Annotated in this window: 228 protein-coding genes, 1 other RNA gene, 2 pseudogenes, 1 riboswitch and 4 other annotated features (2 of these 236 cut by a window edge); of the genes and pseudogenes, 67 read left to right on the top strand and 164 right to left on the bottom strand. The window is 37.0% G+C overall.

The window, feature by feature from the left end:
* Positions 1-276: the final stretch of a methyl-accepting chemotaxis protein gene (locus PYW32_RS10925; protein WP_016174256.1), read on the top strand. It extends 1,767 nt beyond the left edge of the window; the window shows 276 of its 2,043 coding nt (coding positions 1,768-2,043); the start codon falls outside the window, past its left edge; it ends in the stop codon at positions 274-276.
* A gap of 29 nt (positions 277-305) precedes the next feature.
* On the opposite strand, the gene PYW32_RS10930 is transcribed toward PYW32_RS10925, so the two are convergent.
* Both PYW32_RS10930 and PYW32_RS10935 read right to left on the bottom strand, forming a co-directional pair.
* Positions 306-1,622, bottom strand: coding sequence for an APC family permease (locus tag PYW32_RS10930; protein WP_016174255.1), 1,317 nt, complete (start codon positions 1,620-1,622; stop codon positions 306-308).
* A gap of 106 nt (positions 1,623-1,728) precedes the next feature.
* On the bottom strand, positions 1,729-2,562 hold the full coding sequence (locus tag PYW32_RS10935) for an aldo/keto reductase (protein ID WP_016174254.1): 834 nt from the start codon (positions 2,560-2,562) through the stop codon (positions 1,729-1,731).
* Between the two features lie 104 nt (positions 2,563-2,666).
* Between PYW32_RS10935 and PYW32_RS10940 the strand changes: the two genes are divergently transcribed.
* On the top strand, positions 2,667-3,449 hold the full coding sequence (locus PYW32_RS10940; protein WP_016174253.1) for a PHP domain-containing protein: 783 nt from the start codon (positions 2,667-2,669) through the stop codon (positions 3,447-3,449).
* 40 nt (positions 3,450-3,489) lie between these two features.
* Here PYW32_RS10940 and PYW32_RS10945 read toward each other — a convergent pair whose 3' ends face one another.
* Together PYW32_RS10945 and PYW32_RS10950 are read right to left on the bottom strand one after the other, a co-directional pair.
* The gene (locus PYW32_RS10945) at positions 3,490-3,630 is read right to left on the bottom strand and encodes a hypothetical protein (protein WP_016174252.1); all 141 of its coding nucleotides are present in this window, start codon (positions 3,628-3,630) and stop codon (positions 3,490-3,492) included.
* Between the two features lie 99 nt (positions 3,631-3,729).
* Entirely contained in the window at positions 3,730-5,685 is a 1,956-nt protein-coding gene (locus PYW32_RS10950; RefSeq protein WP_016174251.1) for a glycosyltransferase family 2 protein, read from the bottom strand.
* A 336-nt stretch (positions 5,686-6,021) separates the two neighbouring features.
* Here PYW32_RS10950 and PYW32_RS10955 point away from each other — a divergent pair, with 336 nt between their 5' ends.
* Together PYW32_RS10955 and PYW32_RS10960 are read left to right on the top strand one after the other, a co-directional pair.
* Complete coding sequence (locus tag PYW32_RS10955; RefSeq protein WP_016174250.1) at positions 6,022-7,200, top strand: ATP-grasp domain-containing protein; 1,179 nt, start codon at positions 6,022-6,024, stop codon at positions 7,198-7,200.
* Between the two features lie 10 nt (positions 7,201-7,210).
* The gene (locus tag PYW32_RS10960) at positions 7,211-7,963 is read left to right on the top strand and encodes an esterase family protein (RefSeq protein ID WP_016174249.1); all 753 of its coding nucleotides are present in this window, start codon (positions 7,211-7,213) and stop codon (positions 7,961-7,963) included.
* 96 nt (positions 7,964-8,059) lie between these two features.
* Here PYW32_RS10960 and PYW32_RS10965 read toward each other — a convergent pair whose 3' ends face one another.
* Positions 8,060-8,317, bottom strand: coding sequence for a TetR-like C-terminal domain-containing protein (locus PYW32_RS10965; RefSeq protein ID WP_016174248.1), 258 nt, complete (start codon positions 8,315-8,317; stop codon positions 8,060-8,062).
* Between the two features lie 15 nt (positions 8,318-8,332).
* Positions 8,333-8,623 (bottom strand): TetR/AcrR family transcriptional regulator, encoded by a 291-nt coding sequence (locus tag PYW32_RS10970; RefSeq protein WP_016174247.1) that lies wholly within the window; start codon positions 8,621-8,623, stop codon positions 8,333-8,335.
* A 151-nt stretch (positions 8,624-8,774) separates the two neighbouring features.
* Between PYW32_RS10970 and PYW32_RS10975 the strand changes: the two genes are divergently transcribed.
* Together PYW32_RS10975 and PYW32_RS10980 are read left to right on the top strand one after the other, a co-directional pair.
* Positions 8,775-9,494, top strand: coding sequence for an ABC transporter ATP-binding protein (locus tag PYW32_RS10975; RefSeq protein WP_016174246.1), 720 nt, complete (start codon positions 8,775-8,777; stop codon positions 9,492-9,494).
* Positions 9,484-10,533: an ABC transporter permease gene (locus PYW32_RS10980; protein WP_016174245.1), complete on the top strand. Its 1,050-nt coding sequence runs from the start codon at positions 9,484-9,486 to the stop codon at positions 10,531-10,533. The genes PYW32_RS10975 and PYW32_RS10980 overlap by 11 nt, the downstream gene beginning before the upstream one ends.
* 53 nt (positions 10,534-10,586) lie before the next feature.
* On the opposite strand, the gene PYW32_RS10985 is transcribed toward PYW32_RS10980, so the two are convergent.
* The 3 genes from PYW32_RS10985 to PYW32_RS10995 form a co-directional block, all read right to left on the bottom strand.
* Positions 10,587-11,420 carry an alpha/beta hydrolase gene (locus PYW32_RS10985; protein WP_016174244.1) on the bottom strand — a complete coding sequence of 278 codons (834 nt, stop codon included), beginning with the start codon at positions 11,418-11,420 and terminating at the stop codon, positions 10,587-10,589.
* A 91-nt stretch (positions 11,421-11,511) separates the two neighbouring features.
* Positions 11,512-11,694, bottom strand: a complete 183-nt coding sequence (locus PYW32_RS10990; protein WP_016174243.1) for a hypothetical protein — start codon at positions 11,692-11,694, stop codon at positions 11,512-11,514.
* A 1-nt stretch (position 11,695) separates the two neighbouring features.
* Positions 11,696-12,928 carry an MFS transporter gene (locus PYW32_RS10995; RefSeq protein ID WP_016174242.1) on the bottom strand — a complete coding sequence of 411 codons (1,233 nt, stop codon included), beginning with the start codon at positions 12,926-12,928 and terminating at the stop codon, positions 11,696-11,698.
* 269 nt (positions 12,929-13,197) lie between these two features.
* On the opposite strand from PYW32_RS10995, the gene PYW32_RS11000 reads away from it, so the two are divergent.
* Positions 13,198-13,854: a Crp/Fnr family transcriptional regulator gene (locus PYW32_RS11000; RefSeq protein WP_016174241.1), complete on the top strand. Its 657-nt coding sequence runs from the start codon at positions 13,198-13,200 to the stop codon at positions 13,852-13,854.
* 97 nt (positions 13,855-13,951) lie between these two features.
* Here the strand turns inward: PYW32_RS11000 and PYW32_RS11005 are convergent, their stop codons facing one another.
* The 8 genes from PYW32_RS11005 to PYW32_RS11040 form a co-directional block, all read right to left on the bottom strand.
* Positions 13,952-15,253 carry a coiled-coil domain-containing protein gene (locus PYW32_RS11005; RefSeq protein WP_016174240.1) on the bottom strand — a complete coding sequence of 434 codons (1,302 nt, stop codon included), beginning with the start codon at positions 15,251-15,253 and terminating at the stop codon, positions 13,952-13,954.
* A gap of 55 nt (positions 15,254-15,308) precedes the next feature.
* Complete coding sequence (locus PYW32_RS11010; protein ID WP_016174239.1) at positions 15,309-15,863, bottom strand: ECF transporter S component; 555 nt, start codon at positions 15,861-15,863, stop codon at positions 15,309-15,311.
* A 16-nt stretch (positions 15,864-15,879) separates the two neighbouring features.
* Positions 15,880-16,854: a nucleoside hydrolase gene (locus PYW32_RS11015; RefSeq protein ID WP_016174238.1), complete on the bottom strand. Its 975-nt coding sequence runs from the start codon at positions 16,852-16,854 to the stop codon at positions 15,880-15,882.
* Between the two features lie 149 nt (positions 16,855-17,003).
* Positions 17,004-17,528: a hypothetical protein gene (locus PYW32_RS11020; RefSeq protein ID WP_016174237.1), complete on the bottom strand. Its 525-nt coding sequence runs from the start codon at positions 17,526-17,528 to the stop codon at positions 17,004-17,006.
* A gap of 137 nt (positions 17,529-17,665) precedes the next feature.
* Positions 17,666-18,316, bottom strand: coding sequence for a carbohydrate-binding protein (locus tag PYW32_RS11025; RefSeq protein WP_016174236.1), 651 nt, complete (start codon positions 18,314-18,316; stop codon positions 17,666-17,668).
* Positions 18,317-18,620: 304 nt separating this feature from the next.
* Entirely contained in the window at positions 18,621-18,773 is a 153-nt protein-coding gene (locus PYW32_RS11030) for a hypothetical protein (RefSeq protein ID WP_154650059.1), read from the bottom strand.
* 144 nt (positions 18,774-18,917) lie between these two features.
* Positions 18,918-19,211, bottom strand: coding sequence for a hypothetical protein (locus PYW32_RS11035; protein WP_016174235.1), 294 nt, complete (start codon positions 19,209-19,211; stop codon positions 18,918-18,920).
* Between the two features lie 170 nt (positions 19,212-19,381).
* Positions 19,382-21,466, bottom strand: a complete 2,085-nt coding sequence (locus PYW32_RS11040; RefSeq protein WP_016174234.1) for a M15 family metallopeptidase — start codon at positions 21,464-21,466, stop codon at positions 19,382-19,384.
* A 188-nt stretch (positions 21,467-21,654) separates the two neighbouring features.
* Here PYW32_RS11040 and PYW32_RS11045 point away from each other — a divergent pair, with 188 nt between their 5' ends.
* Positions 21,655-23,898 carry an amidase family protein gene (locus tag PYW32_RS11045; RefSeq protein ID WP_016174233.1) on the top strand — a complete coding sequence of 748 codons (2,244 nt, stop codon included), beginning with the start codon at positions 21,655-21,657 and terminating at the stop codon, positions 23,896-23,898.
* Between the two features lie 32 nt (positions 23,899-23,930).
* Here PYW32_RS11045 and PYW32_RS11050 read toward each other — a convergent pair whose 3' ends face one another.
* Positions 23,931-24,335, bottom strand: coding sequence for a hypothetical protein (locus tag PYW32_RS11050; protein WP_016174232.1), 405 nt, complete (start codon positions 24,333-24,335; stop codon positions 23,931-23,933).
* Positions 24,336-24,548: 213 nt separating this feature from the next.
* On the opposite strand from PYW32_RS11050, the gene PYW32_RS11055 reads away from it, so the two are divergent.
* The 4 genes from PYW32_RS11055 to PYW32_RS11070 are packed head-to-tail and all read left to right on the top strand — an operon-like array spanning position 24,549 to position 26,679.
* Positions 24,549-24,761 carry a sigma factor gene (locus PYW32_RS11055; RefSeq protein ID WP_016174231.1) on the top strand — a complete coding sequence of 71 codons (213 nt, stop codon included), beginning with the start codon at positions 24,549-24,551 and terminating at the stop codon, positions 24,759-24,761.
* A 26-nt stretch (positions 24,762-24,787) separates the two neighbouring features.
* Positions 24,788-24,961: an RNA polymerase sigma factor gene (locus PYW32_RS11060; RefSeq protein ID WP_245558565.1), complete on the top strand. Its 174-nt coding sequence runs from the start codon at positions 24,788-24,790 to the stop codon at positions 24,959-24,961.
* Complete coding sequence (locus PYW32_RS11065; protein WP_016174230.1) at positions 24,945-26,159, top strand: hypothetical protein; 1,215 nt, start codon at positions 24,945-24,947, stop codon at positions 26,157-26,159. Before PYW32_RS11060 ends, PYW32_RS11065 begins: the two co-directional genes overlap by 17 nt.
* Positions 26,160-26,202: 43 nt before the next feature.
* Positions 26,203-26,679 carry a YehS family protein gene (locus PYW32_RS11070; protein ID WP_016174229.1) on the top strand — a complete coding sequence of 159 codons (477 nt, stop codon included), beginning with the start codon at positions 26,203-26,205 and terminating at the stop codon, positions 26,677-26,679.
* 48 nt (positions 26,680-26,727) lie between these two features.
* Here PYW32_RS11070 and PYW32_RS11075 read toward each other — a convergent pair whose 3' ends face one another.
* The gene (locus tag PYW32_RS11075; protein ID WP_016174228.1) at positions 26,728-28,683 is read right to left on the bottom strand and encodes a bifunctional metallophosphatase/5'-nucleotidase; all 1,956 of its coding nucleotides are present in this window, start codon (positions 28,681-28,683) and stop codon (positions 26,728-26,730) included.
* Positions 28,684-28,986: 303 nt separating this feature from the next.
* Here PYW32_RS11075 and PYW32_RS11080 point away from each other — a divergent pair.
* Positions 28,987-29,187: pseudogene (locus PYW32_RS11080) on the top strand (IS3 family transposase); the annotation flags it as partial.
* Between the two features lie 137 nt (positions 29,188-29,324).
* Here PYW32_RS11080 and sufB read toward each other — a convergent pair.
* The 5 genes from sufB to sufC are packed head-to-tail and all read right to left on the bottom strand — an operon-like array spanning position 29,325 to position 34,504.
* Positions 29,325-30,716 carry a Fe-S cluster assembly protein SufB gene (gene sufB / locus PYW32_RS11085; RefSeq protein ID WP_016174226.1) on the bottom strand — a complete coding sequence of 464 codons (1,392 nt, stop codon included), beginning with the start codon at positions 30,714-30,716 and terminating at the stop codon, positions 29,325-29,327.
* Positions 30,717-30,728: 12 nt separating this feature from the next.
* Positions 30,729-31,205: a Fe-S cluster assembly sulfur transfer protein SufU gene (sufU, locus tag PYW32_RS11090; protein ID WP_016174225.1), complete on the bottom strand. Its 477-nt coding sequence runs from the start codon at positions 31,203-31,205 to the stop codon at positions 30,729-30,731.
* The gene (locus tag PYW32_RS11095) at positions 31,192-32,427 is read right to left on the bottom strand and encodes a cysteine desulfurase (protein WP_016174224.1); all 1,236 of its coding nucleotides are present in this window, start codon (positions 32,425-32,427) and stop codon (positions 31,192-31,194) included. The genes sufU and PYW32_RS11095 overlap by 14 nt, the downstream gene beginning before the upstream one ends.
* Positions 32,424-33,716 (bottom strand): Fe-S cluster assembly protein SufD, encoded by a 1,293-nt coding sequence (gene sufD, locus PYW32_RS11100; RefSeq protein WP_016174223.1) that lies wholly within the window; start codon positions 33,714-33,716, stop codon positions 32,424-32,426. The genes PYW32_RS11095 and sufD overlap by 4 nt, the downstream gene beginning before the upstream one ends.
* Positions 33,717-33,730: 14 nt before the next feature.
* Entirely contained in the window at positions 33,731-34,504 is a 774-nt protein-coding gene (gene sufC / locus PYW32_RS11105; protein WP_016174222.1) for a Fe-S cluster assembly ATPase SufC, read from the bottom strand.
* A 163-nt stretch (positions 34,505-34,667) separates the two neighbouring features.
* On the opposite strand from sufC, the gene PYW32_RS11110 reads away from it, so the two are divergent.
* On the top strand, positions 34,668-35,132 hold the full coding sequence (locus tag PYW32_RS11110) for a GNAT family N-acetyltransferase (protein WP_016174221.1): 465 nt from the start codon (positions 34,668-34,670) through the stop codon (positions 35,130-35,132).
* 694 nt (positions 35,133-35,826) lie between these two features.
* Here the strand turns inward: PYW32_RS11110 and PYW32_RS11115 are convergent.
* The 3 genes from PYW32_RS11115 to rpsO all read right to left on the bottom strand — a co-directional run bounded on the left by PYW32_RS11115 (position 35,827) and on the right by rpsO (position 39,096).
* Positions 35,827-36,222 (bottom strand): hypothetical protein, encoded by a 396-nt coding sequence (locus tag PYW32_RS11115; RefSeq protein ID WP_016174220.1) that lies wholly within the window; start codon positions 36,220-36,222, stop codon positions 35,827-35,829.
* 57 nt (positions 36,223-36,279) lie between these two features.
* Positions 36,280-38,400: a polyribonucleotide nucleotidyltransferase gene (gene pnp, locus PYW32_RS11120; protein WP_016174219.1), complete on the bottom strand. Its 2,121-nt coding sequence runs from the start codon at positions 38,398-38,400 to the stop codon at positions 36,280-36,282.
* A 426-nt stretch (positions 38,401-38,826) separates the two neighbouring features.
* Positions 38,827-39,096, bottom strand: coding sequence for a 30S ribosomal protein S15 (gene rpsO, locus PYW32_RS11125; RefSeq protein ID WP_016174218.1), 270 nt, complete (start codon positions 39,094-39,096; stop codon positions 38,827-38,829).
* 302 nt (positions 39,097-39,398) lie between these two features.
* Here rpsO and PYW32_RS11130 point away from each other — a divergent pair, with 302 nt between their 5' ends.
* Both PYW32_RS11130 and PYW32_RS11135 read left to right on the top strand, forming a co-directional pair.
* Positions 39,399-39,689: a rhodanese-like domain-containing protein gene (locus PYW32_RS11130; protein ID WP_016174217.1), complete on the top strand. Its 291-nt coding sequence runs from the start codon at positions 39,399-39,401 to the stop codon at positions 39,687-39,689.
* A gap of 105 nt (positions 39,690-39,794) precedes the next feature.
* Positions 39,795-40,415, top strand: a complete 621-nt coding sequence (locus PYW32_RS11135; RefSeq protein WP_016174216.1) for an NAD(P)H-dependent oxidoreductase — start codon at positions 39,795-39,797, stop codon at positions 40,413-40,415.
* A gap of 44 nt (positions 40,416-40,459) precedes the next feature.
* On the opposite strand, the gene PYW32_RS11140 is transcribed toward PYW32_RS11135, so the two are convergent.
* Positions 40,460-41,620, bottom strand: coding sequence for an AI-2E family transporter (locus PYW32_RS11140; protein ID WP_016174215.1), 1,161 nt, complete (start codon positions 41,618-41,620; stop codon positions 40,460-40,462).
* Between the two features lie 11 nt (positions 41,621-41,631).
* Positions 41,632-41,982 (bottom strand): PTS glucitol/sorbitol transporter subunit IIA, encoded by a 351-nt coding sequence (locus tag PYW32_RS11145; RefSeq protein WP_016174214.1) that lies wholly within the window; start codon positions 41,980-41,982, stop codon positions 41,632-41,634.
* Positions 41,983-42,191: 209 nt separating this feature from the next.
* On the opposite strand from PYW32_RS11145, the gene PYW32_RS11150 reads away from it, so the two are divergent.
* The 3 genes from PYW32_RS11150 to PYW32_RS11160 are packed head-to-tail and all read left to right on the top strand — an operon-like array spanning position 42,192 to position 43,756.
* On the top strand, positions 42,192-43,214 hold the full coding sequence (locus tag PYW32_RS11150) for a lactonase family protein (RefSeq protein WP_016174213.1): 1,023 nt from the start codon (positions 42,192-42,194) through the stop codon (positions 43,212-43,214).
* An 18-nt stretch (positions 43,215-43,232) separates the two neighbouring features.
* Positions 43,233-43,583, top strand: coding sequence for a hypothetical protein (locus PYW32_RS11155; protein ID WP_016174212.1), 351 nt, complete (start codon positions 43,233-43,235; stop codon positions 43,581-43,583).
* Positions 43,584-43,594: 11 nt separating this feature from the next.
* Entirely contained in the window at positions 43,595-43,756 is a 162-nt protein-coding gene (locus PYW32_RS11160; protein WP_016174211.1) for a hypothetical protein, read from the top strand.
* Between the two features lie 59 nt (positions 43,757-43,815).
* Here the strand turns inward: PYW32_RS11160 and PYW32_RS11165 are convergent, their stop codons facing one another.
* The 8 genes from PYW32_RS11165 to metG all read right to left on the bottom strand — a co-directional run bounded on the left by PYW32_RS11165 (position 43,816) and on the right by metG (position 54,880).
* Positions 43,816-45,306: an Lsa family ABC-F type ribosomal protection protein gene (locus PYW32_RS11165; RefSeq protein WP_016174210.1), complete on the bottom strand. Its 1,491-nt coding sequence runs from the start codon at positions 45,304-45,306 to the stop codon at positions 43,816-43,818.
* A gap of 267 nt (positions 45,307-45,573) precedes the next feature.
* The gene (locus PYW32_RS11170; RefSeq protein WP_016174209.1) at positions 45,574-46,155 is read right to left on the bottom strand and encodes a DEAD/DEAH box helicase family protein; all 582 of its coding nucleotides are present in this window, start codon (positions 46,153-46,155) and stop codon (positions 45,574-45,576) included.
* Between the two features lie 217 nt (positions 46,156-46,372).
* Positions 46,373-46,801 (bottom strand): hypothetical protein, encoded by a 429-nt coding sequence (locus PYW32_RS11175; protein WP_016174208.1) that lies wholly within the window; start codon positions 46,799-46,801, stop codon positions 46,373-46,375.
* A gap of 182 nt (positions 46,802-46,983) precedes the next feature.
* Positions 46,984-47,610, bottom strand: coding sequence for a PepSY domain-containing protein (locus PYW32_RS11180; RefSeq protein WP_211210771.1), 627 nt, complete (start codon positions 47,608-47,610; stop codon positions 46,984-46,986).
* Positions 47,611-47,685: 75 nt separating this feature from the next.
* The gene (locus PYW32_RS11185; RefSeq protein ID WP_016174206.1) at positions 47,686-49,038 is read right to left on the bottom strand and encodes a HAMP domain-containing sensor histidine kinase; all 1,353 of its coding nucleotides are present in this window, start codon (positions 49,036-49,038) and stop codon (positions 47,686-47,688) included.
* Positions 49,028-49,708, bottom strand: a complete 681-nt coding sequence (locus tag PYW32_RS11190) for a response regulator transcription factor (RefSeq protein ID WP_016174205.1) — start codon at positions 49,706-49,708, stop codon at positions 49,028-49,030. The genes PYW32_RS11185 and PYW32_RS11190 overlap by 11 nt, the downstream gene beginning before the upstream one ends.
* Positions 49,709-49,835: 127 nt before the next feature.
* Positions 49,836-52,565 (bottom strand): cation-translocating P-type ATPase, encoded by a 2,730-nt coding sequence (locus PYW32_RS11195; protein ID WP_016174204.1) that lies wholly within the window; start codon positions 52,563-52,565, stop codon positions 49,836-49,838.
* A gap of 308 nt (positions 52,566-52,873) precedes the next feature.
* Positions 52,874-54,880 carry a methionine--tRNA ligase gene (gene metG / locus PYW32_RS11200; RefSeq protein WP_016174203.1) on the bottom strand — a complete coding sequence of 669 codons (2,007 nt, stop codon included), beginning with the start codon at positions 54,878-54,880 and terminating at the stop codon, positions 52,874-52,876.
* A gap of 171 nt (positions 54,881-55,051) precedes the next feature.
* Here metG and PYW32_RS11205 point away from each other — a divergent pair, with 171 nt between their 5' ends.
* Positions 55,052-55,327, top strand: a complete 276-nt coding sequence (locus PYW32_RS11205; protein ID WP_016174202.1) for a hypothetical protein — start codon at positions 55,052-55,054, stop codon at positions 55,325-55,327.
* A gap of 66 nt (positions 55,328-55,393) precedes the next feature.
* Entirely contained in the window at positions 55,394-56,221 is an 828-nt protein-coding gene (locus PYW32_RS11210) for an NUDIX hydrolase (protein ID WP_016174201.1), read from the top strand.
* Positions 56,222-56,366: 145 nt separating this feature from the next.
* Here the strand turns inward: PYW32_RS11210 and PYW32_RS11215 are convergent, their stop codons facing one another.
* From PYW32_RS11215 to opp3b, 5 genes are all read right to left on the bottom strand, one after another.
* Positions 56,367-57,356, bottom strand: coding sequence for an RNA-guided endonuclease TnpB family protein (locus tag PYW32_RS11215; RefSeq protein ID WP_035010034.1), 990 nt, complete (start codon positions 57,354-57,356; stop codon positions 56,367-56,369).
* Between the two features lie 153 nt (positions 57,357-57,509).
* Positions 57,510-58,448, bottom strand: a complete 939-nt coding sequence (locus PYW32_RS11220) for an ABC transporter ATP-binding protein (RefSeq protein WP_016174199.1) — start codon at positions 58,446-58,448, stop codon at positions 57,510-57,512.
* Positions 58,449-58,460: 12 nt separating this feature from the next.
* Complete coding sequence (locus PYW32_RS11225) at positions 58,461-59,504, bottom strand: ABC transporter ATP-binding protein (protein ID WP_035010032.1); 1,044 nt, start codon at positions 59,502-59,504, stop codon at positions 58,461-58,463.
* A gap of 5 nt (positions 59,505-59,509) precedes the next feature.
* Positions 59,510-60,553, bottom strand: coding sequence for an oligopeptide ABC transporter permease (gene opp3C, locus PYW32_RS11230; protein ID WP_016174197.1), 1,044 nt, complete (start codon positions 60,551-60,553; stop codon positions 59,510-59,512).
* A complete protein-coding gene (gene opp3b, locus PYW32_RS11235) occupies positions 60,553-61,494 on the bottom strand; it encodes an oligopeptide ABC transporter permease (protein WP_016174196.1) in 942 nt (313 codons plus the stop codon). Before opp3b ends, opp3C begins: the two co-directional genes overlap by 1 nt.
* 100 nt (positions 61,495-61,594) lie before the next feature.
* On the opposite strand from opp3b, the gene PYW32_RS11240 reads away from it, so the two are divergent.
* On the top strand, positions 61,595-61,933 hold the full coding sequence (locus PYW32_RS11240) for a DUF3899 domain-containing protein (protein WP_016174195.1): 339 nt from the start codon (positions 61,595-61,597) through the stop codon (positions 61,931-61,933).
* A gap of 76 nt (positions 61,934-62,009) precedes the next feature.
* Here PYW32_RS11240 and PYW32_RS11245 read toward each other — a convergent pair whose 3' ends face one another.
* From PYW32_RS11245 to PYW32_RS11295, 11 genes are all read right to left on the bottom strand, one after another.
* Positions 62,010-63,671, bottom strand: a complete 1,662-nt coding sequence (locus tag PYW32_RS11245; RefSeq protein WP_016174194.1) for a peptide ABC transporter substrate-binding protein — start codon at positions 63,669-63,671, stop codon at positions 62,010-62,012.
* A gap of 182 nt (positions 63,672-63,853) precedes the next feature.
* Positions 63,854-65,509, bottom strand: a complete 1,656-nt coding sequence (locus tag PYW32_RS11250; RefSeq protein ID WP_016174193.1) for a peptide ABC transporter substrate-binding protein — start codon at positions 65,507-65,509, stop codon at positions 63,854-63,856.
* A 34-nt stretch (positions 65,510-65,543) separates the two neighbouring features.
* Complete coding sequence (locus PYW32_RS11255) at positions 65,544-66,251, bottom strand: gamma-glutamyl-gamma-aminobutyrate hydrolase family protein (protein WP_016174192.1); 708 nt, start codon at positions 66,249-66,251, stop codon at positions 65,544-65,546.
* Positions 66,252-66,416: 165 nt separating this feature from the next.
* Entirely contained in the window at positions 66,417-68,222 is a 1,806-nt protein-coding gene (locus PYW32_RS11260; protein ID WP_016174191.1) for an FtsX-like permease family protein, read from the bottom strand.
* Complete coding sequence (locus tag PYW32_RS11265; protein WP_016174190.1) at positions 68,212-68,961, bottom strand: ABC transporter ATP-binding protein; 750 nt, start codon at positions 68,959-68,961, stop codon at positions 68,212-68,214. Before PYW32_RS11265 ends, PYW32_RS11260 begins: the two co-directional genes overlap by 11 nt.
* Before the next feature lie 127 nt (positions 68,962-69,088).
* Entirely contained in the window at positions 69,089-71,476 is a 2,388-nt protein-coding gene (locus tag PYW32_RS11270) for a DNA translocase FtsK (RefSeq protein WP_016174189.1), read from the bottom strand.
* Positions 71,477-71,554: 78 nt separating this feature from the next.
* Positions 71,555-72,361: an amino acid ABC transporter substrate-binding protein gene (locus PYW32_RS11275; protein WP_016174188.1), complete on the bottom strand. Its 807-nt coding sequence runs from the start codon at positions 72,359-72,361 to the stop codon at positions 71,555-71,557.
* A gap of 12 nt (positions 72,362-72,373) precedes the next feature.
* Positions 72,374-73,009 (bottom strand): amino acid ABC transporter ATP-binding protein, encoded by a 636-nt coding sequence (locus PYW32_RS11280; protein ID WP_016174187.1) that lies wholly within the window; start codon positions 73,007-73,009, stop codon positions 72,374-72,376.
* Between the two features lie 11 nt (positions 73,010-73,020).
* Positions 73,021-73,662 (bottom strand): amino acid ABC transporter permease, encoded by a 642-nt coding sequence (locus PYW32_RS11285; protein ID WP_016174186.1) that lies wholly within the window; start codon positions 73,660-73,662, stop codon positions 73,021-73,023.
* A 172-nt stretch (positions 73,663-73,834) separates the two neighbouring features.
* Positions 73,835-74,067, bottom strand: a binding site (T-box leader).
* Positions 74,068-74,200: 133 nt separating this feature from the next.
* Positions 74,201-75,421, bottom strand: coding sequence for a peptidase T (pepT, locus tag PYW32_RS11290; protein WP_016174185.1), 1,221 nt, complete (start codon positions 75,419-75,421; stop codon positions 74,201-74,203).
* A gap of 17 nt (positions 75,422-75,438) precedes the next feature.
* Entirely contained in the window at positions 75,439-77,097 is a 1,659-nt protein-coding gene (locus PYW32_RS11295; protein ID WP_016174184.1) for a peptide ABC transporter substrate-binding protein, read from the bottom strand.
* Positions 77,098-77,153: 56 nt separating this feature from the next.
* Positions 77,154-77,389: a binding site (T-box leader), on the bottom strand.
* Positions 77,390-77,546: 157 nt separating this feature from the next.
* On the opposite strand from PYW32_RS11295, the gene PYW32_RS11300 reads away from it, so the two are divergent.
* The 4 genes from PYW32_RS11300 (at position 77,547) to PYW32_RS11315 (ending at position 80,494) form a co-directional block, all read left to right on the top strand.
* Entirely contained in the window at positions 77,547-78,413 is an 867-nt protein-coding gene (locus PYW32_RS11300) for a helix-turn-helix domain-containing protein (protein WP_016174183.1), read from the top strand.
* A 117-nt stretch (positions 78,414-78,530) separates the two neighbouring features.
* Positions 78,531-79,634: an ABC transporter ATP-binding protein gene (locus tag PYW32_RS11305; protein WP_016174182.1), complete on the top strand. Its 1,104-nt coding sequence runs from the start codon at positions 78,531-78,533 to the stop codon at positions 79,632-79,634.
* 186 nt (positions 79,635-79,820) lie between these two features.
* Complete coding sequence (locus tag PYW32_RS11310; protein ID WP_016174181.1) at positions 79,821-80,201, top strand: YccF domain-containing protein; 381 nt, start codon at positions 79,821-79,823, stop codon at positions 80,199-80,201.
* The gene (locus PYW32_RS11315) at positions 80,201-80,494 is read left to right on the top strand and encodes a bacteriocin immunity protein (protein ID WP_016174180.1); all 294 of its coding nucleotides are present in this window, start codon (positions 80,201-80,203) and stop codon (positions 80,492-80,494) included. The genes PYW32_RS11310 and PYW32_RS11315 overlap by 1 nt, the downstream gene beginning before the upstream one ends.
* 40 nt (positions 80,495-80,534) lie before the next feature.
* Here the strand turns inward: PYW32_RS11315 and PYW32_RS11320 are convergent, their stop codons facing one another.
* From PYW32_RS11320 to PYW32_RS11405, 18 genes and pseudogenes are all read right to left on the bottom strand, one after another.
* A complete protein-coding gene (locus PYW32_RS11320) occupies positions 80,535-81,974 on the bottom strand; it encodes a glycoside hydrolase family 1 protein (protein WP_016174179.1) in 1,440 nt (479 codons plus the stop codon).
* Between the two features lie 165 nt (positions 81,975-82,139).
* Positions 82,140-84,212, bottom strand: coding sequence for a DNA topoisomerase III (locus PYW32_RS11325; RefSeq protein ID WP_016174178.1), 2,073 nt, complete (start codon positions 84,210-84,212; stop codon positions 82,140-82,142).
* Positions 84,160-84,522 carry a DUF1033 family protein gene (locus tag PYW32_RS11330; protein ID WP_016174177.1) on the bottom strand — a complete coding sequence of 121 codons (363 nt, stop codon included), beginning with the start codon at positions 84,520-84,522 and terminating at the stop codon, positions 84,160-84,162. Before PYW32_RS11330 ends, PYW32_RS11325 begins: the two co-directional genes overlap by 53 nt.
* Positions 84,523-84,969: 447 nt before the next feature.
* The gene (locus PYW32_RS11335) at positions 84,970-85,782 is read right to left on the bottom strand and encodes a hypothetical protein (RefSeq protein WP_016174176.1); all 813 of its coding nucleotides are present in this window, start codon (positions 85,780-85,782) and stop codon (positions 84,970-84,972) included.
* Positions 85,779-86,090 (bottom strand): PadR family transcriptional regulator, encoded by a 312-nt coding sequence (locus tag PYW32_RS11340; RefSeq protein WP_016174175.1) that lies wholly within the window; start codon positions 86,088-86,090, stop codon positions 85,779-85,781. The genes PYW32_RS11335 and PYW32_RS11340 overlap by 4 nt, the downstream gene beginning before the upstream one ends.
* 290 nt (positions 86,091-86,380) lie before the next feature.
* Positions 86,381-88,037: pseudogene (locus tag PYW32_RS11345) on the bottom strand (ABC transporter ATP-binding protein).
* A gap of 16 nt (positions 88,038-88,053) precedes the next feature.
* Positions 88,054-88,779 carry a MarR family winged helix-turn-helix transcriptional regulator gene (locus PYW32_RS11350; RefSeq protein WP_016174172.1) on the bottom strand — a complete coding sequence of 242 codons (726 nt, stop codon included), beginning with the start codon at positions 88,777-88,779 and terminating at the stop codon, positions 88,054-88,056.
* A 139-nt stretch (positions 88,780-88,918) separates the two neighbouring features.
* Positions 88,919-90,040 carry a tRNA 2-thiouridine(34) synthase MnmA gene (mnmA, locus tag PYW32_RS11355; RefSeq protein WP_016174171.1) on the bottom strand — a complete coding sequence of 374 codons (1,122 nt, stop codon included), beginning with the start codon at positions 90,038-90,040 and terminating at the stop codon, positions 88,919-88,921.
* Between the two features lie 647 nt (positions 90,041-90,687).
* Positions 90,688-91,587, bottom strand: a complete 900-nt coding sequence (locus PYW32_RS11360) for a ketose-bisphosphate aldolase (protein ID WP_016174170.1) — start codon at positions 91,585-91,587, stop codon at positions 90,688-90,690.
* Between the two features lie 20 nt (positions 91,588-91,607).
* Positions 91,608-92,462, bottom strand: coding sequence for a class II fructose-bisphosphate aldolase (locus PYW32_RS11365; RefSeq protein ID WP_016174169.1), 855 nt, complete (start codon positions 92,460-92,462; stop codon positions 91,608-91,610).
* Positions 92,463-92,472: 10 nt separating this feature from the next.
* Positions 92,473-93,552: a PTS fructose transporter subunit IIC gene (locus PYW32_RS11370; RefSeq protein ID WP_016174168.1), complete on the bottom strand. Its 1,080-nt coding sequence runs from the start codon at positions 93,550-93,552 to the stop codon at positions 92,473-92,475.
* A 13-nt stretch (positions 93,553-93,565) separates the two neighbouring features.
* Positions 93,566-93,871, bottom strand: coding sequence for a PTS fructose transporter subunit IIB (locus PYW32_RS11375; RefSeq protein ID WP_016174167.1), 306 nt, complete (start codon positions 93,869-93,871; stop codon positions 93,566-93,568).
* 45 nt (positions 93,872-93,916) lie between these two features.
* Positions 93,917-94,399: a PTS sugar transporter subunit IIA gene (locus PYW32_RS11380; protein WP_016174166.1), complete on the bottom strand. Its 483-nt coding sequence runs from the start codon at positions 94,397-94,399 to the stop codon at positions 93,917-93,919.
* Positions 94,362-95,861 carry a BglG family transcription antiterminator gene (locus PYW32_RS11385; protein ID WP_016174165.1) on the bottom strand — a complete coding sequence of 500 codons (1,500 nt, stop codon included), beginning with the start codon at positions 95,859-95,861 and terminating at the stop codon, positions 94,362-94,364. The genes PYW32_RS11380 and PYW32_RS11385 overlap by 38 nt, the downstream gene beginning before the upstream one ends.
* A 295-nt stretch (positions 95,862-96,156) precedes the next feature.
* Positions 96,157-96,498 (bottom strand): DUF1831 domain-containing protein, encoded by a 342-nt coding sequence (locus PYW32_RS11390; RefSeq protein ID WP_016174164.1) that lies wholly within the window; start codon positions 96,496-96,498, stop codon positions 96,157-96,159.
* A 56-nt stretch (positions 96,499-96,554) separates the two neighbouring features.
* Positions 96,555-97,697, bottom strand: a complete 1,143-nt coding sequence (locus PYW32_RS11395) for a cysteine desulfurase family protein (RefSeq protein WP_016174163.1) — start codon at positions 97,695-97,697, stop codon at positions 96,555-96,557.
* A gap of 99 nt (positions 97,698-97,796) precedes the next feature.
* Positions 97,797-98,768: a ribose-phosphate diphosphokinase gene (locus PYW32_RS11400; protein ID WP_016174162.1), complete on the bottom strand. Its 972-nt coding sequence runs from the start codon at positions 98,766-98,768 to the stop codon at positions 97,797-97,799.
* 76 nt (positions 98,769-98,844) lie between these two features.
* On the bottom strand, positions 98,845-99,384 hold the full coding sequence (locus tag PYW32_RS11405; RefSeq protein WP_016174161.1) for a C39 family peptidase: 540 nt from the start codon (positions 99,382-99,384) through the stop codon (positions 98,845-98,847).
* Positions 99,385-99,457: 73 nt separating this feature from the next.
* Between PYW32_RS11405 and PYW32_RS11410 the strand changes: the two genes are divergently transcribed.
* Positions 99,458-101,362: a M13 family metallopeptidase gene (locus PYW32_RS11410; protein ID WP_016174160.1), complete on the top strand. Its 1,905-nt coding sequence runs from the start codon at positions 99,458-99,460 to the stop codon at positions 101,360-101,362.
* Positions 101,363-101,442: 80 nt separating this feature from the next.
* On the opposite strand, the gene PYW32_RS11415 is transcribed toward PYW32_RS11410, so the two are convergent.
* From PYW32_RS11415 to PYW32_RS11430, 4 genes are read right to left on the bottom strand one after another with little or no spacing between them, the layout of a single operon-like run.
* Positions 101,443-101,988, bottom strand: a complete 546-nt coding sequence (locus PYW32_RS11415) for a cysteine hydrolase family protein (RefSeq protein WP_016174159.1) — start codon at positions 101,986-101,988, stop codon at positions 101,443-101,445.
* Between the two features lie 11 nt (positions 101,989-101,999).
* Entirely contained in the window at positions 102,000-102,695 is a 696-nt protein-coding gene (locus PYW32_RS11420; RefSeq protein ID WP_016174158.1) for a 5'-methylthioadenosine/adenosylhomocysteine nucleosidase, read from the bottom strand.
* A gap of 12 nt (positions 102,696-102,707) precedes the next feature.
* Positions 102,708-103,040 (bottom strand): cell wall synthase accessory phosphoprotein MacP, encoded by a 333-nt coding sequence (gene macP / locus PYW32_RS11425; protein WP_016174157.1) that lies wholly within the window; start codon positions 103,038-103,040, stop codon positions 102,708-102,710.
* 1 nt (position 103,041) lies between these two features.
* The gene (locus PYW32_RS11430; RefSeq protein WP_035010026.1) at positions 103,042-103,611 is read right to left on the bottom strand and encodes an NUDIX hydrolase; all 570 of its coding nucleotides are present in this window, start codon (positions 103,609-103,611) and stop codon (positions 103,042-103,044) included.
* Positions 103,612-103,850: 239 nt separating this feature from the next.
* Between PYW32_RS11430 and PYW32_RS11435 the strand changes: the two genes are divergently transcribed.
* From PYW32_RS11435 to PYW32_RS11445, 3 genes are all read left to right on the top strand, one after another.
* Positions 103,851-104,513: a helix-turn-helix transcriptional regulator gene (locus PYW32_RS11435; RefSeq protein WP_016174155.1), complete on the top strand. Its 663-nt coding sequence runs from the start codon at positions 103,851-103,853 to the stop codon at positions 104,511-104,513.
* Between the two features lie 167 nt (positions 104,514-104,680).
* Positions 104,681-105,340, top strand: a complete 660-nt coding sequence (locus tag PYW32_RS11440; protein WP_016174154.1) for a 5-bromo-4-chloroindolyl phosphate hydrolysis family protein — start codon at positions 104,681-104,683, stop codon at positions 105,338-105,340.
* A 65-nt stretch (positions 105,341-105,405) separates the two neighbouring features.
* Complete coding sequence (locus PYW32_RS11445; RefSeq protein WP_016174153.1) at positions 105,406-106,599, top strand: toxic anion resistance protein; 1,194 nt, start codon at positions 105,406-105,408, stop codon at positions 106,597-106,599.
* On the opposite strand, the gene PYW32_RS11450 is transcribed toward PYW32_RS11445, so the two are convergent.
* The 8 genes from PYW32_RS11450 to PYW32_RS11485 all read right to left on the bottom strand — a co-directional run bounded on the left by PYW32_RS11450 (position 106,577) and on the right by PYW32_RS11485 (position 116,233).
* The gene (locus PYW32_RS11450; protein WP_016174152.1) at positions 106,577-106,834 is read right to left on the bottom strand and encodes a hypothetical protein; all 258 of its coding nucleotides are present in this window, start codon (positions 106,832-106,834) and stop codon (positions 106,577-106,579) included. The genes PYW32_RS11445 and PYW32_RS11450 overlap by 23 nt on opposite strands.
* A 99-nt stretch (positions 106,835-106,933) precedes the next feature.
* On the bottom strand, positions 106,934-108,310 hold the full coding sequence (locus tag PYW32_RS11455) for an amino acid permease (protein ID WP_016174151.1): 1,377 nt from the start codon (positions 108,308-108,310) through the stop codon (positions 106,934-106,936).
* Positions 108,311-108,335: 25 nt separating this feature from the next.
* Entirely contained in the window at positions 108,336-109,202 is an 867-nt protein-coding gene (locus tag PYW32_RS11460) for a GRP family sugar transporter (RefSeq protein ID WP_016174150.1), read from the bottom strand.
* 99 nt (positions 109,203-109,301) lie between these two features.
* Positions 109,302-110,327 (bottom strand): two-component system sensor histidine kinase SapS, encoded by a 1,026-nt coding sequence (sapS, locus tag PYW32_RS11465; protein ID WP_016174149.1) that lies wholly within the window; start codon positions 110,325-110,327, stop codon positions 109,302-109,304.
* Between the two features lie 8 nt (positions 110,328-110,335).
* Positions 110,336-111,010, bottom strand: coding sequence for a two-component system response regulator SapR (gene sapR, locus PYW32_RS11470; RefSeq protein ID WP_016174148.1), 675 nt, complete (start codon positions 111,008-111,010; stop codon positions 110,336-110,338).
* Positions 111,011-111,114: 104 nt separating this feature from the next.
* Entirely contained in the window at positions 111,115-112,605 is a 1,491-nt protein-coding gene (locus PYW32_RS11475; RefSeq protein ID WP_016174147.1) for a phosphohexomutase domain-containing protein, read from the bottom strand.
* A 106-nt stretch (positions 112,606-112,711) separates the two neighbouring features.
* Complete coding sequence (locus PYW32_RS11480; RefSeq protein WP_016174146.1) at positions 112,712-114,493, bottom strand: ABC transporter ATP-binding protein; 1,782 nt, start codon at positions 114,491-114,493, stop codon at positions 112,712-112,714.
* Positions 114,494-116,233 (bottom strand): ABC transporter ATP-binding protein, encoded by a 1,740-nt coding sequence (locus tag PYW32_RS11485; protein WP_016174145.1) that lies wholly within the window; start codon positions 116,231-116,233, stop codon positions 114,494-114,496.
* A gap of 174 nt (positions 116,234-116,407) precedes the next feature.
* Here PYW32_RS11485 and PYW32_RS11490 point away from each other — a divergent pair, with 174 nt between their 5' ends.
* Entirely contained in the window at positions 116,408-117,235 is an 828-nt protein-coding gene (locus tag PYW32_RS11490; protein WP_016174144.1) for an AraC family transcriptional regulator, read from the top strand.
* Between the two features lie 18 nt (positions 117,236-117,253).
* On the opposite strand, the gene PYW32_RS11495 is transcribed toward PYW32_RS11490, so the two are convergent.
* The 11 genes from PYW32_RS11495 to PYW32_RS11545 all read right to left on the bottom strand — a co-directional run bounded on the left by PYW32_RS11495 (position 117,254) and on the right by PYW32_RS11545 (position 129,610).
* On the bottom strand, positions 117,254-118,900 hold the full coding sequence (locus PYW32_RS11495; protein WP_016174143.1) for a phosphoenolpyruvate carboxykinase (ATP): 1,647 nt from the start codon (positions 118,898-118,900) through the stop codon (positions 117,254-117,256).
* A 138-nt stretch (positions 118,901-119,038) separates the two neighbouring features.
* Positions 119,039-119,533 (bottom strand): methylated-DNA--[protein]-cysteine S-methyltransferase, encoded by a 495-nt coding sequence (locus PYW32_RS11500; RefSeq protein WP_016174142.1) that lies wholly within the window; start codon positions 119,531-119,533, stop codon positions 119,039-119,041.
* Positions 119,534-119,652: 119 nt separating this feature from the next.
* The gene (locus tag PYW32_RS11505) at positions 119,653-121,167 is read right to left on the bottom strand and encodes a PASTA domain-containing protein (RefSeq protein ID WP_016174141.1); all 1,515 of its coding nucleotides are present in this window, start codon (positions 121,165-121,167) and stop codon (positions 119,653-119,655) included.
* Positions 121,160-121,834 (bottom strand): ABC transporter ATP-binding protein, encoded by a 675-nt coding sequence (locus tag PYW32_RS11510; protein WP_016174140.1) that lies wholly within the window; start codon positions 121,832-121,834, stop codon positions 121,160-121,162. Before PYW32_RS11510 ends, PYW32_RS11505 begins: the two co-directional genes overlap by 8 nt.
* A 13-nt stretch (positions 121,835-121,847) precedes the next feature.
* Entirely contained in the window at positions 121,848-123,353 is a 1,506-nt protein-coding gene (locus PYW32_RS11515; RefSeq protein WP_016174139.1) for an ABC transporter permease, read from the bottom strand.
* Between the two features lie 579 nt (positions 123,354-123,932).
* Positions 123,933-124,376 (bottom strand): D-aminoacyl-tRNA deacylase, encoded by a 444-nt coding sequence (gene dtd, locus PYW32_RS11520; protein WP_016174138.1) that lies wholly within the window; start codon positions 124,374-124,376, stop codon positions 123,933-123,935.
* 4 nt (positions 124,377-124,380) lie between these two features.
* Positions 124,381-126,594, bottom strand: coding sequence for a RelA/SpoT family protein (locus tag PYW32_RS11525; protein WP_016174137.1), 2,214 nt, complete (start codon positions 126,592-126,594; stop codon positions 124,381-124,383).
* A 169-nt stretch (positions 126,595-126,763) separates the two neighbouring features.
* On the bottom strand, positions 126,764-127,513 hold the full coding sequence (locus PYW32_RS11530) for a 16S rRNA (uracil(1498)-N(3))-methyltransferase (RefSeq protein WP_016174136.1): 750 nt from the start codon (positions 127,511-127,513) through the stop codon (positions 126,764-126,766).
* A gap of 1 nt (position 127,514) precedes the next feature.
* The gene (gene prmA, locus PYW32_RS11535) at positions 127,515-128,462 is read right to left on the bottom strand and encodes a 50S ribosomal protein L11 methyltransferase (protein ID WP_016174135.1); all 948 of its coding nucleotides are present in this window, start codon (positions 128,460-128,462) and stop codon (positions 127,515-127,517) included.
* A gap of 12 nt (positions 128,463-128,474) precedes the next feature.
* Positions 128,475-128,954: a DUF3013 family protein gene (locus PYW32_RS11540; protein WP_016174134.1), complete on the bottom strand. Its 480-nt coding sequence runs from the start codon at positions 128,952-128,954 to the stop codon at positions 128,475-128,477.
* Positions 128,936-129,610 carry a DNA-3-methyladenine glycosylase gene (locus PYW32_RS11545; RefSeq protein WP_016174133.1) on the bottom strand — a complete coding sequence of 225 codons (675 nt, stop codon included), beginning with the start codon at positions 129,608-129,610 and terminating at the stop codon, positions 128,936-128,938. Before PYW32_RS11545 ends, PYW32_RS11540 begins: the two co-directional genes overlap by 19 nt.
* A 102-nt stretch (positions 129,611-129,712) precedes the next feature.
* On the opposite strand from PYW32_RS11545, the gene PYW32_RS11550 reads away from it, so the two are divergent.
* Positions 129,713-130,990, top strand: coding sequence for a replication-associated recombination protein A (locus tag PYW32_RS11550; RefSeq protein WP_016174132.1), 1,278 nt, complete (start codon positions 129,713-129,715; stop codon positions 130,988-130,990).
* A gap of 66 nt (positions 130,991-131,056) precedes the next feature.
* Positions 131,057-131,252: non-coding RNA, 6S RNA (gene ssrS / locus PYW32_RS11555), on the top strand.
* Positions 131,253-131,440: 188 nt separating this feature from the next.
* On the opposite strand, the gene tnpA is transcribed toward ssrS, so the two are convergent.
* Together tnpA and PYW32_RS11565 are read right to left on the bottom strand one after the other, a co-directional pair.
* On the bottom strand, positions 131,441-131,914 hold the full coding sequence (gene tnpA / locus PYW32_RS11560; protein ID WP_016174131.1) for an IS200/IS605 family transposase: 474 nt from the start codon (positions 131,912-131,914) through the stop codon (positions 131,441-131,443).
* A 177-nt stretch (positions 131,915-132,091) separates the two neighbouring features.
* Positions 132,092-132,517, bottom strand: a complete 426-nt coding sequence (locus PYW32_RS11565; RefSeq protein WP_016174130.1) for a phosphate-starvation-inducible PsiE family protein — start codon at positions 132,515-132,517, stop codon at positions 132,092-132,094.
* A gap of 149 nt (positions 132,518-132,666) precedes the next feature.
* Between PYW32_RS11565 and PYW32_RS11570 the strand changes: the two genes are divergently transcribed.
* The 3 genes from PYW32_RS11570 to PYW32_RS11580 all read left to right on the top strand — a co-directional run bounded on the left by PYW32_RS11570 (position 132,667) and on the right by PYW32_RS11580 (position 134,644).
* A complete protein-coding gene (locus tag PYW32_RS11570) occupies positions 132,667-132,936 on the top strand; it encodes a hypothetical protein (protein ID WP_016174129.1) in 270 nt (89 codons plus the stop codon).
* 76 nt (positions 132,937-133,012) lie between these two features.
* Positions 133,013-133,483 (top strand): universal stress protein, encoded by a 471-nt coding sequence (locus PYW32_RS11575; RefSeq protein ID WP_016174128.1) that lies wholly within the window; start codon positions 133,013-133,015, stop codon positions 133,481-133,483.
* 300 nt (positions 133,484-133,783) lie between these two features.
* Complete coding sequence (locus PYW32_RS11580) at positions 133,784-134,644, top strand: AraC family transcriptional regulator (protein ID WP_016174127.1); 861 nt, start codon at positions 133,784-133,786, stop codon at positions 134,642-134,644.
* Positions 134,645-134,689: 45 nt separating this feature from the next.
* Here the strand turns inward: PYW32_RS11580 and PYW32_RS11585 are convergent, their stop codons facing one another.
* From PYW32_RS11585 to PYW32_RS11655, 15 genes are all read right to left on the bottom strand, one after another.
* Positions 134,690-135,076, bottom strand: a complete 387-nt coding sequence (locus PYW32_RS11585; protein WP_016174126.1) for a DoxX family protein — start codon at positions 135,074-135,076, stop codon at positions 134,690-134,692.
* A gap of 223 nt (positions 135,077-135,299) precedes the next feature.
* A complete protein-coding gene (gene mnhG / locus PYW32_RS11590) occupies positions 135,300-135,650 on the bottom strand; it encodes a monovalent cation/H(+) antiporter subunit G (protein ID WP_016174125.1) in 351 nt (116 codons plus the stop codon).
* A complete protein-coding gene (locus tag PYW32_RS11595; protein WP_016174124.1) occupies positions 135,637-135,912 on the bottom strand; it encodes a Na(+)/H(+) antiporter subunit F1 in 276 nt (91 codons plus the stop codon). The genes mnhG and PYW32_RS11595 overlap by 14 nt, the downstream gene beginning before the upstream one ends.
* Positions 135,912-136,388: a Na+/H+ antiporter subunit E gene (locus PYW32_RS11600; protein WP_016174123.1), complete on the bottom strand. Its 477-nt coding sequence runs from the start codon at positions 136,386-136,388 to the stop codon at positions 135,912-135,914. The genes PYW32_RS11595 and PYW32_RS11600 overlap by 1 nt, the downstream gene beginning before the upstream one ends.
* Before the next feature lie 4 nt (positions 136,389-136,392).
* Entirely contained in the window at positions 136,393-137,877 is a 1,485-nt protein-coding gene (locus PYW32_RS11605; protein WP_016174122.1) for a Na+/H+ antiporter subunit D, read from the bottom strand.
* A complete protein-coding gene (locus PYW32_RS11610) occupies positions 137,870-138,208 on the bottom strand; it encodes a Na(+)/H(+) antiporter subunit C (RefSeq protein ID WP_016174121.1) in 339 nt (112 codons plus the stop codon). The genes PYW32_RS11605 and PYW32_RS11610 overlap by 8 nt, the downstream gene beginning before the upstream one ends.
* Positions 138,208-138,642 carry a Na(+)/H(+) antiporter subunit B gene (locus PYW32_RS11615; RefSeq protein WP_016174120.1) on the bottom strand — a complete coding sequence of 145 codons (435 nt, stop codon included), beginning with the start codon at positions 138,640-138,642 and terminating at the stop codon, positions 138,208-138,210. The genes PYW32_RS11610 and PYW32_RS11615 overlap by 1 nt, the downstream gene beginning before the upstream one ends.
* Complete coding sequence (locus PYW32_RS11620) at positions 138,639-141,047, bottom strand: Na+/H+ antiporter subunit A (protein WP_245558564.1); 2,409 nt, start codon at positions 141,045-141,047, stop codon at positions 138,639-138,641. The genes PYW32_RS11615 and PYW32_RS11620 overlap by 4 nt, the downstream gene beginning before the upstream one ends.
* A 370-nt stretch (positions 141,048-141,417) precedes the next feature.
* Positions 141,418-143,001, bottom strand: a complete 1,584-nt coding sequence (locus tag PYW32_RS11625) for a hypothetical protein (RefSeq protein ID WP_016174118.1) — start codon at positions 142,999-143,001, stop codon at positions 141,418-141,420.
* Positions 142,994-143,740 (bottom strand): ABC transporter ATP-binding protein, encoded by a 747-nt coding sequence (locus PYW32_RS11630; RefSeq protein ID WP_016174117.1) that lies wholly within the window; start codon positions 143,738-143,740, stop codon positions 142,994-142,996. Before PYW32_RS11630 ends, PYW32_RS11625 begins: the two co-directional genes overlap by 8 nt.
* A 63-nt stretch (positions 143,741-143,803) precedes the next feature.
* Positions 143,804-144,688, bottom strand: a complete 885-nt coding sequence (locus PYW32_RS11635; RefSeq protein WP_016174116.1) for a YitT family protein — start codon at positions 144,686-144,688, stop codon at positions 143,804-143,806.
* Between the two features lie 178 nt (positions 144,689-144,866).
* Positions 144,867-146,048, bottom strand: a complete 1,182-nt coding sequence (locus PYW32_RS11640) for a MalY/PatB family protein (RefSeq protein ID WP_016174115.1) — start codon at positions 146,046-146,048, stop codon at positions 144,867-144,869.
* A 12-nt stretch (positions 146,049-146,060) separates the two neighbouring features.
* Positions 146,061-146,894, bottom strand: a complete 834-nt coding sequence (locus PYW32_RS11645; protein WP_016174114.1) for a Cof-type HAD-IIB family hydrolase — start codon at positions 146,892-146,894, stop codon at positions 146,061-146,063.
* A gap of 172 nt (positions 146,895-147,066) precedes the next feature.
* The gene (locus PYW32_RS11650; protein WP_016174113.1) at positions 147,067-147,876 is read right to left on the bottom strand and encodes an aldo/keto reductase family protein; all 810 of its coding nucleotides are present in this window, start codon (positions 147,874-147,876) and stop codon (positions 147,067-147,069) included.
* A 27-nt stretch (positions 147,877-147,903) separates the two neighbouring features.
* Positions 147,904-148,356 (bottom strand): alpha/beta hydrolase family protein, encoded by a 453-nt coding sequence (locus PYW32_RS11655; protein WP_016174112.1) that lies wholly within the window; start codon positions 148,354-148,356, stop codon positions 147,904-147,906.
* 141 nt (positions 148,357-148,497) lie between these two features.
* Here PYW32_RS11655 and PYW32_RS11660 point away from each other — a divergent pair, with 141 nt between their 5' ends.
* Positions 148,498-149,307: a hypothetical protein gene (locus PYW32_RS11660; protein WP_016174111.1), complete on the top strand. Its 810-nt coding sequence runs from the start codon at positions 148,498-148,500 to the stop codon at positions 149,305-149,307.
* A 95-nt stretch (positions 149,308-149,402) separates the two neighbouring features.
* Here the strand turns inward: PYW32_RS11660 and PYW32_RS11665 are convergent, their stop codons facing one another.
* Positions 149,403-149,783: a DUF1801 domain-containing protein gene (locus PYW32_RS11665; RefSeq protein WP_016174110.1), complete on the bottom strand. Its 381-nt coding sequence runs from the start codon at positions 149,781-149,783 to the stop codon at positions 149,403-149,405.
* 92 nt (positions 149,784-149,875) lie between these two features.
* Between PYW32_RS11665 and PYW32_RS11670 the strand changes: the two genes are divergently transcribed.
* Entirely contained in the window at positions 149,876-150,667 is a 792-nt protein-coding gene (locus PYW32_RS11670; protein ID WP_016174109.1) for a hypothetical protein, read from the top strand.
* Positions 150,668-150,776: 109 nt separating this feature from the next.
* Here PYW32_RS11670 and PYW32_RS11675 read toward each other — a convergent pair whose 3' ends face one another.
* From PYW32_RS11675 to PYW32_RS11690, 4 genes are all read right to left on the bottom strand, one after another.
* Positions 150,777-151,067: a DUF2500 family protein gene (locus PYW32_RS11675; protein WP_016174108.1), complete on the bottom strand. Its 291-nt coding sequence runs from the start codon at positions 151,065-151,067 to the stop codon at positions 150,777-150,779.
* A 148-nt stretch (positions 151,068-151,215) separates the two neighbouring features.
* On the bottom strand, positions 151,216-151,467 hold the full coding sequence (locus PYW32_RS11680; protein WP_016174107.1) for a hypothetical protein: 252 nt from the start codon (positions 151,465-151,467) through the stop codon (positions 151,216-151,218).
* Positions 151,468-151,542: 75 nt separating this feature from the next.
* Positions 151,543-152,322: a TraX family protein gene (locus tag PYW32_RS11685; RefSeq protein WP_016174106.1), complete on the bottom strand. Its 780-nt coding sequence runs from the start codon at positions 152,320-152,322 to the stop codon at positions 151,543-151,545.
* A gap of 133 nt (positions 152,323-152,455) precedes the next feature.
* Positions 152,456-153,304: an aldo/keto reductase gene (locus PYW32_RS11690; RefSeq protein WP_016174105.1), complete on the bottom strand. Its 849-nt coding sequence runs from the start codon at positions 153,302-153,304 to the stop codon at positions 152,456-152,458.
* A 250-nt stretch (positions 153,305-153,554) separates the two neighbouring features.
* Between PYW32_RS11690 and PYW32_RS11695 the strand changes: the two genes are divergently transcribed.
* The 5 genes from PYW32_RS11695 (at position 153,555) to PYW32_RS11715 (ending at position 159,415) form a co-directional block, all read left to right on the top strand.
* The gene (locus PYW32_RS11695; protein ID WP_016174104.1) at positions 153,555-154,265 is read left to right on the top strand and encodes an amino acid ABC transporter permease; all 711 of its coding nucleotides are present in this window, start codon (positions 153,555-153,557) and stop codon (positions 154,263-154,265) included.
* The gene (locus PYW32_RS11700; RefSeq protein WP_016174103.1) at positions 154,258-154,992 is read left to right on the top strand and encodes an amino acid ABC transporter ATP-binding protein; all 735 of its coding nucleotides are present in this window, start codon (positions 154,258-154,260) and stop codon (positions 154,990-154,992) included. The genes PYW32_RS11695 and PYW32_RS11700 overlap by 8 nt, the downstream gene beginning before the upstream one ends.
* Before the next feature lie 18 nt (positions 154,993-155,010).
* Positions 155,011-155,883: a transporter substrate-binding domain-containing protein gene (locus PYW32_RS11705; RefSeq protein WP_016174102.1), complete on the top strand. Its 873-nt coding sequence runs from the start codon at positions 155,011-155,013 to the stop codon at positions 155,881-155,883.
* A gap of 12 nt (positions 155,884-155,895) precedes the next feature.
* The gene (locus tag PYW32_RS11710) at positions 155,896-157,071 is read left to right on the top strand and encodes a M20 family metallopeptidase (protein WP_016174101.1); all 1,176 of its coding nucleotides are present in this window, start codon (positions 155,896-155,898) and stop codon (positions 157,069-157,071) included.
* Positions 157,072-157,270: 199 nt separating this feature from the next.
* Positions 157,271-159,415: a glycosyltransferase gene (locus PYW32_RS11715; protein WP_016174100.1), complete on the top strand. Its 2,145-nt coding sequence runs from the start codon at positions 157,271-157,273 to the stop codon at positions 159,413-159,415.
* A gap of 30 nt (positions 159,416-159,445) precedes the next feature.
* Here the strand turns inward: PYW32_RS11715 and PYW32_RS11720 are convergent, their stop codons facing one another.
* The 16 genes from PYW32_RS11720 to PYW32_RS11795 all read right to left on the bottom strand — a co-directional run bounded on the left by PYW32_RS11720 (position 159,446) and on the right by PYW32_RS11795 (position 176,215).
* The gene (locus tag PYW32_RS11720) at positions 159,446-160,564 is read right to left on the bottom strand and encodes a GGDEF domain-containing protein (RefSeq protein ID WP_016174099.1); all 1,119 of its coding nucleotides are present in this window, start codon (positions 160,562-160,564) and stop codon (positions 159,446-159,448) included.
* A gap of 141 nt (positions 160,565-160,705) precedes the next feature.
* Entirely contained in the window at positions 160,706-162,076 is a 1,371-nt protein-coding gene (locus PYW32_RS11725) for a gluconokinase (RefSeq protein WP_016174098.1), read from the bottom strand.
* Positions 162,077-162,156: 80 nt separating this feature from the next.
* A complete protein-coding gene (gene trmB, locus PYW32_RS11730; RefSeq protein ID WP_016174097.1) occupies positions 162,157-162,810 on the bottom strand; it encodes a tRNA (guanosine(46)-N7)-methyltransferase TrmB in 654 nt (217 codons plus the stop codon).
* A 27-nt stretch (positions 162,811-162,837) separates the two neighbouring features.
* Positions 162,838-163,617, bottom strand: a complete 780-nt coding sequence (locus PYW32_RS11735) for a phosphotransferase family protein (RefSeq protein WP_016174096.1) — start codon at positions 163,615-163,617, stop codon at positions 162,838-162,840.
* A gap of 128 nt (positions 163,618-163,745) precedes the next feature.
* Positions 163,746-164,960: an ABC transporter permease gene (locus tag PYW32_RS11740; protein ID WP_016174095.1), complete on the bottom strand. Its 1,215-nt coding sequence runs from the start codon at positions 164,958-164,960 to the stop codon at positions 163,746-163,748.
* Positions 164,961-164,963: 3 nt separating this feature from the next.
* A complete protein-coding gene (locus PYW32_RS11745) occupies positions 164,964-165,692 on the bottom strand; it encodes an ABC transporter ATP-binding protein (protein WP_016174094.1) in 729 nt (242 codons plus the stop codon).
* Positions 165,693-165,824: 132 nt separating this feature from the next.
* The gene (locus tag PYW32_RS11750) at positions 165,825-167,702 is read right to left on the bottom strand and encodes an ABC transporter ATP-binding protein (protein WP_016174093.1); all 1,878 of its coding nucleotides are present in this window, start codon (positions 167,700-167,702) and stop codon (positions 165,825-165,827) included.
* Complete coding sequence (locus tag PYW32_RS11755) at positions 167,699-169,426, bottom strand: ABC transporter ATP-binding protein (RefSeq protein WP_016174092.1); 1,728 nt, start codon at positions 169,424-169,426, stop codon at positions 167,699-167,701. Before PYW32_RS11755 ends, PYW32_RS11750 begins: the two co-directional genes overlap by 4 nt.
* Complete coding sequence (locus PYW32_RS11760) at positions 169,423-170,088, bottom strand: TetR/AcrR family transcriptional regulator (RefSeq protein WP_016174091.1); 666 nt, start codon at positions 170,086-170,088, stop codon at positions 169,423-169,425. The genes PYW32_RS11755 and PYW32_RS11760 overlap by 4 nt, the downstream gene beginning before the upstream one ends.
* Positions 170,089-170,465: 377 nt before the next feature.
* Positions 170,466-171,695 (bottom strand): zinc-binding dehydrogenase, encoded by a 1,230-nt coding sequence (locus PYW32_RS11765; protein ID WP_016174090.1) that lies wholly within the window; start codon positions 171,693-171,695, stop codon positions 170,466-170,468.
* A gap of 27 nt (positions 171,696-171,722) precedes the next feature.
* Positions 171,723-172,568 (bottom strand): mannose/fructose/sorbose PTS transporter subunit IID, encoded by an 846-nt coding sequence (locus PYW32_RS11770; protein WP_016174089.1) that lies wholly within the window; start codon positions 172,566-172,568, stop codon positions 171,723-171,725.
* A gap of 13 nt (positions 172,569-172,581) precedes the next feature.
* On the bottom strand, positions 172,582-173,391 hold the full coding sequence (locus tag PYW32_RS11775) for a PTS mannose/fructose/sorbose transporter subunit IIC (RefSeq protein ID WP_016174088.1): 810 nt from the start codon (positions 173,389-173,391) through the stop codon (positions 172,582-172,584).
* Between the two features lie 14 nt (positions 173,392-173,405).
* A complete protein-coding gene (locus PYW32_RS11780; protein ID WP_016174087.1) occupies positions 173,406-173,894 on the bottom strand; it encodes a mannose/fructose/sorbose PTS transporter subunit IIB in 489 nt (162 codons plus the stop codon).
* Positions 173,894-174,307, bottom strand: coding sequence for a PTS sugar transporter subunit IIA (locus PYW32_RS11785; protein ID WP_016174086.1), 414 nt, complete (start codon positions 174,305-174,307; stop codon positions 173,894-173,896). The genes PYW32_RS11780 and PYW32_RS11785 overlap by 1 nt, the downstream gene beginning before the upstream one ends.
* Before the next feature lie 9 nt (positions 174,308-174,316).
* Positions 174,317-175,117 carry an SDR family oxidoreductase gene (locus tag PYW32_RS11790; protein WP_016174085.1) on the bottom strand — a complete coding sequence of 267 codons (801 nt, stop codon included), beginning with the start codon at positions 175,115-175,117 and terminating at the stop codon, positions 174,317-174,319.
* A gap of 150 nt (positions 175,118-175,267) precedes the next feature.
* Entirely contained in the window at positions 175,268-176,215 is a 948-nt protein-coding gene (locus PYW32_RS11795; RefSeq protein ID WP_016174084.1) for a sugar-binding transcriptional regulator, read from the bottom strand.
* Positions 176,216-176,409: 194 nt separating this feature from the next.
* On the opposite strand from PYW32_RS11795, the gene def reads away from it, so the two are divergent.
* Positions 176,410-176,973 carry a peptide deformylase gene (gene def, locus PYW32_RS11800; protein WP_016174083.1) on the top strand — a complete coding sequence of 188 codons (564 nt, stop codon included), beginning with the start codon at positions 176,410-176,412 and terminating at the stop codon, positions 176,971-176,973.
* Between the two features lie 33 nt (positions 176,974-177,006).
* Here the strand turns inward: def and PYW32_RS11805 are convergent, their stop codons facing one another.
* From PYW32_RS11805 to PYW32_RS11875, 15 genes are all read right to left on the bottom strand, one after another.
* Positions 177,007-177,657 carry an HAD family hydrolase gene (locus tag PYW32_RS11805; protein ID WP_016174082.1) on the bottom strand — a complete coding sequence of 217 codons (651 nt, stop codon included), beginning with the start codon at positions 177,655-177,657 and terminating at the stop codon, positions 177,007-177,009.
* On the bottom strand, positions 177,654-178,334 hold the full coding sequence (locus tag PYW32_RS11810; RefSeq protein ID WP_016174081.1) for a fructose-6-phosphate aldolase: 681 nt from the start codon (positions 178,332-178,334) through the stop codon (positions 177,654-177,656). Before PYW32_RS11810 ends, PYW32_RS11805 begins: the two co-directional genes overlap by 4 nt.
* 54 nt (positions 178,335-178,388) lie before the next feature.
* Entirely contained in the window at positions 178,389-178,745 is a 357-nt protein-coding gene (locus PYW32_RS11815) for a PTS glucitol/sorbitol transporter subunit IIA (protein WP_016174080.1), read from the bottom strand.
* A gap of 24 nt (positions 178,746-178,769) precedes the next feature.
* Positions 178,770-179,768, bottom strand: coding sequence for a PTS glucitol/sorbitol transporter subunit IIB (srlE, locus tag PYW32_RS11820; protein WP_016174079.1), 999 nt, complete (start codon positions 179,766-179,768; stop codon positions 178,770-178,772).
* A gap of 15 nt (positions 179,769-179,783) precedes the next feature.
* The gene (gene srlA, locus PYW32_RS11825; protein ID WP_016174078.1) at positions 179,784-180,338 is read right to left on the bottom strand and encodes a PTS glucitol/sorbitol transporter subunit IIC; all 555 of its coding nucleotides are present in this window, start codon (positions 180,336-180,338) and stop codon (positions 179,784-179,786) included.
* Complete coding sequence (locus tag PYW32_RS11830) at positions 180,338-180,823, bottom strand: transcriptional regulator GutM (RefSeq protein WP_016174077.1); 486 nt, start codon at positions 180,821-180,823, stop codon at positions 180,338-180,340. The genes srlA and PYW32_RS11830 overlap by 1 nt, the downstream gene beginning before the upstream one ends.
* Positions 180,820-182,682 carry a BglG family transcription antiterminator gene (locus PYW32_RS11835; RefSeq protein ID WP_016174076.1) on the bottom strand — a complete coding sequence of 621 codons (1,863 nt, stop codon included), beginning with the start codon at positions 182,680-182,682 and terminating at the stop codon, positions 180,820-180,822. Before PYW32_RS11835 ends, PYW32_RS11830 begins: the two co-directional genes overlap by 4 nt.
* Positions 182,683-182,698: 16 nt before the next feature.
* On the bottom strand, positions 182,699-183,499 hold the full coding sequence (locus PYW32_RS11840) for an SDR family oxidoreductase (protein ID WP_016174075.1): 801 nt from the start codon (positions 183,497-183,499) through the stop codon (positions 182,699-182,701).
* A gap of 154 nt (positions 183,500-183,653) precedes the next feature.
* Complete coding sequence (locus tag PYW32_RS11845; RefSeq protein ID WP_016174074.1) at positions 183,654-184,862, bottom strand: M20 family metallopeptidase; 1,209 nt, start codon at positions 184,860-184,862, stop codon at positions 183,654-183,656.
* A gap of 33 nt (positions 184,863-184,895) precedes the next feature.
* Positions 184,896-185,756, bottom strand: a complete 861-nt coding sequence (locus tag PYW32_RS11850; RefSeq protein ID WP_016174073.1) for a MetQ/NlpA family ABC transporter substrate-binding protein — start codon at positions 185,754-185,756, stop codon at positions 184,896-184,898.
* 30 nt (positions 185,757-185,786) lie between these two features.
* Entirely contained in the window at positions 185,787-186,467 is a 681-nt protein-coding gene (locus PYW32_RS11855) for a methionine ABC transporter permease (RefSeq protein ID WP_016174072.1), read from the bottom strand.
* 1 nt (position 186,468) lies between these two features.
* Positions 186,469-187,536: a methionine ABC transporter ATP-binding protein gene (locus PYW32_RS11860; RefSeq protein WP_016174071.1), complete on the bottom strand. Its 1,068-nt coding sequence runs from the start codon at positions 187,534-187,536 to the stop codon at positions 186,469-186,471.
* Between the two features lie 90 nt (positions 187,537-187,626).
* Positions 187,627-187,872 (bottom strand) — a binding site (T-box leader).
* A 34-nt stretch (positions 187,873-187,906) separates the two neighbouring features.
* Positions 187,907-188,141 (bottom strand) — a binding site (T-box leader).
* Positions 188,142-188,211: 70 nt separating this feature from the next.
* Positions 188,212-188,724: a transcription repressor NadR gene (locus PYW32_RS11865; RefSeq protein WP_016174070.1), complete on the bottom strand. Its 513-nt coding sequence runs from the start codon at positions 188,722-188,724 to the stop codon at positions 188,212-188,214.
* A gap of 2 nt (positions 188,725-188,726) precedes the next feature.
* Positions 188,727-189,569, bottom strand: a complete 843-nt coding sequence (locus tag PYW32_RS11870) for a chorismate mutase (RefSeq protein WP_016174069.1) — start codon at positions 189,567-189,569, stop codon at positions 188,727-188,729.
* Positions 189,570-189,587: 18 nt separating this feature from the next.
* Positions 189,588-190,289, bottom strand: coding sequence for an NAD-dependent protein deacylase (locus PYW32_RS11875; RefSeq protein WP_016174068.1), 702 nt, complete (start codon positions 190,287-190,289; stop codon positions 189,588-189,590).
* Positions 190,290-190,511: 222 nt separating this feature from the next.
* Between PYW32_RS11875 and PYW32_RS11880 the strand changes: the two genes are divergently transcribed.
* From PYW32_RS11880 to PYW32_RS11900, 5 genes are all read left to right on the top strand, one after another.
* The gene (locus PYW32_RS11880; protein ID WP_016174067.1) at positions 190,512-190,808 is read left to right on the top strand and encodes a hypothetical protein; all 297 of its coding nucleotides are present in this window, start codon (positions 190,512-190,514) and stop codon (positions 190,806-190,808) included.
* A gap of 71 nt (positions 190,809-190,879) precedes the next feature.
* Positions 190,880-191,050, top strand: a riboswitch (Lysine riboswitch).
* 107 nt (positions 191,051-191,157) lie between these two features.
* Positions 191,158-192,738: an ABC transporter permease subunit gene (locus PYW32_RS11885; protein WP_016174066.1), complete on the top strand. Its 1,581-nt coding sequence runs from the start codon at positions 191,158-191,160 to the stop codon at positions 192,736-192,738.
* Positions 192,739-192,750: 12 nt separating this feature from the next.
* On the top strand, positions 192,751-193,488 hold the full coding sequence (locus tag PYW32_RS11890) for an amino acid ABC transporter ATP-binding protein (protein ID WP_016174065.1): 738 nt from the start codon (positions 192,751-192,753) through the stop codon (positions 193,486-193,488).
* Between the two features lie 211 nt (positions 193,489-193,699).
* Positions 193,700-195,040, top strand: coding sequence for a branched-chain amino acid transport system II carrier protein (brnQ, locus tag PYW32_RS11895; RefSeq protein ID WP_016174064.1), 1,341 nt, complete (start codon positions 193,700-193,702; stop codon positions 195,038-195,040).
* 363 nt (positions 195,041-195,403) lie between these two features.
* On the top strand, positions 195,404-195,616 hold the full coding sequence (locus tag PYW32_RS11900; protein ID WP_016174063.1) for a helix-hairpin-helix domain-containing protein: 213 nt from the start codon (positions 195,404-195,406) through the stop codon (positions 195,614-195,616).
* On the opposite strand, the gene PYW32_RS11905 is transcribed toward PYW32_RS11900, so the two are convergent.
* The 3 genes from PYW32_RS11905 to PYW32_RS11915 all read right to left on the bottom strand — a co-directional run bounded on the left by PYW32_RS11905 (position 195,613) and on the right by PYW32_RS11915 (position 196,922).
* Positions 195,613-196,029 carry a methyl-accepting chemotaxis protein gene (locus PYW32_RS11905; protein WP_016174062.1) on the bottom strand — a complete coding sequence of 139 codons (417 nt, stop codon included), beginning with the start codon at positions 196,027-196,029 and terminating at the stop codon, positions 195,613-195,615. The genes PYW32_RS11900 and PYW32_RS11905 overlap by 4 nt on opposite strands.
* A 127-nt stretch (positions 196,030-196,156) precedes the next feature.
* Positions 196,157-196,498 (bottom strand): PAS domain-containing protein, encoded by a 342-nt coding sequence (locus tag PYW32_RS11910; protein ID WP_016174061.1) that lies wholly within the window; start codon positions 196,496-196,498, stop codon positions 196,157-196,159.
* A gap of 175 nt (positions 196,499-196,673) precedes the next feature.
* Positions 196,674-196,922 (bottom strand): helix-turn-helix domain-containing protein, encoded by a 249-nt coding sequence (locus tag PYW32_RS11915; protein ID WP_016174060.1) that lies wholly within the window; start codon positions 196,920-196,922, stop codon positions 196,674-196,676.
* Between the two features lie 148 nt (positions 196,923-197,070).
* Between PYW32_RS11915 and PYW32_RS11920 the strand changes: the two genes are divergently transcribed.
* Positions 197,071-197,352 carry a helix-turn-helix domain-containing protein gene (locus PYW32_RS11920; protein ID WP_016174059.1) on the top strand — a complete coding sequence of 94 codons (282 nt, stop codon included), beginning with the start codon at positions 197,071-197,073 and terminating at the stop codon, positions 197,350-197,352.
* Between the two features lie 223 nt (positions 197,353-197,575).
* On the top strand, positions 197,576-199,642 hold the full coding sequence (locus PYW32_RS11925; RefSeq protein ID WP_420828458.1) for a heavy metal translocating P-type ATPase: 2,067 nt from the start codon (positions 197,576-197,578) through the stop codon (positions 199,640-199,642).
* Positions 199,643-199,765: 123 nt separating this feature from the next.
* Here the strand turns inward: PYW32_RS11925 and PYW32_RS11930 are convergent, their stop codons facing one another.
* Entirely contained in the window at positions 199,766-200,419 is a 654-nt protein-coding gene (locus tag PYW32_RS11930) for a deoxynucleoside kinase (protein WP_211210769.1), read from the bottom strand.
* A 235-nt stretch (positions 200,420-200,654) separates the two neighbouring features.
* On the opposite strand from PYW32_RS11930, the gene mvk reads away from it, so the two are divergent.
* The 4 genes from mvk to fni are packed head-to-tail and all read left to right on the top strand — an operon-like array spanning position 200,655 to position 204,700.
* The gene (gene mvk / locus PYW32_RS11935) at positions 200,655-201,590 is read left to right on the top strand and encodes a mevalonate kinase (protein WP_016174056.1); all 936 of its coding nucleotides are present in this window, start codon (positions 200,655-200,657) and stop codon (positions 201,588-201,590) included.
* A complete protein-coding gene (mvaD, locus tag PYW32_RS11940; RefSeq protein ID WP_016174055.1) occupies positions 201,583-202,575 on the top strand; it encodes a diphosphomevalonate decarboxylase in 993 nt (330 codons plus the stop codon). Before mvk ends, mvaD begins: the two co-directional genes overlap by 8 nt.
* Positions 202,572-203,663: a phosphomevalonate kinase gene (locus tag PYW32_RS11945; protein ID WP_016174054.1), complete on the top strand. Its 1,092-nt coding sequence runs from the start codon at positions 202,572-202,574 to the stop codon at positions 203,661-203,663. The genes mvaD and PYW32_RS11945 overlap by 4 nt, the downstream gene beginning before the upstream one ends.
* Positions 203,660-204,700: a type 2 isopentenyl-diphosphate Delta-isomerase gene (gene fni / locus PYW32_RS11950; protein WP_016174053.1), complete on the top strand. Its 1,041-nt coding sequence runs from the start codon at positions 203,660-203,662 to the stop codon at positions 204,698-204,700. Before PYW32_RS11945 ends, fni begins: the two co-directional genes overlap by 4 nt.
* A 60-nt stretch (positions 204,701-204,760) precedes the next feature.
* On the opposite strand, the gene PYW32_RS11955 is transcribed toward fni, so the two are convergent.
* The 4 genes from PYW32_RS11955 to PYW32_RS11965 all read right to left on the bottom strand — a co-directional run bounded on the left by PYW32_RS11955 (position 204,761) and on the right by PYW32_RS11965 (position 206,104).
* Positions 204,761-205,243: a hypothetical protein gene (locus tag PYW32_RS11955; protein ID WP_016174052.1), complete on the bottom strand. Its 483-nt coding sequence runs from the start codon at positions 205,241-205,243 to the stop codon at positions 204,761-204,763.
* 115 nt (positions 205,244-205,358) lie between these two features.
* Entirely contained in the window at positions 205,359-205,553 is a 195-nt protein-coding gene (locus PYW32_RS11960; RefSeq protein ID WP_249023802.1) for a hypothetical protein, read from the bottom strand.
* Positions 205,554-205,555: 2 nt separating this feature from the next.
* On the bottom strand, positions 205,556-205,828 hold the full coding sequence (locus PYW32_RS13405; protein ID WP_071859191.1) for a helix-turn-helix domain-containing protein: 273 nt from the start codon (positions 205,826-205,828) through the stop codon (positions 205,556-205,558).
* A 93-nt stretch (positions 205,829-205,921) separates the two neighbouring features.
* The gene (locus tag PYW32_RS11965; protein ID WP_016174050.1) at positions 205,922-206,104 is read right to left on the bottom strand and encodes a hypothetical protein; all 183 of its coding nucleotides are present in this window, start codon (positions 206,102-206,104) and stop codon (positions 205,922-205,924) included.
* A 474-nt stretch (positions 206,105-206,578) separates the two neighbouring features.
* Between PYW32_RS11965 and PYW32_RS11970 the strand changes: the two genes are divergently transcribed.
* Both PYW32_RS11970 and PYW32_RS11975 read left to right on the top strand, forming a co-directional pair.
* Complete coding sequence (locus PYW32_RS11970) at positions 206,579-206,956, top strand: helix-turn-helix domain-containing protein (protein WP_016174049.1); 378 nt, start codon at positions 206,579-206,581, stop codon at positions 206,954-206,956.
* A 235-nt stretch (positions 206,957-207,191) separates the two neighbouring features.
* Positions 207,192-208,238 carry an MFS transporter gene (locus PYW32_RS11975; RefSeq protein ID WP_016174048.1) on the top strand — a complete coding sequence of 349 codons (1,047 nt, stop codon included), beginning with the start codon at positions 207,192-207,194 and terminating at the stop codon, positions 208,236-208,238.
* A gap of 71 nt (positions 208,239-208,309) precedes the next feature.
* On the opposite strand, the gene PYW32_RS11980 is transcribed toward PYW32_RS11975, so the two are convergent.
* Both PYW32_RS11980 and PYW32_RS11985 read right to left on the bottom strand, forming a co-directional pair.
* Positions 208,310-210,418: a heavy metal translocating P-type ATPase gene (locus PYW32_RS11980; protein ID WP_016174047.1), complete on the bottom strand. Its 2,109-nt coding sequence runs from the start codon at positions 210,416-210,418 to the stop codon at positions 208,310-208,312.
* Positions 210,411-210,776, bottom strand: coding sequence for an ArsR/SmtB family transcription factor (locus PYW32_RS11985; RefSeq protein ID WP_016174046.1), 366 nt, complete (start codon positions 210,774-210,776; stop codon positions 210,411-210,413). The genes PYW32_RS11980 and PYW32_RS11985 overlap by 8 nt, the downstream gene beginning before the upstream one ends.
* Before the next feature lie 253 nt (positions 210,777-211,029).
* On the opposite strand from PYW32_RS11985, the gene PYW32_RS11990 reads away from it, so the two are divergent.
* The 4 genes from PYW32_RS11990 (at position 211,030) to PYW32_RS12005 (ending at position 214,059) form a co-directional block, all read left to right on the top strand.
* Positions 211,030-211,623 carry a recombinase family protein gene (locus PYW32_RS11990; protein WP_016174045.1) on the top strand — a complete coding sequence of 198 codons (594 nt, stop codon included), beginning with the start codon at positions 211,030-211,032 and terminating at the stop codon, positions 211,621-211,623.
* On the top strand, positions 211,595-212,893 hold the full coding sequence (locus PYW32_RS11995; RefSeq protein ID WP_016174044.1) for a TnsB C-terminal domain-containing protein: 1,299 nt from the start codon (positions 211,595-211,597) through the stop codon (positions 212,891-212,893). The genes PYW32_RS11990 and PYW32_RS11995 overlap by 29 nt, the downstream gene beginning before the upstream one ends.
* A 121-nt stretch (positions 212,894-213,014) precedes the next feature.
* Positions 213,015-213,833, top strand: a complete 819-nt coding sequence (locus PYW32_RS12000; protein WP_016174043.1) for an AAA family ATPase — start codon at positions 213,015-213,017, stop codon at positions 213,831-213,833.
* Between the two features lie 7 nt (positions 213,834-213,840).
* The gene (locus PYW32_RS12005) at positions 213,841-214,059 is read left to right on the top strand and encodes a hypothetical protein (protein WP_016174042.1); all 219 of its coding nucleotides are present in this window, start codon (positions 213,841-213,843) and stop codon (positions 214,057-214,059) included.
* A gap of 30 nt (positions 214,060-214,089) precedes the next feature.
* Here PYW32_RS12005 and adhE read toward each other — a convergent pair whose 3' ends face one another.
* Positions 214,090-216,684, bottom strand: a complete 2,595-nt coding sequence (gene adhE, locus PYW32_RS12010) for a bifunctional acetaldehyde-CoA/alcohol dehydrogenase (protein WP_016174041.1) — start codon at positions 216,682-216,684, stop codon at positions 214,090-214,092.
* 232 nt (positions 216,685-216,916) lie between these two features.
* Here adhE and PYW32_RS12015 point away from each other — a divergent pair, with 232 nt between their 5' ends.
* A complete protein-coding gene (locus PYW32_RS12015) occupies positions 216,917-217,108 on the top strand; it encodes a hypothetical protein (RefSeq protein WP_016174040.1) in 192 nt (63 codons plus the stop codon).
* A 44-nt stretch (positions 217,109-217,152) separates the two neighbouring features.
* Here the strand turns inward: PYW32_RS12015 and yajC are convergent, their stop codons facing one another.
* Positions 217,153-217,449, bottom strand: coding sequence for a preprotein translocase subunit YajC (yajC, locus tag PYW32_RS12020; RefSeq protein WP_016174039.1), 297 nt, complete (start codon positions 217,447-217,449; stop codon positions 217,153-217,155).
* Between the two features lie 69 nt (positions 217,450-217,518).
* Positions 217,519-218,664 carry a tRNA guanosine(34) transglycosylase Tgt gene (gene tgt, locus PYW32_RS12025; RefSeq protein ID WP_016174038.1) on the bottom strand — a complete coding sequence of 382 codons (1,146 nt, stop codon included), beginning with the start codon at positions 218,662-218,664 and terminating at the stop codon, positions 217,519-217,521.
* 171 nt (positions 218,665-218,835) lie between these two features.
* Here tgt and PYW32_RS12030 point away from each other — a divergent pair, with 171 nt between their 5' ends.
* A complete protein-coding gene (locus tag PYW32_RS12030) occupies positions 218,836-219,531 on the top strand; it encodes a DUF975 family protein (RefSeq protein WP_016174037.1) in 696 nt (231 codons plus the stop codon).
* Positions 219,532-219,597: 66 nt separating this feature from the next.
* Here the strand turns inward: PYW32_RS12030 and PYW32_RS12035 are convergent, their stop codons facing one another.
* Positions 219,598-222,228, bottom strand: a complete 2,631-nt coding sequence (locus PYW32_RS12035; RefSeq protein ID WP_016174036.1) for a cation-translocating P-type ATPase — start codon at positions 222,226-222,228, stop codon at positions 219,598-219,600.
* A 539-nt stretch (positions 222,229-222,767) separates the two neighbouring features.
* A complete protein-coding gene (gene queA / locus PYW32_RS12040) occupies positions 222,768-223,799 on the bottom strand; it encodes a tRNA preQ1(34) S-adenosylmethionine ribosyltransferase-isomerase QueA (protein ID WP_016174035.1) in 1,032 nt (343 codons plus the stop codon).
* A 285-nt stretch (positions 223,800-224,084) separates the two neighbouring features.
* Between queA and PYW32_RS12045 the strand changes: the two genes are divergently transcribed.
* The 4 genes from PYW32_RS12045 to PYW32_RS12060 are packed head-to-tail and all read left to right on the top strand — an operon-like array spanning position 224,085 to position 227,491.
* On the top strand, positions 224,085-225,260 hold the full coding sequence (locus tag PYW32_RS12045) for a betaine/proline/choline family ABC transporter ATP-binding protein (RefSeq protein WP_016174034.1): 1,176 nt from the start codon (positions 224,085-224,087) through the stop codon (positions 225,258-225,260).
* 4 nt (positions 225,261-225,264) lie between these two features.
* On the top strand, positions 225,265-225,903 hold the full coding sequence (locus tag PYW32_RS12050; RefSeq protein WP_016174033.1) for an ABC transporter permease: 639 nt from the start codon (positions 225,265-225,267) through the stop codon (positions 225,901-225,903).
* Positions 225,903-226,826, top strand: coding sequence for an osmoprotectant ABC transporter substrate-binding protein (locus tag PYW32_RS12055; protein WP_016174032.1), 924 nt, complete (start codon positions 225,903-225,905; stop codon positions 226,824-226,826). Before PYW32_RS12050 ends, PYW32_RS12055 begins: the two co-directional genes overlap by 1 nt.
* A complete protein-coding gene (locus PYW32_RS12060; protein ID WP_016174031.1) occupies positions 226,823-227,491 on the top strand; it encodes an ABC transporter permease in 669 nt (222 codons plus the stop codon). Before PYW32_RS12055 ends, PYW32_RS12060 begins: the two co-directional genes overlap by 4 nt.
* A gap of 843 nt (positions 227,492-228,334) precedes the next feature.
* Here the strand turns inward: PYW32_RS12060 and PYW32_RS12065 are convergent.
* Positions 228,335-230,158 (bottom strand): amino acid permease, encoded by a 1,824-nt coding sequence (locus tag PYW32_RS12065; protein ID WP_016174030.1) that lies wholly within the window; start codon positions 230,156-230,158, stop codon positions 228,335-228,337.
* A gap of 244 nt (positions 230,159-230,402) precedes the next feature.
* Positions 230,403-230,686, bottom strand: the 3' portion of a protein-coding gene (locus PYW32_RS12070) for a YhgE/Pip domain-containing protein (RefSeq protein WP_245558505.1). It continues 2,446 nt past the right edge of the window; 284 of the gene's 2,730 nt are visible here — the last part of the coding sequence; its start codon lies beyond the right edge, outside the window — the gene reads right to left on this strand; it ends in the stop codon at positions 230,403-230,405.

Raw genomic sequence — 230,686 nt, forward strand, 5'->3', positions numbered from 1 at the left:
CAAGAAGTCTTCAACCGTAATTCCTTAATGGCGCAAGGAATTCAAGAAATTGAACAATCGACGAATCGCATTGTGACGGTTCAAAATGCTGTTTTAGAAAACTTAGAAAGCATTTCAGCTTCAACCGAAGAAAATGCTGCTGGTACCCAAGAAGTTTCCGCTAATGCCGAAGAAGTATTGGCAACTATGGAAGAATTTGTTGGTCATGTTAGTGAATTACAAGGCATTTCAATGACTTTAAAAGCGATTGTAAATGAATTAAAAATTATCGAATAAAAAAATGAGCGGCGCCTTTAAGGCATCGCTCATTTTTTTCGTTGTAAATAATAAAAGACTGGAATTCCAATAGCCGTAATGCCAATACCTGTAATCACCAACATCGGCGTGGTAATGGTCGTCATAATCAAAATAAAACCGCCACCTACAATCGCAATCAATGGCGTGATTGGATACAATGGAACTTTATAAGGTCTCGGCATTTCTGGAAAACGACGACGCAATAAGAAGACTGCCATAAAGATTAAAATACTGAAGAACCACATAACAAAAACCAACATATCCGTTAATAAGTCAAACGTGCCCACACTCATCATGACACAAGCAATTGCTAGTTGAAATAATGCCGCAACATAAGGGATTGCTGTATTTTTTGACAATTTCTTCATTTGTTTGCTAAATAAAAATTCATCTTTCAACGCTAGTGCATATGGTACACGAATGCCCGTCATTGTATAACCGTTCAATGCCCCATATACCGAAATTAAAATACCTACCGTCACAATTTTACCGCCCATGTTACCGAATAAGACAGTGGCAACTTCTGAAGAAGAATTCAAATTCCCAGCAATTTGATCGATTGGTAATGTTTTTAAGAAAACAAGATTAATCACCCAATAAATCAATGTAACAAAGCTCAAACCAAAGATAATTGCTTTGGGCAAGTCTTTTTCTGGACGTTTCATCTCACCTGCTACCGTACCAACGTTCAACCAGCCATCATAAGCAAATAACGTTGCTAACAATGCCGCACTGAAACCAGCTGCCCACGATTGATCTGTCCCCCCAATCGAAATATCCACAATGGATACATCCACTTTCCCTGGTGTCAATAACCCAGCAACAATAATCACCGCAATCGGAATTAATTTAACCAGCAACGTCACTGATTGTACGTTGGCAGCAATTTTTGTTCCTAATAAGTTAATTCCTGTTACACTACATGCTGTTAAAATGGATAATGGCAATAAAAATTGAGCATCCAAATGAAATAAATTCAAACATTGTGTCGCAAAAATGATACTTAATGCTGCAATATTTGCTGGAAAATAAATGATACTTTGTGCCCATCCTAATAAAAAGGACGGCAGTGTTCCATAAGCGATTTCGATGTATTTAACAGGTCCTCCTGTTTCTGGAATCGCTGTGGCTAATTCTGCAACCGTCAATCCACCACAAATAGTCAGAAATCCTGCTAATAACCAAGCGAATAACGTTAACCCAGATGATTGCGTTTGTGAGACCACCGCTGCTGCTTTGAAGAAAACCCCTGCACCGATGACCGTTCCCATTACTGTAGACAAGGCACCAATGAGCGAAATCTCTTTTTTTAATTGTTTGGCCAAACAATCACTTCACTTTCTATAATTTTAAGATAGACCGATTATACTGATATTTTCATGAAATTACCATCTAAAAACGAAAAAAAGAGAGACAAGCTCTCTTTTCCCCTTAAAATTCTTCATAAACAGCTGGATCTTGTTGCTGTAAGCGACCAGTTTCTTTATCCAAGGAAGCAATTAACATCATATCCTCACTACGTAATTCAAAATCAACTACTGCCAAATTATTTTTTTGACGAGCAATATGCGATGCTTTAGGAATCGGCAAGACACCTAGTTGTAATTGCCAGCGTAAAATAATTTGCGGAATCGATTTTCCATAACGGACAGCAATTTCCTTTAACACAGGATGCTTCAGAATTTCGGTTGCTCGCCCTAAAGGACTCCACGCTTCTGTAATAATATTTTTAGAAGCATTGTAATTCCGTTGCGTTGCTTGATTGAAGTGTGGGTGCAGTTCTATTTGATTGATGACAGGTAATACGCCCGTTTCTTTTTCCAAGCGTTCAATGTGTTCAGGTAAAAAATTACTAACGCCAATCGAACGAATTAACCCTGCTTTTTGGGCATCAATTAATGCTTGCCATGCTTCAACATACTGATTTTGAATAGGATTCGGCCAATGAATCAGATACAAATCGACATAGTCCAAGTTTAAACGTGCGACAGATTCTTCAATAGTGACCATTGCTTCTTGGTAACGATGGTGTCTTCCCGGCAGTTTTGATGCGACCGTAATTTGGTCACGCGGCACGCTACTATTTTTAATCGCGCGTCCAACTGCTCCTTCATTTTCATAATTGAAAGCTGTATCAAGCAAGCGATACCCGACATTTAACGCCTGTTCGATGACACGGGTTCCATAAGAACCATTTAAACTGTACGTACCAAAACCAATTTTGGGAATTTGAAAACCATCGGATAATTCATAGAATTCTTGCATACTTCCCCCTCCTCTATCTAAAAGGATAACATAATATATTAAAAAATCGCCACTAGCGCAACTGGCAAAATTGTGGTACTGTTTGAAAAAAAGGGGGCTCTTGCATGAACTATTACGATCAACATTTACACACGTTTTTATCTTTTGACTCAGAGGAACAATTCGAAAATTATCTTGTGAATCAACCTGAATTTTTTGTCGCAACCGATCACTTTGATTTAGAAAATGCTGGCACGGGCTTTAAAGACGATATTCCTGATTACACACGTTTAACAAAAAAATTAGCTAAATTAAATGAACAATACGATACCACTTTCTTACGTGGAATTGAATTAGGCGTGGTTCCTGGTCAAGAAGCCAAGATCCAAGAGTATCTGGCAACACATACGTATGATTTGAAATTATTAAGTATTCACCAAAATGGCAAATTCGATTATATGGACGATATCGTTTTAACGAAAGACAAATTTGCTGTCGCAAAAATGTACTTTGACCAAATGTCAGAAGTCCTCGATTCATTTCCAGACGGACACATTTTAACCCACTTTGAATACGGGTTACGTCGTTTTGACTTTACACCAGAAGAATTAGAAAGTCATTTTGAAAAAGAATTGATTACCATCTTCAAGAAAGTGATTCAACGTGAATTAGCCATGGAAATTAATGCTAAAAGCTTTGGTCGTTATCAAAATGAAAAACTTTATCGTTATGCGATTCCCTTATATCAAAGTTTAGGTGGAAAATTATTCACGCTAGGATCAGATGCTCATGTGGCTGAAGACTACCGGTTGTTATTTCCTGAAATGGCGCATTTATTGCGTGAATTTGACGTCAAACAATTGGTTGTTTTTCAAGGGAATGACCGCTTTTTCACTGAATTACCGTAAAGAAATCCCCAGCAAAGAAAAGTCTTTGCTGGGGATTTTATTATTTTTCTTCTTTTTCTTTGGGTTCGATTACTTTGTTTTTGACTGCTTCTTTCTGCGCCTCTTTAAAAATCTTCTCTTTTTCTGACTTGTACGAGTGCTGACGTTCGGCGTAAACTTTTTCTTTTGTTTTGTCGGTCATACGAATCCTCTCCCTTATCAGATTTATACAAAACGATTTGTATAATTTAATTATAAAAAAGAACTGCACATTTGTAAAACGTAAGGCTGTTACGTCAATTTAACGTTGAAACAGGCGACGAGTATGTTGAGTCATCGTTTTTCCTAACACTCGGAAGACACGATTGGTTTTCACGGGTGCTTGATAGCTGGTTGAAGCTAATGCGTACGTTTGCGTAAGAATATAGCTATACGCTGCTTCAGATACTTCTTCAAAAATCAAGCCAATAACTTTTCCTTGGCGCTTGGTCGCACGACAACGAATACGGTAACCATCCACTACTAAATCAAATGTCTCCGGTAGAATTGTCTCTTGGTTTTCGAGAACAATTCCGGCACCGACTTCATTCCAATCTGTGAGTTGACCAGCAATTACCTGATTTGTGGTAACCAATTGTACCTGTTTATCGGTAGTAAACCGCTCTGCTTTACGGAAACGTGGCCGTTCAAATGGCATAAAAGCGGCTAGAATTAAGGCAATTAAATTATATCCCAACCAAAACACATTAATATAAATCGCGTTGTGGTTTTCAGCAAACGGAATCACCCCACTCATCACCAAGACCGCTTTGATAAATGCAAGGAATGTTAGTCCTAATAAGACCAATACCGGCATCGCTAAGTGCCAATTGTAATACGTTTTATCAAAACTAACACCTTTACGCGTTACCACAAATTTATTCTTCGCTTTAAATAATCCTTCACCAATTACCGCATACGACATGTACGGCGCCATCACTGTTTCATAAACATTCGTGAGCAACACCGTTTGTTTGCCTTCACTAACGACATTAAAAGCTAATTGAGACGCAAAGAAAGATGGGAACCAAAACAATAAAATTCCTGCGAGAGAAGCTTTTAAACTGTAGATTCCAAACAATAGAAACAATACAGGTGCTAAGAGGAAAATCATTTTGTACACACCCGATACCCAGTAATGAATTCCATCCATATAAATGACTTTTTGCATCCAAGACAAGCCTTTTAAGTGCATTGGATTCCATTTACGAATGACTTGAATATTCCCACGCGCCCAACGATCACGCTGTTTGATTAAATCACCAAAGGTTTCTGGTGCCAATCCACTCGCTAAGTTTTCATTTACAAAACGAGTCTCCCAACCTTTTGCTTGAATCAACATGCCAGTTGCCATATCTTCAGTAATGACACCTGTAGCAAAACCATCAATATCTACTAACGCTTGACGGCGGAAAATCGCATTGGACCCCACATACATCGTCGCATTAAATAAATCTTTTTGTGCTTCAATACTTTGCATGAAGAAATCTTGGTCATTGCCAATATTTTCTGCCGCAAATAAATTAAACTGATACGGATCATGGTTAAAAAATGTTTGTGGCGTTTGAATAAAACCTAAATTTTCATTTGCAAAATAACCAATTGTTCGCTCTAAAAAATCTTCTCGCGGAACCATGTCTGCATCCATCGTGACAACTAATTCGCCTTGACTATGTAACAAGCCATTGTTTAAATTGCCTGCTTTAGCGTGTGCATGGTCTTCACGATCCAAATAGTGCACATTTAAACCTTGCGCAAGTTGTTTGATTTCTTCGCGATGCCCATCATCTAGCACATACACATTTACTTTTTCTTTTTGTGGATAACGAAGATTGCGCGCCGCTAAAATTGCACGTTTTAAAATCATTTCATCTTCATTATAGGTAGCGATAAAAATATCTACCGTTGGATACTGTCCCTTTAATTTAGCCAAACTTTCTGTTGGGCGCTTGTTTTTATTGATAAACATACGATAAAAAACGAGTGATAAAATACAACCACCAACTTCAGCAACCAGCAATAAAATCCCTGCAATTAAACTCAAAATTCCTTCATTTAGCGGTAACGTATACCCGACACGCCATACTAAATACACCAACGTTGATAGCAGATACACAGCGATTAAAATGTTTTTAAACAACTGGTATTTCTTTGCTAAAAAATAAATTCCTAACAAGCACAACACAAAAATTAAATCAAAGTAAATGATTTGCTCCATTCAGGTTCCTCCGATAATGCTTATTTTAAGATTAGTTAAACCAAACACTTGTATTTTTCTGAAAATTCTATTTTCTTTTCATATTTTTTCAAAAAAATAAACAATTGCTCAACAACTGTTTCGTCTACATCTATTTCATTTAACATACTAAAAAGCCATTTTTTTGTCAAAAGATACCCGAACCAACTAGTCATTTTGCAACATTTGTCTAAATCCCCTTTCAAAATCCTCGCTCTTTTTTGATTGGAAAACGATGACAGAAGATTAAAAAAACAGTTAGATTTCAAAAAGATAATATGCTATGATTAACAATAAAAACTATAAAAGGTGATACGTATGGAAAACAATTTAAATTTCGTTATGATTTCACCGCACTTCCCAGATAACTTTGCTACTTTCGCCCCACGTCTACAAGAAACTGGTTTTAATACTCTTGGAATTGCGGATGTCCCTTATGAACAACTGTCTCAAACCTTAAAAAACTCGTTAACTGATTATTATCGAGTAGACAATATGGAAGACTATAACCAAGTCTATCGTGCTGTCGCTTACTTTGCGCATAAATACGGGCGCATTCATCGCATTGAATCTCACAACGAGCATTGGTTAGAACTAGATGCTCGCTTACGTACCGACTTTAATGTTTTCGGGTACAAAGAAAATGATTTAGATGCAATTAAACATAAATCAGCAATGAAAGAAGTCTTCCGCAGCATTGGTTTACCAGTGGCGAATGGACGGGTCTTTTACGAACGCAATGATGGGTTCGATTTAGCACATGAATTAAATTTCCCAGTCATCATTAAACCAGACAGCGGTGTTGGTGCTGGCGATACGTACAAAATTAATAACGACGAAGAATTAGCACATTTCTTTGACATTCGTCATCCAGAAGTCACGTATATTATGGAAGAATTCATTCCCGGCGATATCGTAACCTTCGATGGATTGGCTGACCGCGATGGTAATATTGTCTACCATTCTAGCTTACTTTATAATGTCGCTGTCTTAGAAACCGTTGAAAAAAATGATGATATGTATTTCTATTTATCACGTGAAGTACCTGAAGATTTATATGAAATGGGTGTCAAAATGGTGGAAGCTTTCAATGCCAAAGAACGTTTCTTCCACTTTGAATTTTTCCGCATTGCTGACGGTACATTATTACCATTAGAAGTGAATATGCGTCCGCCTGGTGGTTCAACTATTGATATGTTTAACTACGGAAACGACATCGACATCTTTAAAGAATATGCAAATGTTGTCAAAGATAATACATTTTACGGTTCTGTCGATCGTCCTTATTACTGTGGTTATGTTTCAAGACAATATAAAACATATAACTATGTTCATTCAAATGATGAAATTCGCGACTATTTAGGCGAAAATCTAATTAACATTCAAACGATTCCTGGTATTTTTGCAGCCATTATGGGTGATGAAGGTTATCTCGTACGAACACCATCCGAAGAACAGTTATTTGATTATTTCGCATTTATTCGTGAAAAATATTAGGAGGTTTTTTATGCAGTTTGAAAGAAGAAGTCATTATAGCGGTCATTTGAATCGCGAAATGCATTTTAATGTTTATGGACATGCAGGGAAACCTGTCATTGTTTTCCCCTCTTCTGGTGGAAGCCAAAATGAATTTGCTGATTTTGGTATGATTGAAGCGTGTCAGTCATTTATTGACCGTGGACTAGTTAAATTTTATACCCCTGATTCGTTGGACAACGAATCTTGGTTAGCAACAAACCGTAGTCCTCATGATATTGGTGAAACACACAACCAATACGATCGATATATCGTGGAAGAATTAGTTCCTTTGATTCGTTATGAATCCAATTGGGGTGGTGCGATGATTGCTACGGGTTGTAGCATGGGCGGTTTCCATACTGTCAACTTTGCCTTACGTCATCCAGATATTTTTGATACAAGTGTCGCATTAAGTGGGGTTTATGATGCACGTTTCTTCACTGGCGATTTCTACGGCGATCAAGCGGTGTATTTCAATTCACCTGTTGATTACCTAAAAAATATGGACGACAATTGGTTCTTAGACCATTACCGTCAAAATACGTTTATCGTCTGTGTCGGTCAAGGTGATTGGGAAGGACCACATATTGTTGCAACACGTGAATTGCAACATATTTTTGAAGCAAAAGGAATTCCTGGTTGGTTTGATTATTGGGGACATGATGTTCCTCATGATTGGGACGCATGGCGTAACCAATTGCCTTATTTCTTTGGCACCTTGGAGCAACAAGGTAAAATTTAATCGTTGTCTATTAACATAACCGAGTACTATAAAATGAGCGTCTGTCATTTTATAGTACTCGGTTACTTTTTACTCGGTTACTTTTTTTACTTAATTTTATTGAAAAAACTCGCGTGGTACAATCGCATCTAAAATCTTCATCATTTCTTCTGGTGTCTCTTTTTGTCCTCGATTAATCCATTCTTGCATGACACTAAACGCAGCATTGCTATAATAAATGACAAAATAATGTTCTTCTAAAGGTGTTAGTGACTCACCTTTTAATTGTTTCACTAAATATTTTCTACCATATTGTTGCAATACTTTCCGAATATCATTTTGAACCTCTAGTGACCCATTTGTTGATAATAACAAGGCAATTAATTCGCCTTAATCTTTCAAAAAATTCAATGCTTCTAAGAAAAAGTCCACCCGCTGTCCATCGAACGCGGCATGGATTTTTGGAAAAAAATGATGCAAATAATTGTCTTTTAATTTTTGGATTAAGTCATTTTTATCTTTGTAATGTAAATAAAACGTCCCTCGACTAATACGCGCCTTGATGATAATTTCTTTGACACTAATTTCTGCTAAACTTTTTTCCTTTAATAATTCAACTAATGCGTGCGTAATCTTTCGCATGGTTCGTTGGACACGCACATCTAAAAAGGCATCTTCCATCTTTTTCCTCCTTCATACAATTTTACTAGACGAATTCGCTCTAAATGTTTACTATCTCTTTTTTTCAATTGTATTTCACCAAAACTGGCTTACAATGTGAGTATACTTTTTATTAGACATCGTGTCTAATTGAGGAGGAAAAAATAGGCCAATGATTGAATTAACTCATGCAACAAAAACATTTAAACACTTTACTGCCTTAAATGATGTTTCTTTAACTGTCGATACAGGAACCATCCTTTGTTTAATTGGTCCCAGTGGCGCTGGAAAATCCACACTCGTCAAATGTTTGATGGGTATGGAAAAACTCACCCAAGGAACAAGTCGGGTATTGGAAACCGAGATGCCCAATCGAGCAATTTTAAAACGAATTGGCTATATGGCTCAAGAAGATGCACTTTATGAGGAATTAACAGAGAAAGAAAATTTAGTCTTCTTCGGTCAAATGATGGGATTGAAGAAAAAAGCATTGAAACAAGCGTGTGACGAACAATTAGCATTAATGAAACTCACTGATTGTCAACACACGGCGGTCAAAAATTATTCGGGAGGAATGAAACGGCGACTCTCGTTAGCAATTACGTTATTATCTGATCCAGATCTATTAATCTTAGATGAACCAACTGTGGGGATTGACCCACGACTACGCGTAGAAATTTGGCAAAAATTACGTGCCTTAGCGACTCGTGGAAAAAGCATCCTCGTGACGACTCACGTCATGGATGAAGCTGAAAAATGTGATCAACTTGGATTGATTATTGACAGTCAATTGTTCGCACTAGGTACGCCACAAGCGTTGAAAAAACAATTTCAAGCAACAACAATTGAAGAAGTCTTCTTGAAAGCTGAGGTAGAAAAACATGCGCTATAAAGCATTAGTTCAACGAATTTTAAAAGAAATGATTCGCGACAAACGAACACTCGTCTTGATGATGATTGCGCCTCTGTTTATTTTAACATTGATGCATGTGGTCTTTGACCGTGAGACGGATGAACAATTAACTGTCGGGGATCGTGATGTGCCAGCAGCACTCGTGGCACAATTCCCAGACACTATTACTTTAAAGGAAATAACCACCAATGAGACTGCCAAACACTTCATTGAACAACACGATGTCGATGCAGTGATTGCTGCTTCTGGTACAACATTAACGGTCACTTATGAAAATGCTGATCCAACAAAAAGTAAACAATTAGCTGCTTTGTTACCAACTATTTTGATGCGTAGTGCACAAGCGACGATGCCAAATGCTAGCCAACAACCTGCTTACACGATCACCAATCAATATGTTTACGGCGAGGAAGAGTCCGATTTTTTTGATACGTTATTTCCTGTTTTAATCGGCTTTTTTGTTTTTTTCTTTGTCTTCTTAATTTCAGGAATTTCGCTTTTACGTGAGCGAACCAAGAAAACCTTAGAGCGCTTATTGGCAACACCCGTCAAACGTAGCGAGATTATTTTTGGCTACATGACTGGTTACGGTTTGTTTGCCATTATCCAGACTATTTTAATCGTGGTATACGCGACTTATATTCTGAATTTAACGATTGCGGGTAATTTATTGTGGGTTTTTGTGATTAATCTATTGATTGCTTTTGTCGCCTTAGCGATGGGATTATTCGTGTCAACATTTGCTTCTTCGGAATTTCAAATGATGCAATTTATTCCGTTAGTGGTGGTTCCACAAATCTTTTTTGCTGGCATTATTCCACTCGATACCATGGCACATTGGGTCCAAACCATTGGCAAATTTTTACCACTAAGCTATGCCGGTGATGCGTTGACAAATGTGATGTATAAGGGGCAAGATTTCGATACGATTGCTGTTGATTTAGCTATTTTAGTGTTATTTGCGCTCGTCTTTACCATCGCCAATATTTTAGGATTACGCAAATATCGTAAAGTTTAATAAACAAAACAATCAGAACAAAAAAGACATCTTTTCTGTTCTGATTGTTTTGTTTATTTATCGTGGAAAGTAAATTGTAAATATTCCCCAAAATGATCGGCCCAATATTTTTCAAAATGGTGTTCATCAGCTAAAATACGTAACCAAATGTTTTCCATTGCATGGCCATTGCGTAACATTGTTTGGTAATACCACAACGAACTATCAATGTATGCTTGATTAATGTTTTTGTTGACAAACGTTTCATCGACTTCATTGCCTTCTTCTGTTCCTACTTGAATATATACTTTCGTTTCAGGATGTAATGGATGTTTATCAATAAAATCCAAAAAGGCATTTTCGCTCAACCAAGAAGCTAATGAAAAGACTCCTAATGAACCAAAAATATCTGGGTACGCCGCGCCCATATAAGCAGTAATCAACCCACCTAATGAACTTCCGGCCAAAGCGGTATGTTCACGTTCTGGTTTCGTACGGTAATGTTTGTCAATAAATGGTTTGACAGTGTCCACAATCCATTCCCCATGAGGAATCCCCATTCCTCCTGGATGTCCATGACTTTCGACCTCTTCTTGTAACTCAAATGGCCACGGTGTGTATTCATCTAAACGATTTTCGCCGGCATTATCAATTCCAACGATAATCATTTTAGGTAAATCTACGCTATTTTTAATTAAAGGAATCAATTTCCATGAATGCCCAGAATAGGCTTCTTTACTATAAAAGACATTTTGACCATCATGCATATACACCACTGGATAAGATTCTTCAACATACATATCATAATCTCTTGGTAACAATACCCGTACACGACGCGGTTTGTCATCATAAGGAACATCTAAATAATGGGAAATAATTGGCAAGTAATAGTTCATCGGTTTCTTCATCGGCACACCTCATCATTGTCTATTTGTTCTATTTTAGCATGATATCCTTGAGTTTCCTATCTTCCTAGACTTTTTACGAGGTGATGACTACTTAACCGATGAAATTATCATTTTCCATTACTTGTTGCAAACAATAGACCGATTGGCGCAAGGTTTGTTGCTGATGGTCAATTGCTTGTGTATTGGCTTCAATATCTTCTAATTTATGATTAATTTCTGTCAGTGTCGCTAAACTTTGTTTCATTAATTCCATGAATTGTTCCTCTACTTGCATGTTAGTTCTCTCCTTTAGGTTGTAATTGTGGCAAAGGTTCGTTGGATTGATAAAAAAGAGCGTACAAAAGAATACACGCAATAGGCAATAAACTAGCAATCCGATAAACACCTTGAAAAGACAGGATTGTTCGCAATTCACCTAACAAATACGGGCCGACACCTAATCCTAAATCCAAACCAATAAAATACGTCGATAAGGCAACACCAATTTGATGTCCGTCACATTTTTTCAAACAAATCGCTTGTCCATTCGACATGAAAGTACCATAACCTAATCCGATAAAAGCGCCAGAGACAAGCAACACCCAGCTACTTGAGGTCACACTTAATAACAACAATCCTATAGTGAGGCAAATATAACTAGGATACATCACATAATTTTCGCCATACGCATCAAAAATACGACCAGATAACGGGCGAGTCAATGTAATGACGAGTGCATAAACCACAAAGAAAAAAGAACTGGCACTCACTAAATGAATCACTTGCGCATAAGAAGAAAGAAATGCTAAGACACTAGAATACGCCAACCCCATTAAAAAAGCGATAAACGTAATAAACAATACTTTCTTTTCAATAAAACTTTCCCACGCCCATGAATCAGCGATTTTTTTGTGTGCGGAAGATAGCACAATATTTTTAACAGGAAATATGAAACTTGCAATCGTCGTCGCCGTAATTAAAACAATAGAAAAACAAATAATAAAATAAAAATTCGTCGTATTTAATAAAATCATCCCAATAAACGGACCAATCGCTGCTGCTAAACTAGTACTTAAACCATAATAATTAATTCCTTCACCATTACGTGATTTAGGAATATAGGCGGTAACAATCGCATTGGTTGCAGTCGAAACTGTGCCGTAACCGAATCCATTCAATAAGCGTACCAAATATAAACTACCCATTGACGGTACGTATAAGTAAGCAATCGTTGTTACTAAATAAAACATGGACCCATAACGTAACACCGCTTTTCGACCATACGATTCTAATTTTTTGCCCATTAACAGACGCGCGAATAATGTCCCAATAATATAAATGCCTGAAGCTAATCCCGCCTGTCCTAAAGTTGCATGTAATTGCTCTTGTGCAATCACAGCAATAATCACCATCAATAAATAATAGACCAAATAAACAACAAAATTAATGCAGGTAATTCCAATAAATCCTTTGTTAAATAGTTTATCGGGTGTTACCTCTACTTCCATTTCTTTTTCCGACTTTCCCATTCGTTTGTGCACCTCTTCTACCTAATAAATTTGTGAAAAAACAACCTATTCTTTTTACAAAAATGATGCTTCTCGACAATTGCACCATTTTCATGAAAATTTCTTTCACAAATTGCATTATACAAATTTTTTTTGCACAAAAAATGTCACTTTGTACAGATAATTTGCTAATAACATTTCTTCTTTGCAAATGTTATTAACATTTGTTATTGTTTTTCGTAAGTTTCTGCGCTTAAATGCTAGAGAATAAGTAAAAAGGAGTCTACATAATGGAGAAACAAGTCTTACAAGATTATTTAGATAGTCACTCATTTCCTGTGGTTGTAAAATCAAAGAAAAAATATTTAATGTATGAAGGATTACAAGATAGTTCGGCGTATATTTTAAAAAAAGGAATCATTAAAACAAGCGTGATTTCCCATGATGGTCGTGAATTTAATTTGCGGTATATTACGGGATTGGAAATTGTGTCTTTGCTACGAGATGAATATTCTAAATTCATCGATGCGCCTTTTAATATCCGTGTCGAGTCACAAACTGCCGAACTTTATCAAATTGATCGCGTGCAATTTTGGAAAGATATTAATCAAAGTCCCCAACTGCAAAATTATGTGAAAGAATATTATCGAGTCAATTTACTACAATCTATGAAAAAAATGCAACAAATGTTGATGAACGGCAAATTTGGTGCTGTCTGTACGCAACTGTATGAGTTATACGAACTCTTTGGTGTCAAAACAAACGAAGGCTATTTGATTGATTTTGTCATCACCAATGAAGAAATTGCCCATTTTTGTGGTATCACTTCTGCAAGTAGTGTCAATCGTATGATGCAACAACTACGAGAATCCGGGGCAATCACCATCCAGCATCGCAAAATTTTAATCAAAAACTTGGATGCGATTAAAGAAAATATGGTCGTGTAAATATAAAAATATGCCTCCTCACATGAGGAAGCATATGCACTAGATTTAAAAATCACTTTCGAATGCGTTTATATATTAAAAGAAATGTCTCTTTGCTTTATTCATAACGCTGGATTGTTTCTGTAATTTCTTGATGAATGTCTTCTAATTGTGATGTTTGTGGATACGTTTTTAGTTGTGTTGCTAAATCGAACAATGCGACACGTAACGCATCAAAATCTAGTAATTCTGTCACAAAACGTTCGTACATGGTATCTTTTTGCTTTTCAGTTTCTGCTAGTGTCGTGGCCAACTGTTCACCTTCTGTATTAGGTATCATTGTATCTAACCAGTTGTTATACGCTTTTTGTGCAGCTTGATAGGTTTGTTGAGCTTGCTCCAGTTGCTCGGTCAAGTCTGTTTGTTGTTCTTTCTTCTGGCGAAGTTGTTCACTTACTGCGTCTAGTACTTGATTGTCAGCAATCACCGTTGCTGTTTTAGTTAAAATAGCTGACACATCCGCTTGTGTTTGTTTGACTTCGATAACGGTTTGTTGTTTTAATTCTTCTTGAAGTGTTTGTAGAATCTGGTCTTGCTCCAAAATAGTTTGTTGGTATGTTTGGTGTTTTATCTCGCTCGTTTGATTGGTCGCAACATCTAAGTCACTTGCAGCAGCATATTCAGATTCCAAAATAGTGATTTCTGTTTCCAGGCGTTGGCGTTTCACTTCAGCTTCGGCTACTGTTTGTTGCGCTTTAGCTTGTGCATCAAACTCTTCACTCGTTTCTAAAATCTCTTGTGCCGTTTGAATTTCTTCATTTAAGTTTGCTAGTTCTGCTTTTTTTTCACTTAAAGAAGTTGCTAATTCTTGTTTTTTAGTAGGATTTGCTGAAACTTTTTCTGTGGTAGTTTCTGCTGTTTGTTGTGTAGTACTTGCAGCCAATTTTTCTCGTGCTTCACTGACTTTTGCTTGTTGGGCAGCAATTTTAGCTTTTATTTCTTCTGTTTGCGGTTCATCCGATATTTGATTCGCGATCGTCTGCTCCGGATTCATTTTTTCATTATTCGTCACGACTTGCTCACCAATCACTTCATTTTGCCCATCAGTAACCATGACATAATTGCCATCCCAAGAAATCACAGTACCCACAGGTAACGTATATTGCTCTCCGTTTTGGTAGCCATTATCAGCTAATAATTGCATCGGATGTTTGATATTTAATGCGACACCGATATTCCAAATCGTATCTCCTTCAATCATGGTTAAGGAACGAGACGTTTCATCTATTCGACTTGCGATGTCTGCCACTGAGTTTACCTGCCAAGCATCCGCGTTGACTTCCTTTGGTTGCAAAAAAGTCGCGCCAAGGATACTCCCAAATGTGAGTCCATAAATCCCCCATTGCTTGTTTCGTTTCATCCTTTTGCCCCCTCCTTTTACAACTAGGGTAAACAAAAAAAGCACTAGGACTCTCCTAGTACTTTTTAATCAAACGTCGATTCATCCGAGCAGTCACCGTCAACACTAACACAATTGACACGAAACGATCGATATAATCGGTCATTGCTTGAACCAACAAGACACTGCCGACTTGTGGCAGACCAAAACCACGCAATAGTTGAACAATGATACTGGAACCCGAAGATGTAATGCCTCCGAATAACACAACTGTGATAATCGTTGCAATAATCGTGCCGGGTAGCGAAATCCATAAAGTCGTAAAAAATAGTTGTTTGCCTTCTAAACGAGTTTTCAAGAAATAGCCTGCACAAAAGCCCGTAATAATTTGAACCGGACCATAATACAGTGCAAATAAATCAGTCGTCACACCACTCAAAATGGCATTTAACAAGCCTGCGATTGCGCCGTAAATCGGTCCTAACAATACGGCTGCAAAAATCGTTCCAATCGTATCCAAATAAATAGGTAAGCGTAAAAATAACGCAATAGTTCCGCCAACATAGTTTAAAGCTAACGCTAGTGCGACAATAGTAATTGTTCGCGTAGAAACTGTTTTTATTTGATTCATAAGTGTTTATTCATCCTCATCGTAAGTTTTTTAAATCCGTTTGAATCAGTTCTTCTTGTGCATGAAGAATAACGGCTAAAAACTTCCCGAAGAAAGAATAAGTATCCACTTTAGTTAAAATTTTACTATTGGCAGGTTTCTGCCAAAAATCATAGCGATCTACGAGTGTTTGTCCCATACTGATGCTCGTTGTTTCCACAGCAGTAAAGCTCTTGAAACCCGTACAAATCGTTGGATCAATAAAATAGGCTACTGCTAAGGGGTCATTAATCACACAGCCTAAAATGTGTTCTTGCTGCCAATGAAAATCCACATAAAAACGTGTAATTGCTTGCAGATATTGACCGATTTCTGGATTTATTCGCTTGCAGTATTCAATGAGTGTTGGTGTAAAAACAATCTCACGTGTCACGTCTAAACCAATCATTTCAATCATACAAGACAACTGTTCATAGACACACGCTGCTGCATCCGGATCACACCAATAATTATATTCGGCTACCGGTGAACAATTCCCATGGCTTTTATATGTGCCACCCATTGAGACAAATCGTTGCAGGTGTTCTCCTAATTGCGGGTTTTTCTGCAAAGCTTGCGCAATGTTGGTCAATGGACCTAAAGCGATAATTGAGATGTCAGTTGGTTTGGCAAATGTTTCAGCTAAAAAAGTAGCTGCATCCTGAGTTTCGACAGTTTTTTCAGATGTTCTCGAAAAATAAGTCTCCCCTAATCCATCCATCCCATGCGTATCTTGCGCACTAACAAATGTTCGCTTCAAAGGACTCGCTGCTCCTTGATAAACAGGAATGTCTAACCGCTCACAGCGTTCTAAACAGCGCAAAGTATTTTCAACACCTAATTCAACCGGCACATTTCCACAAACTACGGTAATCCCAACGATATCAAGTTCAGGTGCCTGTACAGCAAGCATTAAAGCTAAGGTATCATCAATTCCTGGGTCACAATCAATAATGACTTTTCGTTGTTGCATTTCCAACCTCCTTTCAAGAGGTATCTAGTATTTTTATCCTGGGAAGTTTCGAACCAGTCCGAGAAATTCTCGATTTCATGCACGTTTCTCATCATACCGTAAATTAATTTAAATGAAAAGTAGCGAATGAAAAAAAGCACTAGAAATTTCTAGCGCTTCACAGCTTTAAATAAAGACGTTAAAATTAATCCGATTACTCCAACCATCAATGAATATGCTGGCATGCCAAACATATTATTTTGATTATCTAACAGCAAACGAACAAAATTGGTCGTGTAGTCGTTGGAAACTGTCGATACCACTTGTCCTGTATAACTATTTAAGTAGGTAAAAATCCCTAACTGTACAATAGAAAAAACAAAAGCGATAATCTGACTTTTTTTCGATGAAAGAAAATGTAAAACCAAAATAACCAACGGCACACCGACTAATGCATATTTGGCAATATCAAACAATTGAAAATTGTCCCGATATTTCATCAATAATTCTGGACTAAATGCTGCCCAGCGTTTAATGACACTTTCCATTTGATTAAATAACGTAATCAAATTATAATTCGAAAATTTTACAAAGCCTTCTCCCAACACACCGTATAAACTTGCCCCCACCGAAGACAAAGAAATAGCTGTTGATGGTGGCATTTTTTTCAAATTACGCGTGATTTTACGCATCATTTTTTTAAAACGACTCTTGAGCGTTTTCCTTCTTTTTCTAGCGATACGAACCCCTCTTTTACATTAAATTCCGTTTATAGTATACCATAAGAAGGGGAGCGTATGTTTGTGTTTTTTCTGGAAATTATCTGAAAAGTTTATTTTTCTTCTAGAATAGTTTTAATTTCTTCTTGAGACAAAGCTTTCCATGCAGAAGTTTCAAAATTGGTTAACGCGACTTCTGGATTTTCATTTTTATTCCACCATTTGGCTTCATAAGCAATCCCTTCAAACATCACACGCTGACCTGCTTTGTAGATGGTTTCTTCTGCCCATTTAGGATAGGTCTCTTCTGGAAGAGTCAATTGCGGCAATGGTTTTTCTCCAGGAAGTACAGGACCAAGTAACTGCCATGGCGGTTCTTCAGCACGTAAAATTGGACTATCTGGTGCATCGCCTTTCGTCCACCATTTAGCTTCATAGACATTATGACGCCAAACAATCTTTGTTTGCGCTAAATAGACGCCTTCTTTTGACCAAATAGGATATGGACTAGTAGCTGGATCATCTGGTTTTTGGAGCTCATCTTTCGTTATATCAGAAGCTGTGACAAGCTTAGCACTTTCTGCAATTTTACCGGTTAGATTCTTTTGTAATTGTTGTGCAAAGGCTTGATTCTCTTGTTCAACTCCACTATAAATATCCGAAACGAGGGCTGTTGGAAGATAATCTGGATTTGATTTTCGATCTCGATTTGCTGACCACATAGACATACGTCCTAGCTGTACTTTTTGCGCAAATTGATTCAATTCTTCGGCATCCTTGAAAATAATCCATCTCTACGCTAAATATCCACACTAATCGACAATACAGTTGATGGACGTGATGGTGTTCAATTGCCGAATCTTGATTAGCTGCTGTAATTAATGCTTTAGCCACCAAATACAATTCATTGGCTAAATCGTGTAAAACTTGCTCAATAAAAAATTTATCTACGTGGTCTTCATCAACTTCTTTTTTTGCCATTTGCCTTAACCAATCGCCAGCACGGGTATACTCTCTAGCAATTGCTCGTAAGCGATCATCTGAAACGGTCTTAGTCTTTTTCCCATTCTAAAATACCCGTAGCACATGTTCAAAATGAGCACGTGGTTCTTGTAGCAGATTTGTAATTTCTTGAATTAACTTTTTTGTAGCTTCTAATTTTTCCCTTGCTTCTGGATTTTTTTGTATAGGATTATCATCAATTAAAAGGACAACGCGCATCTTGGGATATTCCTGTAGCGCAGCAGAAAGCAAGGTTTTGCGAATAACAGAGACTTCTTCATCGTAAGAAGGCACTAACACAGTAATCGATGGTTGCTGTTTTTCAAAATGAGCATCAATTCTTTCTCGAGGTACTCGTGTATGCTAGTTGAACCTTCTAAATGCACCTTCTCTAGAAAACAAATAGACCAGTGCTGAAAAATTTAGCAATGTCACAATTAAAATATATAACGCTGCTTCGACTACCATTTTAAAATCAGAATGTTTATTCATCATTTGATTGAAAATAGTAGACGACACATATGTAACCCAAAAACCAATGGATACAATGATATATAAGCGATTTAACGTTAATTTAGAAACAGAAACTTTGTCATGTAATGTTGGCAACGGTGCGGTATTTTTTTCAGTTCCAAACTCTTTTTTTCTTATTTTCATTTTTTCACAACCTTTTTATTCCGCAACCAAATGTTTCGATTATAGAAATTATATAGTTCTAAAATTTAAAAATCAATACATTTTTTTCGATTACAGAAACGTTCGTATTTTTTTAAGTAACAGCAGACAAAAAATGACCGTGTGAGTAAACACACAGTCATTTGTTGAAGTTAATAACCACCACCAGGAATACCTAGGTACTCTTCTAATGTTTTATTCGAACGATAAATCGCACTCGCTTGATTTCCTACATAACGAACATGCCACGGTTCATATTGGTAACCAGTAATTGACTCTTTCCCTGCTTTATAGCGGATAATAAACCCGTGTTGATGCGCATTTTCTGCTAACCAATTTGCTTCACGGCTTCGTTCCAACAATGCACCATTCGTATGAATTAAGTCAAATGCTAAACCCGTTTGATGCTCAGAATATCCTGGGCGAGCAGAGAAGCGATCAGCAGCAGCTTGTCCATAAAGTCGTACGTAATTTTGATACAGTACATTTTGATAACTATATGAACGAAAACCACTATAACTATTGCTCACATCTAAATTCAACAATTGCATTGCTCGTAATAATTGACGGAATTTCCCTCCTGCAGTGGCATTTTCACCTGGATTGTAGCTGACTGGTAACGCATGTTTCTTATTCGCAATTAAAATACCATCAACATAGGTCACTCCCTGCTTGACTTCGACAGTTTTTGTGCCTGTCGCATTAATATAGCCCTGCCATTTATTATTACTGTCATATAGAGAATAGTAGATTGAACCATTCGCATGTTTGTAATAAACCTTCACTTGATAAACTTTACCACTAAGTTTCTTAGCGGTTGTTTTTCGTTCCCAACTAAAATTTTGCCAGACATCATAGTTTGACACGGGGATTGTTACCCGCTTTGTTATTGGAATAGCATTCCCTTGCAAACTAACACTTTTTTTAGTACTAGTTTCATTAATATAGCCCATCCAATTGCCTTGATTATCATATAGTGTTAAATAACGACTACCATTCATATGTCGATAATATCCTCTTGCTTGATACGTATGATTCTTTTTCGCTGCATTAGTCGTACGTTTTTGCCATGAGAAATTTTGCCAGACATATTGATCGTTCGTCACCGTAACAGATTTGCTATCCGCTTGATAAATGCCTTGGCGGCCACTAGCAATCCGCACATTGTTTTCATTCGTGTAACCCATCCATTGGCCTTGATTATCATATAATGTCAGATAACGATTACCATTTATATGTCGATAATAACCTCTCGCTTGGTACGTATAATTCTTTTTTGCTGCATTAGTTATACGTTTTTGCCATGAAAAATTTTGCCACATGTATTGATCATTTATAACAGTCACATACTGATGGTTAGCCTGATAAATACCTTGGCGACCTTCCGCAAGTACCACATTATTTTCGTTCGTGTAACCCATCCACTTGCCTTGATCATCATATAACGTCAGATAACGACTGCCATTAAAATGTTGATAGTACCCTCTCGCTTGGTACGTATGGTTCTTTTTTGCTGCATTAGTTGTACGTTTTTGCCATGAAAAATTTTGCCACATATATTGGTCGTTTTGGACAGTTACAAATCTACCATAACCATTGTATTTTCCATTGGCTTCCTTGGTTAGTTCTAATGATTTTTCTTCAACATACCCTATTGAACGATCTTTTGTGGAAATTTTGTAATAGGTTACATTATTTTTTGTTACTTTATTCTCTACTTTTACTGTTTGATTGATAAAATTAGCAGTAGTATCGATTTCATTTTTAAGTCCATCATCCCAAACCTTAGTCGTTGAAATAATTGTTCCATATGGAAGAACAATTGATTGACTAAATAACTGGACAGATGGTTCGTCACTCGTTTCCATTGTGTCTGATAGCGCTTCTTCTGAACTACTAGTTGTTGTCTCCAGTATTTCAGCTTCTGATGTTGATGTCTCAACCGATTCACTCGAAACAGTACTAGACGCTTCAATCAATGATTCACTTGTTGTTATGCTTTCACTATCCGTCGTCTCTTCCAATAAGCTTTCTGTTGTTTCAACTAATGAACTTTCATACGTGGCAGATATCTGTACCTCTGACGATTCACTTAACGATTTACTGATGGATTCAGTAGGAGTAACCGAAGATTCTGAATCAGATAGTGTGGTAGACATTTCGTCAGCAACTATTTTCAGCGGAAAACTTCCCATAACCCATACAATAACCAACCATTTTCTTAGCTGTTTTTTCATATTTTCCCTCCTAAAAATCGATTACACTTCTAGTATAACAAATTCATCCAAGAGAAGAGCACCGTTTCGTCAGCTATAAGGATTTTCATGAATAAAAATCCTCCTATTAATCAATTAAATTGACAGATACGTCCCTTTCCTTTAGCCTAATAACTGTAATTATTTTTGTTATTTTAAAGGGGATGCTTATGAAGAAATTAGGACTTAAATGGCAACGCTGGGGAGTATTGTTAGCAACAAGTACGTTACTTATTCCATTATCTACAGGTGTGTTAGACACCATCGATTCAACCAATGAAGTGGCTCAATCGACAACAGAAAATGTGTTATCTTCGGTTGATTTATCTGAAAGTACTCATTTATCAGAAGAAAACGCACCAACATCGGCAACAAATGAGAGCACTTCAATCACAACAACGGAATCCTCGATTGAAAGTTCTTCTGCCATCGTGGAAAGTTCCGATGAAGAACTGCCAACAACGTTCACCTTAGCTGATTATGAAAATAGTTCAGCTTTAGAACTAGCAGAAGCTGTCCGCCAACAACGAGTCACCAGTGTACAGTTAGTAAAATATGCGTTTCAAAAAATACATGAACAAGAGGATACCTTTCATGCAATGATTTCGTTACGCGAAGCAGAAGCCTTAAAAGAAGCGGCAGATTTGGAAGACAACGGGCAACCTTTCTTAGGTGTGCCATTAATTCTGAAAGGATTAGGTCATACCATTGCTGGCGGAAGCAACTCCAATGGATTAACGTTTGCCAAAGATGTCGTTTCTCGATCCACAGGAACATTTACAAAAGCATTTCAAAATGCTGGATTTATCGTAATTGGACAAACCAATTATCCTGAAATGGGCTTAAAAAATATTACGAATTCTAAACTTTATGGGCCCACAGGTAGCGCGTGGAATCCTTTGTATCAAGCAGGTGGTTCGTCGGGTGGTTCTGCTACAGGAGTTGCCTTAGGTTATGCGCCAGTAGGTTCTGGTAGTGATGCGGGTGGTTCAATTCGTATTCCTGCCGCTTGGAATGGCATTATTGGAATGAAACCGTCACGAGGAGTGTTAGTTGGCAATTCAGCTAGTGAACGTGGACAAACAAGCCATTTTGCGGAAACAAAAACCATGGCCGATACGATTGCTTTATTTAATGCGTTTCAGACACAAGAACTACCTAATATCCCATTGTCTCAAGAAATAAAAATTGCTTATTCAACCAAATCACCTGTCGGAACACCAGTGGACCCAGCGGCAATTCAAGCCGTAGAAACAGCGGTTGCTTTTTTACGTGAACAAGGTTTTCAAGTAGAAGAAGTTGAGCAACCTTACGATGGTGTCAAATTGATGGAAAATTATTATACCATTGGCGCTAGTTCGATGGGGATAATTGATTTCTTAGCCAAACAACAAGCCAAGCGACCGGTGGAAATTGATGATGTGGATTGGACAACATGGGCATTGTTCCAGACAAGTAAAGATTTAACCAAAGAAGATGTCGATCAAGCTTGGGAAAATGTACGACAAATCGGTGCCGAACTTGCAGCTTTCCAAGAACAATATCCGTTATTTTTAACACCAACAACCGCAACAACTGCACCTTTGTTAAATGATACAGCGATGCTTCCTGAACATATTGAAGCCATTAAACAGATGGAAAATTTAACCAAAGAAGAAAAATTACAACTCGTCTACGATCAATGGTTGCCAGGATTAACCCACACGCCATTTACACAAGTTGCTAATTTAACAGGAACACCAGCTATCAGTTTGCCAACCTATGTATCAGCAGACGGATTACCATTAGGGATTCAATTTATGGCAGCACAAAACAACGATCGCTTGTTATTGGCAGTAGGACAATTATTTGAAGATAACCAACAGTTTAATCAAGCCGCTCAACTACCAGAAGAACCAGATGAAACAGGGAATTCCAGTTCAGAAGATACAACTGAATCCAGTGAAGAAACAACGCAATCGAGTAGTACAGCATCAAGCGATGAAAATGTTATGCAATCGATTAGTACCGAAACAAGCAGTACATCGAGCAATAGTTTAGAATCGAGCACAACGATAACATCAACAACTGAAACAGAGTCATCATCACGTACAACTGAATCAATACCTACGAGTGAGAGCGATACGCATCATACAACAGAATCCAGTCATGAAACGACATCTTCATCTAGTCATACGAAAGATTCTTCAAGTAAAGCTACCTCACAATCCAGTAACACGAAAAATAACACAAAACCGAAAGCAACAACCCGTCCTTCTCAAGAAACAGGACAAAAGAAATCCGCTGCTAGAAAAGACCAACGTACTGAACAGTTGCCTAAAACTGGCGAAATAGAAAATACGTGGCCAATTCTTGGCGTTAGTATCATAGTCTTAACTAGCGGCATCATCGGTTGGCGAAAAATAAAGAATTAAATGCAAAAAAGCAACATCAATTATAGTAAAAACTATAATTGATGTTGCTTTTTTGTAACAAATATATAGAACCACAGACCTAAGTATAAACCGGCAAGTATGGGCAAATAATATATACTATTTATCATAACAACTGAATGAGCAAGTAACGTGAATTTTAGAATCAGTGCCACTGAGCCTATCAAATACACCACAAAATCAAGACACAACAACCACTGATAACTCGCTTCGTCTCTATAACGCAACGTACGTAACACAATAACAATCACTAACGCTGTCGTAATCAACAAAACAATAATTGGTAAAAAACGCATCATCACTGGAAATACATAAAATCTAGTGTAAAAATTACGAACAAATTGTTGGACCCAAACATTTAGCAGTAAGACCAGTAACGGGACAATAGATAGTAACAAGTAATCGATTGTTTTTTTCATGATGGTCACCTCTATTTATTGTACCACGAAATGTTAAATAGCTTGCACATACATAAGAATCAATCCCCTATAAATAATAGTAGTTACTACAAATAGAAATTCTTTGATTAGAAACCACAATAGGATTGGTTATGCTATGTTTTATCAATCAACGAAGAAATTTGTAACCTTTCTGACAATCAAACGTTATATTAAGAAGACGTGTATCCTTCCATGCTCCTCTATGGACTCTCTCTTACAAGGTCACACTACGAAGCTGAAGACCTTGTACAAGAAGCCTTATATCGCTTTTTATTAATTTATGACCAATTAGAAGATACCAATTATAAAGCACGGTTATTTCGTGTCATGCGCAATTATTATTTTGACAAACAACGAAAAGAAAAGAAAAAACCGACGATTTACTCCATAAATTTATCCAATTAAACGAGCATGAACAACTCTATCAAGCAATTGCGCATCTAAAAGAGCCCTACCAAGAAATTCTAGTATCCTATTACTTTTTGGATATGTCGATAAAAAATATTGCTGATATTACTGGTTTAAAGCTAAGCAATGTCAAAGTGTTGTTATATCGCGGCAGAAAACAATTGAAGGAGGTATTAAGTAATGAAAAATTATCGTGAACGATTAGAAAAATATCAAAACAATGAAATGACCGATGCTGAAGCTACAATATTTGAAAAAGAATTACAGGATGCCACTGCTTTATTTGATTATTTACTGGAACATGAGGAATTAGAAGATTTCCCCCCAACCAGTGACTCTGCTTTTAAAGAAGATAAACAAGTAAAACAAAAAATTCGTCAGCGCCTTTACCGAGTAACTGCCATCATCACTATAGTCGTGCTATTGATTATCGGTGGTAGCAGCTATCTGATACCAAAATTATTGGATGCCTATTATTACAACCCTTTAGAAAATCAAAAACTTGATGAAAACGGTGATTTCCGCAAGTTACAACCAAGTAAGATGGAATTATACCAGCGCGTTTATCAGCAAGTTGCTCTCGAACAAGATCGTTTTGTAAATACTTCTATTACTAAAATTGGCCCTGCAACGTACGAAGTTCATCAAATGAACTTCAACGATTTTAAAGGGAATCCAAGCATAAACACCTACGTGATAAATAAAGGAAAAGTAGCTAGTATCCAAGCAGAGACAAATGTGAATCCGTCATTAATTTATCATCAACATTTAGTACTACCTGACTATCTTGTTGATCATGAAAAGGATACATCGCCAGGAACGTTAAAATCTAAAATTGAGAAGCTACCTGAATCTTCTTGGTTAAAATTGAAATTGCCGTTTCCAAAACCACTTACTTGGGACAACCTACAACAATTTATTTCGGAGCATCCAGAAGTTACTTTCTATACAGCAACGTTAAAAGGCTTTGATAATTTAGGTGTGAGATTAGACTATGAAAATAATTATACTGATACGCTAAGTGGGTTTAATATACCAAAATATGATTCAGTATTTATTGAACAGTTAGAAAAAGACTACCCACAATTAATTAGCCCAACCGGTACAATAAGACCGTCTATGACCGAAGATGATGTTAAAAGTTTTTTGATTTCTAACTTCACTTATCTTCTGAACCATCCAGAAGATAATTTTGTTCAGTATACTGCAGGAATATTTCATCAGAAACAAGACTATCAAAACGCACTCACTTCTTTAAAAAACGATGAACTGGAATTTAGTCATATTGAAGTCGCACTACCTAAATCAATCTATTCTACCTTTGTCACGTTGGATAACTTCCATTACGTTACACTAGAAGATTTGGCGATTTTTTCAATGTATCAAACAGACTAAGCATAAATCTGTTATAATCAAAGGGAAATGGAAGGTGTTAAGTATGAATCATAATGATCGTTTAACGCGCTTACGCTATGCGCTAGACATTAAAGATAACGATATGATAAAAATTTTTGAATTAGGTGGCGTAACTGTTACTAAAGAAGAAGTCCGAGAAATGCTAAAGAAAAAAGACGAAGAAAACTATGAATTAGCATTAACCAATGAAAATTTCGAACGATTTTTAAACGGTATGATTACTTCGCAACGTGGTGTACGTGAAGGAGCCCCAGAACCTGTATTGGAACTACACAATGGCAATGCCAATAACTTATTGCTAAAGAAATTAAAAATTGCCCTTTCTCTAACTAGTGAAGATATGTTAGACATTTTAGCACTTGCAGGCGTGAACGTTTCTAAAGGAGAACTCGGCGCGATTCTACGTAAAGAAGGTCATCGCAATTATAAACCTTGTTTGGATAAATATGCGCGTAACTTCTTAAAAGGTTTAATGTTAGAATACCGCAAGGATAAATAGACAACTAACCCGCATCAGATAAAAAATCTGATGCGGGTTAGTTCGTTCTTATTTACTACGCTTGTCATTAATTGCTTTGTATAAATCACCAGTTGTTTGAATGTTTTGCAACTCATCCACATTGACATTGGCTTTTTTAGCTAGTGCATCAATATTTTCTTGCGTCACTTCATCATTGATATTGATCGACGCAATATTCGTCACTTTACCATCTTCCATACTTGGTAACTCCAAAATATCTGCATTCACTAAGTCGACAACATCTTGTCGAACCTCTGCATCATTATCTACACCAATAATTTTCCAATTATTTAGTAATACGCCTTCATAGACGCCATTTTTCTCTTCTTTAATATAACGAGCAGATAATTCTCTAATACGTCCTTCTACTTCACCAAAAGCATCTTGAGCAAAAGTAGAATACCCTTCTTTAAATTCTCTCCCCGCTAATGGACCATCTTCTGATACTAAAAAGTTCATTCTATATTGATTCATCCCAATTTTAAGCGTTTCATCATCTTTGATTGGTGTATCATCTAAACGTCTTAAATTGATAATTCGGTTGCCCGCTTCTTGCGATAAATCAATCTCATATTTCACATTGTAAAAACGATCATTCGTATTGTATTTACTTGTTCGGCGTTCAGGATTAAAGCTGACTGTCACATCGCCGGGTCTCGTTTGATTATAATAATCAGCGCCCCATTCCATATAATCTTTTAAATCTTTACCGGTGATTTCATAGACGGTTACTTCCCCATCTGTAAATTGGTAATTTCGAGCAATGTCTTTTTTCTTAATCTCTCCCATATCTAACAAAGGTGTGTCAGTGTCAATTTGAAACGCGACTACATCGGCTCCTTGGCTATAGTGAAGCATTACTTCACCAAAGAAATTGACTAAAGGCGTTTCTTGAATTTGTGCAGCTGAAATCCCTTGAATCTCATTTTCAGGAACTAAATCCATACCTACAAGTTCACCTAACACCGTATTCGCATCTTTTCTGGCACGTTCATGCGAAGGTTTTAGTAATTCGTTAATTTCAGGATCTTCTTCATAACCAGCCACTTCTATAGCAGAACCAGATTTATCTTTGACTTCATAACCATCTTCATTTTTAGACAAGGTCAAGTCAACACGCGAAACAAAACGACCATATTTATCAGGTTCTACAATCAATACATCATTGATGAACTCTTCTTCTACTAGTGTGTGCATATGACCAGCAAATACCACATCCAATTCTGGAACTGCTTCTGCCATATCTGCTACTCCGGTGTTATGTACATCATTTTCATTCGATATCCCCATGTGGACAACACCCACTAACACATCCACATCTTTTTTCAAGTTTTTCACAACTTCAATCGTTTCTTTGACAGGATCTGTTAATTTTTTTCCATCAAAAATATCTGTATCTTTTTTAAATTCAGCAACCAATGGTGTCGTCATCCCAATAAAACCAATTTTCACACCATCGCGTTCCACAATTTTATACGAATCAAAATACGGTGTCCCATCGTCAAGCTGCACGTTTCCTGCTAAAACACCACCGTCAAACTGCTCCGTGATATTATCCAAAACATCAAAGCCATAATCGAACTCATGATTTCCCATCGTCCAAACATCATAATCCAAAGCTTTTAACACTTCTGTGGCTGGATGATGGTCATCATTTTTGAACAGTTCCGCAGAATTATCCTGAATCAAATCGCCCGCATCAACTAAAACAGTGTGTTCATTTTCATCTCGAATTTCTTTGACAATTGTACTAATTTGCGCAAAACTTCCTGCTTTATTTTCGACATCTGTCGCATAATCCCACGCCATGTAACGACCATGAATATCTGAAGTTCCTAAAATAGTTATTTGTTTCTCTTCCGAAGTTGAGCTTTCCGTTTCTTTGTCTTCACTGGTAGTATTTGTCGCACAGCCAGCAAGGACCCCCATGCTTAATAAAACAAGCCACTTCTTATTGATATATCTCTTCATAATCACCAACATATCTCTAGCCCTATCTAAAGATATTCCCCTTCCATCTATTTTGAAAACAATTCCAAAAATTAGCATAACATATTGAAGTAGGATGGGCAATTGGTTGGTTTTTGCTTGATAACAACCTACTCACTAGTGGGTGGATAGGCTACAATAAACTAGACAGAAAAGATAAGGTGTGTAAACTATCAGAAAACACATTGGAGGAATCATTTCATGTCGCAAAGAAGAGAACGCAGAACCTACACGCAAGAATTTAAACAACAAATGGTCGACTTATTAAATTCGGGGAAACCAAGAGCCGACATCATCAGAGAAAAGGAATTTGATAATAAACTAATTGATACGACCTTAAAGACATTTGCCATCAAACGATCACTGAGCAAGAAAGGTTGTCCTTATGATAATGCAGTGGCAGAATCAACCTATAAATCATTCAAAGCAGAATTTGTTTATCCGAACACATTTGACACATTGAATCAACTCAAACTGCAATTATTTGATTACGTCAATCGGATTAGATAACAAGCACCTGATTTTTACACTTTATAATTTTTGTCAAAAAAAGGGTTGCCATTCCACTTTCCCCACGCCCAAACAAAAAAGCCAGAAACACCTTCCAGTAGGCATTTCTAGCTTAATCAATTCAATTATCCTACAGACCCTTCCATCTCATACGAAATCAAGCGATTCAACTCAACTGCGTACTCCATTGGAAGTTCTTTGGTAAATGGTTCGACAAATCCCATAACAATCATTTCCGTTGCTTCGCCTTCTGAAAGGCCGCGACTCATTAGGTAATATAATTGTTCTTCTGAAATTTTTGATACTTTGGCTTCGTGCTCTAGGGCAACTTGGCTGTTGTGGATTTCATTAAATGGAATGGTATCAGATTTTGATAGGTCATCCATAATGATGGTGTCACATTCGATATGTGAGATAGAACCTTTACTCTTCTTACCGAATGTTACTTGTCCACGATAGTTCACTTCACCACCGTCTTTGGCGATTGATTTAGATACAATCGAACTAGAGGTATTTGGTGCGTTGTGAATCATTTTAGCACCCGTATCTTGAATTTGTTTGGCACCTGCAAAGGCAATGGACAACATCGTACCGCGTGCGCCTTCTCCTTCAAGGTAAACGCTTGGGTATTTCATGGTTGTTTTGGCACCTAGGTTTCCATCAATCCATTCAACGGTTGCGCCTTCCATTGCTTTGGCGCGTTTTGTTACTAAGTTATAGACGTTATCTGACCAGTTTTGGATCGTTGTATAACGGCAATATGCGTCTTTTAAGGTAAAGATTTCAACAATCGCAGCATGCAAGCTGTTACTTGAATACGTTGGTGCGGTACAACCTTCAACGTAATGGACACTAGCACCTTCGTCAACGACAATTAACGTACGTTCAAACTGACCAGTATTTTCAGCATTAATACGGAAATACGTTTGTAGTGGCACATCCACACGAACACCTTTTGGTACATAGATAAAGGTTCCACCTGACCATACGGCTGAGTTTAATGCGGCTAATTTATTGTCAGTTGGTGGCACTAATTTTGAGAAGTATTGTTTGAAAATTTCTGGGTATTCTTTTAATGCTGAATCGGTATCTGTAAAGATAATCCCTAGTTTTTCAAATTCTTCTTTCATATTGTGATAAACTACTTCTGATTCGTATTGTGCAGAAGCACCAGCTAAATAGGCACGTTCTGCTTCGGGAATTCCGATACGTTCAAAGGTTTCTTTGATTTTTTCAGGAACATCTTCCCAATCACGGGCTGGTTTATCACTTGGTTTTTGGTAGTATTTAATGGCGTTGAAATCAATATCTGATAAGTCTGGACCCCATTTTTGCATTGGCATTTTATTGAAGGCTTCCAATGATTTCAAACGGAATTCTAACATCCATTCTGGTTCGCCTTTGACACGTGAGATTTCACGGACGATATCTTCGGTTAGTCCTTCTCCGGTACTAAAGACTGGTTCCACGTCATCGTGGAAACCATATTTATATTCTTCTAATTCAGGTACTCCCATGTTTCTCACTCCTTAATCTTCTTCATGCTTCATAAAGCCACTTTCGCCAATTCCCATTTCAGGATTATCTAAGGCTTTTTCAAGGGCTTTCCAAGCTAAAGTTGCACATTTAATGCGGGCTGGAAATTTTGCGACACCGCCAAGCATCGCTGCATCGCCTAATTTATCCAACTCTGGGACATCGTTTCCTTGGACTAATTGAGAGAAATTTTCGGATAACGCCATCGCTTCTGCCAATGTTTTACCAAGTACCGCTTCGGTCATCATTGACGCACTAGCGGTACTGATGGAACAACCGTGTCCAGAAAAGGCAATGTCTTGAATGATGTCATCTTCCATATTTAATTCCAAATGGATCACATCGCCACAGGTTGGATTGTTTAATTCGATTCGTTGATTTGATTTTTCTAAGCTACCGTGATGATGTGGATGACTGGAGTGATCCAAAATCACTTGACGGTATAAATTATCTAATCTAGATAGTGCCATGTTTGAAAAACTCCTTTGTTGCTTGAATTGCTTCCACTAAACGATCAGCATCTTCTTTGGTATTGTAAATGTAAAAACTTGCGCGAGCAGTTGCCGGAACATCTAAGTAATTCAATAATGGTTGGGCACAATGATGTCCTGCACGTACAGCGACCCCTTCCATATCCAATGCGGTTGCCACATCATGTGGATGAATACCATCTAAATTAAAGGCAATCACACCTGTATGGTCATCTGGGTTTTGTGGTCCATAGACCGTCAATCCTTCAATCGCCTGTAATTTTGGTAAAACATATGCCACTAAACTTGCTTCATAATCATGAATTTCTTGCATTCCTAACGCTTCTAAATAATCCACAGCCGCTCCTAAGCCAATTGCATCCGCAATATTGGGCGTGCCGGCTTCAAATTTCCAAGGTAGTTCTTTCCATGTGCTTTCATATAAATGGACAAAATCAATCATTTCGCCACCAAATTCCACAGGTTCCATTTGCTCTAACCATTTACGTTTGCCGTATAAAATCCCCATTCCTGTGGGACCACACATCTTATGAGCACTAAACGCATAGAAATCAGCGTCTAACGCTTGCACATCAACTGGCATATGTGGGACTGCTTGTGCGCCGTCGACCACCATCACTGCATCGTGTGCATGGGCAAGCTCCGCCAATTCTTTGATTGGATTAATCACACCTAGCACATTTGACGCATGGGCGACAGAGACAAGTGCCGTTTTATCTGTAATCTGACGTTTGGCATCTTCCATATCCAAAAAGCCTTCTGGTGTTAGCGCAATGTATTTCAATTTCGCTTTTTTACGAGTTGCTAATTGTTGCCAAGGAATAATGTTGGAATGATGTTCCATATATGAAATGACGATTTCATCGCCTTCTTGAACAAATGCATCCCCAAAACTTCGTGATACCCAATTTAATCCAGTTGTCGTTCCACGAGTGAACAAAACTTCTGCAGTTTCTTTCGCATGAATAAAACGACGAACTTTTTCTCTTGAGGCTTCGTAATCATGGGTCGCACGTTCTGCTAATGTATGCACTCCTCGATGAACATTCGCGTTATTTTGATGATAATAGTCCGTCAAGGCTTGTAAAACAGCATCCGGTTTTTGTGTCGTTGCAGCATTATCAAGATAAACAAGCGGTTCATCGTTGACAATTTGATTCAAAATGGGAAATTCTTGTCGAAGATTTTGGGCATTAATCATGCGTTCAACTTCCCTTCAATAACATCAATTAATTCTTTTTGAACTTCTTTGACTGGAATCGCTGTTAAGACAGAACCTAAGAATCCGCGGATAACCAAGCGTTCTGCATCTTCTTTACGAAGACCACGACTCATTAAATAGTACATTTCTTCTGGATCGACACGACCAACACTGGCTGCATGTCCCGCGGTTACTTCATTTTCATCAATTAATAAAATTGGGTTAGCATCGCCACGCGCTTTATCGGATAGCATTAGGACACGACTTTCTTGTTGCGCATCAGCACCTTTTGCGCCTTTTAGAATGTGACCAATGCCGTTAAATGTTAAGGTTCCACGTTCACGAATAACGCCGTGCTGTAAAATGTGACCAATTGAATGTGGTGCTTTATTGGTTACGCGCGTATCAATTGCTTGAATTTGACGTCCCGCACTGATTGCAACTGCTTTTACTTCCGAATGAGAACCTTCACCGACTAAATCAGAATCAAAATCGGCTACGATATTGCCTTCATTCATTACGCCTAAAGCCCAATCAACAGAAGCGTCTCGCATGATATAACCACGACGATTCATATAAGTGGATAAGTTCACACCTAGTTGGTCAATCGCTGAATATTTCACTTTTGAACCTGGTTTAGCAATGACTTCAACAACCACATTCCCAGAAACTTTTTCAGCTTCTGCGCCTTTTGTAATAAAACGTTCTAAATAGCTAAATTCACTGTGTTCGTCCGCAACGATTAAGACATGTTTGAAGAAATGCGTTGCTGCATTGCCATTATGATGGAAAACCGCTTCGATTGGTTCTTCAATGACAACATTTTTTGGTACATATAAGAACATACCACCATTCATAAAGGCTGCATGTGCGGCTGTCATTTTATCTTCATCCACTGGTACAGCTTTCGTCATGTAGTATTCTTTTACTAAATCGGAATGCTCTTGCATTGCTGTAAACAAATCGGTAAAAATGACGCCTTGATCGATTAAATGTTGTGGAAGTTGTTCAAAAACGGTTGCGCCATCTTGTTGTACTAAAATTGGATGGTCGCTCATTTCGTCAAATGACGGAATAGTTCCTTCTACCACATTTTCACCATTTAATTCAGTTTCATCAATGTTCAATAATGGCCAGCGCTCATATTTCACACGTTCAATGACTGGAAATGGTAGTGCATCTACTTTGTCTAACGCAGCTTGACGCAATTCAAGCATCCAAGCAGGTTCTTCCTTTAGAGCTGAAAAAACGTTGACTGCGTCAAGATAGTCTTTCAAGTTGTTTTTCATGTATCTTGACCTCCTTACGCTTCTTCTTCTTTGTAATCGATACCTAATTCCTTACTGATACCTGCATAACCTTCTGCTTCTAAACGACGAGCTAAGTCAGCATCACCAGTCATCACAACGCGACCTTCCATCATAATATGCACCACATCTGGTGTGATGTAGTTCAATAGACGTTGGTAATGTGTAATGATTAACGCGCCAAATCCTTCGCCGCGCATTTCATTTACCCCTTTGGCAACTACTTTTAAGGCATCAATATCTAAACCAGAGTCAATTTCATCTAAAATAGCAAAGGTTGGTTCTAACATCAATAATTGTAAAATTTCATTACGTTTTTTCTCTCCACCAGAGAAACCTTCATTTAAATAACGTTCTGCCATTTCTTCCGGCATGTTTAATAAATCCATTTTTTCATCTAATTTTTTGATGAAGTCCATCACAGAAATTTTATCGTCTTCTTCACGTTTGGCATTAATCGCCGCACGCATGAATTCTGCATTGGTGATTCCTGGGATTTCACTTGGGTATTGCATCGCTAAAAACAGACCTAAACGTGCGCGTTCATCAACTTCCATTTCTAACACATCTTCGCCATCAAATAAGATTTCGCCTTCTGTCACGTCAAAGTTAGGATTTCCCATAATTGCTGCAGATAAAGTTGATTTACCTGTTCCATTTGGTCCCATGATTGCGTGAATTTCACCTGTATTTAAAGTTAAGTTAACACCTTTTAAGATTTTTTTATCTTCAATTGAAACATGCAAGTTTTTGATTTCTAAAACAGACATTCCGTTCCCTCCAAATTCATTATTTATTCTTATTCATTGTAGACTAATTGAGAATGAAGTTCAAATACTGGAACTGAAAAAAACGCTTCCTAAAAAAATGAATACGTTTTACTTTAGAATTATTTCAAGTTTGATATACTATGGGAAAGGAGTGATTTTTATTATGAGATACCAACTAAAACCAATTACACAAGACAATTGGCGTGAAGCAGCAAACTTATCTGTTGCGGAGAATCAAAAAAGTTTAATTGAAGAAAATCGTGATTCATTACTCGAAGCAACGTATGACCGTGCGTTACAGTGGACCCCTATTGGCTTATATGTGGATCATAAAATGGTTGGTTTTGCGATGATTGGCGCAGAAAATCAAACGGAGCGTTCGATTTGGTTTGATCGTTTTATGATTGACCATCGTCATCAAAAACAAGGCTATGGTCACGCATTGTTTCGTGCGGTGCTGACGTATTTAAAAGATCACTACAGAAATGTCGATACGATTTATTTAAGTGTGCACAAAGAAAATGTCAAAGCATTTCCTTTTTATGAGTCATTTGGGTTTGTTCAACTCAATGAAGAAGATCCTCAAAATGGCGAACTAATTATGCAACATACCCTGACACGTGACTAAAAAAAGAGCGAGAACGCTACTAACAACGTTCTCGCTCTTTTCCTTGCCCTCTCAAAACAAATGAATCATTGGAGTATTTCTCTCTACGCCATATTGGTGTGATATTATTCAGTCACGCACCCAAGAAGACTGAGCCTCAGGAGCGACCTGAAACTTTCTCTTGCTTTATACAGTTGAAAACAACCTTAAGTGCTGTCGATCACAACGGACCACAAATTTCACTCAAACATTCAGTCAATTTGTCTACCATAACTAGGTTTAATTTCTGCCTTTGAGCTACTTTTACTCGCTTCTTACGTTATAGGTTATTTCTAACCTTCACAGCATAGGAGTTGGTTGGATGTTCCTTCGACTTTCTTAAAAATCCCTTTTTAAGCGCCAGCAAGGAGAGGCGAGCGTTTTTCGCTACGCTTTTTATTGTCCTCCCCGTAAGCTACGATACCTTATATCTAGCAATACTTTGCATGATTCTTCGCCTTAAGGAGCTTTTACTCCTCGTTCGTCATATGTCACCATACTTCTCAACTCATCAATCGACAGTATCCCATCAAACGACAGCAAGGTCTGATCCCAAATCATCTACTGCACGTTGTTTAGACGCTCTTCACAGAGTTCAACGATTCACCTGTTTTCAAAGGGCAAGGAAGAAAATTATAACATCTTTGGGTTCGTTATACAAGAATTTCCCTTTTCGCTACACTTTTTTGATAAATTGATGGTGACATTGACTACAAGTCACTTTAATTTTGCCTTTCCCTTTTGGTGCACGTAATTGTTGCTTGCATTCAGGACAACGAAAATAAACATGCGTTTTACGCTGTTGAAATTTCTCCTTTTGTTGCTTAAAGAAATGCGTCACTTTATTTTGAACAACTAAATATTTTTTATTTTCATTGGCGCGGACATAAATTCGTTTAGAGAAGAAACGATAATATGCAACGACAATTAAGACATACGCCAACCAGCGAAAGGGACCAGAAATCAATAATGACAGTAACGCTACGATGATTAACAATTTCCCTAATGCATCGAAATGTCCATAACGACCGTGCATAAATTTCATGATTTTTAGTTTCCAATTTTGTTTCATCAAAAAGCTCCTTTGGGTAAGCAAAAAGCTAGGATGTCACCATCCTAACTTTTTGGTTTATTTCTCTTCTTTTGTTTCGTCTGCTAATAATGCTTTTCTTGAAAGGTTCACACGACCTTGTTTGTCGATTTCTGTGACTTTCACTAAGATTTCGTCGCCTAATTTCACAACGTCTTCTACTTTATTGACACGTTCATTTGCTAATTGAGAAATGTGGACTAAACCATCTTTTCCTTTAATTAGATTCACGAAACAACCAAATTTTTCAATGCGGACAACTTTACCTAAGTAAACTTCGCCAACTTTGATTTCTTTTGTTAAATCTTCAATAATCTTAATTGCTTTTTTAATCATATCGGCATCCGCAGAAGCGATTGACACATTACCGTCTTGATCAATATCAATTTTAACACCAGTTTCATCAATAATACCGTTAATTGTGTCGCCACCTTTACCGATAACATCTTTGATTTTCGCTGGATCAATTTTAATCATTTCAATCTTCGGTGCATATTGACTTAATTCTGCGCGTGGTTCAGCAATCGTTGACGTTAATTCTTCAAGAATTTCCATACGAGCTTTTTTCGCTTGGTCTAATGCTTCACGTAAGATTTGTTCTGTGATACCTTGGATTTTAATATCCATTTGTAAGGCAGTAATTCCGTCTTTTGTTCCAGCAACTTTAAAGTCCATATCGCCCAAGTGGTCTTCTAACCCTTGGATATCAGTTAAGATTGTATAGTTTTCGCCATCAGAAACAAGACCCATCGCAATCCCAGCAACTGGTGCTTTGATGGGTACACCGGCATCCATCAATGCTAATGTGCCCGCACAAATACTTGCTTGTGAAGAAGAACCATTTGATTCTAACACTTCCGCCACTAAACGAATTGTGTAAGGGAAAGTTTCTTCATTTGGAATGACTTGCGCTAATGCACGTTCACCTAATGCACCGTGTCCAATTTCACGACGACCTGGAGAACCAGCACGGCCAGTTGAACCTACAGAAAATTGAGGGAAGTTATAGTGATGGATGAAACGTTTTGATTCTTCCACACCTAATCCATCAATAATTTGATGTTCGCCTAATGGAGCTAATGTACAAGCAGATAACGCTTGAGTTTGTCCACGTGTAAATAATCCAGAACCATGCACGCGAGGTAATAAACTTACTTCTGAAGCCAATGGACGAATTTCGTCTAATTTACGGCCATCAGGACGGATTTTATCAATTGTAATCAATTCACGAACCACATCTTTTTCAAGATCTTCCGCGATTTGTTTCACTTCTTTGGTTAATTGCGCGGCTTCGTCAGCTGCTAATTCAGCGGATTTTTCAGCATAGACTTCTTTGACTGTATCTTTTACTTTGTCAATTTCATCTTCACGCGCTAATTTTTCTTCTGTTAAGACTGCCGTTTTCATTGTTTGGTAATATGCAGAAAAAATTTCTGCCTTTAAATCTTCCGCAACTTGTAATAAAGTCACTTCCATTTTTTCTTTACCTACAGCTGCGACAATTTCTTCTTGGAAAGCAACGATTTCTTTAATCGCTTCATGACCAAATAATAACGCACCTAACATATCTGCTTCTGATACTTCTTTCGCACCAGATTCAACCATGTTAATCGCATCTTTTGTTCCAGCAACGGTTAGTTCGATGTCAGTTGCTTGCGCTTGCTCAACAGTCGGATTTAACACGTATTCACCATTGACACGGCCAACATCGACCCCTGCGATTGGACCATCAAATGGAATATCTGAAATAGATAATGCTAATGAAGAACCTAACATTGCCGCCATTGCTGGTGAACAATCTTGTTCCACACTCATCACGATATTTGTTACTTGAACTTCATTACGGAAGCCTTCCGCAAACATTGGACGAATTGGACGGTCGATTAAACGAGCTGTTAATGTTGCATCCGTACTTGGACGACCTTCACGTTTAATGAAACCTCCAGGAATTTTACCTACTGCATACATTTTTTCTTCATAGTTAATTGTTAATGGGAAGAAATCAGTATCTTTTGCTTCTTTTGAGGCAACAGCTGCACTCAAGACAACAGTGTCTCCATAACGGACTAAAACAGCACCATTTGCTTGTTTGGCAAGTTGTCCGACTTCTACTTCTAATGGGCGTCCGCCCCAAGTTGTTTTAAATACTTGCTTTGTCATAAGAACTCCTTTTCCACTGTGAGTCAAGGCTGCTACTAAACAAATGAAAACATTGAAAATTCAGTGCTTTCATTTGGTTAGTAGTAAGCCAGGCCAACAGTCACAGCGATTTTATTTTTGTTTTTTTGAATCCATGTGTTGCTTTACCAAAGTCATGTTGTGTAACGTAAACTTTATCTTCCGAACGTGCTTCAGCACAAAAGGTTACTACCCTCGCTTTTGCTCAGCTAGTATTGTTCAACATCAGCTCTCGCTCGCCTTTCAGTTGGCGAATCGCTGTGTTTCAGTGGTACGGTTACTACCCTCGCTTTCGCTCAGCTAGTATTGTTCAACATCAGCTCTCGCTCGCCTTTCAGTTGGCGAATCGCTGTGTTTCACAACAAAAAAGTGAGATTCGGTCGAACCTCACTTTTCTCATTGTAATGATTAACGACGTAATCCTAAAGCTTTGATCAATTCGCGGTAACGAGCCACGTCTTTGTTACGTAGGTAAGCTAACAAGTTACGACGGTGACCAACTTTTTTCATCAAACCACGGTATGAATGGTGATCTTTTTTGTGTTCACGGATGTGAGCATTCAAAGTATTGATATCTTCAGTTAATACAGCGATTTGTACTTCTGGAGAACCAGTATCTCCTTCATGACGAGCAAATTGGTTGATGATTTCGTTTTTACGTTCTTTAGAAATTGCCATGTTTTCCACCTCTTTCGATTATTTCCCTGTAACTGAGTAAAACGTTGGTGATTCGTCAAACCAAGTGACAGGTGGTGCTTAACGCACAGATATACTTTACTTGATTCTCTTTAAAAAAGCAAGTTTCTACCTTTAATTTAAGAAAAACAATATTTATACAAACAAAACGTATGTTTTTTTCTATTCTTTGTTGAAAACATTAAGATATGTTTCATTATTTTTTCATCTATATGCAAAAAACGTTGCATATTTTCAGAAAACCACATAAAATCTACTCATCCAAGAAAGAAAGGAATTTTTTTATGAATTCAATTAACGTACAAGACTTTCAACTGTTACTAAATCAATCTATTGCTATTTTGGATATCCGTGATAAAGGCGCGTTCAGCGAAGGTCATCTACCTAACGCTATTTCTATGCCTACAACTAGCCTACCTAACCGTTTAAGTGAACTAGATAAAAATACAACTTATTATGTTCTAAGCCATTCTGGTCGTCGTTCAGACATTATTGCACAATTTTTAAATAATCATGGATACAAAGCATTACACGTAATTGGCGGCATGAAAGCTCTTAAAAAAGAAGCTGCCTAAACACACTTACTAAAAAAAAGGATTTCAGACAAATATGTTTGAAATCCTTTTTTTATCTTGTATACTACTTTTAAGAACTACTTACAAATACAAAGGAGAGATTCTATGGCAACATTATTAGCAATTAAGGCTCACCCCATGACAGATGAAGCATCAAAATCAATGAAAGTATTTTATGCTTTTTTAGATAGTTACAAAAAAAGTCATCCAGAAGATGAAATCATTACGCTAGATTTATATCATGAAGATTTTCCTGAAATTGATTATGACATTATGTCTGGTTGGAACGATTTACGTGAAGGAAAAGATTTTGCTGAGTTAACAGCTGAACAACAACGTAAAATTGCTCGTTTCAACGAATCCACAGAACAATTTTTAGCAGCTGATAAAGTCGTTGTGGCAAATGGTTTATGGAACTTAAATATTCCAACACGTTTGAAAGCATGGTTTGATACTATCAATGTTGCTGGAAAAACCTTCCGTTATACCGAAGCAGGCCCACAACCTTTAACAGAAGGGAAAAAAGCTTTGCATATTCAAGCAAGTGGTGGCGCTTATGAAGGACAAGATTTTGCTTCTCAATATGTGAAAGGCATTCTAAATTTCATCGGCGTAACTGATTTCCAACAAATTTTTGTTGAAGGTGCGGATCACTTTCCAGAAAAAACAGAATCAATTATCAATGCTGCAATTGAAAAAGCAGAAGCAATCAGCTTAAACTTTTAATCAACAAAAAAGCTAGGAACCTTGAAAAAAGTTCCTAGCTTTTTTTATTCTTTCGTAATGACTTCTGTTTCTTCTTCATATAAATTAGAAATACGTTTGTACCATTCAAAGACATTTGAAATGACTACTTTGATAGCTGCATAAGCTGGAATTCCTAAGATAACACCAACTAAACCAAACAGTTTTCCAGAAGTTAATAAAACTAATAAGATTGTCACTGGATGAATCGATAGCTGACTACCTAAAACAAGTGGCGAAATCACACGTCCTTCAATCGTCTGTTCAATAACAAATACAACTAAGACTTTCACTAATAGAACTGGTCCACCAACGATTCCTAAAAAGACCGCTGGAACTAGCGCTAAAAATGAACCCAAATACGGAATTAAATTTAAGAAACCTGCCGCAATACCTAATGTAATCGCGTAATCTAATCCAATAATTGAAAAACCAATCATAAACATAATCGCTACCGCAAAAGCAACAGTTAATTGTCCACGAATATAAGAAGACACTTGATCGTTCATTTCGCCTAATACTTTTAAGGTTGGTTTACGTAATTTTATTGGTAAAAAGTTGACAACATACGGGCCTAATTTTCGTCCATCTTTTAATAGATAGAATAAAATAAATGGCATCGTAATCACTGCAACGACAATGGATGCCACTGCACCAAAGAAGTTCCCTAAATTTTGGAACGTCGTTTTTGAAACGTTTTGAATGACTTCTGTCAATGAATTCATAAATTTCTCGCCTGATGCCGTTAATTGTTCTTGTACTTGACTAAAAATTGGATCAGAGAATAAATCATTGACTGTGCGTTCAACGACTTTGACGTATTGTGGAAAGTTATCGACAAAACTTAATGTTTGTTCTTGAATTTTCGGTACAATCACGATAATTCCCCATGCCAATAATCCAATGACTAACACGAATAATGCGATAATACTGTAAATCCGTCGAATGCCTTTTTTCTCTGCAAAATCCACGACTGGATTCATCAAGTAATACAAAATCCCTGCCAAAATAATCGGCAACCCGACAATCGCTAAAAATTGTAAAACAGGTGTGAATAAATAAGACACACGGGTAAATAAATTAATAATGAGTAAGACCAACAAAACAATTAATAATGCGGTCACGACTTGATTGTTTAAAAACCATTTCCAAAACCATGAAAACGACTGTTTATTTTTCTTCTCCATCGTTTCTCCTCCTAGCTATAAGTAATGGTCATCCCTTCTGTTATTTCGGGAAGTGTTGCAGGTGTTAAATACACACTACTAGACAATTTATCTGTTGGTACTTCTGAAAAGACAAATGAAATATGTTGAATTGTTTGCAAGTTTTGATTTGCTAAATGTCCAACATACATAATGTGATACTCTTGTTCACCAAATAAAATAGTGCCGCCAACGGCTAATTCGATGTCTTCTGCCTGCTCAATTTCTTGGATAACAGAATAAGGACGTAACCCATCTGTTACTCCTTTACCGAAAAAAATCAAGATTTTTTCATTTTCATCAATGGCTTCTTGACCAATTGCAATTACTTTTCCTTGATGCATTCTAAACATCGCCCTCCTGTTATTATGGATATTTAAATTATAACACATTATGTATTAAGTCTGTCAGCAAGCACCTTAAAATTCGGTCGTCTATTCTGAAGGGAGGTGTCTTTTATTTTACAACTCAGTTTGTCGATTGCATCAGACAGTGTTCTTCTTTCAGAAGTTGTGTGTTAAAATAAATGTAATCTATTTTAGGAGGTCACACTATGTTAGAAAAAATGTTTTTAGGAACTTACACGCGTCGCGAAAGTAAGGGAGTTTATTCTTTCGTTTTAGACACAGACAAAGAAGAGTTGGTAGATTTAGAATTACTTACTGAAGAAAACAGCCCTACTTATCTTGCGCGTAGCAAAAAAGGCTTTACGTATACAGTCACAGAAGTGGACGGTAAAGGTGGCGCTGCTGCATACGATTCAGAATTTAATTTCTTAAACGCGGTCACTGAAGAAGGCGCACCGTTATGTTATGTTGCAGTAGACGAAGCACGTCAACTAGTTTATGGCGCAAACTATCACAAAGGCGAAGTAAACGTATACAAAATTTTAGAAGACGGTTCTTTAGAAGCAACTGACGCAGTGTTCCACGATGAACCTGTTGGCCCTCATGAAAACCAAAATGTTCCACATGTTCACTATACAGATTTGACACCAGATGGTCGCTTAGCTGTTTGTGATTTAGGAACAGACCGTGTGTACACTTACGATGTATCTAATGAAGGAAAACTAACTGAAGTGGCGACTTATGTTGCACCAGCGGGTACAGGCCCTCGTCATTTAGTCTTCCATCCAAATAATAACTACGCTTACTTATTCGGCGAATTAGACAGTACTGTAACTGTTTTAGCTTATGATGCACCAACTGGAACATTTAAAGAATTACAAAAAGTCTCTACTTTGCCAGAAGACTTTGAAGGATTTAACAGTGGCGCTGCCGTTCGTATTTCTAGTGATGGTCGTTTTGTTTACTTGTCAAACCGTGGACACAATTCACTTGCAGTCTTTGCTGTCAATGAAGAAGGCGCAAGCGTATCATTCGTACAACACATTTCAACAGAAGGTGATCATCCACGCGACTTTGATTTAGACCCAACTGAAAACTTTGTTGTATGTGCCAACCAAAACACAGATAACATCACATTATACAGTCGTGATGCTGAAAATGGTACATTGACAGTAATCAAGAAAGATATTTATGCACCTGAGTGTGTTTGTGTCTTATTTGAAAAATAATCTCTAGGAGGGGTCGTTATGTTTTCTAAAACACCGATTGAACTACTGGTCAAAGACTTTTCAAATATTTACAACAAGTGTCAGTCTGCTTATGATTTAGTGTCTAGTCGTCGCTTTAATGAATCATTAGCCATTTTAACAACAGCGGAAGCCTACGCCATTGCTGAAAAAGCATATGTTCGTTGTGATACTTTTCCAGAATTACAAACCAAAGAAGTAGAAGAATTTGTCAATGCGTTTGATGTCTTTTACTTTGAATTAAAACAAGTCCTATTCCACACAAACGATGATTTAGACTCACTGAAAAACCGTTTAAAATACATGAGTCAAACGTATGAAACTGTCAATGCGTCATTTAATTTATTGTAAAGGTGAAAAAAATGGATCGATTAGATGTGTTGGATCGTCTCAAAGAAGAATTAGCGCTGCCTTTTTTAGAAATTAAATTAGCAGATAAAGATTATTCTGAAGAGGATTACCAACAATTAAAAAATGAATTATTGCAATATTTTGATGATTACGTCCGTAATGTCGAAAATTAACAAAGAAGCTGCAGAAAATTTCTGTAGCTTCTTTGTTGTTCATTTAACCTATCACAACATCAAAGCTGAATGATTGAGGTCGCTACATTTTTTAGAAACGTGGTATCATGTTCAACAATCAACATCGTCGGCTGAACTGTTTGAATGACTTCTTCTAACTGTTTGTGATTAAACACATCTAAATAATTCAGTGGTTCATCCCAAATAAACAATTCTGCTGGGGTTGCGAGAGATTTCGCCAATTCCACACGTTTGCGTTGCCCCATACTCATGTCTTCAATGCAATTGTTAAAAACGGTGCGTTCGATACCTAATTTGCGTAAATTATTTAATAAGTCTTGGTAACTTAAGCGATGTGTTTCCGCAAATTCTTGTAACGTACCGCGATTATCTTCGTAATTTTGACGTACATAACTAATCGTTACCCCTTGTGGTTGCTGAATCACTCCGCTCATTTCCCCTTGAAATTGTCCCAGTAAGCATTGAATAATCGAGGACTTTCCAGAACCATTTGCTCCTTGAATAGCGATTCGATCGCCTTGATTGATTTCAAATGAGAGTGGTTGGAATAATTGTCGATCTCCATAACGAAGTTGTAAATCTGCTACTTTCAGTAATTGTTTGCGATGTGTGGGTTGCACATTCATAGTCAAAGGATCAATGTATTCAATATCTTTTAATAATTTTTCCTTTTCTGCTGCTTGATCTTCCATTCGCTTGACAATCGCTTTGGAACGTTTCATCGTGCGGGCAGCACGAGCGCCAATTGCTCCTGTGTCGTAAATTGCACCGCTACCTTTTTTCGTGGGCGAACCATATTTGTCTTTTTCACGCCCACGTGACCATTCCGCCTTTTCCGCAGCAGTTTGTTTCAAACGACTCACTTCTTTTTTCAACTTCACATTTTGTTCTTGTTCATAGGCATCGCGTAATCCTTTTTGTTCTTCGTAAACGGAAAAATTGCCTTGATACAACACTAATTGACTTTTTTCAATCGATAAGACATGATCCACAACATCATCCACAAAACTACGGTCATGACTTACGACAATAAATCCTTGTTTCTTTGCCTGTAAATAATCGGCAACTTGTTGGCGCGCGGTCACATCTAAATGATTGGTTGGTTCGTCAATCAATGGAAAATTCACATCATCCACAAATAGCAATGCTAAAAGAACTTTGGTTTGTTCCCCACCAGATAAACTACCAAACTCGCGCCATAATACATCGGCATCTAATTGCAAAAGGTTTAATTCTCTTTCCAATTTCCACTGCTCAAACTCTGAAAGTTCCTGCAACACATAATATGTGAGTTGCGACTTATCTGTGACTGTTTGAGGAAAATAGGTAAAGTTTAACTGATGGTCAATTTTCCCGCTGTACGGATATTCATCCATTAACAAACGCAACAAGGTCGTTTTCCCACGCCCGTTACGTCCAATTAATCCTAATTTCCAATTCGCATCCAACGTTAAATTCGTATGGTCAAATAATAGTGTTGTTTGCGCATCAAAACCAAACGTCACATTTTTTATTTCAATTGTTGTCATTTTATTCACCTCGACTCACCTATCGCTAGGCAAGAAAAAAAATCCTTGGCTATTTTCAGGACAAGGATTTTTTAGACAAAGGTACACAAAAAGACCCTGTATCGAAAAACTTCCCCAATCCTGAAAATCTGCACACTGCTCCCTTGTAAACAAGACAGTCTTCATGCAGCTTCAACAAATTGGCTTAGTTTTTCAATAGAGGATCCCTCACTTCGTTTTTTATTAAAATAAGCATACCATGATTAAAATTTCTTCGCAACGAAAAAATCACAAGTGGAAGGTCTCTTTTATTTTTCGGGCAGTTGCCTCAGGCGTTCGATGCGTATTGTCAATCGTCATTGTTTTCGCTCGTGGCTCCAAAGCTTCCAGTTCACCTGGCAATGAAACTAATCGCCATTTTTTATGCGAGGTAATTAATTCATTGTGGGAAAAATCAAGATTGCGCTTAGATGGTTTCGCTGCTAAACGATCTTCTCCCACATTACGCTCAATACGCGTTTCTAAATCCGTCACTAGTTCAACAAAATAAACTTCTTCGTCAGCATCTAAAAAAATCGCCGCAATCTCTTGTAAAAATTGACGATCATACGCTTCACTAAAACCTATCATTATAGTAAAAATAATTGATTTGGTGAGGTTGTCTTTTTTATTGACGACAAATGATTGGAACAACTCTCGACGCGTCATGTCTGAAAGACGAAAAGTTTCTTTGGTAAATCCTAAAAAATCAGCATACAAATCAATCGTTTGATGATTGTATAATAACTTGCCATCAATAATTTTTTCTAATTCTTTTCCAACAGTCATCTTGCCTACTGCTTGCGCACCGATCAACACAATTAAACTCATCTTGGCCACCTCTTTCGTTTAAGTATACAAAAAAAACCGCCAGTTTGGTTAGGACTGACGGAAAAAGGAGTAATTACTCTACTAAGGAGTAAAATGAAAAATAAAAAGGTTATTGTTGGTTATGAACTTAGTATATATCCTTTTAAGACTTCTGTCATAAAAATAACCTAATAGTTCCATTAAATATTTCTCGTTTTTTGCTTTATTTTTATCATTTTTATTTTTTCAATAATAAACTGGTCATTCGTTGAATTGAAAATGAAATAGCATCGGTTGCTTCATCTTGTTTTTGCTCTGCCGCATCAAAAGCTGCTACATCAATGCCATTTTCAAGACTGGCAATCATTTCTTCGCACCCTTGTACGTAATCGTTGTATGAGCGTTCAAATTTTTTGTGAATTCCCATTACGCGTGCAGTTGGACGCAACGTGCAAACAGTTTGTTGCATCGCTACATATTGATTCGTTCCTTCTTTAAAAATCGACACAATTGCGTCACGACGTTCATCTGAAATAGAAGCTACGTCTTCTTTATCAATCGCTTGACGAATTTCTTCGTAACAAGGATTCATCTCTTCTCCAATTGCTTCTGTATTTTTAACGATATCGTTAATTTTTTGTACATAATAGCCTAAATTAGGTTTCACCCATTATTCCCTACTTTCTTTTTGTTTGCATTCATTGTACCTTTTTTCGATGATTTAGCAAAGTTAAAAAGAAATGGCGTCTCATTTTGTCCAAAGCAAACCATCCGAACTAGCAAGAATAGGCGCTCTCACTAGTTCGGATGGTCTCATTCTTTTTTATTTCAAACAGCAGGTTGTTCTTATTAATCGTCTAGTTCTACTTCTAACACTTCTCCTGTTTTAGCATCTAATTTTACATTGGTTTCTTTGTTACCGTCTTTGACTTGTACATCCCAATAAGTGACATTCATTTCTTTATCTAAGTCCCAATCTGTGGCTTGTCCGCTTTTGGCTTCATCTGTCGCAATTTTTGCGGCTTCTTCGACTGATAATAAATCAGATAAATCTAATTTATCTTCTTGGCGTTTCACACCTTTTTGTTCATCAGCATCCAACGCTTCTTCTTTTTGTTTGGTTACTTCTTTTGTTTGGGCATCAATGGTCACTTCATATTCTTTCTCATCATCCACACCTTCAACTTTATAGAAGTAGTTACCTAATGAAGAGTCTAACTCAATCGTTGTAATATCTGTATCTGGATGCACTTCTTGGTAGGCTTGAATGGCATCTTCCACCGATACTTTAAATTCTGGTACTTTTTCTGTAGTAGTAGATGTAGCAGCAGATGAACTCGTTGTGGTGCTAGAAGACGAGTTGCTTGTGTTCCCATTCCCATTGCCATTACCTGAAGAAACGGGATTCTCTGCGGCACAACCAGCAAAAATAAGCGCTAGGGCAAGTGTACTTGTATATAAGATTGTTTTTTTCATCATCTTCTCCTCCTTGATTTCTACCTTTAGTTTACTTATTTTAACGACCCTTTACTATCGAGTTATCTAAAATTGTCATGAAGAATTCTTCATCTTTTTAGGAAATGCTACTATAAAAATACTGCCTTTTGGCTGATTATTCGTAACGGTTAACTGCCCATGATATTTTTCTACGATAGACGCCACAATCGCTAAACCAATACCCGATCCTTCAACTTTACTTGAACGAGAACTATCTACGCGGAAAAAGCGTTCAAACACACGTTCTTTCATTTCATCTGGTATGCCTTCACCAGTATCTTGAACTTCTAATCGAATCATGTCTGTTTCTATTAAACGGATATGAATCATTTCGTCAGCAGTAGAATATTTTCGCGCATTTCCAAATAAATTTTGGCAAATTTGTTGAAGTTCCATTTCATCTGCATATAGATGAATGTTTTCTGCAATGTCAAACGTCACTTCTTGCGGACACAACGCTTGTAATTTTTGGACTTCTTGATAGACCAATGCTGAAAAATCAATTTCTTGACATAATTGTGTTGCACGATGCTTGCCTAGTAACAGTAATTGATTGGTCATTGTTTCTAAACGCTTCGATTCCTTATCAATGAAATCAATCGACGGTGCAATGACTTCTGGATGTGCTGCACCACGCCTTTTAATTAGTTGCACATGTCCGCGAATCGCGGTTAATGGTGTGCGTAATTCATGAGAAGCATCTGTTACAAATTGCCCTTCGCGTCGCATTGCTTCACGCTGCATTCCCAATAACTGGTTAAACGAAGAGGCTGCTTGTCTAATTTCACTCGGCGTTTCTGGGACACTCAACAACTTTTCTTGGTCATTCGTCAGTTCAATTTCTTTCATTTCTTGGGTCATTTGTTGCAGTGTTCTACTCCACTTACCAACAAAGAAATAAATAATACAACTACCAATTAATACGGCCAATAAATTTAACAATACACTAGTCACTAACATACGCATCATCATTTCAATGACTGTATTCCCATGAACAGCAATATCTACGATTCGTTCATTTTGCTCATGGCGTCGAAAATAGTAAACTTCATCGTCCATCAAGATGATTCCTTTGAAAACCGGTAAGGCGGTTCCTTGAGCTAGTTCCGTAAAAATTTCTTTGCCGTCTTTTGAATAATACGTTGGCCCATCTGTTAAAATAATTCGGACAGCATCTTCTTCATTTTTAGCAATCGTCACATCAACTAAGCCTTCCCAATCGTTGGTTGCTTGCGGGACATCTTCCAATGTCGCCGCAATTTCCTTGGCTTGGTCGGCTAAATAGTAATAGACAGAATAAAGTGAAATCGTAACAAATGCCAAATTGACAATAATCAACAAGCCAATCAAAATAGCCACAAAGCGACTTGTTAATTGAAACTGGGCGCCTTTTTTTCTATCTGTCATCTAGTTCCCTCAATACATAACCGACACCGCGTACCGTTTGAATCATTAAACCGCATTTCCCTAATTTGTTGCGAAGCGTGCGGATATACACATCCACAACATTCGTTTGTCCCATAAAATCATAGCCCCATACGGTATTTAACAATTCGTCACGTGTTTTTATTTCTTCTGGTGTTTTCATTAATTCATACAACATGCCAAATTCTTTGGGCGTTAAATAAATTTCTTCCTCGTCGATGGTTACTTGGTGTTTGGCAATATCTAACTGCAATTGGTGATAGGTAATTGTTGTTGCTTCTTGTTTATTTAAGCGTCGTTCAATGACACGAATGCGCGCAAATAACTCTTCAATATCAAATGGTTTGGTAATATAATCATCCAATCCTGTATCTAAGCCAATCACAATATCCGTTGTTTGGTTGCGAGCGGTCATCATGATAATCGGAATATCGCTCTCTTTGCGAATCCGTCTAGCCACCGTAATCCCATCATATTTAGGCAACATCCAATCTAATAAAATCAAATCGAACGCATGTGTAGCAAAAGCATCTAGTGCTTCTTGTCCGTCTTTCACCCAGATGACCTCATAGCCTTCAAATGTTAATTCAGATTGAATAAAACTAGCTAAACTTTCTTCATCTTCCACTAATAAAATGCTGACATTTTCCATCTACAGCCCTCCTTTTCTTCATTATAAAGAAAGACTTCCTTTTTCGAAAATGTTTAGGGTAAATAATAGATGAAGATTTTTTCATAAAAAAAGTGACTAGCTAAACAGCTAATCACTTTTCCTTATTTTATTCTTTACCCATTGCGCGTTGAATTGCTTTGACAATCTCAACAACTGGAATAATCGCAAAGGAAGCACCTACTACGATTCCCCATTGGTACCAGTCTAAATGCGTTACTTTGAAGATATCATTTAGGCCTGGAATAACGATAATCCCCATCATCAATACAAATGATAAGAGAATCGCCCAGTTGAAGGCTTTGTTTCGGAATGCGCCAACTTTGAACAATGACTGATGAACAGATTTCACGTTGAACGCGTGGAATAGCTGCATCAAACCTAATGTTGCGAACGCCATTGTTAACGCATCTGCATGTTGTAAGTCATACAATCCTGTGGCATCTAAACCTGGCATGTTTGCCGCTGTATGCGCTGGCCATTGTAGCGCAGACCAGTATACAAATAATACGGCTGCAGCTTCTAAAATACCTTGGTAAATAATACTACTCATAACACCACCGGAGAAGAAGTTTGAGTTCTTACCACGAGGTTTGTGCGCCATCAAATCTTTTTCAGCAGGTTCCATACCCAAAGCAATCGCTGGGAATGTATCTGTCACTAAGTTAATCCATAATAGATGGATTGGTAGTAATGTGTCCCAACCTAATAATGTTGCAATAAATAGTGTCAATACTTCCCCTAAGTTTGCAGCCATTAAATATTGGATAGCCTTTTGAATATTTGAGAAGACTTTACGTCCTTCTTCGACAGCAACAACGATTGTCGCAAAGTTATCATCTGCTAATACCATGTCAGAAGCACCCTTAGACACTTCTGTACCAGTAATCCCCATACCAACACCGATATCGGCTTGTTTTAATGAAGGTGCATCGTTTACACCGTCACCAGTCATGGCTACAACTTTACCTTCTTGTTGCCAAGCTTTTACGATACGTACCTTATGTTCTGGAGATACACGAGCATAAACAGAGTATTTTGAAATATTTTGTGCTAAATCAGCATCAGACATTTGATTTAATTCAGCACCAGTTAAAACAGCAGCGTCATCGCCTGGTTTGATGATTCCTAAACGTCCTGCAATTGCTTCTGCTGTATCACGATGGTCACCAGTAATCATAATTGGACGAATACCTGCTTCTTTAGCAACTTTAACTGCACCTGCAGCTTCCGCACGCTCAGGGTCAATCATGCCGACTAATCCAGCAAAGATTAAATCATTTTCAAGTTCTTCTGAAACTAATTTTTCAGGAACACTGTCAATGTATTTATACGCCATACCTAAGACACGTAATGCTTGTTTTGCCATGTCTTTGTTGTTTGCTAATACTTTTTCTTGTTCAGCAGCTGTCATTGGTAAAACTTTACCGTTTAATAGTACTTCTTTGGTACGACCTAATAATACATCTGGCGCACCTTTTACTGCTACTAAGAAACGACCATCTGCCAATTTATGAATTGTACTCATCAATTTACGATCTGAATCAAATGGTAAATCTGCAACGCGGGGTTCTTTCGGTTCTTCTTGACGAACATCAAAGCCTTTATCACGACCAAATTGAACTAAAGCTGTTTCTGTTGGGTCACCCATTAGGTTACCTTCTTGACCGATACGTGTATCGTTCGCGAAGTTCATAATTTTTAACGCCATATTATCCATTGAAATATCATCTGATGCTGCATATTGATGGTCATCAAAGTATAATTTTTCAACAGTCATTTGGTTTAACGTTAATGTTCCCGTTTTGTCAGAAGCAATAATATCAGTAGCTCCTAATGTTTCAACAGCTGGTAATTTACGAATCATCGCATTACGCTTCGCCATTACTTGCGTACCTAAAGCTAAGATAATAGTTACAATCGCTGGCAACCCTTCTGGAATCGCAGCAACAGCTAATGAGATAGAAGTTAATAACATCTCAACCCAATCACGACCATTTAAGACTGTACCAACAAAGAACATGATAACCGCAATAATTAAAATTGCAGCAGTTAAGAACTTACCTAATTGATTCAAGTTACGTTTTAATGGTGTTTCTGTTTCGTCAGCATTTGCTAACATACCCGCAATCTTACCAACTTCTGTGTTCATCCCAGTATTAACAACGATCCCTTTACCACGACCATATGTTACGTTACTGTTTGAATACGCCATATTGATTCGATCACCAATTCCGATATCTTGTCCTTCAAGAACTGTTAATTCTTTTTCAACTGGAACAGATTCACCAGTTAAAGCTGCTTCTTCAATTTTTAATGAGCTTGCTTCGATCAAACGCATATCTGCTGGTACAACATCTCCAGCTTCTAGTAAAACGATATCTCCTGGAACTAATTCTGTACTGCTGACTGTCACGCTATGTCCATCACGTAATACATTCGCATTTGGTGTTGACATTTCACGTAATGCTTCGATTGCTTGTTCGGCTTTCGCTTCTTGGATAACACCCATGACCGCATTGATGATAACTACGGCTAAAATGATGATCGCATCTACCCATTCACGATGACCTTCTGCGTTGGGTACCATCGCAGAAATCGCAGCTGCAGCGATTAAGACCAAAATCATTAAATCCTTAAATTGCTCTAAGAATTTTTGCAACATGGTTTTCTTTTTGCCTTCTTCTAATTCATTGGCACCATATTGAGACAAGCGACTTTTCGCTTCGCTATCAGAAAGGCCTTCAGGTTTTGAACCTAGTTCTTCAAAAACAGCATCCACTGTTTGAGAGTAAAAAGCTTTTGATAGTTGTTGTTTCTTTGCATTTTCCTCTGACATGTTCTTCCTCCTTTGATCTTTGCCTACATACCGCCTATTTCATCAAAAAAAATAGACTTGTGTATGTGCGACACATACATAAGTCTCACTAATTAAGGCAACACCAGAAAAAAAATCTTTTCGGTTGGTGACGTTGCCACAGCGTATGTGCTGCAAGTTACTCCCTCATATACAAAAATTATTACAAGATTTATTATACAAGATGTTTTTTCTTCTGACAATTTATTTGACAGTTTTCTGAAAAGAAATTTGAAAGCCATCTTGTGAAATAAAAAAGAGTGCTACGCTATGCGTACCACTCTTTAGAGTTAAGCAATAATTGAACCGTTTGGCATACCTTTTGGCGCTTCCACGACTTGTAACTTACCAGAAGCATCTTCAGCAGATAGAATCATCCCTTGGCTAATTTGTCCACGCATTTTACGTGGTTTCAAGTTTGCCACAATGACAACTTTCATACCGATTAACGCACTTGGATCTGGATAAAATTCTGCAATCCCAGAGAGAATTTGACGATCTTGGTTATCGCCAGCAGCTAGACGGAATTGTAATAATTTATCGGCGCCTTTGACTTTTTGACAATCAATGACTTCCGCCACTTTTAATTCCACTTTATCAAAATCTTCGTATTTGATTTCTTTGTCTTTTACTGAAACCAATTCTGTTTCTTCTGGATTCCATTTGACTGAATCATCATTATTTTTTGTTCCTTCAGACATTTTCTTTTGAATATATTCTACTTCAACTTCCATGTCCAAACGAGGGAAAATTGGTGTTCCTTTGACGGTTACTTTTGTTTCGCTTGGGAATTCACCAAAATGTAAATCTTTTAAATCCATTGCTGAATCTAGTCCTAATTGGCTAAAGATTCTCGCTGGGGTTTCTGTCATAATCGGTTGCAATAAAATTGCCGCAATGCGCAAGCTTTCTGCTAAATGCACCATCACGCTATCTAATTCGGCTTTGCGTTCTTCATCTTTGGCTAAAACCCAAGGCTCTGTTTCATCAATGTATTTATTGGCACGAGAAATCAATGTCCACACTTCAGACAACGCTGTGCTAAATTCCATTTTATCCATCGCTTCATGGTAACGACCAACTACATTCGCTGCCGTTGTTGATAATTCACTATCAAATGGGGTAACTTTTGACGCATAGTTTGGAACAATCCCCTCACAGTATTTGTTAATCATCGCAATCGTACGGTTTAACAAGTTTCCTAAGTCATTAGCTAAATCGTAATTCACGCGTGCCACAAAGTCTTCAGGTGTGAAGACACCATCACTACCAAATGGAACTGAACGCAATAAATAATAACGTAAGGCATCTAAACCATAACGCTCGACTAACATTTCTGGATAGACAACATTACCTTTAGATTTCGACATTTTGCCGTCTTTCATCATTAACCAACCATGACCAAAAATTTTCTTCGGCAATGGTAAATCTAATGCCATCAACATAATTGGCCAATAAATTGTATGGAAACGGACGATTTCTTTTCCGACCATGTGTACATCCGCTGGCCAGTATCTATTAAATAAGCTCTCATCATCTGATCCGTAACCTAATGCTGTGATATAGTTTGATAACGCATCAATCCACACATAAACCACGTGCTTAGGATTCGCATTTACAGGTACGCCCCATTTGAAAGTTGTACGAGAAACAGCTAAATCTTCTAAACCAGGTTCAATGAAATTTTTTACCATTTCATTTTTACGTGCTTCTGGCAAAATAAATTCTGGGTGTTCATTGTAATAGTCCAATAAACGATCCGCATATTTACCCATACGGAAGAAATAAGATTCTTCTTTTACTAATTCAACTTCATGTCCACTTGGCGCTTTTCCGCCAATTACTTTGCCATTTTCATCACGATAGACTTCTGCTAATTGTGTTTCTGTGAAGAATTCTTCATCAGAAACAGAATACCAACCTTCGTACTCACCTAAATAAATATCATCTTGGTCTAGTAATTGTTGGAAGATTTTTTTCACCGCTTCTTTATGGTAGTCATCAGTAGTCCGAATAAATTTATCGTAACTAATGTCCAATGTTTTCCATAATTTTTTGACATCTGCTGCCATACGGTCAACGTATTCTTGTGGCTCAACGCCTAGTTCTTCTGCTTTTTTCTCAATTTTTTGTCCATGTTCATCTACTCCAGTTAAGTAGAAGACATCAAATCCCATTAATCTTTTATAGCGAGCAACTGCATCACAAGCAATTGTTGTGTATGAATTACCAATATGTAATTTGCCGCTTGGGTAATAGATTGGCGTAGTGATATAAAAAGTTTCTTTCTCAGCCATGGGTCTCCTCCTCTGCTCTAAAACGAGATTATTCTTTGCTAGTATACCACATTTTAGTTAGTGTGTTTTTATTTTTAACTGAGTTTCCTAAATTTCTAACTGTGAAAAGAATTTTTGGTGGATAAACTAAGTTTTGCTATAATATAAGGCGTACGAATGAAAGGAGCTTCTATGAAAACCAAACAACCATCAATTTTATTCATTTTTATTCTTATTACTGCCATTCATGTTTTATTTTGTAATTTCTATCCACCCATCTATGGGTACATGAATATCAATGGACAGTTACCGCTTTTTTTAATGCTGACTAAGCTTGTCCGCGTAGCGATTTTATTAGCAATTATTGGGTTAGGTTTTACCCAAATGCAAGAAAAAAATAAAAAAGGGATGTTCGCATACCTCGCTCTTTTCTTCTTTAATTTAATTCTGATGTTTCTCTTTTCCTAGGCTTTAGCTTCTATATAAAGCATGATACAATGAAAAGACGAATAGATTACTTAGGGAGGGAAAAAGATGGCATTTGCTTCCAAAGCAGAAGAAAAAATTTATTACGAACAACACGCGACAGAAGAAGAATTTCTAGAGTGGTACAAAAGACAAGAACAACCGAAATATGAAAAACCTTCTGTCACTGTCGATATTGTTTTAATGTGTTACAACAAAGAAGACGATCAATTAAAAGTGCTTTTAATCCAACGGAAAAGCAATCCGTATCGTGAATCGTGGGCATTACCGGGAGGCTTTGTCGATCCGAATGAATCTACTGGTGAAAGTGTACTACGAGAAACCGAAGAAGAAACAAGCGTCCGCATATCTGCCCAAAACATTGAGCAACTACATACCTTTAGCACGCCAAATCGAGATCCACGTGGTTGGGTCGTTACGGTGAGTTATCTAGCTTTTATTGGCGAAGAGCCCTTATCTGCTGGAGATGATGCCAATGAAGTCCGCTGGTTCTCATTAGAACGTAAAGACAATCAGTTGTATTTGATTAACGGGGATGTAGAAATTATCTTAGATTTACGTTCTGGACAATCATTAGGCAAAGATACATTAGCTTTTGACCATAGCGAAATCATCCTCAAAGCCTTTAAACGTATCGTCAATAAAATGGAACACGAACCACAAGTCTTACAAGTGCTCGGCGATAGCTTTACCATTACCGAAGCACGAAAAGTTTTCGCAAAATTTCTCGGGGTAGATTTTCGTACGATCGACCACTCCAATTTCAAAAAATCACTGTTGCGTTTCTTTGATGAAATTGGCGAACGTCCGGTGGGAATCGGTCGTCCGTCGAAAATTTATCGTTTAAAAGAAGACGTTTTTCATGAAGAAATCTAATCACAAAGAAGCTGTTTTGCCACTAGGACAAAACAGCTTCTTTTCGGTTTTTCATAATTAGTGGACAGTGTTCCTAGAAACAAAAATGCCAAGATTTTTTCTATACCCTAGGCGATCCCTGAAGTCCCTTTCAGTTCTTATCTGATTAAGTCAATTGTGCACGACCTAAACGTTCTATTTCTTTACACTTTTCATTTTTCAACTCTTTTACTTCAATATAACGAATTTCTTTGCCGTACCACCGGCCTTTATATTGAATCCGTTGAATAAATTGTTGCCAATCAGCTTCTGAAAACTCCCCAGTTTCATTTTTAAACTTAGGTTTGGATTCGATAAATAAATAATCAAAATCACGTACCAAGTTAATTGTGAGCTGATCGATAAAATTTCGTTTTTGATCCAATTTTGTTGCGCGTAATTTTAAGACGCGTTCTTTTTGTTTTTGATAGTTTTTTGCATGAATTAAACGTACTTTACGTTTTTTAGCAACTTTTGCTCTTAGTTGCAATTTCTTTTGCTCTTTCCCTAATTGTTTCACTAAATGAGATTGATCGATTTGTGGTAATTCTTTTTTAGCAGAAATTTGAATCAAATTCTCTGGACAATAAGAAATCCCCACTAAATCATTTGTTTTAGGCAACTCTTCTACTTCTTCAACACATAAAATAGATGCGTAAAATTCACGATTACGTTTGGCAGAAATCGTTACTGATTTAATCGTGCCACGCACTTCGCGATGCAAATGAATCGGCACCAGACTTTTTAGTTTCGGTACTTTTAAATACTCGCCTTCTAAATAAACCGTATGTTGCTGATTATTTGTAGTATACGATTGCCACGTGCTTTTTTTCGTCTTCAATTTTGGGTAACCAGCCCGACCACTGAAATAATTACGAAACGCTCGCTCCAAATTTCTTTGGGCATTTGCTAAAGCTAAACTGTCTGTTTTTTTTAAAAAAGGATATTCTTTCTTCAATGAAGCAGGCGTTAGCGTCGTATTTCTTGCCGTACCTGTGTGTCTAGCCATTAGTAAGTGATTGTATGTAAAGCGAACACAACCAAACGTTTCAATAAAAAACTTTTTTTGTTTTTCATCTGGGTAGATGCGAAATTTATAACCTTTTAATACGCTCATTTCTCCACCCCTTACTCCAATCTCCTCTTCAATCATAATTTCCTAAAAATTCTGAATACTCAGTTTATACGGATACGTATCATAATAAGCAATCCTGAGGTATTAATCAAGAGAAAAACACTAATTTGTTTTTCTCTTAATCAACTTTACATGTTATTTATTTTTCTTTTGTTCCAATTTCTCTTGATACATGACTTTTTCTTCGTCTGTTGCATAGACATAATGTCCTTTAGCAATTTCTTGCATTTTGCGTGGACGCGTATCTGTTGGATTGTCGACATATTTGATACGTTGACGTGTACGTTCATAGTCTGGATCAGGCAATGGAATAGCTGATAACAGACTTTCTGTATATGGATGCACCCCATGGTAATAGATGTCATCACTGCTACCTACTTCTAATAATTTCCCATGGTGCATTACACCAATACGATCACTGATGTGTTTCACCATTGATAAATCATGGGCAATAAATAAGTAAGTCAACTTGTGTTCTTTTTGTAAGTCTTGTAATAAATTCACGACCTGTGCTTGAATCGATACGTCCAAGGCAGAAATTGGTTCATCACAGATGATGAATTTTGGATCGACAGCTAAGGCGCGGGCAATTCCGATACGTTGACGTTGACCACCTGAAAATTCATGAGGATAACGTGTGCCGTGGTTTGGATTTAACCCAACTGTTTTTAATAGCTCATTGACACGATCATTACGTTCTTTTTCAGTTTTCGCTAATCCATTGACATCAATACCTTCTGCAATGATGTCACGCACTTTCATTCGTGGATTTAATGACGCATACGGATCTTGGAAGATCATTTGCACATCACGACGAAAATCTTTCATTTCTTTTTTTGATTTTAAGGCCATTACATCATTGCCATCAAACATCACTTTTCCACCAGTTGGTTGATTTAAACGAATCACTGTACGTCCAGTTGTTGATTTTCCACTACCGGATTCTCCAACTAAACCAAACGTTTCACCTTCATAGATGTGGAAAGTAATATCATCAACAGCTTTCACTTCGTCTTTACGACCGACGTTAAAGTATTGTTTTAAGCCTTCAACTTCTAGTAAAACTTTTTTCACTTACTTCCCCTCCTATGCTCTTCCTAGTTGTTTTTCTTTAAATTTCGCCCAACGAATTTGAATTTCTTCTGGTGGCGTTACTGGTGGTGCTTGTGGTGCTAATAACCAAGTTGCCGCTTTATGCGTTGGTGATACCTCGAAGAATGGCGGTTGTTGTTCCGCATCAATTTTTAAAGCAAATTCATTACGAGGATAAAACGCATCGCCCACTGGTGGTGCTAATAAATCAGGAGGCGTTCCTGGGATAGCATATAAGCGATCGCCCGTTCCTTCTAAAGTTGGCATTGAACCTAACAAGCCCCAAGTATATGGATGTTGTGGATTGTAGAAAATTTCTTCTGCCGTCCCAATTTCAATAATTTTTCCAGCATACATTACCGCCACACGGTCAGCTACATTAGCAACCACCCCTAGGTCATGTGTGATGAAAATAATTGATGAATTCATTTTTTCTTGAATTTCTTTTAACAATTCTAAAATTTGTGCTTGGATTGTTACGTCTAACGCAGTTGTCGGTTCATCCGCAATTAAAATGTGTGGATAACAAATCAATGCAATGGCGATAACGATACGTTGACGTTGACCACCTGAAAATTGGTGAGGGTAGTTATTCAAACGTTTTTCAGCATTTGGAATGCCCACTAGTTTCAATAATTCTAACGCTTGTGCCAAGCCTTCTTTTTTCGAAATTTTGTTGTGTTTTAATAATGACTCTGCTACTTGTTTTCCAATTGTCATCGTTGGATCAAGTGAAGTCATCGGATCTTGGAAAATCATCGCGATTTCTTTTCCGCGAATTTTTTGCATTTCTTTTTCTGATTTTTTCAAAATATCTGAGCCATTAAATAAAATTTCGCCACTTTCAACGACAGCATTATTTGCTAATAAGCCCATGATACTACGGGTAGTTACGGATTTCCCACTACCTGATTCACCTACGATTGCTAAAGTTTCACCTTGATATAAATCGAAATCAACGTTACGAATGGCTTGTACTTTACCCGCATAGGTTTCAAATGAAATTTTTAAATCTTTTACTTCTAAAATTTTCTTCATCATACTCACTCTTTCATTTTCGGATCAAAAGCATCTCTTAGTCCATCTGCTAACAAGTTAAAGCCAATCATAATTACTGATAATACAACTGCTGGAATCCACATTTGATATGGTAAGAATCTAAATGTTTTATATCCATCACTCAATAACATCCCTAATGAAGCGGTTGGTGGTTTTAAACCTAACCCAATGAAGCTTAAGAATGCTTCGAAGAAAATCGCAGAAGGGATACTAAACATCATTTGGACAATAATGACACTAGAAATATTCGGCAAGATATGTTTAAAGGCAATTTTACTACGCTTTTCACCTAACGTTGTCGCTGCCAATACAAACTCTTGGTCTTTCAATTTCATCGTCTGTGCCCGCACAATCCGCGCCATTGGAATCCAGTTTGTAATCGCCATTGCGGCAACAATTGAGAAAATACCTGGTTTAAATACAACTAACATCAAAATCATCACAACTAAATTTGGAATACCTGATAATACTTCTAAGATACGTTGCATCACGTTATCGACACGACCACCTAAAAGACCAGAAATCAAACCATACGTTACACCAAAGATAATATCTAGCATCGCTGCGATAAACGCAATCAATAATGAGATACGTGTTCCCATAAATAAACGACTCAATAAGTCACGACCTAAACCGTCTGTACCTAAATAGAAATACACATCATCTGGTACGTTAGCTGCCGCATATTTATCCACTAATTGACCACCAACTGTTGCTGTTCCATTAAACCCATTAATATCAATACCTGGGATTTTTGGAGGTAAGTTAATATAGTTTACATTTTGTGCAGTTGGGTCATGTGGTGAGAAGAAAATCGTCACGATTGAAATCAACAAAATGACCAGTAATAAGCTACTTGAAAATACAGCCGCTTTATTTTTCTTCAAACGACGCCAAGAATCTTGTAAGAAACTTAAAGAAGGTGCCGAAATAACTTCACGTTCAATCGTCGTATTTTTTTCTAAGGGTTCAAATTGAGAAGCTGGAATTTGATTAATTTCTGCTTCAGTTCTCTTTGTGTTTTCCATTATCCACGACTCCCTTCTGATACACGAATACGAGGGTCAACAATTCCGTATAAGATATCGACAATAAAAATCACAAAAATTAACATTGCTGAATATAAAATTGTTACCGCCATGATTGTTGGGTAGTCATTTGTCATGATTGATTTTACGAATTGTTCCCCGATACCAGGAATCGCAAAAATGTTTTCAACAACCAATGAACCAGTCATCAATCCAACAGCTAAAGGTCCTAATAATGTTAATAATGGGATTAAACTGTTACGCAATCCATGGCGGAAAGCAATTTCCCAACGACTTAATCCTTTGGCACGAGCTAATTCAACATAATCACTGTGTAAGACTTCAACCATTTCTGTACGAATGAAACGCGCAGAATCGGCTAATGGTGACATTGCAAGGGCGATTGTTGGTAAAATAGTGTAGATGAAACTATCCCATTTCGCGATTGGTAAAATTTGTAATTTAATCGCAAAAATGTATTGTAATAATACCGCAAAGACAAAGTTAGGAATAGAACGTCCCAAAATGGCCACTAATGTTGCACTTGTATCCACCCAAGAGTTTTGCTTCATTGCTGAAATTGTTCCTAAAATTGTTCCAAAGAACGTTCCAAAGATGATTGCTTGCACACCTAATTGCATAGATGGTCCAATACGACCGCCTAACAAACTAGAAACTGCTTGGTTTTTAAATTGGAATGAAATCCCAAAATCCCCTTGTAACAAGTTTACTAAGTAATTTCCATATTGCACAATTACGGGTTTATCTAAGCCCAATTGTTTATTCAAGAGAGCAATTTGCTCTGGCGATAATTTTTCTGCATTTGAATACGGTGTTCCTGGTAGAAATTGCATTAAGAAAAAAGTAATTGTTGCAATTAACCACAACGTAATCAGCATATAAAATACGCGCTTTAATAAGTATTTGATATAACTATTCACGATAGCTCCTCCTAATTTATTTTGACTTCTAGACAATAGTTCTGTAAATTAAAACTATCCCTTGGTTATTATACCAATTTTTGAAAGAAAGGATAATTTTATGTATTTAAAAAAAAGTTCGTGGTTAATTAGCCTTGCTTGTACACTTTTTAGTGTGGTTCGCTTACTTATCCTACAAAAATTTTCATTCAGTGCTTTATCAGATTCACTCTTTCTTTTTACATTGCTGTTTCTCATTGTTGGCGGTTTTCTGTGGGTATTTGCTTCCGGATTTTTTGATCTCTTTCAAGCATCCTTCAAAAAACGCAGTCAAAAATCAAAAACAGAGTATTTGAAATTGTCAGAAGTTGGTCGCTCTAGCTTTCGTTTTTGGCTAGAACCGGCAGGCATTTTACTTGTTTTGAGCTTGCTATCTTTACTGATAGCAATTAGAAAATAACATAGGCTGAAACCCTACTTTTCGTAGTAGTGTTCTCAGCCTATTATTATTTGTCCCTTTTACTCATTTCAAACGATTATTCTTCGATTGTTACCCATTTGTAGTCATATTGTGCGCCTGCTACGTGAGCAACAACACCTTTAACTTTTTCAGCACGTAGATGTGCTTCTGCTTTTTGATATGTTGGAATAACACCTTGGTCTGCCATGATTGTTTGCTCTGCTTTAATCAAGCTATCCCAACGTTTTTCTGGATCAGTTGCATAAGTGTTGTTCGCTTCATCAATCAGTTTATCGTATTCAGGATTGCTGTAACCACCACGGTTGTAAGAATTACCTGTTACAAACAAGTTTGTAAAGCTACTTGCATCCGCATAGTCAGCACCCCATCCACTACTTACCAAATCAAATTCACCAGCATTTGAACGGTCCAAACGTACTGAGAATGGTACTGGACTTAAAGTTACTTTGAAACCATCTAAGTTTTCTTCAAGTGTATTTTGTAGATACTCAATTAGTTTTTTCGTAGAATCGGTATCAGAAGCTAAGAATTCTGCTTCAAGTGTGTCGATACCCAATTCTTTTTTCGCTTTTTCCCAATGCTCTTTGGCTTTTTCTGGATTGTATTCTAAAACAGAACCAGCTTCTTCAGTGAAGTCTTTATCATCAGTTGGGCTAAATGTCATTTTTTCTGGTACTAAACCAACAGCTGGAGCTGAACCATCACCTAAGATAGAGTTTACCAATGCTTCACGATCAATCGCATAAGAAATAGCTTTACGTAAATCTTCATTACGGTATGGTGAGTTTTCATCTCTTTGATTTAACTCAATATAATAAGTCGTTGCTTCTGGTTGAGCAATGTATGCTGGGTCATTTTTCATTTGTTGTGCTAATTCACCCGTCAAAATAACATCATCAACTTGTCCATCTTGGAATAGATTCAATGCTGTATTTGCTTCTTTTACAACACTAACGTTGATTTGATCTAATTTGACAGTATCTTTATCCCAGTAGTTATCATTTTTCACGTAGTTCCATTCAGTGTCTGTACCTGGTCCATCAAAACCGTCTAAAGTAAATGGTCCATTATAAACTGCATTGGCACTTGTCGCAGCATATTTGTCACCAAATTCTTCAACTGTTGCTTGATGTAATGGGAAGAATGATGGGAACGCTAGTAAGTAATCAAAGTATGGTGTTGCTTTTGCTAAAGTGATTTCTAATTCATAATCGCCTACAGCTTTAATTCCTAATTCTTCAGGTTTTTTAGAACCTTCTGCAATTTCTTTTCCATTTGCAACAACTGCAAACATTGATGCATATTCAGAAGCTGTCTCAGGTGCTACTGTACGTTGCCAACCATACACATAGTCTGCTGCTGTTACAGGGTCACCGTTTGACCATTTTGCGTCTTCACGTAATTTAATTTTATACGTTAATCCGTCTTCACTGACTTCTGCTTTTTCTGCTGCACCAGCTGGTTGAGGAATGCTATCTTTATCTAAGCGATAAATTCCTTCAAACACATTGTTTAATGCTGAAAAACTAATTGTATCTGTCGCTACAGATAAATCGGCTGTTGGCATTTCTTGTTGTACAACCACGTTAAATTCTTGTGGTGTACCTGAAGTGCCTTCTGCTGCGTTACTACCGTCTGTTTTGTTACCACCTGTTGTACAACCTGCAAGCACTAAACCACAGATAGCTAGAAAACCATAAGCATATCTTTTCTTCATTACTAAAACTCCCTTAAATATCCGTGAATTTTCAGAATAATTCATTTTTTCTGAAGTTAAGTTTGATTTTAATCAGTAATTATTAAAAATGCAAGATATTTTTTCTTCAAACTCTCAACATTTTCTTAAAAAAACGCCAAAAACCTCATTTAAAAGGTTTTTGGCGTTTTAAATTAATTTTCTTATTCTGTAACATACGCAGTTCTAAATGATACTGTTCGCCCAAATGGGAAGACTTGTAGGCCTTCTAAGCGATCTGTTTTCAAGTAAGCAACTGCTCCTTGGTATAATGGTAAAACAGCTGTATCTTCGCCAACTAAAAGTTTTTCCATCTTCAATAATTCTTGCCAACGAGCATCTGGATCATTGGCTAATGTCGTACGCGCATCTTGTAAGCCAGTATCATAGGTTGAGTTATTGTACCCTGCAGTATTCAACCCACTCTTAGAATCATAGAAGTTTAAGAAATCGATTGGATCTGCATAGTCTGGTGTCCAAGTCCCAAATACTAAATCAAATTCACCTTGCTTTTGTAAGTCTAAACGATTTTGCAATGGTACAGACTTCAATTCTACGGTTAATCCTGGTAGATTTTCTTCTAATTGTCCTTGAATAAATTCAATGGTTTTCTTCGCTAAAGCCGTATCAGCTGACAATAATTCTAAAGTAATTTCATCTTTACCCAATTCTTCTTTCGCTTGTTGCCATGATTTTTGCGCTGCCTCTACATCAAAAGGTAAAATATCGCCATTTTCTTCACGGAAATCTTCCCCACTCGTAGGATTCTTCGCAAAATCTTTTGCAACAAACCCATTTAAAGCTGTTGAACCATCCGCTAAAATATTTTTGGTAAAGTTCTCTTTATCGATTGCTTGTAAAATTGCTTGACGCACATGTACATTGCCTGTTACTTCACGTTTTTGGTTCGGGCTAATATAGCCAACTGTTGCTTTTGGTGCAAAGTTTGCTTGTTCAGAATTTTGGTATTGGTGCGCATAAGTATCTGCTAACAACGTATAATCTAATTGACCATCATCAAATAAGTTCGTTCCTGTTGCGATTTCCTTCACGACTTGAACGTTAATCGTCTCTAACTTCACATTGTCTTTATCCCAATATTCAGGATTTTTTTCCAATGTCCATGATTCGTTGTTGCCATTCCAGCCTTTAATGATAAATGGTCCATTGCCAACAAAGTTTTCCGCACTTGTACCATACGCTTTCCCTTTTTCTTCTGCAAAAGCTTTTTGTTTCGGCATAAATGGTGTACCTGTCAAGATTTGCGGCAAGAATGGTAAAGGATTTTCTAATTGTAATTCCAAGGTTTGATCATCTAAGGCTTTCACACCCAATTCAGAGACTTCTTTTTCACCTTCACGAATGCTACGTCCGTTTTTGAAAATATCCATACGATTGCTACTACTAGACGCTGTTTCTGGATCAACCACCGATTGGAAGGCATAAACAAAATCTTCGGCTTTGACTGCTGTCCCATCACTATACTTGCTGTCACGTAACGTAAACGTATAAGTTAACCCATCTTCACTGACTTCTGGTTCAGCACCGGCTAAAGCAAGCTCGGGATCATTGTTCGCATCTAAACGGTACAAGCCTTCTGTTAATTGGCCAATCATATCTGAACTATTAACATCCGTATACTGCGCACTATCTAATGTCGATAATTCTCCAGAAAGAGACACCGCAATTTCTTGTTTAACCTGTTCCACTGCGCCACTTTCATTTTCTGAACCGGCACTACTACTTGAAGTGGTACCTCCACCAAAACAACCTGTTAATAACAGGGTTGATGCAACTAACAAAAATCCTAGTTTTTTCATTGCATATTCTCCTTATCTTTTGGACACTTATTTTTTATAACGCATTGACGACATAATCAAAGACTTCCATTTCTTTTGGTTGTGTAGTAAATGCAAAATCGGGATGCCATTGCACACCCAATAATCGACGCGTTTTATTTTCAATTGCTTCTACTAAACCATCTGGGCAAAGAGCCGCTTCTTTAAATTCGCTTGCTACACGATTCACTCCCTGATTATGGAAGGAATTGACCTCTGCTTGTTCCCCATAAATTGAACGCAAAATACTAGTTTCTTTCGTAACTAATCCATGGGCTGGTTGTTCTTTGGGAATGGGATTTTGCATGTGGGCAATTTCAGTGTAAGAATGTAGTTCTTGCTTTAAATCACCACCAAAGAAGACGTTCATCAATTGCATCCCACGACAGACCGCAAAAACCGGTTTTCCTTGTTTTAATGCTTCGTCCATTAAAGCTAATTCGAATTGATCGCGTTTTTCTAAATAGCTTCCTTGAACGCTCTGTGTCTGCTTGTAATAATGCGGGGAAACATCTTGTCCGCCAGCTAAGATTAACTTATCAATGCGCGAAACATACTCTTTTGCCATATCTGCAGAATCAATCGGCATCACCATTGGCAAACCACCTGCTTGTTGCACCGCTTCGACATAGCCACTTGGTGTATACGTAATTGATAAATGATGTAAATTTTCGCCTGCATCAAGTGATTCATTGGCAGCAATTCCTACAACCACACGTCCCATTTGTCGTCCTCCTCTTTTAATAATGATATTGCTTAAAAGCATAGCTCGTTACTTTAAATAAGTCAACGAAGACGGTGATAGCATTTTTCTATTTGAATAGGCTTTCTTTTCGAAACAAACAGCAAAAAAAGAGTATGGATAACATCTCCCATACTCTTTTTTTGATTAAACAGTCACGCCTTTATAGACTTTTCTGAAGTAAAAAATACGCGCAACGAGGTAATAGATGAATTGAATCAGTAAAAAGACTCCTAAAACTTGCCAACCAGCAAGCTGCATACCCAAACTAAACATATGGTACATCGCGGTTAATGCCACCGCCCCATGGACGAACGAAACAATGATTGGTGTGAAGAATAGAATCCCCACTTGTTGATAAATCATTTTCTTCAATTCTTTTTTGGATAAGCCTAATTTATAAATCATTTTAAATTTCTCAATATCACTATCCATATCACTATACAAACGGAAGTATAAGAAACTTCCCGCAGAAACAAAGAAGACAATCCCAATGAAAATACCGACAAACAACACTGGAGCATAAGATTTAATGATACTGTCTTTCATATATTCAATCGATTGCACATTATACAAACCTTGTTCTTCTAAGCTTTGTCCCGCACGAATTTGCGCCTCTTTATCCCCTGTCGTTACCCAATAGGTCATTTGTGTGGCTTGTGGCATTCCTTCTTGTGAATCTGGTACCACAAAAGTGGGTAAAAAGACCGACATTGCTTCCGTTTCGACTAAATCCGATACTTGGTACTCTGTATTGTCAATTTTTACGGTTGCTTGCGCTTGTGTCGCATCAAACGGTGTCGACGATTTCAGTTGAACGGCATCCTCTTTGACAGTAATTGGTGCTTCCCCGACTAATTTCGCTGCTTTATTGTATTCTGATTCAGTGATAAATTCGTAATCTTCGGCTGTGTAATAGACAAAAGTTGCTTTTTCTGCAGTTAATTTTTCTTTGGCTAAGCTTTCATCCACTTTTTGCATAGTGTTCGCTTCATCATCTGTCGCTGAATAGCTATATGGTGCCGAACCAATTGCACCTAAAATAATTGATTGAAAACCATAAAGTGTCCCAATTGCCGCAAAAGCAACTGTCGAAATGACAGATACTAAAAAGAAACTACGTGCATTGTCTTTCATTCGAAATGCCAAATCAGAAAACACAACCATATTGGTTTTTTTCCAAAAAACAGATTCGCGTTTTTTAATTTTTTCGATAACAAAAACACTGAATTGATTAAATAGAAAGTTCGTGCCAAGAATGACAACAAAAACCACTGGTAAAAAGACCACCACAACACCCATACCTGGTGTTAATAACGCCACCGCATATCCGCCAGCGATTAAAAGCAACGCAAGGATACTTTTAATTGGTGAAACTTTAAAGCTCCCTTTTCCTAATTCACCTGCTTTTAACAATTCTTGAACATTTAGTTTTGGCAATCGAAATTGGATAAAGAAAGAAATCAAGAAAAACAAGATAAAAAATGAGACGATAGTTAAGCCTAAAGCTTTCATTGGAAAATAAAAACCAAAATCAATACCTAACGTCACACGCGATACCCATAAAATGATTTGCGAAAAGCCAATCCCAACAAGACTACCCAAAATCGTCGCAAAAAAACCAATGACTAAGTTTTCAATAAATACCATTTTCCGTAGCTGTTTCGGACTCATTCCTTGAATCATCAATAGACCGAATTCTTTTTTCCGTGATTGTAAAAAGACACCCATTGAATACATCACAAAGAAAAAAGCAAAACCATAAATAATAATCGCTGAACCTAACATTCCTGTTTGCACTTTATCATTTAAGTTTTCCGATAGCGATGGATGAAACGCCATGACACTAAAGGTAAAAAAGACCATCACTGAAAACAATGTACTTAGAAAATATGCCAAATACAAGTGTTTGTTGCGTAGCGTATTTCGCACAACAAATTGACTAAAATTCATTATCGACACCCTCAATTCTTGCTAAATCCACTAAAATTTCTTCGTAAAATTCTTTTTGTGTTCCCTGACGACGAACATCATGAACTAACTCACCATCTTTGATAAAAACAATCCGTTGGCAATAACTTGCTGCTAATGGATCATGAGTGACCAATAAAATCGTCGCTTGTTCTTCTTCATTTAATTGACGCAACAAACCCATCACATCTTTGGACGACTTTGTATCTAAATTTCCTGTTGGTTCATCCGCTAATAATAACTCGGGTTGATGAACCATCGCTCGAGCAACTGCCACACGTTGCGCTTGTCCACCAGAAATTTCAGCAATTCGTTTATTTAATAACCCTTCAATTCCTAAACGTGGGGCAATATCACGAACTTTTTTCTTCATAACCGCAACTTTTTCACCATCTAAAGTCAACGGCAAGACGATATTTTCTTCTACTGTTAAGGTAGGTAACAAATTAAATGCTTGGAACACAAACCCTAATTGCGTCCGACGAAATTGGGCAATCTTTTCTTGATCCAGCTCATTTGGATTCTTACCATTTAATAAAATTTTGCCACTTGTTGGTTGATCGATAGTAGCGATTAAATTAAGAAAGGTTGATTTCCCACTACCCGAAGGCCCCATAATCCCAACAAATTCACCATCTTTGACAGTTAAATCGATTCCTTTTAATGCTTCATATTGCATATTTTGACCATATACTTTGCGTAATTTTTCTACTTGTAACATCGTTAGACGCTCCTTTTATTTTTCTTAGTAACCTTAGTGTAGACAAAAAACGACTTACTGAACATTGATTGAAATAACAGTCAACGAACAATTTTGTCATATCAAAAAAACAGATGATTGCACGCAATCATCTGTCTTCTTCTTCATAATAGTCATTCACATCGGTTTCAGTTAATAATACCTTACGTGGTTTACTACCTTCTGATGGTCCCACAACGCCATTTGCTTCTAGTTCATCGACTAAACGAGCTGCTCGATTGTAACCAATACGGAAACGTCGTTGCAGTAGCGAAACACTAGCTGTTTGCATTTCGACCACTAAGTCTTTCGCTTGTTCATACAGTTCATCTTGTGGTTCATTTCCACCACCTGAAGCAATATCTTCTTCGGTAATCATCATTTTTTCTTCATAATTAGCACCTTGTTGATCGGTAACAAAAGTCACAACAGATTCAACATCCTGGTCAGAGATAAACGCTCCTTGCACACGAATCGGTTTATTTTCACCCATTGGTAAGAACAGCATATCTCCGCGTCCCAATAGTTTTTCTGCCCCATTGCTATCAATAATCGTTCGAGAATCTGTCCCACTAGAAACAGCAAACGCCATACGCGAAGGCACATTTGCTTTGATAATCCCCGTAATAACATCGACACTAGGACGTTGGGTTGCCAAAATCATATGAATCCCGGCCGCACGTGCCATTTGTGCCAAACGAATAATCGCATCTTCGACTTCATTACTTGCAACCATCATCAAATCTGCCAACTCATCGACAATAACTACAATAAACGGCAAAATCGGGTGTTTTTCTCCTGTCTCACGATTTTTTTGAGCAATCATATCATTGTAGCCTGTGATATTGCGGACACCTGTCGCCGCAAATTTCTCGTAACGTTCTTCCATTTCTTTTACGACTTTTTGTAAAGCTTGGGCGGCTTTTCGTGGATTTGTTACTACTGGAGTCAATAGATGAGGAATACCGTTATAGACATTCAGTTCAACCATTTTAGGGTCAACCATCATCAATTTGACTTCATGCGGTTTGGCTTGCATTAAAATACTGGTAATAATCCCATTAATAGCCACCGATTTCCCACTACCTGTAGAACCCGCAACGAGTAAATGGGGCATCTTCGTTAAATCAGCTGTCTGGACTTTCCCAGAAATGTCTCGCCCTAACGGCACTTCCAATAAGTTTTCAGGATGGGCTGGTGTTGCTTCAATCACTTCTCTAAAGGAAACCATACTTACTGCATCATTAGGAACTTCAATCCCAATTAACGATTTCCCCGGAATCGGTGCTTCCATTCGAATATCTTTCGCAGCTAAAGCTAACGCAATATCATCGGTCAGACTCACAATTTTGCTAACTTTTACGCCAACAGCTGGTTGAATCTCGAATTTCGTCACAGCTGGACCTAAACTCGCTTTGACAACTTTCGCATCCACACCAAAGCTTTCGAAGGTTTGTTCCAACACAGTGATATTTTTTTCGATTTTTTTGTATTCACTACTTTGGTCAGTTGGTGGCACAGCATTTAACAAAGTTGCTGGTGGTAATTCATAATCTTCATCTTCCACTTCTTGTAAAATGTCAAAATCCAACGGCTCACTATCTTCAGCAGCCGCTTTTTTCTTCTTCGGTTCTAGACGTTGCTCTTGCGCGGTTGGTGGTTGTTGAAAACTATCAATCGGCACAAAACTTAATTGTTCTGGTTCAATTTTCAATTCATTTGGCGTTTCTACCATCGTTTGTTCTTCTTCGGTCATTTCGCGCACTTGATTTTTTTCTTGTTCTTTTAATTCTGCTAAAATAGCTGCTCGTTCAGCCGCTTTTTTCTCTTCTTTTGCGACTTTTCGTTCATGTTTCTTCGCTTCACGTTGGGCTTGTTTCTCAGGGTCTCCCGCTAATAAAGGTTCGATAGCTGCTTTGGCATCTTGCAGTTTTTCAAGCAACTGTTGCGTAGTCATTTGACTGATAAAAAAGATTCCTGTCAACATAAGCAAAATTGCAATTAAATAACTGCCAATTTGCGAGACTAAAAAGTAACTAATTTGATATAAAGCCGCGCCAATCATACCACCGCCAACATTTTCAGCAACTTGACCCGCTTGAATATCTTGTACAAGTAAAGCCCAAGTTGTTTTGATAATATTGGTTTCACCATCTTGCAAGCGACCAAATAATTGTGCATGGAATAAAATCAAGACGCCTCCATAAAAGAAAAGGACACCAATGATTCGTCCGATACTCGTTAATTTCGCATTCGTGTTTTTAAAAATGAGCCAAACACTATAAGCTGCTAACGCCAAACACAAAATAGGATAGGTATTGCCTCCCAGCATCCGAAAACCGTTCGCAAGTAACGTGCCTAAAAATCCTAAGCGCATCAAACCAAATACGGCGAATAAAAAAAACAAGAAGCCTAAACCAATCAATGTCAATTTTTCTTGTTGTTGTAATTGTTTTTTTGTTTTTCGTTTATTTGAACGGCGTTTTTTTTGAGCCATGTCATCCTCCCTCTTTTCATCTTTTTCATTATACAAAAAAAAGAAGAGGAACACAAAAGCCCCCCATCTTTCTTACGTTTAATTTGGTGTAACGTCTTTTCCAAACCATTTTTCACTGATTTTTTTGAATTCTCCATTTTCGTGTAATTCATTTAAACCATCGTTGATTTTAGTTGCTAATTTTTCATCGTTTTTACGAACGCCTACTGCATAATCTTCTTGTTCAAATGAACTTTCAATTAAATTAAATTGATCCAATTTTTTCGCTTGTGTTAAATAATACTCTGCATACACACTATCAATTAATAACCCATCAATTCGTCCTGTTTCTAAATCGATAAAAGCTTCATTAAAGCTAGCATAAAGTGTAGCGTCATTATCTTTTACAATGTCTTGTAACACTTCCGGCTGATCTGTGAAAATCTTGTAACCAGAAGATCCTTCTTGCGCACCTAATACTTTGTCTTTCATTTTATCGAAAGTATCAATTCCAGAATCTTTTTTCGTCACTAGAATTTGATAACTCTTCATATAAATATCTGAGAACAACACTTTTTTCTCACGCTCTGCATTGATAGTGTAACCATTCCAAATCATATCGATTGTACCGTTATCTAATTCAGTTTCTTTCATTGACCAATCAATTGGTTGGAATGTTACTTTCGTATCTGTTAAGTCAAAAACGGCCGTCGCTAAATCTACGTCAAAACCCGTTAAATTCCCATCATCATCACGAAAGCCCATCGGTACAAAAGTATCGTCTAACCCAACGACTACTTCTTTTTTGTCTGCGCCACTGCTGACATCTGCTTTTTTGTCTCCTGTGCCACACGCACCCAATAATAAAACACTTGCTGCCATCAATAAACCAGTTAATTTTTTCATTTTTTCTTCCTCCTATTTTACCGGTGATACTTCTAAAAGATTATCTGCAATATTTTTTGCAAAATCCAAATCGTGTGTCACAACGATTTGTGTAACGCCTTGTTTTTTCAAATCTAAAATAAGATTTTCCACTTGTTGACGCAAAGCAGGGTCCAACGCACTTGTCGGCTCATCGTATGCTAGTACTCGCGGATTCATTGCCATTGCACGAGCGATTGCCACCCGTTGCTTTTGTCCACCCGATAACTGATAAGGGTATTGATTCAACAAGACTGCTAAACCAAGTTGTTCCGCTAATTGTTGGGCTTTTTTCGTGTAGACTTCCTTGTCTTCTTTTAACACTAATTTAGGCGCTAACGTGACGTTTTCAAACACGCTCAAATGTGGAAACAATTGAAAATCTTGGAAAACCACACCAACGACTTGTTCTTGTTCCTTGAGATTCATTGGGTTGAACTTTTGGCCATCTAATAAAAAATCACCACTATCAATACTTTCTAAACCAGCCAGTGTTCGCAACAACGTCGTTTTCCCTCCACCAGAAGGGCCAACAATTGCTAAAATACTACCTTCTGGAATCGCTAAATCTAAGCCATCAATGATGGTTCTGGAACCAAATGATTTTTTGATATTTTTTAGTTCTAACATCTTTTTCCCTCCTAACGGTAGTAATCCAAACGTTTTTCAATTTGTTTCAAGAGAACAGTGAAGAATCCTGTCAAGACGAGGTAAATAATCCCCACCCCAATTAATGGTAAGAGTGTTGCTTCACGCTCCATCGCAATTTTCCCAATACGCATCACATCGGATAAACCTAGGATATAGATCAATGACGTATCTTTGACCAAACTAATAACTTCATTGCCAACAGAGGGCAACGTAATTTTGCCAACTTGTGGAATAATAATTTTAGAAATCGTTTGCCACGGCGTTAAACGCAAGACTTGAGCCGCTTCGTATTGTCCTTTGGGAATGGATTGAATCCCGCCACGGAAAATTTCCGCAAAATACGCCGCATAATTTAAGATAAATGCAAAAACGGCGGCTTCAAAACGATCCAACACCACACCAACTGTTGCCAATCCATAAAAAGCAAAGATTAGTTGTAGCAATAATGGCGTCCCACGCATTAACCAGACATACGTTTGAACGATTGGTTTAAAAATTTTGGAATTACTACATAACACAAACGCGAATAAAATCCCTAATGGAATCGAACCGATGAGTGTAAAGAAAAATAATTGAATCGTTACACCAGTTCCTTTAAATAATTGCGGAAAAACTGAAATCAGAATATCCATTTTGTTCCCTCCTTGTATTTACCTACGAATCGAAAAAAAACCACGCAAGCTGCCGCCTGGTTTACCCAAGAGGACGCAGTTTACGTGGTTCCACCTCATTTCATCTTCTCTTCACAGAAAAAGATCTTCTATGGTTGTTGATAAAATAAAAAAAGTCCTCTAGCCGCATTGGCTAAAGGACGTAAATTACGTGGTTCCACCTTTTTTCATCTATTCCTCACAGAATAAATCTCATGAAGTTATCTATCAATAACCATCGCTGTAACGGGCTTCCCGGGTTTTCCTACTAGACTTCAAAAAACCGACTCCAAGATGTGTTTCACAACGAAGTTACTATCTCTTCTCACCAACCAGAGACTCTCTTTAAATAATCAACACTGTTACTCTTCTTTTCGATGTCTTTTCTTAAGTTGTTTCTTACTTTACATTCTTCTATGAAAGATGTCAATCTTTTTGTACAAAAAAAAGTCAGAAAATTCAATTTACTATACACAAAATCCTTGCACCTTTAGTTGATAAAGATACAAGGATAATCTGCCTATTGTTTAGCGGCTAATTTTACGATTTCCAACAATGTTTGACTCGCTTTTTCCATTGCTTCGAGTGTGATAAATTCATACTGCCCATGGAAGTTTTCGCCACCTGTAAAAATATTGGGTGTTGGTAATCCCATCATCGAAATTTTTGACCCATCCGTCCCGCCACGAAACGGCTGTACATTGGGTGTGATACCAATTGCTTGCATCGCTTCTTTGGCCAACTCAATCGATAGCGGATGTTTATCAATAACTTGACGCATGTTGTAATATTGATCCTCTAACTGATAGGTAATTCGAGGAACATCAAAACGGTGATTGATTGCGTCAATGATACCAACTATTGTTTGTTTCCGTTGCGCAAATTTTTCCTCGTCATGGTCGCGAATAATATAATTTAACGACGCATGATCGATTGTCCCTGCAAATTTCGTTAATAAATAAAAACCTTCATATTCCCGAGTTTTTTCTGGTACTTCGTCACTTGGTAATTGATTGTCAATTTCTTTCCCCAATTGGATAGCATTCACCATTTGTTGGTATGCCGTTCCCGGATGGACACTGGTACCAGCAATTTCAATATCAATTTTTGCGGCATTAAACGTTTCATATTCAAAATTGCCCACACGACCACTATCGACCGTATAAGCAAAGCGAACAGGAAATTTCTCTACCGGAAAACGATCCGCCCCACGTCCAATTTCTTCATCTGGTCCGAAAGCCACCCAGACATCGCCTCGCTCCAATTCTGGCTGAGCAATTAATTGACGTAACAATTCTAAAATTTCGGCAATGCCGGCTTTGTCATCTGCTCCAAGCAACGTTAAACCATTCGTCGTAATCAAGGTTTCTCCTACATAGTCTTTTAGGTTAGGAAACTCCGCTACTTTCATGACAATGTTAAGATCAGCATTTAAAATGACATCTTGCCCATCATAATGTTCAATCACTTGTGGTTGATTATTTTCAGCATTAAAATCAGCGGTATCTACATGCGCGATAAAACCTAACGCCATTTTATCCGGATTTCCTGCTAGTTTCCCTAAAACAAAACTATTTTCTTCGTCGTATGTCACATTGTCTAAGCCTAAATCACGTAAACGTTTCACTAAAATTTTAGCTAACACAACTTGACCCGGAGTAGTTGGTATTGTTTGTGATTTCTCATCTGAACGAGTGTTGATTTGTACAAATTCTAAAAAATCTGTTAGTAGTTGACTCACGTCTCTCATCCCTTTTTTTATTCTGCTACATAAGCTTCACGTAAATAGAAATAATCACCATACGAATGGTAAACAATATCTTTTACGTTTGGATTAACTAAATAATTAGCGGCACTTTGGTAAATTGGTACTTGCGCAGCATCGTCTTCTAAAAGAATTTTTTCAGCCGCTTTGTAGTCTTCAAATGTTTTATTTTCATCGTTTGCATCGACCGTAATAGCTTTTTCTACTAATTTAGAATACTCACTATTGTCATATTCGCCATAGTTATAAGAAGAACCTGTACGATATAAGTTAAAATAAGAATTCATATCGTTGCTTCCAGCCGTCCAACCAGATAGCGACAATTCATACTTTTTATCGGCACGTGCTTGGTTCACATTATTTGCTGGTTGTGGGGTAATATCAATTTTCAAACCTGGTAAATTCGTTTCTAATTGATTTTGAATGTATTCAGAAACTTTTTTGCCATTATCCGAATCATCTACTAGTAAAGTCAATTCAATCGAATCACCTAGTTCCGCAGTTGCTTGTTCCCATTCTTTTTTGGCTGCTTCTAAATCAAAGACATTGTATTCGCCGCTGTATGCACGGAAATCTTCGCCTGTTTCAGCATTTGCATATAGTTGTGCTGGAATTAAACCATTTAAAGTAGCTGAACCATCACTTAACACATTATTCACTAAACTTTCTTTATCAATCGCTAAGGCAACGGCTTTACGGAAATGTACATTACCCAATGCTTCCGTAGCTTTTTTATTGAAATCTAAGAAACGATTGGCTACTTCTTGTAGCGAAACTAACGCTTCGTCATCTTTAAATTGTTGTACATATTGTCCAGTAATTTTCGTGAAATCCAATTCACCTGATTGGAACAAGTTAATTCCTGTATTGTCTTCTTTAATCGTTGAGCCTTCAACTGTTGCTAATTTCACTTTATCTGCATCATAGTATTCTGGGTTTGGTTTTAATGTCCAAGTATCTGAAGCTGGCGTCCAATCTTCTAAGACAAATGGGCCAGAATAAATCATATTTTCGCTTGATGTTGCATAAGCAGAGTCTTTTTCTGTGACATATGCTTCATTTTGTGGTGCTAACCAACCAATCGAAACTACCGATAAGAAAGAAGGTTGTGGATTCAATAAAGTCACTTCAAATGTTTTTTCATCCAAAGCTTTCAAACCAATGGTATCCACATCGGCTTTTCCTTCACGAATATCTAAGCTATTCACAACATTATCTAACCAATACGCATTAGGTCCCATTGTTTCTGGATTCACCAAACGTTTCCAAGAAAACAAGAAATCCTCGGCAGTAATTGCTGTTCCATCACTCCACTTGATACCATCACGTAAATGGAATGTATATATTTTACCATCTTCACTAATATCAACGGATTCTGCTAATCCTGGGACAGTTTGACTGTCCTCATCCAAACGATACAAGCCTTCAAAAATATGTTGGACTACTGTAAATGTCACTTTATCTGTCGTTTGTGTCGTGTCTAATGTCGATAATTGGGCAGGTAAACTGACCGCAATTTTTTGTTCTCCCCCACTTGATGCTTTCCCTCCAGAACTATCTGTGCCATCTGTCGCTGACTTTCCTGTACTACACCCTGCCAAAACAATGGCAATTGCACCTAATGCAATTGTTGATTTTAACCATTTCTTCATTTCTTTTCCTCCTTTTCATCAATAAAAAAAGCCCTTTTACCAGTTAAAAAAACCAGTAAAAGGGCGAATATATCGCGGTACCACCTTTGTTTAGAAGCTTGCACTTCTCTTTGTCCAACATCATCTATCATGAGATTGGCGTTCAAATATAACGGATGAACTTTTCCGAAACTGCTTACTTATCAACAGTTTTTCTCAGAGACCATTTTTCTACTTATTAAATTAGTTCTTTGCACCATCCAGAACCTCTCTTAAAATTTGCGAAGTGTACTTTTCTCTTCATTGAATTTTATTATTAAATTTTAGTAAAGTTTAGCTTAACTGATTCTCATTGTCAATGCTTTGTTTTAGGAAAATAAAATTGGCGGAAGACGTAACTTACTATACAATACTAAGTAAGGACACACGTTTAACGTGTAAGATTTTTGATAGATAAGGTGGTTTTTTTCGTGACATTACAAGAGTTACAACAAATTTATCCGTTAGCCCAACTTCACACATTTCCTACAGAAGATGAACATTACTTGTCGCTTTATTTGGAAGGACAATTTTTATGGATTCCGCAAACTGAACTAACAACAACTGAGAAAAAAGTCTTAAAAATGCTAACGAATGCGCAAGATACTACGCTTCCTACCCATCATCCGTGGTATGCCACACTTTTCCAAAAAGAAAGTGCGCCATTAGCTACAGGAAAATTTCGGGTCATTCAAGTGGAATTTAATAATCCAGAACAAGTTGATATGCATTCCTGGGACGAAGAAATCAAACGGATTTTCCCACAGCTTGTCGACCATTTTTTTATCAATGGTACCAAAAGTTTTTTAGTGGAAATGTACAGTGACGATGCCTTGCCAACCGAAGAACTTGAAGGCATCTTTTTAGCTTTAGACGGTGATTTTAATACCTACACCCGTGTCTTTGTGGGCGCTTTTTATCCAGCAGTCAGTGATTTTACAACATTGCTTCAAGAGGAACAACAATTATTTCTGTCAACAATCAAACAAAACTTACAAATCAAATGCTGCGATCTGCGGAAAGTAGCGATTCATTATTTTGCCACTCATCTCGTAGAAGAAAGTGCCATGATGCGACAATTAGCCAAAAATTGGTTTGAAGATGATCTGTATGATCTGATTTTTGCATTATGGAAAAATCAAGGCAATGTCAGCTCTGCAGCGAAAGATTTATTTATGCACCGTAATACCCTTCAATATAAAATTGATAAATTTCAAAAACAAACATTGACGAACCTCAAAGAAATGGATTCTCTTTTCTTATGCTATTTATTACTCACAACATTTATCAAAAATTAAACGCTTTTACAATGTGCACAAAAATCCCAAAGTTTTTTTGTGCACGTTTACATTGCGCAAATAAACCGTTTTCATTATAGTGAATATATAAATTAAAGCGAAAGAAGGAATTCATTCATGGTAGAAATGGCCTTAACACACGTATATAAAAAATATGACAATGCAGAAAAATATTCTGTTACAGACTTTAACTTAGATATTAAAGATCGCGAATTTATCGTTTTCGTTGGACCTTCTGGTTGTGGTAAATCAACAACTTTACGTATGATTGCTGGTTTAGAAGATATTTCAGAAGGAGAATTGTCAATCGGCGGTAAAGTAATGAATGATGTTGCACCAAAAGATCGTGACATCGCAATGGTATTCCAAAACTATGCCCTATATCCACATATGACAGTTTACGATAACATGGCATTTGGTTTGAAATTACGTAAATATGACAAAGCAGACATTAAAACACGTGTTGAAAATGCTGCTGAAATTTTAGGTTTAACCGAATACTTAGATCGTAAACCAGCTGCTTTATCTGGTGGACAACGTCAACGTGTGGCCTTAGGTCGTGCTATCGTTCGTGATGCCAAAGTATTCTTGATGGATGAGCCTTTATCTAACTTAGATGCGAAACTACGTGTGGCAATGCGTGCTGAAATTGCGAAATTACACCAACGCTTAGAAACAACAACCATCTACGTTACCCATGACCAAACAGAAGCGATGACTATGGCAGACCGTATCGTTATCATGAAAGACGGATTTATCCAACAAATCGGTTCACCAAAAGAAGTTTACAATTCACCAAAAAATATCTTTGTAGCTGGATTTATCGGATCACCAGCAATGAACTTCTTCAATGTCACGTTAAACAACGGCGTTATCTCTGATGGATTTGGTTTAGAATTACGTATTCCAGAAGGACGTAACAAAGTCTTAGTTAACCAAGGTTATGAAGGAAAACAATTAGTCTTTGGTATTCGTCCAGAAGATATCAACAGTGAACAAGTAGCAATTGATGCTGCACCAGAATCAACTGTACGCTCTGAAGTAGTCGTATCTGAATTACTTGGTGCTGAAACAATGCTTTATACAAAAATTGGTGAAACAGAGTTTATCTCTAAAGTCGATGCGCGCGACTTCCACCGTCCAGGCGAAACAATTGATTTAGCCTTTAACTTAAACAAAGCGCACTTCTTCGATAAAGACTCTGAAGATGTAATCAAGTAGTAGTTTCCTGTGAGTATGATGGATTTGCCCCCATGATACTTATGGATAACTTATATAGTGTTTTCCTTATTTGTATCCCCCAGAAAAAGCATCGGTTAAAGCCGGTGCTTTTTCATTTTCAGTCTTTAGTCCCTGTTCATCTTTAGTCAGCGTGATACAATAAAAGAAAAAGAAGCAGGTGATAACATGAAACTTTTAGGAAATCTTATTTGGTTCATCTTTGGCGGGTTCATTGGCGGACTCGGATGGATATTAGCAGGATTATTGTGGTGTATCACCATTGTGGGTATTCCAATTGGGGTTCAATGTTTTAAACTGGCTAGTCTAAGCTTCTGGCCTTTTGGCAAAGATGTCGTTTACAGCAACAATAGTGTCTCATTAATTGTCAATATCATTTGGTTAATTGTGAGTGGTTTACCATTAGCACTAACCCACATCACTAGCGGCATCATTTTGTATGTAACAATCATTGGGATTCCGTTTGGTAAACAATCATTTAAGCTAGCAAAATTAGCATTAATGCCTTTTGGTGCTAGAGTTGTAGACGAAGGGAGTTGGCGTTATTAATGACAGCACAAACCATCGTTCACGCACTGTATAATGATTTAGCACAAGACTCACGAACTGATGTGGAAGCAATCAAGGAAGTTTTGTTGAAAGTCTATCCAAAATTAGCAAAAAAAGACGACCCGCGTTTAGTGAGTCGCTTAACAAATTTCATTTATTTTACAGCATTCAACGAAAAATTAACCTTTAGTCCTTCCCAACAAGAATTCATTGCGCAATTAAACGTCATCAGCCAAAAAGCTGGTATCAATAATCCTTATCGTACTGCAATTGGTAGTAAGGAACAATTCTAAAAAACACGATACTTTCTACAAACGAAAGTATCGTGTTTTTTTATTCAGTAATGGTAGCCCCGTTGGTACGAATTACTTCTTGATACCAGTAATAGCTATCTTTTTTATAACGATCCAATGAACCGCCTTCTTCATCTCTATCGACATAAACAAAACCGTAACGTTTTTGGTACCCATTTAACCAGCTTAACAAATCAGTAAATGACCAGGTACAATACGCCCAAACTTCGCTACCTTCTTCGACTGCTTTCATCAATTCATAAATATGCGCATTTAAATAAGCAATACGATAATCATCATGAATTTCATTTTCACCGGTTTTCTCGTCAAAAGCGCCTAAACCATTTTCAGAAATAACAATTGGTAAATCGTAACGACTAGTAATCTCTTTACAAGCAAAACGTAAACCAGATGGATCAATCGTCCAATCCCAATCCGTTGTTGCTAAATAAGGATTTGGTGGATTCTTGTAGACTCCTGGTTCACCTGTGATTTGACCGGAACCTTTTTTACCTGTTGTATTCATTTCAGCAAATTGTGTCACACCATCCAATGGATTGTATTCAACAACTGATGTTTGATAGTAATTCACACCCATAAAGTCAATCAAACGTGCTGCTTCTTTCAGTATGCTTGCATCTTCAGTAGTCACTACTGGTGCTACCCCTTTTTTCTCTAAATATGTGTATGCACTTCTTGGATAACGACCATAAGCGTAAACATCCATCCACCAATAATTTTTCAAATTATCAAAATCCATTTTTGCCATCGCATTTATTGGTTTACAATCTAACGCATAACTTGGGCTATAAGCAAAACTCGCGCCAATTTTGCCTTCAGGCATGATTTCTTTAAATGCCAATACAGTTTTAGCATGTGCTAAAAAGACATGGTGATTCACTTGATAATATAATTTTTCTTCGTTAAATTTGCCAGGTGGGTGCATCCCATTCATCCAACCAAAATTCGTAAAGATGTTTTGTTCATTGATAGTAATCCAATAGTTAACTTTTCCTTTGAATGCATTGAAAACATACGTCGCATAATGAACGAAATCATCCACTACTTGTGGGCTTTCCCAACCACCATATTCTGCTTCTAAAGCTTGTGGTAAATCCCAATGATACAACGTCACCATTGGCTCTACATTATGTTTCAAACATTCATCAATCAAGTCCTCATAAAATTTTAACCCAGCTTGATTGACTTCGCCTTTACCTTCTGGGAAAATACGTGGCCATGAAATAGAAAAACGGTATGTTTTCAACCCCATTTCCGCCATCAAAGCAACATCTTCTTTGAAACGATGGTAATGGTCAACCGCTAATTCACCTGTGGTCTCTTTGTACGTTTTTCCAGGAATTTTAACGAATTCATCCCAGTTAGATAACCCTTTCCCATCCTCATTATAAGCGCCTTCAATTTGATACGCCGCAGACGCACTTCCCCATAAAAAATTCTTGGGCATTGTTTTTTCCATAGTTTCCCTCCTCAAAATAATCTTCTCTTTATTTTCGCGCACTATGGTCAAAAAGTCTAGGGAATATCCTAGATTTCTCATGCGTCATTCATTTTTTGAAAGCGGATTATTCCAAAACAAAAAAAATACCTTCACATCTTTTAAAAGATATGAAGGTAACAAGAATTAATTTTTTTCCATCGCTGCTTTTAATGCGGCAGCTAACGGACTTTCTTGAGGTTCTTCTTGCGAATATTTTTTCATTAAACGACGTTCTTCATGCTTGGTCATTTTTTTCTTTTGTTCTTTTTTCGTTGGAATTTTTTCAGTCGTTCCATCGAATTTACAACGGAAGTATGCCCCATTTTTCCCATCGATAATCTCCATTTTTTTATGGCATTGTGGGCAACGATGGTTTGATAATTTCGGATCTTTACGGCGACGATACGTACATTCATTACTTGAACATACATAAATCTTCCCATCACGTGTATTTTTTTCGCGTAAAAGTTCACCGCATTCAGGACATTTCTTTTGTGTCAAAGAAAAATCTTGGTATTTTTGTTCACTTTGTTTAATTTCTTTGACCAGTTGTTTCGTATCATTTTCAATTTGTTGTAAGAATGCACCACTTGAAAATTGTCCTTGCGCAATGGCTTCCAGTTGTTTTTCCCATTTTTCAGTTAATTCAGGGGAAACAAGTGAGGGATTCACTAGTTCTAACAATTGTTTTCCTTTAGGCGAGACTTGCAGACCACTTGGCGTACGCTCCATCAATTCTGACTTAATCAGTTTTTCAATAATTTCGGCACGTGTCGCTGGTGTTCCTAAACTAAATTTCTCCATTTTTCCTAATAAAGTACCTTCATTCAAAGGTTTAGGTGGTGAAGTTAATTCTTTCTTGATTGCAAAATTCGGTGCCACACTCATTCCTTCTTGCCAATCAACCGTTGACGCTTTTGTTTCTTCGGTTGTTTTCCAACCAGCTTCGATAATTTTGTTTTGTGTAAATACAAACTGATGATCCTCAAAGGCAACTGTCGCTTTTTGTTGAACTTTTTTATGTGGAGATGCAAACAACATTAAGAAACGAGTGACAATCATATTGTAAATACGTTGTTCATCGCTAGTTAATTTTGCATAGTTTGGTTTTTGTTCTGTTGGTAGCAACGCATGATGATCAGATACTTTGGCATCATTAAACACCGCTTTTTGTTGGACAACTGCGCCATTTTTCAAATACGTTTTGACTTCTGGTGCAAAATCGGAAACAGCTTGTAGCCGCTCTTTCATCGTTGCTTTCATATCATTCGTTAAGTATTTACTATCTGTTCGTGGATAAGTGACTACTTTATGCGCTTCATACAGACTTTGAACTAATGACAACGTCTTTTTGGCAGAAAATCCATAACGTTGGTTTGCTTCACGCTGAATTTCAGTCAAATCGTAGGGTAACGGCGCCGTTTCTGTTTTTGTTTTTTCCACCACGCTAATGACTCGACCATTTTTTTGACTCATATGATTCACAAGTTGTTGTGCATCTTGTTGTTCTTTAAGTGCATGTGGATTTTTTTGCACCAAGAAAGCGTGTTCTTCACCCACTGCTAGTTCAATAACATAATACGTTTGTGGACGGAAAGTCTCAATTTGACGCTCTTGTTGGCGCACTAAAGCAAGCGTTGGCGTTTGGACACGACCAGCACTTAAATTATCTTGATATTTCACCGTTAACGCTCGTGTAACATTCAAACCTACTAACCAGTCAGCTTTCGCACGGGCAATCGCTGATTGATACAAATTGTCGTATTGCTTCGCTGGTTTTAATTGTGCAAACCCTGTTTTAATTGCTTTATCTGTTTGCGAAGAAATCCAAAGACGTTTGACAGGCTTATCAAAACGTACCCACTCTAAAATCCAACGAGCGACAAGTTCTCCTTCACGTCCCGCATCCGTAGCGATAACTGCTTCTGACACATCTTTTCGCTGTGCTAATTGTTTAATAGCCTTCAATTGATGGCCTGTTTTTGGTAAAGGTTTAATCCCTAAATTTTTCGGAATCATAGGCAAAGTCTCCATTTGCCAGCTTTGCCATTCCTTATTAATATCTTCAGGCATTTTTAGTCCTAATAAATGACCTAGGGCCCAAGTGACAATCACTTTAGGTCCTTCATAATAGTTCTTATGTTTTTGATTCGCGCCTAAAACCTTACTTAGATCTTTGGCAACGCTTGGTTTTTCCGCTAGAATTAGTTGCTTCATAAAATTCCCTTTCACTTTCAATTGTTAATGGCTGATAATCTTTTAGAAGAGCTAATCCTTTATACTGTTGCAAATCTTCATCACATTCTTCGCACCAACGCTCATCACCGTCATTCCAAAAAGCGCTCAAATAATTTGGTTTCGCATGAATATAACTATATTCTTCATAAACTAAATTCCACTTTTTTCGATAGAAAGACTGGGCTTCTTCTAGTGTCGAAAAAGTCACTTCTTCTTGAATATCTGCTTGCCACTCTTCAAAAAACCACCAGGGTTCGTTATCGCCATACATGGTTATTACTTGATACATGGACTCCGCCCCTTACCTTCGTTTGTTACCGTAATATTAGTCAGTTTAACTGGAAGTTTCAAGCACCACGCTTGTGAAAGTCAGTGCTTATAAGGTACGAAATCTATAATAATGAATAATTATATTCACAGCAACTAGTATAACATAATTTAAAATGTGATGAGATTAAGCTGAATGGGCTGCTTTATCAAAAATCTTTATAGAATAATCCCTATTATTTATTTCACAAAAAAGAAAACAATTGCTACGATAGCTTTCTTTTGTGTTTTTTATCCCATTTAACAATTACAATCATATAAAATAAAACTTACCTAGGTAATGATAGGCAATTCCCCAACCTTTACTTAGGTAAGTTTGTAAAAACATGAGATTAACAAGTATTCATGCAAGGTAAATACTTAGGAATACACAATAACCACTCGTTTCTATCACTTTCTTTTGTTCTTTTCATTTTTTGTATTTTCTGACTAAAAATAGCGCTAAATATTGAATGACAATAACACCTAGTAAGATAAAACTCATTGTGATTTTCCCACTTGCTCGTGTTAACCATTCTTGGATAAAAGAGATTCGAACGAAAATCCCTACTAAAGCAAGAGAGCTAATAATTGGAAAGAATGGTAACCAGTTGTTGAAATCTTCATCTAAAAACATCCAATACCCTAATACAACAATGGTCAGTAAAATAATAGCAATCCCTAAATTACCAGTTAATTGAATCATTAGTTTTGTGTGAATTGCACGTGAGATACTGACACCTCCTAAAACACCAATAACAAAAATAATTCCGACAAGTACCTTGCTCATTTTTTCTTTCAATTGATAAATAGTTTTTCCTAAAAACCAACTGGTGACTAAAGCAAAGAGTACAGCATAAATCCCCATAATAATTAATCTTCCTAAATCTAATGCTTCATCAGCAAAAATAATTTGAGAAAGAATGGAGAAACTCGCATATACACCAAAAGCAAATAAAATCATTTTAATAAAGTCCAGATAATAAACAGGTAATTGCGCAAGCATTTCATCAGCAGTTTCTTGTGGTTGTTTGCCAAAATACTCTTCTGCACTTATCCCTTGATTTTGCCCATCCATCATGTCTTGCAAAATTTCTAATAATAATTCTTCTACTTTTCGTTCATCTTTCAAAAAAGAATGCATACGCATATAAATTAATAATTGTCCATAATACTTTTCATTGATTGGCTCAAGTTGAGCTTGTAAATTCCGATTCATGCGAATCAGTTCTTTTGTTTTCATTCTGCTTCCTCCTCTAATAAATGTGACATACCATTTTTTAACACATACCATTCTCGGATAAAATTTTCACGCTCTTTGTTTCCTAATTCCGTTAGAGTATAATATTTACGTTTGGGACCTTCTGGTGACGGCACTGATTTACCTTGAATCAACCCTTTTTTCTCTAAATTTAATAGCAGTGGATAGATTGTCCCTTTAGGTATATCTGCAAAGCCAATCTTCGAAAGTTCTACTCCTAATGTATATCCATATAATGATTCTTTTGATAGTAATACTAAAATACTCCCTGACAAAATACCTTTTAGCATTTGAGAAGATATCTTTGATTCCAATTCTCATTCACCTACCTTGTATTACAAACTAGTATACAGGAAAACTTACTATATTGCAAAACAAATTAGTAAAAAAGAGATTGTGACATAAGTAAAAACAAGTCAAAAATACCCGAACAAAATAGAATGGCTGCCATCAAATCTAGGTAGAATGGTGATAAGGAGCAATCTTCTATTGTTCGGGTATTTTACTGCTAACCGACTTACGTCACAGTTTCTTTTTTATTTAATTTTTTCAGCAACCTCAAATTTTCTGTGGTGTTTTTTCACGTTAATACTTGTTCTTGAACATATTCACGATAAAGTGCGTGATCTTGTAATAATTCTTGGTGTGTTCCTTGCCCAGTTACTTGGCCATTTTCAATGAAATAAATGTGATTGGCGCCTACAATGGTTGATAAGCGATGGGCAATCACCAAGGTTGTCCGTCCGTTCATGAGTTTGTCCAACGCTCGTTGAACTTTTTCTTCAGATTGTGAATCCAGACTCGCAGTTGCTTCATCCAACATCAAAATTTTAGGGTCTAGTAAGAATGCACGAGCAATCGCAATTCGTTGCTTTTGTCCGCCAGACAATTTCACACCACGTTCTCCAATTTCTGTGTCTAAGCCTTCAGGAAAATCACGAACAAAGTGCGCAGCATAGGCTAATTCTAAGCCATGCCATAATTCCTCATCGCTTAAGTTTTTTTCTAAGCCATAAACTAAATTGTCACGAATAGAACCAGCAAACACTGCACTATCTTGTGAAACATAGCCAATTTGACGACGCCAATCGGCAATTTTAATCGCTTCTAAATCTTGTTTTCCAATTGAAATTTTCCCAGAAGTTGGTTGATAAAACCGTTCTAAAATCGCAAATACCATTGACTTTCCACCTCCACTAGGGCCCGCAAAAGCAATAACTGTATTTGGATCAGCTTGAAAGGAAATATCTTTTAACACAGGATGATCTTCTTCATAAGCAAAGGTCACATTTTCGGCAATAATTGCTTGACCTTCGACATCAAAATTTTGTCCTTCATCTGTTTTTTCAATTGTCGTTTGGAAAATCGTATCAATACGCTCTGTTGCTCCCATAGCTTTTTGAACTTGAGAAAAAAAGGTCGCAAATGTTGCAATCGGCGTAATGATGTTAAACAAATACAATAAGAAGGCCACTAATGAGCCACTTGTTAGGGTTCCTGCTTGCACACGAATAGCACCATAACCTAAAATTCCCACAAACATCCCCAACATAGCAGTCATCATAATTGGTTGTAATACGGCTTCAACACGGGCATCTTTCACACTAATTTTGAAAATATCTTGAATAAACGAATTGCCTCGTTCTTCTTCAACCTGTTCCCCATTGCTTGCTTTGATTAACCGGATTTCGCCAACCTTTTCAGTTACTTCTCCACTAAATTTAGCCGTAGCAGCTTGTAACTGACGACCAAGTTTCATCATAATTCGCCCAATTGGTAATAAAATTAATGCGACAATTGGAATAATTAAAAACATAATCGACGCCATTTTCCAATCCATGATGAACAAAATAATCAATGAACCCACCAATTGAATCGCTCCAGTGATGAAATTAGGAAATTGGGAAGCGACTAAATCCTTCACTACCCCTGTATCGTTTACTAGACGTGAAGCTGTCTCTCCTGATTTATTACGGTCATAATAATCAACAGGCAAATAAAGCAAGTTGAGAAACAAATGCTAACACTAAAATAGTTAATAAGTTACTATCAATTTTTGCTAATTGACTCGTATCAATTAGCCCTTTCGTTAACTGTGGAACTAGCAAACTAGCACCACTAGTTAAAATACTTAAAAACAAACCGAAGATAAAAACGAATTTTTTCGGATTGACGCTGTTAATTAAGCGCATAAAATCTTTTAATTTATAAGTTGTCGCTGCATTTTCTTTTTCCATATTTTTCTCCCTGTGATTAGAAATCCGTCCAATCGCTTTCTGAATTGTGTTCTTGCTTTGGTGGGCATGGACGCTCAAATGGGCGATCATTAAAACCACCACGATGCATTCCTCGTTGTTCTCGCATTATTTGTTCAAATTGACGTTTCCACATACGATTATCCATTCCAGCTTGACGCAATTGACGTTTGAAATCACGATGTACACGGTGTTGGTCTTGACGTGATAAGGCCTGCCAATCTACGCCCATCATCGTTTGACGCAACTGTTGAAATTTAGCTAAACGTTCCATTGGATCATTCGTTCTTGTTTGATAGTTGTCAAAGTCTTCCGGCCAACCATCCACAATTTTATCCAAATAGCGACTAAATTGTTGCTGTTCTTCTTCTGTTAATCCCGCAAAGAATTGTGCACTTAAATCTTCACGCACATCCGATGTTTGAATCACGCGTTTGCGACCTTCTTCTGTAAGATAGACGCGTTTAATCCGCTTGTCATTTTCATCTTCCACGCGAGTAACTGCACCAGCTTTTTCTAATTTTTTTATTAACTCAGCTAACGAACTTGGACGTATATCAAGTAATTCAGCCAAATTGCCTTGTGTCATTCCATCTTCTTTTCCTAAAAGATTAATCACTTGCTGTTGTCCATCAAATCGTTGATTGTTTTGTAAGAATAATGCTCGCGCAACACCACTAACGGCTTCAATTTGTTTGAGTAATTGCATTGTAAAGTGACTCATATCCTTCACTCCTTAATATTATTTAGGTACCTAACGTTTTGCACACACTCAGTATAGTTCGGTACCTAACTTTTTGTCAACAATTTTTATTTTCTACACAAAAAAAGTATTTGAGACGATCATCTCAAATACTTTTTTGTTATACGTATTGTAATACTTTTTCGGCTTGGTACGCATGGTCGATTAAACCACCGCCCAAACATTCCATCCCATCGTAGAAAACAACCGCTTGACCTGGGGTAATTGCACGAACAGGTTCGTCAAAAATAACTTCGGCACGATTATCGTCTAACAAACGAACCGTTACGCTAGTATCTTGTTGACGGTAACGGAATTTCGCTGTACAGCGGAATTCTTTTGGCTTTTCTTCATTTGTTGTAAAGTGGATTTCACTCGCATCTAAACGATCTGCATATAACGCGTCATGATGGAAACCTTGTCCAACATATAATGTATTCGTTGCTAGTTCTTTTCCAACCACAAACCATGGTTCTGAAGATTTGCCCCCACCGCCAATACCTAGACCTTGGCGTTGACCAATCGTATAATACATCAAACCATCATGTTGCCCTTTTACTTCACCATCTAAAGTCACCATATTTCCTTTTTGAGCAGGTAAATAGTTACTTAAAAATTGTTTAAAATTCTTTTCACCGATAAAACAAACGCCTGTCGAATCTTTTTTCTTCGCAGTTGCTAAACCAGCGCGTTCTGCAATTGCTCGAACTTCTGATTTTTCCATGTGTCCTAGGGGAAACATTGTTTTTGACAATTGTTCTTGTGATAATTGGCTTAAGAAATAAGTTTGATCTTTGTTGTTATCAACACCACGAAGCATATGAGCAACACCATTTTCATCACGTTCTACTTGAGCGTAGTGTCCAGTTGCTACATAATCTGCACCTAAATCCATCGCATAGTCTAAAAAGGCTTTGAATTTAATTTCTTTATTACACATCACATCTGGATTTGGTGTACGTCCTGCACGATATTCCGCTAAGAAATATTCAAATACACGATCCCAATATTCTTTTTCAAAATTTACAGAGTAATAAGGAATACCAATTTGTGCCGCTACTTTTGCGACATCTTTATAATCCTCAGTTGCTGTACACACACCATTTTCATCTGTATCATCCCAATTTTTCATGAAGATACCAATGACATCATACCCTTGTTCTTTCAACAAAAGTGCTGTTACTGACGAGTCCACCCCGCCACTCATTCCAACGACAACACGAATTTTGCTATTGTCTGTCATGAATTTCACCATCATTTCAATATAGATTCTGAAACATCCACGATTTGAAGGTCGCTACTTTTTCAGTAGTTGCTATTATACAGTAGTTTGGCAAGAATTTCACGCTTGTTGTTCTCACTGCTTCTTTCCTTAACAAACGAAGAATTAGATTGATTTCATTTAACTAGAATTTCATTTACAATAAAGTGAACACAATGATTTTTTATGGAGGTATCTTATGATAACAAGCAAAACAATCAACTGATGACTGGACAATATCTACAATGAGAAATATTTTCAAAAAAGACGCAGACCAACAATTAATTGATTTTGTCAAACGCCATTCCAATTTGAATGCTGAGGAAAAAAAGATAATTTTTGATGCTACTCATAGGCTGGAAAATCCCAAAGTATCTCAAGAATAGGAGCTACTAAACGTTATTCATGCACTCCGAGAATCATCCCTAAAAAGTCGTTTATCCAACGATGTAATTTTATTAAAAAAATTACATCGTGGACAATGGCTTGCAGGACTACTGAATGTTACGACTTTCTTTGGAAAATAAATGATTACTAGCGTATATAGAACGCTAAATTTTAAAAGTATGTAATCAAAAAAGCAATCCTATATCGACCAGGATTGCTTTTTGATTCTATCACTATAATTTTTAATTGAACTCGTGTCTAAATGGTCGTTCATTACTTTCTCGGTACAAACTGGCTTTGTCAATTGACTGAAATAATCCCATTTTTTGTTTGACAACTTCTTTAGCAGCATCAATACATTCTGGGAAAATAGCGTTCGGATCCCATAATTCCGTACTTGCTAGAATTTCACGACATTTTTTGTAAAACGCATATTTATAATCTGAAGAAATATTCACTTTTTGAATACCAATTTGGACAGCTCGGGCTATTTCTTCGTCTGGATTCGCTGAACCACCATGTAAAACTAATGGAATATCCACTCGCTCTTTAATTTGTTCCAATACGTCCATTTTTAGCTCTGGTTTAACATCTTTTGGATAGATTCCATGTGCTGTACCAATCGCTACGGCTAATGTATCAATCCCTGTTTTTGCAACAAATTCTTCGGCATCTTCTGGTTTTGTATAGATAACTTCTGAAACCCCACCTTCGATTGTGGTTCCAGTATTACCAATTGTTCCTAACTCTCCCTCAACAGAAACACCAATTTTTTTACACACATCAACCACTTCTTTTGTTACCGCAATATTTTCTGCAAAGGGTAAGAGAGAACCATCAATCATCACAGAAGTGAACCCACAATGAATCGCACGCATAATACTAGCTAAGCTATCCCCATGATCCATATGAATCACAAAAGGCACACTACTATTTTTTGCTCGAGACACAGCATATTGGAAAAACTCATCCTTAACAAAATCCAATTCCGTTGGATGGATTGCAATAATTGCTGGAGAATCATTTTCTTCGGCTGCTTCAACGACCACTCGTAAGAAATTGCTATCTGCCACATTAAATGCGCCAACAGCAAATTTATTTTCTTTTGCAACTTCTAACATTTGATTCATATTTATTAACATACTATTCTCTCCGATCTTTTTTATAAAGCTTTATTTTTAGAACCCGCTATCTCAATATATTTTTTTACTACTTCTTTGCCTGCTGCCATCGTTGCATGTATTAGCTCTGGATAACCTATCATTGCATCTTTTGCTAATTGTTTTTGTATTTCTAAAGATTGCGCCTTCATAAAGTCAGAACCTACATTAATTTTATTGATTCCTAATGCAACTGATTGACGAATATTTTCTTCCCCTGCACCAGATCCCCCATGCAAAACAAGTGGTAATTGTGTCACTTGTTTGATTTTTTCCACAATATCAAAACGAAACTCTGGTACGTAGCCTTCGGGATAATCGCCATGTGTTGAACCATAAGATAGCGCCAAACAATCGACTCCTGTAGCTTGTATAAATTGAATAGCATCATCTGGATTCGTATACATTTCTGTATTGGTCCATTGATTCCCATCAACGACACCTAAATCGCCTACTTCAGCTTCAACACTGGCATTAAATTGTTGCGCAAACTGAACAATCTCTTTGGTTATACGAATATTTTCTTCTAATGGATACATAGAAGCATCCATCATGACGCTTGAGAAACCTTCTTGAAGACATTGCTTCACAAATGCCACATCTTGTCCATGATCTAAATTAATAGCAACTTCCACTTTAGCATTATTTGCCATGCGAATAATGGGTTGTGTGAGATAACGATAGTCTAAATGCATTTTTAGATGATCTTGCAATAAATCTACAATAATCGGCGCGTGCATTTCTTCAGCTGCATCAATAACTGCTTTGGCTGTTTCTAAATTAAAACAGTTGATTGCCAATACAGCATATTTTTCTCGATTGGCTTTAGCTAGCATCTCTCTCATTGAAACATACATAATAAACCTCCTAGGAAATTTTGATTGATGAAAAGTCAACTGCTTCTTCCTCTACATCTTCTATGACTTCGACAGGTTCTTTTTTCAGGACAAAAAGTAAAATACCCGTAATTGCCGATCCTATTAATAAAGCCAGCGTAAATTTTAAAGGATCTGTCATAGCAGGAATAATGAATACCCCACCCGAAGGAACGGGTGATCCTACACCCCAACTCATACTTAATCCACCGCCAATCGCTGCACCAATTGTACAAGAAGCAATCACCCGCAACGGATCCACGGCAGCAATAGGAATAACTCCTTCTGTGATCATTGCTAATCCCATCGGAAAGGCAATTTTGATATTATTTTCTTCTCCTTGTGAGAATTTCGGTTTCTTGAAAAGTTTCGATAACACCCAAGCAAATGTCACCCCAAATGGTGGAACCATTGATGCTAAGATTTTTACTGCTTCAGGTTCTTGAATTCCTTCCAACAACATACCGTCAGCAAATAATGATGCCACTTTATTGACTGGTCCACCAAAGTCAAAGGCCGCCATTCCTCCAACAATTGAACCGAATAAGAATTTCCCTGATCCTTGCAGATTTGTTAAAAATTCCGTCAAAGCATTGGTCGCCCACACAATTGGTACACCTATTACAAAATACATCGCCAAACCAACAACGATAGTCGATGTCACTGGTACAATCATCATTGGCATCAAGCCTTGTGCCCATTTTGGTACTTTAAGGTTTTTCACTAAAAACAATACGAAGAAACCGACAATGTAACCACCTAGCATACCGCCCAAGAAACCTGCGCCAATAGAATTGGCAATTAATCCCATAAATAAACCGGGGCCAATTCCTGGTCTATCTGCAATCGAATAAGCAATTGCAGCCGAAATAACTGGAGCCAATAACCCCATTCCCAATACGCCTAAAGAAACAAGCGCATCTGATACAGAATAATTAGTAGAATAATCACTAATTACTTGTCCACCCGTTAAATTACCAATAGCAATCAATAAACCTGCTGTAACGACAACGGGCAACATATAAGAAATAGCTGTTAACGCATGTTTTTTTATTTCTAATTTACGCAACATAACTCTGTCTCCTTTATAATTGTTCTTCTATTTTATTGATTAATCCTTTAGGTGCTTTAATAACCAAACTAGTCGGAACTTCCACTACTTTTTTTCCTTTGAAACGTTCTTTACCACCAACCTTGATGTCTGCAGCAATAATGACAATATCTGCCGCTTCAATATCTGCTTGCGTTAACTCATCTTCTGTTCCAATTGTTCCTTGCGTTTCAATATGAATTTCATGACCGAGTGCTTGTGCGGCTTTGATTAATTTTTCTTTTGCAATATACGTATGAGCAATTCCCGACGTACACGCTGCAATGCCAACAATTTTCATTTTATTTCCTCCTCTTATCGTTCACTATTATCCAATTGTTGCTGTCTATTCTGGTTCTTTAGATAGTAATTCAATCATTTTTTCTTTCGTTGTCGCGTGATGCAATTCCTCAATAAACGTTTCATCTGCAAGCAACATGGCCACTTTTTGTAATAATTTAATGTGTAACGTATTTGCTTCGACATTACGTACCGCAAACAAAATAATAATGCTCACGGGTTCATCATCTAAAGATTCCCACGGAACTGGTTGTGCTGTCTTACCAACTACAAGTGATGTCTTGGTTACACAATCGGACTTGCCATGAGGGATTGCAATCCCCTGTCCTAATCCAGTCATTCCCTCCTTTTCACGATTAAATACATCTTCCAAAAAACCTGCTACATCTGTAATTAAATTATGTTGATACAAAAGTGCTGTTAATTCTTTAATAGCGTCTTCTTTCGTTGTTGCTTGTAACTCTAAATTCACCAAATCTTCTGTAATGACATTAGCTATGCTGAAATTTTCTGTTAAATGTTGATCCATTCCCAATTCCTCCTAAAAGTTTCTTTGTTCGTGCTTCATCTTGTTTTGTAAAAACAGAATTGACTAAAATGGTGGGTATCGCAGTTGGAGATGTAAGATGAATCGTTGTAAGGATTAGGTCAATATTTTCATATCGTTCTAAATTCTTACTGAATTTTTTAGAAGAAAGGACATCGACAATTTCTATATCTGGAAAAGCTTTCCTAACCTTTACCTTTAACAATTCTGACGTCCCGATACCACTGCTACACATAATCAATATGCGCTTTTTTCGTTTTTGTATTTCTTTATAACGAACGAAATATAAAACTAAAAAGCCAATTTCATCCTCACTAATCGTTGATAAATGAAACTTTTGTTCTGCTTTTCTAGACACTTGTGAAACAAATTGAAACATGTTTTGATATTCTAACTGAATATCTTTTAACAGTTCATTTTTGATAACGATTTCATTTTTTAAGCGATACAATAATGGGGTAATATGACTAATTAAATCTTCTTGATATTCGTCAATATTAATTTCGGCTCCGATTAGTTTTCTCATTTCTTCCATAAAAAACAAAGTCAATTCAACGGCATCTTCTTCATTCATCACAATATTGTCTTGATTTTCTAAACGTGAAGAAATCAAATATTGAAATAAGAAAAAAGATTCAATTTCTGCTAATTTACAACCAAGATAACCACTCATCCGCTGAACTACTTCAGTGGATACATCATAAATCGGTTGATATTTAGTGATTAATTTTTCTTCATCTCGATCCAGAGTGCTATCTATTTTTTTCGAAATCGTTCCTTCACGACTTCGTTTCAATAAAATATAAAGATGTGAAAAAATATTGATATTATAAGGATAACTAATTGTGGTTCGTAACCTTTTTTCGATAAATTCTAGTAATGAAGTGATATAATCAATATCATAAGCGTTTACATTTTTAGCATCTGCCAAAAATGTTTCATTGATAAGATTCTCTTGCCCAATTAAATAATTGACGGTCTTTCGGATATCTTTTTCTGTTCCTACAATCGATAAACGTTGCTTCTGTTTCTTTAGTTCTAACTGATACTTTCTCAAGAAAAATGTCATTTTTTTAATGTCTTGTATACGAACCGTTTCGGTCACGAAATAAGGTTCAAATAATTCACTGATTTTTACTGAATACGGGGATTTAAAAAGTAACGTTAACATAATACTATTGCGTCGATTTAATGCTTCATCCATTCGTTCTAAATTTCCTTTTCGACTTTCCTTCAAGTACTTTTCATAGTCTAAACGAAAACCCCTCCCGACTTCAGAAACGATAATATCTCCACTAGAAGACTCATCATTAATTCTTTTAATCGTTCTGTAAATTGTTTTAGTAGAGACATGAGCAAAACTGGCGAGCTCTTGTGCTGTTAGAGTCATGTCATTTTTTATCAATAGTTCTAACAAATGATTTTCTCTCTGGCTAAGCTGCATATCATCAACTCCTTGTATATACTATATCGCTTTTTTGTAAGCGCAATCTTTTTTGTATGTCCATATTAATGGACATTTCGATTTTCTCGATATAAACACACATACTAAAAAATCTACTTCTTATGCAAGCAGATTTTCAGATAAACCTATCAGACTGTAACAATAACAAAATATCCGAACAGTCGAAAGCTGGAGCTGCGTGCTAACAGGTTCGTCCATAGTGCTAATTCATTTGAATTAACGCCATTCAATCTCTCGTGTTCGGATATTTTTTGTTTTCATTTATAACAAAAACTTATACTTTTTCAAATAATCCACGGCTGATAAAACCGTCCATTAAGAAATAAAATTTTTCTTGTAACAAATCATTGGTTGAATCTTTGAAAATATTCACAGCTTTTAAACCATTCGCTGTCGTCACGGACATTTTGATTTTTTTGATGTCTTTATCGACAGTGATTTTTAGTTTAAAACCTTCTTTACTTTGTGGTGTCGCTTCTAGTGGACGGATCAATTGGAAGTTGCCGCCTTTTGTTTCGGTAAAGCCATTGTCGCGTAATGTATAACGTTTAGCGGTTGGTGCTAAACGATACTTCACTGCTGCACCTAACACTGTATCGATTTCTTGGAATGCCATTTTTTCACCTCATCTTGTTCATTTATTCTCATTATAAAGGGTTCGAATACGTTTGACTAGTCTCTTTTCAACCGTTGCACAGTTGCGATTAATACCGATACAAAAGCCGCAATTTCTGCTTGAGTATTGCCATAACCAAAACTAATACGAATGGATTCTCGAATTGCTGGGGAAGCTTTGCCATACATCGCCTCTAACACATGAGAAGGTTCCACATTGCCAGCCGTACATGCCGAACCGGTTGAGACAGCAAAACCATTTAAATCTAAATGCATTAACAATAAATCACTTGGAACTCCTTGAAAACGTAGATTCAAAATATGTGCTAATTTTTGGTTTTCATCACCATTCAAATGAAAAGCTATCCCAGCGTTGGTTAATTGTTCTAGGACATATGTTGAAAATTCGGCATATGTTTGTTGTTTTTCAGCTTGTATCTCTGGTGTCAATGCTGTAATTGCTTGCGCCATTCCACAAATAGCTGCTAAATTTTCAGTCCCTGCACGACGTTTTTCTTCTTGTTCTCCGCCGTGAAGGTAAGGTTTTAATTGCACGTCATCACTTTTATACAAGAAACCAATACCTTTAGGACCATTAATTTTATGACCTGAAACCGTCAATAAATCAATATGCCATTCTTTTGGAGATAATGGCACTTTTCCATACGCTTGCACTGCGTCCGTATGAAACCAAGCAGGATGTTCAATAAGTAATTCGCCAATTTCTTGTATAGGTAGTACGTTCCCTGTTTCATTATTTGCAAACATTATCGACACTAAAATGGTATCCGGACGCAAAGCTGCTTCCACATCGGCGCTTTGGATTTGTCCATTGTCATCCACAGGTAAATAAGTAATATCAAAACCTAATGTTTCTAAGTATGCTGCTGTGCGTAAAATCGCTGGATGTTCAATAGCTGTCGTAATAATGTGTTTACCTTCAGCTTGACGACCAAGCGCCGTGCTAATTAATACAGTATTATCGCCTTCTGTGCCCCCACTATTAAAAATAATTTCATGAGCGGTCACACCTAAACTATCCGCAATCACTTGACGTGCATTTTCTAAATATTCGTGTGCACGTCGCCCATATTGGTGAATACTTGAAGGATTGCCTACAACTTCCAACATCACTTCACTCATTTTTTCTACAACATCGGGCCGTACAGGTGTTGTTGCCGCATGATCTAAATATGTCATTTTTCCACCTTCTCTTTTAATAACGTTATTATAACAAACTTGTGAAAAATACCAATCAAAGAAGCACTATGCGGCTACTTCTTTGATTGGTTGCTTTTTTTATAAATAATTTTCGTCGTCTAATTTAAATAAAGGACTCATTGGTGTATTTTCGTGAATACGTTTCACCGCTTCACCCATTAATTTTGAACAAGTCACATACGTTAATTTTTCTGGGTGACGTGCTTCATCGGTTAAACAAGAGTCAGTCACACAAATATCTTCGATTGGCGCAGCGTCTAATGTTTCTTTGGCTGGTGGTGAAAGCAATGCATGAGAAGCACAAGCATAAATATCACTAGCACCGGCTTCTTTTAATAAACGAGCTGCTTGAGCAAAGGTTTTACCTGAATTTAAAATATCATCAACCATGATACATGTTTTACCAGCGACATCACCAATAACATAGCCGCCATTTTCTAATTCATCGTCTTGGTCAACAATTGCCAATGTCGTATTTAGATATTCAGCTAAACTTCTTGAACGTTGAACACCACTATTTTTCGGAGAAACAACCACATAATCATCACCTTGGAAGCCTTTTTCCATGTAGTAATGCGCAAATAATGGGCTTGTAAATAAATTATCCACAGGAATATCGAAGAATCCTTGAACTTGAACGGTATGCAAATCAAGTGTTAAGACACGCGTTGCACCTGCTTCAACTAACATATTGGCAATTAACTTCGCCGTGATTGGTTCATGTGGTTTTGCCGTACGGTCTTGACGAGCATACGCATAATAAGGAAGGACGATATTAATTGTTTTCGCACTAGCGCGTTTCATCGCATCAATCATAATCATTAATTCCATATAGTAATCATTTACTGGCTGATTCGTTGATTGGATGATGTAAATATGCGCACCACGAACACTTTCTTCAATACTGATAGCAATCTCGCCATCACTGAATTTTTTGATGTCGCATTTTCCTAATTTACAACCAAATACTTCTGCAATTTTTTCTGCTAATGGAACATTTCCATTCAAACTAAAGATTTTCAACGATTCATCGTGATATTTTTCGACCATGTGATCCTCCAAATAGAATTTTTTTTCATTTTAACACATTTTACGGATTTAGTTTAGCATGACTCTCTGTACGATATCAAGGAAGTGAGATTGTGCCATTGACCCATTTAGCTGGAATAACCTTGTTGTAGTTTCCCCAATTGTCATGAACCTTAAAAAAACGTTGGCCATCGCTGGTTTCCATATACGCATAAGCTGTCACCCAGTGATTGCCATATGTGCTGCCTAACACTTTTAACACACCGACAATTACCGGCTTGCCTTGGTCAATTCGTTTTACCGCACGTTGCCAACCTCCCGCCATGGTCATTCGCGCCCGTAGCTTTTTGTCAATATAATCAAAATACGTCGATAATCCATGTGAAATTTGTAAGGCGATTGTTGGTAAGCCATGACGTTGAATAAATAATTGTAAAAACTTCACCAACGCTTGCGATTGACGACTGTTCTTCTGACGGATATACGTTGGGATAATGTCTTCATCCAGATAATCTTGATAATATGCCAACAAAACTGCTGCCGCATGGGTTCCACAAAGATAACCTTGAGGCGTTGTCCATTGACGATATGCTTTAAAACGTTCTTCTGCAATGCCGTTCCATTCATCTTTTTTCATTGATTTGCTCCTTCTTCATTTGCGTGTTTGGTTCAACTGTATCATAATAAGAAGATGAAATGGAGTGAAAACAATGTCAGATTTGAAAAAACAAGATTTTTATGAGTATGTCAATGGTGACTGGATCAAAACAGCAGTCATTCCAGCCGACAAACCCGCAACAGGTGGTTTTCAAGATTTAGTAGAAGTAATTGACCAACTGTTAATGAATGAATTAAATCAAATGAGTGATGGTTCTTTAGAACTTCCTGAAAATCGCATGCAAGATGCCGTTAAACTGTATCAATTAGCACGTGATTACGACACTAGAAATCAATTGGGAAGCACACCTATTGCTGATTTATTAGCACGCGTCTCAAATTTGACCTCTTTTGAAGCATTAAACCAACAACTAGGTGATTGGATCAAAGAAGGTTTACCGTTACCGTTTCATTTTTTTGTCATGCCGGACATGAAAAAAGCGACCGAACATGCGCTTTACTTAAATCCAACCTCCTTAATTTTGCCAGATAAAACCTATTATGAAGAGGGACATCCCCAAACCGAAAAATTATTGCAAGTCTTCTTTGAAATGACAGTTAAACTATTACAACAATTTGGAAAAACACTTCCGGAAGCTGAAACAATTGCTGAACAAGCGCTAGCCTTCGACAAAGCATTGGCACCTTATGTTTTAAGCGCCGAAGAAAGTGCTGATTACACCAAAGCGTATAATCCTAAAAAAGTAACGGAAGTAGCAGCTTACTCTCAACAGATTGATTTTCTAAAAGCCATCGATGAGTTGCTTTCCGTCACTATCGATCAAGTCATCGTGACAGAACCAATTTATTTTGAAGCATTTGACGAAATCATTAGTGACGATCATTTTCCTTTAATGAAAAGTTGGATGTACGTCCAAACTATTTTGACCTATACAAGTTATTTAAGTGAAGAATTGCGCCAATTAGGTGGTACTTATCGTCGTTTTCTTTCTGGTGTTGATGAAGCAATGCCGCAAGAAAAAGCTGCTTATTATTTAACATTAGGTGAATTTGGACAAGTAATTGGCTTGTATTATGGCCAAAAATATTTTGGAGATAAAGCCAAACAAGATGTCCAACACATGGTACAGACGATGATTGGCGTTTATAAAGAACGTTTGGCAACCAAAGAATGGTTAAGTGAAGCAACGCGCGAAAAAGCGATTGTCAAATTAAACAATATGGGCGTACATGTCGGTTATCCTGATAAAATTCCAGCAGTTTATGATTTATTCGTAACTAAAACAGCAGAAGAAGGCGGTACACTTGTCAGCAATGTCCGTCACTTCTCACGTTTGGCACGTGAAAATCGTTTTAGTAAAGTCAAACAACCTGTCGATCGCAATGAATGGAGCATGGCTGCTTGTACTGTCAATGCTTATTACAGCGGCATGATGAATGTGATTGTTTTTCCTGCTGCTATTTTACAAAAACCATTTTATAGCGTGGAGCAATCAGCTAGTGCCAATTATGGTGGGATTGGGGCAGTGATTGCTCATGAAATTTCACATGCTTTCGACAATAATGGGGCGAAATTTGATGAATTTGGCAACCTAAATAACTGGTGGTCTGACGAAGACCTCGCACATTTTGATCAATTAGCTGAAGCGATGATTGCTGAATTTGATGGGTTAGAAATCGCGGGTGGAAAAGTAAATGGTAAATTGACCGTTTCTGAAAATATTGCTGATGCGGGCGGATTAAGTTGTGCATTAGAAGCCGCGAAAAAAGAAAGCAACGTCGCACTTGATGATTTCTTTACAAATTGGGCGAAAATTTGGCGCACCAAAGCAAAAGAGCAATACCAACAACTCTTGCTTTCTGTTGATGTACACGGTCCTGCTAAATTACGCGCAAACATCCAATTACAAAATTTAGCCGACTTTCATGCGTTTTATGGTATTGAAGCTGGTGATGCAATGTATCGTGCACCAGAAGATCGCGTGCAAATTTGGTAAATCAACAAAGAACAACATAAAAAAACAACGAGAGAGCAAGCTCCTGCTAAATGCTAGGAGCTTGCTCTCTCGTTTGTTTTTTATTCGATGGTCGCACCTAAGCTCCCTTTAAAATGACGCAATGCCCATTCATGACCTTGTGGATCAAAACTAGCAACCGCATCTTCAATAATATGAATGTGATAACCTAAATTATACGCATCCACAGCCGTATGCAAGACACAAATATCGGTACAGACACCTGTTAAATAAATATCTGTAATGCGACGTTCACGCAAACGAATGTCTAAATCCGTTCCACTAAATGCGGAATAATGTCGCTTATCTAACCAATACACATTTTTTGCAGCTTGATGCTTTTCATAAACTGGAGCTAAGCTGCCATACAATTGACGACCAGTCGTCCCAGCTAAATTATGTGGTGGAAACAATCGATTTTCTGGATGAAAGGTATCCTCTTTGTCATGACGATCAATCGCAAAGACCACAAAGTCTCCTGCTTCAATAAATGCTTGGGTTTGTGCCACAAGCGTTTCTTCTATCGCTTGACCCGCAGCGCCGGTTGTTAACGCGCCGTCTGTTGCCACAAAATCATTGGTATAATCAATCGAAATCAATGCTTTCATACGTCTTCCTCCTAAACTAAAGCTTCAACAAATGCTAAAACCATCTCTGCAGAACGTTTTCCTGCTATTTCAATAAACTCATCAAAGGATTGCGTTGCATCATGATCGGCTGTATCACTCATCGCGCGAATCACTAAAAACGGAACGTCAAATTGCATAGCTGTTTGTGCAATCGCTGCACCTTCCATTTCACAAGCTAATGCTTCTGGGAAATGCTCTAAAATAACCTGTATTTTTTCAGGGTCTGCAATAAACGAATCTCCCGTAACAATCAAGCCTTTTTTCACTTGATGATTAGTTTTTTCAGCGGCTTTTTCAATTGCTTGCATCAAGTGAGCATCCGCTTCATAATATAACGGCATACCACCAGGGACTTGTCCGTAAGCATAACCAAAACCAGTCGCGTCCACATCATGATACGCTAATTTTTCTGAAATGACTAAATCGCCGACTGCTAAACCCGCACCGATACCCCCTGCTGAACCAGTATTAATCACACAATCAACCTCGTATTGTTGAATCAATAAACTAGTTGTTAAAGAAGACAACACTTTACCAATCCCTGATTGCACGACAATCACATCATGTCCTGCATAAGTGCCCGCATAAAAAACGGCTCCTGCTTTTTCCCATGTTTGCAATTCTGTTAAGTTCTCTTTCAATACTGCGACTTCTTGTGCCATAGCACCAATAATTCCAATTTTCATTGTCCGACTCCTTTATAAGAAAAAGATCATCATCATTACAACAACAAGTAATAACGCCACAATGACAATACTCTTCACTAAAAAAGTATTCATTTCACGCGAACGTTGTTGTTCACTTGTACGTGTTTTTTTCGATGTCTCTTTTTTTAATTCTTTTCGATAATAATTTGTAGGTTCTTTTGTTTTACTTTTCGTTTTTTTAGGCGCTTGTTTTTTTGGTGTTTTCGATGAAGTTGCTGTCGCTTTTGGTTTCTTAATAATTTGACGATTACGCTCTAGTGCAGCTTCTTTTTCATCTTTTCGTTTTCGTAATTCTGACCGTGTCACTAAGGGACGCTTTGCCATCTTATACCCTCCCTTGGGCAATCAACAATTCCCAATACTGAATCGCAAAAATTGTTTTTGCATCACAGATTGTTTTTTCTTGAATCGCTTGTTTTGCCTCTGCTAGTGTCCATTCATAGACTTCTAACACTTCATCGTCATCTTGTGCTAGTGGATTGTCCACTTTTTTAATATTTTTTGCGTAATAGACGTGCAATAATTCATTGGCGAATCCTGGTGATAAATACATTGATGCCAAATGTTCCATACTTTCTGCACGGTAACCTGTTTCTTCTTCTAACTCACGAGCACCCGTTTCTTCTGGATGACGTCCTTCACCTGGGTCAATTTTGCCTGCTGGAATTTCAAAAATTACTTGTTCCAAAGGTTTTCTAAATTGTTTGACCAAAACAATTTTATTTTCATCGGTTAAAGCCAATACGCCCACACCACCTGGATGAAAAACTAGTTCACGTTGCGCTGTCTGTCCATCTGGTAAACGAACTTCATCTAACGCCACATCGATAATTTTTCCATGGAAAATTTCTTTACGGGTTATTGTTTTTTCTTCAAAATCTTCATAACGAAGCATTGTACCACCATTCTTTCTTGATTTATTCATTATCACCTAGTTTACCATAGAAAAGTTGAGATTTCCTAAGACCTAAGATAGAGATTTGCAAAGAAAACGAAGAAATTCAACCTACTGTCGTCGGATAAATGAGCATGAAATTAGATTATAAATAGAAAATTACTCATAATTCCTCTATAATAAAAGGAAGAAGCAACCGAATTACTCAGTATGGTGCAAAAGTATATAGGAGGAAAATGATGAAATCACTCGGAGAGCAGTTACAACAATATCGTATCGATCATAATTGGACACAGCAACAATTAGCCGATAAACTCGCTGTGTCTCGCTCAACTATTTCAAGTTGGGAAAGTGGCAAAAGCTTTCCTGATTTAGCCTGTCTCGTCTCTCTCAGCCGTTTATTTGATGTTCCTCTTGAAAAATTCTTCTCAAAAGACCCTTCTGTCATTAAAACGATCGCCCATGAACAACAACAAAATCGATTAAAAGGCTATCTTATTTTAGGATTACTGACGGTCATTTTCTTTTTAATTGGTGGTTTGGCATTAACCTATCAAGGGACGAATGTTGCAAACATTGTTTCTGCGCATGAAGTCGCTGTCACTCAAATCCCACAAAATAAACAAGATCAGTGGGTACCCATCACCTTTACAGATACTGACAGTCAAACCGTTCCTTATCTTTCCACACGTGCTTTTTTAGGCATACAAAAAGTTGTCAACGCTTCCGAAACCGATACCGTTGACATTCGGATTACTCGTCTGTCAGACAATCAACAAATTGGGGAATATACGCTTAAACCCAATGCAGCACATGACTTACCCAAATTACAACGAAATGAAAAATATTTTGTCGAAATTCGTAGCACAGCAGAAACATGTGTCTTAAATTTCGTATCATAAAGGAGAAAACTATTGAAAAATAGACATTTCTTATAAATTTCCTAAATTCCAAAAATCCACCGCAAGTCGGATTCTTTTCTTTTCAGTTACATGCTAAAATAAATTTGTAAACAACAAAGAATTCGAACGAGCATGTTGTATCCAATAAATTTAGGAGGAATGAGCAAATGAAACGTTCAACTTGGACTATTATTGGTCTTGTCACTATCGGTGCGATTATTTTTGGCACGATGTTATCAGATTACTTCCCTGTTCTTTTACTAATTGGCGGTGTTCTACTGGTTGTGTATGGTTTCAAAGGAAAATCCGCACCAGTTTCAAACAATAGTTTGCCTGTTTTATCAAAAAAACGTGAGCAAACCTATCTTGAAAGCGGAATGTCTTATCGTGAAATTGAGTTTTTCCGTGAAACCTTAAATCAAGCCAAACAAGAAATTGAAAAGCTGCAAGCAAACATCAGTCAAAATGCTAAATTAAAAGCGATTGACTTACGCCACGATACAATTCGTGCAGCCAAAGCCTTGTTTAAAGAGTTGGTTAAAGAACCAACACGTTTAAACGAAGCCAGTCATTTTCTTTATACACACTTACCAAATATGGTTGATTTAACAAATAAATATTTAGAAATCAACAATCACGAAATTAAAAGTCGTGACACCTATGAAAAAATGGAAGAAAGTATTCAAATTATCGACCAAATGGCATCGTTGATTACACAAGACTATCAAAAATTTGTGGCGGATGATTTAGAAGAATTAGACGTAGAGTTATCTATTGCAAAACAAAGCATTAAAAGAGAAAATCAATATAAAGAAGAAGTGAGATAAAAGACATCTTTTGTCTCATTTCTCTCGAATAAATCACTGTTTCTATTAAAGGAGGAACTACATATATGACTGACACACCTAAAACAGATGTTACCGATACATTAGAAGATTTATTAAGCGATCCATTTGCTGCCAACTTAGATTCATTAACAACTACGCAAAAACAAGAAATCTCATCGTTACAAGAACAACAAAAAGCACCTCGTTTAATTGACCAGTTGCCAGAAAGTCGTCAACAACAAGCCAAAGAATTAGCGGCAAAAATTGATGCAACTGACCAACAAGCTGTCATTACATACGGTGCAGCGGCACAAACAAAACTAAGTGATTTTTCACAATCGATGTTAAATCATGTACAAGCAGCCGATATTGGACCTGTAGGCGACTCATTAACAGAATTGATGTATCGTCTGCAAGAAGCCAATCCCGACGATTTACGTGCTGGTGAAGGTAGTATCTTCAAGCGTATGTTTGGTAAAGTGAAACAATCGATTTATGAAATTACCGCCAAATACCAAAAAATTGGCGCACAAATCGATAAAGTTGCTGTGAAGTTGGACAAGGAAAAAGAAGGATTATTAAAAGATAACTTAATGCTTGAACAGCTTTACAACAAAAACAAAGATTATTTTGATGCGTTAAACATCTATATCGCAGCTGGTGAATTAAAAATGGAAGAATTACAAACGCAAATTATTCCTGAAGCTCTAGACAAAGCGCAAAAAACAGGCGACCAAATGGATGTGCAAATCGCAAACGACTATTCACAATTCTTAGATCGTTTAGACAAACGCACGCATGATTTGCGTTTAGCACGCCAAATTACCATTCAACAAGCACCACAGATTCGTTTGATTCAAAATACAAACCAAGCTTTAGCAGAAAAAATTCACGCATCCATCAATACAGCAATTCCATTGTGGAAAAACCAAGTGGTCATTGCCTTAACATTACTACGTCAAAAAGATGCCGCAACAGCACAACGTCAAGTATCTGAGACAACAAATGATTTATTACGTAAAAACTCAGAAATGTTGAAAGTGTCGGCTATCGAAACAGCTCGTGAAAACGAACGTGGAATCGTGGATATCGAAACCTTGCAACAAACACAAAATGACTTAGTCGAAACAATCCAAGAAACATTACGCATCCAACAAGAAGGAAAAGAAAAACGTCGCAATGCGGAAGTGGAATTGGGAATGATGGAAGAAGACTTGAAACAACGTCTCTTAGACATCACTTCAGGCAACCAAAATTAATCAAAAAACCAATTACCTCGTTGTAATTGGTTTTTTTCATAGGAAGACTTTCTAATTTATAGTTGGTTTTCTTCTCAAAACGCCACAGATTGACACTTGTTACGAATAGAAAAAGCAATAATCCAACAATATAACGTGTATCTCCCAAAGCAATGCCTTTACCAAACACACCTAATCCTAAAATCAGCAACACTACGTAAAACAATCGAACGAAAAAAATAATGTTTTTTTTCATTTCCATCACTCCTTCTATTCTTCTACTTTTATTGTAATATACGCTATTTTTTCACTAACATACAAAAAAGATGTTGGCACGTGTTCCGCGCCAACATCTTTATTTTTTATTCAAATGACTATGTTGGTAACCATATACGAAATAAATGATTAAACCAATAACGCTAGTAATCCCAAATACCAACCAGGTCACTCCACTAAAACGAGTCATTAAAAAGATACACGCAATGACTGAAACCAGTGGCAATACTGGGACAAAGGGCACTCGAAATTCGCCTTTTTTTGGCGCTCCTAATTGTTTACGCAAGCGTAAAATCCCTAGAGACATCATCACCAAACAAGCTAAACCAGTGATGTTTGTCAATTCTGCCAAAATAGTTAATGGAAAAGCGGCTGCAAAAAACAAAGCAATGCCTCCTGCAACATAGGTCGCATTTTTAGGTGTCCGACGTTTCTCATCAATTTTTTGCAAGAAACTTGGCAATAAACCATCTTTACTAATCGCATAAATCAATCGTGCCAATGAATACAACATCGAAATCGTTACTGTCAGCAGCGTTAAAATAGCCCCAACAGAAATAATTGAACCGATAAGTCCTTTATTGACATACCGCATCGCAAACGCAACTGGATCGCCAATACCTAATTGTTCAAAGGGAACAATTCCAGTTAGAATCATCGTCACTGTAATATACAGTAACGTCGCAATAACAATTGCCCCAATAATCCCTCTAGGAATGTCTTTTTGAGGATTTTTGACTTCCTCTGCTGCCATCGAAATCGCATCAAACCCTAAAAAGGCAAAGAAAACCAAGGCAGCACCATTCATAATCCCTTTTGTTCCATAAGGCATAAATGGTTGCCAATTATTCGGGTCCACATAAAATACTCCAACAACAATAAATAAAATGATAATGCCAAATTTCACCCAGACCATCAAATTATTTAATCGCAAGGCTTTTTTCACTTCTTGCGTTACCCATAACGTGATAAAAATAATCACCAGTGCAGCAATTAAATCAACATACGTTCCTTCTTTGGGATTGTAACTGGCAGTTAATGCATGTGGTAACGAAAGATTGATACTTCCTAAAAATCCTTGAACATATCCCGACCATCCTGATGCCACAGATGATACGGCTAACATATACTCACAGATTAAAAACCAACCTGCCATCCAAGCACTTAATTCACCAAAAACGACATACATGTAGCCATAAGGGCCCCCTGAAATTGGCACACGTGAAGCAAATTCTGCAAAACACAACCCACTTAAAATGACTACAATTGCCGCAACAATAAAGGATGCACTTAACGCAGGCCCAGCATAATTGGCAGAAGCTTGACCAGTGATGACAAAAATCCCTGTGCCGATAACGGCGCCAATGCCCAACATAATTAAATCTTTTAAAGTCAGTTCTTTCGTTAAATAGCTGAGTGCTTGTTTATCCGCTGACTTTTTTCTAAATACTTTCATGTGTCCACCACCTGTTAAGTCCTGCTTATAAAGCTTTTAAGTAACCTAACAATAGTCCGCCAATAATCACCATGAGACAGCCCACGATGACAAAACGGAATTCCTTCTTCGTTTTACTTTCACCTAAAATAAAAATACCACCTAATGTTGAAATGATAATTCCCATTTGTGATAGTGAGAAACCAATGGCTAAACCGATTTGTTGCACAGTCATTAACATACACACATTTCCAATTCCCCATAACAAACCTGAAGCCATATTTTTCCACACAAACGCATCAATTTTTACTTTTCTAAAAGCAAATAAACTAGCGCCCATGATCATGCCAATACTTTGTGGCAAAATAATTGCTAACGGATCTAATTTTGCCCAAGTAATAACAATTGTATACGCACCATAACCAATTGTTGAGAAAATTAACGCGCGGAAACCCTTACCAAAATCATACAAACGTCCCGAAGTCTCAACAGCTTTCTCATCATCTTGGCGAGCAGTCAAATAAGCACCAAAAACTAAGAAGAATAACGCACATAAACCAATCACAAAATCACGTGTTTGGGTCCATTCATGAAAAAAGACTGCACCTGCTAACGTATTTAACGCTAACTGCATCCCTGTCGACATCGGTAGTCCTACAGAAACGCCCATGTATTTCATTCCATGGAATTGACCGTTTTGTCCGACTGACCAAAAAAGACCGGATAAAAAACCAATCAAACAAATCCAAGGGGTAATAGTTGGTTGTAAAGTAATGAATAATACGAGAGAAAATAGAAACGCACCAATCGTCATCCCTAACGTTTGTTGATTGGCATCGCCACCAATTTTCCCACTCACAAGTCCAATGCTTCCCCAAGCAAGCATTGGTACTAAGGCAATTAAAATTGTCATAATAGCTCCATTCTGTTAAAAAGTAATAAAAACACCGTATTATTCTAACAATGAATGCCCCATCATGACAATAGTAACATGTGTTATATGAGAGAATTTTTAGCGTTCTTCTTCATAGTAACTAAGCATAGGGAAAAATAACATCATCTTCGTCCCTGTTCCGACAACCGATTCTGCTGTTAACGTCACACCTAATTGTTTTGCCAAATTTTTAGCTAAATATAATCCAAGCCCTGTTGAATGTGTTTGTGCGTTACGCCCATTTTGACCAGTAAAACCTTTATCAAAAATCCGACGCATGTCTTCTTCTGGAATGCCAATGCCACTATCTGTCATTTCCAACTGCACACCTTCACGTTTTTTGTGTAGCACGATAGTAATCGTGCCATTTTCTGGCGTATATTTAATCGCATTGCTTAATAACTGACGAAAAATGAAGCCAATCCATTTAGAGTCTGTTAACACTTGTTGGTCGTCTCCTTCGACTGTAAATCGAATATTTTTTTGAATAAAATAATTGGCTTGGCTACGTAATACAGGTTGAATAATCTGTTTCAATGATGTTTCTTGAATCAAATAATCTTTGGTAAAACTGTCCAAACGTGCGACATATAACACTTGGTCAACATACTCATCAATCCGATGCAATTCATTTTCTAAAGCCATGTACTTGTTATCCTCAATATCAAATTCAATGGAACGTAATAACAATTGACTGGCCGCTAAAGGAACTTTGATTTCATGAACCCATGAATCAATATAATCTTTTTGCTCATCTTGATTGGTGACTACTTGTTGCATATTTTCTTGGTGTTCGCGAATGACTTGGTTGATAAATTCTTGTTCCAAGCGTTCTTCTTCACTGCGCGCCGTCGAAAGATATTTTTGTAACACACTATCGCCTTCATGAAACGATAATTCTTGCCACCAACGACGTTTCGATAAATAATGCACCGCTAAGATAATGCCTAACACCACGCTTTGAATCAGTATCAAATACCAAAAAGTGCCTACGCTTAGATGCACGCCGGGAGATAGCCAAATAATAAACATCGTTAAGCCCACAAAAAGAAACCAGCCAATAAACACCCACCACTGATCTTTTAAATATTTCCAAATACTCATCGCTCACCTCATGGAATAATGTATCCTTGACCAACCTTCGTCTCGATATAGCCTTTTACACCAGCTTGTTCTATTTTGCGACGTAAACGATTAATATTCACAGTTAAGGTATTATCATCTACAAATCGTTCATCGTCCCATAACGCACGTAGTAACTTCTCACGACTTAAAATTTTCCCGTGATTTTTCATCAAAATATACAAAAGACGGTACTCATTTTTACTTAAATCAATCACTTCGCCGTTCACATCGACACTACCATTATCCACGTTCAGCACTAATCCATTATGGCTAATCGTTTCACTATTGTTTTCTACATAGTTATACGAGCGACGCAATAATGCATTAATTTTCGCTACTAAGACGTCTAACTCAAATGGTTTCGTAATAAAATCATCGGCACCCATATTCATCGCCATAATCATATCCATATTTGTGTTACGACTGGAAATAAAAATAATCGGAACTTTTGAGATTTCACGAATCTTTTGACACCAGTAGTACCCATCAAAGACCGGTAAGTTAATATCCAACAAAATTAATTGTGGTTCTTCTGTTTTAAAATCTAATAAGACTTGATGAAAATCAGTCGTACCAAATGTATCGAATTGCCATTTTTCTAATTCTTCCATAATTAATTGACCAATAACTGCTTCGTCTTCTACAATCATAATTTTTGCCATGTTCGTGCCTCCTTGTCTTCTTTACTGTACCAAATTTCTAGTATTTAGACCATGGATACTCCATACAAAAAAGCCAAGAATTCGAAAATTCTTGGCTCAGACTGTTAAATAAATGGGACTAATTTTTCTTGATTCACTTCTTCGTACGCCGTTAAAAATTGATGGATTTCACGTAATACACTTGGAATGATTCCCGCTTCATCATTTTCAACTTGCAAAACTAACAATGGTTCATGCAAACTCATGCGCAATAAGAACCACCCTGAACCAAATGTATCAGATAATTTAAAACGAATCCCTTCGTCATTTTCAGGATCAACTGTCCATCCCGCAACTTGATGTGTAGCCAAAGCAGCAATCACCGCTTCTCCTAACGCACGATACTCGTCGGCTTCTAATTTGAAACGAACTTCTTGGGTTTCGGCTGGTTGCTTCAAGTCAGCAATCAATCCTTCTAATGTTTGATTTTCCGCTTGCAATTGTGGCAATAACATCAAAATTTTAGCAATGACATACGCGCCATCGTCTAAGAAATAGTTCTCTTTAAACGCAGCATGTCCACTTGTCTCAATTGCTAATTGGGAATCAATCCCCGCTTCATTTAATTGTATCGCTTTGTTGATAACATTACGATACCCTGAAATGTACCGCACTTGTTTGCCATTTAACGCTTCAATAAATTCTTTTAGATGATCTGTCGTTGGTGAATTAGTGACAATACTCGTCCCTGGATGTTCCGCTAAAACAATCCGACTTAACACAGCAATTAAGTTGTTACGATTTAGCACATCACCAGTTTTGGTCACTACCGCAGAACGGTCAACATCCGTATCAAAAATAACCCCTAAATCAGCGTTGTTGGCTAACACCGCTTCTTGAATACTCGCCATGGCTTCTTTATTATCTGGATTTGGAATATGGTTTGGAAAATGTCCATCTGGTTCTAAAAATTGGGAACCTGTTGTATCGGCACCGAGTGGTTGTAAGACTTTATCTGCAAAGAAACCACCTGCACCATTCCCCGCATCGACAATGATTTTTAATCCTTTTAACGGCTCTTGCGGTGTGCCTTTAATTCCTTGGCGAATCTTTTGCACCAAATCTTGCGCATAAGGCGTTAAAATATCCGCTTCACGAACGTGACCCGTTGCAGCCGATTGTTCTTCCGTATGACTTAAAATAAATTGAATATCTTCTTTTTCAGCTCCACCTTGGCGACTGAAAATTTTGACACCATTAAAGTAATAAGGTAAATGACTTGCTGTTAGCATGACACCTGCATGACACGCAAATTCTGGAAATTGTGTACTCATAAACATCGCGGGTGTGGTCGCTAAATGAAAGTCAATCACATCGACACCTTGACGTATCAACGCATCAATCAAAGCTGTTTTTAAACTGGCACCACTTAAACGACTGTCTTGACCGACACCAACCACAAGTGGTGTCTCACCTGTTTTGGTACGTAACCAATGAATCAAACCTGAAGCAATTTTTTCCATCGCAGCCGGTGTTAAATTAGCTGGATATTCTTCGGTAGCAATCGCAATGCCGCGAATGTCTGAACCATTTTGCAATTTTTCTAATGCTGTCATGTATTTTCCCCCTTAAATCGTGTTGCGCTTTCATTATAACAAAAAAATCGCACCTGTCGTACTTTTTAGGTATTTTTTACTAAAAAGTCCAACAGATGCTTTTTTCTTAATTGGTATGAATCAAATCGTATTGTGATTGGTACAAATGATGGTACTTGCCTTTTTGTGCCATTAACTCATCATGGGTACCGGCTTCGACAATTTGCCCTTGATCGATATAAAAAATCTGAGAACTATTTTTAATGGTCGATAGACGATGCGCAATAATAAATGAGGTTCGTCCTTTTAATAGTTCTTGCAATCCTTGTTGTAAAAGCTCTTCGGTTTTGGTATCAATACTGGAAGTTGCTTCATCTAAAATCAAAATTTTCGGGTCCGCCAACAAAGCACGAGCAAAAGATATTAATTGGCGTTGCCCTGCAGAAAGGGTACTCCCTCGTTCTTCTACTATCGTTTGATACCCTTCTTTTAACTCTGAGATAAAATCATGGGCACGCACAATTTTTGCTGCTGCGATAATTTCTTCTTCCGTAGCATCTAAGCGACCATAGCGAATATTTTCTAAAATAGTCCCACTGAAAACAAACGTATCTTGTAACATCACACCCATTTGTGTTCGTAGCGAATGCAATGTCACCTCGCGGACATCGTAACCGTCCACTTTTACATATCCTTCGTTGACATCATAAAAACGACTGAGTAAATTAATAATTGTTGTTTTTCCTGCACCAGTTGGACCCACCAACGCAATCGACTGTCCCGGAGTAATATGAAACGTCACATGATTTAAAATATTTTTGCCTTCTTCATAGCGGAACGTCACTTCTTCAAAATCAACACGCCCTTGAATCGGTGGCAATACTTTTGCCTCGGGTGCATCTTGAATATCAGGAACTTCATCCATCGTTTCAAAAATGCGTTCTAAATAAGCTGTCGCTGTTACCAATGAATTGTAAAAATTACCGATACTAATGACAGGGTTCCAAAAATTATTAATGTACCCAATAAAAGCGATCAATGTTCCCGTCGAAACGTCCACGCCCATTTGCCGAATGCCTAAGAAATAAATCAGGCACGTCGTTAATACGGAAATATTTTGAACACCAGGCCATAATAAAAATTGGATTTTTACAGCGTGCATCCATGAAGTCCGAAATTCTTCACTGACTTCATTAAAAATCTCATAATTCTTTTTCTCACGCGCGAACGATTGAGTGATCTTAATCCCCGCAATACTTTCGTGAATATAAGCATTTAAATTCGATTGTTTATTACTCAAAGCTTGGTACGCTTTACGTTGTTGACTAGTAATCACCATCACCAAAATAAATAAAATAGGCAACAACGCCAAACTATACAACGTCAATTTGACATCAATGAAAAACATAAACAACAACGTAATAATGACACTAAAAATATCAGAAATTAAATTAATTAGCCCATTACTCAACAAATCACTTAACGTATTGATATAATTCACAACACGAATCAAAATTTTTCCATGAGGACGATTATCAAAATACGAGAAGGGCAGGCGTTGTAGATGTTCAAAAATGGACGAACGCATATCTTTCAAAATGTCTTGCCCAATTTCTGTAATTGCTAAAATACGATACTTCATACACCAGGCAATCACAAAAAGCGAAAGTAAAAAAATCATACCTAACCCTAACAGTAACGGAATATTTTTTTGAGGAATCACATCATCAATCGCAATTTTTGTGAAATATGGCCCTAACATTCCTGCTGTATTCGCCAAAATAATGATGAATAACACCTTAAAAATGGCTGTACGATAAGGTTTAATATATCCGCCTAAACGCTGATAATGTGACCAATTAAATTCACGGGTCAATTCCTCATCTACATCGAATTTATTTCGTGCCATTTACTTCACCTCCCCGTCTACTAAACCAAGTTGCTTCTGATAAACATCGTAATAAAAGCCTTTTTTCGCTACCAATTCTTGATGCGTTCCAGCTTCAACGACACGTCCTTTTTCCATCATCAAAATCAAATCGGCTTCACGCACAGAAGAAATACGGTGGGCAATAATGAACGTGGTCTTCGCATCGGTTAGTGCCGTTAGTTCTTTTTGAATTTTCGATTCAGTTTCCATATCCACTGCCGAAGTCGTGTCATCTAAGATTAAAATTGCTGGGTCTTTTGCCAAGGCTCGGGCTAAAGAAATCCGCTGTTTTTGACCGCCTGATAAGCCCACACCACGTTCACCGACAATCGTTTCATATCCTTCTGGCATGCGACTAATAAAATGATGCGCATCTGCAATTTCGGCTACGCGCTGAATATAAGCTTCATCTGCATAAGGATTCCCAAAAGCAATATTGTCCTCAATTGTGTCTGAAAATAAAAAGACATCTTGCATGACCATTGAAATATTTTCGCGTAATTGACGAACAGGATAACTTTTTGCATCTTTGCCATCAATTAAGACCCGTCCACTCGTCGGATCGTAAAAACGCGCCACTAAATTGACTAAGGTGGTTTTCCCTGATCCTGTTTCACCCAAAATACCAAGGGTTTGTCCTGGGGCAATTTTAAACGAAACATCTTCTAACACATTGCTATTTGGATCATCTGAAAAATGAAAGGACACATGGTCGAATGTCACATACCCTTGAATAGCAACCGCTTCTTCACCTTCCACTGGAATTGTTGCTTGCGTGTTCATCACTTGGCGAATTTTGACACAAGAAGCAGAAAAACGTTGCACATCATTAATCAACCAACCACTCATACGCATTGGTTGATTGAGCATCCATAAAAAACCATTAAATGTAATTAAATTACCTAATGACATCTGTCCTTGAATCACAAACCAGCCACCTAATACTAACGTCGTTAAATTTAAACTACCTGCCAACATATCTAACCAAGGTAAATATTTCCCTGAAACTTTTGCTGATGCCATGTTTTTTTGCTTATAATCTTCATTGTAGGCATGGAATTTTTCAATTTCGTAGGGTTCGCGTGCAAAAGCTTTTACTACTCGGTTCCCACCTATATTTTCTTCCACCATTGAGTTTAAACGTGAAAAACTCTCACGAATGTCAAAAAAGACTGGGTGTGCTTCTTTGGACATTTTCATCGTTAAGAAATAAATCACTGGTGTAATCACCACTAATGCCAGCATTAATGGCAAATTAATCGTTGCCATCATCATAATAGCGGTCACAAACCATAAAATACATTCAATAATGTTATACGATACCCATGAAACAAAATGGCGAATCGCATCTGTATCGCCTGTCATTCGGGCCATAATATCACCGACACGTGTATGGTTAAAAAAATCGAAATCTAATTCTTGCAACTTCTTATACATATCTTTCCGAAGTTGAAACAACACATTTTGACCAATCCGTTCGAACATCATCTGATACAAATAACGGATGATTGTTCGAAATAACGTAATCCCGATCATGATTCCTAATAAGGGCACCAATAAATTTCCCTTTCCTTGATCAATCACTTGGTCAACAAGCATTCCTGAAACGACTGGATTTACAATAATTAAGATAGCATTCATTACAACAAAAATAAGTGCTAGAACCATGCGTCCTTTATAAATTTTGGCGTAATGCCAAATCCATTGAAAATTATTCATAAACATCCCTCCAAACTGTCCTTTGTATCCCTTATCATACCGCTCTGATTTTAAATTAGAATGGAATATTCTAGTAAGAAAGATGGAGATTTTTGCCATTTTTCCAATAGGTATTTGATGCTTTTATATCATCTAATTTTAATTTTACGTTATAATACAAATGGAGGTGAGTCGATGGATATTCAAGAATTTAATCCAAGCATTTATTATGCGTTTGATGTCTGGAATCCTGAAAATAACGAAAATAAAAAACACCATCATGATTTTTTCGAAATTTCCATTATTTTAGAAGGCGAAGCATCTTACTTCTTTAATCAACGTTGGCAAACTGTACGTGGAGGCGATATTTTATTATTCAATCCTTATGTAGAACATGCTGAACGACAACTGCCAAATACACATTCGCACCAACTGCACATTGGTATTGGTCGCTTCGAATTGGAAGGGTTTTCTAAAAATACATTTCCTAATCAAGAGATTCTTTTAAGTAGTCAAGAGGATCAAATCAAAGTTTTTGATAAAGCATGGCAATTAATTAACGAATTTGGTCGTCAGCATATCAACTTGATTTGTAAAGGGTTAATTTTTGAAATGATGGGCTTAATTTTACGCTGTTTAGAACAAAATGAACAAGCGGATTCTGCGATTTTAAGCAAAAACGATCGCTTAAAACAAGCTGTCCAACTCATTATTACCTACATCGAAAATAATTATGCCCAAGAAATTACAATTGAACAATTAGCGACGACTCATTTTGTCAGTCCCACCTATTTATCGAAAATTTTTAAGGAAGTGACTGGTGTTTCACCAATTAATTATTTAATTTTGATTCGTCTACAACAAGCCTATCAACTTTTAGTCACCGAAGAATATCCCATTAAAGAAGTTGCACGAGCCGTTGGGTATGAAGATGCCTATCATTTTAGTAAATCCTTTAAAAAACAATACGGGATTGCCCCTTCTGCTGTACGCCAAAAACATTCGCAGGAAATGGCCAACTAAGCATTTCCTGCGAATGTTTTAAATTAGTTTTTGTAATGAAGCAATGACGTTTGCCATTGCTTGTGCTGCTTCTTGGGGCAACGCATTAAATTCATCTTGTTTTAAGATAAAATCCAAACGTTCTTGCATACGTGCGAGCACTTTTTCTAAATAAGCTCCTTGGGTAAAATCAACCACAAACCCATCAATTGGTAAATAAGTCATACCTTCCATCGAATCAAACGGCACAAATTGTTCCGGATGTTCAATGATGGTTTCAACACTTGCTAAAGTGACTTCAGGAGCAATATTTTTCCCGTTAAATGCGCCAGTATTTAGAATATAACAGGCGGTTGCTTGTTTTTGAAATAGTTCTCGGAAATTGGCATAATCTTCGCCTAAAGGATAGCTACGGAAGGGATTGGCATAGGGTTCAATCACTAAGGTATCCAAGTCAACATCACCAATCACATGTTCCGCTGTGCTTCGTTTAGTGGCTAAAGTTAAACCAAAAACTGCGGCTAAAACTGGATCATCAATTTTCACAACTGGTGGTAAACTATCATCCTTCATAATCCAAAAAATAGCGTCTAATTTTTCCGTAATGACATCCACTCGATTTTTCGTAACGTAACGCGATTTAACCGTACGACCATTTCCATTGCGAATGTCTTCTAACACTGGAACTTTTCGGCCTTGCTCGTCTAAGGTCACGCCTACATTTTGCAGCGTTAAAAAGTAAGCAACGCGACTATCGGTTAACGGATAATCTTGCACTTTATCGAAATAAGCTGGTTCCAGAGCAATCGTTGTTTCTGTGTCTTGATGAATGATAAAGGCGTCATCATGGAGGACATCCACATGGTATCGTCCGTGATGCTTTGTTAAAGTAATCGTGGATTTCCCCGATCCCGATAAACCAAATGTTGCCATCGTAAATTTCCGATCCGCTAAATGATATTGTTTCACTCCGCCATGACATGCCACAAATTGGTTGCGATGGGCAGTTGCCCAAGCTAAGGTCAATGTTCCTTTTTTCAACTCGCCAAAATAACGCAATCCTAAAATTGCGGCAACATTATGAATGGGATCAAACAATGCTAGTCCATGAGGAAAATCCGGATGGGTCCATTCTGGATTCGCAAACAAATAGATATCATTTTCATTGAAGGGTTGGGAATCTTCGTAACGTGTGCGCCATTGGTCAGTTTCTATTTGAAAATTTAATAAGTAGGAATATAAGTTTAGCTCGAAACCTTCTGGTACCAATACATGACTTCGAATCATAAACTGTTCATCTAGTCCAACAACCACATTCCCTTGATAAAATTGCTGTTTCGTTGCTTGATACAATGCTTCACGCAATAACCCATCATAATATTTTTGATCGACTCCCGGTTGCCCGATAATGACCCGTGCTGCGGATGTTCGTCCGACTACTTTACCATCATTTCCAACAAGCATCTTAGCATCCTTAGGTAAACCTAGTTTATCCGCATATTTTACAGGTACATCAGTAACTATCGTATTTGGTGCTTGCTCCGCTTTACAGTAAGCGCTTTCTAAATTGAGAATAACTTCTACATTATTTCCATAAAAAAATGTTTCAATTAAGGTTTTAGTACTGGAAAACAAGCCATTTTCTGGATGAATGTCGGCTTGCTTAAATTGTTGAATCGAACTCATGATCTCCCTCCTCTATAAATTGATGCAAAATTCTAATAATTTAATTATATCTGAAATTTGCTTTCTATACAAAAAAGAGACTGTATCCGAACGATAGTGCGTGTGTTCCTCGCCCTTTGTATCGCGCGGATAGAATCTTTAAGAATAAGTGTGACCTTCAATCGCTAGTAAACGACGTTTCAGTAGCAAGCCTCCACGAAAACCAGTCAGTGAACCATCTTTTCCTAACACACGATGACAAGGAACTACGATTAACAAAGGATTTCTACCAACTGCATTGGCAACAGCACGCACTGCTGTCGGTCGCCCAATTTTCTCTGCAAGGGCACTATATGTTATCGTCGTGCCATAAGGAATTTTGTGGAGTTCTTGCCAAACTTGTTTTTGAAAATCTGTGCCAATTAAATCGACCGGAAAGGAGAAAGTTGTACCCGTCTGAGTAAAATAATCTTTCAAAGGTTGCACATACATTGCGACTTTTTGGTCATCAACAAATACGTCATATCCTTTAAAAAACTTCGCTAAATCTTCATTATTCGCCACTAAATCAAAATAAGCCAAACCTTTATCCGTTGCTGCAAAAATATATTCTTCCTCACCAATGGTTGCCGTTGTTGTATACAGTCGTTTCATTGTACGTTCCTACTTTCTAGCATAGTTATTTGTTGTCAATATAGCATATCTCTCACCATGAAACAAACATACGTTCTCAAATAAAAAAGCTATCCGAAGCGTGCTGCTTCGGATAGCTTTTATTCACTCACTACTGATTCTTCTGTTGATTTCATCGAAGTTGTTGCCTCGTCAGTTTCAGACGTAGGTGTTTCAGGAAATTCTGGTATTTCTTCTACTTTGGGTTTCAAGTTGCCTAAACTAATGCCGATACTAATCGTTGCTTCAATTGGTAAAAATTGACCGTATTGACTCATTTCGACAACGGTTCCTTTCGGTTCAGAAGAATCCACATAATACACCGTATAATAAATATAGGCTCCTTTTGATTGGTATTCATCAAAGAATAATTTTGGTAAATCTCCTTCTGTCGTACTTCCACGTAAATCTTTCATGTATGGTCGACCTTGAGAGTACACCACTTCCACTGGTGGAATCGTGTCACCTTCTGTGTATTCTTTACCTGATTCTACAGATTGGCTAATAAATTGCCCATAAGGAACATCCGAAGAATACAGATTTTTGATAATCACAGGAACTTTTGATTCGATACCGCTAGCTTCTTCCATCGTATACATGGCATAATCCGGCACAACAATCGCCTTACCTTTGGACACATGAACAACAATTTCGTCTTGTTTCGCAATTTTTGTTCCTTTGCTTGTCTCTTGTGAAATGACTGTATCCACAGCTACATCATTTGAAAAATCTTTTTCCGTTTTCAACTTCACATCATTTTTCTTCGTCCAATCCGTTACTTCGGATAATGGTTTGCCTTTAAAATCAGGAACTTCAATATTTTTTTCAAAGACTTCTTTGCCTTTTGAATAATAAATAGTTAGGCGGTCTTGGCGTTTATAATCGTCTAATTTCAACTCTTTATTGGCCGCTTCTTGCTTGATAAACTCACCTTTTGCCACGTTATTATCAAATGATTCTAACAAAGTAATGTTCTCTGCTTTGTGTTCTGTAATCCAATCAGAGGCCGCTTTTTTATCCATTGTTTTAAAGTCAGGCAATGTAATTTTTTCTTCTGGATCTGCGCCTAGACTACCTTTAATGGTGAGGGTTTTGCCTTTTTTGATTTTTTTATCCGGCGCCACAGCTTGCGAGATGACATTATTGACATCGGTATCAAAATCGTATTCTTGATCTACTTTAATAACTACGCCTTCTTCAGTTCCCCATGCACGTACTTCTGAAATTTCTTTATTCACAAAATCGGGCACTTTCACATGCGTTAATTGATAATACGTGAAAAACAACGCCACTGCTGCTAAAACAACGGAAATCCCAATGAAGATATATTTTCTTCGTTGGCGTTTTTGATACGTTGGATCAAATTCTGTTTCTTCTGTTTGAAAACGACTGACGGGTGGTTCGTCAGTTGACTTTGTTTTCGCTTGACGTGTCGGTGGCGCTTCGGTCGGTTCTTTTTTCGACTCAGAAGTCGGTTCAGAAACGACTTTTTCAACCACTTCTTCAGTTGTCTCTTCTTCTGCTACAGCTTCTTCTGATTCAGGCTGTTTTTTAGAAGGTTCTTTTTTTTGCCCATCATAATTGTTTTTCGTAAAATTAGAAAGAAAATCACTCATATGGTTTCAACACACCTTTTCTTAAATACAACATTTCATCGGCTTGTTGGGCAATTTCATTGGAGTGAGTAACCATGATGACACATTTATTGTGCGTATGTGCCAATTCTTTGAAGATATCCACAATTTCTTGTTCCATTTCTTCATCTAAATTTCCTGTCGGCTCATCTGCTAGAATAATATCTACGTTCGTTGCTAATGCCCGGGCAATAGCCACACGTTGTTGTTCTCCCCCCGATAACTGATTCACTAAACGATCAGCTTTATCGCGCGTAATACCGATATAATCCAACAAGTTATAGGCTACCTCACGATGGTTATCTGGTAATTTATTATCCGTAATCGACATTGGCACTAATACATTTTCAACTGCTGTCAAATAAGGAATTAAGTTATAACTTTGGAAAATAATACTAATTTCATCACGACGGTATTTATCATACCCCAATGCTTTAATATCTTTTCCATTCAATAAAATTTCACCAGATTTAGGTGAATCTAATGCACTGATTAGCGACAGGAAAGTCGTTTTTCCTGACCCAGATTGTCCTAAAATGGCATAGAAGGTGCCTTTTTCAAAAGACACAGAGGTTTCTTTTAAAATATAACGGCGTTGATCGCCATCTTGATAAAAATAATCAACTTTTTTTGTTTCCAATAAAACCATTATTTCATCCTCCTTACATCATAATTTTCTTCGGATTCAAGCGTAAAATATAAAGCAATGGTAAAATCGCTGAAAGTAACACAGTTCCTAAACCTAAAAGTAAGTAGCTAATGATATAACCCACTGAGAACGTTACTTTATAAGCAGATTGAATATCGTCATAAGAAACATTTGGTGTATTTAACGAATAACCACCGATATAGCCATTCATCATATCTCCTGAATTACTTAACCAGTCTGTTTGTAATAAAGAATTGGATACTGCACCACCTAAAAGATTTCCTGTTACCAGAGAAAGGACCAAAGCAATTATACTTGTTAATAACAACTCGACCACAATTTGACCGATAATTTCGGTGCGACTTTCGCCTAAAGAAAGATAAATCCCCAATTCATGTTTACGGTCACGCAAGAATAGCAAGACAACTAATGAAATAATTAAAATTGTTGCTAATGCAGCGATAATCACGACATATTTTGAAATCGTGCCTAATTTTTTCATGCCACCTGCAATTTGTTCATACTGATCCGTTGACGCAAAGACTTGGTAATATTCGTTACTAATTAACGCATTGGCTTCTTCACGGAAAGCTTCGACATCATCCACTGATTTCAGAACATACGTTACTTGATAATAGTCTTGTGATTCTTGTAAAGCTAAATCTTCTTCACTCATTTTCCAAATTTTTTGTGATTGTTCTTTATTTAAAGCTTTGACTAATTCATTTGGCATATAAAGCGTGTTGATTTGTTCCACTGCACGCCATTCCTCTTCATCCATGCCTTCGTCTTTACTTTTTTCTTTATTTTCTTTTTTCACTACTGAGAAAATCCCACCAACTTTAACTGGAAAATCAAAAGTAGCAATTTCTGGAGTAGCTGGTTCTTCATTGTCTTCTGACATCATTTCTTCAGAGAAAACTTCACCTGTAACATCGATGGCTACTTGATCACCCACAGAAAGATTATTTGCTTCCGCCACTTCACGACTGATTAATACCGTGTTTTCACCATCTTTAATCGCTTTGTCGGTAAACGTTTCGCCGCTTTCCAATTTGATAATTCCTTCTTCTAAATCAACAACTTCTTTACGGTTCACGCCTTTGATGTTGAAACTATATTTATAGCTGCCTCCATAACTGACGCCACCTTCTTCTGGTGAATATGCCTTGAATTTATTGGTACCAATAAACGCAGAAATCGACATATCATAATATTTAACATAAGGTAATTTGCCAATTGCTTCTAACTCTTTCGTAGGCGGTGTCGTAAACCACTTATCATCTTCAAATTTTTCGGGATTTTTTTGTTGATCTTTATCAAATTTTTCATAATCCATTTCGACTGTTGCTTGTGCTCCCATTTGTTTCTTCGTTTCTTTTTCAACATTCTGTGTAGATTGTTGAATTGCAACTGCGCCAGCGATTACATTACCTAAAATAAAAATGACTAAAAACAAAATAAATGATCGCCCTTTTCTTCGTGTCACACTTTTCAGTGCTCGTTGCCAAAATTTCATCTCCTAAATCCTCCCTATCACATTTCTATTCATTATTCCACAGATGCAAAAGGCTTACAATCCCTTTTCTAAGCTTTTCACATACGGCTGTTGTCTTTTTCATACCGAAAAAAAATGAACTTCATCAAAAAGCGTTCGTTCCGCGTTTTTCCGATCGTTTTTTTTCAAAAATGCACTAGTAAAAGGAACTAACAGTTTTGTAAGACACGGATAAATGAATAATAGATAATCATTGCTACTTTAATTTTTAGTATACCTTTTTTATACGTGTGAAAATCGTTTTTACCCTGAACGTTGCAAATTTATGCCTAAACGTTACAAAAAAATCGCTCACTTCTCAGTGAACGATACAACCTAGCCCATCTTCTTTGCTTGATATCTAGCATAAAGCAAGCCCCCAAAAGTAACCAAGCCCAATAAAATCACGATTCATTTTTTAAAAGGAAACGAAGGCAGAATATAAAGAAGAATAAATAAGGGGAAAACTACAAGAGAGAGTTTATTAGAATTGTTCATAATTATCACATCCTATCCATTGCGTATCTACAAAAAAAAGAGGCCAATGTTACAGCCTCTTTTTTATTCTCGTGTATCAAAAATAATTGTCACAGGACCATCATTGACTAAAGATACTTTCATATCCGCGCCAAATTCTCCAGTAACTACAGGAATCGCTAACTGGCGTAACCCCTCGTTAAACGCATCGTATAATGGGATGGCTATTTCTGGACGTGCTGCTTTGATAAAACTTGGACGATTACCTTTTTTCGTTTCTGCATATAACGTGAATTGTGAAATACTCAAAATACTTCCAGAAACAGCTGCAATACTGCGATTCATTTTGCCCTCATCGTCTTCAAAAACACGTAACTTGGCAATTTTACCAATCAAATACTCGACATCTGCTTGGGTATCTTCGGTATGAATCCCTAATAAAATCATATATCCTTGTGCAATAGCACCTGTAATTTCGCCATTAATTTTGACACTTGCTTCACTTACTCGTTGTATAACTGCGCGCATTTTTCTATCCTTTCACACGATGGACGCTGTAAACATCCGGTACTTGTTTCAATTTATCTGTAATGGTTTGCAGGTGAGACAGATTTTGGATTGAAACAGAGAGACGAATGGTTGCTTGTTTGTCTTTATCTGAACGTGCTGTCACGCCAAGAAGTTTTTTCGATTGAGAACTAATGACTTGTAGCACATCATTTAATAATCCTGAACGATCATAGCCATGAATTTCTAAATCGGCGGCATATTCTTTTTGATTGCTTGCTGTGTCTTCCCATTCTACTTCAATCAAACGATTTTCATATTCGGGCGCATTCGTCACATTAGGACAATCCGCACGATGAATAGAAATACCGCGCCCTTTCGTAATATAGCCCACGATAGCATCACCTGGTACCGGATTACAACAACGACTCATTCGAATCAATAAGTTTTCCACACCTTGAATCACAACGCCACCTTCATGGCGAATTTTCATCTTTTCTGGCTCTTTTTTCGCCGGTTGGTTCATGATCTCTTGCATACGTTGTTTATCTTTTTCGATTTGTTGCTCACGACGTTCTTCTTCAGTTAATCGATTGGCTAAAGTAGTTGGACTAACTTCACCATAACCAACTGCTGCAAATAAATCATCTTCTGTATGGTAATTATAGCGTTGCAATGCTTCTTGCATTTTAGCTTTAGAGAGCATTTCTTTAGGAACAAAACCTAAATCTTGCAACGCTTTGACTACTGCTTCGTGGCCTTTTTCGATGTTTCCTTCACGATCTTGTGTTTTAAAGAAACGTTTGATTTTATTTTTCGCTTTGCTTGTTGCGACTAATTTTAACCAGTCACGACTTGGTCCAGATGAATTAGCCGAAGTCATAATCTCTACAATATCGCCTGTTTTCAACTTATAGTCCAATTGAACCATTTTGCCATTCACTTTGGCTCCAACTGTCTTACTTCCAATATCGGTATGAATATTATAAGCAAAATCAAGCGGACCAGATCCTTTTGGTAATTCAGAGACATCTCCTTTTGGTGTAAAGACATAGACCTTATCACTAAAGATATCTCCTTTAACCCCTTCCATAAACTCAGAAGCATCAAAGCTTTCATCTTGTAGCTCTAAAATTTCTTTAAACCAACCAACCTGTTGAGTCATGGCATCTGGTTTGATTTCTTCGGTGTGTCCTTCTTTGTATGCCCAGTGAGCCGCAACCCCAAATTCGGCAATTTCATGCATTTCATGGGTCCGAATTTGAATTTCGATTGGATTGCCATTCGGACCAATCACTGTCGTATGGATGGATTGATACATGTTTGCTTTTGGCATAGCAATATAGTCCTTGAAACGTCCCGGCATAGGTTTCCATCTCGTATGAATCGCACCTAAAACTGCATAACAGTCTTTGATAGAATCGACAATTACACGAATAGCTAATAAATCATAAATCTCATCAAATTGTTTTTTCTTATCCACCATTTTGCGATAAATAGAATAAATATGTTTGGGACGACCATAAATTTCCGCATAAATATCGAGTTCTTCTGTCGCTAGACGAATTTCTTCAACTGTTCCTTCCACATACGCTTCACGTTCCTCACGTTTGGTTTGCATCAAGTGAACAATGCGATAATATTGATTTGGGTTTAAATAACGTAACGAACGGTCTTCTAGCTCCCATTTAATTCGACTAATCCCTAGACGATGTGCGAGAGGGGCATAAATTTCCATTGTTTCTTGGGCAATCCGTCGTTGCTTATCTTCACGCAAATGATTTAATGTCCGCATATTGTGCAAACGGTCGGCCAGTTTCACCATGATTACGCGTAAATCTTGTGCCATTGCTAACAACATTTTGCGGTGATTTTCTGCTAATTGTTCCTCATGCGATTTGTACATAATTTTTCCTAATTTTGTAACGCCATCAACCAGCATTGCCACATCAGGGCCAAATTCTGCTTTTAAATCTTCTAACGTTACATCTGTATCTTCGACAACGTCATGTAAAAAACCTGTCGCTACCGTATGAGGATCCATATGTAATTCTGCTAGAATTCCCGCAACTTGAATGGGGTGAATAATATAGGGTTCGCCAGATTTACGAAATTGTCCTTCGTGCGCTTTGGTTGCATAATCCAACGCTTTTTGGACAAACGCAACATGCTCTTTACTCATATAATAAGAGACAAGTTTTACCACTGTTGGGCCTGACATAATCGTTTCTTTAGCCATTGTAGGAACCTCCTTTGAGAAAAAAGGTCTGGACGAACGCCCAGACTCTTCTTGGTTATACTTGTATACAAGAGACCGATTGGGAATTTCTATCCCTAAGTACCAGTTATATTATACAAATTTTCCGTGTTTTTTTCAAACCTGTAAAACCAAAGTTATCAAGGAATTTTTACATTAATTCTAATTGATAACTCGCCGCACTTAATAAATAAAACGGCGCTGTTTCTGCTCGTAAAATACGAGGACCTAAGCCACAAAGCTGTCCATTCATCGCAACCAATGTTTCAATTTCTTGAGGAGCAAGTCCGCCTTCTGGTCCGAATATAGCCAATAAACGGGTACCTTTTTCCACCTTTTGCAAAATACGGGCAAGCTGCGCATGTTCTCCTTGTTTCGCAGATTCCTCATAGGCAACAACAATGACGTCATAGGTAGCTACTTTTTCTAAAAATTCTTTTTCGGTTGCCAAAAGCTCAACAATCGGGGTTACTTGACGGTGTGATTGTTCCGCTGCTTCTTGAGCAATTTTTTCTAAGCGTTGTTGTTTTTTTGCTAATTTTTTAGCATCCCATTTTACTACCGAGGTTTTGGCTGGAAAACCGATAAACCCTGCTGCGCCTAGTTCCGTTCCCTTTTGAACCACTAAATCTAATTTATCACCCTTTGGATACCCACTTGCAATTGTAATCGAAATTGGTAGTTCTTTTTCTTGTTGCTCTTTTTCAATTTCTTTTAAGATAACACTAGCATCGGTAATCGCACTAATTTCAGCAATAATCGACAATTGATTTTGAAAGGCTAAATACACTTGTTGTCCAGTATTCATGCGCATGACACGGACCATATGATGGTAAGGTTCCCCCGTTACTTCATATTGTTCTTTAGGTGTATAGTTTTCAGCTAAAAAATATCGTTGCATCTTAATCTTCCTCAGGTTTCTTCAAAATGATGGCATACCAATCTTTTTGTTGGAATACTTGATCTACTTCAAACCCTTGTGCTTCCAAGGCATCGATGACCATTTGTTTTTTCTCATGAATAATTCCCGAAACAATTAAGGTACCCTCTTGTTTTAATAAACGCCATGCATCAGGGACCATTAACACAATAATATCCGCTAAAATATTGGCAACAATGATATCTGCTGGCGTGTCTATGCCTTTCAATAAATCATTGGCACTCACTTGCACATCACTAGCAATGGCATTTAAATCCATATTTTCTTGTGCTGCTTGTACAGCCACATCATCTAAATCAAACGCATGAACTTCATCCGCGCCTAAATATTTACTCGCAATACTTAAAACACCTGAACCCGTTCCAACGTCCAAGACTGTTTCGCCTCCACGCAAGGTCACTTCCAAAGCCTGTAAGGTTAAACGTGTCGTTGGATGCGTGCCTGTTCCAAAAGCCATTCCTGGATCTAAAGTAATAATTTTTTCGTCGGTATGTTGTGGTGTATATTCTTCCCAACTTGGGACAATCGTCAAATAACGTGAAATATGCACTGGATGATAATATTTTTTCCAAGCAGTTGCCCAATTTTCTTCCGCTACTTCGCTCACTGTTAATTCATTTTTACCGATTGCCAAACCATATTCTGGCAATTTTGCCACTTCTTCACGAATAAATGGTAAAATTTCTGGTAAAAAAATAGTTTCTGGAAAATACGCTGCAACGTAGGCCCCTTCTTTTAAAGAGGTAATTGTTTCTTTATCCAAGATTTCACCGTATTCGTCACTTTGGAAGTTTTCAATATCTAGGGCATCTTCAATTGCGACACCACTTGCGCCGGCTTCCATCAAAATATTTGCGATTGCTTCAACTGCTTCACTAGCAGTCTCGATTTTTACTTCATTCCACTTCATCTTGTTTACTCCTTAATAACTTGGGTAAGGTAAATAACCTTTTTGCCCATATTTTGCGATTGCTTGTTCGAATGCTTCATCTGAAAAGTCCAACTCAAAAAATTCATCGTCGTTTTCTTCAGATAAGAAATCTAACAAATCACTTTGTCCTTGGTCTAATACTTCTTGTAAATAATCCACTAAACCATCAATCACGGCTTGCTCAATGCCTTTTTTGCCTTCATAAGGAATCACTGCTAAATAATCTTCTTCCTCAAATCGTGATTTTTCTGGATGATAAAATAAAATACCATCCTCAAATTCGATCACTTCTTCTTCAGACGCCACACCTTCTGCATCATCAATGACAGATCCAGTTGTGTTCTCTGCAAATAAACGAATCACTAACTCAATCGTGTGGTTTTTAGCGTCCCAATCAATTGCTGTGTCATATTCGGTTATTTTTTTTGTTAATTGTTTGTCTAAGTACGTAATCATTGTTTCTTTTGCCATGCGTTTTTCCCCTTTTCTACCCAGCCAAAGTCTGGATCGATCTCTTTTTTGCGAATATTTGTAAGATATGGATTGCCACTTGCAACAAACCGTAACGGCATATCGGTCCATTCTCCTTTATTCGGAATACCAATTCTTGGTAAAGTTTCAATTTTTTTAGGTGTTCGTTTTTTCTCAGGAACTAGATGAAGGGAACTCGTAAAAATAGATTGGCCGTAAAGCTCTTTAGTAATGCCTAGTGCCGCTACTAATTTACCTGGTCCATTGGATAAATCTTTCCCTGAACGACCACGATTTTTTTCCATTTGCGCAATGCCTTCGACTGGTTCAATACCACGAATCATGACTCCCTGTGGCATGCCTTCTGGTTGCGTCACCATATTTAAAATCAAATGCGTGTGCATCGTGTACAAATAGATGGTTCCTGGTTGTTGGTACATCGCTTTTAGACGTGGTGTATGACGCATACCATAACTATGTGCCGCTTGATCGTCTGGTCCAAGATACGCTTCACAATCCACAATATAACCACCTAGTATCCCTGTTGGTGTTTCATGTTCCAAGTACATACCAATCAAATAACGTGCAATTTCCACTGTTGATTTTGTATTAAAAATTTGTTTTGTTTCTTCCATTTCATCACCTATTGCCATCATACACAATTCTCCGCTTCGTTGCTATTCTTAATACTTTTTTGTAGCGAAAAGTCCTGCTTTTCTCTATGCTATATGTAGAAGAAAGAGGAAGGAGTGTGTCTCATGCAACAACCACTTGCTTATCGCATGCGCCCACGTACATTAGATGAAGTTGTTGGTCAACGACAACTCGTAGGTGAAGGAAAAATTATTCGACGCATGGTTGAGGCAAAAATGTTATCTTCCATGATTTTGTATGGACCACCAGGAACCGGAAAAACCAGTATCGCCAGTGCGATTGCCGGTTCCACACGCTATGCTTTTCGTATGTTAAATGCCGCTACGGATACGAAGAAAGATTTACAAATTGTTGCCGAAGAAGCCAAAATGAGTGGCACAGTTATTTTACTGTTAGATGAAGTCCATCGCTTGGATAAAACCAAACAAGATTTCTTGTTGCCTCATCTTGAAAGTGGCAAAATTATTATGATTGGTGCTACGACGGAGAACCCGTATATCACTATTAACCCTGCGATTCGTAGTCGCACGCAAATTTTTGAAGTCTTTCCTTTGCAAGAAGCAGACATTTTACAAGCCATCGACCAAGCCTTACATGATAAAGAACGAGGCCTCGGTGAATTTCCAGTCACACTTGCAGAAGATGCTCGTTTGCATTTATCGCGAGCAACCAATGGTGATTTACGCAGTGCCTTAAATGGATTAGAATTAGCCGTGAAATCAACACCCCCTCAAGAAGATGGGGCCATTCAATTAACACGTGCAATTATTGAAGAATGTGTCCAGCGAAAAGCGCTAACGCATGACAAAGATGGTGATGCTCATTATGATGTCATTTCTGCTTTTCAAAAATCGATTCGAGGCAGTGATGTCGATGCCGCCTTGCACTATTTAGGTCGTTTAGTCGAAGCAGGTGATTTAGCGATTATCTGTCGCCGCTTAATGGTTATCGGGTATGAAGATGTTGGATTAGCCAATCCAAATGCTGCTTCGCGAACTGTAAATGCGGTATTAGCTGCCGAACGACTAGGACTTCCCGAAGCACGGATTCCACTCGCACAAGTTGTTGTTGATTTATGTTTATCGCCCAAATCCAATAGTGCGCATGTCGCATTGGATAAAGCCATTGCCGATATTCGCAATGGCAAAGCAGGCGATGTACCAAATCATTTACGCGATGCCCACTATAAAGGCGCCGCAGAATTAAATCGTGGGATTGGTTATCAATACCCGCATGATTTTGACCAAGCATGGGTGAAACAGCAATATTTACCCGATAAATTAAAAGACAAACACTATTATCAACCCAAAATGACGGGCAAGTATGAACAAGCGCTCGCCATGCGTTATCAACAACTCCAAGAGTGGAAAAAACATAAATGAGAAACGCTTACATTTAATTGAACTTCTCTATTGCTACTTTTTCATCCTTGTGCTACTATGGAAATGGGAAATCTGTGATGTACGAGTTATCCCTATTTAGTGTTGACCGAACATTTTTATTGATATCTTGGGATCTGTCCGGTGTTATAGTTGGTAACAAGCCTTGTCATTTGGTAGTTCGAAAACTATAACCGTAGAACCCACCTGCTACACTTTGCGGGATCAATACTCCGGGACAATAAACGGCATCGACGGATCTTACCCATTAATTTTCAATTGGACCTTTTGTCTTCTAGACAAAAGGTTTTTTTGTATAAATCAAAACCTCCAGTGTGAACTGGAGGTTTGTTCTTCGGCTGAAAGCCTCTTTTACCGGCCATAGCCTAAAAGGCTTCCTGAACGGTTTCCCACTTGCACCACTTTTACTCACTGATCCTTAAAGAATCTCTTTCACTTCTTCTTGTTTTTTTGTCCTGTAAACGGATCATACTCTTCAAACAATGTTAGCTGATCTGCTACATAATCTTCTTGTACTTGATTCCGAATGTATTCTTCGATCTGCTTCTTATTTCTTCCTACTGTATCCACGTAATACCCTCTACACCAAAATTTTCGGTTCCCATACCGATACTTCAAATTCGCATGTCTGTCAAAAATCATTAAGCTACTCTTGCCTTTTAAATAGCCTACAAAACCTGATACACTATATTTTGGTGGGATACTTACGAGTAAGTGGATATGATCTTTGCACGCATTTGCTTCGATGATCTCCACTCCTTTTCTTTCACATAATGTTCGGATGATCTCACCTATACTTTTCTTATACTTTCCATAAATCACTTGTCGTCTATATTTTGGTGCAAAAACAATGTGGTACTTACATTTCCATGTCGTGTGTGATAAACTTTCATTAGCCTTTTTCATAATAGGCACCTCCTAAATTGATGGATGTGGTGGTCGGGAAACCAATTTCATCTTATCATTTTTGGGAGGCTTTTTTAATACCTCGCTGGAAGCTCTTTGGAACCCCCGGCTTAGCCAGGGGTTTTCAATACACATAAAAAAACTGCTCCCTATCCAAATGATAGGAAGCAGTCAGTATTACATTTCTTTGTGTTCGTCTGCGTCTTTATTATGAAAGGCTTTGACTTTTTCTAAAACAAATAGCACAATCACTAAAATTAAAATTGCTAACGCTAAAAACAAGGTCTCCAATCCGCCACCATGAGCCAACAACAATTCACGAGAAATAGCTGTAATACTGATTAAAATCAAGTAGCGTACAGGAATATGGTGTCCATCTCTTACATAGCGTAACAACATCAAAATGATTTCTAATAAGATAAACAATGTCGCGACTTCTTCAATCAACGTATAGAGATCAGATAGTGAATGCAACGGAATTACTGCGGTAATTATATGATAGATTGCTTCACCCATCACTACAAGTATCACAAGGACTAAAAAGCCCAACATAACATCTACCACAGAACTAACAATATTGTCAAAACGATTAAAACCTTTCATCAAAGACCACCTTTTACTTTATTAATTGTATGCTGTTCATTATATATAAAAATAACGAAAAAATCCGTAATGATTACTTGGGTTTCAAAAAAAATTGCAGGAATCCTAAAACTCACCTATACTTTACAGTAAGTGGAAGGAGTGTAACAATGACAATTTTCTTATTAATTTTGATGGCCGTTGTATTAATTTTCCTCGGTATCACTTTAATGAAACAAACCGTATTTTTCTCCCTCATCGAAAATAATGAAAAAAATAGTCGTTTTCTAAAAACGTATGGTCTGATTTATCTTGTCTTAGGTGTCATCAGTGCCTTGCTAGCAACAGTTAACCAAATGTTATTTATTTTGGCTTTTATTGCAGTCATGATGCTTGTATCCGCACTATTTAGCATTCAGTTTTCAAAAAAAATGCGCTAAATTCCAAGGTTTCTCTTTTCTTTTTTCTATGAAATAGCTTACAATAGAAATAGAAGAACAGAAAGGACGTGGGGTTATGTTACAACAATACAAACGAATTATGGTAGCAGTCGATGGTTCAAAGGAAGCAGAACTAGCGTTTCGCAAAGCAGTAAACGTGGCGCGAAGAAACCAAGCAGAGTTGTTATTGGTTCATGTTATTGATACTCGTGCGTTTCAAACAGTTACTTCTTTTGACACAGTCTTAGCAGAGCAAGCGACAGATTTGGCGAAAGAATCTTTAACAGAGTATGCCGAAACAGCAAAAAGTAATGGTGTACCCGCAGTCGAAACAATGATTGAATATGGTTCTCCTAAAGCAATTATTGCAAAACAATTACCTGCTGATAAAGAAGTCGATTTAATTATGTTAGGGGCAACAGGTTTAAATGCTGTTGAACGATTATTTATTGGTTCTGTTTCAGAATATGTTATCCGTCATGCACCATGCGATGTATTAATCGTACGCACTGATTTAGACAATACTATCCCTAAAGAGGAAGATTAAAAAAAGCGTGTTGCCCTAAGGCAGCACGCTCTTTTTTTGGGAGTTTTTATCCCAGGGGTTATTGTGAAAGATGAATACTCACCTTTAGCACCGATTATCCACCAGTGAGAAAACTCTCACTGTTTCTTTATTTAACCATGACTTTTATTGAATGTAAATACTTTTATCTAAATTTTCAGAATATTTTCTAAAATATTTTTTGGAAGACTTTAACGAAGGAAACCGATAAAATTTGTTCCAACTATATCAAGTCAGCGAACGTTGCTTTTGTTAAGCTACGTATAAATGAGGAGGAAAAAAATGTTACAACAATTCAATCAACTAATGGACGAAATTGAAACACACTTAACCGAAGAGTGTTCCATCGAAGAATTAGCTAGAAAATTTGGGATGTCGGCGTATCATCTCAAACGAACATTTTCATTTCTGGCTGGAATGACCTTATTGGAATACATCAAAAATCGTAAACTCGCCTGTGCCAATCAAGAATTAGTAACTGGCGCAAAAGTAACCGACGTCGCCTTTAAATATGGGTATCAATCTGTCGAAGGTTTTTCGCGCGCATTTCGCGAATGGAGCGGTTATTTACCTTCAGAAATTAGTAAACGTAACATTCAAAAAACTTTTCCTAAACTCTCATTTTTTATTGATATTAAGGGAGGAATTTCAATGGAAGTGAAAATTGAAGAAAAAGCTGCATTTCGAATTGTCGGTGTAACTAAGCGAGTTCCTGTTCAGTTTGAAGGCACCAATCAGGAAATCATCAAATTGGCGCAACAAATTACACCAGAGCAACGGACGTACATGAACGAATTAGGAAATCTCTATCCAAAGCAAGTTGTAAATGTTTCCTATGATTTTGAAGGTAAACGTTTAATTGAACAAGGAACGTTACAACATATGATTGGTTTTCTCACTACGAAAGCAAACACAGATCCATATTTGGAAACACTTGAAGTAGAACCACACACTTGGGCAATTTTTCCAAGCAAAGGCCCTTTTCCGGCAACCTTACAACAAACATGGGCACAAATTTTTTCAGAATGGTTGCCTTCTTCTAACTATGAATTAGTCGATGCTCCAGAAATCTCATTTACAGATTATGCCACTAGTTCTACAGATAAATATAGTGAAATTTGGATTGCAGTTAAAGAGAAATAGCAAAAATGAGGTATTGACACACGTTGATGTCAACACCTCATTTTTTTATTTTACATTTGGTAAAAAAGTAAATAATTTCTTCTCAAAATGTGCGAAACCAGTCGCAATACTTAAGACAATCAAAATAACTTCTAGTTCGACACCGCCAACATAGCCACGATTTAGTCCTAATAAAAACATCGCTGTTGCTAGTACCACTACAAAACCTAATGCGACTAATGGAACCAGCAAACCGATAATCATAAAGATGCCTCCTACGATTTCGATTAAAATAACTAAATATGCCATAAATGCAGGTACACCTAAGCTACTAAAGAAGCCCACTGTGCCCGCCAAATCACTGAATTTTGAAATACCATGCATCAACATTGATACACCAAGAATGACGCGAACTAAGACCAAACTAACGGTCAAACGAGTCGTTTTATCCATATGGTTTCCTCACTTTCTTTTATTGAGTGCTCATTATAGCTTACAATAAATAAGTAAGTCTAGTTTTTTGCTTTATAATAATATAACAATGAGTAAAATATGATGAACAAACAAAAAAGAATAGTCAATACTTGCGGCATCTCCGACAAATGTTGACTATTCTTTATCTTACATGAAGCAAAACCAATCGCTACGATAGCTTCTGAATCGATTGGTGTATTCACTACTTGTTGTTTTCTTTAGTCTTTACTTTTTTCAAGTCATCTTGCACATGATTTTTTTCAAGTCGTACGCCAGTTCGATAGGCCGAACGAGTAATCATTAATGAAGATAACGGTGCCGTAATAAATACAAAGACAATCGCTAATAATATCTTGATATTGATACCACCATTTGGAATAAAGTAAACCACTACCGCTAACATTAAAAAAACAACACCCAAAGTAGAACTTTTACCTGCAGCATGCATTCGACTATAGACATCTGGAAAACGCATCACTCCTACAGCACTCAAAAATGTCAGAAATACACCGAGGAAGATCAACAAACTTGTGATAATTTCAGTCGCGGTCAAATACAGCACCTCTTTCAATAAATTTTGATAAAGCGACAGTTCCGACAAACGAAAGAATACTAAGGACAAGGATGACATCTGCATAGGCTAATGTATCTTGTAAAATCATGACAATACCGATAAATCCGATTAAAGTAATCCCAAAAGAATCCAACCCCAGTATCCGATCACTTGTTGAAGGGCCAAAAAATATACGAATAGAGAATATCACCAAAGCACCAGCTAATACAATAAGCGAAAAATAGAGAAATAGTTGAAACATTAGTTTGTCACCTCCATAATGGCGCGTTCAAAAGTATTGTGAATTTGTTCAATCATTTTTTCTTTATCCGGAATATCAAGCGAATGAATATATATCGTTTTTCCATTGTCTGAAAAATCCATAGATATCGTTCCAGGGGTTAACGAAATCAGCCCCGCCAGTAAGGTAATCTCTAGCTTAGAATCTAATCTTGTCTCTACCGCGATAATTCCCGTTTTATTTTTTAATTTTGGACTAAGAATAATTTTAATGACATCAATATTTGATTTGACTAACTCGACAACAAAAAGGAAAAGTAACTTCACTAACGCCCAAACTCGATCCATGTAAAAATCAAAAATGAGAAACTTTCGCAAAATAAATAGAATAAAAATCCCTACAACATAGCCAAAAAAGAAATGCGAAGCCGTAAAACTATTTTGTAAAAAGGCCCATGTAACAGCAATGATAAGATTAATTAAAATTTGAAAAGCCATCGTCCTACTCCTTTAAAACAGATTCAATATAAATGGATGGGTCCATAATTTGCTCAGCTATTTGAACCGAATACTGAAAAACAGGTTCCGCAGCCAGACCTAAAATAATCGTAAGAGCTACTAAAGGTACAATCGGTAATAACAACTGACGAATCGATCGATTCGCTTGTTCTTCTGTATGTTTCGGTTTTCCCCAAAAAGCATAACTGACTATTTTCATCATCGAAAACAGTGTGAAAAAACCAACGAGTAAAGCAACACCTGAAATAATATATGCTTTTTCTTGAAAGCCTGCTAAAATAATGGGAAATTTACTAAAGAATCCACTAAAAGGTGGAATACCTGCTAGCGAGATAGCACTAATGAAAAACAGCCATGTTAACACAGGATGCGTCTTAAGCAAACCACCCATTTTCTTTAGTTCTGTTGTCCCTGTTATCTGTTCCACAGTACCTGCAAATAAGAATAACGCTGTCTTCACAATCATATGATGAATAATATAATAAATCGCTCCCGCAATGGCTAAGGGTGTAAAGATGCCAATTCCCATAACCATATATCCTACCTGACTGATGATGTGGTAAGAAAGAATTCGTTTAAAATCAAATTGTGAGACAGCACCCAATACACCAAATAGCATGGTAAATCCAGCGATTGTAATCATAATCAATTGATGCGTATAATTTATCTCATGATAGAAAATTAAGGTAAAGGTACGCAAAATTGCGTAAATACCAACTTTCGTTAACAAACCACCAAATAAGGCAGAAATAGCTGCTGGTGGCCCGAAGTATGATTTTGGTAACCAGAAATAAAGTGGAAATAATGCTCCTTTTGATGCAAAGACAACAAAGAATATCATCGCGATGACTGTCAAAACACCTGTTTGTTCAAGTTCAGCAATTCGTTCCGATAAATGTGCCATATTCAGTGTCCCCGTCACAGAATAAAGCCAACCAACAGCAATAACAAATAACGCAGAAGCAAACACATTAATAACCACATACTTGAAAGATTCTCGAAGCTGATATTTGGTACCTCCATTGACAATCAGCGCATACGATGAAATGAGCATAACCTCAAAAAACACAAACAAGTTAAATATATCGCCTGTTAGGAAAGCCCCATTCACACCAACTAATAAGAAAAAATAGAATGGATAAAAATAAAACTGTTCTCTTTGTGGTGTAATTGTTTGAAAAGTAAAAAACAGACAAACCAGACTTAATAAACTAGTTAACAAAACCATTAAAGTAGCTAATAAATCTGCCACTAATACAATCCCAAAAGGCGCTTGCCAATTACCAACATCCAACACGATAATGCCCTTGTTATAAACAGTTACTGCTAAATAAATGGCTATTACAAACATCCCCACAGCAGCAAGTCCACTAATCACTCGCTGCAGTTGATGATTTTTTGCAAATAAAATTAATACAGCTCCAATAATAAATGGCATGATTATTGGAAGAATAATTAGATTATTCATCAGCGTCCCCCTTTAGTTCTTCTAAATCATCCGTTTGATATTCCTTATATGTTCGATAAGCAAGTACCAAGAGAAAAGCCGTCACACCAAACGAAATGACAATAGCCGTTAATACCAGTGCTTGTGGCAATGGATCGGTTAGTGTGTCATTTTCTAAATGTAAAAGTGGTGCTGCACCGCGTCCTAGTCCAGTCATCGTCATCATTAATAAGTGAACACCATGTGAAAGTAATATCGTTCCTAAAATCACACGTAAAATCCTTCTTGATAACAGAAGATACACACTGACTGAAAAAAGAATACCGACTACAATTAACATTAAGATTTCCATTACTTCTCATCCTCCGCAATCGCTAAAATAATCGTCAATGCCACACCCACTACAACCAGATAAACACCTAAGTCAAATAGCAATGCTGTGGTTAATTCTATTTCTCCAAATACTGGCAGTTGAAAATAGTCAAAAAATTGTGTTAAAAACGGATAGCCAAAGATAACTGAAAGCGTCCCTGTGCATACAGCTAGCAGTAAACCAATACCAATTAACTTTGGAAAATCAATTCGTATCGCCTGTTTAACGGTCTTCATATCAAATGCTAAATACAAGACTAAAATGGCAATGGCAGTCATTAAACCACCGATGAAACCACCACCTGGATTATTATGACCCGCTAAGAATAGATAGAACGAAAAAGTAAACATAATCAAAGAGATTATCCGTATCGCCACTTGTAACATCATATCGTTTGGTCGTGTTTGCTTCATACGTCTTCACTTCCTTTGACTTTAAATTTTATTAAGGAAACAATTCCTAGTGCCACTGTTCCGAGAACTAAGATTTCAAGCATCGTATCAAAGCCACGGAAATCAACTAAAATTACATTGACCACATTATAACCACCCGCTAATACTTTAGAATTTTCAATAAAGTATTCGGAAATCGACGTGAAATTGGTGTCCTGACTAAAAACAAATACACTAATGGAAACAATCGTAACCATCATTCCTACTGCAATAGAAATAATTAAATTAGTTAATTTAAATGAAGTGGTCATCTTTTCTTTTCGAAGGTCAGGTAAGTAATAGAAAACAAGCATAAATAAGACCACAGAGACAGTTTCTACCAATAACTGTGTTAATGCTAAATCCGGTGCTCGAAAAATAGTAAACATCAAGGATACTAAGAAACCGACCGCTCCAGTGACAATAATCGCGGTCATTCGATGATTAATAAACGGTATCGTAATCACAGAAAGCACCAGTAAAGAAACAAGAATCCACATATAAGGTTCAATTGGTGAGACACCATCCATACGAATCGCAAACGCATCATAACGAACAAATGTATAACTAATAAGTAAGACGATAAACGTGCACATATAAAGAAAATAATCACGTAATCTACCGGTCATTTGCATCTTAGTAATTACTTGAGAGTTCTTAATTAACCCATCATATCCATAGTCATACACGCGATTAAATACATCTTGCTCTTTTTCATAAAACGCATATTGTGACCATTTTTTCATCGTTAGAAAGAGTGACGTTCCGATAACTACAACGCCCATCGTCATCCATAATTCGAATGTGAAACCATGCCAATGGGAAATATGCACATCAAATTGCTGTCCGGACTCTAAGACACCCGGAAGAATAGCAGCCATTGTTGGTTCAATTAATGAATAAGATAAAATGTTCGGAAATAGACCAAAGACAACGACAAGTATTCCTAAAATCGCTGGACTAATTAATAGGCCGATTGGTGCTTCATGGACGTGTTTTATCGGTAGCTTTTCAGGCTGAAATTTCCCAGTAAAGGTCTTAACAAAAAGAATCGTACAATATAAAAATGTAAAAATACTAGCAATCCACGCAAGTATGGGGAATAATACGCCCCATGTTTCTATACTAAAGATACCGTATGTTGTTGCGTTAAGCATCGCTGTGAAAAAAAGTTCCTTACTAAGAAATCCATTAAATGGCGGCAAGCCAGCCATAGCAGCTAACCCCACGAATGAAATCGTTGTAGTCATTGGCATCAATGTCATTAAGCCACCCAATTTACGAATATCACGTGTGCCCGTCTCATGATCAATGATACCTGCTGTCATAAACAAACTACCTTTAAAAGTCGCATGATTAATTAAATGGAAAATAGCAGCTAAAATTGCGGTGGTATATAAGGCGTTATCGCCATCCTTAAAATAATAAGCAACCGAACCAATCCCCAATAAGCTCATAATCATTCCCAATTGACTAATTGTGGAATAAGCTAAAATTGATTTTAAATCCTTTTGTCTAACAGCGGATACTGAGCCCCATAACAATGTGATTATTCCAACAATTGTAATCGTCCAAAACCATGCAGCAGTTCCACCAAAAATAGGTGTCATTCTAGCAACTAAATAAATACCTGCTTTAACCATCGTGGCAGAATGTAAATAAGCACTGACAGGCGTTGGTGCTGCCATCGCTCCGGGTAACCAAATATGAAATGGAAATTGAGCAGATTTGGTAAATCCACCTAATAACACTAAAAACATCGCTGGCAAAAATAAGACATGTGACCCAAGCATATCGGTAGTGGATATCATTTCCCGAATGCTAAACGTCCCCGTCATAAGATACAGTAATGAAAAACCACCTAGCATAGATAGCCCACCAAAAACGGTGATATACATCGATTTTTGTGCACCGTAAATTGATTCTTCACGTTGGTACCAATAGCTAATTAAAAGCGCTGAGGATACACTCGTAATTTCCCAAAAGACATATAAAACAATCAGATTATCTGATAAAACAACCCCCAGCATCGCTCCCATAAACAACAAGATATAGACATAAAAATTATTTAATTTTTCTTTTGTCGATAAATAAAAAATTGAGTATAAGATGACTAGTGTCCCTATACCAGTGATTAAAAAAGTAAACAATAAACTCATACCATCTAAATAAAGATTAAAATCAATACCCAATGAAGGTACCCATCTTGCTTGCTCCATGACCACTTTCCCAGTAGTTGTGATTGGTAAAAAAGATAAAAAATAAACAAAGAGCATAAATGGCACGACTAATACAAACCACCCTGTATGTATTTTCCGAAAATGCTTGTACAAAAACGGAACGAAAATAGCCGCCAAAAATGGCATAAGTGTCGCCCAATGTAACACTGACAAATCAATTCCTCCTTTTTAAATAAAAATTTTTCAACATGTGTCCATTCAGATCATTCAATTCTATCAAACCATCGCCAATACCTTTTCTCGATTCCAACGCGCAGTCCCCTCAGTTTTCAGTTCTTTCACTCATTTATTTAAGATTAAAATAATAATAGTTATATTTAAATCTATACAAAAAGTCTGCCACCAAAGGGTATACTTCTCCTCTGGTGACAGACTCCTCCAAAAATATATAGCTAATGAAAGCACAATCTGCTGCTAATTCATCTTTTATTGTTTATTTGATTTGATAGTATCTGAACACACTTAATACCATTATAATATAATTCATTTGTAGTGTCTAGATGCGATTTTCCCTCGTTTAATCAAATCTTTGCCAAAAATGACGTTGGTAATACACATGCCAGCACACTCCTCCAATTGCAAGCAGAAGCATGATTGGGACATTCAACCACCAAAATGGATACATCATCACACCAATACTATACAAAACGAGCAGAATGGCACTGACAAAAATAGTCCCCATCATCAATAAAACCAGTCCGACATTACCAGAACCACGTGTAAATAATTGACTAATATTTGTCCAATCCAATAATAATAGACGATAATCACGGGCAAAATAACGCAGGGATAATAAATAGGTCGCGAGTAAATTTCCTAAAAGTGCACTCGCTAGTAACAACAATGATAAACGAAAAGATATGCCCATTGCTAATACAATGACCGCATTAATTACCAACTGGATCAAACAAGCAAAACGAAATTTTTCTTTTAAATACATGGTCATCGACAACGGTAACGAACGTACAAATAAAAAATTGTCTTTATCTAACGAAATAATATTCGCCACAAACGACATTGGATTAACCGATAAACTCGCTAGAACAATCCCAACAGTAAAACACACACCCATAAATTCAATGCCTAAAAAATTCAAATTGAATTGTCCTGTCACAGCAAATGCAATAATAAAAATCAATGGCATTAAAATGGAGTTCGAAAACACCTGCATGATTAAATTTGGATCACGAATAAGTTGTGAATTATAACTAAATAGTAATTGACGCAAACTTTGATTCGGTTTGTGTTTCCGTTTGGTTGAAACTATCCCTGGAGAAGCATCGAGTAATTGCTCATACATTTTTGGCAATAACGTCAGTTTAATGAGATACATACTCAATACATTTAAACCAATTAATCCTAGGAAACTTAAAAGAGCAACCAGTGAAAAAGGCTTGGTTGTGATATAGAAAAACGGCAGCAATAGTGCAATCGTCCCTCGGTCAACCATCTCATAGCTCATATCGCCACTTTGACTGTTCATTACTAAAATTCCGACAACTGCAATTCCTACTGAAACCACTAACAATAAAGTGGTCACTAATTGTTTGTGCTTCTTAAAGAACTTGGTACGTGTTAAACCAAAAACAATAAAACTACAGACACTAAAAACAAGACTTAAATACAAAACAAACAAGATCAATGCTAAAACAATTGCCAAAACAACAAAGACACCTGAACGCATTCCTGCCATGATAAAAACAATTAACACAGGTAATGTAAAGGGAACAATGGTCAGCGTAACAATCATAATTTTGGCTAAGAAAATATCCAATTGACGAAATGGTAATGGCAAATAACCTGCTAAATCACGACTCTCAAAAAAGACATTGTAAATAGCCGAAATACCTTGTGAAAAAGCGATAATACCAAACAATGCCACATAATACGTAAAAAATCCGGGCATCTGACTAAAATCAATCGCAAACATTGTCAGTCCATAAATGGCTATAAAAATCACACCTGATAAAAGATATTGATTCATAATATAACGTGTCAATTGTGCACCACTTTTGCCAGCTTTTCGCGCTTTATTCGTCGTTTGCGGATTAGCATAGCGCAAATTGACTTTGAGTAATTCAGCTAACTGCGTTTTATTCATGGAATCCCTCCGCTTCTGTGGCATTTCGTCCAGCCATTTTTAAATAAATGGATTCCAATGATTCTGCGGGTGCTGTCGCTAACAATTCGGTAACTGAACCGTTATAAAGCAGTTCTCCTTTTCTTAAAATCGCTAATTGGTCACAAAGTTGTTGCGCTGTATCCAACACATGCGTAGAAAAAATCACGGTTTTTCCTTTATCGGCATGTGCACGCATCATTTCTTTTAAATCAAAGGCTGCTTGTGGGTCCAAACCTTGCAACGGTTCATCTAAAATCCAAATATCTGGATCAGACAATAAGGCGCCGATGATGATGGTCTTTTGGCGCATACCATGAGAAAAACTGGAGATTGTTTCGTCCTGATGAATCAGCATATCAAACAATTGTGCGAGTGGTAATAAGCGTGTTTCTTTTTCAGTTTGCGGAATATCATATGCAGCAGCCATCAAATCCCAATATTCACCAGCCGTTAATTGCAAGAACAAATCTGGCGTATCTGGGACATAACCGATTTTTTTCTTAATGGCCATCCGATTTGTTGCTAAATCTAAGCCATCGATAGTAATTGTGCCACTTGTTGGTTGAATGATACTGACTAAACTCTTAATAGTTGTCGATTTGCCCGCACCATTATGTCCAAGAAAGCCAAAGATTTCTCCTTGTCGAATCGTTAAATTCAGTTCATTCAACGCTTTTTTCGTTCCATACACTTTGCTTACATTTCGTAATTCAATCATTTCATCACTCCTTTTATATCCATTGTAACAAAAAAGGACGGAGTAGACACTCCATCCCCTGTTTTATAAATGATTCACTTCAACGCCATAATCGTCAGCAACTTTTTTCAAACTGAAACCACGACCGTTGACTTCACTAGCATTTAACGTCACAAAAAAGGCTGTTTCATCAATCGTTAAAATCGCTTCTTTCACTTTTGGAAAATCTTTTTCACTAATCACTGTCATTAACAATTTGCTAGGCGCTTGGCTATAACCACCTTCAATCGGAATCAAGGTTGCTCCTTTATCTAAGGTAGTCGTAATCGCATGTTGAATCTCTTCGTACTTTTGTGACACAATCATCACATTCTTCGAGCGGTCGAAACCAACTTGGACCATATCTACCACACGACCAATTAAAAATAAACTAATCAAGGAGAACAAAACGACATCAGTATCAAAAGCAATTAAAGCCGATAAAATCACTAACCCATCGACAAATAAAATCGCGATACCTAAGGACACATGGAAATACTTATGCACAATTTGTGAAATAATAGCTGTACCACCTGTTGACGCATTGCCACGAAAAACGAGACCCAAACCAACTCCAGTTACAATACCGCCAAATAAGGCCGCTAAAAATAAATCATGGGTAATCACTGGAAAATGTGCTGTAACACCAACAAAAAAAGGATAAAGCAAACTACCAAAAATGGTTTTCAAGCCCACTTCTTTTCCCAATAATAAAAAACATAAAATCAATAAAGGAATATTAATTGCATACAAAACAACAGCCACATTCCAACCAAACATATGATTAAGCACGACACTAATCCCGTTTGCTCCACCGGCAACAATTTGATTAGGTAATAAAATACAGTTAATAGAAACAGCTAAAACAAATGCACCCGCAATCACAAACAGCGCATCTTGCACTTGCTGATGAGCAAAAAATTTTTTCATTTTCTTTCCTCCCCTCGTTAAAAATAATTTCAAAAACCGCTTTTCATCATAACATGAGAGCAGCACAATCGCTAGTTAAAAACGAAGAGAATCCTCTCATGGACATCTTAGAAAAAAACAAAAAAAACCAAACGGCCAATCACTCTAAGGAGTTTTTGCTACCGTTTGGATTACTCATTTATGCGGTCAGTGCGGCTATCAATTGCTCGATTGCTTGGTGGATATTGGTAGGCGGTGTCGCTAAATTAATACGAATGAATCCTTTTGCTTCTGGCGAAAACCACTCACCAAAATCAATCGCTAATTTTGCTTTATCTTGAACCACTTCTTTGATTGCATCCGGTGCAACATAAGCACGCAAATCTACCCACATGAGATAGGTTCCTTGTAAGTCAGCAACGACCACATCTGGCACTTCTGCTTCTAAACGCGCTTTTGCATAGTGATAATTTTCTTCAATAGTTGCTAACAAGCCTGTCGTCCAATCATCGCCCGTTTCGTACGCCACTTTAGCTGCTAATTGACCAAGCAAACTAAATTCCGTTTGTTTGTATTCTTTCGCCCACTCGTTGTATTGAGTACGTAATTTTTCGTTGGGAATCCACACATGTGAATTCAATAATCCAGCTAAATTGAACGTTTTTGACGGAGAATTTACGAGAATTAAGTTATCTAAGAAACGACCATTCGCCACTGTGGCACTGGAACAAAAACGATGTCCTGTTAACACAATATCGGAATGAATTTCATCTGATAATACTAAAACTTGGTGTTTTTCACAAATAGCCAAAACAGCAGCTAATTCTTCTTCGGTCCACACGCGTCCTAATGGGTTGTGCGGGGAACATAAAATATATAATTTAGGTTGATGCACAATAATCTTTTGCTCAAAATCTTCTAAATCCATCACATACCGTTGATTAACAAACTGAATATCTGAAGTCACTAACTGGCGTTGTTTGTCTTGAATGACATGGAAAAATGGGTAATAAACAGGCGGTTGAATGATAACCGCGTCGCCTTTTTCTGTAAAGCAATCAATAATATCATACAACGATTGCACGACTCCTGTCGAAAAAGATAACCATTCTTCACGAAAATCAGTTTGTTCGTGACGTTCTTGCCAGCCTTTATAGGCATTAAAATAGTCGGTAGTTACTAATGAATACCCAAAGATACCATGTGCCACACGTTCGGCTAACGCATTTTTTACGGTTTCTGGTACAGAAAATTCCATATCAGCAACCCACGCCGGTAATAATTCACTATCTCCAAAACGCTCTTCTAACGCATCCCATTTTAATGAATCGGTTTGTTTTCGTTCAACGCTGTATTGACGAATAAATGTTTCTTTATCCAAAGTCACGCCTCCTTATAAATATTTTTCCAATAAGACTGCAATACCGTCTTCGTTATTTGATAACGTAATTTCATCCGCAATTTCTTTTAAAGCATCGACGGCATTTTCCATCGCAACACCAATACCAGCATATTCGATAATGGACGTATCGTTATGACCATCACCAAATGCAATCAGTTCTTCCGCCTGCAAACCGAATTGTGGTAAGACAGTATCCAAGGCTTTCGCTTTATCAATGCCTTTATCGGTAAATTCAAAATAAAATGGTGCTGTAAACATAGCACTTAGGCGGTTTTCAAACGGTGCGGCCATCGCTTGATGGTGTTCTTGTAAATAAGCCGCATCTGCAGCAATTAAAATTTTATTTAAAGGAAAATCCACAAAAGCGGCCAAATCGTCTATTTCACACAATTTAAAATTACCACCACGAGATTCGTATTCAATAATATTAAACGGTCCATCAGGTAGTTCTAATAAGTTGTCATAGACATTATTCACATACATATACTCGTCTTTATTAATCATTGGACGAACATCAAATTGTTTCATGTGTTCTAAGACTTCTTTCGCATTTGTCACCGATAAGGCTTGATTAAATAATTCCTCATCCGTTTTACAATCCACCACACTCGCACCGTTAAACGAAACCAATAAACCTTCAAATTGATCCATTGCGAGTTCTTTCGCGTAACCGTACATCCCAGTTGTTGGCCGTCCAGCAGCTAAAATAACTTTCACACCATTTTTTTGCGCGTTAATTAGCGTTTGTTTCGTTTTCTCACTGATAACCTTTTCATCCGTTAATAATGTGCCATCAATATCTAACACAATCCCTTTAATTGTCATGAGTCCCCCCTTTTCTTTCCATAGTAAACGAGCAAACAAGGGAATGCAATCATTGACGGAAAAAAGAACGATTCTAATTTTTTATCGCCACTTTTCGAAATAAAAGAAAGAAACAACCCAATTTCTCACTAGTCAAAAACACGGCAGATGACTATTATCTACCGTGTGTTGCTTATAATGCTTGAATGGTTGCTTTTTCTTGTGCTGTTAACGAAAAATCAAATAATGCTAAATTCAATGCTTGGCGTTCTTTATTATGTGATTTGGGAATAACGATCACTCCACGTTCAATTTGGTAACGCAAAATGACTTGTGCCCACGTTTTTCCATACGCATTGCCAATTTCCGTTAAGACTGCTTGGGCTTCTTCGCTCACTTTCGTTAAGGGCCCCCAAGCCTCAGGAATCACTTCATTTTCTAAAGAATAAGTGATTATCTCATCGTTCCACTTGCCTGGATGAGATTCAATTTGATTGACCGCTGGTTTGATTCGGGCATGATCAAGTAAATAACGTAATTCTGTTTCTTCAAAGTTAGAAACACCAATTGCTTTTAAAATCCCTTGATCAACGTAGTCTTCTAAGACACGCCAAACAGCGACAATTTCTTCTAAATCTTCCCATGGATGATGAATCAAATACAAATCAATATACGTCGTATCCAAAGCCTTTAAACTAGCATGTACACCTTTTTTCACTGCTTCTGTATCTTGGGTATATTCTTTGGTACCAGGAATTTTTGAGGTGATGAAGAACGCGCTACGATCTATGCCACTTTCTTTGATTGCTTGACCGACTACTGCTTCATTACGATAAGCAATTGCGGTATCGAAATGGCGATACCCTAGCGCAATCGCATCTTGCAATTCCGTGGTATCTCCGTTAATTTCGCCCATATAAGCTCGATCTACTTTACCAAAAGTATTCGTACCACTACCAATAATTGGTAATTGAATCCCTGTGTTCAATGTTACAAATTCCATCCACAATTCCTCCTTTATGGTTCACGTTTAGTCTACCACTCGCTGTAAAAATTCAAAAATAAGTTGTTTGGTTTCCTCTTGAGTGAACGGTGCATCCGCATGTTCTGCACCTTCAAAAATATACAACTCTGCAGGGACCCTCTGGGCTTTTAAATAGCGAATAGCTAATTTCACATCTTCAATTTGATCAGGAAATTTCGCTCGAGCAGTTACACTGTAATCAATACTTGCTACAGCATACCCGCGTTTCGCAAACCAAGCGAGTTCAGGTGTCCATACATTGCGATCCATTGCGGAAAAACTCCCTCCGAACAACCAAATAATTACGGGCAAATTCGTGTGCTTTTCGTCATAGGGAAACGACATGCGTGGACGCATCAAACTTAAACTCAATGGACGATAGACAGCATTGCTACCTTCCATTCGATGACCGTAAACAATTTTAGGAAGTAAGTTAATTACGGGTTTATCACGATGCATTTGAATTTTTTTATCACAAAAACTCCTCCACACATTACTTTTATTTTAGTATAACGTATTCATTTTTCTTTTACCAAAGAAGTCCGTACGCTTTATGAAAACGTTCTTTTCATCTATACTGAAGAAAAGGGGGCGATTGAAATGAAGCGCATCATTTTTGTTCTATTTATGCTTTTACTCGCTAGCTGTGGACGAACCACCACACCCGAAGAAAGCACGGAAAGCAGCCATTCAATGCAAGCCACATCAATGACTACGAGTGAAACAATCAGTGAGATCCCGATAACCAGTTCAAGCGATACTACTGAAACAAACGAACTCATTCCTGCCGAAACATCCGCCAATATCGTAGGAACTTGGACCCAAGAAAATCTCACATTGACAGTGGATGATCAAGGACATTGGCAACTCACTGATGGTATTACAAGCCAAGGAAGTTTAAAAGTCGCTGTCGATAATGGCAATGTCAAAATGGTCAAATTGTATGGATTTAACGTCTCGATTGATAGTATTGGCAATTATTTTATTGCACATTTCAACCATGACAGTAGCAAAATGACGTTCGGTTATTTAGGCACATTTTCTCGTCAAGGCACCGCTGAACATACGTTAGCTGATAGTGCTTATATGGAAATCGTCGAACACGAGCCCATTGATTTTAACCATAGTTTATTGGGGACATGGACCATGAAAAACAAAGAATATGATTTTCAAAATGTTTGGAACTATAATCCCGATGGTACTTTTGAAGTTTATTCAGATGGCAAAGGAGAAGCGATGACAGGCGTCTATCAGGTTGAGTATTTAGAAAATGATCGCATTCGCTTAACAATTACTTATGATGGTGGCGAATCGCATACGAGCGACTATCTTTTACGTGATGGTACCTTAACCGAAGAAGGTTTTGAATGGGCCGCTCAAATTCGCAATACCGTTCCAAATGCTCCATAAAAAAGATCAGGTCAATCATTTACGATTGGCCTGACTTTTTTTTCTTGATAATGTGTATAATGAGTAATCCATTCATCGACTGTCATTTTTTCCATTCATTCCCCTAGCAATATGTAGGGAATCGTTTTGGGATTGGTCAACCGAAGACAACTTTTTCCCATGTTTAACTTAGTTGGTACTTGTTTGGCATATTCTGCTTGAAACCAATCAAGTAACGAACGGTTTCCTACCAAGCCCATATGATAAATAGCTAAATGATTTTTTTGCGCCCCCAAGGAAACAAAGGGTAGCGGTTCATCTGGCCTTCCCAAATATCCTTCTGGAAAACGCGTTAATGGTACAACAAACGTCGGCATTCCGTATTGCATCACCAACTCAAATCCTTCCGGTAAATGAGTAATTAACACTTCTTTTAGCTGAAAATAACTTTCACGCCATTTTTCGGGTAGTGTTTGTTCATAGTCTTCAATTGACATGCGAATCCCTTCTTTCTAGCAAATACATTCCCTCATAATTTTGTTACTGTTATAATAATACAAACGAAACTATTTTAGCGAGGAGTAAGATTATGACGATTCAAGCAGCACTCTCACTAAGTAAGGAAACGCTCACGCTCCAATTAGCCGACCACCAAGGTAGAATTTCGATTCTTTATTCTACTGACAAAACATTGTTAGCACCTGAAGCAAGTGTTTATCTCTTGTTTAAAGAACAAAAATTAAAAGCGATTGGCGCAACACAAGGAACGTTGCGGACACGTATAGCCTACGACACGCTCATACAAATTACCCCTCCTTGGGAAATGGAACAAGGCTATCTGATTCAGCGTTTGGTCGAAACAGCAGAAGAAAGTGGTTTAACTATCACTAGTAAAGATGCAAAAAAAATCCCAGCCAACCATTATCCAACAGTTACTGCTTATCAAGATACGTTGCTCACCTTATTAGAAAAATTTGGTTTTATTTTCCGCAAAATCGAAAAACCACAAAAGCCAAAACCTACGAAAGCACAACATCGCTGGCGGAAAGAAGTCAGCACGATTGAATTTTTCGTCGATGAATTTGATAGTAAAGCAACGGTTATTTGGCAAAAACGCAATGAAATGTGCATCAAAAAAGGCGCAGTCTTACGCCAAGAAATTCCTTTAAATAAAGATGGTTCCATCGGTCTAGCCGGCCGCTTCACCAAGCAACTTCGCGAGGAACATGACGATAAGATACAAGACTTCGTCACAACAGAGGATGTCATTTTAAAAAGTGTCAATGAAGTTGGACATTTCTTGTATTATGCGGGAACTAATAGTTGGTTAGTGCTAAAAGATCAAGACGGAAAAACCATTGATGAATGGACGGTAGTCTAAGATAAAAAAAGAAAAACGAGACGCTCTTCCTTAATTGAAGGCGTCTTGTTTTTCTTTTTTCTCATTGGTTCAACTCGAAAACAACAAACCATTGTCTTTTATACGTTAACTATCCCGAATCACCGACAACATATTGATGATACACACTTTTTTTCACATCTAAGTTCATTCGTTTCCCGTCTGATTCTTCAAAAATAAGTGTGTAGGTCGTGAGCGAATGATTATCATTATGTCTTGAGACAGCGGTATCTTTGCCAATCAATTTGGCAGTAATTGTGACAGGTGATGCCGTAAAATTCAGCAAACTATTGATGATAAAATAGATAAATCCACCAATCCCAATAAAAGCAATCAAGTAAAAAAGCAAATAAAACGTTGACGTGTTCATAACATCAACCATCAATACCCCCTCCTCCCCCTAGATAAACCGAATAGCATCTGCTGTTTGCTAATTGGCAGTAAACAGTTTTTGTAGCAATTTGTCTACCTCTAATAAACCATATGCTTTTTTGCTAATCAATTTAACAACTCTTTCAGGAAATGCTTCCTTAATCATTTTTTCTTGAAAATAGAGCTCGGGTGACAACTGCTGATCCATGCTCATCTATCTGAGAAGCACTGTACCTGTGAATTGTGACAGCTAACCCTTGCTTTTCTATCGCTTTATTCATTTTCATAACAAATAAAACAGTCTGTGGCGAAAAAGTGGTACTCATAGAAGTAATACCAAATAGCGCAACCTTGATTTCCTCGTTGCTATTCATGACGATTTTTTCTTCTGGTGTGCTTACGTTGTGCATTGTCTCTCCACCCCTCTCATTGATAGGAGGAACGAAAAATGTAAATCCTTTTTTAATTATACCTTTTTTAAAATCTTACATCAAATAGTTCAAGTAAACATACGACATCACATAAAATAAATAGATATGGGTTGGGTAAAAAGCGTAAAAGAAATACTTATCGCTTCGTCCTTTTTCTCCGTTATAAAAGAATAATGGAACAATCGCAAAAACCATCATCCATTGATAGTTCGTTAATAAATGGCTAAAGTCAAATCCTGTAGCTAGTAAGGATACAGTAGCTAATGATAAGAATTGTAAATAACGTTTTTCTCTAAAAATATAGAAAAGTGCTCCTAATAATACTGCAACATAACCACCTTCAACTGTGAGATAAGAAGGAAAAATTTGTAGAATATAAATAAAAATTGGACTGCCATCACCTGTACTCATCCAAATCATAAATGGCAATGCAATCACAAATGGCATCAGTAACAATGCAGTAGCTTTTAGCCAACGTTTTTGCTTATATTCCTCGATACAATACATCACTAGTGTCGCTAACAATAATGTACCGAAAACATTGTTGATAATCATCACTTCATCCATTGGAAACAGGCTTGGAATCAAGCGATTACCTATATTCATTCCCCAGAAGCCCAGCAATAAACGAGACATATATCGCAAACGATTACGTGTGTAGTGAAATCCTTCTGCACTCAAAAACAGAAATATGGGTAACACAATGCGCCCAAACATATTTAAAATAGTTGGCGGTTGTGTATAAATAAACATTTCATAGATATGGTCACCGACCATTAAAATAATTCCTAGAATTTTTAATTGATACCCGGTTATGCTAAATTTTTTTGTCATTGTGTTCCTCCATCAGTTTAGTAAATCTAGTCTAGCGTATTCTTACTTGAAACGAACTTTCATTACTGTTAGGTAGTCTATAACTTTTGTTAGATGACAAAAAAATAGCCACCGAAAAATCGGTGGCTATGGATTAAAATGTTTTTTCATCTGGAACAGGTGCTTCGCCTGCCGCTCCTTGTAGGGCATCAATGGCAGCTATATCTTCTGGGCTCAATTCAAAATCAAAAATTTGAGCATTTTCAATAATACGATCTTCATGAACCGATTTTGGTAGTGGTAAGAAACCATGTTGTAGACTCCAACGTAAAACGACTTGAGCAATTGTTTTATCGTACTTTTCAGCAATTGTTTGTAATTCAGGAACACTAAAAATTTTCCCCGTACCTAATGGGCTGTATGCTTCACTTAAGATATTGTGTTTTGTGTTATACGCCACAACTTCTTCTTGACGATCACTTGGGCTCAAATAAATTTGGTTCACGACAGGTTTAATTTTAGCTGTTTCTAATAAGGCATCTAAATGATGTGGCATAAAGTTAGAAACGCCAATCGCTCGAATTTTGCCTGCTTCAACAGCTTCTTCCATCGCACGCCAAGCTTGCGCATTTGCTTCTTGCCAGTTTTCGCGGAAAGCCACTGGATTTGGCCAATGAATCAAATACAAATCTAAATAATCTACACCTAGTTTTTTCATGGACGTATCAATTGCTTGTTTGGCTAAATCATAAGCATGCGCATCATTCCATAGCTTCGTCGTAATGAACAACTCTTCTCTTGGAATCCCGCTTTTAGCAATTCCACGACCAACAGATTCCTCATTTTTATAAATAGCCGCTGTATCAATGTGACGATACCCAGCTTTAATCGCTGCAATAACCGATGATTCCGCAACATCGCCATCAGGTGTCTGCCATGTTCCAAATCCTACTACTGGAATTTCAATTCCATTTGCTAATGTATATGTGTCTTTTAAACTCATTGTTTCTCCCTCCTTTATTGTATGATACCATGCTCTTCTTAAAATTGTTACTGGATTGATTGCTAACAAAAAAAACAAGTGTATTATATGCAAAAACACTCAAAAATATACAATTTAAGGATGTTTAATAGAAATTTACGCATAAAAATTCAAAAATTGTTGCAAACGAATCTTTTTTGTATTAATATACATTTCATACCTAATGAGATTATTTTTATTCATTAATATTATTAAAAAGTGAGGAATTACGATGGATGCAATGTTAGGAGTAGTTATAGATTTTGGAAAAACCGTAAAGTGGATTCCCACTTTTATTGATGGGACAATTGTCACCATCGTTTTATCATTAATAACAGTTGTATTTGGTTCATTACTAGGTTTGTTTGCTACCTTGATGAAACAATCACGTTTTAAAATTTTCAACGCTATTGCAGCAATTTATACACAAGTAATTCGTGGTACCCCATTATTAGTGCAATTATATATTTGGTTATACGGGTTACCACTAATTGGTATTTCCATACCTGCCCTTTCTTTTCTTGGAAATACATATGGATCAAGAGAATTTTTAACCGCTATAGTGGCCTTATCGATTAATTCTGGCGCTTATATCTGTGAGTTATTGCGTGGGGGATTAGCATCAATTGATAAAGGACAAATGGAAGCTGGACGCTCATTGGGCTTAAGTCGTGGACAAACAATGAAAGCTGTCATTATTCCACAAGCAATCCGAGTAGTCCTCCCTGGTTTAGGAAATGAATTTATCATGATGATTAAAGAATCTTCTATTGTTTCTGTTGTAGGAATCTTTGATGTCATGTACACAAGTAACATCGTCAAAGCCGCAACGTATTCTATTTTTGAACCATTGATTATTGTTGCCTTAATTTATTTCTTCCTAACCTTTACACTTACTGCTTTAATCAAGAAATTAGAAACGAGGTTAAATGTCTATGATTAAAACCAATCAGTTAACGAAAAATTTTGGTGAGTTGTCTGTTTTAAATGGCATCACCACCCATATCGAAAAAGGAGAAACAATCGCCGTGATTGGCCCTTCTGGTTCAGGAAAATCAACATTTCTTCGTTGCTTAAATTTGATGGAAACACCAACGAGTGGTGATGTCTATTTTAAAGACATTTTATTAACAAATCCACAATTAAAAGAAACGGAAATTAACCAAATTCGTGAAAATATTGGGATGGTTTTTCAACATTTCAATTTATTTCCTAATATGACTGTGTTAGAAAATATTATCTTAGCACCGATGAAATTAAAAAATTTAACCAAACAACAAGCGACACAAAAAGCCGAAGCATTGCTTAAAAAAGTTGGTCTACTAGAGAAAAAAGATGTGTATCCTAACAAATTATCTGGCGGGCAAAAACAACGGGTAGCTATCGCACGTGCCCTAGCAATGGAACCGGAAGTCATGTTGTTTGATGAACCAACTTCTGCACTTGATCCAGAAATGGTCAAAGAAGTATTGCTAGTTATCCAAGAGTTAGCCAAAAGTAATTTAACGACAGTCATCGTGACGCACGAAATGAATTTCGCCAAACAAGTTGCCTCTCGTGTCCTGTTTATTGATAAAGGCGTCATCGTTGAAGAAGGAACACCTACTGAACTATTTGATTTCCCGAAAGAAAAACGAACACAAGAATTTTTAGACCAAATTACATTTTAATTCGAAGGAGTTTTTATTATGAAAAAATTAACGTTAGCTTTATTCAGTTGTCTAGCAGCAATCACATTGGCTGCTTGTGGTTCAGGAGATTCAAAAAAAGGCGCTGATGCTGGTGAAACAGATAAATTGGCACAAATCAAAGAAAAGGGCAAATTAGTGATTGGTACCTCTCCTGATTTTCCGCCGTTAGAATTTTATATCTTAAATGACAAAGGTGAAAAAGAAATTGTCGGAAGCGACATTACCTTAGCAAAAGCTGTTGCCGAAAAAATTGGGGTCGAACTAGAAATTAAAGCCACAGATTTTAACGGTGTTTTAGCGAATATCCAAACCAACAGCGTTGACTTTGGGATTTCTGGATTTGTAGCAACTGAACAACGTGAAGACATCATGGATTTCTCGGAAGGATACCAACAAGAAGCGAGTGAAGGTTTCCAAGGATTATTAGTATCCAAAGAAATTGCGGATAAATACAAATCAATGGATGAACTAAAAGATGCCAACTTAACGATTGGTGCCCAAGGTGGTTCGATTCAATTTGAAACGGCTAGTTTATTAACTGATGCTAAGAATATTAAACAATTCGGAACAATGGATGCCGCAATTTTAGCGTTAAACTCTGGTGATTTACAAGCAGTGACTGTTTCAACTTCGTCTGTTGAACCTTTACTAACCACTTTCCCAGACTTAGTTATCTTGCCAAAAGAAACATTCAACTTAGACCCTGAAAATAAATATGGCACAAACGTCATTGGTTTTCCTAAAGGCGATGATACTACCTCATTTATTACGCTCGTAAATGAAGTCATCCAAGAAAACAAAGAGAATGGAAACCTAGAAAAATGGCGGAAAGAATCAGAAGAACAAGCGGTAAATGCCTTAAAGGAATAGGAGAATAGTAGTATGACAATCAAAGAAACGTTATTAGCTTCCATTGAAAATAAGATTGATGCCTATATGGAATTAGTGAAGATTATGTATGATAATCCAGAAATTGGTAATGAAGAATTTGAAACAATGAAATTATTGGTGAACTACCTAGATAGTGTTGGTTTTAAAACAACATCGGGGTATATTGTTCCGACTGGTTTTTTAGGTGAATACGATACTGGTAAACCAGGACCTACCATCGCCGTGATGTGTGAATACGATGCGTTACCTGAAGTGGGACATGGTTGTGGTCATAACTTAATTGCCGGTATTGGTGTCGCAACTGGTGAGGCCGTCAAAGCGATAATTGATCAATTTGGTGGGAAATTATTAGTCGTTGGAACGCCTGCTGAAGAAAATTTTGGTGGAAAAGTCAGTATGTCAGAAGCCGGTGTTTTTGATGATGTAGATGTCGCACTGATGGTTCATCCGGGAAGTCAAAATGGTGTGGGTGGTCGCTCAAATGCCTTAAATCCAATTAAATTTGAATTCTTTGGAAAAAATGCCCATGCGTGTGATCCAGCTTCGGGAGCATCAGCCCTAGACGCAGCCGTTATGAGTTATTTACAAATTAACTTATTACGTCAATTTGCAGCACCACATACGTATATTCACGGTGTCATCAAAGATGGTGGTGAAGCAGCCAATGTCATTCCTGGCTACGCTTCAATGGAGTATTATTTCCGTGCACCTACTATCGGATATGCCAAAGAATTAACAGAAAAAGCGGTTCAAGCAGTCGCTGGTATTTGTCAAGCGAATGGTGTGACGTTCAAAACTTCTACGTATGAGTGTCCGTATGAAGACACAGTTATTAACTACAAATTAGCGGATATTTTAGCGGAAAAATATGCAGAACTAGGTGTGGAAGACGTCCAACCGGTTGATGAAGTCGCAAGTGGTTCAACCGATGTCGGTGCAGTAAGTTATCGTTGCCCAACAATTCAAGGAAACATTAAAATTTGTGGACCTGAAGTCGGTGGACATACCAAAGAAATGGCAGCTGCCACTCTTTCTCCAGAAGGTCAAAGCGGCTTAATCAAAGCCGCCCAAGGGTTATCTTTAACGATATTAGAATTGTTAGAACATCCTGAAGTTTTGGCGGAAGTCAAAGCTGAATTTGACGAAACTATGGCAAAATTAGGATAAAATAGCTTATTTGAAAGAATGAATGACTTCGGTGATTCATTCTTTTTTAGAATCAACAAGCATTTCTTTTACTACCAAATACTTCCCATTTTCGGATATAAATAGGTCTCCTCTATTTTATGATTAATTTGTTGCATTCATTGCACCCTGTTGCAAAAAAAGATACACTACAGGTAACTTAAAAAAGGAAGTTTTTTCTATGATAGATGAAAATGTATTGTATATCATCGGTTTAGTATTAGTGATGTTATACATCTTAACAGGCTTTGACGATTTCATTTGGGATATTATTACTTTATTTAGACGTAAACCCTATAAAAAAGAGTTGTTGGATTTAAAAAAAGTAGACGATGTTCCCCCAAAATTACTTGCTGTTGCTATTGCTGCTTGGCATGAAGAAAGTGTACTTGGTGATGTGATTGATAACATGATTGCATCCGTGCATTATCCAAATTCAATGTACCATGTCTTTTTAGGTGTCTATCCCAATGATGATGCCACGATTACGGTCGCAAAACAACTTGAGGAAAAATATGAAAATGTCCATATGATTATTAACGAATTACCTGGACCAACCTCAAAAGCACAAAATATTAATTACGTGATTACCCAAATCAAAGCTATGGAAAAAGAAAAACAGTGGCATTTTGAAGCTTTAAATGTTCATGATTCTGAAGATGTCGTGCATCCTTATGAATTAAAAGTAACAAATTACTTGTTAGAAACTTATCCAGCGATTCAATTTCCAGTCTTTCCACTAATGGAAATGCCAAAATTCAGTAACTTCTTCAAAAATTTAGTAACGAATACATACGCCGATGAATTTGCAGAAAATCATTTTTCAACGATGGTTAGTCGTTACAGTAGTGGTGCATTTGTTCCATCAGCGGGTACCGGCTTTACTCTTTCACGTGCCGTTATTGATAGTTTTGGTGAGGAAGATGTCTTACCTAAAGACAGTTTGACTGAAGATTATCGCTTATCTTTAACCTTATATCAAAAAGGGATTCAAATGTATTATCCGTTAATTCAAGTCCCGCGAATTAATTTCAAAAATGAGTTTGTGCATGAATTTATCGCCACACGTAGTCGTTTTCCGTACACATTTAAAACAGCGGTCAAACAAAAAACACGCTGGATTTTAGGTATTACCATGCAGTCTTTTAAATTCAAAGAAATTTTTTCAACCAAAGAAATGACCTTTGCTGGTCGCTACTCGCTTTACCGCGACTTCAAAGCAAAAATTGGAAATATGTTGGTCCTTGTTGGTTATCCTGTTTTAATTTATTTCTTTGCCTCTTTGTTCTGGGACTTACCGCCAATTTATCCGAAATATTCGTTATCTTGGTATTTATGCGTCTTGGTTACCATCATGATGCTCGAGAGACAGTTATTCCGTGCAGTAGCGATTAAGAAAGTCTACGGTATGCGAAGTGTCTTCTTTGCTTGTTTGTTTCCACCAATTTTGCCGATTCGTTTTGTTTATGGAAATATCATTAACATGGTCGCAACCATGAAAGCTTTCAAGCAAAAGATTTTCGGTAATCAAACACCTGTAAAAAAAGAAAAGAAAGCAAAACGTAAAAATAAACAAAGTGAACAAAAGCAACTGATTTGGGATAAAACCGAACATCACTTCCTAGAAAAAGATGTCTTACAGCGTTACCATCGTAAATTAGGTGATGTCTTATTGGAAAAAGGCTTCATAGAACCAAAAGGCTTGAAAGAAGCTTTGGAAAACGCAAATGAGCAAAAACAAGCTTTAGGTGCTTATTTATTAGCTCATGATTTGCTTTCAGAAGACCATTTATTAGAGGCTCTCGCTAACGTGCAACATTTGCAATATCTACCTGCTGCCAATTTATCAACCTATCTGCAACCAGAATTTGCGGAAAAGTTTGATCGTGAGCAACTCCGTCAATGGTATTGTTTGCCAATTTTAGAATCAGACAATCATTATGTCTTTGCTTTTTGTGATGCAACACCACGCGATGTAGCAGATCGTTTAGAAGCAACCTATCAAATTAGTGTGTCTACGATTTATGCCTTAAAACAAACCATTTTAGAAGGATTAGATAGATTAGATACTGCTACACCGCTCATTGATTTTGCTTATGAACGTTATGAACAAAAATTTATTTCTTATAAACAACTTTTCTTAGTACGTGCCTATCAAGAAAAGACCGCCACTTCTGCTGAAGAACTCTTATTGAAAATGGGATTATTGCCCCCTTCATTTGCTGTAAGTAGCGAACATTCTGAAACAATCAAACAGCTTCCTGAATCAACAGATCCACTTAACTTAAGAAAAACCACAAATCTCACAGAAAAAGTGAAGCAATAGAAAAAAGCCGAATCGTCCTGATTTGGCTTTTTAATAATCGACATTATACATAATCACACGGTTACGACCAGCATGTTTGGCAATATAGCATGCTTCATCTGCTTTTTTTAACGTTTCTAAAATATCAGGTTGATTTACTGTACTTTCAATCCCTGCTGAAAAAGTAATTGAAATCCCTTCAGACACCTCTAGCGCCACAGGATAGGTTTCCATTTTCAAACAAAAATCTTCAATGATGTCATAAACTTCATTTTTAGGTAAATCATAAAAGAAGACGCAAAATTCTTCACCACCAAAACGATAAATTTCTATCTTATTTTTTTCAAGATACAATGACAAATGGGCGTCTAAAAATTGCACAAAATCGCGTAATACTTCATTTCCAACAATGTGTCCATAACGATCATTAATTTGTTTAAAATAATCTAAATCAATCATTGCGACAGTCACAGCTGGTTTTCTCTCGTTTAAAAACTCAATCTTATCACTTAATGCGGAATAGTTATGTGCGCCGGTTAGACTATCAATCTTACTACAAATTAATTCTTCTCGAATACGAGCATTTTCCTTCTCTTGTAATAAAAAATACAGATAAAAAGATACTAAAATTACTAAGGAACCCGTAACAATCAAAACATCCATGCCATCTTCATACGAAAACAATGAAGTGATAGCTAGACCTTGTAAATGAAAACAAGCTGAAATAAGCATGGACAAAATAAACAAGCCTGTAAATTTACCATTTCGCCAGCCAAATGGTAACCAATCAATCACCACAAATAATGCAAAAATAATTAGCCCAATAATAAAGAGTTGATCGTCAGAAATAAACATCTTGATATCAATCAATTTTGCATAACTCATCAATAAAAATGGTGTCAATAAAATCAGATATTTGCCATATGTTTGAAAAAAATAATACGCGATAAATAACACTAGAGAATATTCATAAAAAACCGCATCAAGTAGATGAACCGAAAGCGACAGCAAACAAAACAAATACGTAGAATACAACAAAACAATAAGTATCATTTGTACAAATTTATTTGAAACGACTTTCTTTAAATTATTGAAAACCGTATCAATAGTAATTAATAAACTGACAATAATACTTGGAAAAAAGATAATTAGCACCATCATACTTCCCATAAACAGCTTCTCCTTAACCTTTTTAAACTCCTAGTATAATTATTAACAAGCTTAATCATACCCCATAACAAATGATATTTCTATCCTTGTTTACAAAAAACAACAGTTTGTCTGGCTACGAGACAAACTGTTCATTTTTATTTACTTAGAAAAATAGTTTTTAAATACTTCTGTATAGTGTTCATACTGCTCTTGCGATGACGCAATTGTCTCAATAGGCACCGCTGTCGACTGTTGGCCATAGATTAAATAATACAACCCCATAATCGGTTCATTATAATCGGATAAATAACAATCTACGCCTAAGACATCCGCTGTCATTTTTCGAAGCATTTCTGATTTGAAAAAACCACCACTTAAAGATAGTTTTTCGGTCACATGGACCATCTCAGTGAGTGTCCGAATATTAAATAAAATCCCTTCCACCACACTACGAATCATATCATTTTTAGTATGCTGAATCCGAATGTTCTTTAATGTTCCGGTGACTTCATTTTGCCATAAGGGCGCCCGCTCCCCATTGATATACGGTTCAAAACGCAACCCATTTGCACCGATTGGCGAGTGTTGCAATGCACTCGGTAAATTTTCAAAAAATTCTTGTGGCGTATCTGCATACAAATGACTCGCCCATTCTAAGACACAACCACCATTGTTTGAAGGAGCACCAGTTACATAATACGTTTCATTTAAGTAATAACAGAAATTTTGTTTCCCACTATCAAAAGTTGGTTCTTTCGTCACTTTGCGCACTGATGCACTCGTGCCAATTGTTAAGCTATTAGGAATACCTGTCGCAATATAACTCGCATACGCAGCAAGACAACCATCACTTGCACCAATAACTACTTTTGCAGTTACCGGAATTTTCAATTCGACAGCAGCACGTTCTTTTAAAGGAAAGGATGTCGTCGTATCGACTAAGGGAGCCAATTGTTGGGCTGAAATACCAACGAATGCCAAAATCTCCGCATCCCATTGACGTTCCTGTAAATCAAATAATCCCGTTGCTGAAGCAGTGGCATAATCAAGAACAAATTCTCCAGTAAAATAATGCATGATAAGCTCTTTGATGCCATAGTAGTGTGTGTGGTTCGGATAACGATTTTGTTGTTGGAAATACAATAATTTAGTAAAAGGTGACATGGCATGAATCGGCGTTCCCGTTCGTTGGTAAAATAGTGAGGCACGTTCTTGTTGTTTAAATGTTGCAATCGTTTGTTCTGCTTGTGTATCGGACCAAATATAAATCGCATCATCGAGTCCTTCTCCCCAAGGTAAGATACTGTGCATGGCCACACTAAAACTCACTGTTTCAAGTGCTTCACGCATATCTTTGGGAATCGATTGTACGCCTACTTTTAACACTTCTAATAGCTCTGTTGCTCGTTGGTAACAGATTTGTTGGTCGCGATAGGTTCTGACTGGACTCGTTTGTTGAAATTTAATTTTCCCATCTGCAATCACCGCAAACTTAATTGCTGTTGTACCAATATCAATGCCTAAAAACATGACAAATTCCCCTCCATTCATTTCTAGTTTATTTTAGCACACCAAAAAAAAGAAGCAGCAAGAATTTCTTGCTACTTCACCTATTTTTTCGTTTTATCTGGGAATTTGGCTTCGACACGATAAATACGTTGTCCACGTGATGAAAATTTCTCTTCATACTCCGTCATAATATTCCCTTCAAAGGTACTTGTGTGCAAATCTAACCAGACTTTTTGAATGATTAATCCATATTGCGAAAAACTGGCTAAAGAATATTCAAATAATCCTTGATTATCTGTTTTGAAGTGAATTTCACCTTCGGGGCGTAAAATTTGTTCATCCACAGCTAAAAATGTTTTGTACGTCAAGCGACGTTTTTCATGACGGGTTTTTGGCCATGGATCAGAAAAGTTTAAATAAATTTGATCGACTTCACTGTCAGCAAAATATTCGGTTAATGCTGAACCATCTACGTGTAATAATTGTAAGTTGGGAATTTCAGCTTCAATCAATTTATCTAGTGCAAATGAGACCACACTGACTTGCATATCAATCCCAATATAATTAATCTCTGGATGTGCTTTTGCCATATTTGCAATAAATTGGCCTTTCCCCATTCCAATTTCAATATGAATCGGTTGGTCATTACCAAAACGCTCTGCCCAACGACCTTTCCATTCTTGGGGTTGATCCACAACGAATTGTGGATGAGACGCAATTAATTCTTCTGCACCGGTACGTTTTCTTACTCTCATAGTTGTTCCTCTCTTTTACAACAAGTCTTATCCTGTATAAATTCGTTTTAATTGTAAAATCTCTTGATTCATTTCTTTTAAAGCATTTCGTTTATGGTATTTCTTTACTTCTTGTAGCATACTCAATAACGCATACCAATATATTTTTTCCATATTCTCGCTATTGCCATGAATGCCATAACTCATTAACCAATGATTCCAACTAGAAATCGGTAAATAATGACCTAAAATAGTGCCAATATCTACTGCTGGATCAGCAAACATCACCGAATCCCAATCAACTAAATACAGATAGTTTTTACAGACAATCCAGTTCCGACAATTCACATCACCATGCACAACGGCTTTTTCAGAAAGTTTGAATGATGGAATATTTTTCTCTAAGTAAGTATGAACCAAAGATAAAAATTGATTTTCAACCAATTCTTTGTCTAACTCTGTTTCATATTCTTGCAACATCTGTTGTGGCGACATCACAATGCCACCCATTTTTTCAAGCATCTCTTTTAAAGAATCCGAGTGATGCAAATGATACAAGACATCAATGACATCATTGCGTTGACCAATTTCTTCAGGTCCTAAGATGCGTCCTTCTAGCCATTCTTGGGCTGTTAAGGTGTCACCATTGCCTGTGCGTTTGGTCCAAATTAATTTAGGGGTAATGCCTTCTTTTGACAAAGCAGCAAGCATCGGAGTGGTATTGCGTTTGATGAATACTTTGTCTTCTGCTTTTAAACCGACATATGCCTTGCCAGTATCGCCTTTAATTGGATGCAGATCCCAATCGTTATCCAAACGAATAGCCATCCTATGTGCCTCCTTCTTTTTTTCACAGTAATTTTTATTCTAGCGCCTTAACTACAGGTCGTCAAGCACATCTCTTTCACTTTTTACTTTCCAATCTTTTTTTCAGACAATCTTTAGCATATTCTCAGTTAGCGTATGCCCTTGTTCAATCGATATGGGACATATAATTCAACAAAAAGGACAGCGACAATAAAAAATCCTCCCGTCACAATCGCACGGTCTGCCCAAGTCGCAATCACAACACTACTAATCACCGAAAAAATCATCGCAACCGCTAATAAAGCAATCCGCAATAAGGTTTGAATCGCACGTAATTTTTGTTTTTCTGATACTGGATAAAGTTGAACACTCGTCATATATTGAAATTGATGGTACAACGGCAATAATTGAAAACCAATTAAATAAATAAACAGTGCGCCAATACCTAACGCAAACCATCGCTCCACAATAAACACCAACAATATGCTTCCTAACGCTAATAAGCGCAAATACAAGCCACTAAACTCCGTTCCACGGACGAAACGACGTGCATACAAATAAAGATAGGTATTTTTTTGCATAAATTTAATATTACCTAAAAAACCATCCATGTATTTGCGGCGTTTAATTTGCGCCGTAATTTCTGGAACATCGGTAAATAAATTAATGAAACGATACAAACGATACAAACGATGTTGTTCTGTCGCAATCATCTTATCCCAATCAAGCGGTGCTTGCATTTTTTGCCAACATAAATTGTGGAAAAGATACATTTGTAAAAAGGACAACAGCATACCAATTAACGGATAAATAAATAACCCCACACTTAAGGTTGCCAAACTTATCATCCACCATAAAAGATAGGCATTTTTGGTAGCTTTTTCCATATCTTGAAACAAATCCATCCGTTGAATCTGTAACTGACTGAATTTCAAGCCCCACAAAGTGAGTAAGAAAAAAGCAAAGGTAGAAAATGCCATTCCTGTTGCTAACACCACTAGCGGCATCGTTGCACCACCAATTAAAACCAATACACCAAATGGCAAGTAACAACTATATTTAAACGCATGCGTCAAATACCCGCGCATTTGTTTTTCTTTTGGTAATAAAAAAACCGCATCGGCAGGTTTCGCTAAACTCGCAAATTGACCAATATGAAGAGCAATCAACCAAACACCTAAGACAATCACTGTGCCCCAAGTAAAGCCTTTTGGCAAAGTTTTTAAGGTATTCGAATAATACAAACCCAAACCGCCGACTAAAAATGTCATCGTCAACGCGAAATGGTCATTAAAAACATATTTTAAATAGCGCTGTATAGTTTTTTGATGCAAACGCAGTCGTTGTTGAAAAAATTCGTTCATTTCCTACGCCTCCTCTGTCAGCGCAAGATAGATTTCATCTAAAGATGCGTTTGTTAAACCAAATTGTGCTTGCAATTCTGCCATCGATCCTTGGGCGCGAATTTCGCCGTTGTGCAACATAATAAAACGATCGCAATATTTTTCAGCTGTCGCTAACACATGGGTCGACATCAAGATAGATGCGCCGGATTCTTTCATTTCTTTCATTAACTCTAATAATGCATGAATCGCTAACGGGTCTAATCCTAAAAACGGTTCGTCAATGATATATAGACTTGGTTCAATTAAAAAAGCACATAAAATCATGACTTTCTGCTTCATTCCTTTAGAAAAATTTGCTGGAAACCACTCCAAACGGTTTTCTAAACGAAATGTTTTTAGTAATTGTTCCGCACGTTCTAACGCGACTTCTTTAGGAATATCATAGGCCATCGCTGTAATTTCCAAATGTTCACGCAAGGTTAATTCTTCATATAAAGCAGGACTTTCAGGAATATAGCCGATTTTTTTTCGGTATTCTTCTGGATTTTCTTTTAAAGTTAAACCGTCAATTTCAATACTGCCTTTTTGTGGTTGCAATAAGCCAATGATTTCTTTGATGGTTGTACTTTTGCCCGCACCATTTAAACCAATCAAACCTACTAGCTCGCCATCGTTGATTTCAAAATTAATATCTTTTAAAACAGGTAACTGACTGTAACCCCCTGTTAAGTTTTTAATTGTTAATGTCATGTGTTTTCCTCCAAAGTTTGCTAGATTTATTATACCACGAAGCGTAAGGAGAAAAAATTCAGGTGCTGAACTATTTTTAGTTGGCAAATAAAAAAAACGATGCTTACTGCTAATCGTAAGCATCGTTTTCCATTAAGCTACTTCTTCTGAAAATTGACTGTTATATAAGTCTGCGTAGAAACCATTTTTCGCCATCAAGGTGTCATGATTCCCTGTTTCAATAATCGAACCTTGATTCATAACGATGATATTATCCGCATCACGAATGGTTGACAAGCGATGTGCAACCACAAAACTGGTGCGATTTTCTAATAAACGATTCATAGCTTGTTGAATTAAGATTTCAGTCCGCGTATCGACACTCGATGTTGCTTCATCCAAAATTAAGACATCTGGATTGGCTAAAAATGCCCGCGCAATCGTAATTAATTGACGTTGTCCTTGTGAAATATTACTTGCTTCTTCATTTAACACAGTGTCATATCCTTCTGGTAATTTACGAACAAATTCATCCACATGCGCTGCTTTTGCTGCTGTCATCACTTGTTCTTTGGTTGCTTGTTCATTCCCATAAAGGATATTGTCATAAATCGTTCCTGTAAATAACCACGTATCTTGCAATACCATTGAGAAATGATTTCGTAATTCATCACGCGTGAAATCGCGTGTGTCTTTGCCTTCATAACGAATGCTCCCACCAGAAACATCATAAAAACGTTCTAACAAGTTAATTAACGTCGTTTTACCTGCACCAGTTGGGCCGACAATCGCCACCATTTCGCCTGCTTTCACATCCAAATTGAAATCAGTCATCAATAATTTGTCTTCGTTATAACCAAATTGAACATTTTCAAAACGAACTTTATAGTCGTTGTCTTCTGTTGGTAATAATGAAGGTTCATTCAGCATTTCTTCTTCGTCTAAGATTTCAAATACCCGTTCTGCAGAAGCAACTGTTGATTGAATGGTATTAATCAAGCTCGCAATTTGCGTAATTGGTTGGGAGAATTGATTGGTATATTGTAAGAATGCTTGCACATCTCCTAAATTCATATTCCCATTTGCCACTTTAATCCCACCAAGAACTGCCACAAAGACATACCCTAAGTTTTTAACAAAGTTCATCAATGGCATAATCATCGCTGAAATAAATTGGGCTTTCCAACCAGCTTCATATAATTTTTCATTTTCAACTTCAAATACTTCTTGGTTTGCTTTTTCATGATTAAATGTTTTGACGACTGTATGACCACCATATGTTTCTTCAACTTGGTCATTTAGAAGTCCCAAGCTTTTTTGTTGGGCTGCAAAATGTTTCTGTGATTTTGGTGCAACCAACATCACAACAATCAAACTCAATGGAACAGTTGCCAAAGCGACCAATGTTAATTGCCAACTAATGGTCAACATCATCCATAATACCCCAACAAAGGTCACAATACTGGTTACAAATTGCGTCAAGTTTTGTTGCAAGGTCCCTGCGATATTGTCCATATCGTTAATGGCACGCGACATAATGTCCCCATTGCTATGCGTATCGTAATAAGAAATTGGTAAGCGACTCATTTTTTCATCTAAATCTCGACGCATTTCATACACTGTTCGTTGTGAAACACGTGTCATAATAAATTGTTGCATGAAATTAAAGATTGCTGAAATGACATACATACCAATCACAATCAAAATAATTTGACCAATTTTATCAAAATCAATCGGGAAACGACTAATTTGTTCGCCCATTTTCATTTGTTTGACGCCTGCCATCACACCATTAAATATTTCTGTGGTTGCTTGACCAAGCACTTTTGGTGTTTGAATTTGGAAAACAACTGCAGCAATCGCTAAAACAAAGACGAGGATAATCGCATAGGAACGTTTGGACATATAATGAAAAAGCCGTTTGGTTGTGACCCAAAAATTCGTCGCTTTTTGAGGTTTCATACCCATACCACGTCCGGGTCCACCGTGTCCAGATCCACCATGGATTGGTTGTGTTTTTTCTTTACTCATGCTAAATCCTCCTCTCTCAATTGTGAATGCACGATTTCTTGATAAGTCGCATTTTCTGCTAATAATTCTTCGTGTGTGCCTTGTCCTACAACTTGACCTTCATCCAAAACTAAAATAATGTCCGCATCCATGACAGTGCTGACACGTTGGGCAACAATGACCATGATTCCTTCTGTCATTGATTCTTTTAATGCTGCACGTAAATTCGCGTCAGTTTTAAAGTCTAAAGCAGAAAATGAATCATCAAAGACATACACATCTGCCTCTTTAATCAATGCTCGCGCAATCGCTAAACGTTGACGTTGTCCACCAGAAAAGTTGCCTCCACCTTGTTCCACACGACTATCTAGTCCATCGTCTAACCCTTCAACGAAATCTTTCGCTTGAGCAATAGCTAAGGCCTGCCAGATTTCTTCATCCGTTGCTTCTGGTCGTCCGTAACGCATATTCTCACGAATCGTTCCTGAGAATAACACTGCTTTTTGTGGAACAAAACCAATCACTTCACGTAAATCATGTTGCGTTACTTTTGAAATATCTTGATTGTTTAAACGAATCATTCCTGATTCCACATCATATAGACGTGGCAACAAGTTCACTAACGTTGTTTTCCCAGAACCGGTTCCCCCGATAATGGCAACTGTTTGTCCAGATTCAACCGCAAAATGCACATCTTTTAGTGCTAATTTTTCTGCACCAGGGAAACGGTAGTTCACATGATCAAACACTAATTTAGCCGCACTTCCTTGACGTGAAATAGTTGCTGGATTTTGAACATCTAAGATTTCGTCAGGCTCTTCTAAAATTTCATTAATACGATCCGCCGAAGCTTGCGCACGAGGAACCATCACAAAAATCATCGATAACATCATAAAACTAATTAAAATTTGCATCGCATAGGTCATAAATGCAATCAAATTCCCAACTTCTAACGTCATATCAGCAATATAATGCCCACCAAACCAAGTAATCGCAATGTTTGTTCCACTCATAATCAACGTCATTAACGGCATCATTAGCGCGACAATCGTGTTTACTTTGATTGCTGTTTGTGTGTAATCTTTATTCGCATCATCAAAACGGCTTTCTTCATACGCTGTTTTGTTAAATGCACGAATCACACGAACACCCGTCAATCCTTCACGAAAAACCAAGTTCAAACGGTCGGTTTTCTTTTGCATACTCTTAAATAATGGCACCGCAAAATACATAATGCCACCAATTGCGACAATAATAACTGGAATGACGACCAAGAAAATTTTCGTTAATTGTGGATCTTTGTAATAGGCTAAAAAGCTAGCACCAATTAAGGTAATCGGTGCATTAATCATCATCCGTAAAAACATTTGGGTCACCATTTGAATTTGGTTGACATCGTTTGTCGTACGGGTAATCAATGAAGCCGTACCATATTTATCAAAGGTACGTATGGATGCATGTTCCACCTTGTTATAAATATCTGTCCGTAATTCTTTGCCTAATTTTTGGGATTCTCTGGTCGCAAAATACGTATTACCAACCGCAGCGATAATACTGACTAAGGAGAAGCCGACCATAAACATTCCTGTTTGCCAGATATAATCAATATCGCCCACCGCAACCCCTTTATCAATAATGTTCGAAGTAAGGGTTGGTAAATACAAATCAGCAATGACTTGTGCAATCATAAAAATTACTGCCATCAATGCAGAGACCCAAGAAATTCGTTTCCATAGTTTAATCATTCATCTTGCTCCTTTCGTGCACCATTTTTCAACCAGTTGACTTTACTTTCAAAATTCCGATTGATTTGCTCAATATCATATGAACCATCCATTAACACACGCCGATACCCATCTGCTATCGTTGTAAACAACGTATGCATCACTAATTGTAGTAATAAATGTAATTCATGGTCGTCAGCGACTTTCAATGTCGAGCGATCAATGGCATCCAATAAGTCCTTCTGGTGTTTTTTATGTGCCAGTTGTTTGTCTTGACACGCCTCTGAATTTTTTTCTAAATGTGGGGCAACACGACGAAAACCATGATAATCCATATTGGTAAAAACATTTTTGTAAAATAACGCATGATCGCCGACAAAAATTTCAGGAACCATCCATGCAAAATACTCCTCAAATCCTTGAAATAAATCGCCCTTTGCTTGTTGAATCGATGAAATTAAGTAGCGATGACCATCATGACGCACGGTTTGAAAATAGTAATAATATAAATCTTCTTTATCTTTAAAGTATTGATAAAAACTGCCTCTAGGAATTTCAGCATCTTTAATTACATTAGCAATCGAGGCGTCTTTCAATGATGCTCTTGAAAATTCTTTTTTTGCTGCATCTAAAATCCGTTGTTGCTTTTCTTTGGGTAAGTTAAAAAAAGTTTCGGTTGGCATCTGTTTCCCTCCTTCACGTTATTTATGACACTACGTCATATGACACTGTGTCATTATACACCCAAATCACTAACTTGCAAGTGAAAAGTTTTGAAAAAAGTATGAACAATCCACGTTCACGCACAAAATAGCGACGTTTAGGACAAAGAGAACTAATACTCACTTTGTAAAAATTGGTCATAAATTTTTATAAACACTTGATGGTATAAGCTTCTATATTTTTACTGTATAAGAAAAAAACAAACAGAAACTATCCCCAACAACTTAGGGAACAGTCTTTTTTATTTATCACCACGCGTATTCTCACTTTTTTTGCACAATAATAATTTGAATATGTAGAAAAAACAGCCATTACCACAAAGTAATGACTGTTTTTCTTAAATTTCTGGTTGGGTCGTTAAGATGTACTCCTCAGCTTCTTTACTCCAAATACCGTCAGTTTTATCTAAAATTTTTCTCAAGTCACTGTTTTCGGATAACTCACTCAAATTAGTTCGTTCCATCGCTTTATGAGTATAAATTAATTTTTTCCCACCGCCAATAGTTGGTTGGTTTAAAGTTGTTTCTGCAACTGCATCCAAACCTAAAATATGTGTCACTACATTGGCAGCACGAACTTTTTTTTCTTCAATTAATTGGACTGCTTTGCGCATATCCTCCGTATTTCCACCAGAAGTTCCTACATAATGCATGAAAGAATAATGAATATCATAAAAATTCACTTCTGCAAAAAAATCTTTATTTTGTGGTCCTGCAAAGAAATTTAAACAACCATCAGGATTCATTAGTCTTGAACCGTCTGTAATGGCCTCTTTAGAAGGTACCATAACAAATACATCATCATATCCTTGATTAAAAATCGCCTCTTTCAATACTGAAACTTGATTATCGACATCACGTACATTGATATAGGTCACAGTAATCCCATTTTGGCTAGGATATAATTTAGCAGCACGGTCTAGTTTCTCTTGATGGCGATCGGTAACTACTATGTGCTTAGGTTTGATTGGTCCATGCAAAGCATAATCAATCGCTAATAAACCCATCGGACCAGTTCCACCTATAATTAAAAGATTCCCATCAGGTTTAATTCCCATCTGATGTTCATACGTACCTTCAATCAGGTGATAATTTGCTTCAAATGCACCAATAACACAAGATAATGGTTCAACTAATGAACCTTCGAAATATGTTTCTCCTTTGTAAGGAATTAAACAATCTTGTTCCATCACATCTTTTGAAATAATAATATATGTGGCATCGCCGCCTGTATATGGGTAAGAATATCCTGGACAGTCTGGACGATCAGGTAATTGTAAATTTGCTTGAACTACATAGCGTTCACCGACTTGATAACGATCAGCCCACTTAGCACCCACTTCTAAAATTTCTCCACAAAATTCGTGGCCAATAATAATCGGATTTGTGGCAACATCATCGGGTGCCTTTTTATGATCTGCTCCTTGATTAGCTAGTTTCCAAGTAGACATACAAATACTATCTGTTACCACAGAAGCTAAAATTTCATCCTCTTGAATAGTTGGCAACTCAAATTCTTCTAATCGTAAATCATTTTTACCATATAAGCGAACTGCTTTTGTTTTCATTCTAAACTCTCCTTTACATTACTTTATCTACCCTAAAATGCCAAATGCATATCCAGCAATCCCGACAGCAAACAAAGCAAAAATTAAAACAATCGGACTCACTTTTTTCTTCAATAAACGCATCATTAATAAAGTTAAGCCCAATGCCAATAACCCTGGAACTAAATCATCTAAGACATTTTGAACAGTAGTAATCACTTCTTGTCCATCTGGTCCAGTCGTTTTTGACACCACCAGTGGCACATTGATTGTTGTCCATTTTGTTACTAAGACACCCATGATAAATAATCCTAAAATCGTGGCTCCTTCTGTTAATTTTTGTAATAAATTACCTGATAAATCAGAAACAATATCCAAACCTTTTTTTAAGCCATAAGTTAAACCAAACCACTTTAACGCTAAGCGAACAGCATTAAAAGCAATAAAAAATAATAATGGTCCCATAACGTTTCCAGTTAATGCAATCGATGCACCCAAAGCCGCAGTAATTGGACGTAATGTTCCCCAAATTAAAGGATCTCCCACACCTGCGAGCGGTCCCATTAAACCAACTTTCAGGCTATTAATCGTTCCTTCTTCAATATCTGCTCCACTTGCTCGCGCTTCTTCCATTGCCATAGTGACACCGATTACTGGTCCACACATTCCAGGAGTCACATTAAAGAACGTCAAATGGCGTTTCAACGCTTCTGCTTGCTCTTCCTTTGTTTCATAAACACGTTGAATTGTTGGGATCATATCTACACAAAATGCTAATGCATGAATTCTTTCATAATTAAAAGACGCTTGTTGAAAATTTGAATAAACAAAGGTTCGAATTAAGTCTTGTTTGGTGATTTTAGACTGAATTGTTATTTGATTGGTATTTTCCATTTTGTTCTCTCCTTTAATCTTCTAGTTCATCGTCTAAATCATCGTAAGTATTACTTGCAGTTACGGTAGCAATCGCAGCTTGTTTATTGAAATTGGGGTTCAACTGAACATACAATAAGGCCATAATTAAACCAATAATCCCAAACGATAAAAGACTAAAGTCTAAATAACCGCCTAAAACGAAACCTAAGAAGAAAAATGGCATTAAATATTTCACACTCATCATATTAAGTACCATCGCATACCCAACAACTACAATAAATCCACCTGCAACAGCTAATCCACCAGTTACCACATCTGGAATAGCTGCCAACATATTTTCGACCATTTCTGCACTAACAAATGCAGCGACAATTGTCGTTGGAATAGCTACACGCATTGCTTGCATCAACAAAGCACTGAAATGAAGTAAGATAATACGTTTAAAATTGGCCTTTTCAGCTTCCTTATCCGCTGCATGCTGGAAGGCGACTGTTAACGTACGTACAAAAACCGTCAAAACTTGACCGGCTGCTGCAACAGGTAAAGCTACCGCAATGCCATTTTGAATACTTTGACTACCAACAATCACTAAAATCGTAGAGATGGTACTTGCTAAAGCTGAATCTGGTGATTGTGCTGCGCCAATGTTCATCCATCCTAAAGCAATTAACTCCAAAGTGCCACCTAAAATAACGCCAGTAGTCAAATCACCTAAAATTAACCCCATCACCGTACAAGCAATAATTGGACGATGCGTTTGGAATTCATCTAACACACTGCCCATCCCAGCAATACTTGAAAATAAAAAAATGAGTATAATCTGAATCACTGATAATTCCATTGAAGTTCCTCCTTCTAGAAACCTGCTTCTTTTAGTTTCAATGCAAAGTCTCCTTTTCCATCGGTTGCTACAACACGCAAGTCTAATTCTACACCTAGTTCAGCTAACTTTCTAAAAGCCACCACGTCTGTTGCATCAACAGAAACAGCTTTAGTTACTTGCGTTTTTCCTGTTTTATATTGCATACCGCCAATATTAATAGATTGAATTGGTACGCCTTTTTGAATAAGTTCTAATACTTCAGAAGGATTTGTAAATAAATAAAAAACTGTTTCATTTGCATATTTTGGATTGTTATACACTCTCACCGCTTTGTCTACATCTATAATATTTGCTTTAATTCCAGGAGGTGCAGCTTGTTTCACTAATGTTTTACGAATCTGGTCATCAGCAACTTCTTTACTTACAACAATAATTCGCTGTGCTCCTGCTTCTTTTGCCCATACAGTTGCTACTTGTCCATGAATCAAGCGGTCATCTATTCTCGCTAATCGAATTTGCATTATAATTCCTCCTCATCATCTTCTTCAATTACAAAGGTACGTACAGTGTCACTAGCAATTTCTTGCAAATAATCTGCTACTGCTTTTGCTTCGCGATCAGTATAGACTGTTGCTGTTTCTAAAACTAACGGTAATGACATACCCGAAATAACTTCAATTTGTTTTTTGGGATATTCCATCGCCAAACCACAGCTAGCATTAAAAGGCGTGCCACCAAATAAATCTGCTAGAATAATGACCGATTCATCGGTTTGATTCAATACTTGCTGCAATTTTTCTTTTAATGAATCAAAACCATCCTCTTTTAGAAATTCAACAGTTTGAAAATCTGAAAGTTCACCAAAAATCATTTCTGCAGAGTTTTTCATTTCATTTGCTAACTTTCCATGGGCAACCAAAACGACACTTGACATCGGCTTCACCTATCCTCTCGTTTTACCACCAGCAACATTAACTGTAACACCTGAAATGTAACTTGAACGCTCTGATAAGAAGTACGCAACCAAATCAGCAACTTCAGATAATTTTCCACTTCGACCTAATGGAATCGTACTTGTTTGGCTATAACCAGTGCGTAGCTCTGCTACAGTTTTGCCACGAGTGTAAGCTAAGGCTTCTTCGTATGCCAATGTACGTAATCCTGTTTCTTCCATGATACCTGGTGCAATACCAACAACCCGAATTCCTTTTTTTCCTAATTCTTTTGCCCATGAACGTGTATAACTATTAACAGCAGCTTTTGTTGCTGCATACGCGCTTTGTCCTTCCGACCCTTCTAAACCGCTTTCAGAAGACATGTTAATAATAACTCCATATCCTTGTTCAACTAATTTTCGACCGACAGCTTGACTCATAAGGTACAGACCTTTTTGATTTACGTTAATTATTTTGTCAAATAATGAATCATTAATTTCAAATTTGCCATTCTCTGTTTGTTTTTCATCTACCAATAATGCTGGAATGTTAATACCCGCGTTATTCACTACACCATCTATACTTCCAAAATGCGTTATCGCTTTTTCGACTACTGCTTCAACTGACTTTCTAGATGTAACATCTGTTTGAACAAACAATAAATTATCATGACTAAAATTTCCTTCACTTAAATCTGCATTCACAACATTGACCTGCAATTGACATAATTCTTTCACTATGGCAGCACCAATTCCCGATGAGCCACCCGTAACAATCACTGTTTTACCTTTAATATCTAACCAACTCATATTACCTCTCCTCACATTTGTTAAAAACAATTAACATTTGTTATAACTAAATAGTAAACGCTACCAAATAAATTGTCAACACATTTTTAACTTTTTTGATTCTATAATCACATATGTTAAAACAAAAAAAGAGGAACATGCCTCTCCTCTTCAAATATCTTTTAAAATTGCTTCTGCCGTTTCTTGGGTAGTGACTAATACGTTCATATATTTACCACGTAAAGCACCACGAATAGCGGAAGCTTTTTCTAATGATTCTGCTACAGCAATGCGATAATCCACTTTTTTCAACTGATCAATCGAGATACCTATCAAGCGTTCATCTAATTTGCTTGAAATGTGCTGACCTTTAGCATCATAAAAACGTGATACCACATCACCAACTACTTGTTCTTCTAGTTCTTCTAAAATATTATCATCATAAAAAAGTTGCCAGCGTGCGCTATCTTTCATTTGTGGGCTACCAATTCCAAAAACTGCAATGGATAACTGTTGCCAAAGTTGAACTAAATCTTGATTAAATTGATTTGCCATCAATGCTTCTTTTAATTCTTTCGTTTCAGGAAACGCTGGTGAGTCAATTAATACTGCTTTACTTTTTAATTTTTTGGATGCTTCAAAAGTAATCGTATTAACATGATATTCTCCGATTAATCGTCCAGAAGGGCCTCCAATTAAAGGTAAACACATCAAATTTTGTACTTCTGTTTCTTGAAGCTCTGCTGCTACCATCGACATCGCTTGTCCCCATGAAAAGCCAATTGTCATATTATCATCTAAAATAGACTGTAAATAATCATTTGTAGCTGAACCTAACAATTGTAGTTTTTGTTCTGATTGAATGTCAACTGCTGTCGGAACAACAATTGCTTTTTTCAATCCATAGACTTCTTCTAATTCTTTTTCTAGTGTATACGTACCTGCTAAATCATAATTGATAGTAATCGTTACAATTCCTTCTTCTCGCGATTTTTTTAATAAACGACTAATCGTACTTCGATGAATATTTAACTCTTTTGAAATTTGACTTTGATTTTTATCTTCTTGATAATACATTTGGGCAATTTGAACTAATAATTTATCTTCTACATGCTTCATATTAGGTCTCTCCTTTTTCTCTATTTCTTGCCCCAACAATACCACAAATATTCCTTTTTACAAATAACGTTACTTAATAATCAATTTTGTGATTTACAAACATTTGCTACACGCCATTTCTTATTTTGTGTTAAACTAAAGGACGGGCTACAAGAACTTACATATGAATTTATACTTGAGAGGAGACATCATCAATGATTACAATGGATGATATTATTCGTGAGGGACACCCAACTTTACGAAAAGTTGCTGAAGAAGTCTCTTTTCCGTTGAGTGAAGAAGATCGTCAATTAGGAAAAGATATGATGGAATTTTTAGAAAATAGTCAAGATCCAGTGAAAGCAGAAGAATTAGATTTGCGTGGAGGTGTCGGTTTAGCCGCACCGCAAGTGGATGTGTCAAAACGAATGGCAGCAGTGCTGGTACCAAGTTCTGACCCTGAACGTGAAGAACCTGATTTCCAAGCGGTTTTATATAATCCCAAAATTATGAGTCATTCTGTACAAGAAGCTTGTTTGTCGGATGGCGAAGGTTGCTTATCTGTCGATCGCGAAGTACCGGGATATGTTCCACGATCAGCTCGTATTACGTTGACTTATTTTAACGAAGAAGGCGAACAACAAAAAATTCGCTTAAAAAATTATACTGCTATTGTGGTCCAACATGAAATCGATCATTTAAACGGTGTAATGTTCTATGATCATATTAATGGACAAAATCCTTTTGCGTTAAAAGAAGGCATTTTAGTCATTGAATAATAAAAAAGATGTGCCGTCGTTGGCACATCTTTTTTATGCTTTCTGTCGTAATTCTGCTACATTTATTTCACGAAAATCTTGAATAATCTCATCAGCAATCAACTCTTGAACAGGGTAATCAGGGTTGGCAAAACCAATACAATACATTCCGGCGGCTTTGGCAGCTTTACTCCCATTATGCGTATCTTCAAAGACGACACAATTTTTAGGATTGGCCTCTAACAACGCTGCTGTTTTCAAAAAAACATCCGGTGCTGGTTTGGAATGGGCAACTTCTTCCCCACTAACCAGTTGCGAAAAATAAGGACGTAAGCCTAATGCTATTAGATGTGATTCAATTTCCGTTTTTCGTGAAGAAGATGCTACACCTAATTTGAAACCAGCTTCGGCTAATGCTTTAACAAACTCTTGCACATGCTTAATCGCTCGAACGCCATCTTTAGCTATAATTGCTTCACGTCGTTGATTCATTTCTGCGATATATTCGTCTACCGAACGTGGCAGTTGTAATTCTTCTTTCATCGTTTGCCACATAAAATCAGCTGTTGTCCCCATAAATTGGTATTGGTACGACTCTTCTTTGAAATGGCCTTCTGCATGCAACATGTCCGTTTTAGAACGTAAAAATGTATATTCAGAATCAACCAATACCCCGTCCATATCAAAAATAATCGTATCTATCATTGTGATAACTCCTTAATCGTTTCGACTTCAAACGTTTCTCGCCAATCCTGATGAAAATCGGTTACTGCTTGCTGAATGGCAGGCATTTTAAAGGCTTGTGCAAAGATATCGGGGCCTGCTGTAATGGCATGTGCACCTTGGCGACAAGCAACATTGACTTGCGCAACGTTTTTGAAACTAGCAGCCAATACTTTACTTGGTGCATTGGTTCGCTCAATTTCTGCTACCAACGCACCAATCACATCACGTGCATCAATATTTAAGTTTTCCATGCGATTGTAATAAGGGGCTAAATAATCGGCCCCTGCTGCAATCGCCAAATATCCTTGCATTTCTGTGTAAATTGCAGTTGCGGTAACCTTTACTTGTTTTTGCTTTAATTGTTTCATAGCTGCTAAACCAGCTTCATTCACCGGAATTTTAATATACACATCGCTACCTAAATGGGATAAAATTTCCTCGGCATCCGCTAAAATTTCCTCCAATGTCTCACCCACCACTTGTACATGCAAACTTGCTGAATCAATGAGTGTTTGAATTTCTTTTAGGTGCGTGTAGAAATCAATTTTACCCGCTTGTTTTAAAATAGTCGGATTAGAAGTCACACCTGCTAATGGTAAAATTGCTTGATAATAACGGATTTTATCTAAGTCTACGGTATCTAACATGAATTCCATTTATTTGTCGCCTCCGCTCGAAAGTCTGGATAGACAACTATCCAGACTACGTTTTTATTGGATACTAATTGTGGTGCCAACACCAATTTCTGGCATCGGCTTATCTTCGACGTATAACGTTCCTGGTAATTCTGGTGTTGTCGCACCATCAAATTTAATGGTAATGTGGCCTAAATTTTCTAAATTTGGTAAAACAACATCTCCAACCGAAGTAATTTGATAATGATTGTCATCAATAACTAATTCTTGCTTGACGGTAATAGCGCCTGTTGTTGGACGAACTTCGATGTTGTAACAGTAATCGGCTAACGCATCAGGGGCATCTTTTCCGAATAAAATCACCATTTTTTCTTCTTTAAATAATTCTGCTTCTGGTCCAATTGACAGAACCGTTGTAGTAAATACTGACATTGCTTCTCCTCCTAAAAAACGAAATTAACTATACAATCCAAAACTTGCTAACCAAGCTACCACGACACGAGGTACCCCATTTAAGAAACGAGAGTACAAGACTGCGGGTACACCCACTTCCACTGTTTCTGCTTCCGCTTCTTCTAGACCCAAGCCAACTGGGATAAAGTCACAAGCATTTTGCGTATTAATGGCAAATAATGCTGGCAAAGCAAGTTGTGGAGGAATGTTGCCTTTTCCAATTTCTACACCAATTAACGTACCGATTACTTGACTGATAACCGCACCCGGGCCTAATAATGGCGATAAAAATGGTAGTGAACATACAAAACCAATAATCACTAAACCAACAACATTGCTTGCTAGCGGTGCCATAATGTTGGCAAAGAAGTTCCCAATTCCTGATCCTTGAATCACTCCGATTAACAATGATACAAATGCCATAAATGGAATGACTGTGTGAATCATCGTTTGTACACCTTCACGTGCAGATTGATTAAAGGTTGCTACAACTTTCCCTGCACCCATTCCAATTTTTGCAATGAAGTTTTGTTGTTCTGCTCTTTGTTCGGTAATTTTTTTACTCGTATCGTAAGTAAATTCACGTTTTGGTTCAGTTGTTTTTGTTGCAACAGTTTGTGTCTGCTCTTCAGTTGCTAATGAAATTTGAGCATTATCGACTGCAGATACATAAATTTCTTCATGGATATATTGAGCTAATGGACCGCTTTTGCCAGTCGGAACGATATTAATTGTAGGAATTCCTTTTTTGGGATAAATGCCGCAACGCAAAGTCCCTCCACAATCAATAATAGCTAAAGCGATTTCATTATCAGGAATAGATGTCTTGAAGCCATTCACTGCTTCCATACCAGTTAATTCAACAATTTTATCGACGATTGCTGGTTTTTCACCGCCACCAGTGATATAAATAAATTTATGTTTTTCTTCAGTTGGTGTAATCACTAACGGACCACCGTAGCCTCCATTACCTTTTACTACTCGAATACTATTATAAGTCATGTTCCTTACCCCTTTCTAGTCCAATGTTGCTTTTACTGTTTTGCTAAGTGTAATCCCTTGTTGTTTACACACATACGCTGTGGTAAAGTCGGTCACCCAACCACCGATAAAGTTCATTAAGATACCAACAAACATGTAACGTATCGCCAATTCCATCGAGTTAAGCCCTAAAGTAGTAATCCCTTGTGCAATCCCTAACCAAACAAACAATTCACCTGGATTGATATGTGGAAACACGCCATTACTTGTATGACAGAATTGTGCCTGTGCCGCATAGTAACTAGGTTTATAATATTCAGGTAAAAAACGGGCCATCGTAAATGACATCGGATTCCCCAACATAAAAGCAGACAAGAAAGGTAAGACTAGATAACGCGTAAACGGATTTTTAGCAGATAATTTTGCCACTTTGGTTACACGATCTTCTCCTAAAAAGGCGATCAATGTATTCATCGCAACCATCAACATTAACACAACAGGAACAATTCCTGTCATCCATGAAATAAATGTTTCTGCTCCCGTTTGAAACAGATTCATAAACCCTTCCGCAAATTTAGTAATATACTCCATTACTCAACACTCCTTTTCATTTTTGCTTGAACTTGATTTTTCCATAATTGCAACTGGACTTTCGTTCCAGCTAATGGCGATAACGGTTGTTCTTCTTGGTAGTTCCCCATTTCGACACGTAAATAAATTTCGCGTGCATTCTCCATCGCTTGTTGGATGAGTTTATTTTCTTGGCGAACAAGTGGATGATATTTATCCATATAATGAATATCTTCTCCAATATAAGCGGATAACGTGTGAAATTTTGCTAGCACTGTCACACCTTGCATTTTTCTGGCGTCCAAAATTTTTCCTTGTTGATCGACAGCAAAAAGTACAATCGTTCCCGCCTTAATTTTACCGGCGCGGCGCCCAATAGCGACTTTGCCTTTTCGACGTAGTTCTTGATACGTTTGATTAAAATGTTTAATTTGTTTCATTCCTAAGACCACTTGCATTAAATACGCACCAACCACGAATGCACCAAATAAATAAATGAAGCTCATGCAATAATCCCCTTTCTTCTCATCCATTCCTTCAAGGATGGTAACTCTCTTTGTTGACATAGCTCTTGACGTAATGCAGGGTTTCCTGCTACTGCAAATAATTGATCATATAATTGTAAAAGTTCTCGTTCTTTACTCATGGTTAAATCTTCCGGAATTGCCAATAACAACACAACATCAATCTTGCCAGCAGGTGTTAACAAGGTTTCTGGAAAAACACCGACTGATAAAATAATTTGTGTCGATGCTTTGTTAATCGTATGAGGAAAAGCAATTCCTGATTCAAAAACCGTTGAATGCTGTGCTTCTCGTTCCACAATCCGCTGAGAAAAGTCTTCATCTACTAAGTTTTCTTGGTGTAAAGTTGCAACCATTTTAGAGACGTTTTCTTCATACGAAGCTGTCATTGATAACAGATGAAAGTGCAATTGTACTTGTTGAATGCTAGCTGCTCGGACTTTTTCAGCACGTTTCCATTCTTTGCGTAACCACGTATCGTTAAATAAATTGGTTAATTGAATCACGGGTGTGTGATTGTCTACATTTTTTAATGGAATAGTGGTAAATACTGCAAAATATTGATTTAAATCACTTTTCTCATATGCTTCTTCAGAAAAATGTGTGATGCGAATTTCGGGACCTAAGACGCGTTCTAATTGCCGTCGAATAATCAAGGCCGTGCCTTTACCGGTACTACAAACGACTGCAATTTCTTTTTTATTTTTATCATTTGGTTGACGGCGGAGCGCCAATTCAAAATAAAAAGCCAAATAACTACATTCTACTGCCGGTACCTCACGATGCAACTCATCGCCTAACCCTTGCAAGCCGACTTTGGCTAATTCATAAGCAAACGGGTATTGTGTTTCAATTTCACCATAAAATAAATCTTGTAACTCGACGCGAAATACTAAACGATTAATCATATACATTAAGTGATCTTTCATTTCGTTAAACAGACGTTCTTCGTCAATGTCAACGACTAATACTTGATGAATGCGTTGGAGCATAAAGCAAAAATAATCTTGTAATTGCCGATCATTCGGACGATTTTTTTCTCGTAAATCAGTGGCGCTCATATTAAATGGAAAACTAATAAAGGCTTGTTCTAATTGACTGAGCGTCACATTATACGTCATTTCTAAGTGATACATTAATTGCTCGATTTGGTCATGATGCTGCACATAATTCGTATACGCTTCAGGTAAGGCAGACAGTAAGTTTCCTGATAAGATGCGTTGCAGCACAATAGCAATCACTTTTTGCAAGAGAATCCCATGTTGTTTCATCAAGCCCGAAGTTTTGGTCATTTCTTGTAGTAACACTTTGGTTTCTTCGGTTAAAAAATATTCTTCAAAATACTCTTGTACATAATAGATGTGTAGTAAACGCAATTCAAATTCATCACCGACAATTTGCATCCCTCGATTCGGTGTGCCGATGACTTTTACAGCAAACGGAGCAATTCGTTGTTTCATGCTCCGAATATCTTTCACAACCGTGCCACGACTCACACCCAGTTCTTCTGATAAATCATCCGTCAAAACAAAATCATCGGCTTCAATCAACCGTTTAATAATAAACGCAACACGCTTACTTGAAGAATTAAAATCACTTTGCTTTCTCAAACTACCTGCCATAATGATATCAAATTGATCGTATTGTTGAATCTCCAAATGAAATTCATTATTTTCTTGAATAATTAAAGCAATATTGACTAATTCTTCGTTCAGCGTTTCAATGCTTTTGCGAACGGTCTGTGGACTCATCGCTAGTTGCTTTTGTAATTCTGATAAGGTCATCTCTTTGTGGGTTACTAGCAATTGTAGAATTTGATACCATCGATTTACTAGTGTCATTTGTCCCCCCCCACTTCTATCCTCTAGTTTTACCTCCAGCTACATTGGTTGTCACACCTGTAATATAGCTTGCTCGGTCGGATAAATAATAACATACCAAATCGGCAACCTCATGTAACTTACCGCTACGTCCTAACGGAATTGTACTCGTTTTCGCGTATCCAGCACGTAGTTCCTCTACGGTGATTCCTCGCGTATACGCCAACGCTTCTTCATACGCTAATGTACGTAAGCCAGTTTCTTCCATAATCCCAGGAGCAATCCCAACGACACGGACATTGGATTTGCCAAGTTCTTTCGCCCATGAACGAGTATAACTGTTCACAGCTGCTTTGGTTGCTGCATATGCACTTTGCCCTTCTGAACCTTCTAAGCCTGACTCAGAAGACATATTGACAATCACTCCTGCTTGTTTTTCAACAAAAACACGGCCAACAGCTTGACTCATCAAGTACAACCCTTTTTGATTAATCGCAATGATTTTATCAAAAACAGCATCGGATAATTCATATTGCCCATGGGCTTCTTTTTTATCTACTAATAAACGTGGAATATTAATACCAGCATTATTTACTAAACCATCAATCGTCCCAAAATGTGCGACAACTTTTGCAACGCCCGCTTCTACTTCTTGACGAGATGTCACATCGACTTTCACAAACAATAATTGCTCATTTTCTAAATCAGAGTCGGCAATATCAAAATTTGCGACATTGACTTGTTGCGCCAATAGACTTTCAACGATACTTTTGCCAATACCTGAAGAACCTCCTGTTACAATGACCGTTTTTCCACTAATGTTTAACCAATCTGTCATGTGTTTCACTCCTATCTGTTGTTTACGCTTTCAGTATAGTCGGATTTGTGAAAAAATTAAGACAGACTTTTTTACGCCTCTTGAAAAAACAGTATACTAATTGGATAAAAAAGAAGAGCCTTCGCAATGGAAGGCTCTCTTAGAAAGTATTACTTTAATTTCCTTTAGCTAAACTTTCTTTATGATCTGCTTTGACTTTCTCTAATAAAGCAGGTTCTTCAATTAAGTCTAGCGCTGTTTTAGCTAATAATTCAGCTGCTATCGCAATCGAATTTAAGCCTTTTTCACTACGAGCAGCGGCTTTAAATTCAATCGAATGTCCCGCAATATATTCATCAGAAATCGATACAGTTGGTTGGATGGTTGGAATCACTTGACTGACATTCCCGACATCTGACGAACCAAAACTTGCGCGTACAGTATCATCAATTTCATCTGTTGGTACACCTGCTGCTTGGGCATGACTAAAGAAAATATCATCAAAAGATGGGGTAATAATAATGTCATCCACTGCATTTTGGAATAAGCCAAATTCATACGTCGCTCCAGTTGATAAGGACGCTGCTTTGACAATGTTCTCTACTTTGGCATAAACATCATTTAACGTCGCACGGTTGGCAGCACGCAAGTAAAAACGACCTGCAGCATATTCTGGAATCACATTCGCAGCAACACCACCATCGGTAATAATGCCATGAATATTGACATCTTTTGGCAAGTACAAACGTAAACCATTAATGCCATTGAACACTTGTAACAACGCCTCTAAAGCACTAATTCCTTTTTCTGGCGCACCGGCTGCATGAGAAGCGACACCATAGAATTTAATATCCACTGGATCGTTGGCTAAACCATGCGTTGTTTTAGAATAGCGATGTGCAGGATGAACACATAATGCTGCATCCACATCGTCAAAGAATCCTTCACGAACGAAGCTTCCTTTGGCAGAGCCATTCTCGCCGCCTTCTTCACCAGGTGTTCCATATACACGGATTTCACCACCAACTTCATCAACCACTTGTTTTAACGCACTCGCAGCTAATACAGAATATGTTCCAAATAGGTTATGACCACACGCATGACCAATGCCTGGTAGTGCATCATATTCTGCTAAAAAGGCTAAAGTTGGCCCGTCTTTTGCTGCTTTATAACGAGCATCAAAACCGGTGTGATGTCCAGCAACATCCTTCTTCACTTCAAACCCTTCTTTTTTCAATTGGGCAATTAACGCATCTGAAGAATACACTTCATAGTTACTTACTTCTGGATGTTCATGAATATCAATTGCTACCTCTTTATATTCAGGTAAACGCTCTTGGATGAACGATTTAATTGTCGCATATTTTTCTTCTCTTGCTGTCATGTAGTAATCCTCCCAAGTAGATTGTTTCCTTTTTTATTTTGTACCAAATGTTTCCCAAGCAGGGATACTTGAACCTTTTGATGTTTCGTCGATTACTTTGGCTGTTTCATCTGTTTGATAAGCAGCTACCACTTTTTGGTAAACTTCGTTGTTTTCATCTTCTTTACGGGCCGCAATAATATTAACGTATGGACGTGATGTATCATCTACTGGTTCTAAATAAATCGCATCTTCAGATGGAATAAAACCAGCATCAACCGCCATACCACTATTAATTATTGATGCATCAACGTCTTGTAAAGCACGTGCTGTTTGTGAAGCCTCTAATTCAGTGATGTCTAAGTTTTTTGGATTTTCAGTAATGTCAGAAACAGTTGGTGCTTGTTTTGCTGCTTCATCAACTTTGATTAAACCAGCTGTTTGAAGTAATAACAACGCACGACCACCATTTGTCACATCATTTGGAATCGCAACTTTAGCACCGTCTTTTAATTCCTTGATGTCTTTAATTTTTTCAGAATAGATTCCTAATGGTGCGTTGACTGTATTGCCAATTGAAACTAAGTCTGTACCATGTTCTGAATTAAAATTATCTAGGAAATATTGATGTTGGAATGAATTCAAATCAATGTCGCCATTTGCCAAAGCAGTGTTTGGTTGGCTATATTCCGTAAATTGCACGTATTCTAAGTTGATCCCTTCTTCTTTCAAGCGATCTTTAACACTATCCCAAACGTCGGTATCTGCGCCAATTAAACCTAATTTAACCGTTACTTCTTCTTGTTTGCTACTTTCACTGCTTGCACTTTCCTTCGTGCCTGCTTGATTGCCACATCCTGTCGCAAATGCTAGAACTGCTAAAGCAGCTGTCGTTAATTTCAACCATTTTTTCATTTGAATTCCCCCATTGATTTCTATTATTAATTAATGACTAATTTTTTTAATGATCCAGTTACTTACTGCTTGGCTAATGAATACCAGAATTAAGATGATAATCATCGCTACCCAAGTCACATCTGTTTGGAATCGATTGTATCCACGTGTAACAGCTAAACTACCTAATCCTCCAGCACCAACCGCTCCGGCCATCGCCGTCAATCCAATCACGTTAATAATTGTTAAGGCAGATACACGGACAATTCCTGGTAAACCTTCCAATAGATACACACGGAAGATAATTCCTAATGGGCTTGTTCCCATTGCCTCGGCTGCTTCAATTACCCCTGGGTCAACTTCCAACAAGGCAATTTCAATTTGACGGGCAAAGAAAGGTACCACACCAACAATCAATGGTACTAACGCTGCTGTTGCACCAATGGATGTTCCTACAATTAAACGCGTCACTCCTACTAATAAGGACAGTAAGATAATAAACGGAATTGAACGGACAATATTGACAATTTTATCTAAGACATTAAAGATGAAGAGATTTTCTAAAATCCCACCTTGACGTGTAACGACTAAGATAACTCCGAAGAAAATACCTAGTACTCCTGAAACCAGTGACGTAAAAAATGACATATACAATGTATCAATCGTTGCTTGGACAAATTCGTTAGGAATTTGAATCACATTGGGTAAATATTTTTCTAATAAAGCTTGCATACTAGATACCTCCCTTTATAGTTGCTGTATGTTCTTCTGCTTTTTTCAAAATGTTGACGGTCACGCCTTCTGCAATTAAGAAGTCAAATGCTTTGTATCGTTGTTCTAAATCACCAGCTAACGTGACAACTAAGCTTCCAAGTGGCACATCTTGGATAATTTCGACATTTCCATAAAGAATATTTGTCGTTAATTGATAGTCACGGAATAATTTCGCAATCAATGGTTCGCTTGTTGAATCTCCAACGTAGGATAGTTCAACCAACCATTCATCGTCTTCCAAATGTGAGAAGCTTTCGCTACTTAAAATAGTTTCTAACGCTTGGTCAATATGTGTAGCCGTACGGATAAAGTCTTTGGTTAACGGTTTTTGTGGACTACTGAAAATTTGAACGCTGTCTCCTTGTTCAATCACTTCGCCGTCTTCCATCACTGCAACTTTATTACAAATTTCTTTGACTACTTGCATTTCGTGTGTGATTAAAACAATCGTTAACCCTAGTTTTTTATTTAATTCACGTAATAACGCTAAAATTTGTAAGGTTGTTTTTGGATCAAGCGCACTTGTCGCTTCATCACAAAGTAAAATTTCTGGATCATTTGCTAAAGCTCTGGCAATCGCCACACGTTGTTTTTGCCCACCAGATAGTTGGCTTGGATAAGCATCTACTTTATCTGACAAGCCAACCAATTCTAGGAGCTCCGTTACTTTTTGACGACGTTCCTGTTTGGATTTTCCTGAATATTTTAAAGAAAAATCAACGTTGTCAAAAATCGAACGGCTCTTCATTAAATTAAAGTGCTGGAAAATCATCCCAATTGATTTTCTTTTTGCACGTAATTGTTTGTGTGTAAGGGTCGTAAATTCGGTTCCATTAATCTCGACCACCCCACTTGTTGGACGTTGTAGCAAATTAATTACACGAACCAGCGTACTTTTACCAGCGCCGGAATAACCAACAATTCCGTAAACGTCCCCTTGTTCTACTTTTAAATTAACATTTTTTACTGCATGAATTTCACGATTTCCCTGAGTAAATGTGACAGAAATATCTTTTAAATCAATCATTTATTTTCCTCCTATTTTCCACAATTTCTGGATGGGCGCCTTTTTGTATAAAAAAAGCATCCTCAAGAAAATAAAGCCGTTGTTTATTTTCTTGAGGACGCTTTTTTGCGTGGTACCACCTCAGTTTAAGCTGAAAAATCAGCTCCTCTGTCAGTATAGCATATACTATACTTGCGCAATATAACGGTTGCTCCCGTCAATTCCTTACAACGTTTTATTTGCTCGACATTGAATACTCGATGGCCATTTTCAAAAAGTGTTTACTTGCTTCTTCTCAGCTACCGAAGCTCTCTGATAAAGTATCTGCTTTTTTACTTACCATGTCTTTGTATAAAGTGTATAAAAAAAGTCCTTTTACTAGTCTAACTAGTAAAAGGACGAATAAATCGTGTTACCACCTTTGTTCGGAAGTTGCCTTCCCTCAGCCCAACAGTTCTCTTGAGAAAAATTGGTGTTCCTTTTAACGGTAGAACGCTCCGAGAATACCTACGTATCGATATTCTTTCCTCCAAGGCCATTTTCAACTTTTTTGAACTTAACTCTTTTCACCAACCAGAGTCTCTCTATAAAGCATCCAAGTTTACTTTCCTTTTCATCGGAATGGTTATATTTATTGCTTGTTGTGATTAATTTACAGTATCCAAAAGCAAATGTCAACAGGCTGATAGTATTTTTTTATTGCTGATATAAGATTCCTTTTTCAGCAAGGGCTTTCTCGATATTTTCGAACATTTCATCATCTTTGTAACGAATTGTATGCAAATGGATACCATCTGTTAAATGAGAAAGTAATCGTGCGTGTGATTTTTTATAATTTTTCATGAATAATTCGATGTCTTGCATACTACTAATTTGCAATTGACCGACTAATTCCCCATATAATTCATGGGCAACAATCACATCCACAACTTCGCCTCCCAGTGAAACAATTGTTTCAAGTTCTGCTCGGGTTTGTGCTTCGCTATGTTGTACAGCAATTTTACGTTCTTTCGCACAACTTATTTTTTCGCGTTTATAGCCACGAGCAGTTGCAATAATTTCTTCGCCAGATGCTCGCAATAAAGCAATATCACCCACGATAATTTGACGACTCACACCAAATTCTTTTGCAAAACGACTCGCACTAATCGGCTGAATCGTTTGTGCCAATTGCTCTAAAATAAGCTGACGTCGTTTTGTACCTTCCATTTTTATTCCTCCAAGTGACGGTTTTGATACGTACGTGAATGTTTCATCACATCTTTAAACGTATCCACAATCGTATCGGCATATTCTTCCTTTTCCACGTAGGTACGTACTTGCTCCAATACCTTATCTTCACGTGAGCTATCCAACACAGAAGTTTTGCTTTCTTTTTTAATACGTGCAATTTCAGCAACAACATTCATACGGTCTTCTAATAATTGGGTAATTTGTTTGTCTAAACGATCAATTTTTTGTCGTTCTTTTTCTAAAGGTGTCAATGTGTTGGGTTCTAGTTCGATTTCTTTGATAATACGAGCTGGATTTCCGCCAATCACCATATTGTCTGGAAATGATTTGGTCACCACACTACCTGCGCCAACTACCACATTATTGCCCAACGTTACACCAGGAACAATCACAGCACTGCCCCCAATCCAAACGTTATCGCCTATCGTAATCGGTGAACCATCTTCTAGCCCACTATTGCGTTTTACTGGATGTAATGGATGAGAAGCTGTATATAGTTGCACGTTTGGTGCGAACATACAATTATCTCCAATCCGAATTGGACAAATATCCAGCATGACGCAATCATAATTGGCATAAAAATTCTTACCAACAAAAATATTATAACCATAATCAAAGCGTAAATTGGGTTCAACATATGCACGATTAGCAACATGTCCAAATGTTTCTTTCAACAATTGGCCACGAATTTCTGGGTCAACTTCTTGATTAATTAAGCGCATTTGCTCGCGAGCAAATTTACGATCAGCTGCTAATTCTGGATCACCTGAAAAGTATAATTCTCCAGCAATCATTTTTTCTTTTTCACTACGAAACGTCATCTGAGTTCCTCCTATTAATTAAAGTTCTTTAAATACATGACTCGCATCTTCTTGTAATAATTGATACGAATAGGGCAAATCAATCTCCGTTTGATTGATAACTAAAACATCAGCCGAAGCCTTTTTATAATGAATCAAATCGCAAAATGGATGTACTTGAAAGGATGTACCGACAATCACGAGTAAATCAGCTTGAGCAACCGCCTGCATCGCTTCGTCCAAAACAGCTTGTTGAAATCCTTCGCCATATAACACCACATCCGGACGAATTTGTCCACCGCATGATTCGTGGCGGTCTGATTGGATATATTCTTGCCACGCAACTGCTTGATTGCAACGACGACAAGTACAAGCATACAAAGTTCCATGAAAATTTGTACAATGAGCGGTTCCCGCTTTTTCATGGAGCCCGTCAATATTTTGTGTCACTACGCGTATCTTCTGATTCGTAGCTAATGCAGCAATTTTTTGATGAATCACATTGGGTTTCGCTTCTGGATGATACAAATTCATCACAAACGTATAAAATTTCTCGGGTTCAGTTTGCATACATGTACGACTTAACAGATATTCTGGCGCTTCTAAACCTTGATAAATCCCCTTCAATGAACGATAATCCGGAATACCAGAGGGTGTTGAAATACCTGCACCTGTTAAAAAGGTAATTGCAGTTGCGTTCATTAATCGATTTTTCGCTTCCTGACGGTTACAATGATTCATTTTTCTCACCTCGTAACATATTATACGTGTAAAAAAATATTTGTGGGCATTTCAATGATTTTTTTTGAAAAAAATCCAGAAAAAAGTTTATTTTTATTCACCATTTATTTTTCACATTTTTTCACAAATCCGAGAAATATTTGCGATTTTTTCATGACACTCTTTTAAAAACGTGCTAAAATGAAACGTGATTGGATACAAAAAAAGTGAGGTGAAAAAGACATGTTGGCATCTATTATTTATTGGGCGATTATTTTCGTATGTATTGCTTGGGCTGTTTTAAGTGTATGGTTTTCTATTTTTTACTTATCTCGTAAAGAAAACGGAAATTTATGGGCCTTTGCATTTTTCAACGTAATTGCAGCAATTGTTCAAGCAATTTCATTAGTGATTTATCGTACATGGGGCTTCGGCGTCACACAATATTCAAGTTTAATTTATGTAGTTTTAGCTGTCTTACTTGGATTGACAGTTATTCAAGCAGTTCTAGGACGTGAACCAAAACTAAAAGCAGCTTAAGCTTTTAGTTGACAAATCATGTGTTTTCTTCTAGAATTTCCCAAGAGTCAAAATTGAATACGAGATACCTTCAACGAGGTAGAGGTCGCGAGGTTCATTAACTCTGTGGAGTGAAGCAACACATAGAAACAGAACTAGGGAACATCGCCGAAACAGTCTTTTTTTGCTTAAAAGAACTGTTGGGTCGCAAGTGAATAATTTGCGAACTGTCTTAGCAACAGCTAAGGTGCGCTATGTTTTTGTGAGAAGTTTGTTGACAAGATCGTCCAACAGCCGTTTTCCAATCATGGAGTGCGGCTGTTTTTTATTGTTCGTTGGCGTGCTCGTAAAAAAGAAAAGAGGATTTATTATGAAAAAGAAAGCAACCTTATTGGTCTTATTTTCATTTATCGCAACATTATTTTTGGGAATCACATCAACAAATTTTGCAGATGAAAATGACGATACGTTCCGTGTTGGGATGGAAGCAGCGTATGCGCCATTTAACTGGACACAAACAAATGATGCACATGGTGCTGTACCGAAAAGTGGAGAAAAAAATACATACGTCGGTGGGTATGACGTTGAAATAGCCAAACGAATTGCTGACGGATTAGGCAAAAAATTAGAAGTCGTTGCAATTCAATGGGATGGTCTTGTACCAGCCTTGAATTCCAATAAAATTGACGCCATTGTTGCTGGGATGTCCCCGACTGAAGAGCGTCGAAAAGAAATTTCCTTTACAGATCCTTATTATGAGTCACATTTAGTCGTAGTTGTTCAAAAAGAAGGCAACTATGCAAATGCCAAAAGTTTAGCCGATTTGGAAGGTGCTAAAGTAACTGCACAATTAAATACTTTCCATTATAGCGTGATTGATCAAATTCCAGGGGTACAAAAACAACAAGCTCAGCAAAACTTTTCAGCAATGCGTGTTGCCCTTTCTTCAGGTGTTATTGACGGGTATGTCAGCGAACGTCCAGAAGGTGTGACCGCAGCCAACGTCAACAAAAACTTTAAAATGCTTGAGTTTGCTGAAGCAGATGGTTTCCAAACGAATCCAGAAGATGTCCAAGTAGCTGTCGGCATGCGCAAAAACGATGAAAATATTGCCAAAGTCAATGACATTTTAGCAACGATTCCTCAAGAAGAACGCAATAAAATTATGGATGATGCGGTAGCCAACCAACCTTCTGCATCAGATGAAGAAGAAGCTGGACTTTTCCAAGTCTTTAAAAATATCATTACTCAATACGGTGGCTTATTCTTACGTGGTGCCGGTATTACTGTCTTCGTTGCGATTTTCTCAACTATCGCTGGTACTTTCATTGGTTTATTAGTCGGTGTTTTCCGTACACTACCAGATTCAGATAATCCAGTTGCTCGTTTCTTCCAAAAAATTATCAATTGGATTCTAACAATTTATATTGAAGTTTTCCGTGGTACGCCAATGATGGTACAAGCAATGGTTATCTTCTACGGCTTAGCTCTTGCTTTCCAAATCGATTTAAATCGAACCATTGCCGCGTTATTAATCGTCTCTGTGAATACTGGTGCTTACATGTCTGAAATCGTCCGTGGGGGGATTTTCGCTGTTGATAAAGGTCAATTCGAAGCCGCACAAGCTATTGGTATGACGCATCGCCAAACAATGACCAAAGTTGTTTTACCACAAGTTGTCCGTAATATCTTACCAGCAATCGGTAATGAAACAGTCATTAATATTAAAGATACTGCCGTTTTAAGTGTAATCAGTGTTGGTGACTTGTTCTATCAAGGAACGGCTGCTGCCGGAACTAACTTATTGTTCTTCCAAACGTTTACCATTATCGGGGCAATTTATCTTGTCTTAACCATTACAGCAACGCGTCTTTTACGCTTAATGGAAAAGAAAATGGACGGCCCTTCTGCGTATGTTCGTTTAGAAGAAACTGAAGAAACCCAACAATAAGGAGGAACCATTATGTCAGCAATTATTGAAATTAACCATTTAAAGAAAAGCTTTGGTTCAAACGAAGTCTTAAAAGATATCAATGCGACCGTGAATAAAGGCGAAGTCTTAACCATCATCGGTTCTTCTGGATCAGGGAAATCCACTTTATTACGTTGCATTAACTTGTTAGAAAAACCAACAAGCGGGAAAATTTTATATAAAGGTGAAAATGTTTTAGCAAAAGGTTACAGCTTACCAAAATACCGTACGCATTTAGGGATGGTTTTCCAATCATTCAATTTATTTAACAATATGGATGTGTTAGAGAACTGTGTCACAGGGCAAGTAACTGTTTTAAAACGCAATCGTGAAGAAGCCAAACAAGTGGCGTTAGAAAACTTGAAAAAAGTCGGCATGGAACGTTTTGTTTCTGCCAAACCAGCACAATTATCAGGTGGACAAAAACAACGTGTCGCAATTGCACGTGCATTATCCATGAATCCTGATGTGATGCTATTTGACGAACCTACTTCTGCACTCGATCCAGAAATGGTTGGTGAAGTATTAAAAACAATGAAAGATTTAGCAGAAACTGGCTTAACCATGGTGATTGTTACCCATGAAATGGGCTTTGCTAAAGAAGTTTCTGATCGTGTCATTTTCATGGATAAAGGGGTTATCGCCGAAGAAGGTACTCCTGAAGATATTTTTGTTCATCCAAAAGAAGTACGTACCAAGGAGTTTTTACATCGTGTATTAAACGATTAACCCCGTCTATTGTAAAGCATTATAGAAAAATTCAAGCTATTACAGATTCTCTACTGATAGCTTGAATTTTTTGTCTTGTTTTTATGTAGAAGATACTTTCTTCTTTTCATGAGTATTTACTGAAAAAATAATAATATGAATTGCTATTTCGGATATAGTTTGTTACTTTGAGGACAGCAATTTTTTAGTATTTTTAGAAAGTGAGTTTGTTATGGAAAAAAAATTAATATTCAAAGATTATCTTTATATTGGTTCCATGTTATTTGGATTATTTTTTGGAGCAGGTAACTTAATTTTTCCTGTTCATATGGGACAAGAAGCAGGGGCAAATGTTTTTGCTGCAAATTTAGGATTTTTAGTAACAGGAATTGGCTTACCTTTTTTAGGTGTGATTGCTATTGGGAGTTCCCAAAGCAATGGATTATTTGATTTAGCATCAAAAATTAATAAGAAATATGCCTTTATTTTTACCATTTTACTTTATTTAGTTATCGGTCCCTTTTTCGCGCTTCCTCGTTTAGCCACCACTTCTTTTGAAATCGGGCTAGCTCCTTTTATACCTGAAAAGCAAATAACATTGGTGTTAGCTTTATTCAGTCTATTGTTTTTCTTTACTGCGTGGTGGTTTGCGCGTAAACCGTCAAAATTATTGGACTATATTGGAAAATTTTTAAATCCATTGTTCTTACTTTTATTAGGAATTTTATTATTGATGGCATTTATTAAGCCAATGGGGGCGATTAATAGTGCACCGGTTCAAACAGCTTATGAATCAAACGCATTCTTCAAAGGCTTTGTAGAAGGTTACAATACGCTTGACGCTTTAGCCTCTTTAGCATTTGGAATTATTATTGTCACCACCATTCGTCATCGTGGAATCACTCGACCTGCAACCATTGCTATTGACACGATTAAATCGGGTGCCATCAGTATTGTATTAATGGGCGTTATCTACAGTCTTTTATCTTACATGGGAACCATGAGTTTAGGGACGTTTGCGTTAAGTCAAAATGGTGGTATTGCGCTCGCACAAATTGCTCAACATTATCTAGGAACGTTTGGTAGCATTGTATTAGCTTTAATTGTTATTATTGCTTGCTTAAAAACAGCGATTGGTCTCATTTCGGCCTTCTCAGAAACTTTTATTGAATTGTTTCCCAAACAAAACTATCTCTTTTTTGCTACTAGCGTCAGTTTAATGGCCTGTCTATTTGCAAATATTGGTTTAACAAAAATCATTGAATTTTCTACACCGGTCTTGATGTTCTTATATCCGTTAGCAATGACACTGATTTTATTAGCAATTATCGGACCACTATTTAAACATGATTCACGTGTCTATCAAATGACCACTTATTTTACATTAATTGCTTCAATTATCGATGGCCTAAACGCTAGTCCAAAATTTTTAGCTAACACGAGTTTTGCCCAATGGATGATCCATTTAGGCGAAGAGTATCTTCCGTTGTTCGCCATTGGCATGGGATGGGTCTTACCTGCTTTCATTGGTTTTGTCATTGGGATTAGTTGGTACTTAATTGATCGAAAATAGTTATTTTTCGCGGATTTTTAATAACTTTAAAACACTTTTATCACAAATAATTCACATTTATTATTTATAGTATATGTATACCAACAAACAACCCTAACTAACACTTTTTCATTTTTAACTCCTTGCCTGCCAGCTACCCACTGGCAGGCTCTTTTTTTTACTTTTTTTGTTATTTTAGTAATTTAACTAAAACGAAATATTTTCATCACACTTTTTTCACATCTCTTCTTTATAGTATAAGCATACCAACAAACAACCCTAAAACACTTTTTCATTTTTACTCCTTGCCCGTCAGCCCCCACTGACGGGCACTTTTTATTTTCATTTATGTTAAAATCAATCAAAAAAAAATGGAGAATCCTCATGACCCCTACCTACGAAAAATTTTTAACGAATTTATCAAAACCTGCTCGTAGTGCCTTATTATATGCAACAATCGATTCATTTCAAAAATTAGCTAGCTATACTGAAAAAGAGATCTTAGCCCTACATGGTGGCGGATCAAAATCTCTGCTAGTTATTTATGAAGCCCTTTCAAATGAACAGTTACAATTAAAAGATGCGACTAACACTTAATTGACATCTTTTAAAATTGTTGCTTCATCGTTCAAACTGTTCGCTGTCTCTAGTAGTTTTTTATAAGAAACTAACAGACTTTCCAAATTTTCTTTCGATGCATTAATTTTATTGTTTGTGGAAGTAGAACTTTCCAAAACTTTAATGGTTTGTTCATTAATGGACTCAATATTTTCATGAATATCTTGCGTTAATTGTTTGGTTTGATTTGCTAATTTTTGCATTTCACTCGCAACTACACTAAAGCCAGAAGCTTTGTTCCCTACTCGAGCAGCTTCTAAGGAAGCATTGAAAGATAAAAGCTTAGTTTGTTGTGCTACTGAATTAATATCAACCAAGATAGATGAGATTTTTTTTATATCTTCTTCTAAAATTTTAGTTGCTGACTGGTTATTTGAAGATAATGTATCCACGTCTTTCAAATTCTCAGTTAAAATACCTATTTTTTCATTTCCATCTGTGGAAATATCGGTTAAAGCATCCGAACTATCTTGAACTTTCTTTATCGTATCTGATAATATTTGCTCTTTCTTAGTAATATCAAATGCTATTTTGATTATTTAACACAGGAAAATATACACTTTCTAAAATAATTTGTTCACCATTTTCCCTTTTTCTAAAAATTTTGTCTTGGAAACTTTTTTTCAATATAAGCAGAGAATCCCAAAAATTCTGATAATTTTCGCTATAAATATACTCATCAAAACAAAATGTTTTATGATGTAAATGTAATATCTCCTCTTGTGAGTATCCTAAAGCAGCTGCCATCTTTTCATTAGAAAAAACAACTTCCTTATTGGTATTAAAAATAATTACTGCTAATTCTTTAAACATCGAATTAAAAAACAATTCTTTTTGTTGTGCGTCTAAATTAAAATTCATTAGAAAACACGCCTTTCTGCATTAAGTAGCATTATATCTATCGATTAACATTTCTCTTTTTTAATCATTTATCCCTATATAAATAACATTTTGTAATTAACCCTCTATAAATAATAAGAAATATCCTCTATTAATAGTTAGAAAAATCTATTATTATTTTAACTATCTATCTTATTTATTTTGAACAATGAATCTCCTTTTTCGAAACTTTAATAAACATCTTCTCTAATGGAATCTCTAAAATATGCGCAATGAGCGGAATCTCTTCCGGTTTAAAATTGATGATGCCGTTCTCGCGCCGATAATATTTTGTTTTATCTAACACTTCAATTAAATTAACCATTTTTTGTAAGGAATCCCCTTTTTCAATACGGGCTTTTTTGATTAGTTCCAAATTCATCTTATAGGCTTTTCCATCCTCCATTTTCAACACCTCTCTTTCTCACTGTATATTTCCATTTTAGAAACGTCAATACAGTTCGTTTCTTTTTTATCAATATTTCGTAGCTTTTTTCGCAACGGTGCTAAAATGAAGCCATAATTATTCTGGGAAAGGAGCGTGTTTTTTTATAATGACCAATGACCTTGCGAAACGAATTATTGATTTACGGGAAAGCAAGAACTGGACACAAACACAGCTGGCTAAAAAAATGGATTTAAGCAAATCAATCATGAGCAAAATTGAATCTGGACATCGCAAAATCACCACAGACGAATTAAAATCGTTGGCAGAAATTTTCGGTGTTTCAACAGATTATTTACTAGGAATTGCTTCATCCACTACTTCTTCACAAACAACATCCTTCGATATTCACGATTTATTAGAATCTAATGCACAAGATTCTTTACAATAATCAAGGTTTTCTTTCTAAAACAGACCGCTCTTACATCAATGACTTATTAGAAGTGTATTTCTCACATAAAGATGACGATAAATAAAAAGATTGGCATGAATGAGATGGATTCATGCCAATCTTTTTTATGAAATTTTTTTCTAAATAGCTATTATTTGACAGACAAAATGGACAAGTCTACAATAAACTTAATAATGATTACGATTGTAAACTAAAAAAAGGAGTGCTTACAATGAATCCCAATAATCACGAAATGCATCATACACATCACGATGAACATTCTCACATGCACGAAATGAACCATCAACAGATGACTGGCATGGAGCATTCCATGCATATGGGGAATTTCAAACAAAAATTTTGGCTCTCTTTCGTATTGGCAATTCCTATTATTGTGTTGTCCCCAATGATGGGGCTGGAGTTACCGTTTCAATTTAGTTTTCCCGGATCAGAATGGGTCGTATTAATTTTAGCAACTATTCTCTTTTTCTATGGAGGACAACCTTTTTTAAGTGGCGCCAAAATGGAACTCAAGCAAAAAAATCCCGCAATGATGACTTTGATTTCTTTAGGAATTACGGTTTCTTATCTTTACAGTGTTTATTCGTTTGTCGCGACACATTTTTTTCATCAACATGTGATGGACTTCTTTTGGGAACTGGCTAGCTTGATTGTCATTATGTTATTAGGGCATTGGATTGAGATGAATGCTGTTTCTAATGCTAGTAATGCCTTACAAAAATTAGCTGAACTGTTGCCTGATGAAGTAACAAAGCTACATGCTGATGGTCATGAAGAACGACTTTCTCTACAAGCTGTTTACGAAAAAGATATCTTAATCGTTCGCGCAGGAGATAAGATGCCCACAGATGGGGTAATTTTGAAAGGTCAATCAATTGTTGACGAATCTGCAGTAACTGGCGAATCCAAAGGGGTTAAAAAAGCAATTGGCGACCGTGTCATTGGGGGTTCCGTCAATGGCGATGGCACGATTCAAATTCAAGTGACAGGCACAGGCAAAACGGGCTATTTGGCAAAAGTAATGGAAATGGTTCGCAAAGCACAAGCTGAAAAATCGCATTTAGAAGCATTATCCGACAAAGTTGCGAAATGGCTCTTTTATGTCGCCTTAACCGTAGGATTGATTGCTTTTATTATCTGGCTCTCTTTTACCGATTTACCGACTGCCTTAGAACGCATGGTCACCGTTTTTATCATCGCATGTCCTCATGCTTTAGGTTTAGCTATTCCTTTAGTAGTAGCGCGCGCCACTTCCATCGCTGCCAAAAGTGGGCTTTTGTTAAAAAATCGCAATGCGCTTGAAAATGCCCATGATATTGAGATGATTTTCTTAGATAAAACAGGAACGCTGACCCAAGGAACGTTTGCTGTGACCGGTGTTGAAGTGATGGATACCACTTACTCTAGTGAAACGATGCTAAAATATATTGGTGCATTAGAAGCGTCCGCAAACCATCCAATTGCAACAGGAATTATGAACTATTTAAAAGAGAAACAAATCACGCCTTACACAGCACAAGACGAACAAAATATTTCTGGGGTAGGATTATCTGGAAGTATCGAAGGTAAAACGGTTAAGATTATTAATCAAAAAGAGCTGCAACGAATAGGACAAACCATCGATACTCATTTGCTTCAACCGTATCAAGAACAAGGCAATACCATCAGTTTTCTGATAATTGACGACCAGCTAATTGGGTTTATCGCGTTAGGAGACACAATCAAGCCAGAAGCCCAACAGTTCATCGCTCAATTACAACAACGCGGCATTGAACCGGTCATGCTAACTGGTGACAATGAAGAAGCAGCTAAAAATGTAGCTCACTATTTAAACATGACCACTTACTACGCAAATTTATTGCCTGACGACAAAGAACGGATTGTCTCTGATTGGACAAAAAAAGATAAACGACTCATGATGGTTGGTGATGGTATTAATGATGCCCCTAGTCTAGCTCGTGCGACAATTGGCGTAGCTATCGGTGCTGGGACGGATGTTGCCATTGATTCTGCCGATGTCGTATTGACCAATAGCAATCCTGAAGATATTTTACATTTCTTGAATTTAGCCCAAGCGACGCGTAAGAAAATGATTCAAAATCTTTGGTGGGGTGCTGGTTATAACATTCTGGCAATTCCCTTAGCAGCAGGTGTGTTAGCCCCCTTTGGATTTTTATTGAGTCCGGCAGTCGGCGCCATTTTGATGTCACTTAGTACGATTGTAGTAGCCTTAAATGCGATGACATTAACACTCAAAAAAGGACTATGACGTAAGTAAAAACAAGACAAAAATATCCGAACAAACTAGAATGAATGCCATCAAATTTAGGAACATTCTTCTATTGTTCGGATATTTTATTATTAAACGACTTATGTCACAGCCTTTTTTTGGTTACTGCACTTCTTGACGGATCTCTTGTAATTTTGCTTCAATTACATCCAAGACTGTTTCAGCAGCTTGCGTATCTTCTACAAAATTCAGTTGATCGCCATCAATTTGAATTTTCGGACTTGCATCATATTCAGCAAACCATTGATCGTAACGACGATTCAATTCTTCATAATAATCATATAAATCTGGATCGTGTTCAATTTGTTCAAACTCGCGACCACGTTTTTTGATGCGTTCCAACATGGTTGGGAAAGATACACGAATATGAACCAACAAATCAGGATGTTTTTTATGTGAAGCATACGGTAATTCTTCTAACATATTGGCTAATAACTCATCATACACGCGTACTTCAGTATCCGTTGCACGACCTAAATCCGCATTCAAATGAAACAATAAAGAATCTTCATAAATCGACCGATCCAATACATTATTATCATCTTTTAACGCTTGTTTAATACTGTCAAAACGTTTATTTAAAAAATAAATTTGTAATAAAAAAGCATATTTATTTGGATCTTCATAAAACAGTGGCAACACTTCGTTGTCATCAACGGATTCATAAAAAGCTTGACTACCTAGACGATTAGCCAATAATGCTGTCAAACTTGACTTCCCGGCACCAATCGTTCCTGCTAATACAATCACACTCATTTCCTCCAACTCACTCATCACTAAATATAGTATTATTTTTTCAACTTACCTACTGTACCCCACTATATATAGTATGGTCAAGCGAAAGTTAGCTAAACTTTACGTAAGAAAATTCTCAAAAAAAGTCTTAAGATTTAGGATTTTTTCTTAGAATCAACATTGAGGGCTTAACGAGACGGCATTAATCTAGTAAAATAGCTAAAGGATTCTATTATGAAAAAGAAAGAGGTACGTCATGTTAGCACAGGGTATTGGAAAAGCCACTGGAAAAATTATTTTGATGGGAGAACATTCTGTCGTTTATGGCGAACCAGCAATTGCGTTTCCTTTTAGCGGGACACAAGTTATCGCTACTGTGAAAGAAAATCAGGTTGTGTCGTTATGCTCTACTTATCACGAAGGAACATTCGACCAAGCACCTTTAGGATTAGCAAATATCCAACAATTAACCACCAAACTACAACAACATTTACATACGCCCAACTTTCATTTAACCATTCAAAGCACTATTCCTTCTGAACGTGGAATGGGATCAAGCGCTGCTGTAGCTGTAGCTGTGACACGTGCTTTTTTTGACTGGCAAGAAAAAAATTTGTCACAAGCAACCTTGCTTGAATATGTGAATTTTTCAGAAAGCATTGCGCATGGCAATCCAAGTGGGATCGATGCTGCCGCAACAAGTGGCAACAACCCTATCTATTTTGAGCGTGGCAAAGACTTTTTGCCTTTCCCTCTAAATATTGATGCCTATTTATTAGTCGCTGATACGGGAATTAAAGGACAAACACGCGCAGCTGTTCGTTCAGTCGCAGCTTTATTTGAAACAGCGCCCGATGAAACCAGTTTAGCTATTCATCAATTGGGGGTATTAGCCAAAACAGCCAAAGAAGCAATTGTTCATAACGAAGCCAAAAAACTTGGACTTGCTATGACAAAAGCACAAGACTATTTAAAACAATTAACCGTCAGCAATAACACCTTAGATACTTGCATGGAACTAGCATTAACTGAAGGTGCACTTGGCGCCAAACTAACTGGTGGCGGTCGTGGAGGGTGTTTTCTAGTCCTTTGTGACACCAAAGAAAAAGCCGAAATAATTGCGACGAAACTAAAAGCATATGGAGTCAAAGATATTTGGCTTCAAGGATTAGGAGTTTATCAACATGTATAATGGAAAAGCACGTGCATATACAAATATTGCCTTAATCAAATATTGGGGAAAAAAAGACAAAGAATTAATTTTACCGATGAACAATAGTTTGTCCTTAACTTTAGATGCTTTTTACACAGAAACAAGTGTCTCTTTCTCTCCCTATCACACCAAAGATAGTTTTGTATTAGATGGACAACTACAAGACGAAAAAGCGACTGCCAAAGTTAGCCGCTTCTTAGATATTGCTCGTAAAAAAGCTGGTGTGAACGACTTTGCTCAAGTTGAAAGTCAAAATTTCGTTCCTACTGCTGCTGGTTTAGCTTCTTCTGCTAGTGGATTAGCTGCTTTAGCTGGTGCTTGTAATGATGCCTTACAATTAGGTTTATCAGAAAAAGAACTCTCACAACTTGCTCGCCGTGGTTCTGGTTCTGCTTGTCGTAGTGTCTTTGGCGGGTTTGTTGAATGGGAAAAAGGGCATTCAGATGACACCTCCTATGCGCAAGTCGTTCCTTCTGATGACTGGGAAGAAGAATTGGCCATGATTTTTATTTTGATTAATGACCAACAAAAAGATGTCTCTAGTCGTGATGGTATGGAACGAACAGTCGCTACATCTGATTTTTACGATGGTTGGCTAGAAACTGTTAGCCGAGATATTCAAACAGCGAAACAAGCGATTGCTGCCAAAGACTTCCAAGCATTAGGCGAAGTAACTGAAGCCAATGGGTTAAAAATGCACGCCACTACTTTAGCAGCAACACCACCTTTTACTTATTGGTCACCAGATAGCTTAAAAGCGATGAATAAAGTCCGTCAAATTCGTCAAACAGGACTTGCTTGTTACTTTACAATGGATGCTGGTCCAAATGTCAAAGTCTTATGTCAGAAAAAAGATGTCTCCGCCATTTTAGCGGCCTTACAAGAAGACTTTACCAAAGAACAATTAACCTGTGCGTATGCCGGTGAAGGGTTGAAATCTTTAGAAATGGAAGTGGCAAAATGATTGAAGTATCTGCTCCGGGAAAATTATATATTGCTGGTGAATATGCGGTCGTTGAACCAGGACATCCTGCGATTATTGTTGCTGTAGACCAATTTATTACGGTGACGATTGATAGTGCAACGAAAAATGGCAGTATTCAATCACAACAATACAGTGAATTACCGATTCGTTGGACACGTCGCAATGGCGAATTAGTGTTAGACCATCGAGAAAATCCTTTTCACTACATTTTAGCAGCAATTCGTTTAACTGAAAAATATGCACTAGAACAAGGAACCTTGCTGGCTTTTTATGATTTAAAAGTAACCAGTGAATTAGATAATTCGAATGGAAGAAAATATGGTCTCGGTTCAAGTGGTGCCGTAACAGTCGCGACTGTCAAAGCATTGAACCTCTTTTACGACTTAAACATGGATCAACTAACGCAATTCAAAATTGCTGCATTAGCTCATTTAGCTGTTCAAGGAAATGGTTCGTGTGGGGATATTGCCGCAAGTTGTTACGGTGGATGGCTCGCTTTTTCAACATTTGATCATAGTTGGGTAAAAGAAAAGCAAAAAACATGGTCTATGTCACATCTATTAAGTAGTGACTGGCCACAATTATCCATCAAACCATTAGCCATGCCGAAAAATTTACGTTTGTTAATCGGATGGACAGGTAGTCCAGCGTCTACGTCTGATTTAGTTGACCAAGTGAATCAATCCACACAAAACCAATCAGAAAAACAAGAAGCTTATCAACAATTTTTAACAAACAGCAAGACTTGTGTCGAAGATTTAATTGATGGATTTGTCGATGGCAATGTCACAAAAATTAAACAAATGATTAGTAAAAATCGACAATTATTAGCTGATTTATCCTGCATTACTGGTGTCCGTATTGAAACACCTGCATTGAAGCAACTGTGCGATCTTGCTGAAGCATGTGGTGGCGCAGCTAAATCATCTGGAGCTGGTGGCGGTGATTGTGGGATTGTGATTGCCGATCAAAAAACGGGTATTTTGCCTTTAATGAGTCGTTGGGAAAAAGCCGAAATCACCCCTCTACCCTTACATGTCTATCATTATCGAGGAGGAATTAAATGAACCGCAAAGATGAGCACGTCTCTTTAGCCAAAGCTTTTCACAAAACGAAACGAAATGATTTTGACGATGTCGCTTTGCTCCATCGTTCATTTCCTAGCGTCCGAGTAAGTGATGTTTCCATTGCTACCGAGCTTTTTGAACAGCCATTAAGCAATCCTTTTTTCATCAACGCAATGACTGGTGGGAGCGAAAAAACCAAACAATACAATCAACAGCTCGCGATTTTAGCACGTGAAACAGATTTAATGATGGCAACTGGCTCCGTTTCAGCCGCATTAAAAGACCCGACTGTCGCAGATTCGTATCAAATTGTCCGTAAAGAACATCCAAATGGTTGTTTTTTAGCAAACGTTGGTGCTGGGACGTCTTTAGAAAATGCGCAACGTGCAGTGGACTTGTTTGAAGCAAATGCGTTGCAAATCCATTTAAATGCGCCACAAGAGCTAGTTATGCCAGAAGGTGACCGTGATTTCACAAATTGGCTACAAACCATTGAAGAGATTGCTACGCACTTAGAAATCCCTGTGATTGTAAAAGAAGTTGGTTTTGGCATGACACGCGAAACGATTCAACAACTTTTATCCGTAGGTGTCACCATCATTGACGTTGCGGGTAGCGGTGGTACAAGCTTTACACAAATTGAAAATGCACGCCGCAAACAGCGTGAATTTGCCTATTTAGATAACTTCGGCATTTCCAATGTCGCTTCACTTTTAGAAGCGAAAGATGTTCCGGTACCGTTTGAATTGATTGCTTCAGGTGGTATTCGTAATGCGTACGATATCTTTAAAGCACTCTGCTTTGGTGCGCAAACAGTCGGTATCGCAGGTACAATTTTAAACCATTTATTATCAAATGGCTTAGAAGAAACAATTGCTTTAGTCCGTCAATGGCAAAGTGAATTGCATATCCTATACGCGATGACTGGTACAACCGAAACCGCCAAACTAAAAAAAGTGCCGCTTATTTTAACTGGTCATGCCAAAGAATGGTGTGAACTACGAAATATTGATTATAAAAAATATAGCTCACGCTAAAAAAGAAGGCTGAGATACCGTTTTGTTTAACCACAAAACAGTATCTCAGCCTCTTATCTATTATCTTCTACTTAATAATCGTTGGAAAAATCCTTGTTTGCATACAGCTGGGACTTCATCTAAATCAACCAACTGATCTTTTAACATGCGTTGAAATTCCAAATTATCCTGTAACATCAAACTATTTAATTCTAATACACCTTGCAAACTAGTCCATGTACGACGAAGTTCTCCTTCTTTTTGCCCAAACAGTTCGCCATCTTCTTCAATTAATTGCGCCAATTCTTCTACCAATGAACGTACTAATTGATTTTGCTCACCTAATAAAGCAGAAATCTCTGTTGGTTCAATCGCTTTTGTTGCTGCCCCTTCGACAAAGTCTGTCACAATCGACAAGCTGTCTGCATAATCACGTAATTCAAAAATAAACGTCTGTGTTATTTCACGATTCATCAATGAACGATTTTGGCATAAACGCTGTTGTAACGCCACCAAACTCACTTGTGATTCAGCAAGCTGTCGTAATTGTTCTTCTATCGCCATTTTGTTTTGCACACTCCTAAATTGTTGATAGATACAGTCTACTCCAAAGCAAAAATTCGTCAAGAGAAAACCGCTATTTATTTAGACAAAATGAGAAAAACATTCATTGATAGGTTTAGTATATGTATTTCCAACTGTCTTTTCTTGAATTTTGTGGTAGTTCCATTAAATATTCCGCATTAATAAACATCTCTTCCAATTCTTTTTTTAGTAACTGAGACTGATTGTTGATAAATAACCACAATGCCAATACTTCTATATTTTCTTTTTCTGGTGTTAGATAAAATGCGCGACAAAGACGTCTACTCAAAACTAAATATTCTTCTGATTCAATCCACTCAATACGTGTAATTTTTTGATGCACAAAATATAAAAACATAAAAAAAGCAAACGAATTTGACTTTCTTTTCCTACAATTGACACCTTTTTCCCTATCTTTATAAAGCAATCATATGGTTTAAGAAAAGCATTAATTCGACTAATGAGTCGTCTTAACTTAGAAACACTGATTTGATGGGTTTTACAAAAATCTTCAGTTAAAAAGAAACGGTTTAAAATAAGTTGTCTAAAAACATCATAAACCAATTCTTCTGTATATATAATTTCAAAAATATTCTGGAAATTAGTGCCATAACGAAACAGGCCAATTCCATATTTTGTACTAATTTGTAAATTTAATTATTCTTGCTTGTATAAAGAAGAAATAGTCAAAGATAGCTCATTTAACACTTTCCGAACTGTTTGACTGGTACCTTTTTGCAAAGATAATGCGATTATTTCACTGGTTACATACTCTTCTTGTTGGTCTAAAAATAAGAGTAATTCTCTCTTTAAACGAGATTCTTTTGAAAAACCAAACATTAAAATGCCTCCTTCACTTTCGTTGACTGCATCTTTACGATAAGAATGGTCAGGTTAAGTGTCTTTATTCTTTCATAAAACTTTATTTTCCCATTGCTTTCGTGACTATATTTTGTTATTTTAAAGAATTATTAACATTGTTTCTTTTTAAGAAAGTTTCCGAACAATTTTTTCTAATATTAGCAAAGAACAATTAAAATATTTACCATAAAAATAAAATGCTTACTGACAATTGTGGTTTTTAATGCAAGTAACATACGATTAATTTTATGGATATATGATAAAAAACGTTTTGGATATATTATATGTTATTAAATAAAATGTTTCTGTTTTAGAAATCTTTTTTTTGTTATAGTCCGTATTTTTACTTATCGTCAAAGTTTTTTTATATTAAATCCCATCAACATTTTTGTATCTTTTTTAGAAACAATGTTACACTTATCATGAAAATATAAAGAGAGAGGTAGAGATTTAGTGACTGACAATATTATTGGCAAAAAAATTATGGATTTACGAAAACAACATAACTGGTCTCAAGAAACACTAGCAGAGAAACTAGATACGAGTAAATCAACAATAAGTAAGATAGAGAACGGTTCTAGAAAACTTACTACGGATGAATTAATTCGTTTAACAGAAATTTTCAATATGAGTGCTGATTATCTATTAGGTCTAAAAAATGTACCTTCTGAGCTTCAAACAAATCACTGTGATTTAGCAAATTTACTCAATTCTGATATTCAATTAAAGTATGCGGATAAATTTATTGTTTCCGAAGATGAAAAAGATTTTTTTAACACCGTTATTTCTGGGCACTACCAGTTAAAAAAACAGGTACAAAAACATGAGTAAATAACTGATTCTTTTGAATTTGCTGTGATTATTTGGTTATTATCTATTAATTATCTCCTTCTCAAAATCACTTTTCAAAAATTCATCTTACTCATTCCAATTGAATAACTCTTTTTATTGCATGTTTCCATTTTTACCAGAAAAATTTGTCACTTTTAGTCATTGACGGTTAAAAACTAAATTTGTTATACTGGCTCGATGTCTTTTGACTAATTTTTTTACAAAGGAGTTTCTCATGCAAAAGTTTAAGGTTCAGAGTATTATCCTCATTTCAATTGCCTTTATTTTGGGGTTTAGTGAATTTATTATTGTTGGAATTTTGGAAGATTTATCTGCTGCGTTTTCGGTGGAAATGTCAACGGTGGGGTATTTAGTGACCATGTTTGCTTTGATTTATGCCTTTAGCACACCTGTGATTACCACATTAATTGGGCCTCGTCGCTTACAAAACGTCTTATTGCTCTTAATGGGCATTTTCACCATCGGAAATTTAGCAACAGCTTTAGCACCCAATTATGTCATCTTAGCAAGTTCACGAATTGTCGTGGCCATTGTTTCAGGTGCAGCGATTTCAGTTGCGATGGCATTTGGGACACATTTAGCACCTCGAGAGAAACGGGCGTGGTTAATCGCGTGGCTGTATTCAGGATTTAGTGTTGCTTCGGTCTTTGGTGTGCCTTTAGGAACTTGGTTAAGTGCTCAATTTGGCTGGCGTTCGGCTTTTTATTTTATTACCTTTTTAAGCTTGATGATTTTATTTTTGATCAAAGTGAGTTTACCAGCTGATTTTCGTCAACCTTCTTCTGGTTCCAATCGTTTGAAAGCACAACTTGCGATTTTTAAACACCGTCAAATCCAATTAAGTGTCTTGATCACTATGTTTAGTTTAGCTGGTGTTTATGTTGTCTATACTTATTTACGTCCGATTTTCTCTACAGAGTTACGTATCAATACGTCATGGATTACAATTGCATTTATTGTGTATGGATTTATGTCGCTATTAAGTAATCAATTTAGTGGAAAAATCGCTGAACAACGTGGGTTAATCACGATGCCAAAAATTTATGTCTTTCAAGCCGGATTATTATTGTTACTTCCTCTCTTGTTAAATATTCGTGTCTTAGGATTAATCGATATTATGTTGCTTGGGTTAACGATGTATTTGATTAATTCACCGATTCAATTATTTGTCTTGGGGATTGCTGAAAAAGAGTTTCCACAATCCTTGGTTCTTGCGTCTTCTTTAAACTCTATTTTCGCAAACTTTGGGTGTCAATTTTAGTTTTATTTGGCAATGTATAAATAAATAAATGGCACTTTCTATTTTACATAGAAAGAACCATTTATTTTTTGCTATTTAATTTTCATTAACCGTAATCCATTTAAAGTAACGAATATAGTAGCTCCCATATCTGCTACAATAGCTAGCCATAATGTTAACCAACCTGGAATAATAAGTAGCAAAGCTAATAATTTTAACACTAAAGATAACGTAATGTTCTGTTTAATAATACTCAATGTTTTTCGACTAAGGCGAATCAAGAATGGTAATTTTTCTAAATCATCACCCATTAAAGCGATATCTGCAGTCTCTAAAGCTGTATCTGTTCCAGTACCACCCATTGAAATACCAACACTTGCTGCCGCGAGTGCAGGAGCGTCATTAACACCATCACCAATCATAGCTACTTTTAAATAGTCATTTTTAAGTGATTTGATGTAGTCTAACTTATCTTGTGGCATTAAATCACCTTTTATATCAGTTACACCAACCTCTTGTCCGATTGCTTGAGCTGTATGTTGATTATCACCAGTCAACATAATTGTATGTTTAATTCCTGCTTGATGTAGCTGTGTGATAACGGACTGACTTGTTTCTCTCAATTTATCAGCAACAGCAATAATAGCAAGTATTTCTGTTGAAGTTCCAAAAATCATAGCTGTTTTACCTTCTTTTTGGAGTAGCTCATATTGAGCTTTAAGACTTTCACTTTGATTAAGTTCTGTATTGAATAGTTTTGAACTTCCTATTAAATAGGTAACACCATCAATGTCTGCTTGAACACCTTTTCCAGTAATAGAAGTGAAATTATCAATATTTATATGATCTATTGATAATTTTTTATGACTTAACTCTTTCAGAATGGCTGAAGCTAAGGGGTGTTGAGAATATGATTCTAAAGCAGCTATTTTCATAAAATTATCTGATTCTTTAGAAGTATTGACTGATATATAATCAGTTACAGCAGGCTCACCTTCAGTTAAGGTACCAGTTTTGTCGAAAGCTATCGCTTGAAGCCCACCAACTTCTTCTAAGTAAATACCGCCTTTAATCAAAACGCCATTTTTAGCAGCATTACTAATTGCTGACACGATAGAAACAGGTGTTGAGATAACTAAGGAACATGGACAGCCTACAACAAGTAAAGATAATCCTTGATATAGCCAAGTATTCCAATCTCCGTTGAAAAATAGAGGAGGGATTACTACTACTAATAGTGCAATCAGCATAATGGCAGGAGTGTAGTATTTAGCAAACTTATCAACAAAAGCCTGTGCTGGTGCACGTTCGTCTTGTGCTTCTTCTACTAAATGAATAATCTTAGCAATTGTTGAGTCTGTGACTAACTTGGTTACTTTAACTTCTAATAAACCTTCCTCGTTTAAAGTTCCTGCAAAAACTTCGTCATCAACTTTTTTTTCTATTGGAACTGACTCACCAGTGATAGCTGCTTGGTTAACTGATGAACGGCCAGTTACAATTACACCATCCATTGCAATCTTTTGCCCAGGTTTAATAATCATAATATCATTTACTTTTATCTCATTAACGTGAATTAATTCCTCAACACCATCACGGATAACCAAAGCTTCTTTAGGAGCGATATCCATTAATGAGCGAATAGATTGTCTAGCTTTGTCCATTGAAAATTTTTCTAAGGCTTCACTAACGGCGAATAGAATAACCACAATAGACCCTTCAGACCATTGACCTATTATAGATGCTCCGATAATAGCTATTGTCATCAAAGCCTGCATTGAAAAATTAAGTTTCAACAAGTCTGTTATGCCTTCTTTGAATAAACTAAAACCACCAATCAAGATAGCTGTAACATATAAACCAATTGTTACAGGTGCTGTTTCACCATAAAAACTCTGGTAAATAAAAGCACTTATAATTAATATAAGTGAAACAATTAATGGCCAATTCTCTATAATTTTATTCCTTTTGATATCTTCGTTATTTGTTTTAACAACTGATTCATCAATTATTCTTAGCTTTTCAAATGCTCCTGCTTTTTCAATTTCTTCAATCGAAACGTCACCTACGACAGATATTTTCCCAACACTAAAGCTTACTTTAGCATCTGTTACTTCAGGTAGTTCTTTAACGTTTTTTTCAAATTTAGCAGAACAATCGGGACAACTAAGCCCCTCTACTCTGTATTCTTTACTAGGCATGAATTTCAACTCCTTTATTTAAGGTCATTCCAAACTCAATAATATCTACAAGGTCCCTATTTTTTAGTCGGTAGTACAATAATTTACCTTCTTTTCTAGAATCAACTGCACCAATTTTTTTTAATTGTTGTAAATGATGGGATGTATTAGCAATAGTCGCATTTAAAATATTAGCCAAATCGCAAACACAAAGTTCCTCTTTAATTGTTAAACTTTTTAATATTTTTAACCTTTTTTCATCAGCAATTAGTTTTAATTGAGTTAACAAAATACTAAAATCTTTAGTTTCTAATTCTTGCTTACAATCATTTACATCTTCAACATGGATTAAATCAACATCACAAATTCCTTTGTTCATATTAAACACCTCATTCAAATTTATATTTGAACATATAGTAACGTAATTCAAATTGATAGTCAAGTTTATACTTGAATAATAAATGTCCAGTAAATCGTGATTTACTGGACACTTATTTTTTTATATAATTTTCTTCTTTATTTTTGATTTATTATGTCAATAAACCCATTACTTTATCTATGTTCATTTAATATGATAGGTATAAGTTATGTTACAATAAAACCAATAAATAAAACGAAGGAGTGGATAATTTTTGAAAATTGGGTATGCGAGAGTCTCAACCGGTTTACAAAATTTAGATTTACAAGAAGACAGTTTAACTTCTGAGGGCTGTAAAAAAATTTTTACTGACAAAATGAGTGGTGCTAAAAGTAAAAGACCAGGATTAGAAAGTGCGATGGAGTTTGCAAGAGAAGGAGACACTATTGTTGTTTGGCGATTAGACCGTCTAGGTAGGAATATGCAAGATTTAATTACTATTGTAAATCAACTAAATGATAGAGGTGTTAGTTTTTATAGTATTCAAGAAAATATTACTATGGATAAATCCAGTTCAACAGGTCAATTGATGTTTCATTTGTTTGCAGCCTTTGCTGAATTTGAAAGAAATTTAATTCTTGAACGTTCAGCAGCTGGTCGAGAAGCGGCTAGAGCAAGAGGTCGGTTTGGTGGACGCCCTGAAAAATTAACCAAACAAGATTTAGACTTATTAAAAACATTAGTGGATAACGGAACTCCTATTAAGACAATTGCTGAGAAATGGAACGTCTCTAGAACAACGATTTATCGTTACCTCAATAAGATGGAGGAAGATAACAATGACAGAAAGGAAAAAGACACTAACTAATTTTACTGAAGAGCAAAGAAACGAAGCAATAAAAAAATATGAAATAATTAAACCATATATCAAGAATCAAAAGGAATTGACTGATGTTTCTCAAGAAACTGGTATTCCGCTTAGAACTCTTTACAGATGGTCAAAACAGTATAATTCGTTGGGGTTAGTTGGTTTAATTCGAAAAAATCGTATTGATAAAGGAACTATTCGTATCTCTGATGAGACTAAACAATTAATTCAACAACTATATCTCAGTAATAAAAAAATGAGTATCGCTACGATTCATAGAAAAATAATCAAGGAACATAAAATTGACTCATTAAGCTATTACCAAGTATATAAAGTCATTAAAACTATAGAGCCCTCTTTAGTTTATTTGGTGCATAAAGGGAGTAAAAAATACGATGAAACCTATGACTTAATTCATATTCGTGAAGCTAATCGAGCAAACGAAATATGGCAAGCAGACCATACATTGTTAGATATTGAGATTCTTGATGAAAAAAATGTAGTAAATCGACCATGGTTAACTATTATTTTAGATGAGTTTAGCCGAAGTGTGGTTGGTTACAATTTATCTTTTAATGTTCCTAGTGCTATTCAAACATCTTTAACGCTACATCAAGCGATATGGCAAAAGAAAGACCAACGTTGGCCAGTATGTGGCATTCCTGAAAATTTTTATACAGATCATGGCAGTGATTTTACTTCTAAACACTTGGAGCAAGTTACAATAGATTTGAGAATAAACTTGATTTTTTCAAGAATCGGAGTACCCAGAGGTAGAGGTAAAATTGAACGATTTTTCCTAACGGTTAATCAATTATTATTAGAAAGTTTACCTGGTTATATCGGTAATAAAAATGCTAGTAATTTATTAACGATTGAAGAATTTAAAGACAAGTTACATTATTTTCTTATTGAAGATTATAATCATAAAATTCATTCTTCATTAAGAGTAACACCTATTGAAAAATGGAATAGCGATATATTTCTACCTAACATGCCCGATAGTTTAGAAACACTAGACATGCTATTACTTGAATCTTCAAAAACTAGAAAAGTACATTCTGACGGTATCCACTTTCAAGGGATTCGTTATACTAATCCCAACCTGACTGCCTATGTAGGAGAATCTGTATTGATTCGGTATAATCCATCTGATTTAGTAGAGATTAGAATTTATTACAAAAACGAATTTCTTTGTAATGCTATTTCACCAGAACTATCTAGTTACTCAGTAGACTTACAAGATTTAGTTTCTGCTAGAAGTAAATGAAAGAGAAATTTGAAGAAACAAATCCAATCACTAAGTTCTATTGATATTTTAGTACAAGAAAAAGAATTAAATACTCAACAAGACAAACAAAAAAATAAGTCAAAACTAAAGAGGTACTACAATGAATAACTCAAAAAAATTTATTGAAACTAAAGAGTATCGTCGTTTTGAAGAATTTTGTAACGCTTGTATAGAATATAAATACATTGGTATTTGTTATGGAGCACCTGGTGTTGGAAAAACTCTTTCATCAAGATACTATGCTAACTGGGATATAATTCAACGGCAAATAAGTTATAAATATGCAGATAAAATTGCAGAAAAAGTAACTGAAGATATATTAAAGTCAAATACTATCTTTTACACAGCCCCAGCTGAAAAACCTAGTAGAATTGGTTCATTGATCGATACTGTATGTTACCATCATAGTATAACCAGAGAAATGTATTTAGTTAGAACAAATAAAAAAACAGAATCTGAAGTTTATAAGAATATGAATAGTTATAAGCATGTTGATTTAATTATTGTCGATGAAATTGACCGTTTGAAATTACAACAGCTAGAGCAGTTAAGGAGCATCTACGATGAGAATGATTTAGCTATGATTTTTATTGGTATGCCAGGTATTGAAAAAAGACTATCTCGTTATCCTCAATTATATTCAAGGATTGGATTTGCTCATGAATTTGATAATTTGAGTAAAGACGAAACTCATCATATTTTAGAGTATAAATGGAGTGATTTAGGAATTGATTTAAAATTAGAAGATTTTTCTGATTATGAGGCTATTACTACTATCATAAAGATAACTAAGGGTAATTTCAGATTAATTCATCGACTGTTTGCTCAAATTGATAGGATACTAAAGATTAATAATTTAGATGTTATAACAGTTGATGTAGTTGAAGCTGCAAAAGACAGTTTAGTAATTGGTATATAAATAAAGAATGGCAATTTCTATTAGTTTAGAGAATGCCATTTATTTATTGAAATATTGCCAAATAAAACCAAAATTGACAAACTTTGGGATTGCTCTTGGCTCAGCAGCAGGCAGTTTATTAGTAAAACATGTAGGATTAAACAGTGTCGGTCCTGGGGGTGCAATTTTTACAGTCATAACACTTATTTTATTACTTCTATTGATTCGTAGCACGAAAAAAAGATAGCCGTTTTTTACAGCGACTATCTTTTTTATTTTACGCGTTATATGCATCAATAATAATTTGTTTCAATTCAGAAATTAGTGGTTCTTTTGGATTTGCTGTTGTACATTGATCTTCGTAAGCTAATTCTGCCATACGATCAACTGTTGTATCTAATGTTTCTTGAGTAACACCTTGTGCTTTCAAGTTCATTTCAATACCCAAGCTAGTTCCTAAATCAGCGACTGCCGTTGCCAGTGCCTCAACTAATTCTTCGGTTGTTTCACCTTTTAGGCCTAAGAATTTCGCAATATCAGCGTAATCTTGATCCGCACGGAAGTAATCATATTTAGGGAACATCGCATGTTTTTGTGGATCTTTTGCATTGTAACGAATAATGTGTGGCAACAAGATAGCATTGGTACGTCCATGTGGAATACCATACTCCCCACCAATTTTATGCGCTATTGAGTGACAAATCCCTAAGAATGCATTGGCAAAGGCCATTCCTGCCATAGTTGAAGCATTATGCATTTTTTCACGAGATTCCATGTCTGGTGTTTTGGTTGATTTTTCTAAGTTTTCAAAGACTAGTTTAATCGCTTGTAAACTTAAACCACGTGTGTAATCAGAAGCCATCACTGAAACGTATGACTCAATCGCATGCGTCAATACGTCCATTCCAGTGTCTGCTGTCACTGATGCTGGTACAGATAATACAAATTGTGGGTCAATGATTGCCACATCTGGTGTTAACGCATAGTCAGCTAATGGATATTTCACATGCGTTTCGCTATCAGTAATAACCGCAAACGGTGTTACTTCTGAACCTGTTCCTGATGTTGTTGGAATACATACAAATTGTGTTTTTTCTGGTTTATCAATTTTGTACGTACGTTTGCGAATGTCTAAGAATTTTTGTTTGGCACCAAAGAATGATGTGTCTGGGTGTTCATAGAACATCCACATCCCTTTTGCCGCGTCCATCGCTGAACCACCACCTAGTGCAATCACTGTATCTGGTTTAAAATCAACCATCATTTCTGTTCCTTTGTAAACAGTATTCGTTGAAGGGTTTGGTTCAACATCAGAGAAGATTTCAATTTGCACTGGATTTTTACGACGAGCTAAGACTTCACGAACTGTATCTGCATAGCCGAATTGAACCATTCCTGGATCACAAACAATCATGACACGTTCAATATTTTCCATTTTTTCTAGATATAAAAGAGAATTTTTTTCAAAATAGATTTTTGATGGTAATTTGAACCATTGCATATTATTTCTCCGTTTCGCCAAAGTTTTCACGTTGATTAAGTTCACAGCTGATACGTTACGAGAAACAGAATTTTTACCGTAAGAACCGCAACCTAATGTTAGTGATGGAATCATTTCGTTATAAATGTTACCAATCCCACCTTCTGCTGATGGTGTATTTACTAAAATACGACAAGCTTTCATGCGTAAACCAAAACGTACTTGTAAGTTTTCATCTTCAGAATGAATCACTGCTGTATGTCCCAATCCACCTAAATTCAACATTGCTTCACATAAATCTAATCCGTGATCGGTATTTTTCGCTTTAATCATCGCCAATACTGGAGATAATTTTTCACGAGACAATGGATAGTCTGCGCCTACACCTTCTAATTCAGCGATTAACATTTTTGTTCCTGCTGGTACTTTAATTCCTGCTAATTCAGCAATTTCGATTGCTGAATGTCCAACAATCGCTGGGTTTACTGCATATTTTCCTTCGTTCATCACGGCATCTTCTAGTTTTTGTAATTCACTTGGTTTTACAAAGTATACTTGATGTGCTTGGAATTCTGCTTTAACAGCTGCATAAATTTCACGGTCAACAATCACTGCTTGTTCAGATGCACAAATCATCCCATTATCAAATGTTTTTGAAACGATTAAGTCATTTACAGCACGTTTGATTTTTGCTGTTTTTTCAATATAGGCTGGTACGTTACCCGGTCCAACACCTAATGCTGGTTTACCAGTTGAGTAGGCTGATTTCACCATGCCAGCACCACCTGTTGCTAATACAATCGCAATTCCCGGATGATTCATTAAGCCTTGGGTTGCTTCAATTGATGGATGTTCAATCCATTGTATACAGTTTTCAGGAGCACCCGCTGCAACGGCTGCATCGCGCACCACACGCGCTGCTTCCGCAGAACATTTTTGCGCACTTGGATGGAAGGCAAAAACGATTGGGTTACGTGTTTTCAAAGCAATCATTGCTTTAAAGATAGTGGTTGATGTTGGATTGGTTGTTGGTGTTACCCCACAAACAACACCCACTGGTTCAGCAATTTCAATGATTCCTTTTTGTTTATCTTCATTAATAATGCCTACTGTTTTATCATGTTTGATATTATTCCAAATATATTCAGAAGCATACATATTTTTAATTGCTTTGTCTTCATAAACTCCGCGACCAGTTTCTTCAACTGCCATTTTTGCTAAAGGCATGTGTTGGTTTAACGCAGCCATTGCCATTTCATGCACAATGTGGTCAACTTTTTCTTGATCAAAATTTTCCATTTCTTTCAAAGCGACATTTGCTTTCACTGCCAAATCGTCAATCATCACTGATACATCAATAGTTCCAACTTCTTTTTCTACTGTCTTAGCCATGGTAATCCTCCTAAAGATTATCTACTTTTTATTGTTAACTATTTCACATATAGAATGATACACGATTATTTTAGATTTGTAAAGAGTTTTAGTGATATTTTTCACAATTAATTTTAAAAAAATTTTTTTGAACATTTTTATCACTTTACTACCAACATTTCAAATCTCACGTTATACTGATAACAGCGAAATATTTCACTCAAGAAAACGTGGTAGAAAGAGGTTTGTCATAGTGTATAAAAAACGTCAAATAGCACTTGGGATTTTAGCTTTCATTATCTTCTGCACCTTATTTGCTTTCACACGACATTTACGTCGTCCCCCTGCTTCAATCATGCAAGATGCCTTTCAATTATTGCTTTATCTTTTTTTATTTGTCGTCGAAGGGTTGGTTTTATACATTGCCTTACGCAAAAGGAAATAAAATACCGCAAGAGAATGTCTATCAGATTCTCTTGCGGTATTGTTTTAGTCTTCTTTTGTTTCTTCAACGATTGTTACTTCTTCAGAAACTGATGGGGCTTGAACCGTACGAATTGATGCACGATCAAACTCTAAGTAAATCCCGTCACAATCAATTTCTACCGTATTTTTTGTTTCATTAATCGCTGAAATAACACCGTGTAAACCACCGATTGTTACTACACGACTACCAATTTGCATACTGTCTAATAAACTTTGACGTTGTTGCTGTTGTTTCTTTTGAGAACGTTGCATGAAAAACAACATTGCCGCAATCGGTAAAATCATAATAAGCATTTCCATTTTTTTCACCTCAATATTTTAAGCTTCCTTTTTTACTTTAGCAGATGCGCTTTAAATTCACTAGCTTTTTTAGAAATTCTTTGCGTTTTCCTTATTAAATCCATACTCTTCAAAGAAGTGTTGACGGAATTCTAGTAAATTATCATCCATAATAGCTTGACGAACTTGTTTCATCATATTCAATAAGAAATACAAATTATGATAAGACGTCAAACGAATACCAAATGTTTCGTCACATTTAATTAAATGACGAATATAGGCTCTTGAATAGTTACGGCAAGTGTAACAATCACAATTTTCATCAATTGGACGATAATCACGTGCAAATTGTGCATTTTTAACGACTAAACGACCTTTTGAAGTCATACATGTCCCATTACGTGCAATTCGTGTCGGTAACACGCAATCAAACATATCAATCCCACGAATGACACCATCGATTAGTGAATCTGGTGTACCGACACCCATCAAGTAGCGAGGTTTGTTTTCTGGAATTAATGGTGTCGTAAATTCTAAGACGCGATTCATCTCCGCTTTAGGCTCACCAACAGATAATCCACCAATAGAATATCCCGGGAAATCCATACTAATTAAATCATGTGCGCTTTGGCGACGTAAATCTTCAAAACCGGCACCTTGAATAATCCCAAATAATCCTTGACGATCAGGATTGGCATGGGCTTTTAGACCACGCTCCGCCCAACGTGATGTTCTTTCAACAGAACTTTTCACATAATCATAACTTTCATCAAATGGTGGACACTCATCAAAACTCATCATAATATCTGAGCCTAATTTATTTTGAATATCAATCGCTTTTTCTGGCGATAAAAATAAAGGGGAACCGTTTAAATGATTTTTAAAATGAACTCCTTCTTCAACAATGTTACGCATATCCGCAAGTGAGAAAACTTGGAAACCACCCGAATCAGTTAAAATTGGTTGATCCCAGTTCATAAACTTGTGTAAACCGCCCGCTTCAGCGACGATATCTTCTCCTGGACGTAACCACAAGTGATACGTATTACTTAAAATAACTCCTGCACCCATTGCTTTTAACTCTTCAGGAGCAATTGTTTTAACTGTCGCAAGTGTTCCAACTGGCATAAACATAGGTGTTGGAAACGTTCCGTGTGGAGTGATCAATTCTCCTAAACGCGCTCCAGTATATTTCTCTTTTTTGATCAATCGATAACGAATGGCAGGTTCCGACATTCATTTCCCTACTTTCTTTAGTTAATAAATACCTCTCTCCATCATAAATCGTAGGGGGGCATTTTGCAACTCTGGAGGAGCAAAGGAGCTTTTTTACCGTTTCTTTTTTCTTAACGTTATTTTTTTGTTACACTGACAATGTACCATATATTATTGAAAGGAGACGATAAGATGAAAACAAATGCTGAATTAAAAATGGAAGCGAAACAAATGCTTCAAGGACGCTGGAAAGAAAGTGTTTTAATGTGCGTGATTCCGACGTTAATCGCTATTTTAAGTGTCATTGTCATCGCTATCTTAATGATTCCGGTGTTAGTTATTACACAAGATTTTCCAAGCTATGTTGATGGTTCAATGACATCTACTGGAGATTCTAGCGGTGGTTCTGGTGGCGGATTTGTCAGTGGCTTAATCGGTACTTACTTCACTGTTGCTATCGGTTGGACATTTTTAGATGTCTTTCGTGGACGTAAAGTAATGATTGAACCATTCAGAGATATTTTCCGTAGCTTCCGTTCCCCTTATGCGTTATCTGTTTTAGTCGTGTATCTTTTAACAACGATTTTCACAACGTTGTGGTCATTATTACTTGTGATTCCAGGTATCATCAAATATTATTCTTACTCACAAGCCTACATGATTTATTACGATACAGTTGAAGAGACTGGCGAACGACCAGGGTATTTAGATACCATCACTGCTAGTCGTCGTTTAATGGACGGCTACAAAGGACAGTTGTTCTTATTAGATTTAAGCTTTATCGGTTGGCATCTCTTAGCCATTGCAACATTAGGGATTGGTTATTTATGGTTAACGCCATATATCGAAGCAACTAAAGCAGCATTTTATAACAATTTACCGAAATAAGTAAAAACCACGGATTCGCTAACTACTCGAATCCGTGGTTTTTTATTTGTTACTATTCTAAACAAATTAATCTTCTTCTGGTAATTTATGGAACTTAATCATTTCGTTAACAAATACTGGTACAAATGATAACGCAATGGCTAACATCCAATGATTCAAACCAACAGGAACTAAGTTAAATAGTTCTTGGGTGAATGGTAATAACGCAATGACAGTCGTGATGATAATCGCTAGTACAGCCATTTCAAATAACGATTTATTTGAAGATATTTTTACTTGGAAAATCGATTTTTCACTGCGCACGTTAAAGACGTGGATAATTGATGAATAAGCTAAGATCAAGAAAGCGACTGTTTGTCCTACTTCATGACTAGCACTTACCCAAGGGCTTACGCCATCAACAAATGCGCCTAAATAGAAACCAAATAACGTAACAATTGTAAAGACTAATGAGTTAATACCAATTTTTTGCCATAAACCACGAGCAAAGATACTTTCTTTTGGTGAAATCGGTGTTTCATCCATAATGCCATCTGTTGCTGGTTCTTTTCCTAAAGCAAATCCTGGCAATCCATCGGCAACTACGTTAACAAACAATAATTGTACCGCTGTAAATGGGGCACCCCATCCAAGTAACATCGCAATTAATACAATGAAAATCTCAGAAATATTACAACTTAACAAGAAATTCACGGCCTTACGAATATTTTGATATACTGTACGACCTTGTTCTACAGCATCAACAATCGTGGCAAAGTTATCATCGGTTAATACTATATCGGCAGCACCTTTAGCCACATCAGTTCCGGTAATCCCCATCGCACAACCTACATCACTCGCTTTTAAGGCAGGTGCATCATTGACACCATCACCGGTCATCGCTACGGTTGCACCGGTACGTTGCCATGATTGGACAATCCGAATTTTATCTTCTGGTGTCACACGTGCATACACAGAATACTCTTTTACATTACGGTCTAAGTCTTCTTCTGACATTTCACGTAATTGCGCACCTGTTAACGCTTTGTCGCCTTTTTGTAAGATACCTAATTCTTTGGCAATCGCACTAGCAGTGACAACGTGGTCACCAGTAATCATCACTGTTTTAATGCCAGCTTTTTTCGCACGCGCAATTGCGGCTTTACTTTCTGGACGTGGTGGATCAATCATTCCGATTAAACCAACTAGTTTCAACTCACGCTCTAAAAATTCAGAGGTCATTTCAGTTGGTTCTTCATCATACACGCGGTAACCCACAGCAATAACACGTAACGCTTTTTTACCAAAACGGTCGTTAACAACCGTTGCTTGATCTAAATCACCAAAACGGAAAAGTGGTAATAAAACATCAAAAGCGCCTTTGGTAACTGAGATATATTTTTTCCCACGTTTATGAACAGTTGTCATCATTTTACGTGTTGAATCAAACGGAATTTCACCAATTCTTGGGAATTCTTCGCGTAATTCTTTTTGTGAATGGTAATTTTCTTGAATTGAACGAACAATCGCAATTTCAGTTGGATTACCAATATAGTTTAGTTCATCTTTTTCTTGTTCAATTACAACATCGGTACATAAAGCAGCAATTTTCAAGACTTCCATGGCTTCTTCCGTCATCGCATCTTCGGTATCGACAACTTCATCTCCATGTGCCCAAACACGACGAACAGTCATTTTGTTTTGGGTCAATGTTCCAGTTTTATCTGAACAAATAACACTCGCTGAACCCAATGTTTCTACGGCTGGCAAACGACGAATAATCGCATTTTTCTTCGCCATTTTTTGGACACCAAATGCCAATGCTAAGGTAACAATAACCATTAATGTTTCTGGTACTGCGGCAACTGCTAAAGAAACCGAAGTCATAAACATATCCAATAATGGTTCACCTTGCATGTATCCTAAACCAAAGACAATCGCTGCAGCAACTAAAGCAATCAAACTGATACGTTTTCCTAAACTATTCAAACGTGCTTGTAATGGTGTTATTTGGTTAGTACTTTCATTTAGTAAACCAGCAATTTTACCCATTTCTGTTTGCATGCCTGTCGCAGTAACAATTGCTTGTCCACGTCCATTAACCACTGTACAACCTTTAAATAACATGTTGATTTGGTCACCTAAGTTTTCATCTTGTATCGCCACAAAATCAACTTCTTTTTCGACAGGTTCACTTTCACCAGTCAATGCAGATTCTTCCACACGTAATTGTGACCCTTTAATAATGCGGGCATCGGCAACGATCATTGAACCATTTTCGATAACTAACGTATCACCAACAACGACTTCTTCGGCGTCAATCTCTAACAATTGACCTCCTCGAATAACTAAAGCCGTCTGTTTATTCATGTCTTGCAAGGCGGCTAATGCTTTTTCAGCATTTCCTTCTTGAACAATTGCTAATACTGAGTTGATAATAACGATGGCAATAATTAAAATTCCTTCAAATAAATCACCGTGATCTGTGGCTACGGCAGTATAAAATGAAATGGCTGCTGCGACTAATAAGACAATTGTCGTAAAGTCAGACAGACTATGTAAAATTTTCTTCACCATCGACTCTTTTGGTGCTTCTTCAAAACGATTACGTCCGTCTTTTTCCAAACGCTCAGATGCTTGTTGTTGTGTTAACCCATCTTGACTTGTCGCTTGTAACTCCTGACGAACCTCTTCTATAGTTTTTTTGTATGCTTCCATTAAACCCCTCCTTTGCGTATATATCTACTGTAACATGAACTTTTCCTATTGTGCAACATTCAACTTAGGTTATCCAAAACTATTAAATAATTTTTCAAATTCATCATAAAAAATGAATAGAGTCTCGGTATTTTTTTGATTTTTATCTATATCCTCTTCACAATTTCTTCTTATTTCCATGATAAAATGCTTTATATTTGTAAACACTAACATTTTATGGTATCCTTTGAGTGTAAGGAAGGTGCGTTACTTGTTGAGTCGGTTCACAATAAATAACAGCACAACAAAAAGTTGTCACAGTTACAAGTTTCACCTAGTATTTTGAAAGTAAACGTAATGAATGTTTCAACGCTACACCCTTCTTTTATAGAAGAGCATGAACCCCATTGTAACAAAACTTGCTAAAAAATTAGTGTTGAGTTTGTATTTCCAGACAAGATTTTTGTTCCATGTACCACGCATAATGACTCAACAAAGCCTTCCAAAGTAAAAGACGATTGCCACGTAAATTGTGGCAATCGTTTTTTTGTTTATTGGAATTACTTAACAAACATTGCATCACCAAAACTAAAGAAACGGTAACGTTCTTCCACTGCGTGTTGGTAGGCAGCTAACGTTTGTTCGCGCCCAGCAAAGGCACTCACGAGCATCACCAGTGTTGATTTTGGCAAATGGAAATTAGTTGAAAAAGCATCGACTACTTTAAATTCATATCCTGGAGTAATAAAAATACTTGTCCATCCACTATCCGCTTGAATGGCACCATCAAATTTTGTTCCAATGGTTTCCAATGTTCGAATGGATGTCGTACCAACTGCGACAATGCGTCCACCATTGGCTTTGACTTGATTTAATTTTTCAGCAGCCTCTTCGGTCAAACGATAAAATTCACTGTGCATTTCATGTTCCGCAATATTGTCAACGCTCACTGGACGAAATGTTCCTAGACCAACGTGGAGTGTTAAGAAAACCAACTCAATTCCTTTGGCTTGAATTTTTTCCAATAATTCTTCAGTAAAATGTAAACCGGCTGTTGGTGCTGCCGCTGAGCCGTTTTCTTTGGCATACACCGTTTGATAACGATCAGGATCTTCCAAACGTTCTTTGATGTATGGCGGTAGTGGCATTTCACCTAATGATTCTAAGATTTCCAAGAAAATACCATCGTAGCTAAATTCAATAATACGACCACCATGAGTTAATTCTTCTTTCACGGTTGCTTTCAAGCGACCATCACCAAATGAAATTTCTGTGCCTATTTTAGCGCGTTTCGCTGGTTTGATTAGGGTTTCCCATGTATCGCCCTCTGTATTGTTTAACAATAAAATCTCTAAATGCGCACCTGTTTCGACTTTTTCACCGTATAAACGTGCGGGTAATACGCGGGTGTCATTCATCACTAGCGCATCGCCTTCGTTTAATTCATCGATGATATCATAAAAATGTTTGTCTTCCATGTTTCCAGTTTTTGAATCTAAGACAAGTAAACGTGAACTTGTACGATCCGTTAAAGGAGTTTGTGCAATTAATTCTTCTGGTAACTCAAAATCAAAATCTTCCGTTGTTAGCATGTTCTTCACTCTTTCTTTCTCAATCTGCCTACTCATTTTAGCACTTTTTTTCAAAAAGTTTCAAAAAAATGGATTTCTCCTGTTTATTTTCTTAGAAAACATCAGTTATCCTTACAGGTACAAGGGATAGCGCATTTGGTCTTTGATGTGAAACATTTTGATTTTCGCTCGTTTCCCGCCTATTTGACAACGTTCTCAATATATTATTGTTTGTATTTTTCGACAATTTTGTTCATACTATTACTAACAGGTACACTAAAAATAAATAATTTGAGGTGAAAATCAATGATTGAGTTTCAACATGTATCAAAAATTTATAAAGGTGGAAAAGTTGCTGTCGAAGATATTCATTTATCATTTGAGAAAGGCGAATTCATTTGCTTTATCGGAACCAGCGGAAGTGGGAAAACAACTTCCATGCGGATGATTAATCGAATGACTGAACCAACAAAAGGAAAAATTCTCATCGATGGACAGGATATTCAAAAAATGAACCCTGTCGAATTGCGCCGTAAAATCGGTTATGTCATTCAAAGTATTGGCTTAATGCCGCATATGACGATTCGCGAAAACATCACGCTAGTTCCTAAATTACTCAAAGTTTCTCAAGACGAACGGAACGCAATTGCTGAACGAATGATTGATTTAGTAGAATTACCCCGAGAAATGCTCGATCGGTATCCCCATGAATTATCAGGTGGACAACAACAGCGAATTGGTGTCGTACGTGCCTTAGCAGCCGATCAAGACATTATTTTAATGGATGAACCATTTGGTGCCCTTGACCCGATTACACGTGATTCATTACAAGATTTAGTCAAGGATTTGCAAGAACGTTTAGGGAAAACGATTGTATTCGTGACCCATGATATGGACGAAGCGTTAAAACTTTCTAGTCGCATTGCGATTATGAGCGAAGGTAAAGTCATTCAATTTGATACTCCTTCAAACATCTTGAAACATCCGGCAAATACATTTGTTGAAGAATTAATCGGTGAAGACCGTCTCTTACAAGCCAAACCAGATACGACACCGGTTAGTGAAGTCATGCTAAAAACAGCCGTTACCATTACGCCAGAGAAATCCTTGCAAGAAGCGATTAAACTAATGCGTGAAAAACGCGTAGATACCCTACTAGTAACAGATAATCAACACATTTTAAAAGGTTATATTGATATCGAATCAATTACCCAACACCGTGGCAACTCCAGTAGTGTCGGCGATATTTTAAAAACTGATGTCTTTTTCGTTAAAGAAACTGCTTTATTGCGTAATACGTTACGCCGTATTTTAACGCGTGGTTTAAAATATGTACCGGTTGTCGATGACAAGCAACGTGTCGTTGGTATTTTAACCCGTGCCTCTTTAGTAGACATTGTCTACGACGTTCTTTGGGGAGAAGAACAATCGATTATAGAAGCAGTTGAGGCATTCAATCCTGAAGAAATAAAGGGGGTCTAGTCTGATGCAAGCGTTCTTTTCAGAATATGGTTCTCAATTAATTTCAAATATTTTACAACACATTTTAATTTCATTTTCAGCGCTCTTTTTAGGAGCAGTTGTCGCGATTCCTTTAGGGGTTCTTTTAACACGCACCCCTAAAATTGCTAGCATCGTGATTGGAATTACCAGTGCACTACAAACAATTCCATCTCTGGCGCTGTTAACACTAATGATTCCTTTTCTTGGCGTCGGTGTTGCTCCAGCAATTGTCGCGTTGTTTATTTATTCTCTATTGCCAATTTTACGTAACACGTATATTGGGATGAAAAATGTCGATCCGAGTTATTTAGATGTTTCTAAAGGGATGGGCATGACGAATCTTCAATCAATTCTCAGTGTTGAAGTGCCTATTGCATTACCAACGATTATGGCTGGCGTTCGTTTAGCTGCGGTTTATGTTATTGCTTGGGCAACACTAGCTTCTTATATCGGAGCTGGCGGTTTAGGAGTCTTGATTTTTAGCGGTTTAGATAATTATCAACCACCACTTATTTTCGCTGGGACAATTCCAGTTATCCTACTGGCGATTATTTCCGATTATCTTTTAGGAAAACTTGAAGATAAATTAACTCCATCTGCATTAAAGGAGGAGAATGAATAATGAATAAGTTGAAACAACTACTCGTACTGTTTGGTGGATTATTTCTTTTTGCGGGTTGTTCATTTCCAGGTCTCGCTTCCAATTCCAGTGAAGATACGATTGCCATTACTGGTGGTATCACTACCGAATCACAGATTTTAGGTAGTTTAGTGGCGGGTATGATTGAACATTATACAGACAAAGAAACCACTATTATTAATAATCTAGGAACCACCAATATCACGCATCAAGCGATGCTTCGTGGAGATGCAGACATTGCTTCTGCCCGATATACAGGAACAGATTTAACGACAACCTTGTTATTAGAACCTACGAAAGATCCTCAAGAAGCCTTAGAAATTGTTACAAAAGAATTTAAAGAGCGCTATAATCAAGTCTGGTTCCCGTCTTACGGCTTTGATAATACCTATGTTTTCTTAGTTCGCAAAGATACGGCAGAAAAATACGGATTGAAAAAAGTCAGTGATTTAAAAGATATTGCCAATGAATTGGTCGTAGGCGCTGACAGAGCGTGGATGACGCGTGAAGGTGATGGATATGACGGTTTTAAAGAAGCCTATGGTTTTGAATTTTCTTCCATTTTGCCAATGCAAATCGGGCTCGTTTATGATGCTGTTGATGCTCATCGGATGGACGTGGTATTAGGCTATTCCACTGATGGACGAATCGCAAGTTATGATTTAGTGATGCTAGAAGACGATTTACAGTTCTTCCCACCTTATGATGCCTCACCCGTTGTCAGTCAAAAAGTTTTAGATGACACCCCTGGATTAGAAGATGCCATCAAACGTTTAGCCGGAACAATTGATACGACAAAGATGCAAGAATTAAATTATGAATCGGATAATAATTTAGTCGAACCTTCCATTGTTGCGGAACGCTTTTTAGAAGAACATCATTACTTTGAGGAGGATGCGCAATGAATATGAACGAAATGAATCTACTGCAACAATTTTTCTATTACTTTCAAGAAAATGGCAGTTATGTCTTTGCTCAATTTTTGCGCCACTTCTTGATTTCCATTTATGGGGTACTCTTTGCTGCAATTGTAGGGATTCCAATTGGAATTATGATTTCTCGTCGAAAAAAATTAGCGGATTGGGTCATTCGAATTGCCAATATCATTCAAACGATTCCAGCGTTAGCGATGGTTTCGATTTTGATGTTTGGTTTTGGTTTAGGTGTGAACGTGGTCATTGTGACCGTCTTCTTGTACTCACTCTTACCAATTATCAAAAATACGTACACTGGGATGATTCAAGTCGATCGTAACGCCTTAGATGTCGGAAAAGGGATGGGTATGACGGCGTGGCAACGTTTGTACATGATTGAGTTACCTTTATCCGTTTCTGTCATTATGGCTGGTATTCGGAACGCGTTAGTTGTCGCCATCGGAATTACCGCTATCGGAACCTTCGTAGGTGCGGGTGGTCTTGGTGATATTATCGTTCGTGGGACAAACGCGACAGATGGGGCTGCGATTATCCTCGCCGGCGCCTTACCGACAGCCGTGATGTCGATTTTTACCGATTGGTTCTTAGGATTGATTGAACGACGCTTAGATCCAGCCAGTCGGACTAGTAAATAAGAGTTGATACTATTCCATCCAGTGAATGAATAATAAAAAAACATGATAAATTAGTAAGTTTAAAAATTTACTAGATTTATCATGTTTTATTTATAATTAGTATGAGATCAACCGTCATTTATTCTCCTACCTCTAAATTACAGTTCCTTTCAACAAAAATGTAAACGTTAACTAATCTGCTATAATATATGTATATCTCAAATTTTATATTAAATAAAAAAAGAGGCAAACTTTTTATGAAAAAAATAGCGATCTTAGTAACAATTTTAATTATTGCAATAGGAGGAGGCGTGTAATTTCTTAATTATCAAAAAGATACCAAAGCTGCCTATATTACGTTAGTTGACACTTCTGATTCAAAAATAACATATGAAGTTATTCAACCAGAAGGAAAAACAGTCTATCTTACAGAAAATGACTTACAATTACAAAAGCAAAACGACGTAATCGATACTTCTGATATGACCAATACCATCGAAGTAACCTATGTTTTAGAATATACCAATCAAAAAAATAGTTCTGAATTTATTTTATACAATAAAAACGCACCTGAATTAATGAAACGCTCAAAATGCTCTGATGAAAACAAACAGGTAAAGTTTATTCCCTATAAAAAATAGCCGAAAATAAGATTGGTATCTTAATCATAACTGATAGCAAAAGCAGATTAAAACAAATCGAAAAAAATCCCCAAAAAGCTAAAACGATTGTAACTAGTGAAGATACTTTACTGGAGCAATCTATTTCAATTAAATGACCTCCCACATCAACAATACCTATCAAAATAAAAATATAAGTCTTACAAGCTTCGTTTGAGATAACGAAGTTTGTAAGACTTATTCCTTATTTCTTCAAATGATAACTATAGGTGCTGACAATAATGTGTTCACGCCATGATAAACGGAAACGCAGACGTAAACTCGTTTGGTTATGCAAGATATTTTGCCAACGACGTTTTGGTACAAACTGGGGAATAATGACCGTAGTTGTATAATTATGTTGTCGCGCTTTTTTACTTACAATATCAACGTACCGAATAACTGGATTTTCAATCGAACGATACGACGAATGTACAACAGAAAAACGCACGTCCGGAAATTTTTCTTTAAACTCTGCTTCGATTTCTTTTTCTTTCTTCACATCTTCATCTAAAGATACATGCATCGCTACAACATAATCACCAATAGAGCGTGCATAGTTTAATGCCCCAATATTGACGCGGGTCACATTCCCTACAAGTACAATGACCGTATTGCCCTCGTACGTATGCAGTTTCACGTCTTCTTCCAAACGTAATTGTTCGGCTACTTTTTTGTAATGATCGTGAATCTTATAGAAAATAAATAATAAGATTGGCATGATAATAAAGAATGGCCAAATATCATCTAAGCGATACGCAAATAAAATCGCAATTATGGCGTAAGATATGAATGCACCAATAATATTTGCAATAGACTTTTGTAACCAGCCTTTGCCATCTTTCCGCCATTTGATAACCATCCCTGTTTGCGATAACGCAAAAGGAATAAAAACACCAATCGAATACAGTGGAATCAAACGTTCCGTTGATCCTTGGAAAATAAACAATAAGACAATTGAGCCAGCCGCTAACGTGATAATCCCATTCGAATACCCCAAACGGTCACCACGGTCTTGGTATAAATGAGGCATAAATTTATCTTTTGCTAGGTTATACGCTAAAATTGGAAAGGCTGAAAACCCGGTATTAGCAGCAACCGCTAAAATCAAAGCAGTCGCAAATTGCAAGACATAAAATAAAATGCCGTGCCCAAACACTGCTTGACCGACTTGAGAAAGAACCGTTACTTCTTTTTCAGGAACAATCCCGTACCAATAGTTAATAAAGGTAATCCCCACAAAGAAGAAACCTAAAATAGCTGCCATTAAGGTTAATGTTGCTGCCGCATTTTTAGCTCGTGGTTTTTTAAAGAATGGCACCGCATTACTAATCGCTTCCACCCCGGTTAAAGAAGAAGAACCTGAAGAAAATGCTCGTAGTAATAAAGCAATTGAAATTCCCGGTACCATCGTTCCTGGTAACGCAGTCGCATGTAAAGGTGCAGCTCCTGTAACAATCTTAAACAAGCCAATGACAATTAATAAACTAATCACCGCAATAAACGTATATACCGGCACCATTAAGAAAGTTGCTGATTCACGTAATCCTCGTAAATTCATCATCATAATTAATAAGACAATGATGACTGAAATCGCTACTTGATGCCCATACAAAGCCGGAATTGCTGAGGTAATCGCTTCTGCTCCGGCCGAAACAGAAACAGCTACGGTTAACATGTAATCAATTAATAATGAACCCCCAGCAATTAAACCGGGTTTTTCCCCTAAATTTTCGCTACTTACGACATACGCCCCACCACCATGAGGATATGCATGAATAATTTGACGATACGATAATGTTAATGAAATCAATAAAATAATGACAAATGCTGCAATCGGTAACGAATACCAAATTGCTGCCGCAGATAACGTAATCAACACAACAACAATCTGTTCTGTCCCATACGCAATAGATGACAACGCATCTGATGACAACAATGCTAAGGCTGCAAAACGGGTTAATTTCTGCTCATCATTTTCTGCAGATTTTAACGGTTTGCCTACCAACAAACGTTTTAAAGCATTCACTTTTTTCGCTCTCCTTGAAAAGAATATTTTGTTATTTTACACTTTTTCCTGTTCGTCCTGTTTTCTTTGGAACAGAACTGTATGCTACTCCTCTCACAAGCAAAAGTCAACGGAGTTTGATGTTGTTTTTCATTATATTTTTTAAGGTATTTTCACTTTTTCATTACATTTTTTGAGGTTAACGAAAACGCAAAAAAACTGTTTAAATTAACTGAACAAAACAGTCAATTTAAACAGTTTGATGTTAATGGAAAAAGTGACTCTTATGCGCCAATTCTTCAATACGCGCCATTGGTTTTTCCATAAATGGACAAAGCACAGTTCCTAGAATACCGAAGACCACAAAGATACTACCTAATACCCATAAATTGGTCGTAGCATTTGCCCAATAAATTCCACCAGCCGATTCACGAAGCAGATTCACGGCATACGTAAATGGCAACAATGGATGAATAAATTGGAAGAACGGGCCAGAAACTTGAATTGGGTAGTTTCCTCCCCCACCAGAAATGGATAGGACTAATAAAA

It is taken from the genome of Enterococcus saccharolyticus subsp. saccharolyticus (genome assembly GCF_029023825.1).
Taxonomy (GTDB): domain Bacteria; phylum Bacillota; class Bacilli; order Lactobacillales; family Enterococcaceae; genus Enterococcus_F; species Enterococcus_F saccharolyticus.

What these genes read in the sequence shown, in the direction of transcription:
- PYW32_RS10935 (WP_016174254.1), bottom strand. Translation starts at nt 2,562, where the DNA reads ATGCAAGAATTCTATGAATTATCCGATGGTTTTCAAATTCCCAAAATT.
- PYW32_RS10940 (WP_016174253.1), top strand. Translation starts at nt 2,667, where the DNA reads ATGAACTATTACGATCAACATTTACACACGTTTTTATCTTTTGACTCA.
- PYW32_RS10945 (WP_016174252.1), bottom strand. Translation starts at nt 3,630, where the DNA reads ATGACCGACAAAACAAAAGAAAAAGTTTACGCCGAACGTCAGCACTCG.
- PYW32_RS10950 (WP_016174251.1), bottom strand. Translation starts at nt 5,685, where the DNA reads ATGGAGCAAATCATTTACTTTGATTTAATTTTTGTGTTGTGCTTGTTA.
- PYW32_RS10955 (WP_016174250.1), top strand. Translation starts at nt 6,022, where the DNA reads ATGGAAAACAATTTAAATTTCGTTATGATTTCACCGCACTTCCCAGAT.
- PYW32_RS10960 (WP_016174249.1), top strand. Translation starts at nt 7,211, where the DNA reads ATGCAGTTTGAAAGAAGAAGTCATTATAGCGGTCATTTGAATCGCGAA.
- PYW32_RS10970 (WP_016174247.1), bottom strand. Translation starts at nt 8,623, where the DNA reads ATGGAAGATGCCTTTTTAGATGTGCGTGTCCAACGAACCATGCGAAAG.
- PYW32_RS10975 (WP_016174246.1), top strand. Translation starts at nt 8,775, where the DNA reads ATGATTGAATTAACTCATGCAACAAAAACATTTAAACACTTTACTGCC.
- PYW32_RS10980 (WP_016174245.1), top strand. Translation starts at nt 9,484, where the DNA reads ATGCGCTATAAAGCATTAGTTCAACGAATTTTAAAAGAAATGATTCGC.
- PYW32_RS10985 (WP_016174244.1), bottom strand. Translation starts at nt 11,420, where the DNA reads ATGAAGAAACCGATGAACTATTACTTGCCAATTATTTCCCATTATTTA.
- PYW32_RS10990 (WP_016174243.1), bottom strand. Translation starts at nt 11,694, where the DNA reads ATGCAAGTAGAGGAACAATTCATGGAATTAATGAAACAAAGTTTAGCG.
- PYW32_RS10995 (WP_016174242.1), bottom strand. Translation starts at nt 12,928, where the DNA reads ATGGGAAAGTCGGAAAAAGAAATGGAAGTAGAGGTAACACCCGATAAA.
- PYW32_RS11000 (WP_016174241.1), top strand. Translation starts at nt 13,198, where the DNA reads ATGGAGAAACAAGTCTTACAAGATTATTTAGATAGTCACTCATTTCCT.
- PYW32_RS11005 (WP_016174240.1), bottom strand. Translation starts at nt 15,253, where the DNA reads ATGAAACGAAACAAGCAATGGGGGATTTATGGACTCACATTTGGGAGT.
- PYW32_RS11010 (WP_016174239.1), bottom strand. Translation starts at nt 15,863, where the DNA reads ATGAATCAAATAAAAACAGTTTCTACGCGAACAATTACTATTGTCGCA.
- PYW32_RS11015 (WP_016174238.1), bottom strand. Translation starts at nt 16,854, where the DNA reads ATGCAACAACGAAAAGTCATTATTGATTGTGACCCAGGAATTGATGAT.
- PYW32_RS11020 (WP_016174237.1), bottom strand. Translation starts at nt 17,528, where the DNA reads ATGATGCGTAAAATCACGCGTAATTTGAAAAAAATGCCACCATCAACA.
- PYW32_RS11030 (WP_154650059.1), bottom strand. Translation starts at nt 18,773, where the DNA reads ATGCGCGTTGTCCTTTTAATTGATGATAATCCTATACAAAAAAATCCA.
- PYW32_RS11035 (WP_016174235.1), bottom strand. Translation starts at nt 19,211, where the DNA reads ATGAAAATAAGAAAAAAAGAGTTTGGAACTGAAAAAAATACCGCACCG.
- PYW32_RS11040 (WP_016174234.1), bottom strand. Translation starts at nt 21,466, where the DNA reads ATGAAAAAACAGCTAAGAAAATGGTTGGTTATTGTATGGGTTATGGGA.
- PYW32_RS11045 (WP_016174233.1), top strand. Translation starts at nt 21,655, where the DNA reads ATGAAGAAATTAGGACTTAAATGGCAACGCTGGGGAGTATTGTTAGCA.
- PYW32_RS11050 (WP_016174232.1), bottom strand. Translation starts at nt 24,335, where the DNA reads ATGAAAAAAACAATCGATTACTTGTTACTATCTATTGTCCCGTTACTG.
- PYW32_RS11055 (WP_016174231.1), top strand. Translation starts at nt 24,549, where the DNA reads ATGCTCCTCTATGGACTCTCTCTTACAAGGTCACACTACGAAGCTGAA.
- PYW32_RS11065 (WP_016174230.1), top strand. Translation starts at nt 24,945, where the DNA reads ATGAAAAATTATCGTGAACGATTAGAAAAATATCAAAACAATGAAATG.
- PYW32_RS11070 (WP_016174229.1), top strand. Translation starts at nt 26,203, where the DNA reads ATGAATCATAATGATCGTTTAACGCGCTTACGCTATGCGCTAGACATT.
- PYW32_RS11075 (WP_016174228.1), bottom strand. Translation starts at nt 28,683, where the DNA reads ATGTTGGTGATTATGAAGAGATATATCAATAAGAAGTGGCTTGTTTTA.
- sufB (WP_016174226.1), bottom strand. Translation starts at nt 30,716, where the DNA reads ATGGGAGTACCTGAATTAGAAGAATATAAATATGGTTTCCACGATGAC.
- sufU (WP_016174225.1), bottom strand. Translation starts at nt 31,205, where the DNA reads ATGGCACTATCTAGATTAGATAATTTATACCGTCAAGTGATTTTGGAT.
- PYW32_RS11095 (WP_016174224.1), bottom strand. Translation starts at nt 32,427, where the DNA reads ATGATTAATGCCCAAAATCTTCGACAAGAATTTCCCATTTTGAATCAA.
- sufD (WP_016174223.1), bottom strand. Translation starts at nt 33,716, where the DNA reads ATGAAAAACAACTTGAAAGACTATCTTGACGCAGTCAACGTTTTTTCA.
- sufC (WP_016174222.1), bottom strand. Translation starts at nt 34,504, where the DNA reads ATGTCTGTTTTAGAAATCAAAAACTTGCATGTTTCAATTGAAGATAAA.
- PYW32_RS11110 (WP_016174221.1), top strand. Translation starts at nt 34,668, where the DNA reads ATGAGATACCAACTAAAACCAATTACACAAGACAATTGGCGTGAAGCA.
- PYW32_RS11115 (WP_016174220.1), bottom strand. Translation starts at nt 36,222, where the DNA reads ATGAAACAAAATTGGAAACTAAAAATCATGAAATTTATGCACGGTCGT.
- pnp (WP_016174219.1), bottom strand. Translation starts at nt 38,400, where the DNA reads ATGACAAAGCAAGTATTTAAAACAACTTGGGGCGGACGCCCATTAGAA.
- rpsO (WP_016174218.1), bottom strand. Translation starts at nt 39,096, where the DNA reads ATGGCAATTTCTAAAGAACGTAAAAACGAAATCATCAACCAATTTGCT.
- PYW32_RS11130 (WP_016174217.1), top strand. Translation starts at nt 39,399, where the DNA reads ATGAATTCAATTAACGTACAAGACTTTCAACTGTTACTAAATCAATCT.
- PYW32_RS11135 (WP_016174216.1), top strand. Translation starts at nt 39,795, where the DNA reads ATGGCAACATTATTAGCAATTAAGGCTCACCCCATGACAGATGAAGCA.
- PYW32_RS11140 (WP_016174215.1), bottom strand. Translation starts at nt 41,620, where the DNA reads ATGGAGAAGAAAAATAAACAGTCGTTTTCATGGTTTTGGAAATGGTTT.
- PYW32_RS11145 (WP_016174214.1), bottom strand. Translation starts at nt 41,982, where the DNA reads ATGCATCAAGGAAAAGTAATTGCAATTGGTCAAGAAGCCATTGATGAA.
- PYW32_RS11150 (WP_016174213.1), top strand. Translation starts at nt 42,192, where the DNA reads ATGTTAGAAAAAATGTTTTTAGGAACTTACACGCGTCGCGAAAGTAAG.
- PYW32_RS11155 (WP_016174212.1), top strand. Translation starts at nt 43,233, where the DNA reads ATGTTTTCTAAAACACCGATTGAACTACTGGTCAAAGACTTTTCAAAT.
- PYW32_RS11160 (WP_016174211.1), top strand. Translation starts at nt 43,595, where the DNA reads ATGGATCGATTAGATGTGTTGGATCGTCTCAAAGAAGAATTAGCGCTG.
- PYW32_RS11165 (WP_016174210.1), bottom strand. Translation starts at nt 45,306, where the DNA reads ATGACAACAATTGAAATAAAAAATGTGACGTTTGGTTTTGATGCGCAA.
- PYW32_RS11170 (WP_016174209.1), bottom strand. Translation starts at nt 46,155, where the DNA reads ATGAGTTTAATTGTGTTGATCGGTGCGCAAGCAGTAGGCAAGATGACT.
- PYW32_RS11180 (WP_211210771.1), bottom strand. Translation starts at nt 47,610, where the DNA reads ATGAAAAAAACAATCTTATATACAAGTACACTTGCCCTAGCGCTTATT.
- PYW32_RS11185 (WP_016174206.1), bottom strand. Translation starts at nt 49,038, where the DNA reads ATGACAGATAGAAAAAAAGGCGCCCAGTTTCAATTAACAAGTCGCTTT.
- PYW32_RS11190 (WP_016174205.1), bottom strand. Translation starts at nt 49,708, where the DNA reads ATGGAAAATGTCAGCATTTTATTAGTGGAAGATGAAGAAAGTTTAGCT.
- PYW32_RS11195 (WP_016174204.1), bottom strand. Translation starts at nt 52,565, where the DNA reads ATGTCAGAGGAAAATGCAAAGAAACAACAACTATCAAAAGCTTTTTAC.
- metG (WP_016174203.1), bottom strand. Translation starts at nt 54,880, where the DNA reads ATGGCTGAGAAAGAAACTTTTTATATCACTACGCCAATCTATTACCCA.
- PYW32_RS11205 (WP_016174202.1), top strand. Translation starts at nt 55,052, where the DNA reads ATGAAAACCAAACAACCATCAATTTTATTCATTTTTATTCTTATTACT.
- PYW32_RS11210 (WP_016174201.1), top strand. Translation starts at nt 55,394, where the DNA reads ATGGCATTTGCTTCCAAAGCAGAAGAAAAAATTTATTACGAACAACAC.
- PYW32_RS11215 (WP_035010034.1), bottom strand. Translation starts at nt 57,356, where the DNA reads ATGAGCGTATTAAAAGGTTATAAATTTCGCATCTACCCAGATGAAAAA.
- PYW32_RS11225 (WP_035010032.1), bottom strand. Translation starts at nt 59,504, where the DNA reads ATGAAGAAAATTTTAGAAGTAAAAGATTTAAAAATTTCATTTGAAACC.
- opp3C (WP_016174197.1), bottom strand. Translation starts at nt 60,553, where the DNA reads ATGGAAAACACAAAGAGAACTGAAGCAGAAATTAATCAAATTCCAGCT.
- PYW32_RS11240 (WP_016174195.1), top strand. Translation starts at nt 61,595, where the DNA reads ATGTATTTAAAAAAAAGTTCGTGGTTAATTAGCCTTGCTTGTACACTT.
- PYW32_RS11245 (WP_016174194.1), bottom strand. Translation starts at nt 63,671, where the DNA reads ATGAAGAAAAGATATGCTTATGGTTTTCTAGCTATCTGTGGTTTAGTG.
- PYW32_RS11250 (WP_016174193.1), bottom strand. Translation starts at nt 65,509, where the DNA reads ATGAAAAAACTAGGATTTTTGTTAGTTGCATCAACCCTGTTATTAACA.
- PYW32_RS11255 (WP_016174192.1), bottom strand. Translation starts at nt 66,251, where the DNA reads ATGGGACGTGTGGTTGTAGGAATTGCTGCCAATGAATCACTTGATGCA.
- PYW32_RS11260 (WP_016174191.1), bottom strand. Translation starts at nt 68,222, where the DNA reads ATGAATTTTAGTCAATTTGTTGTGCGAAATACGCTACGCAACAAACAC.
- PYW32_RS11265 (WP_016174190.1), bottom strand. Translation starts at nt 68,961, where the DNA reads ATGTTACAAGTAGAAAAATTACGCAAAGTATATGGTCAAAATATGCAA.
- PYW32_RS11270 (WP_016174189.1), bottom strand. Translation starts at nt 71,476, where the DNA reads ATGGCTCAAAAAAAACGCCGTTCAAATAAACGAAAAACAAAAAAACAA.
- PYW32_RS11275 (WP_016174188.1), bottom strand. Translation starts at nt 72,361, where the DNA reads ATGAAAAAATTAACTGGTTTATTGATGGCAGCAAGTGTTTTATTATTG.
- PYW32_RS11280 (WP_016174187.1), bottom strand. Translation starts at nt 73,009, where the DNA reads ATGTTAGAACTAAAAAATATCAAAAAATCATTTGGTTCCAGAACCATC.
- PYW32_RS11285 (WP_016174186.1), bottom strand. Translation starts at nt 73,662, where the DNA reads ATGGATATTCTGATTTCAGTTTTTCCGCAATTATTTAAAGGAACTGGT.
- PYW32_RS11295 (WP_016174184.1), bottom strand. Translation starts at nt 77,097, where the DNA reads ATGAAGAAATGGTTAAAATCAACAATTGCATTAGGTGCAATTGCCATT.
- PYW32_RS11305 (WP_016174182.1), top strand. Translation starts at nt 78,531, where the DNA reads ATGGTAGAAATGGCCTTAACACACGTATATAAAAAATATGACAATGCA.
- PYW32_RS11310 (WP_016174181.1), top strand. Translation starts at nt 79,821, where the DNA reads ATGAAACTTTTAGGAAATCTTATTTGGTTCATCTTTGGCGGGTTCATT.
- PYW32_RS11315 (WP_016174180.1), top strand. Translation starts at nt 80,201, where the DNA reads ATGACAGCACAAACCATCGTTCACGCACTGTATAATGATTTAGCACAA.
- PYW32_RS11320 (WP_016174179.1), bottom strand. Translation starts at nt 81,974, where the DNA reads ATGGAAAAAACAATGCCCAAGAATTTTTTATGGGGAAGTGCGTCTGCG.
- PYW32_RS11325 (WP_016174178.1), bottom strand. Translation starts at nt 84,212, where the DNA reads ATGAAGCAACTAATTCTAGCGGAAAAACCAAGCGTTGCCAAAGATCTA.
- PYW32_RS11330 (WP_016174177.1), bottom strand. Translation starts at nt 84,522, where the DNA reads ATGTATCAAGTAATAACCATGTATGGCGATAACGAACCCTGGTGGTTT.
- PYW32_RS11335 (WP_016174176.1), bottom strand. Translation starts at nt 85,782, where the DNA reads ATGAAAACAAAAGAACTGATTCGCATGAATCGGAATTTACAAGCTCAA.
- PYW32_RS11340 (WP_016174175.1), bottom strand. Translation starts at nt 86,090, where the DNA reads ATGCTAAAAGGTATTTTGTCAGGGAGTATTTTAGTATTACTATCAAAA.
- PYW32_RS11350 (WP_016174172.1), bottom strand. Translation starts at nt 88,779, where the DNA reads ATGAGTCACTTTACAATGCAATTACTCAAACAAATTGAAGCCGTTAGT.
- mnmA (WP_016174171.1), bottom strand. Translation starts at nt 90,040, where the DNA reads ATGACAGACAATAGCAAAATTCGTGTTGTCGTTGGAATGAGTGGCGGG.
- PYW32_RS11360 (WP_016174170.1), bottom strand. Translation starts at nt 91,587, where the DNA reads ATGTTAATAAATATGAATCAAATGTTAGAAGTTGCAAAAGAAAATAAA.
- PYW32_RS11365 (WP_016174169.1), bottom strand. Translation starts at nt 92,462, where the DNA reads ATGTATGTTTCAATGAGAGAGATGCTAGCTAAAGCCAATCGAGAAAAA.
- PYW32_RS11370 (WP_016174168.1), bottom strand. Translation starts at nt 93,552, where the DNA reads ATGTTGCGTAAATTAGAAATAAAAAAACATGCGTTAACAGCTATTTCT.
- PYW32_RS11375 (WP_016174167.1), bottom strand. Translation starts at nt 93,871, where the DNA reads ATGAAAATTGTTGGCATTGCAGCGTGTACGTCGGGAATTGCTCATACG.
- PYW32_RS11380 (WP_016174166.1), bottom strand. Translation starts at nt 94,399, where the DNA reads ATGGATCAACATTTAACAGAAAATTTCAGCATAGCTAATGTCATTACA.
- PYW32_RS11385 (WP_016174165.1), bottom strand. Translation starts at nt 95,861, where the DNA reads ATGCAGCTTAGCCAGAGAGAAAATCATTTGTTAGAACTATTGATAAAA.
- PYW32_RS11390 (WP_016174164.1), bottom strand. Translation starts at nt 96,498, where the DNA reads ATGGCATTCCAAGAAATCGATACAGTGTTAGGTGCAGCAGTGAAGTAT.
- PYW32_RS11395 (WP_016174163.1), bottom strand. Translation starts at nt 97,697, where the DNA reads ATGACATATTTAGATCATGCGGCAACAACACCTGTACGGCCCGATGTT.
- PYW32_RS11400 (WP_016174162.1), bottom strand. Translation starts at nt 98,768, where the DNA reads ATGGTCGAAAAATATCACGATGAATCGTTGAAAATCTTTAGTTTGAAT.
- PYW32_RS11405 (WP_016174161.1), bottom strand. Translation starts at nt 99,384, where the DNA reads ATGAAAAAAGATGAATGGAACGGCATTGCAGAAGAACGTTTTAAAGCA.
- PYW32_RS11410 (WP_016174160.1), top strand. Translation starts at nt 99,458, where the DNA reads ATGTCAGATTTGAAAAAACAAGATTTTTATGAGTATGTCAATGGTGAC.
- PYW32_RS11415 (WP_016174159.1), bottom strand. Translation starts at nt 101,988, where the DNA reads ATGAAAGCATTGATTTCGATTGATTATACCAATGATTTTGTGGCAACA.
- PYW32_RS11420 (WP_016174158.1), bottom strand. Translation starts at nt 102,695, where the DNA reads ATGAAAATTGGAATTATTGGTGCTATGGCACAAGAAGTCGCAGTATTG.
- macP (WP_016174157.1), bottom strand. Translation starts at nt 103,040, where the DNA reads ATGGCAAAGCGTCCCTTAGTGACACGGTCAGAATTACGAAAACGAAAA.
- PYW32_RS11430 (WP_035010026.1), bottom strand. Translation starts at nt 103,611, where the DNA reads ATGCTTCGTTATGAAGATTTTGAAGAAAAAACAATAACCCGTAAAGAA.
- PYW32_RS11435 (WP_016174155.1), top strand. Translation starts at nt 103,851, where the DNA reads ATGAAATCACTCGGAGAGCAGTTACAACAATATCGTATCGATCATAAT.
- PYW32_RS11440 (WP_016174154.1), top strand. Translation starts at nt 104,681, where the DNA reads ATGAAACGTTCAACTTGGACTATTATTGGTCTTGTCACTATCGGTGCG.
- PYW32_RS11445 (WP_016174153.1), top strand. Translation starts at nt 105,406, where the DNA reads ATGACTGACACACCTAAAACAGATGTTACCGATACATTAGAAGATTTA.
- PYW32_RS11450 (WP_016174152.1), bottom strand. Translation starts at nt 106,834, where the DNA reads ATGAAAAAAAACATTATTTTTTTCGTTCGATTGTTTTACGTAGTGTTG.
- PYW32_RS11455 (WP_016174151.1), bottom strand. Translation starts at nt 108,310, where the DNA reads ATGAAAGTATTTAGAAAAAAGTCAGCGGATAAACAAGCACTCAGCTAT.
- PYW32_RS11460 (WP_016174150.1), bottom strand. Translation starts at nt 109,202, where the DNA reads ATGACAATTTTAATTGCCTTAGTACCAATGCTTGCTTGGGGAAGCATT.
- sapS (WP_016174149.1), bottom strand. Translation starts at nt 110,327, where the DNA reads ATGAGTATTTGGAAATATTTAAAAGATCAGTGGTGGGTGTTTATTGGC.
- sapR (WP_016174148.1), bottom strand. Translation starts at nt 111,010, where the DNA reads ATGGCAAAAATTATGATTGTAGAAGACGAAGCAGTTATTGGTCAATTA.
- PYW32_RS11475 (WP_016174147.1), bottom strand. Translation starts at nt 112,605, where the DNA reads ATGACAGCATTAGAAAAATTGCAAAATGGTTCAGACATTCGCGGCATT.
- PYW32_RS11480 (WP_016174146.1), bottom strand. Translation starts at nt 114,493, where the DNA reads ATGGCACGAAATAAATTCGATGTAGATGAGGAATTGACCCGTGAATTT.
- PYW32_RS11485 (WP_016174145.1), bottom strand. Translation starts at nt 116,233, where the DNA reads ATGAATAATTTTCAATGGATTTGGCATTACGCCAAAATTTATAAAGGA.
- PYW32_RS11490 (WP_016174144.1), top strand. Translation starts at nt 116,408, where the DNA reads ATGGATATTCAAGAATTTAATCCAAGCATTTATTATGCGTTTGATGTC.
- PYW32_RS11495 (WP_016174143.1), bottom strand. Translation starts at nt 118,900, where the DNA reads ATGAGTTCGATTCAACAATTTAAGCAAGCCGACATTCATCCAGAAAAT.
- PYW32_RS11500 (WP_016174142.1), bottom strand. Translation starts at nt 119,533, where the DNA reads ATGAAACGACTGTATACAACAACGGCAACCATTGGTGAGGAAGAATAT.
- PYW32_RS11505 (WP_016174141.1), bottom strand. Translation starts at nt 121,167, where the DNA reads ATGAGTGATTTTCTTTCTAATTTTACGAAAAACAATTATGATGGGCAA.
- PYW32_RS11510 (WP_016174140.1), bottom strand. Translation starts at nt 121,834, where the DNA reads ATGGTTTTATTGGAAACAAAAAAAGTTGATTATTTTTATCAAGATGGC.
- PYW32_RS11515 (WP_016174139.1), bottom strand. Translation starts at nt 123,353, where the DNA reads ATGAAATTTTGGCAACGAGCACTGAAAAGTGTGACACGAAGAAAAGGG.
- dtd (WP_016174138.1), bottom strand. Translation starts at nt 124,376, where the DNA reads ATGCGCGCAGTTATACAACGAGTAAGTGAAGCAAGTGTCAAAATTAAT.
- PYW32_RS11525 (WP_016174137.1), bottom strand. Translation starts at nt 126,594, where the DNA reads ATGGCTAAAGAAACGATTATGTCAGGCCCAACAGTGGTAAAACTTGTC.
- PYW32_RS11530 (WP_016174136.1), bottom strand. Translation starts at nt 127,513, where the DNA reads ATGCAACGATATTTTTTAGCTGAAAACTATACACCTAAAGAACAATAT.
- prmA (WP_016174135.1), bottom strand. Translation starts at nt 128,462, where the DNA reads ATGAAGTGGAATGAAGTAAAAATCGAGACTGCTAGTGAAGCAGTTGAA.
- PYW32_RS11540 (WP_016174134.1), bottom strand. Translation starts at nt 128,954, where the DNA reads ATGGCAAAAGAAACAATGATTACGTACTTAGACAAACAATTAACAAAA.
- PYW32_RS11545 (WP_016174133.1), bottom strand. Translation starts at nt 129,610, where the DNA reads ATGATGGCAATAGGTGATGAAATGGAAGAAACAAAACAAATTTTTAAT.
- PYW32_RS11550 (WP_016174132.1), top strand. Translation starts at nt 129,713, where the DNA reads ATGCAACAACCACTTGCTTATCGCATGCGCCCACGTACATTAGATGAA.
- tnpA (WP_016174131.1), bottom strand. Translation starts at nt 131,914, where the DNA reads ATGAAAAAGGCTAATGAAAGTTTATCACACACGACATGGAAATGTAAG.
- PYW32_RS11565 (WP_016174130.1), bottom strand. Translation starts at nt 132,517, where the DNA reads ATGAAAGGTTTTAATCGTTTTGACAATATTGTTAGTTCTGTGGTAGAT.
- PYW32_RS11570 (WP_016174129.1), top strand. Translation starts at nt 132,667, where the DNA reads ATGACAATTTTCTTATTAATTTTGATGGCCGTTGTATTAATTTTCCTC.
- PYW32_RS11575 (WP_016174128.1), top strand. Translation starts at nt 133,013, where the DNA reads ATGTTACAACAATACAAACGAATTATGGTAGCAGTCGATGGTTCAAAG.
- PYW32_RS11580 (WP_016174127.1), top strand. Translation starts at nt 133,784, where the DNA reads ATGTTACAACAATTCAATCAACTAATGGACGAAATTGAAACACACTTA.
- PYW32_RS11585 (WP_016174126.1), bottom strand. Translation starts at nt 135,076, where the DNA reads ATGGATAAAACGACTCGTTTGACCGTTAGTTTGGTCTTAGTTCGCGTC.
- PYW32_RS11595 (WP_016174124.1), bottom strand. Translation starts at nt 135,912, where the DNA reads ATGTTTCAACTATTTCTCTATTTTTCGCTTATTGTATTAGCTGGTGCT.
- PYW32_RS11600 (WP_016174123.1), bottom strand. Translation starts at nt 136,388, where the DNA reads ATGGCTTTTCAAATTTTAATTAATCTTATCATTGCTGTTACATGGGCC.
- PYW32_RS11605 (WP_016174122.1), bottom strand. Translation starts at nt 137,877, where the DNA reads ATGAATAATCTAATTATTCTTCCAATAATCATGCCATTTATTATTGGA.
- PYW32_RS11610 (WP_016174121.1), bottom strand. Translation starts at nt 138,208, where the DNA reads ATGGAAATCTTAATGTTAATTGTAGTCGGTATTCTTTTTTCAGTCAGT.
- PYW32_RS11615 (WP_016174120.1), bottom strand. Translation starts at nt 138,642, where the DNA reads ATGAAGCAAACACGACCAAACGATATGATGTTACAAGTGGCGATACGG.
- PYW32_RS11625 (WP_016174118.1), bottom strand. Translation starts at nt 143,001, where the DNA reads ATGAATAAAACGCAGTTAGCTGAATTACTCAAAGTCAATTTGCGCTAT.
- PYW32_RS11630 (WP_016174117.1), bottom strand. Translation starts at nt 143,740, where the DNA reads ATGATTGAATTACGAAATGTAAGCAAAGTGTATGGAACGAAAAAAGCG.
- PYW32_RS11635 (WP_016174116.1), bottom strand. Translation starts at nt 144,688, where the DNA reads ATGAAAAAATTTTTTGCTCATCAGCAAGTGCAAGATGCGCTGTTTGTG.
- PYW32_RS11645 (WP_016174114.1), bottom strand. Translation starts at nt 146,894, where the DNA reads ATGACAATTAAAGGGATTGTGTTAGATATTGATGGCACATTATTAACG.
- PYW32_RS11650 (WP_016174113.1), bottom strand. Translation starts at nt 147,876, where the DNA reads ATGGAATTTGTAACATTGAACACAGGGATTCAATTACCAATTATTGGT.
- PYW32_RS11655 (WP_016174112.1), bottom strand. Translation starts at nt 148,356, where the DNA reads ATGCATCGTGATAAACCCGTAATTAACTTACTTCCTAAAATTGTTTAC.
- PYW32_RS11660 (WP_016174111.1), top strand. Translation starts at nt 148,498, where the DNA reads ATGAAGCGCATCATTTTTGTTCTATTTATGCTTTTACTCGCTAGCTGT.
- PYW32_RS11665 (WP_016174110.1), bottom strand. Translation starts at nt 149,783, where the DNA reads ATGTCAATTGAAGACTATGAACAAACACTACCCGAAAAATGGCGTGAA.
- PYW32_RS11670 (WP_016174109.1), top strand. Translation starts at nt 149,876, where the DNA reads ATGACGATTCAAGCAGCACTCTCACTAAGTAAGGAAACGCTCACGCTC.
- PYW32_RS11675 (WP_016174108.1), bottom strand. Translation starts at nt 151,067, where the DNA reads ATGGTTGATGTTATGAACACGTCAACGTTTTATTTGCTTTTTTACTTG.
- PYW32_RS11680 (WP_016174107.1), bottom strand. Translation starts at nt 151,467, where the DNA reads ATGCACAACGTAAGCACACCAGAAGAAAAAATCGTCATGAATAGCAAC.
- PYW32_RS11685 (WP_016174106.1), bottom strand. Translation starts at nt 152,322, where the DNA reads ATGACAAAAAAATTTAGCATAACCGGGTATCAATTAAAAATTCTAGGA.
- PYW32_RS11690 (WP_016174105.1), bottom strand. Translation starts at nt 153,304, where the DNA reads ATGAGTTTAAAAGACACATATACATTAGCAAATGGAATTGAAATTCCA.
- PYW32_RS11695 (WP_016174104.1), top strand. Translation starts at nt 153,555, where the DNA reads ATGGATGCAATGTTAGGAGTAGTTATAGATTTTGGAAAAACCGTAAAG.
- PYW32_RS11700 (WP_016174103.1), top strand. Translation starts at nt 154,258, where the DNA reads ATGATTAAAACCAATCAGTTAACGAAAAATTTTGGTGAGTTGTCTGTT.
- PYW32_RS11705 (WP_016174102.1), top strand. Translation starts at nt 155,011, where the DNA reads ATGAAAAAATTAACGTTAGCTTTATTCAGTTGTCTAGCAGCAATCACA.
- PYW32_RS11710 (WP_016174101.1), top strand. Translation starts at nt 155,896, where the DNA reads ATGACAATCAAAGAAACGTTATTAGCTTCCATTGAAAATAAGATTGAT.
- PYW32_RS11715 (WP_016174100.1), top strand. Translation starts at nt 157,271, where the DNA reads ATGATAGATGAAAATGTATTGTATATCATCGGTTTAGTATTAGTGATG.
- PYW32_RS11720 (WP_016174099.1), bottom strand. Translation starts at nt 160,564, where the DNA reads ATGGGAAGTATGATGGTGCTAATTATCTTTTTTCCAAGTATTATTGTC.
- PYW32_RS11725 (WP_016174098.1), bottom strand. Translation starts at nt 162,076, where the DNA reads ATGTTTTTAGGCATTGATATTGGTACAACAGCAATTAAGTTTGCGGTG.
- trmB (WP_016174097.1), bottom strand. Translation starts at nt 162,810, where the DNA reads ATGAGAGTAAGAAAACGTACCGGTGCAGAAGAATTAATTGCGTCTCAT.
- PYW32_RS11735 (WP_016174096.1), bottom strand. Translation starts at nt 163,617, where the DNA reads ATGGCTATTCGTTTGGATAACGATTGGGATCTGCATCCAATTAAAGGC.
- PYW32_RS11740 (WP_016174095.1), bottom strand. Translation starts at nt 164,960, where the DNA reads ATGAACGAATTTTTTCAACAACGACTGCGTTTGCATCAAAAAACTATA.
- PYW32_RS11745 (WP_016174094.1), bottom strand. Translation starts at nt 165,692, where the DNA reads ATGACATTAACAATTAAAAACTTAACAGGGGGTTACAGTCAGTTACCT.
- PYW32_RS11750 (WP_016174093.1), bottom strand. Translation starts at nt 167,702, where the DNA reads ATGAGTAAAGAAAAAACACAACCAATCCATGGTGGATCTGGACACGGT.
- PYW32_RS11755 (WP_016174092.1), bottom strand. Translation starts at nt 169,426, where the DNA reads ATGATTAAACTATGGAAACGAATTTCTTGGGTCTCTGCATTGATGGCA.
- PYW32_RS11760 (WP_016174091.1), bottom strand. Translation starts at nt 170,088, where the DNA reads ATGCCAACCGAAACTTTTTTTAACTTACCCAAAGAAAAGCAACAACGG.
- PYW32_RS11765 (WP_016174090.1), bottom strand. Translation starts at nt 171,695, where the DNA reads ATGAAAACAAAAGCAGTTCGCTTATATGGTAAAAATGATTTACGATTA.
- PYW32_RS11770 (WP_016174089.1), bottom strand. Translation starts at nt 172,568, where the DNA reads ATGGAAAATACCAATCAAATAACAATTCAGTCTAAAATCACCAAACAA.
- PYW32_RS11775 (WP_016174088.1), bottom strand. Translation starts at nt 173,391, where the DNA reads ATGGAATTATCAGTGATTCAGATTATACTCATTTTTTTATTTTCAAGT.
- PYW32_RS11780 (WP_016174087.1), bottom strand. Translation starts at nt 173,894, where the DNA reads ATGCAAATTCGATTAGCGAGAATAGATGACCGCTTGATTCATGGACAA.
- PYW32_RS11785 (WP_016174086.1), bottom strand. Translation starts at nt 174,307, where the DNA reads ATGTCAAGTGTCGTTTTGGTTGCCCATGGAAAGTTAGCAAATGAAATG.
- PYW32_RS11790 (WP_016174085.1), bottom strand. Translation starts at nt 175,117, where the DNA reads ATGAGTTGGTTAGATATTAAAGGTAAAACAGTGATTGTTACGGGTGGC.
- PYW32_RS11795 (WP_016174084.1), bottom strand. Translation starts at nt 176,215, where the DNA reads ATGAAGCATGTAGAAGATAAATTATTAGTTCAAATTGCCCAAATGTAT.
- def (WP_016174083.1), top strand. Translation starts at nt 176,410, where the DNA reads ATGATTACAATGGATGATATTATTCGTGAGGGACACCCAACTTTACGA.
- PYW32_RS11805 (WP_016174082.1), bottom strand. Translation starts at nt 177,657, where the DNA reads ATGATAGATACGATTATTTTTGATATGGACGGGGTATTGGTTGATTCT.
- PYW32_RS11810 (WP_016174081.1), bottom strand. Translation starts at nt 178,334, where the DNA reads ATGGAATTCATGTTAGATACCGTAGACTTAGATAAAATCCGTTATTAT.
- PYW32_RS11815 (WP_016174080.1), bottom strand. Translation starts at nt 178,745, where the DNA reads ATGTCAGTATTTACTACAACGGTTCTGTCAATTGGACCAGAAGCAGAA.
- srlE (WP_016174079.1), bottom strand. Translation starts at nt 179,768, where the DNA reads ATGACTTATAATAGTATTCGAGTAGTAAAAGGTAATGGAGGCTACGGT.
- srlA (WP_016174078.1), bottom strand. Translation starts at nt 180,338, where the DNA reads ATGGAGTATATTACTAAATTTGCGGAAGGGTTTATGAATCTGTTTCAA.
- PYW32_RS11830 (WP_016174077.1), bottom strand. Translation starts at nt 180,823, where the DNA reads ATGAGCTTCATTTATTTATTTGGTGCATTCGTGGTTGGTGCGTATTTA.
- PYW32_RS11835 (WP_016174076.1), bottom strand. Translation starts at nt 182,682, where the DNA reads ATGACACTAGTAAATCGATGGTATCAAATTCTACAATTGCTAGTAACC.
- PYW32_RS11840 (WP_016174075.1), bottom strand. Translation starts at nt 183,499, where the DNA reads ATGACAGATTGGTTAAACATTAGTGGAAAAACGGTCATTGTAACAGGA.
- PYW32_RS11845 (WP_016174074.1), bottom strand. Translation starts at nt 184,862, where the DNA reads ATGACAGCAAGAGAAGAAAAATATGCGACAATTAAATCGTTCATCCAA.
- PYW32_RS11850 (WP_016174073.1), bottom strand. Translation starts at nt 185,756, where the DNA reads ATGAAAAAATGGTTGAAATTAACGACAGCTGCTTTAGCAGTTCTAGCA.
- PYW32_RS11855 (WP_016174072.1), bottom strand. Translation starts at nt 186,467, where the DNA reads ATGCAAGCTTTATTAGAAAAATATTTACCCAATGTGATTCAAATTCCT.
- PYW32_RS11860 (WP_016174071.1), bottom strand. Translation starts at nt 187,536, where the DNA reads ATGATTGATTTAAAAGATATTTCTGTCACATTTACTCAGGGAAATCGT.
- PYW32_RS11865 (WP_016174070.1), bottom strand. Translation starts at nt 188,724, where the DNA reads ATGGAAGGTACAAAACGACGTCAGCTTATTTTAGAGCAATTGGCACAA.
- PYW32_RS11870 (WP_016174069.1), bottom strand. Translation starts at nt 189,569, where the DNA reads ATGACGTTTCGTAGTGAAAAAGAAAAAATGATTGCTGGAGAATTATAC.
- PYW32_RS11875 (WP_016174068.1), bottom strand. Translation starts at nt 190,289, where the DNA reads ATGAATCATTGTAACCGTCAGGAAGCGAAAAATCGATTAATGAACGCA.
- PYW32_RS11880 (WP_016174067.1), top strand. Translation starts at nt 190,512, where the DNA reads ATGTTGGCATCTATTATTTATTGGGCGATTATTTTCGTATGTATTGCT.
- PYW32_RS11885 (WP_016174066.1), top strand. Translation starts at nt 191,158, where the DNA reads ATGAAAAAGAAAGCAACCTTATTGGTCTTATTTTCATTTATCGCAACA.
- PYW32_RS11890 (WP_016174065.1), top strand. Translation starts at nt 192,751, where the DNA reads ATGTCAGCAATTATTGAAATTAACCATTTAAAGAAAAGCTTTGGTTCA.
- brnQ (WP_016174064.1), top strand. Translation starts at nt 193,700, where the DNA reads ATGGAAAAAAAATTAATATTCAAAGATTATCTTTATATTGGTTCCATG.
- PYW32_RS11900 (WP_016174063.1), top strand. Translation starts at nt 195,404, where the DNA reads ATGACCCCTACCTACGAAAAATTTTTAACGAATTTATCAAAACCTGCT.
- PYW32_RS11910 (WP_016174061.1), bottom strand. Translation starts at nt 196,498, where the DNA reads ATGAATTTTAATTTAGACGCACAACAAAAAGAATTGTTTTTTAATTCG.
- PYW32_RS11915 (WP_016174060.1), bottom strand. Translation starts at nt 196,922, where the DNA reads ATGGAGGATGGAAAAGCCTATAAGATGAATTTGGAACTAATCAAAAAA.
- PYW32_RS11920 (WP_016174059.1), top strand. Translation starts at nt 197,071, where the DNA reads ATGACCAATGACCTTGCGAAACGAATTATTGATTTACGGGAAAGCAAG.
- PYW32_RS11930 (WP_211210769.1), bottom strand. Translation starts at nt 200,419, where the DNA reads ATGAGTGTGATTGTATTAGCAGGAACGATTGGTGCCGGGAAGTCAAGT.
- mvk (WP_016174056.1), top strand. Translation starts at nt 200,655, where the DNA reads ATGTTAGCACAGGGTATTGGAAAAGCCACTGGAAAAATTATTTTGATG.
- mvaD (WP_016174055.1), top strand. Translation starts at nt 201,583, where the DNA reads ATGTATAATGGAAAAGCACGTGCATATACAAATATTGCCTTAATCAAA.
- PYW32_RS11945 (WP_016174054.1), top strand. Translation starts at nt 202,572, where the DNA reads ATGATTGAAGTATCTGCTCCGGGAAAATTATATATTGCTGGTGAATAT.
- fni (WP_016174053.1), top strand. Translation starts at nt 203,660, where the DNA reads ATGAACCGCAAAGATGAGCACGTCTCTTTAGCCAAAGCTTTTCACAAA.
- PYW32_RS11955 (WP_016174052.1), bottom strand. Translation starts at nt 205,243, where the DNA reads ATGGCGATAGAAGAACAATTACGACAGCTTGCTGAATCACAAGTGAGT.
- PYW32_RS11965 (WP_016174050.1), bottom strand. Translation starts at nt 206,104, where the DNA reads ATGTTTGGTTTTTCAAAAGAATCTCGTTTAAAGAGAGAATTACTCTTA.
- PYW32_RS11975 (WP_016174048.1), top strand. Translation starts at nt 207,192, where the DNA reads ATGCAAAAGTTTAAGGTTCAGAGTATTATCCTCATTTCAATTGCCTTT.
- PYW32_RS11980 (WP_016174047.1), bottom strand. Translation starts at nt 210,418, where the DNA reads ATGCCTAGTAAAGAATACAGAGTAGAGGGGCTTAGTTGTCCCGATTGT.
- PYW32_RS11985 (WP_016174046.1), bottom strand. Translation starts at nt 210,776, where the DNA reads ATGAACAAAGGAATTTGTGATGTTGATTTAATCCATGTTGAAGATGTA.
- PYW32_RS11995 (WP_016174044.1), top strand. Translation starts at nt 211,595, where the DNA reads ATGACAGAAAGGAAAAAGACACTAACTAATTTTACTGAAGAGCAAAGA.
- PYW32_RS12000 (WP_016174043.1), top strand. Translation starts at nt 213,015, where the DNA reads ATGAATAACTCAAAAAAATTTATTGAAACTAAAGAGTATCGTCGTTTT.
- PYW32_RS12005 (WP_016174042.1), top strand. Translation starts at nt 213,841, where the DNA reads ATGGCAATTTCTATTAGTTTAGAGAATGCCATTTATTTATTGAAATAT.
- adhE (WP_016174041.1), bottom strand. Translation starts at nt 216,684, where the DNA reads ATGGCTAAGACAGTAGAAAAAGAAGTTGGAACTATTGATGTATCAGTG.
- yajC (WP_016174039.1), bottom strand. Translation starts at nt 217,449, where the DNA reads ATGGAAATGCTTATTATGATTTTACCGATTGCGGCAATGTTGTTTTTC.
- tgt (WP_016174038.1), bottom strand. Translation starts at nt 218,664, where the DNA reads ATGTCGGAACCTGCCATTCGTTATCGATTGATCAAAAAAGAGAAATAT.
- PYW32_RS12030 (WP_016174037.1), top strand. Translation starts at nt 218,836, where the DNA reads ATGAAAACAAATGCTGAATTAAAAATGGAAGCGAAACAAATGCTTCAA.
- PYW32_RS12035 (WP_016174036.1), bottom strand. Translation starts at nt 222,228, where the DNA reads ATGGAAGCATACAAAAAAACTATAGAAGAGGTTCGTCAGGAGTTACAA.
- queA (WP_016174035.1), bottom strand. Translation starts at nt 223,799, where the DNA reads ATGCTAACAACGGAAGATTTTGATTTTGAGTTACCAGAAGAATTAATT.
- PYW32_RS12045 (WP_016174034.1), top strand. Translation starts at nt 224,085, where the DNA reads ATGATTGAGTTTCAACATGTATCAAAAATTTATAAAGGTGGAAAAGTT.
- PYW32_RS12050 (WP_016174033.1), top strand. Translation starts at nt 225,265, where the DNA reads ATGCAAGCGTTCTTTTCAGAATATGGTTCTCAATTAATTTCAAATATT.
- PYW32_RS12055 (WP_016174032.1), top strand. Translation starts at nt 225,903, where the DNA reads ATGAATAAGTTGAAACAACTACTCGTACTGTTTGGTGGATTATTTCTT.
- PYW32_RS12060 (WP_016174031.1), top strand. Translation starts at nt 226,823, where the DNA reads ATGAATATGAACGAAATGAATCTACTGCAACAATTTTTCTATTACTTT.